We start from the raw sequence: 229,875 nt of genomic DNA on the forward strand, positions 1-229,875 counted from the left end.
ACCGGTCGCAAGCCCGGCGGAGTCACCGCCGCGCGTTCATCCCGTTGAATCGTCGACGTCCGCAGCGTTGCGGGTCCGCGAAAAAGACGAGAACTTCCCGGTCGCGCTGCGCTTCATACCGAAAGCAGTGCGCGATGACCTCCATGCGATTTACGCGATTGCTCGCACGATCGACGACCTCGGCGACACCGCACCAGGGGATCGCGTTGCCGCGCTGAATGACTTCCGCGCCGATCTCCACCGAATCTGGCGGGGTAGCGCGCCGCGGTCGGGGGTCCTGCAGGCACTCGCGCCGACGGTGCAGGCGCACGGCCTGACCGCCGAACCATTTGACCGCCTCATTGAGGCCAACCTGATTGACCAACGCGTCTCGAGGTACGAGACGTTCGAAGAACTGATCGGGTATTGCCGGCTCTCCGCTGACCCGGTGGGACGGTTGGTGCTCAACGTGTTCGACCAGCATTCGCCGGAGGCGGCGGAACTGTCGGACCGGGTATGTCGGGCGTTGCAACTGCTTGAACACTGGCAAGACGTCGCCGAAGACCGGCGCGCGGGCCGCGTCTACCTGCCTCGAGAAGACCTCGCGGCCTACGGCGTGGGTGAAACGGACCTCGACCGGCCTCACGCCACCGAAGCCCTTCGCGAGTTGATGATGTTTGAGATCGGCCGCGCCGCAGCACTACTCGAGTCCGGTGCGCCGCTAGTACGGCGGCTGACGGGATGGGCACGCGTCGTGGTTGCCGGTTACATCGCGGGCGGGCGCGCCGCCGCGAAAGGGTTGCGTCGCACACGCGGCGACGTGCTGGGCCGCCCGGCCAGGGCTCGCCGCCGCGATGTCGCCTGCTCGGCCGCCGCGTTGTTGCTTCGCGCTCCAACGGAATGGGCCCGATGAGCACGCTGGAGGACGCGTACCGCGTCGCGGAAGACATCACCCGTACCCAGGCGTTGAACTTTCACTACGGCATCCGGCTCCTGCCATCGGATAAACGGTCCGCGTTGTGCGCGGTGTACGCGCTTGCGCGGCGGATCGACGATATCGGCGACGGCGATCTGCCGCCCGAGCAGAAAGTGGCCGAACTGTCGTTGGTGCGGAAATCACTTGGAAATCTAGATCATTCGTCCGATCCCGTGCTAGTGGCCGTCGCCGACTCGGCGCGCCGGTTCCCCGTTCCGGTATCGGCATTCGAGGAACTGATCGACGGCGTGCAGATGGATGTGGAAGGCGTTACCTACCAGGATTTTGCCGACCTGGTCGTGTACTGCCGGCGGGTGGCCGGATCGATCGGACGGCTGTGCCTTTCGATCTTCGGGCCGGTCGAACCGCGTACGTCGCGCTACGCCGACCAGCTCGGCATTGCGCTGCAGCAGACCAACATCCTGCGCGACGTGCGCGAGGACCTGCTCAACGGCCGAATCTATCTGCCACAAGGCGAACTCGATCGGTACGGCGTCCGTTTGACGGTCGACGAGCTCGGCGAACTCGACGACCCGGACGGACAGCTCGCTGCGCTACTCCGGTTCTGCTCCGGGCGTGCCGAAGATTGGTACTCGTTGGGGCTCAGGCTGATTCCGCATCTGGACCGGCGCAGCGCCGCGTGCTGCCTGGCCATGTCCGGCATCTACCGTCATTTGCTCACCATCATCAAGACTTCGCCGGCGAGCGTGTACGACCGGCGGCTGTCGCTGTCGGGAACCCAAAAGGCGCGAGTTGCCGCCGTCGCATTGGCCAGGGCGGCGTTATGACCGGCGCCGCGTCGTCCCGCCTCGCCGTAATCGGCGGCGGCCTGGCCGGGATCACCGCCGCGTTGCGCTGCGCCGATGCCGGGGCCGCCGTGACGCTGTACGAGGCCCGGCCCCGGTTGGGTGGATTGACCTGTTCATTCCGCCGCGGCGAGCTGTGGGTGGACAACGGCCAACACGTGTTCCTGCGCTGCTGCACGGCTTACCGCTCGCTGGTGCAACGGCTCGGCGCCGAGCACATGACCACGCTGCAGCCGCGGCTCGACATCGCCGTTCGGAGTCCCTCCCGTGCCGCGCGGCTGCGGCGCACGGGCTGGCCCGCGCCGCTGCACCTGGCCGGGTCGCTGGCGCGCTACCCGTGGCTGGATCTCGGCGATCGCCTGCGATTCGCCCGCGCGGCGTTGGCGCTGCGGGCGGTCGACGCCGCTGACCCGGCCACCGACCAGCGTGCCTTCGGCGACTGGCTGCGCGAGCACGGTCAAAGCGCCAGTGCCGTGCATAACTTGTGGGAGCTCGTCGGCATCGCGACCCTCAACGCCCGCGCCGACGACGCGTCGCTGTCCCTGGCGGCCACCGTGTTTCAGATCGGCATGCTGCGCGACAACTGCAGCGGCGACATCGGTTGGTCTGCGGTGCCGTTGCAGCGGCTGCACGGCGACACCGCCGCCGATGCCCTCGCCAAGACGGGCGCCACGGTCCAGCTTCGAACCGTGGTGCGGTCGCTGTGCCGAGACAATGACGGATGGAATGTGGAAACCGACACGGGCTCGGCCCGCTTCGACGCCGTCATTCTGGCGGTGCCGCCGACTGCTGCCGAAGATGTGCTGCCCGATGGCGCGGTGGACTTAGCGCCGGGATGGTCGCGGCGACTTGGCAGTTCACCGATTATCAACCTGCACCTAATCCTCGATCGCACGGTGTTGCGGGAGCCGTTTGTCGCGGCAGTCGATAGTGAGGTGCAGTGGGTATTCGACCGCACCCAGCAAAGCGGGCTGACCTCGGGCCAGTACCTTGCCGTGTCGCTCTCGGCCGCCGACGAGTTGATCGACGTGCCCACCGCTACCCTGCGCGGTCGCTTCCTGCCCGCCCTCAAGTCGATCCTGCCGGGGCTCGAATCCGCAGAACTGCGAGACTTTTTCGTGACACGCGAGCGGGAGGCGACCTTTCGCCCATCGCCCGGGACGGCCCGGCTGCGACCACCTGCGCGTACGGCGATGTCGGGTGTATACCTGGCCGGGGCGTGGACGGCCACCGAATGGCCCGCGACGATGGAGGGCGCGGTGCGCAGCGGTGACGCCGCGGCCGCCGCGCTGCTCGCCGACGCGAGATCGCTATCGACGGAGGCGGTATGACGCCGATAGTCCAAACGTTGAATGATGCGCGCGAATCGATCACGCCGCTGCTGCGCAAGATGGTGCACCGGCTCGACCCGAGCACCCGGCTCGTGACCTCCTACCACCTCGGCTGGTGCGATAAGGACGGTGCCCCGACTAATACCAACGGCGGCAAGGCTATTCGGCCCGCCCTGGCGCTGTTGGGTGCCGGGGTCGCGGGCGCCGAGCCGGAAGCGGCACTGCCCGGCGCAGTGGCCGTTGAACTGGTACACAACTTTTCGTTGGTACATGACGATCTGATAGATGGCGACGCCGAGCGCCGGCATCGGCCCACCGTCTGGGCGCAGTGGGGTGCCCCGACCGCGGTGCTGGCGGGGGACGCGATGCTGTCGCTCGCGCATGAGGTGCTGCTGGACCTGCGTTCGCCGCACGCACGCACCGCCGAAGCGATGCTCGCAGCCGCCACCAGGGAATTGATCCGGGGGCAGACTCTCGACATCGCTTTCGAGAGCCGCCGCGCCGTGAGTCTCGACGAGTGCATAGACATGGCGCGGGGCAAGACCGGGGCACTGATTTCGGTCAGCGCGGCAATCGGCGCGGTGCTGACCGGTGCGCCTACGGAAATGACCGACGCGCTGGCCGCCTACGGCGATCACCTTGGCGTCGCGTTCCAGCTCGTCGACGATCTGCTCGGTATCTGGGGCCAACCTGAAATGACCGGCAAGCCAGTGTATTCCGATCTGCGGTCGCACAAGAAGACCCTGCCGGTCACCTGGGTGATCGAGAACGGCGGGGCGGCGGGTCGCCAGCTCGCCGCTTGGCTGGACGACGAGTCGCGCGACCCGACCGATGCCGAACTGGCCGACATTGCCGAGCTTGTCGAACAAGGGGGCGGACGCGCATGGGCGACCGATGAGGCCGCCCGCCGCGCCGCCCTGGCCGACGAGGCCGTCACACAAGCCGGGGCCGTATCCGAGCCAGCCGGCCAGCTGCGCGCACTGGCCCGCTACCTCATCGATAGAGAGGCATAGATGTCGACGGCACCGAACCGGATACCCGAACCGGCACCCACCCCAGATGATCTCTGCGAGGTACGAGCCGCGTTGGATGCCGCGGTGCGCCAGCTGCGGTCGCAGCAGCATCGGGGCGGCGGATGGAAGGGCGCGCTCGACACCAACGTGACCATGGACGCCGAGGATCTGTTGATGCGCGCGTTCCTGGGCATCCTGACACCCGAGGCAACCGAGCCCACCGCACGATGGATCCGCTCGCAGCAGCGCGCGGACGGTAGCTGGTCGGTATATCCCGGCGGTCCGGGCGATCTGTCCACCTCGGCCGAGGCCTGGGTGGCTTTGCGATTGGCCGGGGACGGCCCGGCGGAGCCGCACATGGCCAAAGCGGCCGAGTTTGTGCGCGGCGCAGGTGGAGTCGAAAACAGTCGCGTATTCACGCGAATATGGTTTTCGCTGTCCGGTTTATGGTCGTGGGACGACTGTCCGGAGCTGCCGCCGGAGCTCATATTCTTCCCCTCGTGGGCGCCGCTGAACATCTACGACTGGGGCTGCTGGGCACGCGGAACGATTGTGCCGCTGATGATCGTCTGCACGCTAAAACCGGTGCGCCCTCGGTCATTCGGGATCAACGAGCTGCGGTCGGGACGGCCCCGCAAGCTCGACTGGCCGTGGACCATCGCCGGTATGTTCCAGCGGCTCGACAAAGCGCTGCACTGGTACGCGCGGCATCCGGTGCGGCCGCTGCGAACCTCAGCGATGAAGCAGGCGCTCGAATGGATCCTGGCCCGCCAGGAAGCCGACGGCGCGTGGGGTGGCATCCAGCCACCGACGGTGTATTCGATTCTGGCACTGCATCTTATGGGCTATCCGATGGACCATCCCGCGGTGCGCGCCGGCCTCGCCGGGCTCGACGGCTTCCTCCTCCACGAGGACACTCCAGACGGGCCCACCCGCCGACTCGAGGGCTGCCAGTCACCGGTGTGGGACACCGCGCTGTCACTGGCGGCACTGCTGGACGCGGGCGTGGCCCCAGACGACCCGGCGGTGTTGCGCGCCACCGACTGGCTGCTCGACAAGCAGATCACCCGACCCGGGGATTGGCACGTGCGCCGTCCCGAATTGACGCCCGGCGCATGGGCATTCGAGTTCGCCAACGACAATTACCCCGACACCGACGACACCGCCGAGGTCATCCTGGGCCTGAGCCGCGTCAAGCATCCCGACGCCGCCCGGGTCGCCGCCGCAGTCGATGTGGCGGTGGACTGGACTGCGGGCATGCAGTCGGGCGACGGCGGCTGGGGTGCGTTCGACGCCGACAACACCAGCACGCTGGTGACCAAGCTGCCGTTCTGCGACTTCGGTGCGGTCACCGACCCGCCGTCGGCCGACGTCACCGCGCACGTCGTCGAGATGCTCGCCACCGAGGGGGCCCACGCCGAGCGATGCGAGCGGGGCGTGCGATGGCTGCTCGATCACCAGGAGCCGGACGGTTCCTGGTACGGCCGGTGGGGCGTCAATTACGTCTACGGAACGGGCGCGGTGGTGCCGGCATTGATCGCGGCCGGCGTTGACGCCGGAGCGGTGCCGATCCGTTCCGCGGTGGATTGGTTGAAGCGGCACCAAAACGACGACGGCGGGTGGGGGGAGGACGCGCGCTCGTACGTCGACCGTGCCTGGGTGGGGCGCGGGGCGTCGACTCCGTCACAGACCGCGTGGGCGTTGCTCGCCCTGTTAGCGGTCGGGGATGACACCGAGGCGGTGCAACGGGGGATCGCGTGGTTGGTAACCACCCAGCGCCCCGACGGCGGATGGGACGAGCAGCATTTCACCGGTACCGGATTCCCGGTCGACATGTATATCAACTACGAGATGTACAAGCTGGTGTTTCCGATCTGGGCGCTAGGTCGTTATCTGCGGGCACGCACATGAGGTCGGCGGTCGTGTACCTGCCGATGAGGCAGGAGCGGCCCGGGCCGTCCGGGCCCGTGCTGGTCGCCGACATTGCGGACCCGTCGACCGCGGGGCCGCATCCCGGAGACCTCGCCGTGGCAAGCGAATTACGTTACGACGGCACGGTGTGGACGACACACGCCGGCCCGCTTGTCGCGAATTCCTTGCGGCGGCTTGGACTTCGGGTGCATCTCGGTCCCCTTGCCGTCGAGGCCGAGTGGGCATGTGCCGCGACTGCGGGCGCTGAGCAGACCGTCGCACTACGCATCAACGCCCGCAGCGCAGACGAGGCGCGAACCGTTATGGGCACTGCCGGACCGGCGATTCACCAGTGGGCAGCCGCGGTGGGCGACCGCGACATCATGCTGGCCGGGCCACGCTCTTTCTGCGCAGGTGTGGATCGGGCGATCGAGATCGTCGAACGGGCACTGCGACATTTCGGCGCACCGGTGTACGTGCGCCGCCAGATCGTGCACAACCGTTATGTCGTGGGTGATCTCGAGACGCGCGGCGCGGTATTCGTCGATGAGGTCGACGAAGTGCCCGGCGGTAGCACGGTAGTCCTTGCTGCGCATGGTGTCGCGCCGTCGGTGCGCCATGAGGCCCACGCGCGCGGATTGCGCGTGATTGACGCGACGTGTCCTCTCGTGGCAAAGGTGCACGCTGAAGTACGCCGTTTCGCGGGCAATGGGAATACCGTGGTCCTCATCGGCCACGACGAGCACGAGGAAGTAGTGGGCAGCCGCGGTGAGGCACCAGAAAACGTAGTGGTGGTGAGCAGTCCCGCTGAGGCGGAACTAGTCCGGCCGACTAATCCTGACAAGGTGGCCTACGTCACCCAAACCACCCTTGCCGCCGATGAGACCGAACACACCGCGGCGGTTCTCCGAGAACGTTTTCCGGCAATCGTCTCGCCGCCGCAGGAGGACATCTGCTACGCGACGACCAACCGCCAGGCGGCCGTCCGCGAGGTCGCCGCGCACTGCGATCTCGTTCTTGTGTTAGGTTCGGACAACTCCTCGAACTCCCACCGTTTGGTAGAAGTAGCCGAAAGATGTGGCACCACAGCATATCTCGTGGAGGATGCTGGTGCCGTCGATTTACGCTGGCTGGCGGGCGCTCGCCGGGTCGGTGTGACGGCGGGAGCATCCGCGCCGCCACATCTGGTGGACGAGCTGGTGCGAACTCTGTCTGGACTTGGGCAGACCACCGTCCGGGAAGCGGTCGTGGCCGACGAGGACATCGAGTTCAGTCTTCCTCTGGAGGTGAGATGAAGTGGCGAGGCTCCATGTCTACCTCGGCAGTCGTCTGACCCGTGAGGCCGCCGGCAGAAGTGTTGGCCGCCCGCCGGATATGCACGTGACCCGACAAAATATCCCCATCACCGGCGCTAGTTCCGGCTTGGGCGGCGGGATGGCACGGCAGTCCGCGTCTCAGGGACGCTACCTCGCGCTGTCTGCTCGCCGCACCGATCGGCTGGCCGAGTTGAAAGTCCCGCTGTTGCGTGTGGTTCCGCTATCGATGCTGATGCGTTTCGCATAGCAAGCATTTTTCGGCCGGCCGCTGATAATTGCGGCCTGGTGCACGCTCGGAGGGAGAGAGACAAGCATGCATCCTCGGTACCCGAATGTGTTCAGCCCGGTACAAATTGGCCCGGTGGAGCTGTCCAATCGTTATTACTTTGCACCGCACGCTATTCCGCTGAACGTGGGGTCGGCTCCGTCTGAGGATTTCGTGGCCTATTGCATCGAGCGAGTCAGGGATGGCGGTTGCGGTCTGGTGATCCTGAGCTGCACCGCGCATCAGCGCGGGCGTTCCTTTCAGCCTTCCCCGTACCTGAAGAAGAGCATTCCTGCCTTCGCCGCGCTGGCCGACGCCGTGCATCAAGCAGGGGGGAAAGTCTTCGGCGAGATCTGGTATCACTGGATGACTCCCGGTCACTGGCAATCGATGGCGCCGCAAGCGCCGTCGTTTGGCCCGTCGGTTTCGCAGTTCGCATTCAACGGGATCAGCGGCTCGACCCGCGCGGCCACACGTGACGAGGTTGCGATGATCGTCGACGCGCATCACCAATCGACAGTGCATCTACGTGAAGCCGGATTCGATGGCATTGAAGTCCACGCCGCGCACGCCACCATCATCGAGCAGTTCCTGTCGCCCTATTACAATCGCCGCACCGACGAATACGGCGGGCCGCTGGAGAACCGAATGCGCATGCTGGTCGACGTGCTGCAATCGGTGCGCGACGCCGCGGGCACCGCGATGGCCGTTGGCGCGCGTCTCAACTGTGATGAGCTGATCGAGGGCGGCTATCAGAGCTCCGAAGCCTATGAAGTGGTGCGATCGATCTGCGCGCAGCGGCTGGTCGACTTTGTCGATCTGGACGTCGGTATGGAGCCGCTGCAGCTGAAATACGGTATGCCGACGGTCTTTACCGAGGAGTTCTCTTATCGGCCCTTCGTGGAGAAGGTCCGCGGCGCGGCGGGTGACGTGCCGGTGCTCAGTGTGCTGGGCCGGGTAACCAAGATGAGCGATGCCGAGGCGGCCATCGCCGCAGGGGTGTGCGATCTCGTCGGGTCGGCGCGTGAGCTGATCGCCGAGCCGCGATTCGTCAAGCACGCCCGTGAGGGCACCGAGGAACAGGCGCGCACCTGCATTGCCTGCAACTGGTGCCTTGGCGGCATCAACTATCGCGTCATCGGTTGCACGATCAACCCGGCGTCGTTCCGGGAAAGGCTATGGGGTGACCACACATTCGCCCCTGCAACTCAGCTGTCGAGGGTGATTGTGGTCGGCGGCGGGCCGGCCGGGCTCGAGGCGGCCCGAGTCGCAGCGCTGCGGGGCCACGAAGTCACGTTGCTGGAAGCCCGACAAGAGCTCGGCGGGGCGCTGGAGCTGTGGTCGCGCTTGCCGGGGCGCGACTTCTACCGACATGCGATCGACTGGTGGGCCAGTGAACTCGCGCGGCTGGGTGTAGCCGTCCGGCAGGGCAAACCGGCGGCGGCCGACGAAGTGTTGGCACTGGCTCCCGACGCCGTGATCGTGGCCACCGGAGCCAGCTACAGTCGGACGGGCCGCAGTGCCTTTCTCGACCAAGACATCCCAGGCGCCGACAAGCCACATGTCTGGTGCCCTGAAGACATATTGGAGGGCCGCGCACGGCCGTCGGGCAAGCTCGTCGTGGTGGACGCCGAAGCAACGCATGCTGCCAGCGGTGTGGCAGAACTGCTTGCGGCCCGCGGAGCCGAAGTGATCCTGCTGTCACCCAACTACGCGCCCTATTCTCACCGCGAAGTGATGAGCCTGGAAGGTGATTCGATCGCCCAACGATTGGCCGAGGCCAATGTCGTATTCCAACCCACGACCTGGGTTCGCCGCATCGGTGATCACGATCTGCACATCATCGACGTCAACAGCGGACGCGAGTCGACGCTCCCGCGCATCGATGCCGTCGTCCTGGCAACCGGACGGATCCCTGTTGACGGTATTGCACGCGAACTCGAAGGCAATGTCGCACAACTGTTCACCATCGGTGACGCTCTCGGGGTGCGACCGTTGGCAACGGCCGCCTACGAGGGGCAGAAATTCGCCCGGTTGATCGGCGAACCCGATGCGCCCAGAAATATGGCGGAGGCCTATTTCGCCACCGACGTCCTGGTGGCCCGATGAATCGCGCTCGTTTGACTCCCCGGTCCCTTGCGGTGAATCCGCGCAGATCATCGAAATACATTCTGCAACAATCGATTCAATCCCAGCGCTGCACAGTCGAGCATCCGGCATTTCAGTGCCGGGGACGAGGTGACGCAGTATGCTAACGCCCACCGCTACCGGGGAAGAGGTGATCGTGCGCGATTCCAAGGTCTCACCGGTGTTTTCCAATGTCGCAGTCAGGACGCCGAGATGAGAATTCATCGACTGAGCGGATTCGACACCAGCCTGCTTCACCTGGAATCCCCGTCACAACCAATGACCGGATGCGCGTTGTGGGAATTGGACACTTCGACCATGCCCGGGGGATATAGCTTCGCCAACTTCCGTGCGACGCTATCGCAGCGACTCGTCGCAGTGCCGGAATTCCGGATGAAGATGGCTGACAGCGCACTGAATTTGGACACTCCGGTGTGGGTGGAGGATCCCGACTTCGATCTCGATCGCCATCTGCACCGCGTCGAGCTGCCGGCGCCGGGCAGCAGCGATGAACTGTCGGCGCTCGTAGGGCGCTTGATCGCCGAGCAGATCGACCGCAGCCGGCCCTTATGGGGGATGTGGGTGATCGAGGGATTGTCTGGCACCGATTCACGCATCAGCGGCCGGGTGGCGGTGATGCACCGTATGCATCACGTGCTCGCGGACGGGACCACCGCCAACGACATTTTGGCGCGGCTCTGCAGCACCGAAGCCGACCCTTCGCGGCCGGAACCCATTGAGGGGGTAGGGACTCTCAGTCAGCGGCAGATCGTCGTTGATGGTTTGGTGCGGTTCGCGCGACGGCCCTGGTATCTGCTCAAGGTGCTGCTCACAACCATCGCCGGGGCGATCACGACGATCCGTCGGAATGCCCGGGGTCAAACTATGACGGGACTGTTCAACGCGCCACGGACCATGTTCAACGGCACCGTCTCTAGCCGTCGCACCGTGGCCTACGTCCAACTGGACCTCGATGACGTCAAGGCGGTCAAGAACAAGTTCGGAGTCACGTTCAACGACGTGATGCTGGCGCTGGTATCAAGCGCGGTCAGACGATTCCTGCTTGATCGTTCCGCGCTGCCGCAGGCCACGCTGGCCGCGGCGATGCCGGTGTCGATTTTTCAGCCGAACCGCGCGAGCCGCAATCAATTGTCTGCCATGATTTCCAGTTTGTGCACCGATGTGGCCGATCCCATGGCGCGGCTTAGGGCTATCGCTGCGGCGAGTTCGGTCGCGAAAGACCATGTTTCGGCGGTCGGTCCGTCGCTGGGGCTCGATTGGACGCAATTCGCTCCCCGGTTGTTAGAGGTGGGTTGGCGGATCTACCGATGGTCTGGGCTCAGCGACCGCCGACCGATCTACAACCTGACCCTGTCCAATGTGCCCGGACCACAAGTGCAGTGCTACTTGATGGGAGCGAAGGTCAAAGCGAGCTATAAGTTCGGACCGGTTTTCCACGGAGCCGGTCTGAATGTCACCGTTATGTCGCTCAACGGCAAGGTCGATGTCGGCCTTGTTTCGTGTACGGACCTGCTGCCCGACCTCTGGGAGCTGGCTGATGGTCTCCCTATCGCTCTCAAGGAACTACTGGACATGGCCGGCCGGATCGAGCGCTGTGCCGATCGCCCGGCAGCGCAGGAACCCCATACAAAAAACAACGATTGGGCAACATGAAACGCCGAAATCCTCTGAAGCTTCGCCCCGGCTCGTGCATCAAACAGCTGAGATTCTCCGCGGGGTTAGCATTTGGCCGGCTGACGCTCGCCTTTATGACGGTCTCCGACCGCCTAACGCAGATATTTGTCGAGCGCTTCTATCCGTTCTTCACGCGCCGGTTCGCAAATCAAGTCCGCTTGATCAATTTGGGCTACGAGGAGGATCCGCCCATGGGCCTGTCGTTGCCGCAGTCCGACGAACCCAGCCGGTTCATGATTCAGCTCTACCACCGCACGGCGGCGCAGGTCGATCTGACTGGCAAAAGGGTGCTGGAAATCAGTTGTGGCCACGGCGGCGGGGCCTCGCACGTCGTGCGCACCTTGGGCCCCGCTTCTTACACGGGACTGGATCTAAACCGTGCTGCAATCGACTTTTGCCGTGCAACCTACGATCTGCCCGGCCAGAGCTTTGTGCATGGCGACGCCCAGAACCTGCCCTTCGCCGACGACTCCTTCGACGTAGTGCTCAATGTCGAAGCTTCGCACGGCTATCCCGACTTTCCTCGTTTCCTTGCGGAAGTCGCGCGTGTGTTGCGCCCAGGGGGGCATTTTCTCTACACGGATCTGCGACCGCTGCCGTGGATAGCGCAGTGGGAGGCGGCGTTTGCCGACGTCCCGATGCGGGTGCTGTCGGAAAGGCACATCGATGAGGAGGTTTCGCGCGGACTCATAGGAACTGCCCAACGGCTGCACGACCTCGTTGCAGGCCGCGGTCCGAGGTATGTGCTCGACGTCATCCGTTTTGCGATGGTCGTATATGACAAGGCGACGCTTGGCCCTCGTCGATCGTCGTATCGGATGTACTGCCTTGCCAACGATGAAGGCAGCGTCGGCCAATAGTCGAACCAGCCGTCGCGTGGCCGGGCCAGCCTTACCGTTGTCGCTATCTCTTGGCGTGTCAGCACAAATCATGAACTAGCATCAAGGTGGAGGTAAACCGAATGCCCCGCGATGTTCTGCCACCAGGCCCCCGACTCCCGGCATTCATTCAGCTGGCTGCTTTCGCGTCGCAGCCGTGGAAATTCCTGGATTCGTGCGCGGCTCGTTACGGAGACGTGTTCACATTGCGGTTGGCCAGCCAGCAACCCTGGGTGGTTGTGTCGCATCCCGATACGGTGAAAGAGGTCTTGACCGGCCCGCCTGAAGTGCTGCTTGCCGCGGAGGGCAATCGCATGATGCAACCACTGATGGGTGCGAACTCCTTGCTGCTGCTCGAAGGGGATGCGCACAGGGAGCAGCGTCGACTCATTGTGCCGTCTTTCCGCGGCAACGGCCTCAAGTTCTATACCGACAAGGTGACCGCTGTTACCCAAGCGGAGATCGCCCGTTGGCCGCGCGGTAGGCCGGTGCGCCTGTACCCGCGGATGCAAGAGTTGACGCTGGAGGTCATGCTGCGCGGCGTTTTCGGGCTGAGCACGGGGACCCGTCTTGACCAGTTGCGGGCGGAACTATTACGGATGCTAAGGAAGAAATCGGGACCGCTGATGCTGACTGTTGGTCCGCCGCGAATGCGGGCGGCGCTGACGCGCAACTTCCTCATGGGTCAGATCGACCGCTTGGTTCATGCCGAGATCGACGACCGACGCCGGGCTGGAGATTGGGCCGAGCGCAGCGACTTGCTGTCAATTCTTCTGCAAGCCCGCCACGCCGATGGCCAGGCGTTGAACGATGCGGAGATTCGCGACGAGCTGGTAACCATGCTCTTGGCCGGCGAGGAAACGACGGCGACCTCGCTTGCGTGGGCAGTAGAACGCCTTGTCCGTCATCCCGAGCACCAGGCTCGACTGATCGAGGAAACCCGGGTCGGGGACCACCGGTTCGTGGACGCCGTTGTCAAGGAAACGCTGCGGGTGCGACCTGTGAGCTCGATGGTCATGCGGAAGCTCAACGCGCCGATGCAAATTGACGGCTTCCGGTTACCGGCCGGCGTGAGCGTCGTGTCGTCGATCTACCTGACGCACCGGCGACCCGACCTTTACCCCGACCCAGAGTGTTTCCGCCCGGAGCGTTTCCTTGACCAACCGGCAGGAACCTATACCTGGATTGCCTTCGGCGGCGGCGAAAGGCGTTGCCTGGGCGCGACCTTCGCCGAGCTTGAGATGCGGGTCGTCCTCAGCATGTTGTTCGACACTTTCAAGGTTCGTCCCGCCGACGAGCGCCCAGAGCCGGTGCGATGGCAAGGAATGCTGACCCCGGTGCCCGGGCGCGGGGCCACGGTGGTGCTCGAATAGGGCATTTCGAAGACGCTGGTGACGCTTGGATCTATGTTCTAGATTCGGCATTGGCCAACTACCGGCCACTCCACGACGCCGATTTGGAGTCCGATGACAGTGCAATCGCAGTGGGTATTCGACCCGTATTCCGAGGAATTCTTCGCCAGTCCGCACGAAATCTACCGGCGAATGCGTACGGAGGCACCGGTTTACTATCACGAGGACCTGGACTTCTACGCGCTCACCCGGTATGAGGACGTGGCCGCAGCGGCTAGAGACTTTCAGACCTACTCTTCGGCGGGTGGCCTCGACTTGGCGATGATGAGAAGTGGCCAGGAGCCGCCGCCTGCGATCTTGTACTTAGACCCGCCTGAGCACGGACGCATGCGGGGTCTGGTCAACAAGGCCTTCACACCGCGCTCGGTCGAGGCGCAGCGAAACACCGTCATCGAGACGGTGCAGCGCTGCCTGAGCAATGCCAATCCCCGTCGATTCGATGTGGTGCAAGACTTCTCGGCTATCTTTCCCGGGGAAGTCATCACTTCCATGGTCGGAGTGCCGGCACCCGGACGCCAACAGTTCCGGGAGTTCGTCCAAGTGGCGCTGAGCTACCAACCGGGCCAGACGGCGCCGGACGAGACCACTGTGACGATGATGTTGAACGCGGCAGCGTATTGCTACAACCTGGTCCAGGAGCGTCGCGCGCAGCCGCAAGACGACATGATCAGCACGCTGATCGAGGCCGAGATCGAGCGCGGGGATGGCGAGAAGACCAGCCTGTCAGACGACGAGATCACGCTGTTCGCAATGTTGGTCGGCGGCGCGGGCACCGAGACCGTGACCAAACTCGTCGCCAACGCCGTGGCGGCATTCGCACAGCACCCCGACCAGTGGCGCGAGTTGCATGAGGATCGCGCCAAGATCCCCGCGGCGGTGGAAGAGGTGCTGAGATACGACAGCCCGGTACTGTATACCCTCCGGCGCACCACGAAAGAGGTGACGCTGCACGGGGTTACGATCCCGGCGGGCAAGCCGGTGTTCCTGTGCGAGGTGGCGGCCAACCGCGACCCGGAAGTCTTCAGTGACCCGGACGTCTTCGATATAGCCCGTGACCCCACGCGCGCGCAGCACCTCTCACTCGGGTATGGCGTTCATAGTTGCCTCGGCGCCGCACTGGGCAGGATGGAAACCGCCATCGCGCTCGACCATCTCCTTGATTTCATGCCGCGCTACGAGGTCATCTGGGAAGACTGTCGACGAGTTAACGCGTCGACGGTCGCCGGATGGGGGCAATTGCCGGTGCGGGTGGGGTAAGACGCGCGTGTTGGCCGCTTGCGGTCGTGGTTCTCAGATTGGTACATCTCAGGCGATGACATCGAACTGGTCGCCGACCCGACTCGGCAACCTCAGCGGCAAGCGGATCATCGTCACCGGCGCAACCAACGGCGTGGGCTTGGCCACGGCACGCGAGTTGGCCAAGGCTGGAGCGCACGTGATCATGGCCGTCCGCAATCTCGAGTTGGGTGCGCAGCGTGCCGCCGAAATGGGTGGCGAGACGTCGTTGGTCAAACTGGATCTCGCCGATCAATCGTCGGTGCGCGCATTTCCGGGCCTGTTCGACGGCGACGTGGACATTCTGATCAACAATGCCGGCGCGATCGCGCCGCGGCGGACCGAGACCGTGGACGGCTTTGAGATCACACTGGCCACGAATTTCCTCGGTCCGTTCGCGCTGACCAACCTACTGTTCGACCGGGTGCGCTCGCAGATCATCAACGTCGGCTCCGACCGTCACAAGTACAAGTCGTCGGTGATCGCGTTCGACGACCCGCATCTGCGTGCTCGCAAGTGGTCGCGCTACCCGGCCTATGGCCGCTCGAAGCTGGCGGTGATGCTTTGGGGACTCGAATTGGACCGGCGTCTGCGTGCCGCCGGATCGCCAGTGATCAGTCAACTTACCCATCCCGGCTGGGTGTCGTCGAATCTGTTGAAAACGTCTGATACCCGCGTCATTTCAGCCGGGCATTGGATGTGGCAATGGGTTCCCAAGACGATCGGCAACGACCTCGAAGCCGGTGCCGCGCCAACGCTGTACTGCATCAGCGAGCCGATTGCACCGGGTAGCTACGTAGGTATCGACGGCTGGCTCGGCTTCAAAGGCGGCCCGACGCTGGCCGGACGCGCTGCGAAGGCCTGTGACTACGAAGCTGCCCGTAGGTTGTGGGAACTCGCGGAAAAAGAAACCGGCACAACACTTCACGTGTAGCCGCATCGAGCAGACCTTCCAAGACCACCTGATCACCGTGGTCGCCCCTGTGGCGGCAGCCTCTACATCGAGCCCCAATCCGGTTGGGGCACGGAGAAATTCGACCCAATCACCGACCGCCGCCGCGTGCGATCGTGTTCGATGACGATTACTCTACTTCTGCGCGACCGCGATCAAATAATCTAGCCACGGGCTCCATATAGCTACTGCGGTGGGGCCGTTCATTCGCCGGAGCCAAGGATGGACACTTCGGTAATCCGAGTTTTTGAGGCGATGGCGGACAAAATTTGCGAAGTCGTCGAAGACGTAGTCCCGAATTGAATACACATTCACTTTCTCGAAGCCTGTTTCTCGCAAGACGTCGCTATATCCCGAAGCATCGAAATCATTCGCTTGACCGTGCGCATACACCGAGCGAGCAGCCGATCCGACGATGCCCCACCGGGCGTTAGGTCGTGGGACTGCCTCCTTGGGCAGCGGAATGATATCCGCAGTCACGAGGCGGCCGCCGGGCTTGAGAACCCGGAAAGCTTCACTGAAGAATTCGCGACGCGAAGGAAAGTGAAAGGGCGATTCAAGCGCAACTACCTTGTTCACAGATTCGTCCGGCCTGGGCAACTCACTGGCCGACCCGTGGACGTACCGCACGGTACTCGCGAGGCCCAATGCTTGTGCTCTTCCGGAAGCTATCTCGATTTGCTTTCTCGATACGTTTATTCCGATAATCTCCTGAGGCTGAAACTCTTTGGCCCAGAGGAAATCTTGGTCACCGAATCCGGGTCCAGCATCGACCACGATGTCACCAGGCCGGATGTCTGCTTCTCTTCCCACTAAGCGCGCAAATTCAGCACAGGCCTCATCGAGAGTCGTAGGATTGTTTTTCCAATACCCGTAATTCAAAAACATCGAGTCTTCCGCGAAATTATTCGCGTCGTTGAACACCGTGTCGTATAATTTGCCCATACTCTGCGGCGTCGTAATATCCAAGCCAACGCTCATTAATTGCTTCAGCTCGTACATCCACCGTGCTTGTCGGGCAAGGGTACTTTCTGGCTGCGGCTCGGTTGTTGGCATTGTCATCTCCCGAAGAATCGCATCTCGAACTGGTCGGTGTGTCGGGCGAGCCTACTGTTCATCCCGACTCCTACCAACCTAGTGGTCCGTGTTGATGTTGGTTGACGATTCGCTTTCTTGAGGCTGTGGTCGGCGGTCTGTTCCAGGCGACCGGGTGGGTGACTCAGCGAGATTCATCCGGCCGCCGACGTCGGGGTGAAGTACACCTGCACGAGCGGCTTGTCGGTCGCCAGTCGCGGACTTCGATGCGTATGGCTGTCCTGGCAGGGCGCCACAAGCGCTATGACGAAAACAAGAGCAGGGCAACCGCACACCCGGCGCCGCTTGACGAATAGCTACCTAGGTTGTCTCGAGGCAGATATCGGCCTATCGAGACTGCAGCGTCGCGGCACCGGGATAGACTGCGACATGATCGTGTCGCGGTCCGGCCGAAGTGTGGCTGCGGGTCCGTGTGAATGCGGTGTGGGCTTTAGCGGTATCCGGTGGACCACCTGATCGCTGGTCGGAGGGTCCTTCCAAAGGGAGTGCGTTGACAACCTTCGAAGCTCAGGACTCGGCCACACAGACCGACCTCGTCAATCAGCCGGAGCAGACCGCCCCGCTGGAAGAGGCGCGACTGCTTTGCGATGCGCCTCCGCCTTTCCCGTTCGGGTGGTTCGCGGTGGCGCTGTGTCACGAGCTGCGTGCGGGTGCGGTGTTGACCCGTCAGTTCATGGATCGCGAGATTGTCATCTATCGCACGGAGTCAGGAACGGTGTGCGCCACCGAGGCGTACTGCCCGCATCTGGGAGCCCATCTGGGGCACGGCGGCGAGGTGTGTGGCGAAGAGCTGCGTTGTCCGTTTCACGGCTTCCGGTTCTCGGTGAAAGGTTCGTGTGTGTACTCGCCGTCGGGTGCCCCGCCTCCTGCGGCGCGCCTGGGTCTTCTCGAAGTCCGCGAGATCCACGGTGCCATTTTCGTGTGGCATGGCCCCGCCGGACAGGTGCCGTGGGAGATTACGCCGCTGGGCGGCGATGAATCGGACTGGCACCATGTGAGGCACACGGTTCGGCACGTACACAGCCATCCGCAGGAACTTGTCGAAAACAGTATCGACATTACGCATTTTGTTGCATTGCATGGGCTGCGGAATGCTCAACTGGTCGAGCCGCCAATTTTTGACGGCCCGCGAATGCGCGTTGACTACACCTACACTCAGCTGACTCTGCGGAAGTCCGAAGTTGATGTCAAAATGCGCATTCGAATCGACGGTTTGGGCTTCGTTGTCGATGAGGTTGATTCACGCGGACTTTCGCTGCGGGTCTTCAGCTTGGCGACTCCCGTCGGTGAACGCGACACGGTCCAACATCTGCTTGTGAGCGTGCGCAAACGGGGCCGGAGCGTAGTGGGTAAAGCCGTATGGCGTTGCATCGAAAAGATTAGCGGGCCGTTCATCCTGCGCGGACTGGTCGACCAAATCAAGCAAGATGACCCGGTATGGACGAACAAGAAGTATCTGCGCCGACCGGCAATTGCTGAGGGGGATGGTCCGATCCACGCGTATAGGCGGTGGGTGAGTCAGTTTTATTCAGAAGGTGCCGCCTGGTGACGGCGGGCACAACCCGCCGCAACACTGCTAACTCAAAAGGTTGAGACACGTTGCCCTCCGTACTCATCACTGGCGCAGCCCGGGGCATCGGAAAGTCGATCGCGATGTGAATGGCCGCGGACGGCTGGGGCGTCATCGCAGGCGTCCGAACGGAACAAGGTGGCAAGGCAATCACCGCGATGAATCCGCGCGGGTAATACTCGACGTTCAAAGTCGATCGACGAACGTGCTAACCCCTGAGTTGGCTCACTTAGTGGTCAAGTTCGATGCAGATGTGAGTGACCGCTTCCCGACAGTCGTGTTGGGAGATTAACCGTTGTCAGCCCGCCGCAGTCTGCAATTCGAGTAGTGCAGCTGGTATACCGTCTGCCAGATCCCAGAGGTCGGGCACCAAATCCGGGCAGCACACCAAGCCGATGTCGAGTTTGCCGTAAAGCGACATCACAACGACGTCGAGCCCACCGCCCTCGATGATCGGCCCGAAGGCATACCTTCCCGTAATCGCCGCGCCCAGCAAATAGCTCTGCGTCGCTGGCCCGCGCACGTTCGAGACGCTCACGTTATTCACAGGCCGGCGTTCACTTAACTGGGCCCACCTGTAGATGCGCGGTCCGAACGCTAACAGGCCGGGGAAGTGTTCCAAAAAGTATTGTGGCAGCCGAGATCCAATTGCCGAATCATCCCGCTTAGTAGCCGAAGTCATCCCGGCGATAGCTCTCAGCCGGTCGGCTGGATCGACTACGTCGCTGTGCAAGTTGATCAATCGAACAGCCACCTGGTTGCGGCCTGCGTTGGCCGGATCGGACACCGCGATGGGCATCCACGCGAGAAGTCCGACGTTGGGCAACGCGGCGCGGTCGAGCAGAAATCGTCTCAACGCGCCCGATATCACAGCTAACATCACGTCGTTGACCGTAACGCCGAACCTGTCCTTAACGGCCTGGGCATCCGCAAGATCCAGCTGGACATACGCTGCGGTGCGGCGGCTGGTGAGTTTGCCATTGAACGGAGTTCGCGGAGCGGCTGGCATTTTTCCAAACCAGCCGGCCGCCGCTATGCCTCGCGCAGAACGAAGAGCCTTTCTGGCATCGAAGAGCAGGCCGACCAACGCCGACAGTAGCGTCTTGGTCAGATGCCAAGGCCGGCAGGCAAACTGCACCCACCCGTCAAGCACGATCTGCCGATTGCTGACAGTCCCGATCCCTCCGATGGCCTCCGGCGACGGTGGGTCGGCCTCGGTACTGCAGAGCCGTGCGAACATGTCGAGGGCCTTCTGGCCGTCCGCGAGAACGTGTTGCATCCGCAGCATCACCGCGACATTCGCCGTCAAGCCCGGGTCAGCATCGACGAGTCCCTCGATCACGAACATGTCCCACACCGGTCGGCCGCGGTCCATCCGTTCTGCGACCAGACGCCCGCCCACCTTCGAAAGCTCATGAGGACCGCCCGGTGCCGGCAGCTCGATCCGGTGCAGGTGGTTGTCAAGGTCGAAGTCGGGATCGTCTACCCAGACCGGAGCGCCGATATTCAAAACACTGTCCGCCAATTTCATGCGGAATTCAGGCAGCGCATCGATTTGCTTCAATAGCTTTTCACGGAAAGCTTCGAAGCTATATCCGCCTGGCATCGTCGAAGTGTCCAGCATGAACATGCCGCAAGCGGTCATCGGCTGCTTCGAGGTCTCTAGGCGCAGCATGCTTGTATCGAATCCACTGAGCCGATGCACGATTCAGGAGGTTAGCAAGTAAGCCGTGTGCAGTCACGCAAAGACATCAGGATTCTTGCAGCAACTCCGGCAACCTCAATCAAGGTCGGCTTGCGCCACAGGATCTGACGGCAAATGCGCATCGACACCTATCGCGGCTGACGAGCGAGAGCATGAAACAGGCGGTCTCGCGCCGCGGTGGGCAGGTTCGGCAGCACGGCGAGTTGCATTCGTGCATTGAGGCCGACGACATAGCGTGCCCGTGGTCGACGAGTGGTGAGGGTTCGGGCCACCACTTCGGCCACCCTGCCCGCCGCCAACACCAACCACTCCGCTGCGGGGGTTGATTGCGCAAGCCCTACCAGGTGTCGCGCATACCGGCTGCGATGTTCCGATGAGATCACCGCAGTCATCTCGTCGACCAGCCCGCCAGCGGCGCTTTGCATCTCGGTGTCAATCTGAGCTGGTTGAACGACGCTGACCGCAATCTTCCACGGACGGAGCTCAATTCGTAGCGTGTCGGCGAACGCATCAATCGCGAATTTCGAAGCGGAGTGAGCACCGTGCAATGGGTAAGACACATTGCCTGCGGTCGGCGACAGCGAGTCCTACGAGTTCAGGCGCGAGTTCCTGGCGTCGCTGAAACCCCGCGGTCTGTCGGGGGTGCATCTGGTCATCTCCGATGCTCACGCCGGGATCAAAGCTGCGGTGGCACCACAGTTCACCAACTCCTCATGGCGGCGGCGCCGAGTGCATTTCATGATCTTTTCCAACCCGGCAGCGTTCCTGCGGCTGGCCGCCGCGGTGGTCATCGAAGCCCACGACGAGTGGCAGGTCACTCGCCGCTATCTCTCCGATATCTCCATGGACGAAATGCGTACCGTCATCGCCGCCAAACACGCCGCCGCCACGTGCCAAACAACACCAAATCACCTAGCGCTCAACATGATTTGATGATCGCTACGCGTGAACCACGCGGGATCTAAAGTCCACCACTCACCGGGACGCTATCCGCGTTGATGCGGTATCGCTTTTTGAACCGCATCGCGCAGGCCGCTGCTGGACGCGGCGAGCTGACTTGAGTCCAAGCCGGTTCACGTTGTGAAAGCGGTCGGCCTCAACTCAATTCGCTGCCGCGGGCACCTTGGTGATGACGGCGGGCACGTACGGCCGAGAGACAGAAGGATCGTACCGGGGAATCCAGTCAGTGGGAATTTGTACCCGGAACCGCTGATGGAGTTGGGCGAGCAGGAGTTGCGCGATCATCTCGGTCATCGGCGCACCGAGACAACGGTGTGGTCCGGCGCCGAAGGCGACGTAGGCCAGGTTCGGCCGCGCCGCGATGGTGTCCTTGTCGTAAAACCGCATCGGATCGTAGCTGTCGGGATCAGGACCCCACCAGCGTGCATCACGATGCAGGGCATACGGCGATACTCCGACACGGCTTCCGCGACGGATATGGTATCCACCGATGGTGTCGTTAACCTTTGCAACCCGCAGTAGGAAGGGAGGGGCCTCCAGCCGCAGACCCTCCGCGAAGCACGCCCTCGCCCACTGCAGCCGATCCAGATCATCGAAAGTCGGCACCGCCCCACCAAGCCCATCAACCTCGTCGTAGAGCCGCTGCTGAGCTGCTGGATTCTGCGGGAGCAACCCCAGCGTCCACGCCAACGACGCGTCGACGCTGTCCCAAGCGGCACCCATCAGGCTCATGATGTCCAAGACGGCGTCGCGCCGACGGATGGACCTGCCGTCCCGGCGGTGCGCGTCCAGAACCACCTGCATCGCGTCGTCGTAAGATTGACCGTCGGCCAATCGTTCGTCCACTCGCCGCAACACCCAGCGCCGCATCCGCAACCACGCCTGTGCGATATTCCCGGCTTCCAGTAGCAGCCTGGGGCGGCCGAGAAAGCCCAAGGAAGACGTAAACGGGGACAGCAAGGCGCGGACATCGACTGCAACCTGGTGCAGCTCGGCGTCGGTGAGCTCTATCGAAAACATCACTCGCATGAACGCCGGCATGATCACAGCGGGCAGCTCTTCGTGCAGATCGATCCGTTCGCCGGACTCGGCGAACCGATCCCATCTGGCCAGGCTTTTGTCGAACTCGTCGGCGAGACACGTGGCGATCCTCGTGAGCTGCCGGCGACCGAACATCGGTGCCAGCGCCTTGCGCCGCTGGCGATACTTCTCCCCCTCCAACATGGCCAACCCAACGCCCACCGCAAACCCGGCGAAGCCGGCGCCCGGACCGCTCGTGCGGCCGTACTCGCCCTCCCGGCTATTCAGGACGTGGGCCACGTGGTCGGGATGGTTCACCACCACCACTTCAGCCATCGGCCACGGAAGCCGATAGACGTCACCGTAGCGGTTTCTCAACTCCCGCAGGTATCCGCAGGGGTCCGCCCAGTAGTCGCCCATCACGCCGACGAAAGGCCGCCCACGTGGGCCGGGCGGGCGCGGCGCATCAATCCGCCGCCGCGACTGCAACCAATCCCGCCCACGACCGACAGGATTCCGGGTAATCCAGAATGTATCCGAGGTCGCCGTCATCGAGTACCTCTCGGGTCGCACCCGCCAGTGAACCGTTGTTGCAGTTGCGTACAACAGACCGAAAATTACACCGGGTTGCTCTGGCGGTCAACGCTGTCACCCGCCCTATCTCTCCGATATCTCCGTGGACGAACTGCGTACCGTCATCGCCGCCAAACACGCCGCCGCAGCACGTGCCAAATAACATCAAATCACCTAGCGTTCAACATGATTCGTTGATCTCAACGCGTGAACCACGCGGGATCTGAAGTCCACCACTCACCGGGACGCTATCCGCGCGAGCGCCGCAGCCGCGGGAGCACGGCCTGTGTGACCGCACGTTGTCCGGTCACGTTCACCTCGAATGAAGTCCGGCGCACCTCAGTTGGTGGGACGGCTTCCACTGGTCCGCTCACCGCTATCCGGGCATTGTTCACGACTGCATTGAGCTGCGTCGGTAACGAATTGGCAAGCGCGCTAATGTGTTCGGCATTTGTGATGTCGAGCAGTACCGGCGAAGTCCGGCGCGGATTCGTGGCGGCGATTGCCTTGCCATCTTGCTCCGTTCGGACGCCTGCGATGACGTCTGAGCCCTCCGCGGCCATTTGCATAGCGGTCGACTTTCCGATGGCTCGGGCTGCGCCAGTAATCAGTACGGAGGCAAGGTGTCTCAGCCTGCTGAGTGGCAGGGTTTTCCCGCTCTCACCAGGCGGCACCTTCTGGATAGAACTGACTCGCCCATCGTCGATACGCGTGGATCGGGCCATCCCCCTCAGCAATGGCCGGACGGCGCAGATACTTCTTGTTGATCCATACCGACTCATCTAGCTTGACTTGGTCGGCCAGCCCGCGCATAACGAACAGTCCGAACACTTTTTCGACGACACACCAGAACGCTTTGCCCACTGGGCTTCGGCCCCGTTTGCGCACGCTCACAAGCAGATGCTGGACCGTATCGCGTTCACCGACCGGAGTCGCCAAGCCGATGAACCGCATTGAGAAACCGAGTATGTCGACCTCGTCGACAAGGATGCCCAAACCGTCCATTCGAATGCACATCTTGACGTCAACACCAGACGTCCAGGGAGTCGGTTGGGTGTAGGTGTAGTCAACGCGCATTCGCGGGCCGTCATAAATTGGCGGCTCGACCAGTTGAGCATTCCGCAACTCATGCAGAGTACTGAGATGCGCGATGTCGATATTGTTCTCGATAAGTTCCTGCGGATGGCTGTGTACGTGCCGAACCGTGTGCCTCACATGGTGCCAGTCCGATTCATCGCCGCCCAGCGGCGTAATCTCCCACGGCACCTGTCCGGCGGGGCCATGCCACACGAAAACGGCACCGTGGATCTCGCGGACTTCGAGAAGACCCAGGCGCGCCGCAGGAGGCGGGGCACCCGACGGCGAGTACACACACGAACCTTTCACCGAGAACCGGAAGCCGTGAAACGGACAACGCAGCTCCTCGCCACACACCTCGCCGCCATGCCCCAGATGGGCACCCAGATGCGGGCAGTACGCCTCCACCGCGCACGCCGTTCCCGACTCCGTGCGATAGATGACAATCTCGCGATCCATGAACCGACGGGTCAACACCGCGCCCGCACGCAGCTCGTGACACAGCGCCACCGCATACCACCCGAACGGGAAAGGCGGAGGTGCATCGCAAAGCTGTCGCGTCTCTTGCAGCGACACCGTTTTCACCGCCGTGACGTCCGACTGAGTGATGGGATCGACCTGCGCCGCCGGCGAAGCACCAGTGTCGGCCCCGGTTGGGTACGGTTGCGGCCGGGTTTTGCCCGCCGTCACCAGGCTGCACCTTCTGGATAGAACTGACTCGCCCATCGTCGATACGCGTGGATCGGACCATCCCCCTCAGCAATTGCCGGACGGCGCAAATACTTCTTGTTAGTCCATACCGACTCATCTTGCTTGATTTGGTCGACCAGTCCGCGCAGGATGAACGGCCCGCTCATTTTTTCGACGCCACACCAGAACGCTTTGCCCACTGGGCTTCGGCCCCGTTTGCGCACGCTCACAAGGAGATACTGGATCGTGTCGCGTTCACCGACCGGAGTCCACAGGGCAAAAAACCGCAGCGAAAAACCGAATAGATCGGCCTCGTTGACAACGACGCCGAAACCGTCGATTCGAAAGCGTATTTCGACGTCAACACCAGAATTCCACGGAGTCAGCTGAGTGTAGGTGTAGTCAAGGCGCATTCGCGGGCCGTCAAAAATCGGTGGCTTGACCAGTTGAAAATTCCGGAACCCATGCAAGGCCCCAAAATGCATGATGTCGATATTATTTTCGGCAAGTTCCTGCGGGTGGCTGTGAACGTGCCGAACCGTGTGTCCCACCTTGCGCCACTCCGATTCATCGTCGGGCGCATCAATCTCCCACGGCACCTGTCCGGCGGGGCCGTGCCACACGAAAACGGCACCGTGGATCTCGCGGACTTCGAGAAGACCCAGGCGCGCCGCAGGAGGCGGGGCACCCGACGGCGAGTACACGCACGAACCTTTCACCGAGAACCGGAAGCCGTGAAACGGACAACGCAGCTCCTCGCCACACACCTCGCCGCCGTGCCCCAGATGGGCACCCAGATGCGGGCAGTACGCCTCCACCGCGCACGCCGTTCCCGACTCCGTGCGATAGACGACTATCTCGCGATCCATGAACTGACGGGTCAACACCGCACCCGCACGCAGCTCGTGACACAGCGCCACCGCGAACCACCCGAACGGGAAAGGCGGAGGCGCATCGCAAAGCAGTCGCGCCTCTTGCAGCGACACCGTTTTCACCGCCGTGACGTCCGACTGACTGACGGGATCGACCCGCCCCGCCGGCGAAGCACCAGTGTCGGCCCCGGTTGGGTACGGTTGCGGCCGGGTCTTGCTCGCCGTCACCAGGCTGCGTCTTCTGGATAAAACTGACTCACCCATCGTCGATAGGCGTGGATCGGACCATCACCGTCAGCAATAGCCGGACGGCGCAGATACTTCTTGTTAGTCCACACCGGGTCATCTTGGTTGATCTGGTTCATCAGTCCGCCCATAACGAACGGTCCGAGCACCATTTGGGCGCAACGCCAGAAGGCTTTGCCCGGGAGGCTTCGGCCTTGTTTGCGTATGCTCATCAACAGCAAATGGCTCGTATCGCGCTCAGCAACGAGTGTCGCCAAACCGACGAGCCGCAGCGTGAAGCCGAGTGTCTCCACCTCGGTAATGGCAAAGCCCAGACCATTCAGTCGAATGCGCAGTGTGACATCAACATCAGACCTCCACGGGGTCTTCTGTTTGAGCGCATAGTCAACGCCCAACCGTGGGCCGTCAAAAGTTGCGGGGCGAGAGACCTTAACTTTTCCGAACCCATGCAAAGCACTGAAATGCGTGATGTCGATGCTGTTTTCGAGGAGTTCCTGCGGATGGCTGTGAACGTTGCGAACCCTGTATCCCACTTTGCGCCACTCCGATTCATCGTCGGGCGCATCAATCTCCCATGGCACCTGCCCGGCGGGGCCGTGCCACACCAAGATCGCACCGTGGATCTCGCGGACTTCGAGAAGACCCAGGCGCGCCGCGGGAGGCGGAGCACCTGACGGTGAGTACACACACGAACCTTTCACCGAGAACCGGAAGCCGTGAAACGGACAACGCAGCTCTTCGCCACACACCTCGCCGCCGTGCCCCAGGTGGGCTCCCAGATGCGGGCAGTACGCCTCGGTGGCGCACACCGTTCCTGACTCCGTGCGATAGATGACAATCTCGCGATCCATGAACTGACGGGTCAAGACCGCGCCCGCACGCAGCTCGTGACACTGCGCCACCGCATACCACCCGAACGGGAAAGGCGGAGGTGCATCGCGAAGCAGTCGCGCCTCTTCCAGCGACAGTGATCTCGCCGCCGTGACGTCCGACTGAGTGACGGGATCGACGTGCGCCGCCGCGTCCTGAGCTTCGAAGGTTGTCAACGCATCCTCCTATAAGGACCTCCCGCAACGTGGTCCTCCGGATGTCGCTTCAGGCGCTACCGCCGTCCCGCATGGACCGGCGGCCGCCACCTGTGCCAGGCCACGACGCGATTGTCGGCAAGCCTAACCCGTGCCGGCTCAACAGGGGATACCTTTTCCTGCCTCTTCACCGACAACTGGCCCGCTTCTGCTCATTGCACCAAGTCCAATGAGCAGATACATGTCGGAGGCCGCGGCATTTAGCCGAAAACCTCAGGCGCCGCACGAGGTCCGTTGGTAGCCTCATCGACTGGGCACGTCTGCAATGATCTTGCTCGTGAATGCATTTGGCCGCTCTGTCGGTATCGACGTGGAGGTGCATCGGTGACGACCACCCCTCAACTGCCGTTTGTCCAGGAGTCACCACTCGATATCGCGCCTGAATTGCGCGCGATACAGCGAGGCACCATTCATCGGGTCCGCACTGCGACCGGCGACGAAGCCTGGCTAGTCCTCGATTATGCGCACGTGCGACAACTGCTCGATGACGAGCGTCTCGGCCGGGCGCATCCCGATCCCCAAAACGCCCCTCGCGTCTCCGAATCGCCATTGCTCGGAATCGTGATGGGCAACTTCGAGACCGAAGCGGCCGACCACGCCGTAATGCGGAACCTGCTGCAGCCCCATTTCTCGCCCAAACATCTGCGGGCGTTGGTCCCAAGGGTGGAGGAATTCACGACCGCGTTGCTGGACGAAATGGTAGAGCAAGGTCCCCCCGCTGATTTGCACTCGCAATTGGCGATGCCACTACCGATTCTGGTGATCTGTGAACTGCTCGGGGTGCCCTATTCCGATCGTGACCAATTCAGGCAGTGGACCGAGGATGTAGGCAACTTGGAGGATCGCACACGTTCCGAGCGGGGGATGGCAGAGCTGTTCGGCTACAGCATGAAGCTGGTCCAGCACAAACGCGCCCATCCCGACGACGACGTGATCTCCCGGCTCAGCGCCGCCGACGACCTCGACGACACTGGGGCCACCTTGCTGTCCTTCGCCTTGCTGTTCGCCGGCCACGAGACCACGGTGGTCCAGATCTCGTTGGGGACATTGATGTTGCTGGCGAACCGTGACCAGTGGTCCATGCTTCAGAACCAGCCAGCGCTGATCCCCAGAGCCGTCGAAGAACTAATGCGGGCATCGACAATGGGGGCCACCGTGGGCGGAATCCCCCGCTATGCGCGGTCCGATTTTGACTTCAATGGTGTCACGATCCACGCGGGAGACCTCGTGCTGCTGGACATCATTTCGGCCAACCACGACCCGACCGTGTTCGCCGACCCCGAGCAACTGACCATCACCCGCAACGAAGCAGCCCACCTCAGTTTTGGATTCGGCCCACACTATTGCGTCGGGGCCCAGTTGGCCCGTATCCAGTTGCAAACGGTTTTCACACAACTCATCCGACGCTTCCCGTCCATGCAATTGACCTGCGACCCTGCCGCAGTGCCCATGCGTCAAGACACGATTACTGGCGGCCTCGTTCAACTACCGGTGTCTTGGTAATGACTGCACCGAATTCTCTTTGCAGCCAAGGCAATCGAGGACATCGACCTGTATGCCGTGCGCTGGATGCATCACCGGGAGGCTAGCCATCCGGATCGGACGCTGATCGGGAAGGCTTAATGAGCTGCGAGACAGCAGCCGCGCGAGCATCACGGTCATCTCTGTTTTGGCCAGCTCTGCTCCGAGACACCGGTGCGGCCCCGGAATAAACGGCAGATACTCGTCGGTCCCTGGGATCCGGTAACCGGGTTCGGCCGGATCCCACCGCTGCGGCCGGAACGCCAGGGGTTCGGGCCAGGCTTCCGGCGACCGATGCGTGATATAAGGACTGAATATCAGTGTGCTGCCCTGTTTGACCCGCCTGCCGGCGAATTCGAAGTCTTGGGCAACATGGCGCAGCGACATCCCGGATGGCGAGTACAGTCGCAAGGTCTCGTGCACCACGCCGTTCAGATACGTCAGTCGCTTCAAATCCGCTGCTTCGGGCCGGCGGTCGCCGAGGACTTCACGAACCTCCGCCGCGGCGCGATCCCACACCCCCGGGCCGGTGAGCATTCCGTAGATTGCCCACGCCAGCACCGGATGCGTGGTCTCTTCCGCTTGGATCACGTTCACCACCTGATCGCGAATCTCCTTGTCGCTCAGTGGTTCTCCAGAGCCATCGGCTCCGTGCACCAGTGTGGCAAGGAAGGTGTTGTCTTCGTCGGCCCCATCCCGGCGCAGTCGATCGATCTCCGCGTACACCCGCGCGTCGATCTTGCGCATCCCGGCCATCGCCCGGCGCGACTGCGGCGTGGACAGCCGCCGCTTCAACAACGCGACCTGCGGCACGCCGCTTCTGGCGAGATCCAGCGAGTCTTGGATGTGCTCCGAAATGAACGGAGTATCTCTGGCCATCTCCCGACCGAATAACGAGTCAATGGTGCTGCGCCGTATCGCGGAGCGGAATGCCTGGAAGACCTCGATTCGCTGCCCGGGGCGCCACTGGTCGATGACGACGTCGGCGTTCTCCGCAATGACTGCCAGATGGCGCTCGATTTGGCGCCGGTGAAAGAGGGGCTGCAGGACTCGCCGCATACGCCGGTGGGCCGCCCCGTCGCTGACAATCAGCGCCGACTCACCACTCACTGGAATGAACGCCTGGAAAGCCTTACGCCAGCTGAACAATTCGGGATTCGCCAAAATGAACCGGTTGGCCTCCGGACCCAACAGAAAAGTAAAAGGGCCGACCACCGTGATCGATCCACGCCGGCGATACAGAGTCGACATCATTTCGGCGGGAAAAAACGTCAGGGTTCGATTGCGAAACTGCTCGACGGAGCGGGTGGCAGCAGGAGTACTAGCAGGAAGTGCGGACATCCAGCCTCCCTCGGCCGCCTGGCTAAACTCGCGTTTGAGAATAACCGGCGCATTGGTGTCCTGCACCGAGGAATCCGTTGACGAACTTGGGCGGCGACTCACTCGCAAGATACCCGTATTTGGCCTTCGAGCATTGGAATGGGGGCACTTGCCGGTGCGGGTGGGGTAGTTCGTTCGGGCCGGCTGTCCCTAATCTGCGGCCACACCGATCTCGGCCGCGCTGATGAGCCGGCGGGTGATGCGCCTCAGCTGGCAACGCAGCGTCTCGTCGTCGATGTCGGCCACCAAGGGGTGCACCACTCCGACCGCGATGGCGCCCGACATCATCGCCGCCAGCACCTCGCTGTCGTCGCCCGCGTCGCCCACGAGCACTCCGTAGAGGCGCTGGATAAATTGTTGAAACTGTTCCTGCTCGCCCAACAACCGGACGATAACGGGATCGAACTGCAGGGTGCTGGCCGCGCCGCGGCGTTCGACGGCCAGATCGATGACCCGGTCCAGCAGCAAGTCGCGTGCCCGCGGCGGATGATCCTCGGCCTCGGCGGCTTCCAAAGCCTCCTCCAAGTCCCCGAGTTCGCGTTCGGTGAGCGCGATGACGATCTGCTCTTTGGTGTTGAACTGGTGATAGACCGCCGCTTTGGTGACCCCTACCTCGTCGGCGATCATCTGCAAAGACGTGCCGCCCACACCGTGGTCCGCGATCAATTTCAGCGCTGCGTCCAGCACGCGCGTCTGTGCTGGGCTGCGTTTGACAGCGCTGAATCGGCGTCCGGCCGGCGGGGGAACCACACCCAGAGCCTAGCCGAACGGCTATTGACCTCAGGGTAGCCGATCGGCTAGTTTCGCTGACGAGCCGAACGTGGCCAAGTGGGTTCGTGCCGGAAGGAGTCAGGCAATGTCCGACATCGGCGAGAACACGGAAAGCCCCAGGCCTTCGTGGCCGTCGGCGCGGGGTACCGACGGTGAGGTGATCCTGCTGTGGACGCTGCCCGTCTTGCTGATTCTCTGGATCGCCGGCTTTTTGCTGTTTCCGGGCTTCAATCCGCCGATGTCACCCTCGATGTCGGCGGAGCAGGTTGCCGCGTTCTATCGGGATCCGGCCCACATCCCGCAGATCCGGTACAGCATGATCGTTTTCAACTGGTTCGGCGTGTGCCTGGTCCCGATCCTGGCCCTGATCGTGCTGCAGATCCGCCGAATGGCACATCGGACCCCGATCTTCTCCTACGCGATGCTCGGTTGTGCGGCCGGCGGCCCGGCGTTGTTTCTCATCGCCAACGTCTGCTGGCTGCTGGCCGCTTTCCGTCCCGAGCGGAGTCCGGAGCTGACTCAGCTGCTCAACGATTTCGGCTGGATCACCTTCACCATCCTGGTGCCCTTCCTGATCGGGCAGAGCGTGATCCTTGCCCTGGCAATCTATTTCGATGATCAGCCGCGCCCCGTGTTCCCCCGCTGGGTGGCCCACTTCAACCTTCTGGTGGCCGCAGCACTGGTGCCCGCATCCTTTGTCGGAGTGTCATTGACCGGGCCGTTGGCGTGGGACGGCTTCCTGTCGTTCTGGGTGAAAAATGTTGCGATCGCCGTCTGGATCGTCGTGATGGGCGTCGCATTGGGGCAAGCCATCTATCGCGAGCGCGCCGAGAACCGTGGGCGCCCAGATGAACTGGTCAACGCATGAGTGCGGTGATCACACCGCCGACGTCGCCGGCCACACCTCCCTCGGGGCCACTGCCACAGCGGATCGTCTGGCACCTATGCCACGGCCCCAAGCGCGAGCTGTGGCTGGCGTGGGCGATGCTCGTCGTTTTTTACAACCTCTTCTTTCCGGTGTTCTTCATCGTGGCGCAAGTTCAGCCTCCGCCGGAGCCCACCTGGGACCTCGCCACGCAGGTCCATTGGTTCCAGGAGCGCCATCTCGGCATACCTCTCGGTTTCGGTGTCATGTTCGCCATCAGCGGCGCGATCGCGACCAACAACGCCCTGATCGCATATTCGATGCGCCGTATGTCGGTCAGCCGCGCGTTCGGGTACTCGTATCTGATCATCTACTCGCTCAGTGCGATTCCCGGAATGCTGCTGCTGTGTATCGCGCTGATCGTCGGGACGTTGCGACCAGAACGCAACCCCGAACTGATCGGTTGGCTCTATGACTTCGCTTTCCTGTCCTTCGATGGAACTATGGGAGTCTTCCTGATCGGATCGTTGATCTGGATGGTCGCGATTCTGCTCGACAAGAATCGGGTGTTTCCGAAGTGGTTCGGTTATCTCAATCTGTGCAACGCGTTGACCGAGGTCGTCGTGGCGCCCTGCTGGATCTTCCGGCGTGGTGTGTTTGCCTGGGACGGTGAGATCGCTTGGTGGCTGGACATGGTCGTGTTCGGCATCTACCAAGTCACATTTGTTGTCATGCTGTATCGGATGATCCGTCGCGAGGACTTCGGCACCGGGCCGCTGCCGGACCTGCCGCGGAAAAAGGCTGTCGCGCAATGACCGATCTAGCCGACAAGGACAAACGCACCAGGTTCGTTCCCGGCCAGCCCGACATGTGGGCCTTCGTGTTGTTCGAGACACTGGTCTTCACAGGGTATTTCGGCTTCTACCTGTTTTCTCGAGCCCGAAATCCCGAGCTGTTCTTGCACTCCCAGGCGCACCTGGACCTGCGTATCGGCGTTTTCAACACCCTCGTCTTATTACTGAGTTCGTGGTCGGTGGCGCGGTGTGTTCAGTCGTCGCGCGCCGGTGAGTACCGGGCGGCGCTGCGAGACGTGTTCATCACGGCCGCGTTCGCCGCAGTCTTCCTCTGCGTCAAGGTGTTTGAGTGGGCGAGGCTGGTCGGTACGGGGAACGGCTTCGACAGCAACGACTTCTTCACCTACTACTTCTTTCTGACCGGGATCCACTTCGTTCACCTGTTGATCGGCTTCGTCGTCCTCGGCATCATCGTCTACCAACTCCGAAGTCCCGCGCGGCGCTCCCAGGAACTGGTCGAGACGTGCGCCACCTACTGGCACACCGTCGACTTCCTGTGGGTGCTCATCTTCGCGCTGCTGTACGTGGTGAGGTGAAGCGTGAGATTCAACAAGAGGCTGCTGGTGGTGTGGGTGATCCTGGCGTTGCTCACGCTCGGCTACCTGGTGATAGACCACTCGGTCGACGGGTCGCTGAAATCCAGTGCGGTGGTGACATCGAGCGTCATTGTGATCGCACTTATCAAGGTGCGCATCATCTTTCGCGAGTTCATGGAGGTGCGAAACGCCCCGGTCTTGCTCTGCCGGCTCACCGACGCCTGGGTGGTGGTGATGGCCGTGGCGATGCTCAGCTGTTATTTCGTCGGACTGCAGATCCGCTAGTACTCGCGAAGGAGTGGTTCAGCCCACGGGTGCGACCGCGTCTGCGGTCGTGAACGACAGGTGGAGTTCGCTCAGGCCCCGCAGGATATATGTGGGCTCGTAGGTGTAACGACGATCGGCTGCCGGCCCGTGGTGGGTTTCGTTGATTTCGATGCGCGGCATCCGATCCAGGATGCGTTCGATGGAAACCCGGCCCTCGACTCGGGCCAGCGGTCCGCCCGGGCAGGAGTGCACGCCGCGGGCAAAGGCCATGTGCTCGCGGACATTCTTGCGGCGGATGTCGAACTCGTGCGGGTGCTCGAATCGGCGCGGGTCGCGATTGGCCGCGCCCGGTAGCACCATCACAACGGTGCCCGGGGCGATATCGACGCCGCCTACGGAGGTGGCCCTGCGGGCCAACCGGCAGTCGCTCTTGACGGGGCTGTCCATGCGCAGGGATTCCTCGATGAACCCGGGAATCAGGCTGCGGTCGTCGCGAAGCTCCTGTTGTATATCGGGGCGGTCGCCAATGACCTGAAGTGCGGCGCTGAGCAGCTTGGCCGTGGTCTCCTGTCCGGCGGCGAAAAGGAACGTCGCCGAGCGAGAGATTTCGATGACCTCGGGAGTCGATCCGTCTGGGTATTTCGCTGTCGCGAGTGCGGTCAGCACGTCCTCGCGCGGATTGCTTCGGCGGTCCTCGATGTAGGAACAGAATTTGTCGTCGAGCCACTCCAACGGGTTGATGCCGACCGATTCGTGGTCAAGTGCCCCGACCCGGGCCCCGGGGCGGTCTGCTCCCAAGACGGAGCGGAACTCCTTGTGATCCTCCTCGGGAACTCCGAGCAGATCAGCGATCACCAAAGTGGCGAACGGCTTGGAATACTCGGCGATGAACTCGCACTCACCGGTGCTGAGGAACTCGTCGAGTTGGCGGTCGGCGAGGCGCCACATGAACTCCTCGTTGTGCTTCAGCCGGCTCGGCGTCAGCAGCCTGCTCAGCACCGACCGCGCCTTTGTATGGTCCGGCGGATCCATGGTGACCATGTGCTCGTTCATCGGAAACGAACCGCGGTGCTGCTCGATCAGCGGGCTGATGTCGTCACCTTCGACTTCGAACGGCAGTGGCGGGAACGGGCCCCCGAGCGCAACGATGTTGGAGAAGGTTTCCGGGTCCTTATAGACCTCGGTGGCTTCTGCGTAACCGGTAATCGCGACGACCCCATAGTGTGGCAACCGCAGCACCGGATTCTGGCTGCGCAGGTAGTCGAAGTACGGGTGCGGATCTGGGACCAGAGACTGATCGGTGAAGAAGTCGATCGACTCGTAGTTGCTCATCGGGTTGCGTCTCCCTGGGCTGGCTTACCGGTGATGTTCGGCGGGCACGCTTTATGGCCGCGCGATTTCGAAAATCTGCTGAGCACCTGCTTAGCATGGCAGTAATGTCATGGTCAAGGTCACAACGCCGGGCCGCGCTACGATTCCCGTGGTCGGCAGGTAAGCGTCGACAGGACGGAGAGCGGCATGACATCGGCCCGCAGGATCGGGGCTCCGGACGCCAAGAACCGTGGCCTGCTGCTCGACGCGGCCGAACAATTGATGATCGAAGAGGGCTACGCCGCCGTCACGTCGCGCCGTTTGGCGAACAAGGCGGGGTTGAAGCCTCAGCTGGTGCACTATTACTTCCGCACCATGGAGGAGCTGTTTCTCGAGGTTTTCCGCCGCCGCGGTGAAGAAGCGCTCGAGGTGCACGCGCAGCTGATGCAGTCGCCGCAGCCGCTGTGGGCGGTGTGGCGATTCGGCACCGATCCCGCATTCACGCGAATTTCCATGGAATTCATGGCGCTGGCCAATCACCGCAAGGAGATGCGGGCCGAAATCGCTTATTACGCAGAACGATTCCGCGAGGAACAACGCCAAGCGGTGACAATCGCGCTGCAGAAGTATGGCGTCGACCGCGCGGAGATGCCTCCAGCGGTGGTCACCGTGCTGATGTCGAGCCTGTCGAGATTCCTGGTGCTCGAGCAAGCGGTGGGGATTTCCGCCGGTCACGCCGAAACCGTGGAATTAGTCGAAAGTTACCTGCGTCGCCTGGAAGGCGAGCCGCAGCCGTTTGCGGGAGTACCGGAGGCCTGGGTGGTTCACCAGTTCCGCAACGAACAGAGCGCGCCCTTGGGGCCGCCGTTGGATACGACCACGGCCCCATCCACCGCCAGAACGCAGTGAAGCCCCGGCGCGCCGGGCTCCGTGCCCGTGCTCGCCACGACCATCGCGTAGTCGTCGGGGTCCGTCATGTCCAGATCGAAGGTCCACGGCTTGCCCGGGCCGAGATCGACATTGGCGTGTGGAGTGAACGAATACGGGTTGTGGCTGTAATCGGCGAATTTTGCCGGCTGGTGGTCCAAGTAATAGATGTCGGTGTAGATCGGATTCTCCGCGGTCACGGCGTACTTGACGTGGTGCATGACCACCGGGTCGGGGTCGGCATGGGCCCGCGGAGTGCTTACAGCCAAACCGGCGCCTATCAACAGCCCGGACATGGCCATTGCCGATCCGATGCCCACTAGTCTCTTCACGCTGGTATTCATGTCGCTCCTCCGGCGGCCGTGCCCGGCTTGGCATTTCGGTTCATCACCCGCTCTGCGGCCTGCCAGTGCGCGTCGGCAACCCACAGTCGTGCAAAGGATGCTATCGCCTCATCAGGCGAAACACCGCTGATTACTCGTTTTATCTCGGCGGCCGGCTGGCGGGCGAGCGAGGTGGCAATCGAACGCCAGCCCTCATCGAACGAGGCGCGCGGCAAGACCACGTCCACCAGCCCCATCCGCTCGGCCTCCGCGGCGTCAACGGTTTTTCCGCTGCCCGCCAAAAGAAGTGCTCTGCTTTTCCCGACCAGGGCGGCCAGCCTCTCTGCGCCGCCCCAGGCCGGCATGATTTCCAGTGTCACCTGGTTGAACGCGATCTTGACGTCGCTCGCGGCGACCCGGATGTCGGCGGCGACAGCAACTTCGGCGCCACCGCCAAAGGCGTGGCCGTTGAGCGCGGCGATCACCGGCGCGGGGAAGCTCGCCAGTTGGTCGCAGATCGAGCGCATCCGCTTCGCCATCGCCGCGGCTTCCTCTTCGGTGCGCAGCGCGGCGAGCTCCTTGAGGTCACCCCCCGACACGAAAGCCTTGTCTCCGGCGCCCCTGATCACCAGGGCTTGGGCACCGGCCGCAGCATCGAGCGCCTTCTCCAGCTGGTCCATGGTGTCGAGCGCGATCGCATTGCGCGCGTGGGGGCGGTCGATGGTGAGTACCGCCAACCCATTGTCGAGCTCCAAATCCAGCATGTGTCTTTGCTCCTCGAAGAGCCGTCGATATTGGCATTCTCGTGCGGCGAGAATAGCATCATCACTGCAGGCTGAACGGGTTCGTTCATCAAGGATTAGGGGTGGCCCAGTGCAGAACCGAATCGTCGTGGCGACCGCCGCGGTGCTCGCTGCGGCCGGCCTCGGAGGATGCACGTCGCGACCACCCACCCAACTCTCCGGCACGGCATCTGTGACCGTCAACGGCAACGACGCGAATTTCCACATCGTGAAGTGCAGTCAACGGGAATGGACTCGGACGATCGATATCGGTGGCAACTTTTCCGGCGCCAGTTTGATCATCGACGAAGGGGCGCAACCGGCGTCAGCCGAGTCGGTGCGCATTCGAAATCTGGGCGGGTTCAACGGGATGTACGCCCGGGGCGACGGCAGCGGTGCCGAGATGAGTATGAGTGGGGACAAATTCACCATCACCGGTACCGCCAACGGGTTCAAAACCGACAAGCCGAATGAAGCGGCTTCGGTGCCCTTCAAAATAATCGCCACCTGCTAATCGCCGCTTCGCCTTGATGGCGACGCGGCCGAGTGTCGTTCGCCACTGGGGGGCCACGTTGCGTCGATGACCGTCGAGAGAATAGTATTCTCACAAAACGCGAAGGAGGATTCCATGGGCCAGTTATCGCATCGTGTGGACGTTCCGTTTCCGATCTTTGACGCGGATAACCACCTCTACGAACCGCCGGAGGCGCTGACTAAGTTCCTGCCCAAGGAGTACAAGGACTACGTCCAGTACGTGCAGATCAATGGGCGCACCAAGATCGCGATCCGCGGCCAGATCAGCAACTACATTCCCAACCCGACCTTCGAGGTCGTCGCCCGGCCGGGTGCGTGGGAGGAGTACTTCAAGTACGGAAACCCGGACGGCAAGACCAAGCGCGAGCTGTTCGGCGAGCCGATGCGCGCGATCCCGGCGTTCTTCGAGCCCGGCCCGCGCCTGGAGAAGATGAACGAGCTGGGCCTGGACCGCACCCTGATGTTCCCGACGCTGGCCAGCCTCCTCGAGGAGCGGCTGTCGGACGACCCGGTTGCCATCCACGTCCTGGTCCATGCGCTGAACGAGTGGCTCGACGAGGTCTGGGGCTTCAACTACCAGAACCGCATCTTCACCACCCCGGTTATCACCCTGCCGATCGTCGACAAGGCGATCGAGGAGCTGGAGTGGGCGGTCAAGCGTGGTGCGCGCTGCATCCTGGTCCGCCCGGCTCCGGTTCCCGGCTTCCGCGGTCCGCGGTCGTTCGCGCTGCCCGAGTTCGACCCGTTCTGGGAGCGGGTCGTCGAGCACGACGTGCTGGTCGGCATGCACTCCAGCGACAGTGGCTACTCCCGGTACACCTCCGAGTGGGACGGTGCCAACGCAGAGATGCTGCCGTTCCAAACCAATGCGATGGGCATCCTCAACGAGTGGCGGCCTATCCAGGACTCGGTCGGGTCGTGGGTGATCCACGGTGCGCTCTACCGCCACCCGAAGCTGAAGGTCGCGATCGTCGAGGCCGGTTCGAAGTGGATGACCCCGCTGCTGGAGGGCCTGGCCGAGGTCTTCCGGAAGGCCCCGGAGGCGTTCCCGAGCGACCCCGTCGAGATGGTCAAGAACCGCATCCACGTCAGCCCGTTCTTCGAGGACGGCATCGACGATCTGGTCAACCTCGTCGGAGTGGACCAGGTGCTGTACGGCTCGGACTGGCCGCATCCCGAGGGGCTGGCGGAGCCGACCTATTACATCGAGGCGCTGTCGCACCTGTCCGCCGACGACCAGGCGAAGATCATGGGCGGTAACCTCGCCCGGCTTGTCACGGTGTGACAGGTACTGAACTGTGGGAGACCATCCCCGAGATGGTCTTGAGCGCGGCGGACCGCTTCGGCGATGCGGAAGCAATCGTCGACGGTCCGCTGCGTTTCACGTTCACTGAAGTAGTCGACCGAATCCGTTGCGCCGCAGGTGCATTCGCGGAGCTCGGTGTTGACAAGGGCGAGCGAGTCGCCCTCTGGGCACCCAACTCGGCGGAGTGGATCATCGCGGCGTTCGGGCTGCTCACCGCCGGCGGCGTGCTGGTGCCGGTCAACACACGGTTCAAGACGGAGGAAGCGGGCGACATCATCGCTCGCAGCGGGGTGAAGGCCGTCCTCGTTCAGAAGGGATTTCTGGGCCAGGACTACATCGCACCCGCGGGGACCCCGGTGATCGATCTGAAGTCCGACTTCCTTTCCAGCGGTGCGCCGTTCGAGCGGGCGGTGAGCGGCGCCGACATCTCGGACATCATCTTCACTTCGGGCACGACCGGCCGCCCGAAGGGCGCGATGATGAATCATCGCCAAACGCTGCGCATGTACGAGGAGTGGGCGACGCTCGCGGATCTGCGACGAGGCGACCGCTATTTGCAGATCAACCCGTACTTCCACACGTTCGGTCTGAAGGCTGGGCTCATCACGTCTTTCCTGCGCGGCGCGACGATGCTGCCGGTCGCCGTGTTCGACGTCGACACCGTGGTGGAACTCATTGCGCGCGAACACATCACGATGCTTCCCGGCCCACCCACTCTGTATCACTCGTTGCTGACGGTGGGGGACAAGTCCAAGCTGTCGACATTGCGGGCCGGCGTGACCGGTGCCGCCGATATCCCCGTCGAGTTGGTCCGTCGCATCCATGACGAGCTGCCGTTCCAGACGCTGATGACCGGCTACGGACTCACCGAGGCCGGCAATGTGACCCTGTCCCTGCCCGGCGATTCGTTCGAGGACGTCGCCACCACCGCGGGTGTTCCGTGTGAGGGGGTTGAGGTGAGCATCGCCGACGACGGCGAGGTGCTGGCCCGCGGCTACGGCGTCATGCAGGGTTACCTCGACGATCCCGCGGCCACCGCGCAAGCGATCGACGCCGACGGCTGGCTGCACACCGGAGACCTTGGCAACTTCACCGATGCGGGACGCCTGCGCATCGTCGGCCGCAAGAAGGACATGTTCATCGTCGGTGGCTTCAACGCCTACCCGGCCGAGATCGAGGGCTTCCTGCTCAGCCACCCGGCGGTCGCGCAGGCCGCGGTGATCGGCGTGCCTGACGAGCGGCTTGGGCAGGTGGGCAAGGCGTTCGTTGTCCTCAACGGTGCGGTCGGCGCCGACGAATTGATCGGCTGGTGCCGTGACCGGATGGCCGGATTCAAGGTGCCGCGCACGGTACAGTTCCTTGATTCACTTCCACTCAACGCGACGGGGAAGGTGATGAAGGACCAACTCCGATGAACAACGGCGATATTCACTCGATGGTGATTGCGTCGGACTATCGCGTTCCGGATCCCAGCCGGGTGTGGCCGCTGCTCGAGCGCAACAGGGCGGCCCTCTCCGATATCGGCGCGCACCATGTACTGGTCTACACCTCAACGCACGACTACGGCCGCGTACTGGTGATGATCGGTGTGCATAGTCGCGAGCCGATCGTGGAATTGCTGCGGTCACGGGTGTTCTTCAACTGGTTCGACGAGGCGGGTGTCGAGGACATTCCCGCGGTGTTCGCCGGAGAGATCATCGACAGGTTCGTCCCGGCGCCGCTGTCGAATCCCGCGGTGCCCGGAGTCGTGGTGGCCGCCATCGCGTCGGTCGAGGATGTGCCGGCGCTGACCGCGGGCGTCGACTCGGCGATGGAGAGGTTTACCGCGGCCGGCATCCGAAAGACGTGGGTATTCCAGGCTTTCGACGACAATCACGAGGTGATGATCCTGCAGGAATTTCCCGACGAAGAAAGCGCGCGGCAGTGGATCGAGCACCCGGATGCCGCCGCCCAGTGGATGTCGGGCGCGGGAGTCGGTCCTTACCCGCCGCTGTTCGTCGGCCAGTTCACCAACATCATGCGCATCGAGAGATAAGCGACGCGACCGCGCGATGTTCGTGTGCCTGTGTAACGGAGTCACCAGCCACACGGTGACTGACGCGGTCCAGGCCGGGGCATCGACGACCAAGGCCGTCGCCCACGCCTGTGGGGCCGGTGCGGACTGCGGTCGTTGTCGCCGCACCATTCAGGCAATACTCAAATCGACAAAGCCCGGTCTCGGGGCTTGAATCAGCGGCGCCTGCTGCCATCCGGCGACATCGGCCCAACGAGATCGACCAGTAGGGGCGGAATCTCCATGCGGGGCAAGACCACCTCGACGAGCACCATGCGATCCTGATGCCCCGCAGCCGCGGTCAGCGCGTCGTCGAGTTCCCCATAGGTTTGCGCGCGGAACGCGAGGTGATTGACCACGCCCAGCGCGTTGGGAATGTCGGTCCAACTCCAGCTGGCGATGTCGTTGTAGGGCGCCTTCTCTCCGTGGATCGCCCGTTCGACCGTGTAGCCGTCGTTGTTGACCACCACGATGACCGGGGAGAGTCCTTCGCGAAAGAACGTGCCGAGCTCCTGCACGGTCAGCTGCGCGGCACCGTCACCGATCAGCAACACCGCCCGTCGGTCCGGGTGCGCGACCGCCGCGCCCAGCGCCGCGGGCAACGTGTAACCGATTGAGCCCCAAAGGGGTTGGCCGATGAACGTGACTCCCTTGGGCAGCCGGTGGTCGGCCATACCGTAAAAGGAAGTGCCCTGATCGGCGAGTACGACGTTTCCGGGTGTGAGCGCGATGCACAGCCGGTCCCAGACCATCTCCTGGGTCAGGGCCTGATCGCGTGCGGGCGCGTTGGCTCCGGTTGCGGGCTGCCGGCCCGCCGGCGGCTCGACCGGTGGTGACGTGATCCCGCGCCCTGCCAGGATCTCTGCCAGCGCCCCGAGCGCGGCGCCCATTTCCATTGGCGCGAACACCTGGCCGGCCACGCTGCTCTGATACTGGCCGACGTCGATGGTCCGGGCCGAATCGATGTGCTGGCTGAAGAAGCCGCTGACCATGTCGGTGAACACCACGCCGGCGGTGACTAAAACGGGCGCGTCTTCGATCGCGGCCCGCACCTGCGGCGCGCTGGCCGCACCCGCATAGATCCCCAGGAAGTTGGGTGAGCTCTCGTCGCGCAGGCTCTTGCCCCACATCAGCGTGGCGTACGGCACCACGTCGGCGGTCAGCAATGCCTCGAGTTCTTTGACCGCCTGCAGACGATGCACCAACAGGTCGGCCAACACGGTCAACCGGTTGTCACCGATGAGTTCGCGGGCCGCGTCGATGAACATCGCCAGCGCGCGAGGGCTGGTACCGCCGGTGTAGCGGGGCAGCGGCGATTCGGGGGGTTCGGTGGGGAAGCGCGCCACATCGGTCGACATCAGTATGTAGCCCGGTCGCTTCTGCTCGCGCACCTCGGACAGCACCCGGTCGATCTCTCGGCATGCCGTTGCCGGCATGAGATTGGCTTGAGCACAGGTGATTTCGCGGCTGATACGGAAAAAGTGTTCGAAGTCGCCGTCGCCGAGCGAATGGTGCAACGCCCGTCTGGTGCCCTGGGCGTCTTTGGAGGGGCCGCCGACGATATGCACGACCGGCACGTGCTCGGCGTAACTGCCGGCGATCGCATTGGTCGCAGAGAGCTCACCCACTCCGAATGTCGTTACCACAGCGGCCATTCCGCGCAGCCGTCCATAGCCGTCGGCGGCGTAGCCGGCGTTCAACTCGTTGGCGTTGCCCACCCACCGAATTCTCGGATGCGCGACGATGTGGTCGAGGAATTCCAGGTTGTAGTCGCCGGGGACGCCGAAGATCTCGGAGACGCCAAGCTCGGCGAGACGGTCCAACAAGTAGTCACCGACGGTGTAGACGGAATCCGCGGGGCCGGCCCCCGCGTCTGGCGTGGTATCAGTCACGAAGTCGACGGTACGCTCGGTCGAAAGCGCTCCCGGCCGGACGCCGTTTCGCTATCGTGCGGGCCATGGCGATCAACGAAACCCGCGAAGTTGTTATCGAAGCCAGCCCCGAAGAGATCCTCGATGTCATCGCAGATCTGGAGTCGAATCCAGAATGGTCACCGCCACACCAGAGCGTTGAAATTCTCGAGCGCGACGCCAACGGGCGCCCCGCCAAGGTCAAGATGAAAGTCAAAGCCGCGGGTATCACCGACGAGCAGGTGATCGCTTACACCTGGGGCGACAACGAGGTGAGCTGGTCGCTGGTCAGCTCCGGTCAGCAGCGCTCACAGGATGCGTCCTACAAACTGACGCCGAAGGGTGACGCCACCAAGGTCACGTTCCAGCTCAGCGTCGACCCGGTCGTGCCGCTGCCCGGGTTCGTCTTGAAGCGCGCCATCAAAGGCACGGTCGATACCGGGACCGAGGGCCTGCGCAAGCGGGTGCTGCAGGTGAAGAAGGGCAAGTAGTCGCCGTGAGCGGGGGGCCCTTGGCCGGCATCAAAGTCATCGAACTCGGCGGCATCGGACCCGGGCCGCATGCAGGGATGGTGCTCGCCGACCTGGGTGCCGACGTGGTGCGGGTGCGCCGCCCCGGCGGCCTGACGATGCCGGCCGAGGACCGCGACCTGTTGCACCGGGGTAAGCGGATCGTCGACCTGGACGTCAAGACCCAGCCGGGCGCACTGCTGGAGCTCGCCGCCAAGGCCGATGTGCTGCTGGACTGCTTCCGCCCGGGCACGTGCGAGCGACTCGGCATCGGGCCCGACGACTGCGCGGCGGTCAACCCGCGGCTGATCTACGCCCGGATCACCGGCTGGGGGCAGGACGGACCGCTGGCCTCGACCGCGGGGCACGACATCAACTATCTATCGCAGACCGGCGCACTTTCGGCGCTGGGTTACGCCGACCGTCCGCCGATGCCACCGCTGAACCTGGTCGCCGATTTCGGCGGCGGTTCGATGCTGGTGCTAGTCGGTATCGCCGTCGCACTGTACGAACGGGAACGGTCGGACCGGGGTCAGGTGGTCGACGCGGCGATGGTCGACGGGGTCAGCGTGCTCGCCCAAATGATGTGGACCATGAAAGCAATTGGGAGCCTGCGCGATAAGCGCGAATCGTTTCTGCTGGACGGCGGCGCCCCGTTCTATCGCTGTTATGAGACCTCCGACGGCAAGTACATGGCCGTCGGTGCCATCGAGCCGCAGTTCTTCGCGGCGCTGCTGAGCGGGCTCGGTCTGTCGCCCGACGAGGTGCCGGGTCAGCTCGAAATCGGTTCGTACCAGCAGATGTACGACATCTTCGCGCAGCGGTTCGCCAGCCGGACGCGAGACGAGTGGACGCAGGTTTTCGCCGGCACCGACGCCTGTGTCACGCCGGTGCTCACGTGGAGCGAGGCCGCCACCGACGATCATCTGAACGCACGGTCGACGGTGATCACCGCCCATGGTGTCGAGCAGGCCGCTCCCGCTCCGCGTTTCTCCCGAACGCCGGCCGGGCCCGTCGGGCCGCCGCCGGCCGCCACCACGCCGATCGACGAAATCAACTGGTAGCGAATTAATTACCCCGAACACGTTCCGCGCCTGGTGCGGGGTTGCTAGGTTGAACTGAGTGGCTGTCAAGGCATCACGTGAATTCATAGTTGATGCGCCGCTCGACGTGGTCATGGGGGCGCTCGAGGATGTCAACGTGCTGGAATCCTGGTCGCCACTGCATAAACGGATAGAAGTGATCGACCGCTATCCCGATGGCCGGGCGCACCACGTGAAAACCACCATTCGGATTTTCGGCCTCGTCGACAAAGAGGTCCTGGAATATCACTGGGGCCCGGACTGGGTGGTGTATGACGCCAAAGGCACGCACCAACAGCACGGCCAGCACGTCGAGTACAACCTCAAGTCCGAAGGTCCCGACAAGACGCGGGTGCGGTTCGATATCACCGTCGAACCGGCCGGGCCCATTCCCGGATTCGTCGTCAGGCGCGCGATGCAAAACGTCCTCGACGCCTCGGTGAAGGGGCTGCGGAATCTGGTCGAGCGCGGCGGTTCGGATAAAGCACCGTAACTCTCGCTCCATTGCTAATTTGTAGGCAGTGGCCATACGCGCATCGTCGGAAATCGTCATTGAGGCGCCCCCGGAAGTAATCATGGAGGCGCTGGCCGACATGGACGCCGTGCCCTCATGGTCTCCGTTGCACAAGCGGGTCGAAGTAGTCGACCGATATCCCGACGGCCTGCCGCGCCACGTGAAGATGACGATCAGGGTGAGCGGCATCGCCGACACCGAAATGGTCGAATACCACTGGGGTCCCGACTGGATGGTGTGGGATGCGCAGAAGACCGCCCAGCAACACGCTCAGCATGGCGAATACAACCTGCAACGTGAGGGCGACGACAAGACCCGGGTGCGATTCAGTCTCACGATCGAGCTCAGGGCGCCGCTGCCCGGATTCTGGGTGAAGTCAGCCGGCAGCAAAGTTCTCTACGCCGCGCTGGAAGGCCTGCGAAAGCGCGTGATGGGGGACGGGGATTCTAACCAAGCTTAAGTGCGGACAGTCTTCTGATCGCCTCGTCGAGAGTGTCGTCACGCTTGCAGAAAGTGAAGCGCACCAAGTGATTCCACAGATCGGCATGCGGCGCCGCCGGATCGCAGAACGCTGACATCGGAATAGCGGCCACGCCAACCTTTTCCGGTAATGCCGCGCAGAACTGCGTGCTGTCGTCGAAGCCGAGTGGGCGTGGGTCGGCGCAGAGGAAATAGCTGCCGCTGCTGTCGTGCACCGCGAAGCCGATGTCGGCGAGGCCCGCGGCCAGCCGGTCGCGCCTGGCCTGCAGCGAGCGCCGCAGTTCGTCCACCCAGGCATCCTCGGTGTCCAGCGCCAGGGCGACCGCGGGCTGGAACGGCGCACCGCCGACGTAGCTCAGATACTGTTTGGCGGCTCGCAACCCGGCGATGAGTTCTGCTGGGCCGCAAGCCCACCCGATTTTCCAGCCGGTGCAGTTGAACATCTTGGCCGCACTGGAGATCGTGATGGTGCGTTCGGCCATACCGTCGAAACCGGCCAGCGGCAGGTGGCGATGGCCGTCGAACACCAGGTGCTCGTACACTTCGTCGGTAATCACCAAAAGATCGGCCGCCACTGCGATCTCGGCGACGGCCTCCAGTTCGGTCGCGCTCAGCACGGCGCCGGTGGGGTTGTGCGGCGAGTTGATGATGAGTGCTCGGGTCGCCGGAGTCACCGCTCGCCGCAGCGCGTCGATGTCCAGCGCGAAGCCGCGGCCGTCGGAAACCATCGGTACGGCGACACGGTGGGCGCCGGCCATCGCGACCACCGGCGAGTAGGAGTCGTAAAACGGCTCGATCAACAGCACCTCCGAGCCGGGCTCGACCAGGCCGATGACCGCCGACGCGATGGCCTCGGTGGCCCCGACCGTCACCAGCACTTCGGTGTCGGGGTCGTACACAATGCCGAAATGCCGCTGTCGCTGTGCCGCGATGGCCTGGCGCAGCGGCGCGATGCCGATCCCCGGCGGGTACTGGTTGGCGCCGTCGGCGATCGCATCTTGCGCGGCCTTCAGCAGTGCCGGGGGTCCGTCTTCGTCGGGAAAGCCCTGACCTAGGTTCACCGCGCCGATGCGCGCGGCCAGTGCCGACATTTCGGCGAACACCGTGGTCGCGTAGGGCCGCAATCGCGACACCGTCATGGTCGTCGAGCTTAGGCGGGGCCGCCGAGTATGCAGCCCGCCGACCTCGATCGTGAAACTAACTTCACGCTCGGGAGTGAGCGTGCAACTAACTTCACGCTCGGCCCCGGCTGTGACTGCAGCGTCGGTTTCGAGCTGCCTTGACCAGCTGGGCGACCGCCCAACCAACAGGTTGGCCGGGAGTCCCTGTTAGGGTGCACATAGACGGACCCGAAAACCCATTTGTGAAGAGGAAGTCGACATGTCCGAAGAAGCCTTCATCTATGAGGCCATCCGCACACCACGCGGGAAACAACGCAACGGATCGCTGAACGAGGTCAAGCCAGTCAACCTGGTGGTCGGCCTGGTCGAGGAGCTCCGCAGGCGCAACCCCGACCTGGACGAGAACCTGATCAGCGACCTGATCCTCGGCGTCGTCTCCCCGGTCGGTGACCAGGGCGGTGACATCGCTCGCACCGCGGCGTTGGTGGCCGGGCTGCCAGAGACGACCGGCGGCGTGCAGCTCAACCGCTTCTGCGCCTCGGGCCTGGAAGCCGTCAACACCGCCGCGCAGAAGGTGCGCTCCGGCTGGGACGACCTGGTGCTGGCCGGCGGTGTCGAGTCCATGAGCCGCGTACCGATGGGCTCCGACGGCGGCGCCTGGGCGACCGATCCGGAGACCAATTACCGCATCGGCTTCGTGCCGCAGGGCATCGGCGCCGACCTGATCGCCACCATCGAGGGCTTCTCCCGCGAAGACGTCGACACCTACGCGGCCCGTTCGCAGGAGAAGGCCGCCGAAGCCTGGTCGGGCGGTTACTTCGCCAAGTCGGTGGTGCCGGTGCGTGACCAGAACGGTCTGGTCATCCTCGACCACGACGAGCACATGCGCCCCGGGTCGACTGTGGAGAGCCTGGGCAAGCTGAAGACCGCGTTCGACGGTGTCGGCGAGATGGGCGGCTTCGACGACGTGGCGCTGCAGAAGTACCACTACGTCGAAAAGATCAACCACGTCCACACCGGCGGTAACAGCTCCGGCATCGTCGACGGCGCCGCACTGGTGCTGGTCGGTTCGGAAGCGGCCGGCAAGTCGCAGGGCCTGACCCCGCGGGCGCGGATCGTGGCCACCGCCACCAGCGGCGCGGACCCGGTGATCATGCTCACCGGTCCTACCCCTGCGACCCGCAAGGTGCTCGACCGCGCCGGCCTGACGCTGGACGACATCGACCTGATCGAACTCAACGAGGCGTTCGCGTCGGTGGTGCTGAAGTTCCAGAAGGACCTCAACATCCCGGACGAGAAGCTCAACGTCAACGGTGGCGCCATCGCGATGGGCCACCCGCTGGGCGCCACCGGCGCCATGATCACCGGCACCATGGTCGACGAGCTCGAGCGCCGCAACGCGCGGCGCGCGCTGATCACACTGTGCATCGGTGGCGGCATGGGTGTCGCGACCATCATTGAGAGGGTTTAAGACCATGGCAGAGAACACCATTCAGTGGGACAAGGATGGCGACGGCATCGTCACCCTGACACTTGACGACCCCACCGGCTCGGCCAACGTGATGAACGAGCACTACGCCGAGTCCATGCATAACGCCGTGGAACGCCTTGTCGCAGAAAAGGATTCGGTTACCGGCGTGGTCATCACCAGCGCGAAGAAGACCTTCTTCGCCGGCGGTGACCTCAAGGGCATGATCCAGCTCGGCCCGGAGAACGCCGGCGAGGCGTTCGACACCGTCGAATCGGTCAAGCGTGACCTGCGCGCCCTGGAGACCCTCGGCAAGCCGGTGGTAGCCGCGATCAACGGCGCCGCGCTCGGCGGCGGCCTGGAGATCACGCTCGCCTGTCACCACCGCATTGCCGCCGACGTCAAGGGCCTCGTGGTCGGCTTCCCCGAGGTGACGCTGGGCTTGTTGCCCGGCGGTGGCGGGGTGACCCGCACCGTGCGGATGTTCGGCATCCAGAACGCCTTCATGAACATCCTCTCGCAGGGCACCCGGTTCAAGCCCGCGCAAGCCAAGGAGAACGGGCTTGTCGACGAACTCGTCGGCTCGGTCGAGGACCTGGTGCCCGCCGCCAAGGCGTGGATCAAGGCCAACCCCGACTCGCACACCCAGCCGTGGGATGCCAAGGGCTACAAGATGCCTGGCGGCACCCCGTCCAGCCCGGCCCTGGCCGGCATCCTGCCGTCGTTCCCGGCGCTGCTGAAGAAGCAGCTCAAGGGCGCGCCGATGCCGGCGCCGCGGGCCATCCTGGACGCGGCCGTCGAGGGTGCGCAGGTGGACTTCGACACCGCCAGCCGCATCGAGAGCCGGTATTTCACCCAGCTGGTCACCGGCCAGGTCGCCAAGAACATGATCCAGGCGTTCTTCTTCGACCTGCAGGCCATCAACGCCGGTAAGTCACGGCCCGATGGCATCGAGCCGGTCAAGATCAACAAGATCGGCGTGCTCGGGGCGGGCATGATGGGCGCGGGCATCGCGTACGTCTCGGCCAAGGCCGGCTACGACGTGGTGCTCAAGGACGTCAGCATCGAGGCCGCCGACAAGGGCAAGAACTACTCGGAAAAGCTTGAGGCCAAAGCACTTCAGCGGGGCAAGACCACCGAGGAGAAGAGCAAGGCGCTGCTGGCCCGCATTACGCCGTCCGCCAACCCCGCCGACTTCAAGGGCGTCGACTTCGTGATCGAGGCGGTCTTCGAAAGCCAGGACCTCAAGCACCAGGTATTCCAGGAGATCGAGGACATCGTCGAGCCCAACGCGCTGCTGGGGTCGAACACCTCGACGCTCCCGATCACCGGTCTGGCGACCGGGGTGAAGCGCCAGGAAGACTTCATCGGGATCCACTTCTTCTCGCCGGTCGACAAGATGCCGCTGGTCGAAATCATCAAGGGCGAGAAGACTTCTGATGAGGCGCTGGCCCGGGTGTTCGACTACACGCTTGCTATCGGCAAGACCCCGATCGTTGTCAACGACAGCCGCGGGTTCTTCACCAGCCGCGTCATCGGCACGTTCGTGAACGAGGCGCTGGCGATGCTCGGCGAGGGCGTGGAGCCGGCCAGCATCGAGCACGCTGGTTCGCAGGCCGGCTACCCGGCGCCGCCGCTGCAGCTGTCCGACGAGCTCAACCTGGAGCTGATGCACAAGATCGCCGTCGCCAGCCGTAAGGGCGTCGAGGACGCCGGCGGCACCTACGAGCCGCATCCCGCCGAGGCGGTGGTCGAGAAGATGATCGAGCTCGGCCGGCCCAGCCGGCTCAAGGGCGCGGGCTTCTACGAGTACGTCGACGGCAAGCGCACCAGTCTGTGGCCGGGCTTGCGGGAGACGTTCAAGTCCGGTGCCTCACAGCCCCCGCTGCAGGACATGATCGACCGGATGCTGTTCGCCGAGGCGCTGGAAACCCAGAAATGTCTTGACGAGAACGTGCTGATGACGACCGCCGACGCCAACATCGGCTCGATCATGGGCATCGGGTTCCCGCCGTACACCGGTGGTAGCGCGCAATTCATCGTCGGCTACCAGGGCGCGGGCGGTACGGGCAAGGACGCCTTCGTGGCCCGGGCCCGCGAGCTGGCGGCTAAGTACGGCGACCGCTTCCTGCCGCCGGATTCGTTGACGTAGCGGGCCCTAAACCCCAACCGCCACTTGTGTTCTGGTGGGGGATTGGTGGACTGTTTGCCCGCCTCTCAGCGACAACGCTCGGCGATGGTGGCTGGCCGTGCTGCGCTAGGTGCAAGGTGAGTACGTAACGGAGCTCGTTTGTCGCTGAGAGGCGGGCAAACCGGGTGCCGGCTCGGCGAGAGACTCTTGTGGTGCGCGTGACGTTAGTTGCAGGCCGCGGCGATCCGGCGCCACTGCTCGCGGGGGAAGGCCTGCGGGTCGGCGAGCAGCACCTGGACGCAGACGTGATCGGCGCCGGCGGCACGGTGCTCGGCAACCCTGCGCAGAATGGCGGCTTCGTCACCCCACGCGATGATCGCGTTGAACAGCCGATCGCTCACCTGTGCCACGTCATCTTCGGAGAACCCGCTGCGCAGTAAATTGTTGGCGTAGTTGGGTAGCGCCAAATAGGAACGCAGCCAGTCGGTTCCGATACGGTGTGCTTCCTCGGCGTCCTCGGTGAGGATCACACTCTGCTCGGGCAGCAGCAATGGACCCTCACCCAAAGTCGAACGTGCAGAAGCGGTGTGCTCGGGTGTGACCAGGTAAGGATGTGCCCCGCGCGCGCGGGTTGCCGACAAGGTCAGCATCTTCGGACCGAGCGCGGCCAGCACCCGCTTGTCGGTGGGAACCGGTTGTGGCGCGGCGTCCAGTCCGTCCAGAAACGCGGCCGTCGCGGCCAAGGGTTTGCGGTACCGCCCCGGCTCGCCGGCATCGATCAGCGGGGCGTGGCTGACACCGATGCCCAACAGGAAACGGTCCCCGTGTTCGGCGGTCAGCGCGGCATAGCGTTCGGCCACGTCGCCGGGTGAATGCATCCACAGGTTCAGGATCCCGGTTGCGATGATCGTGCGCTTGGTCGCGGCCAGCAGGCTGCCGACCGCGTCGAACACCTGGCCGCCGACATCCGGAATCCACAACGCCGTGAAGCCCAGCTCGTCTAATTCTGCTGCGGCATCAGCGGATTCGGCCGGGTCGCCGTAACGCAGTTGACTGCTCCATATCCCGACACCGGCAAGCTCCATCGCAGATCGTTCCTTTCGTGGCGGGCACCTCTGGCTCGCTGTGGCCATTGACGTCAAACGATGGCGTACTCTTTGTACTGCATCGAATCGTACAGACGGGCACCGTTGGTATTCATTTTGGCGATGGCTCTGCTGACACCGGCGGGGAGCACCGAGATCAGCTGAGCGGCGCGAGTCAGCCCCCACACTCCGGCTCGGGAATTGGGCACGATGGTCTTGGCGGCGGTGCGGGCAAAAGCACGACTGCGCCGCACGGCGTCGGCCATTGCCCGTTCGTAGGACGTGAACGCGCGTGGGTAGTCGCCCTTGGCTTCGGCCAATTCGCCCGCCAGCACGTAGGCGCCTATTACCGCGAGGCTGGTGCTGCCGCCCACTGCCGGCCCGGGACAGTACCCGGCGTCGCCCACCAGTGCGACCCGTCCGCGCGACCAGGTGTCCAACTCCAGCTGGATGATCGAGTCGAAGTAGAACGTCGGCGCGTGGTCGAGCTCGGCGAGCCAACCGTCCACCGCCGGATCCATCCCGGCGAATGTCGTCCGCAATAACTCCTTCTGCCGCACGACATCTCGGTAGTGATATTGCAGTTCTTCCTTGCTGCGGAACATGAACAGTGCGCGCGCGTCGTCCAGGGGCTGCGCGGTGTAGATCGCCGCCATCCTTCCGGCGCCCATATGCACCGCCATTTCCCCATTGCGGGCAAGCGATTTCGGCACAGATTCGACCGCCAGGTAACCACCGAGAAACCTGGTGCGCCCCGCGTCCTCGCCGAAGACCAGGCGGCGCACGTTTGAGTGCAGACCGTCGGCGCCGATGACGACGTCGAACGTGCGTGGCGCGTTGTGCTCGAAGGTGACGTCACCGCCGGCCGACAGCGACGTGATCGAGTCGCCGAATAGGTACTCGACGTCATCGCAGCCGGCGCGGTAATAGGCCTCGCTGAGGTCGTCGCGCATGATCTCGACATGCCGGTCGGATGACGCGCCGAAGAGCTTGGTCAGGTCGACGCGCGCCGGGCGCTGGACGCCCTCGCGATACATGGTCATTTCTGTCGTGCCGGTCGCGAGCGCCTCGATCTGTGGCAGCACACCCATCTTTGCCGAGATTTCCATGGCCGGGCGGAACAGGTCGACCGCGTGGCCGCCGGTCTTCCGCAAGTGGGGTGCGCGCTCGACGATCGTGACATCGAATCCATGGCGGATAAGCCAGTACGCCAGTACGGGGCCGGAGATGCTGGCCCCCGAGATCAGAATCCGCATGCCGACCTCCTTGGAGTTAGGTGACCCTAACATAGCACTTACCTATCGGTAAGTCAGCTAAAATTTTTGGGTGACGAGACCGCGGTCAGATACCCGTCGGCGCATCCAAGAGGTCGCCCGGCAGCTTTTCCTTCAGCAGGGCGTGCAGCGGACCAGCCTGCAGGACATCGCGGACCGGCTGGGCATCACCAAACCCGCGTTGTACTACCACTTCACCTCGCGCGAAGAACTGGTGCGCAGCATCGTGATGCCGTTGATCGAAGACGGCGAGCGGTTCGTCGCCGAGCAGGAAGGCCGCCGCGACGTCGATGCCCGCGAATTGCTGGAGGGCTATTTCGATTTCCACTACCTGCACCGTCAGTACATCGTGCTGGTGCTCACCGAATTGACGATGCTGGCCGACCTCGGGCTCATCGACAGGGTGCTGGCCTGGCGGGATCGGCTGGGCAAGCTGGTATTTGGGCGGCGGCCGAACCTCGCACAGTCCACCCGCGCGGTGGTGGCTTTCGGCGGTCTGCAGGATTGCTGCCTACAGTTTCCCGACACCCCGTATGAGGCGTTGCGGGCGGCCTCGGTCGACGCCGCGCTCGCCGCGCTCGGCGGGTGACGCTGGGTTACGTCCCTGCCCCGCTCGCGGTGCTTTGGTCCTGGGCGTTCTGCTGGAAGATATCGCCGGACGTCTGGCCGTTGTCGTTCACGAAGTTTTCATCGCCGTTGTCGACGTTGACGATCCGGGCGCCGGCCGCGACGGCTGCGGGCGCACCCGGCTGCGCGCCGCCGAACAGTGCGAGTGCCGCGACGGTCGCCGCCCCGGCCAATGTCACTTGGATCAACTTGTTTGCCATGCATTCATTAACCGCTCGGTTACCAGGAGCGGGCTGGGTGCTTTATATCCATCCGCTATGAGGTTCCGGCTCGTACCGGCGACAGCTAGAGTGCCTAACCATGCGCTTTGGTTTCTTCATTCCGCAGGGCTGGCGGATGGATCTGGTAGGCATCGACCCCGCGAAACACTGGGCGGTGATGCGGGACTTGGCGTCTTACGCCGACGGCAGCGCCTGGGACTCGGTGTGGGTTTACGACCACTTCCATACCGTCCCGATGCCGAGCGCCGAAGCGACGCACGAGGCCTGGTCGTTGATGTCGGCCTACGCCGCGACCACGTCGCGCGTCAAGCTCGGCCAGATGTGTACGGCGATGAGCTACCGCAATCCGGTCTATCTTGCCAAAGTGGCGGCCACCGCCGACATCATCTCCGGCGGTCGCATCCAGATGGGCATCGGCGGCGGCTGGTACGAACATGAGTGGCGCGCTTATGGTTACGGATTCCCGTCGGCCGGCGTGCGGCTGGGTCGGCTGGATGAAGGCGTGCAGATCCTGCGGGACGCCTGGCGCGACGGCAAAGTCAGTTTTGCTGGCAAGCACTATCAGGTTGACGGTGCGATTGTCGAGCCGAAGCCGTTGCAGGACAACGGTATTCCGCTATGGATTGCCGGCGGGGGGGAGAAGGTGACGCTGCGCATCGCGGCGCAGTACGCGCAGTACACCAATTTCACCCCGGAGCTCGAGGCCTTCAGGCACAAGTCCGAGGTGCTCGCCGGGCACTGCCGCGACGTAGGCACCGACTTCGACGCGATCGTGCGTTCGGCCAACTTCACGGCCATCATCGGCACGACGGAGGCCGAGGTCAAAGACCGGCAGCAGCGGGTGCGTGACCTGCTGGTCAACTATGTGCCTGAGGCCCTTGCGGATTCGATGACCAGCAGCCTGCCGGACTCGGCGACGGGCACCACGGAACAGGTGATCGAACGGCTGACCAAGATCCGCGACCTCGGTTGCGAGTACGCGATCGTCTACTTCCCCGAGGCGGCCTACGACCGCTCCGGCATCGAGTTGTTCGAGCGCGAAATCATTCCCGCCCTGAGCTAGACGTCGGTGGTGGTGAACCGTGTCTTGACCGGCGGCGCGGCCAGCAGTGGCGGGAGTTGCGTCACCTTGCCTTCGCCGGCACGAAACGCGCGATAGGCCTCGTCGGCGTCGACCGATTCCCACTCTTCGTAGATGATCCAGTGGGCTTCGTCGTCCTCGTTGACCCAGACGTCGGTGCGGAGATTTCCCTGGAATGCCCGGGTGGTTTCCAGCGTCCGGCCCATCAGCTCACGCCCGGCGCCGACCTCGTCGGGCTTGAACTTCAGTTCCAGTAGCACGATGACCGTCATCGTCGTCTCCTCGTATCGTCACTGTGTGCTGCTCACCGCGAGCACACCGTTGAACCTACGGTCGACCCACTTGACGAAATCGGGCGCCTCCGGAATTTGGTCGGCGGCCGCGAAAAGATCGGCGAGGCGTTGTTCGGCGGCGACCACCTTGTCGTCGAGGGGCACGGGCAATCGCAGCAGGTGACTCTGGGCGAGCTCGGCGATCTTGATGTCCAGGCCCACGGCCTTGGCGTACTTCTTCGCCCACTCCGACGGATTCTCGCGCGCCCACTGTGCGGCTTTCTGGTAGCGGATCAACAGATCGGCCAGCGCGGCGTTGCGCTTCGGGTCGGTCAGTGCGCGGGTGGATGCGCTTCCGAACTGGTAGCCGTTTTCGGCGGTGCCGATATTGCGCACCTTCAGCGTCAGGGTGGCTTGCGACGTGTAGGGCTCCCAGATGACCCAAGCGTCGCCCTGCCCGTTGGCGAACGCCGACAGCGCATCGGCCGGCTGCAAGAAGACCAGCTTCACGTCCTTGGGCTTCAGCCCGACGTCGGCGAGATGCTCGAGCACGTTCGCGTGCGCGGCACTGCCCTTGGCCACCAGGATCGTCTTACCCTTCAGGTCGGGAACCGAGGCGATCGATGAATTGGCACGCACCAGGATCTGCTCGCCCGTCTCGGCGCCGTCCCACGCCGAGACCACCCGGGTCTTCGAGTTGGCCGCGGCACCGAAGACCGGTGGGGTGTTGCCGGTGACCGCGAAATCGATCTTGCCGGCGGTCAGTGCCTCGATCTGCGGAGGCCCGGACGTGAATGTCGAAAACGTGATCTTGTACGGCAGATTGTCGAGTGCACCGGCGGCGCGCAGCAGCGCTTGGGTACCACCTTTTTGATCACCGACTTGCAGGGTCAAACCGGAAAGCTCGGACACCGGGACCGGCGCCGGCACCGCGATCAATTGCGGTCCCAGAGACCGCGACACGCAGCCGGGCGTGCCGGCCACCAACGCCAGCACCAGTGCGGCGCGAATGGCGATGCGGTGCTTGGCCGTCAAAGCCGAACGCCGAGCTTGTCGAGGAGGTCGGCGCGGTAGTGATCGTGCACAGCGGTGCGCTCCGACGGGGTGGGTCGCGGGGCTTCGATCTCGATGGAGTGGGCAACGCGGCCATCTTCGAGGACCAACACCCGGTCGGCCAGCTCGATGGCCTCGTCGACGTCGTGCGTGACCAGCAGCACGCCGAATCCGTGACGGCGCCACAGGTCGAGCAGCAGCGCGCGCATGGATAGCCGGGTGAGCGCGTCCAGCGCGCCGAACGGCTCGTCGAGCAGCAGCAGCTGGGGTTCGGCTACCAGTGCCCGGGCCAGCGAAACCCGTTGTGCCTGACCGCCGGACAACGTCAGGGGCCACGCCGCCGCGTGATCGACAAGGCCGATTTCGCCCAGCGCCCGCTCGGTCCGGTCCCGGGCCGCCTCCGGCGAGAGGTCGGTGCGGTTGAGGCCGTAGCGCACGTTGGTCTGCACGTCGCGCCACGGGAAGAGTCGCGGCTCCTGGAAGGCGACGGCCGGTGCGCCGGCGACCTCGCGCTCACCGGTGTGGTCGGGGGAAAGCCCTGCCAGCACCCGTAATACGGTCGACTTGCCGCAGCCGCTGCGGCCGACCAGCGCGACGATCTCGTGCGTCTGGATTTCGAGGGAGATACCGTCGAGAACCTTGCGGCGGCCGTACCACTTATCAATATTGTCGAGCCTGCCGACGACGGCGGTCTGTCGTTCAGATGTGACTGTCATGTGCGGTACCTCAGGGCTCGATGTTCAAGCGCTCGAACGATGGCATCGGTCCCGATGCCCAGCAGCGCGTAGATGACCAGGCAGAAGATGATGATGTCGATGCGCAGGAAGTCGCGGGCGTTGTTGATCAAGAACCCAATGCCTTTGTCCGCGTTGATTTGTTCGGCGACGATCAGCGTCAGCCACGCGATCGCCAGCGACTGCCGCAGCCCGACCAGCACCTGCGGTGCCGCGCTCGGCAAGATGATGGTGCGCAGCCGCTGCCAGAGCGAAAAGCCAAGAACATCAGCGGTTTCCAGCAGTTTGGGGTCGACCTGCTTGATCGCGGACACGGTATTGAGGTACAGCGGGAAACTGACGCCGAGCGCGACCAGCAGCACCTTCGGCAGCTCGCCGATGCCGAACCACAGGATGAACAACGGAATCAAGCCCAGATGTGGGAGTGCGCGCACCATCTGTAAGGGCGGGTCGACGGTCGCCTCGAACCACCGCGACAACCCGACAACTACGCCCAGGGCAACACCGAGCACCCCGCCGAGCAGCAGGCCTTCGGCCACGCGCAGCCCGGACACCTCCAGGGCCTCGACGAGCTTGCCGTTTCGGATCAGCTGCAGGCCGGCATCGAAGATCAACTGCGGGGCCGGCAACACGTCCTGGGGGATCAGTCCGGTGGCGCTGAAAAGTTGCCACAACCCCAGCAGCACCAGCGGGGACGAGATCCGGATGATCGCCCAGCGGCGCTGCTTGCGCGGCCTGGCGACCGCGGCTGCCGGCGCAGATCCGACGGCTGTCTGGGCGGGAGTGCTGACCATTGTTCGCAAAACCTCTGGGGGAAGCGGGCAGACGCTAACGGGTTACCGGCGGCATTGCCCGTGCTGACGGTAGGCGGATCGGCCAGCTTGGATAAGGGTTTGGCTCCGTGTGACGGGAACACGGCGCAAGCCGCCGGCACCGGGTGTGCGGCCGCCATGCCGGCAATGAGAATGCCGTTTCCACTTTTCGGAAGGCTGTTATACGGTTTAGTGAGCACAATTCTGTTGACCGACGACGGAGGACCCCTCGATGCAGAAGGCACTCGCTCCCGAAATCTCGACCTGGCCCGACGACAGCCCGCAGTTGATCGGCAGTCGGTGCGGTGACTGCGGCGCCACCACCTTCCCGGTGCAGCAGCGGTGCCCGCGGTGCAGTGGTGGAGCCATGAGCGACGTGTTGTTGCCGCGCAGCGGAACCCTGGTGGCCTGGACCACCCAGGGCTTCCCACCCGGGGCCCCCTACGCCGGCCCGACCGGCAACGACTTCGTGCCGTTCGGCGTGGGCCTGGTCCAACTCGGCGACGTGATCCGCGTCGAGGGCCGGCTGACCGAGAACGACCCGGCCAAACTCCAGTTCGGCCAGGAGGTCGAGCTCACCATGGTGCCGTTCACCACCGACGCGGACGGCAACGAGATCATCACGTTCGCTTTCCAACCGGTCTAGATAGAGGAGCCTGAGATGACTAACGACGCAGCCATCATCGGCGTGGGCCTGCACCCCTTCGGCAGGTTCGACAAGACAGCGATGCAGATGGGCGCCGAGGCGATTCAGTTCGCCCTCGATGACGCCGGTGTGGGTTGGAAGGACATCCAGTTCGGCTTCGGCGGCAGCCACGAAGTGTCCAACCCGGACGCGGTGACCCGCCTGGTGGGGCTGACCGGCATCACCTTCACCAACGTCTTCAACGCCTGTGCCACCGCGGCCAGTGCGATTCAGCAGACCGCCGACACCATCCGGTTGGGCAAATACGACATCGGCATCGCCATCGGCCTGGACAAGCACCCGCGCGGGGCGTTCACCGACGACCCCGCCAAGCTGGCGCTGCCGCAGTGGTATGCGCAGAACGGGCAGTTCGTCACCACCAAGTTCTTCGGGATGAAGGCCAACAAGTATCTGCACGACCACAACATCTCGCAGGAAACGTTGGCGCGGGTGGCCAACAAGAACTTCCGCAACGGCGCGCTGAACCCGAATGCCTTCCGGCGCAAGGAGATTTCCATCGAGGAGATCCTGGCCTCGCCAGTGCTGAACTACCCGCTGCGGCAGTACATGTTCTGCGCACCCGACGAGGGCGCCGCGGCCGTCATCATGTGCCGCGCCGACATTGCGCACAAGTACACCGACAAGCCGGTGTACGTACGCGCCTGCGAGATCCGCACCCGCACCTTCGGTGCGTACGAGGTGCATGCCACCTTCGCCCCGCTCGACGAGGACGTCTCGCCGACGGTGTACGCGTCCAAGGCGGCCTACGAAGCCGCGGGCATCGGGCCCGAGGACGTCGACGTCGCGCAGCTGCAGGACACCGACGCCGGCAACGAGGTCATCCACATGGCCGAGACGGGACTGTGCGCGGACGGCGAGCAGGAGAAGTTACTGGCCGACGGCGCCACCGAGATTCACGGCTCGATACCGGTGAACACCGATGGCGGGCTGATCGCCAACGGTGAGCCGATCGGCGCATCGGGACTGCGGCAGATGCACGAGCTGGTGCGTCAGCTGCGCGGCGAGGCGGGCGACCGTCAGGTGCCCGGCAACCCGCGGGTCGGTCTGGCGCAGGTGTACGGCGCGCCCGGCACCGCGTCCGCGACGATCCTGTCGCTCTAGCCTGCCTGATTGCGGGCGACCCGCGGCGCCCGGCGAAATACGCCGCGCTTGCGATCGCCCTAGATTGCCGGTCCCAGAAGGTCATCCGCGTCGCGGATGATGTAGCCGTAGCCCTGCTCGGCCAGGAAGCGCTGCCGGTGCGCGGCGTATTCGGCGTCCAGGCTGTCGCGGGCCACCACGGAGTAGAAGATGGCGCCACCGCCGTCGGCCTTGGGCCGCAGCAGCCGGCCCAGCCGTTGGGCCTCCTCCTGGCGTGAGCCGAACGTGCCCGAAACCTGCACCGCCACTGAGGCTTCCGGCAAGTCGATGGAGAAGTTGGCGACCTTGGACACCACCAGCGTCGAAATTTCGCCGGTGCGGAAAGCGTCGAACAACGCCTCACGTTCCTTGGTCTTGGTGGAGCCCTGAATCACCGGGGCGTTCAGCTCGGCACCGAGCTCGTCAAGCTGATCGAGGTAGGCGCCGATCACCAGCGTCTGCTCGTTGGGATGCTTCGCCAGAATCGACTTGACCACAGCGATTTTGGTGTGCACCGTCGAGCACAGCTTGTAGCGCTCTTCGGGTTCGGACGTGGCATAGATCATTCGCTCGTTGTCGGTCATCGTGACCCGGACTTCGACACACTCCGCCGGGGCGATCCAGCCCTGCGCCTCGATGTCTTTCCACGGGGCGTCGTAGCGCTTCGGCCCGATCAGGGAGAACACGTCACCCTCGCGGCCGTCTTCGCGGATCAGCGTGGCGGTCAGGCCGAGCCGTCGCTTGGACTGCAGATCGGCGGTCATCCGGAACACCGGTGCGGGTAACAGGTGCACCTCGTCGTAGACGATCAGCCCCCAGTCGCGGCTGTCGAAGAGTTCCAGATGGCGGTATTCGCCCTTACTGCGGCGGGTGATCATCTGATAGGTCGAGATCGTGACGGGCCGGATTTCCTTGCGTTCGCCCGAGTATTCGCCGATTTCCTCCTCGGTCAGCGAGGTGCGCGCGATGAGTTCGCGTTTCCATTGCCGGGCAGCGACGATGTTGGTGACCAAGATCAGGGTCGTCGCACTGGCTTTCGCCATCGCGGCCGCGCCGACCAGCGTCTTGCCCGCTCCGCAGGGAAGCACCACCACCCCGGAGCCGCCCGCCCAGAACGAGTCGGTGGCCAGCCGCTGGTAGTCGCGCAGCTCCCAGCCGTCGGGCTTCAGGCTGATCGCATGTGCTTCGCCATCGACGTACCCGGCGAGATCCTCTGCAGGCCAACCGATCTTGAGCAGCATCTGCTTGACGCGGCCGCGCTCGCTGCCGTGCACGATGACGGTGTCGTCATCGATCCGGGCGCCCAGCATCGGCGCGATCTTCTTGTTGCGCAGCACCTCCTCGAGCACCGCGCGATCCAGGCTCACCAGGGTCAGGCCGTACACCGGACTCTTGACCAGTTGCAGCCGGCCGTACCGGGCCATGGTGTCGACGATGTCGACCAGCAACGGCTGCGGCACCGCGTAGCGCGAGAAACTGACCAGCGCGTCGACGACCTGCTCGGCATCATGGCCCGCGGCGCGCGCGTTCCACAGCGCCAGGGGCGTGATGCGATAGGTGTGCACGTGTTCGGGTGCGCGCTCGAGCTCAGCGAACGGCGCAATGGCGGCGCGGGCCGCGTCGGCCAGTTCGTGGTCCACTTCCAGCAGCACGGTCTTGTCGGACTGCACGATCAACGGTCCGTCAGTCAATGGCGCCGCTCCTCCTCATCGCGCTCCGCGCTCTGCATCGTCGTCGCGGGTCATCAGTCCATTATCCGTTGTCCGCCGACACCACCGACGTGATGCGGTGGATCGCGAAGTCGCGCAGCCGCCCCACCGCCGAATCAAAGGCCACCAGCTGCCCGCCTCGGACGGCGATCGGCGACACCATCCGCTGGCTGGCCACGCCCGCGGCGTCGAGGTAGCCGATCACCAGCGTGTCCTGATTCTTCGCCGCGTCGACCAGCAGCGACATCGCGACCGCCGGGTCGACGCGGCTATTGCCGAACGGCACGGTGGTCACCTTGCGCAGCACCGACACGACCGCGTTCAGCGTCTCGGGGTTGGGCCGCGGAGTCGCGCGGTAGGGCCGGCGTTGCTGCGGTGTGGGTACTCGCGACCGCAGCGGGCGGACGTCGACGATGGCGCCGCTGGAATCTTCGGCGGCCGGGGCGAAACCGGCGGCCCGAAGTGTGGCGAGCATTTCGGCGATCGGCGCGGGGGACACCGCGACCGTCGGGGCCAGGGCCCGCAGCTGCAGGTCCTCACCTGCCGCTACCGCCTGGGCCAACAACGCCGGGTCTTCGCAGCGCACGAACGACGCGGCCATGCCGATGCGAAGTTGGCCGTGCCGGCGCGCGACGTCATCGATGAGGTACGTGAGTCCTTGTGGCACAGGTGTTTTAGAGTGGTCGGCGAAAAATTTGTGCATCCAGTCGCGGGTCTTGCCGACGTCGAGCGCGTGGCGAATCGATTGCTCGCTGATGCGGTACACCATCGCCGCGCCGGCCGATTCGACGTTGGCCACCGACGCCAGTTCCTCGGCGAGATCGCGTTGCAGGGGTCCGGGCACCACGACGGTCAGATCGGCCTGCATCAGGAAGTGGTCGATCGGTTTGGGCAGCGCCCGCGCCATGGCGTCGACCGTGGCGGAGAAGTCGATCGTCTCCGCCAGCAGCGCGCGGCCGGGAGTGCTGATGGCCCCGCGGCCCACCAAGCCCAGCGCGTGGCTCTCGGCCAGCAGATCGGCCATCGGCCCGGGCTGCAGGCGCCGGGTCCAGCGTGGGCGCCGCCAGATCAGCGCCGCCGACGCCGTCGCCGCGTCGACACCGGCGCCCACGGGCAGGTCGGCGAGCATGCCCAGCAGCAACCGCCGGTCCAGCGGAGCCGCCGTCGAGTACAGCGAATCCGACAGGGCCGCATAGGGTTTGCCGTCCGGGCCGCGGCCGCCGATCAGCGCCGGGCGCCCCGGAAGATCGAGCCAGGCGCTGGCCAGCAGGTGCCAACGCTCGGCCGCGGACATCGCGGCGAAGCGGTCGGCGGCCACCGTCGGCGCCCAATACAGGCCGTCAGCGTTCTCCGGTTCCGGATCGGGCGTCCCATTGGCGATCAGCCCGGCCGCGGCCGCTACCTCGAGAACCAGGCCCAGGCGCGGCTCGTCGATTCCGGTTGCTTTGGCCAGCCGCTTGACTTCGCGAACTCCCAGACCGCCGCTGCGCAGTTCGGAAACCGGTGTGGTGCCAAGGCTTTCCAGCAGCACGTCGAATTCACGCAGCAGGTCGATCACGGCTCCGGCCGCCGCGGCGTCGACATCACCGGTTGTGGTTGTCGACACCACCGGGTCGGGCGCGGTCAGCTGCATCGGGCCGGGCTGCTCGCCGCGCAGCACCTGCGCGACATGGCGGGGCAAGATCACCGTCTCGGCATCGACCCTTCGCAGCAGGCCCATGGCCAGCAGCTGCGGCACCGGCCGATCCGCAGGCGCGCCGGGCGCGGCGTCGCGGGTGCGCCCCATCGGAGAGCCTTCGAGCAGCTTGTCCAGCACCTCCCGCTGCGCCTGGTTGAGCCCGTCGATCAGCTCGGAAATCTGCTCGCCGTTGCGTGATGCGTCCTCGAGCGTCACCTGTCCCGGGTGCCAGGGCAGGGCCATGCCGGCGTCGGCGGCCAGGCGCGTCGCGGTATCGCCCCACACCAGGGCGCGCTGCCGCAGGTCGTTCAGCGCGTCGATCACGTCGGCCTCGGGAGCGCGGCCGTCGATCAGCGCCAGCAACTTCGCGGTCGGCACCGCCGCGGTGTCCGCGTGCAGCACCAGCAGTGCGTCGAGTACCGCCAGCCGCAGGAAGTCGAGCTCGTCGGTGGCAGCCTTGACCGACTGTCGGGCCCCGGCGCGCGCGGCCAGGGCCGCGATGCTGCCGGGTGGCGGCTGGGCAAGGTCCGGCCGTAGTTCCAGCAGTTGGATCAGCCGCTCGTCGGGCAAGTCGGCCAGCCAGGACCCCAGCGGGATATCCGGGGTGTTGTCGGTCATCGCTGACCAGCGTAAAGCAGCTGCCGGAACTTCCGGCGGCGGCGAGTGCGCACCGGCCCCTGCCGCCGGTTGTGGGGAAGAACTCTCCCGTTGCGACTGGCGTCACGCGCGCGTGCGCGACCTGTCAGAATGGACGGCGTGGCTGACATTGCTGAGAGCAAGACGGGCAAAACCAGGTACGTCGACAACGGCTGGCCGACGACGGACCCCGACGACCACGCGGTGAGCGAACTCGTATGCGATCGGACGGGTGCACTCTCGCCGTTCGGCGACCTGGTGTTCCCCGTGGAATCCGACCACCTGCCCTACATCCACCCGGTCACGGTCGTCAACCGATAGATATTGCCACCGATGGCTGGGGCATCCGGGGCGTCCAGACCTGCGCAGGCCTGGCAGTCGCAGGAATCCCGCCCGGACGCGCTGTCGCACCTCGACGAGCGAGGCGCGGCGCACATGGTTGATGTCACCGAAAAGGGAGTCACCAAGCGCACCGCCGTCGCCGCAGGCGCCTTGCGAACCTCCGCCCACGTCGTCGCGCTGATCTCCAGCGGCGGCCTGCCCAAGGGCGATGCATTGGCCACCGCCCGGGTGGCGGGCATTCTGGCAGCGAAACGCACCAGCGACCTGATCCCGCTGTGCCACCAGCTCGCGCTCACCGGAGTGGACGTCGATTTCACGGTCGGTGAGTCGGACATCGAGATCGTCGCGACGGTGCGCAGCACCGACCGTACGGGTGTGGAGATGGAGGCGCTGACCGCCGTCAGCGTGGCCGCGCTTACGCTTTACGACATGATCAAGGCGGTTGACCCGGCGGCCCGTATCGATGATGTCCGTGTGCTCCGCAAGGAGGGTGGCAAGACCGGAAGTTGGGTGCGCTGATGGGCGCCCGATCCGCACGGATCATTGTCGCCTCGACCCGGGCTTCGGACGGTGTGTACACCGATAAGTGCGGCCCGATCATCGCTGAATGGCTTGAGCAGCATGGATTTTCGGCCGCGGATCCGGAAGTGGTCGCCGACGGGAGCCCGGTCGGCGAGGCACTGCGCGGCGCGCTCGACGACGACGTCGACGTCATCCTCACCACGGGTGGCACCGGTATCTCGCCGACCGACAGCACGCCGGATCAGACGGTCGCGGTCGTCGACTACATGATTCCCGGCCTGGCCGAGGCCATTCGCCAATCCGGGCTGCCCAAGGTGCCGACCTCGGTGCTGTCGCGCGGCGTGTGCGGGGTGGCCGGCCGGACCTTGATCGTCAACCTGCCGGGTTCACCCGGCGGCGTACGTGATGGGCTGGGGGTGCTTGCCGACGTGCTCGACCATGCCCTCGACCAGATCGCGGGCAAAGACCACGAGCGATGACGGTCGTCCTGCGCGCCGAGATCACCGAGCAGCCGATCTCTCTTGCCGAGCATGAAGAACTGGTAGGGCACCGGTCGGCCGGAGCCATCGTCGGGTTCGTCGGCATGATTCGCGATCACGACGGGGGCCACGGGGTGACGCGGCTGGAGTACTCCGCGCATCCGTCGGCCGCGCAGGTGATGGCGGAGGTGGTGGCCGAGGTCACCGGGGCTGGCACTGGCGTGCGCGCGGTCGCGGCCAGTCACCGGATCGGTGCGCTGCACATCGGCGAGGCGGCCCTGGTCGCCGCGGTTGCCGCCGATCACCGACAGGAGGCGTTCGCCACCTGCGCCCAGCTGGTCGACACCATCAAGGCGCGGCTACCGGTCTGGAAGCACCAGTTTTTCGACGACGGAACCGACGAATGGGTGGGTTCGGCCTAGCGGCTTCGACTCAGCGCTGCGTCAGTTGACGGGAGCCGATTGCGCCAGCGAGTCCAGCGCATCGTTGCCGTTGACGTCTTCGCCGCGGATCGCTTCCCACAGTTTCTGCGTGTAGCCGACCTTGGCGGCCTGCTGGACGGCGTCCGAAGGCGGCGGTGCGTCCGCCGGTGGCGGAGCGTCGGCGGGAGGCGGAGCGTCGGCGGGAGGCGCCGGCGGCATGGCGTCCGCCGGAGGCGGCGTCAGGTCTGCGGGCGGGGCGGGCGGCACATCCGCGGGGGGCGGGGCCGGTTGGTCGAAGGAGGCCAGCTGCACCGGCGCGGGCGGGTCTGCGGGCGGCGGAGGCGGCGGAGGAGGAGCGTCCGGCGGAGGCGCGTCGGCCGGCGGCGGGGCCAGCGGGCCCGGGTCGCCGTTGAGCCCCGGCACATCCAACCCTGCCGGCGTCGGAAGGACCTCGCGCGGGGTGGGACCCGACAGCGGTCCACCACACACCGGCCAGGCGCCACGACCCTGCGTCGCGAGCACGCGCTCGGCGACGGCGATCTGCTGTTCCCGGCTGGCCAGTTCGGCCGACGGGGCGTAGTCGCCGCCGCCGTGCGAGGCCCAAGTGCTGGCGTTGAACTGCACGCCGCCGTGGTAGCCGTTGCCGGTGTTGATGCCCCAGTTGCCGCCGGACTCGCAACGGGCTACCTGATCCCATTCGCTGTCGGTGGCTGCGGCTGCTTGACCAGCCAGGGCGATGCTGCTGCCACCAAGTACCGCCCCGGTGAAGGCGATCTTGGCGACGCTGATGTTGGATGTCGTGGGCTTACGGTGACGTCCGCTCATGCGTGCGCGAAGTTTCCTCTCTCTGCACGCCTACGAGGTCAGCTGTCGGGTTCGGGTTGGAGAGGCCACCCGGCCGGTGCGTCGTCCCGAAGGAGTCGGCGCCGGCTTCACCCCAAGGAGTCGCAAGCGACTCCGATCCGATCACGGTGGACCGGTGGGTCCCCCGTCTCCATCCACTTTCGGTGTCCCCCGCCCACTGGATGGAGCTCGGCGCGACGGGTAGGGGAGGAACGCCACCGGTTAGCTTGGCGAACCTCCGGAGACCGTAGCCGGTTCTGTTGAGCCCGTCACTTTCTACGAAACTCGGCGTTTCCCGCACGGACATCTTTGAAAGACGCAGGAATACCTGGGATTTACGCAGGTCACTATCACCCGATATCGGGCCGTGTCCGAGCCGTTATCATTCCGTTACGTGAGCTATCTCACAGAATTAACCGCCAGCGAAGGGCGGTAACACGTCAATCGTGTTACCCGAGCGCAACGCTTTGGTTTCGTCGCGGACCGCGATGCCGTCGCACAGATAAGAGCAGCGGTCCAACACGGTTGCAAGCCGCGTACCCGGAACGGCGAGTCTTTGAACCAACTCGGCCACCGTGGCGCCCGGTTGCAGCACCACCGTTTCCGAATCGGCGCCGGCCGCCGCGCGCGCGGCGGCGAAGTAGCGGATCGTCACCTGGATGCCGTCGGTGTCGACGGAGAACTCAGCCACCGATCGCGCTCATCGGGCGGTCGGGCTGGATGAAGTTCGGGTCGTTGATACCGTGGCCGGCGGGCTTGGCCCACATCGCGGTGCGCCAGGCCGCCTCGATCGCGTCGTCGGTCGCACCGCCGCGCAGCAGGCTTCGCAGGTCGGTCTCGTCGGCGGAGAACAGGCAACTGCGGATCTGGCCGTCGGCCGTCAGTCGGGTGCGGTCGCAGGTCCCGCAGAAGGCGTGCGACACCGAAGCGATGACGCCGAATTTTCCGGCCGGCGTATCCGGGCCGGTGTCCACCAGCCAAAGCTCGGCGGGCGCCGAACCGCGCGGCGTCGGATCCGGAAGCAACCGGAAGTGCGGTCGCAGCGCCGCCAGCACGTCGTCGGCCGTGAGCGCGGCCTCTCGGCGCCACTGGTGCCCGGCGTCCAGCGGCATCTGCTCGATGATGCGCAACTGGTAGCCGTGTTCGAGGCAGAACCCCAGCAGCTCAACGACATCCTCGCGGCCGGTGGCGGGATCCAGCACCGCGTTCACTTTGACCGGCGCCAGCCCGGCAGCCGCGGCGGCGGCCAGGCCGGCCAGCACGTCAGCGAGCCGGTCGCGGCGCGTGATGGCCGCGAAGCGATCCCGGTTCACGCTGTCCAGCGAGATGTTGACCCGGTCCAGCCCGGCCGCGGCCAGCCCGGCCGCCCGTCGTGCGAGCCCGACAGCGTTGGTGGTCAGCGAGATCTCGGGGCGGGGACGCAATCCGGCCGCCGCCGCGACCACCTCTTCGAGGTGGCGGGACAACAGCGGCTCACCGCCGGTGAACCGCACGCTGGTGACGCCGAGCCGGGTCACGGCGATGTGCATCAGCCTGGCCAGCTCCTCGGGCCGCAGCAACTGCTCGCCGGGCAGCCAGTCGAGGCCTTCGGCCGGCATGCAGTAACTGCAGCGCAGGTTGCATCGATCGGTCAGCGACACGCGCAGATCGGTCGCGGCCCGGCCGTAGGTGTCGAGCAGCGGGCCGTCCGTTGGCATTCCGGCGACAAGTGGGCCGCCGGCCGCGCCGCTCGTCAGGCTCGGCACCGCGGGCACACCCAGTGCGGTCAACGTCATGCGGGCACCCGCGCCAACGCGCCCGTCGACCCGACCGGAACGATCTCCTTGCCGAGCGGCATCAGCGACACCGGGATCAGTTTGAGGTTGGCCAGTGCCAGCGGGATACCGATGATCGTCACCGCCATGGCCGCCGCGCTCACCAAATGACCGATCGCCAACCAGATGCCGAACAGCAGTACCCAGATGACATTTCCGATCAGCGCTCCGGCCCCGGCGGTCGGCTTGTCGACGATCGTCCGGCCGAATGGCCACAACGTGTAGGAGGCGATGCGCAGCGCAGCAAACCCGAACGGAATCGTAATGATGAGCAAGAAGCTGATGAGCGCCGCAACGAAGTATCCGACGGCCATCCAGAGGCCGCCGAATACTAGCCAGATGATGTTCAGAATCAGGCGCATATCTCCTCCAGCAGTACTGCCAGCGTAGCGAGTCACGGGGAAACGGGGGTGCTGGCCCGGCAACCACCCGAGTAGGATCTGAATCCGCATCGCGTCCTGCACAAGCGGGACGCTTCTTGTGTTGTCCATTCCTAGTTATCTCCGTCAGACAAGCAGGTGAGACCAGTGCCGACCGGCAAGGTTAAGTGGTACGACGCCGAAAAGGGGTTCGGCTTCCTATCGCAGGAAGAAGGCGAGGACGTCTACGTCCGGTCGTCGGCGTTGCCCGAGGGCGTTGAGGGGCTGAAGACGGGGCAGAAGGTCGAATTCGGCTTGGCTTCTGGCCGCCGCGGACCGCAGGCGTTGAGTGTCAAGCTGATCGACCCGCCGCCCACCCTTGCCAAGACCCGGCGCGAGGCACCCGCTGTCGACCACAAGCACAGTCCCGATGAGCTGCACGGCATGGTCGAGGACATGATCACGCTGCTCGAGGGCACCGTCCAGCCCGAGCTGCGCAAGGGGCGTTACCCCGATCGCAAGGTGGCTCGCCGTGTCTCCGAGGTGGTCAAGGCCGTGGCCCGGGAGCTCGACGCCTAACTGCCCGCCGTTTGGCACAGGGAGTACCGCGTCCCAGTTTGGGTACTCACTCCTCGCGACAGTCGTGTAGCGAGGAGGCTGCGATGGCACAGCAAGCGCAGGTCAGCGAGGAACAAGCGAGAGCTCTCGCCGAAGAGTCCCGCGAAAGTGGTTGGGATAAACCGTCCTTCGCCAAGGAGTTGTTTCTCGGCCATTTCCCGTTGGAGCTGATACATCCGTTCCCGAAACCGGCTGATGCCGACGAGGCGCGCACCCGGGAGTTTCTCGCCCGGCTTCGGGAATTCCTGAACACCGTCGACGGCAGTGTCATCGAGCGCGACGCACAGATCCCCGACGAATACGTCAAGGGCTTAGCCGAATTGGGCTGCTTCGGCATGAAGATTCCGTCCGAATACGGCGGGCTGAATATGTCGCAAGTCGCCTACAACCGGGCATTGATGATGATTTCGTCGGTTCACCCCAGCCTTGGCGCGCTGTTGTCGGCGCATCAATCGATCGGGGTCCCCGAGCCGCTGAAGCTTGCCGGCACCGACGAGCAGAAGCGGAAGTTCTTGCCGCGGTGTGCAGCCGGCGCGATATCGGCCTTTCTGCTCACCGAGCCGGACGTGGGTTCGGACCCCGCGCGGCTGGCCTGCACGGCGACGCCGGTCGACGATGGGCAGGCCTACGAACTCGAGGGCGTGAAGCTGTGGACCACCAACGGTGTGGTCGCCGAACTGCTCGTGGTGATGGCCCGGGTACCCAAGAGCGACGGGCACCGCGGCGGCATCAGCGCCTTCGTGGTCGAAGCGGATTCGCCCGGGATCACCGTGGAGCGGCGCAACAAGTTCATGGGACTGCGCGGCATCGAAAACGGTGTGACCCGGCTGCACGCCGTCCGGGTGCCCGCCGAGAACCTGGTCGGCCGGGAAGGTGACGGCCTGAAGATCGCGCTGACCACGCTCAACGCCGGGCGGTTGTCGATTCCCGCGAATGCGACGGGATCGTCGAAGTGGGCGCTGAAGATCGCTCGCGAATGGTCCGGCGAGCGGGTGCAATGGGGCAAGCCGTTGGCCAAACATGAAGCGGTGGCGCATAAGATCTCGTTCATCGCGGCCACCAACTATGCGCTGGACGCCGTGCTCGAACTGTCTGCTCAGATGGCCGACGAAGGGCGCAACGACATCCGCATCGAGGCGGCGCTGGCCAAGTTGTGGTCCAGCGAAATGGCTTGCGTCATCGCCGATGAGCTGGTGCAGATCCGCGGTGGCCGTGGCTATGAAACCGCGGAATCGCTGGCCGCGCGCGGCGAGCGCGCGGTGCCGGCCGAGCAGGCGGTACGCGACCTGCGGATCAACCGCATCTTCGAAGGATCGAGCGAGATCATGCGGCTGCTGATCGCCCGCGAAGCCGTCGATGCGCACTTGAGCGCCGCCGGCGACCTCGCGAAACCCGACACGGGGTTGCGGGAGAAGGCCGCCGCGGCGGTCGGCGCCAGCGGCTTCTATGCAAAGTGGTTGCCGCAGCTGGTTTTTGGTGAAGGACAACGGCCAAGGGCATACAGCGAGTTCGGTCCGCTGGCGTCACACCTGCGGTTCATCGAACGCTCTACCCGCAAACTGGCCCGCAACACCTTCTACGGGATGGCGCGCTGGCAGACCAAGCTCGAGCAAAAGCAGGGCTTTCTGGGGCGCATCGTCGATATCGGTGCCGAGCTGTTCGCGATGTCGGCCGCGTGTGTGCGTGCCGAGGGGCAGCGCGAGGCGGATCCGGCTCTGGGACAACAGGCTTACGAGCTGGCCGAAACGTTCTGCCAACAAGCGATCTTGCGGGTCGAGGCCCTGTTCGATGCGCTGTGGGCCAACACCGACAGCAGCGATGTGCAGCTCACCCACGAGGTGTTGCAGGGACGGTACAGCTGGCTGGAGGACGGGATCGTCGATCAGTCCGACGGCACCGGGCCGTGGATCTCGCACTGGGAAGCCGGTGCGTCGACCGAGGAAAACCTGGCTCGGAGGTTTCTGACGGTATCTGCGTCGACGGGGTCAAGCTCGAAGTAGCAGAATCGTCAGCATGTCCACCTATGTCGCCGGTGCGGGCGAATTCACCCGTGACACCAACTACATCACCACCCGCATCACCGCCGACGGACGCGACGGCTATGCCGTCGAACCGGGGCGGTATCGGCTCGTCGTCGCTCGCGCCTGCCCGTGGGCGAACCGCGCAATCATCGTCCGCCGGTTGCTGGGCCTGGAAGATGCTCTCTCCATTGGGTTTTGCGGCCCCACCCACGACCAGCGCAGCTGGACGTTCGACCTCGACCCGGGTGGCGTCGACCCGGTTCTGAAGATCCCGCGGCTACAAGACGCCTACTTCAAACGCTTCCCCGATTACCCCAAAGGGATCACCGTCCCGGCGATCGTCGACGTCGGAACCGGCGCCGTCGTCACCAACGATTTCGCGCAGATGACCCTGGACTTGTCCACGGAGTGGACCGCCTACCATCGCGATGGTGCGCCCGAGCTGTACCCCGAGCGGCTGCGCGCCGAGATCGACGAGGTCAGCAAGAGGATCTACACCGAGATCAACAACGGGGTGTACCGGTGCGGTTTCGCCGGCTCGCAGGACGCCTACGACGCCGCCTATGGCCGGCTGTTCACCGCGCTGGACTGGGTGAGCGATCGGCTGACCAACCAGCGATACCTGTTGGGCGACACCATCACCGAGGCCGACGTGCGACTGTTCACCACGCTGGCCCGTTTCGACCCGGTCTATCACGGGCACTTCAAATGCAACCGCAGCAAGCTGAGCGAGATGCCGGTGTTGTGGGCCTACGCGCGTGACCTGTTCCAGACGCCGGGCTTCGGGGACACCGTCGACTTCGTCCAGATCAAACAGCACTATTACATCGTGCATGCCGATATCAATCCGACCCGTATCGTGCCCAAGGGGCCGGATCTGGCCAACTGGCTTACCGAACACGGACGGGAATCGTTGGGGGGCAAGCCGTTCGGCGACGGAACGCCACCCGGGCCACCGGTTGACGGCGAGCGAGTGCCGGCCGGCCACGGTGCATAACCGCGAACGGACCGACGCACACAGGGACGTTTGCGGCTTCGATTACTTGACCGGTGCCGGCCAGGGCGAGGGGACTGGGCGTTGCCGGACTCGTTGCGGCCACCAGAACCACTTGCCCAAAAGCGCGGCAATGGATGGCGTCATCAGCGACCGGACGATCAGGGTGTCGAAGAGCAGGCCCATGCCGATGGTGGTACCCACCTGGCCCATGATGGTCAGCTCGCTAACTGCCATGGCCATCATCGTGAAAGCGAAGACCAGCCCCGCCGAGGTGACGACCGAGCCGGTGCCGCCCATCGACCGGATGATGCCGGTGTTCAGACCGGCATGGATCTCTTCTTTGAACCGGGCCACCAGCAGCAGGTTGTAGTCGGCGCCGACGGCCAGCAGGATGATGACCGACATCGCCAGCACCATCCAGTGCAGCTCGATGCCGATGATGTGCTGCCAGATCAGCACGGACAACCCGAACGACGCACCCAGCGAAATCAAGACCGTTCCCACGATGACCGCCGAGGCCACCACACCTCGGGTGATGATCAGCATGATGATGAAAATCAGACAGAGCGAAGCGATTCCGGCGATCAACAGGTCGTAGGTATTGCCGTCCCTAAGGTCGCTATAGATCGACGCGGTGCCCGCGAGGTAGATCCTGGAGCCTTCCAACGGCGTGCCCTTGAGTGCTTCGTACGCGGCCTGCCGGATAGCTGGGATGTGCGAAATGCCATCGACTGACATCGGATCGCCATCATGGCTGATGATGAATCGCACCGCATGGCCGTCGGGTGAGATGAAATTCTTCATGCCCTTTTTGAACTCGGCATTGCTGAAGGCTTCCGGGGGCAGGTAGAACGAGTCGTCGTTCTTGGACGCGTCGAACGCCTTGCCCATCGCGTTGGAGTTCTTCTGCGCCTCGTTCTGCTGATCGAATAGACCTTTCTGCGTCGAATACATGGTCAGCATCGTGACTTTCATGGCCTTCATGTTTTCCAGCATTGCTGGCATCAGCGCCACCATCTGAGGCATCAAAGTGTCGAGGTGATCCATGACGGGCAGCAGGCTCTGGATGTCATCCGTCGTCGTGTCGACACCGTCGAACAGGTCGAAGACGGATCGTAACGAGTAGCACACCGGGATGTCGAAGCAGTGCTTTTCCCAGTAGAAGTAGTTGCGAATCGGTCGGAAGAAATCTTCGAAATCGGCCATGTGGTCCCGTAATTCAGAAACATCCAGGGTCATCGCATGCATCTTGGCGACCATCTGGTGCATATCGTTGGCCATCTTCGCGGTGATGTCTGACATCTTTTGCATGCTGTCGATAGTCGTCTGCATCATGTCGGCCTGTTTGAGCATGTCGGCCATCTGGTCTTCTTGGTACTTCTGATTCATCTGCTGGCTGACGCCCTGCATGCTGATCAGGAACGGGATCGAGGTGTGCGCAATCGGTCTGCCGTCGGGGCGGGTGATCGCTTGCACGCGACCGACTCCCGGTACCCGGAAGATCGTCTTGGCGATCTTGTCGATGACCAGGAAGTCCGCGGAGTTGCGCAGATCGTGATCACTCTCGATCATCAGCATTTCGGGGTTCATCCGCGCCTGCGAGAAGTGCCGATCGGCCGCCGCGTATCCCTCGTTGGCGGGTAGGTCGGTGGGCAGATAGGCGCGGTCGTTGTAGTTGGTGCGGTACCCGGGCAACGTCAGCAAGCCGACCAGCGCCACAGCGATCGTCATGACCAGGATGGGACCGGGCCAGCGCACCACGAATGTGCCGATCTTGCGCCACATCCGAATACGTTGTGTCCGCCTGGGTTCCAGCGTCTTGCCGAAACGCGTCACCACCGAGATCACCGCAGGGCCCAGCGTCAAGGCGGCGGCCACCACGACCACCATGCCGATGGCCAACGGGATACCCAACGTCTGGAAATACGGCAGGTTGGTGAAGTGCAGGCAGAACGTCGCGCCGGCAATCGTCAGGCCCGAACCGAGCACCACGTGTGCGGTGCCGTGAAACATGTCGTAATAGGCGTCTTCTCGGGAGAAACCCCTACCCCGGGCTTCCTGATACCGGCCGATCAAGAAGATCGCATAGTCAGTGGCCGCCGCGATCCCCAACGTGACGACCAGGCTCGTCGCGAACGTCGAGAGCCCAATGATCTTGTAGTAGCCCAGGAATGCCACCGTCCCGCGCGCGGCCGACAGCTCCAACACCACCATCACCAGCGTCAGCAACACCGTGACGATCGAGCGATACACCAACAGCAGCACGGTAATAATCACGGTGAAGATGCACAGCGTGATGACCTTCAGGCTGCGGTCACCGGCCACGCGCTGGTCGGCCGATAGCGCCGCGGGCCCGGTGACGTAGACCTTCACCCCGTTGGGCGGGGCCGCACTCTTGACGATGCTTTGGACGGACTCGACGGAGTCGTTGGCCAAAGCTTCGCCCTGGTTGCCGACCAGACTCAACTGCACATAAGCGGCCTTGCCGTCGTTACTTTGCGCGCCCGCCCCGGTCAGCGGGTCGCTCCACATGTCTTGAACGTGCTCAACATGTTTGGTGTCGGCGTCGAGCTTCTTGACCATCTGGTCGTAGTACGCGTGGGCATCGGCCCCGAGCGGCTGCTGCCCCTCCAGAACGATCGTCACCGAGCTGTTGGACTTGTACTCGTCAAACGCCACGCCCATGAGCTTGCTCGCGACCACCGATCGCATGCCGTCAGGCGCCATCGACACCGAACGCATTTTCCCCACCTCATCGAGGTCGGGGACGGAAGTGCCGAGCACGGCGATGAGCGCCAACCAGCCCAGGATGATCGGTACGGCGAACCTGCGGATGAACCGCGGAATCTTTTCCGGCGCGGGTTCGTACGCCGTCGGCAACCGCTCGGCTCGGTCGGTCTCGAAGCCCGTGCTCATGCTCATTTCACCAGACCGAGGGTCAGGGCATGCACGTCGTTGCCTATTCTCCGCATTCTTGCCTTCAGCATCAATGGTGATGCCGCGACGAGGAATATTCCCGCATGGGCGTGCAAAAGCCTCATCGGCGGGTCGCTAAAGGCCCTATTGCAGAATCCTGCTGGCGAATTGCCACCCCAACAGATAGAGCAACATGGAAATCGCATACACCGCAGTCGATTCCACAGGCCTTTGTTTCCCCGCCATGACCCCGCCTTTCCCGCGGCCACGCCACTAGCCGGCCCCAAGACTGCGTGGGCGGTGAAACCGGCCGACGGTGCATCCGCCTGCATTCTCTTCGAGTCGTGCCCGTGCGGCGAAACTTACGCGAATTGGTGTGCCATCATGGCCAGCTACATTCCACGTGCTGCAGAGCGTGTCGTTGGGTGGGCAATTGATGGCCGCTGCGAGAATGCCGGCATTCCATAGGACCTGAGGGGTGTCAGTCGCCTCGTCCTCTGTCAGGTCCCACACAACAGCTCCCGGCACCGTTCGAGGTTGCGGGCGCACATAGGGCTGACCCATCCACAGGTGGACTCCGTGGACCTGTCCATCACTCATGACGACCGGCTCAGTGCAGATAACGGCATTATGATCCTGCGCGTTTACTACGCGGGCCTTCTTGCTTTTTGCGGTCGCGCTCAAGGTGGCCGTTGTCTCGTCAATATTTGACCTTCTTCTGAAAAAGGAAGGCAGTGGTACAAATTTGCTTAAACGGTATCCTTGCGCGACGAGGTAGGGATCAGAACCCAACATTTCGACCAGCAGCCAGTCCTGCCCCACCGAGCTGATGGTACGGGAGTTGTCTTGGCGCCGAATAAAAATGCCGACAAGTGGTCAAACCTCTGAGCCCGGTGGCGGCCAACGGGGGCCGACTTCGATAACGTCGGCGTCGACACCAGTTCGCCCGGCTCAGTGCGTCAGCCGCACCGACCATTCCGCATGCGGGACATCGTGCAGTTCACCCGACGGGTCGACCACCAAAGTCAGTAGCTGCACGACTATTCCGGTCAGCCGTCCGCGCTGCGGGTCGATCGCCGGGATCGTGACCGCGAGCCGGGTACCCGGACGGAACATGGTGGTCGCGGTGTTGGCCGGGTCTTCATACACCTGCAGCAGCCGCCACGGTGCCCGCGAAATCGCTTCGGGGACCGAGAGTTGCACCGGATAGTTGCCGTTGACCCGCAGCTCGCCCTGAGCCTTCGGTTGCTGGCAGTCGTCGAGGTTGAGCACGTTGCAGTACAGGTAGGGCCCCACCCGAACCGAGTGCCCGTGCGAATACGCGCTGATCTCCGGTCGCTGCGGGCCGGAGTCGCGCACTAGCCACCAGGTGCCGACCCCGGCGCCCGCGGCCAGCAGCGTGACGACGACCGCAAGCGCCACGGCCACACCACGTTTCACTTCGGCACCGCCGCGGTCATGCCGTTGTCGCGGGGCATGCCTTCTTGTTCGACCATCACCGGCCGGTTACCGCCGAGGCCCGGGATCAACGAGTTGCCGCGGAAGCTGACGATGGTCTGGGCCAATCCCAGAATCAATATCGCACTGATGGCGGTGAAGCCTACCCACAGCTCGGTGTAGACCATTACTCCCACCGCACCGCCCAACACCCAGGCCAGCTGCAGCGTCGACTCCGAGCGCCCGAATCCCGACGCCCGGGATTCCTCGGGCAGGTCGTCTTGCAGCGATGCGTCCAGCGACGCCTTGCCGATTGCGGCGGCGGCGGAGGTGATCAGGGTGGCGATCGCGGCTGCCATCAGGGTGCCGGCCACCGCGGCGGCCAACGCGACCGCGCACACCGCCACGGTGCAGCGCACCACCAGGATCGACGGCCTGCCCAGCTTCAGCCGCGCGCTGGTCATATTGCCGGCGAAGTTGCCGATCCCGGCCGCCGCGCCGATGATGCCCAGCATCGCGAGCTGAGCCCAGCCGTCGGCGGCTTCATGCGACTTTGCGACGAACGCGGGATACAGAAACAGGAACCCGACCATCACCTTGATCGTGCAATTGCCCCACAGCGAGGTAATGATGTTGCGGCCCAATGGTTGTCGCAGTGCCCCGCTGACTTCCTTATGAAAGCTCCGCCGCGCCGGTTCGCTGTCGTGGCGATAGCTCAGGGTGGCGGGGACTTCACCGGCGGTCACCTCGACCCAGCGTGGAATCCGCATCGACAGCATCGCGCCGGCGATCGTCACCGCGACCACCACGAACAACGACCCGGGCAGTTGTAAGAGCTGCGTGCCGGCGTACTCGACCCCGCCGGCGATCGCACCGCCGGCGATCGTGCCGCCGAGCAGACCGAACATGGTCAGCCGGGCGTTGACCCGCACCAGGTCGATGGTCGGCGGCATCACCCGTGGTGTCACCGCGCTGCGCAGCACACTGAACGACTTCGAAAACACCATCATCGCGAGCGCGCACGGATACAGCACCCACGACGGGAAACTGCCGCTGGCGCCGTCGTAGTTCATGATCAGCACTACCGCCAACACGGTGCGCAGCGCGAACGACAGAGCCAGCGCGACGCGGCGGCCGTGCTGCAGGCGGTCCAGGGCCGGACCGATGAGCGGTGCGATGACCGCGAAGGGCGCGATCGTAATCAACAGGTACAACGCAACTTTGGACTTACTCTCCCCGCTGGCCGCGGCAAAGAACAACGTGTTCGCCAGCGCCACGGCCATCGCCGAGTCGACCGCCGAGTTCGCGACCACCGGCCACGTCAGCGCCGTGAGGCCGGACTTGTCGGCGCCATCGGCGGTGGCCGCCCGCTGGACCATCCAGTACATCCGGGAGCCCATCTCGCGGCTGCGCATGGCGGCCGCGCGGGTGACGGTGATCCGTTCACGTTCACCAGGGGAGGGGCGGCGTGGCGGCGGGGTGTCGCGGTTCGGTGCCTTCTGCCGGCCCAGCGGCGGCAGATAGCGGTTGGCGCTGGGCGGCGGTGGCGGGCGCCGCGTGCGTCGATAGTCGGCGTCGTCGGTGGGGTAGTTGGCCATGCCGGGGTGCTGATTGGTCGAACCATTGCGGGTCCGGCGGCCCGAGTTGGGGCCCACGCGGCCCGGATCATCACGCCGCCGTCCAGACACAAATCAATTCTCTCTTATACCGAGGGGCAACCGGGCGTGGCTCGCCAACCTAGTATTGGAGACGCAATGCATGGAGAAGAGAGCGTGACCGGGCCCATCGAGGAATCCGCCGTGGCAACCGTGGCCGAGTGGCCCGACGGGTTGGCGGCGGTGCTTCGGGGTGCGGTCGATCAGGCCAGGGCAGCCGTCGCGGAGTTCAGCGGACCCGACGCGGTAGGGGATTACCTGGGCGTCAGTTACGAGGACCCGACCGCCGCCACCCACCGATTCTTGGCTCACCTGCCTGGTTACACCGGGTGGCAGTGGGCCGCCGTCGTAGCCGCTTACCCCGGCGCCGACCAGGCCACCATCAGTGAAGTCGTGCTGATCCCCGGGCCCACGTCGCTGCTGGCGCCCGATTGGGTGCCGTGGGACCAGCGGGTGCGAAAAGGGGATTTGAGCCCCGGCGATCTGCTGCCGCCGGCGGCGAACGACGAGCGGCTGGTCCCCGGTTTCACCTCCAGCGGCGACCCGCAGGTCGACGAGACGGCCGCCGAGGTCGGGCTGGGCCGGCGTTGGGTGATGGGTCTGTGGGGTCGCGCCGACGCGGCCGAGCGATGGCACACCGGGGACTACGGTCCCGACTCGGCGATGGCGCGGTCCACCAAGCGGGTGTGCCGCGACTGCGGCTTCTTCCTGCCGCTGGCGGGATCGCTGGGCGCGATGTTCGGGGTATGCGGCAACGAGCTGTCGGCCGACGGACACATCGTCGACAAGCAGTACGGCTGCGGCGCCCACTCCGACACACCGGCGCCGGCGGGCAGCGGTTCGCCGGCGTACGAGCCTTTCGACGACGGTGTCCTCGACGTGATGGCGCCGCCGGACCCCACGGCAGAGCTGGCCGAGCCGCCGGCAGATCCGCCGGAGGCCCCGGCCGATGGGACCGAGCCGCCCGAAGAATTGCCCGAGGCGTCGGCAGATTCCGCAGCGGAATCCGCTGCGGTGCCCGAGGCCGTCGCCGAGACCGTGGCCGAGACATCCGAGGTGCCGCAGGCTTCCGAAACACTCGAAGCGCCGGCCGAGTCACCCGAAGCCGCGTCGGACGCCCCGGAATCCGCGACGGACTCGCCCGACTAGTTATTGCCGTCGAGAAAGGTTTCCAGACCCTTCTGTGCGCCGCGCTCGCCACGTCGGGCACCGGCGAGCTGCAGCAAGAAGATCGACGTACCCACGACGCCAGTTCCCAGCCCGGCCAGCGCGATCGGACGCCAATTCTCTAGGGCGGGAACAAGAAACGCGACGGCCACGGCGATCAGCCAGCCCACGGCGCCGATGGCGATGAACGGCCACACCCGCAGCAGCACGGGTGGCAGCGGTGGTGGCTCGGGAGTCGGGCCGGGTTCGGCGCTCATCGCGATCAATCTAACCCGCAGCCGAGGCCGCCGCGGCGCGGGTTGCGGGCGGCCGTCTTGGCGAATGCGTCGTAGGCCACCCTTCGACGTTTCTTAGCCCGAATTCTCGAGTTCCGATGTAACCTCGCGCCATGCCTGACAGCGATGCGCGGCTGGCGGCCGACCTGTCGTTGGCGGTCATGCGGCTGGCCCGCCAACTGCGGTTTCGGAATCCGTCCGCTCCGGTATCGCTTTCTCAGCTGTCGGCATTGACGACCCTGGCCAACGAGGGCGCGATGACGCCCGGCGCCTTGGCGATTCGCGAACGCGTCCGGCCTCCGTCGATGACCCGGGTGATCGCGTCGCTCGCCGACGAGGGCTTCGTGGACCGCACCCCGCACCCCGTCGACGGCCGGCAGGTGCTGGTGTCGGTTTCGGAGTCGGGAGCCGAATTGGTCAAAGCGGCCCGGCGCGCCCGTCAGGAGTGGCTGGCCGAACAGCTCGCGACGATGGACAGCGATAAGCGCGCCACCCTTCGCGAGGCGGCCGACTTGATGTTGGCGCTGGTCGACGAAAGCCCGTGAGTTCGCGCCTGGATGTCCAGGACGTCGACGATCCCGACGACCCTCGGCTCGACGATTTCCGTGACCTGAACAGCATCGACCGGCGCCCCGACCTGCCCACCGGCAAAGGGCTGGTGATCGCCGAAGGTGTGCTGGTCGTGCAGCGCATGCTGGCGTCCCGGTTCACCCCGCACGCCCTGCTCGGCACCGAGCGCAGGCTCGAGGAACTCAAGGACGACTTGCCCGGCCCGGCATGCTCGGCACCGTTCTACCGGACATCCGCCGAGGTCATGGCGCAGGTGGTCGGCTTCCACCTCAACCGCGGGGTGCTGGCCGCCGCGCGACGCGTGCCCGAGCCGAGCGTGGGCCAGCTGGTCGAGGGCGCGCGAACCATCGCCGTGCTCGAAGGCGTCAACGACCACGAAAACCTGGGCTCCATCTTCCGCAATGCGGCCGGGCTGGGCGTGGACGCGGTGGTGTTCGGCAGCGGCTGCGCCGATCCGCTGTACCGACGCGCCGTGCGGGTGTCGATGGGGCATGCGCTGCTGGTGCCGTATGCCCGCTCCGCGAACTGGCCCGCCGATCTCGGGATGCTGAAAGAGAGCGGCTTCCGGCTGCTCGCGATGACCCCGGACGGCGAGGCGCGCGTGCTGGCCGAAGCGATGGCCGCCGCGCGCGACGACCGGGTCGCGGTGCTGGTCGGCGCCGAAGGGCCGGGCCTGACTCCGGCCGCCCTGAAGTTGAGCGACGTGCGGGTACGCATCCCGATGTCACGCGGCACGGATTCGCTCAACGTCGCGACTGCCGCGGCGTTGGCGTTCTACGAGCGGGTTAGGCTCGGCGCGTGAGCGACAAATTCGGCCAGCGCACCCAGTCTGTGCCCTGGGCAACGGGTTTGACGGTCGCGGGGTTTGTCGCCGCGGTGACCGGCGCGGCGATTGTGGTGCTCAGTCTCGGTCTGGTCCGGGTGCATCCGCTGTTGGCCGTCGGGCTCAATGTGGTGGCCGCGGGGGGACTGGCGCCGACGCTGTGGGGGTGGCGGCGCACACCGGTGCTGCGCTGGTTTGTGCTGGGCGCGGGTGTGGGTGTGACGATCGCGTGGCTGGCGCTGCTCGCGCTCACGCTGTCGAGCTAGCGCTGTCCGCCCGAGCGCACTCCGAGCAGCACGTCCTCCCAGGCCGGAATCACGGGTTTGCCGCGACGGCTGTGCACCGGCGGCCCCGGCGGCGCGGCGGGTGCCGGCTGCGCGGGCGCTGCCGCAGCGGGTTCTTCGAACTCGACGTGGGCCACGCGGGCAAGCGGGCGCAGCGGACGCTCGAAGTTCGGGTCGATCAGCTCACTGGCCGCGTCGTCGATCGCGGTGACCGTTCCGCCGTGGGCGCCCGGCATGAAGCAGAAATGTGCCAGGTTGTCGGAGCGGCCGACCTTCCACGCCAGTTGCGCGGTCCAGCGGTTGTCCTCATTGCGCCACGCGTCCCAGCTGAGTCCGCTGGGGTCCAGACCGCGCGCGACCATTGCGGTGCTCACCGTCTCCAGCAGGGTCATCACCGCGGGGCCGTCGGCAAGCATCGGATGTGCGGCCGTTGCCAACTCGGCGGCGCGGTAGCGCTCCAGCAACACCGGGTGGGCGAACCGGCGGACCCGCGAGATGTCTGAGCCCGACGCCGCGGCCACCTGCTCGACGGACGCGCCGGCCCGGATCTTGGCCTGAATTTCCTTGGGGCTCAGCATGTTGGTGACCTCGATGTCGAGGTGCGGTTGCTCCGGCGGCGCCACTTCCTTGCGCACCAGGTCCCGCAGTCGATCGTCGGCCGCCAGCTTGAATTGCTCCGCGGGGTCATCGCCCTCGCAGAGGATGTATTTGCTGTCGGCGTCGAGCCCAACTACCTTGAGTTCCCGCATGGCTTCTCCTCGCAGGCTTTGTGCAGGTCAGCGACGACCCATCACTGTGCCGCACTCTAGTCCAGCTAACGCCCACAACCTGTGCTGACACGCTGGGCGGTTTGCGCAGGGATGGCCGACGGGTCGGTATTGAATTTGTCCGGCTCCTCAGCTGCCCGGTCCGGGCCGCATCGTCGCGAACTACAGCCGTTCGACGACCCAGTCGACGCACTGCGTCAACGCGCTGACGTCGTCGGGGTCGACCGCGGGGAACATCGCGATCCTCAACTGGTTGCGGCCGAGCTTGCGATACGGCTCGGTGTCGACGATCCCGTTAGCCCGCAAAGTCTTGGCGACCGCCGCGGCGTCGACGTCGTCGACGAAATCGATCGTGCCCACCACCTGGGAGCGCAGCGCCGGGTCGGAGACGAACGGCGTGGTGTACGGCCGCTCCTGCGCCCATGAGTACAACCGCTGCGACGAGTCCGCCGTGCGCTTGACCGCCCAGTCCAGTCCGCCGTTGCCCAGCATCCAGTCGAGCTGTTCGGCCATCAGCGCCAGCGTGCCGATCGCGGGGGTGTTGTACGTCTGATCCTTGAGGCTGTTCTCGATCGCGATGGGCAGCGAGAGGAAGTCGGGAACCCAGCGTCCGGACGCGGCGATGGCCTCGACCCGGGCCAACGCGGCGGGGCTCAGGATGGCCAGCCACAATCCGCCGTCGCTGGCGAAGTTCTTCTGCGGCGAGAAGTAATAGGCATCGGTGTCGGCGATGTCGACCGGCAGCCCGCCCGCGCCCGACGTGGCATCGATGAGAACCAGCGCGTCACCCGCCGGGCGCCGGATCGGGACAGCGACGCCGGTCGACGTCTCGTTGTGCGCCCACGCGGTCACGTCGACGGACGGGTCGGTCTGCGGCTCGGGTGCGCTGCCGGCGTCGGCCTTGACGATGATCGGATCCCCGACGAACGGGTTGTTGGCGACCGCCGAGGCGAACTTCGAGCTGAACTCGCCATAGGTCAGGTGCAGTGAGCGTTTGTCGATCAGCCCGAACGCGGCGGCGTCCCAGAACGCGGTCGCGCCACCGTTGCCCACGATGACCTCGTACCCGTCGGGCGCTGAGAACAGCTCCGACACCCCCTTGCGCACCCGGCCCACCAGATTCTTGACCGGCGCCTGCCGGTGCGAGGTGCCGAACAACGCGGCCGCGGTCGTCGTCAGTGCCTGTAGTTGTTCGGGTCGGACCTTGGATGGGCCGCAGCCGAAGCGGCCGTCACGGGGTTTGATGTCAGCGGGAATCTGAAGCTGGTCAGCCATGCTCACCAGGGTAGTGAGCCGACTCGCGACGGCATGGGGGCGGGCCGTTTGTTGTGCCCCGCCAGCGGCTACCTAACGCCTGGCAGCGCTGTTGCAGCGGCACCAAAGTGTGAGCCAGGCCACACCAAGTCGGTGACCACTGGTCAGGCAACAGTGTTTGCGGGGCCCTAGTCAGTTCCCGGTACCTGCGGTACTGTCTAGACATACGACGTCCAAATGTAAACCTCGTTGGGGAGGGCTTGGGTATGGCTAGGACGCGAATGGTCCGGCGCTGGCGCAACAAGATGGAAGTGCGCGACGACGCCGAGTACGTGAAGATGCTCGCCACACTGTCTGAGGGGTCGGTGCGGCGAAACTTCAACCCATACACCGACATCGATTGGGAGTCACCGGAGTTCGCCGTCACCGAGAACGACCCGCGGTGGATTCTCCCGGCGACCGACCCGTTGGGCCGTCATCCCTGGTATCAGGCACAGCCCGAAGAGCGCCAGATCAAGATAGGTATGTGGCGCCAGGCGAACGTGGCCAAGGTGGGTCTGCACTTCGAGTCGATCCTGATCCGCGGCCTGATGAACTACACCTTCTGGGTGCCGAACGGATCTCCGGAGTATCGGTACTGCTTGCACGAATCGGTTGAAGAGTGCAACCACACCATGATGTTCCAGGAGATGGTCAACCGGATCGGTGCCGACGTCCCGGGCATGCCGCGGGTGCTGAAGTGGGTCTCGCCGTTGGTCCCGCTGGCCGCTGGGCCGTTGCCGATCGCGTTCTTCATCGGCGTGCTGGCCGGTGAGGAACCGATTGACCACACGCAGAAAAATGTGCTGCGCGAAGGCAAGTCGCTGCACCCGATCATGGAACGGGTGATGGCGATTCACGTGGCCGAGGAGGCGCGGCACATTTCGTTCGCGCACGAGTTCCTGCGGAAGCGGCTGCCGCATTTGACCAAGAGGCAGCGGTTCTGGACCGCGCTGTTCTTGCCGCTGACGATGAAAGCGTTGTGCCGCGCAATTGTGGTGCCGCCCAAGGCCTTCTGGCGCGAGTTCGACATCCCGCGCGAGGTCAAGAAGGAACTGTTCTTCCGCTCGCCGGAATCGCGCAAGTGGCTCAGCGACATGTTTGGCGATGTGCGGATGTTGGCCTACGACACCGGCCTGATGGAAAACCGCTCCGCACGGCTGATGTGGCGGATCTGCAAGATCAACGGCAAGCCGTCGCGCTACCGCAGTGAGCCACAGCGCCAGCACCTGTCCGCCGTCCCGGCCGCGTAGCCGCTGCGAGTTCGCTTATGCCGCACGTTATTACCCAGTCGTGCTGTAACGACGGGTCCTGTGTCTTCGCCTGTCCGGTGAATTGCATTCACCCGTCACCGGACGAGCCGGGATTCGCGACGACCGAGATGCTGTACATCGATCCGGCCGCCTGCGTGGACTGCGGCGCATGTGTGAGCGCCTGCCCGGTGGGAGCGATCGCGCCCGACAACCGGCTGGAAAGCACGCAGCTGCCGTTCGTCGAGATCAACGCCTCGTTCTACCCGGAGCGACCGGCCGACGTGAAGCTGCCGCCCACGTCGAAGCTGGCGCCGGTGATCCCGGCCGCCGAGGTGCATGCCCGCCGTCGGCCGCTGACCGTCGCCATCGTCGGGTCCGGGCCCGCGGCGATGTATGCCGCCGACGAACTGCTCATCCAGCATGGCGTGCGGGTCAACGTCTTCGAGAAGCTGCCCACGCCTTACGGTTTGGTGCGTGCCGGGGTGGCTCCCGATCACCAGAACACGAAGAAGGTGACCCAGCTTTTCGACCGGGTCGCCCGAAATCGCCACTTCCGCTTTTACCTCAACGTCGAGATCGGCAAACACCTGAGCCATGCCGAGTTGCTGGCGCATCACCACGCCGTGCTGTACGCGGTGGGTGCGCCCGACGACCGCCGGCTCGACATCGACGGCATGGGCCTACCGGGCACCGGCACCGCCACCGAGCACGTCGCGTGGATCAACGGCCATCCCGACTTCGACGATCTGCCAGTCGATCTCAGCCATGAACGGGTGGTGATCATCGGCAACGGCAACGTCGCCCTCGACGTTGCTCGCGTGCTCACCGCGGATCCCGACGACCTGGCCCGCACCGATATCTCCGACCGCGCACTCGCGGCGCTGCGCAACTCAGCGGTCCGCGAGGTCGTCATCGCCGCGCGCCGTGGCCCTGCCCACTCGGCGTTCACCCTGCCCGAATTGATCGGTCTCACCGGCGCATCCGACGTCGTCCTCGACGGCGGCGACCACGAGCTGGTGGCACGCGATCTCGCGACCGCCTCCGACTCGTTGACCCGCAACAAGCTCGAGATCCTGAGCAAGCTCGGCGACGCGTCGGCCCCGGCAACCCGCCCCCGCATCCGGCTGGCCTATCAGCTCACGCCGACCCGCGTGCTGGGTGAGCAGCGCGCCGCCGGTGTGGAGTTTTCGATCACCGGCACCGAAGACGTGCACCGGATCGATGCGGGTCTGGTGCTGACGTCGATTGGCTACCGCGGCAAGCTGATTCGTGATCTCCCGTTCGACGAGTCGGCATCGGTCGTTCCGAACGACGGCGGCCGCGTCGTCGACCCCGGCTGCGGCCGGCCGGTGACCGGGGCCTACGTCGCGGGGTGGATCAAGCGTGGCCCGACGGGATTCATCGGCACCAACAAGTCCTGTTCGTTCCAAACCGTCCAGGCACTGGTCGCCGATTACAACGCCGGCACGCTGACCGACCCGGTGACCAAGCCCGACGGACTGGACGAGCTGGTGCACGCCCGCCAATCCGGCGTCGTCGACTCCGCGGGATGGGCCGCCATCGATGCCGCCGAGATCGCCCGTGGCATCGACGACGGCCGCCCGCGCAACAAGTTCACCGATGTCGCCGACATGCTCACGGCCGCGGCGACCGCGCCGCCGGCGCCCAAGCGCCGGCTGCTGACGCGGCTGCTCGGCTAGCTACCCGCTTGCGCCGGACATCGCCGCTTGGATCTCTTCGGGGCTGACCTCGCGCACCGGCTGGCCCAGTGACCAGTGGTGGCCGAACGGGTCCGCGACCACGCCGTAGCGGTCACCCCAGAACTGATCCTGCAACGGCGCCACCACCGTCGCGCCCGCGTCCACCGCCCGTTGGAACTTCGTGTCGACGTCGGTGACCGTGAGGTGGATGGTCACTGGAGTGCCGCCCAGTGACTTGGGCGTCATCGATTTGCCGCCACAGGTCTCCGGGAAGTCGTCGTTGAGCATGACGTTAAAGCCGTTGATGCGCACCGCGGCGTTGACCAGCCTGCCGTCCGGGCCGGGCACGCGGCCCAGCTCCTCGGCGCCGAAAGCCTTGACGTAGAAATCGATTGCCGCCGCGGCGTTGTCAACGACGAGGTGGGGGATGACTGCGGGTTCGATGTTGATGGCCATTGGGGTCTCCTTGCTGTCGGGTCGTACGCCAGCCCCGGCTCGGGACTGACTCACGGTTATTGACTGCGCCCGCGATGCAAACTCATCGCGGCGGACCCATTCAACCGCCGGGTACCGACAACGGGGTTAAGCGTTGGTGAGAACCCGGTCCCAGCCCTCGACGTCAGCCGGCTTGCGCGGGGCCGGGCCCACGTAGATGGCCGACGGGCGGACCAGCTTGCCGAGCCGCTTCTGCTCGAGAATGTGTGCGCACCAGCCCGCGGTGCGCCCACAGGTGAACATCGCCGGCATCATGTTGGCCGGCACCTCGGCGAAGTCCAGGATGACCGCGGCCCAGAACTCGACGTTGGTTTCGATCGCCCGGTCCGGACGGCGCTCGCGCAGCTCGGCCAGGGCGGCCTGCTCCAGCGCGACCGCGACCTCGTGGCGTGGCGCGCCCAGCCGCTCGGCGGTCGCGCGCAATACTCGCGCCCGGGGGTCTTCCGCGCGGTAGACCCGGTGCCCGAATCCCATCAGCTTGTCGCCGCTGTCCAGGATCTTCTTGACCAGGCCACGCGCGTCGCCGGTGCGCTCGACCTCTTCGATCATCGGCAGCACCCGCGCCGGTGCGCCCCCGTGCAGCGGCCCGCTCATCGCGCCGATGGCACCGGACAGGGACGCGGCCACGTCGGCGCCGGTGGACGCGATCACCCGGGCGGTGAAGGTCGAGGCGTTCATGCCGTGCTCGGCGGCCGACACCCAGTAGGCGTCGATGGCCTCGACGTGCCTCGGGTCGGGCTCACCCTGCCAACGGGTCATGAAACGCGCTGTGACCGTTTGGCATTCATCGATAACCCGTTGCGGCACGGCCGGCTGGTAGATGCCGCGCGCGGACTGCGCGACATAGGACAGTGCCATCACCGACGCCCGGGCCAGCTGGTCGCGGGCGGCGGCTTCGTCGGTGTCGAGCAGCGGCTTGTAGCCCCAGATCGGCGCCAGCATCGCCAGGCCCGCCTGCACGTCGACGCGAACATCGCCGGTGTGGATCGGCAGCGGGAACGGCTCGGCGGGCGGCAAACCGTGGCCGAACCTACCGTCGACCAGGAGAGCCCAGACATCGCCGAATGTCACCTGCTGATCCACCAGGTCTTGGATGTCGACGCCGCGGTAGCGCAACGCGCCGCCGTCTTTATCCGGCTCGGCGATCTCGGTGGTAAAGGCGACGACGCCTTCGAGACCGGGGACAAAATTTTCCGGGACCACAGACATAGGAAAATTCTTGCACCTCGGAGTTTTGCCGACGCTACCGGCCGGTAGCTACCACCGGTAGCGTTGGCGCGGTGGCCGGACCAGACGACGATCACCTGCAGCGGATGCGCGTGGAGTACGGGTCAGCCGAGCGCGATGGGAGCTCGGATCTCGACGTTTCCTGGCTCGACGATGGGTGGCTTGCGTTATTGCGGACGTGGATTGAAGACGCCGAACGCTTCGGGGTCTCCGAGCCCAACGCGATGGTGCTGACGACGGTCGCGGACGGCAAGCCGATGAGCCGTTCGGTGCTGTGCAAAAGCGTCGATGAGACCGGTATCACCTTTTTCACCAACTACGACTCGGCCAAAGGCATCGAGCTCGCCGAGACGCCGTATGCGTCGGCGACCTTTCCCTGGTACCTGCTGGGGCGCCAAGTCCACGTCCGGGGCGCGGTGACCAAGGTGGACCCGCGGGCCACCGAGGACTACTGGTCCAAGCGGCCGCGTGGCTCGCAGCTGGGTGCGTGGGCGTCGCACCAGTCGCAGCCGATTGCATCCCGTGCGGCGCTGCTCGACCAGCTGGCCGAGGTGACCGCCCGCTTCGCCGATTCCGAGCGCGTCCCGGTGCCGCCGAACTGGGGCGGGTACCTGATTGCGCCCGAAGTAGTGGAGTTCTGGCAGGGCCGAGAAAACCGGCTGCATAACCGCATTCGGGTCGTCGGTGGCCGCGTCGAGCGGCTGCAGCCCTGATCACATGTGGCGGGCGGCGGTGAGGCCTAACACCGCACCATAAGGCGGGGTTTACCTCAAAGAAAGCCGCGAGGTCAGCAGAGCAGACCCCGGGCAGGCGCGTCGTCGCGATAACGACTACCTTCAGCTGTACGCACCTAGTCAAGGCGCAGCCATACCAGCCAGAGCGCAAAGGGGTTCTCGTGGCCGACACCGACGACACCGCAACTCTGAACTACCCAGGCGGTGAGATCGACCTGCAGATCGTCAAAGCCACCGAAGGCGCCGACGGTATTGCTCTGGGCCCGCTGTTGTCCAAGACCGGCTATACGACGTTCGACAACGGCTTCGTCAACACGTCCGCGTGCAAGAGCTCGATCACCTACATCGATGGCGACGCCGGCATCCTGCGCTACCGCGGCTACCCGATCGATCAGCTCGCCGAGAAGTCGACCTTCATCGAGGTCTCCTACTTGCTGATCTACGGCGAACTGCCCACCACCGACCAGCTGGCCGACTTCACCAAGCGGATCCAGCTGCACACGATGCTGCACGAGGACCTCAAGCGGTTCTTCGACGGCTTCCCGCGCAACGCGCACCCGATGCCGGTGTTGTCCAGCGCCGTCAACGCGCTGTCCGCGTACTACCCCGACTCGCTTGACCCAACCGACAACGAGGACGTCGAGCTGTCGACGATCCGGTTGCTGGCCAAGCTGCCGACGATCGCCGCCTACGCCTATAAGAAGTCGGTCGGCCAGCCGTTCCTGTACCCGGACAATTCGATGTCGCTGGTGGAGAACTTCCTGCGGATGACATTCGGCCTGCCCGCCGAGCCCTACCAGGCCGACCCCGAGGTGGTGCGGGCGCTGGACATGCTGCTGATCCTGCACGCCGACCACGAGCAGAACTGCTCGACGTCGACGGTTCGGCTGGTGGGGTCGTCGCAGGCCAACCTGTTCACCTCGATCTCCGGCGGCATCAACGCGCTGTGGGGGCCGCTGCACGGCGGCGCCAACCAGGCCGTGCTCGAGATGCTCGAGCAGATCCGCCAGAGCGGCGACGACGTCAGCGAGTTCGTCCGCAAGGTGAAGAACCGCGAAGAGGGCGTCAAGCTGATGGGCTTCGGCCACCGGGTCTACAAGAACTACGACCCGCGGGCCCGGATCGTCAAGGAGCAGGCCGACAAGATCCTGGCCAAGCTGGGCGGCGACCCGCTGCTGGACATCGCCAAGCAGCTCGAAGAGGCCGCGCTGACCGACGACTACTTCATCGAGCGCAAGCTGTACCCGAACGTCGACTTCTACACCGGGCTGATCTATCGGGCCCTCGGGTTCCCGGTCCGGATGTTCACCGTGCTGTTCGCGCTGGGCCGGCTGCCCGGCTGGATCGCGCACTGGCGGGAGATGCACGACGAGGGCGACAGCAAGATCGGCCGTCCGCGCCAGATCTACACCGGCTACACCGAGCGCGACTACGCCGGCATCGACGGACGATAGCGGGCCCTAGCCGAGCGAGGCCAGGACCGCCATTGCGGCGTTGTGGCCGCCGATGCCCGACACCGCGCCACCGCGGCGAGCACCTGAGCCGCACAACATGATTCGTGCGTGGGCAGTCGCCACTCCCCATTGACCGGCGGGGGTGTCGAGCCCCTCGTCGTCATCCGCGAACGGCCAGGACAGTGCGCCGTGGAAGATGTTGCCCGCTGTCATCGCCAGGGTGCGCTGCAGGTCCTGGGTGGTCGTCGTCTCGATGCATGGCCGGCCCTGCGCGTCGCTCATGACCACGTCCTGAATCGGTTCGGCGAGAACCGAATTCAGCGACTCCAGTACCGACGCGGTCAGCTGGTCGCGGGAGACGGGGGAGTCGCCTTCGAGCAAAGAGTGGGGTGTGTGCAAGCCGAACGCCGTCATCGTCTGAGCACCCGAGTCGCGTAGCGCGGGCGACAGGATGCTGGGGTCGGCCAGCGAATGGCAGTACACCTCGCACGGCAACGGATCCGGTAGCTCCCCGGCGGCGGCGCGTGCGTAGGCCGTATCCAGTTGGCTCCATGTCTCATTGACGTGAAACGTGCCGGCGAACGCCTGTTCGGGGGTAACGCTGTCGTCGCGCAACCGGGGCAGGCGCCGCAGCACCATGTTCACCTTCACCTGTGCCCCCGGTGCGATCGGCGCCGGCGCCTCACCGAGCAGCTCGGCCAACACCGTCGGGGTGACCCCGGCCAGAATGAACCGACCGTGAACCCGGCGCTCTTCGCCGTCCCGGCGGTAGCGCACCTCACCGTCCGGCTCCATGCCGTAAACCTCTGCACCAGTGACGATTTCGGCACCGTGACGGACAGCGGCGGCGGCCAGGGCCGCGGTCACCGAGCCCATCCCGCCGATTGGGACGTCCCAGTCACCGCCGAGCACGTGATACAGGAAGCAGATGTTTTGCCGCAGCGACGCATCGTCGAGACGAGCGAACGTGCCGATCAGCGCGTCGGTGGCGATCACGCCGCGGACCAGGTCGTCGCGCACCGCGTCGGCGATCGCGCGCCCGATCGGTTCGTCGACGATCGCCCGCCACGCCGCGGCGGCCTGCGGATCGCCGGCGTCGGTGACGTGGCGGCGCGCCTGCTCGCGGGTGCGCAGCGGTTCGAGCAGCGTCGGCCAGAGCCGTTCGGTCACCAGGCCGCAGCGCCGGTAGAACTCGGCGAAGCCGCGCTCGTCGTCGGCGGCGCCGACCGCCCGGAACGAATCCTGCGATCCGACCAGCAGCCCACTGCGCCCGCCCGTCGCGGGTTGGGGCGTGTAGGACGAAAATTGCCGCCGCGCCAACCGCACTTCGGCGCCCAAGTCCGTGACGATGCGTGGTGGCAGCAAGCTGACCAGATACGAGTACCGCGACAGCCGGACCTCGACGCCGTCGAACGCCTGCGCCGAAACCGCGGCCCCACCGATGTGCCCCAGTCGCTCCAGCAACCGCACCCGAAGCCCGGCTCGAGCCAGGTAGCCCGCTGCCACCAGGCCGTTGTGGCCCCCACCCACGACGACTACGTCACAATCCGGCGTGTCACCGAGGGACATGGCTAGCCCAGGTAGCCCTCGACCTGGTCGCCGGGACGCACCGCGGCCTCGCGCGGATCACCACCGGTTTCGCGCAGCGCGCGGCGCTGACGCAGCAGGTCCCAGCACTGGTCGAGTTCTACCTCGACCCGGCGGAGCCGTTCGTGCTCCTCGGACTCGCTGATGTCGTGGTGCTGAAGCTGTGCCCGCAGGTCTTTCTCCTCGGCAACAAGATTGCGAATGTGCGCCAGGGTTTCGCTGTCGGTCGGTTTACTGCCCATCGCTCCAGTGTGCCCGACGCGAGCGGTGGCGCAGGGGCGAGTCGGTAGGCTGCAATATTGCCCGCGGGACGGAGGCGTCGCGGCACGCGCATCGAGGAGGGGAAATATCGTGGGCCCACGGGCGCGTGTCGGCCTAGCGCCTGACGCGCGGCGGGCCCGCATCTCCTTCCCGCGCTCGCTGGGCTGGCCCTGGCTGATCGGTTTGGTGGTTATTCCGCTACTGATAGCCGCAATCGGCCATGGTGTGTTCGCACGGACCGGGGCCGGCACGGCGCCGGTCGTGGCATCGTCGAGCAAGCCCGGCAAGCCGCCATTGTCCTTGGCGCCGCTGTCAATTGCCCGCAACGGCAACAACGTAACTCTCACCGGCGAGTTTCCCGACGATTCCGCGAAAGCCGTGCTGACGAAGGTGCTGAAAGGCGCACTGCCTGCCGGCGTCGACATCATCGACCAAATCGTTATCAACCCGAATGTCGACGGGCTCGATTTCTCCAATGCCGGACCAATTTTCAAGAACAGCGCGTCGATTACCGACTTCAATCTCACGGTCAATGCAGGCACGATCACCCTGACCGGAACGGCCGCGTCACAAGATCAGAAGAACACGATCGACGCCGACGCCGCGCGCACCTGGTCGAATCTGACTGTCGTCGACCAGCTTGCGGTTGACGGCTCGACGCCGCCACCACCGCCCGCGCCTGCGGGCCAATGCGGCGATCTGCAGTCGGCCGTCAATGCCGTGACCGGCGGGCCGATTACGTTCGGCAACGACGGATTCAGCCTGACCCCGGCCGACGTTCAGATTCTGGCCCAGGTCGCGGACAAGCTGAAGGCGTGCCCGAACGCGCACGCGACGATCAACGGCTACACCGACAATTCCGGTACCGAGGCGGTGAACATCCCGCTGAGCAACAACCGCGCTCAAACGGTGACGAATTTTCTTGTCGCCCAAGGTGTTACTAGTGATCATCTGACCGTCAGGGGTCTCGGTTCGATCAACCCGGTCGCCAGCAATGACACCGCCGATGGTCGCGCCAAGAATCGTCGCGTCGAAATCGTGGTTGGCTGAGGAGGATCCGACATGGATTTCGTGATCCAGTGGTTGTGGTACCTGCTGGCCTTTGTGGCGGGATCGGCAGTTGCCTGGGTGATCGCCGCGCTCATCGGTATCCGCCGATGAATCACGTGCACTGGTGGCTGATCGCCTTGTCGTTCACGATGGGGCTGGTGTTGACGCTAGCGCTCCTGGTCCGGGCTATCAAACATGAAGTGCCGCTTGAGGTCCCGGTCGATCACCCGGTGATACCCGATCCTCCGACGACGAGGATTGTGACCGAACCGCCGACGACGAAGATCCCGGCGAATAGCGAATCGCGGACGACGAAGATTTCGGTGCCGCCGCCCGCGCCCTACGGGCCCGGCTCCGCGCAACCCGGCCCCGATGGCCGTGGACCGGCGGGATGGTTGGTCAGGGCGCGCATCGATACCCGGCTTTACTACACCCCCGACAACCCCGGCTACGACTCGACGGTTGCCCAGGTGTGGTTCAACGACGAGCAATCCGCTTTACGGGCCGGATTCACGCCGTGGCACAACAACTCCGGGAAATGACCCCAATGCATTAACTCGGCGCGGGCAGGCGCAGCAGCAGTCGCGCGCCGCCCAGCGGGCTGTCGTGCAGCGAAGCCGTCCCGCCGTGCAGATGGGCTTGCTGGGCCACCAGGGCCAGCCCCAGACCCGACCCGGAGTGCGAGGCCGTCGACCCGCGGGAGAACCGCTCGAACACCACGTGGCGCTCGCCTTCGGGCACGCCACTGCCGTTGTCGTCGACGGCGATGTCCACCCCGGCGCGCGAGCTGACCGCCGACAGCTGGACCCGGGTGGCGCCGCCGTGTTTGACGGCGTTGGCGATCGCGTTGTCGACCGCGAGGCGCAAACCCGCCGGCATCCCGACGATGATGCAGGTGGGCGACGGCACCAGCGATACATCGAGGTCGGGATAGACCCGCGTCGCGTCGTGGGCGGCGCGATCCAGAAGTTCGGTGATGTCGACCGGCACGTGATCGTCGGAGGTGGACAGCTCGCCCTGGGCCAACCGCTCCAGCGCGCTCAGCGTCGCCTCGATCCGGGCCTGCGTCCGGATGACGTCGTTGATCACCTCTTTGCGCTGGTCATCGGGCAGATCGAGGGTCGAGAGCACCTCGAGGTTGGTGTGCATCGCGGTCAGGGGTGTGCGCAGTTCATGCGAGGACACGGCAGCGAAATCGCGGGCCGAGGAGAGCGCCTCCTTGGTGCGGTTCTGCTCGTTCCAGATGCGTTGCAGCATGCCGCGCATGGCCTCGGCGATCTCGACGGCCTCGGTGGCGCCATGCACTTCGACCCGTGGCGCCTCGTCACCCGCATCGATCAATCGGGTTTGCTGCGCAAGCTGTTTGAATGGGCGCACCGCGAAAGAGGCCAGCAGCCACGCGAACACCGTCGACGCGAAGATGGCGAACCCACAGATGAGCAGCACCCGGCGGTGCAGGTTGTTGGTCTCGGCCAGGGTGGCGTCATATGTCGCGCCGACCGCCAGCGAGGTTGGCTCCGGCCCCGGGATCTCAACCGTGCGCACCCGATACCGCACGCCGTTGATGTAGGTGTCGGTGTAATCGACGTCGGACCGGGGCAGCGTGACATCGGAATTCGACTTCACCCGGCTGCCGCGCCGGATCGTCATGATCGCGTCGCGGTCGTTGGGTGAGCGCGGGATCTCGTCCAGACCGCGCGGCAGGAACGGGATCGCGAAGCCGGCGGCCTCGTCGAGCCGGCGGTCCAGTCGCTCCTTGCGGTCGTTGGTGATCCCGACCCATACGACGGCACCGACGATCAGCACCGGAATCGCGGCACCGATGGCTGTCGCGAGCACCACCCTGGTCCGCAGCGAGGGCGTGCGGGCCAAGATCCGCGACAGGAATTTCATCGCTGGTGCTACCTATCGCATCGTTATTGCATCCGCAGGACGAACCCCACCCCGCGGACGGTGTGCAGCAACCGGGGACCGCCGTTCGCCTCCAGCTTGCGGCGCAGGTACCCGATGAAGACGTCGACGACGTTGGTGTCGGCGGCGAAGTCATAGCCCCACACCAATTCCAACAGCTGCGCACGGGACAGCACGGCCGTCTTATGCTCGGCCAGCACCGCCAGCAGGTCGAACTCGCGCTTGGTCAGATCGACGTCGACGCCGTTGACCCGAGCCCGCCGGCCGGGAATGTCCACTTCCAGCGGTCCCACCGTGATGGTTTCCGACGAGGACGACGCGACGGAACCCCGGCGGCGCAGCAGCGCCTTGACCCGCGCGACGAGCTCGGCCAGCACGAACGGTTTCACGAGGTAGTCGTCGGCACCCGCCTCCAGGCCCGCGACGCGGTCGTCGACCGAGCTGCGGGCGGAGAGCACGCAGACCGGGACGTCGTTGTCCATCGCGCGCAGCGCGGTGACCACGCTGACGCCGTCCAGCACGGGCATGTTGATGTCCAACACAATCGCGTCCGGGCGGGTCTCGGTGGCGCTGCGCAGGGCCTCGGCCCCGTCGACGGCGGTGGAAACTTCGAATCCGGAAAGCCGCAGGCCGCGCTCCAGCGAGGCAAGCACATCGGCGTCGTCGTCGACGACCAAGACGCGAGGCGAGCTGACACCAGAGTCCATGCCGCCCATCTTGCCGGATTGTTGCCTTAGACGGGTCATCGGGGAGTAGCCCGGTGCCTAAATGGTTACGTATTCGAGTCTCTGCCGCGACTGGCGACCGATAACGCCGTGTCATGATCGAATCCAGGTGGCAGGCCATGACATTGGGTGTCTTGGTCAACTTTGTTGTTGCGGGCCTTGGATTTCGGTGCCACTGGCCGTAACGGACCTTCTACAGACGGAATCGCTGTGACTGAGGCCATGGGCCCGCCGGGTAGGCCTGCTCTTCGGTCAACTTCTGCGATCGCCGTTGCGCCCAACCTTAAGGGTCCAGCGTCGGCCCTGAAGCAGCCGCTTCGCTACCTGATTCCGATCGTCATCGTGGTAGTGGCGATCGCCAGTCTAGTTGCCACGGTTGGCATTTCGATCATGCTGGCCATCGCCGTCGCGACTTTCGTTGTGGCCGCCTTCATCATGATGACGCCGTCGCTGGTCTGGCGGGTCGCCTCGAGGAGCTTGCTGCTGACGAAGCAGGCGACGACGGCGTCGAACCGGATCGCCGAAATCTTCGATGCGCCCTGCGATATCACCGACGGGCCCAGCCCCGCACCCGCCCGGGCCGGGCGCCTCGAACTGGACAATGTGGGGTTTCGGGTGCCCGATCCGGTAGCGGGCGACGAATGGTTGCTCCGCCATGTCACGCTGGTCGTCGAAGCCGGCGAGACGCTGGCCCTCGTCGGCGCCATGGGCACCGGGAAATCCCTTCTGACAGCGCTGCTTTCCCGGATCTACGACCCGTCGGAGGGGCGGATATTGCTGGACGGCCAGGACATCCGGGAGGTGTCGCTGCCGTCGTTGCGTTGCGCGGTAGGTACCGCATTCGAGGACCCGACGATGTTTTCGATGTCGGTGGCCGAGAATCTACGGATGGGCCGGCCGGATGCCACCGACGCGGAATTGTCCGCGGCGATCGACAGCGCGGCGGCGGGGTTCGTTCACGATCTGCCGTTTGGGATCGATACCCGCATCGGCGAGCAGGGCATCCGGCTCTCCGGCGGGCAGCGTCAGCGGCTGTGCCTGGCCCGGGCGATCGTCGCGACGCCGAAGTTGCTGGTGGTCGACGACGCCCTGTCCAGGCGCGACGCCCACACCGAGACCGAGATCACCGCGGCGCTGCGGGCGGCACTCAAGGATGTCACCGGCATCGTCGTCGCGCGCCGCATCTCTACGGTGCTGCTCGCGGACCGGGTGGCTCTACTGGAAGAGGCCGAGTCCGGCCCGACCATCACCCACGTTGGCAGGCATGCGGAGCTTTTCGCTCGGGTGCCGCGATACCGCCAACTGTTGATGGTTCATCACGGGCTTGGCAACGACGTCATCGACGTGCGCCAGCTGCCGTCGCACGGCCGTTACGCGTAACTGCCTCACGGCAATCCGATGCCGCGATAGCGGCGCAGTCGTTCGGCGATACGCTCGTCGCCGGGTATGTCGCGCAGCGCATGCACTTCTGCGGCAATCGCGCCGGACAGTCGCTGAGAGAACTCGATCGGCTCGTCGGCGGCGTCGGGATGCTCGGGCACGATGGCGTCGACGATCCCGGAACGCAGCAGGTCTGCCGACCGAATGCCTTGGGCCTCAGCAAGTTCCGGGGCGTGCGCGGTATCGCGAAAGACGATCGCGCTGGCACCCTCGGGTGGCAGCGGGGCCAGCCAGCCGTGTAGCGCGGCCAGTACCCGGTCGGCGGGCACCATCGCCAGTGCCGGCCCGCCGCTGCCCTGGCCCAGCAGCACCGACACCGTCGGGGTGTCCAGCGTCACCAGCTCGGCCACGCATTGGGCGATCTGGCCGGCCAGCCCGCCCTGCTCGGCTTCGGCCGACAGCGCCGGGCCGGCGGTGTCGATCACCAGCACCAGCGGGAGCCGCAGCTCGGCGGCCAGCGCCATGCCGCGGCGGGCTTCCCGCAACGACGCGGGCCCGACGAGCCCGCCGGTAAGGCGCTGCTGGCCGAGCACCACCGTGGGCTGGCCGGCGAATCGGGCCAGCGCCAACAGGGTCGTCGCCGCCTCCCCGCTGCCGGTACCGGACAGCAGCACCGGTTCGGTGGCGCCGTGGCGCAGCAGATGGCCGACACCCGGCCGGTCCGGCCGTCGGGATGCGATCACCGAATCCCAGGCCGGCACATCGGGTATCGATTTGGCCGGCGCCGCGGCGGGCAGCGGCTCGGGAGGGTCGGCGATGACCGTCAGCGCGCGATCCACCGTCCGGCGCAGCTCGTCGATGGCGACGACGCCGTCGATCACGCCGTGCCGTTGCAGGTTCTCCGCGGTCTGGATGCCCGCCGGGAACGGTTCGCCGTAGAGCTGCTCGTACACCCGCGGCCCGAGGAACCCGATCAGCGCGCCCGGCTCGGCGACGGTGATGTGCCCCAGCGAGCCCCACGACGCGAACACCCCGCCGGTGGTCGGGTTGCGCAGGTAGACGAGGTAGGGCAGATGTGCCCGCTTGTGCAGTCTGACGGCCGCGGCGATCTTCACCATCTGCAGAAACGCGACCGTGCCCTCTTGCATGCGGGTGCCGCCGGAGCTCGGCGAGGCCAGCAGCGGCAGCCGCTCGGCGGTGGCGCGCTGCACGGCGGTGGTGATCCGCTCGGCCGCCGCCACCCCGATCGACCCGCCGAGGAAGCTGAACTCGCAGACCACGACCGCCACCCGGCGCCCGTGTATTCGCCCCTCACCGGTGAGCACCGCTTCGTCGAGGCCGGTGGCGGCCCGGGCGGCGGCGAGTTCGGCCGCGTAGGCCTCGCTGATCGGTATCTCCAGCGGATCGCTGTCCCAGCTCACGAAGGAGCCTTCGTCCAGCACCGCATCCTGCAGTTGTTCGGTCGTGATGCGACTCACGCGGCCAGGCTATATAGGCTGGCGCTCATGATCGGTATCACGCAGGTCGAAGCCGTAATGACCATCGAATTGCAGCGCCCCGAGCGCCGCAACGCGCTGAACTCGCAGCTCGTCGACGAGCTACGGGAGGCCGTGTTGAAGGCCGGTGACGGGACCACCCGCGCCATCGTGCTGACCGGCCAGGGCACGGTGTTCTGCGCCGGTGCGGACCTGAGCGGCGACGCGTTTGCCGCCGACTACCCGGACCGGCTCATCGAGCTGCACAAGGCGCTGGATGCCGCTCCGATCCCGGTGATCGGCGCGATCAACGGTCCGGCCATCGGCGCGGGCCTGCAGCTGGCCATGCAATGCGACCTGCGGGTCGTCGCACCGGACGCGTTCTTTCAATTTCCGACGTCGAAATACGGCCTCGCCCTCGATAACTGGAGCATCCGGCGACTGTCGTCGCTGGTCGGACACGGCCGGGCCCGGGCGATGCTGCTGACGGCCGAGAAATTGACCTCCGAGACGGCACTGCAGACGGGAATGGCCAACCGGATCGGGACGCTGGAAGATGCCCAGGCCTGGGGCGCCGAGATCAGCGGGCTGGCGCCGCTGGCGATTCAGCACGCCAAGCGGGTACTCAACGACGACGGTTCGATCGAGGAGGCCTGGCCCGTGCACAAGGACCTGTTCGACAAGGCCTGGGGCAGCCAGGACGTCATCGAAGCGCAAGTCGCCCGCGTCGAGAAGCGGCCGCCGAGGTTCCAGGGCGCCTGACGGTCATGGTGCCCGCAGCGCTTCGCCTAGCCGCCGGGACGGTCACGCTCGTCGCCGGCGGGTGGGTACTGCGCGCGCTGCATGGGGCACCGGCCGCGCTGGGCGCCGACCCGTCGTCGATCCGCGATGTGGCGCAGCGTTCGCCGAATTTTTCCGACGGCGTCTTCGTCAACCTCGAACCAGCCTCGAATGCCAACTTGGACCGCGAGCAGTACGCGCTGATCGCCTGGGAGCTCGTGGGGGGACGCGGCCGCAGCCGGCCGACGGCGCCGATCCCGCTGGGTGCGCCCGGCGCGTTCGATGCCGCCCCCGGCCGATTGGCCGTCAGCTGGCTGGGCCACTCCACCGCCCTGCTGGAGATCGACGGCTACCGGGTGCTCACCGATCCGGTCTGGAGCCACCGCTGCTCGCCGTCGGACGTGATCGGACCGGAGCGTCTGCATCCGCCCCCGGTGGAGCTCGAAGCGCTGCCCGCCCTCGACGCGGTGGTGATCAGCCATGACCACTACGACCACCTCGACATCGACACCGTCGTCGCGCTGGCCCGCACCCAGCGGGCGCCGTTCTTCGTCCCGCTCGGCGTGGGTGCGCACCTGCGCGCGTGGGGCATACCCGGGCATCGCATTGTCGAACTCGACTGGAATGAAAGCGGTCACGTCGACGAACTGACCCTGATTGGCCTGCCCGCACGGCATTTCTCGGGCCGCTTCCTGGACCGCAACACCACGCTGTGGGCGTCGTGGGGAATCGTCGGTCCCAGTCACCGCGCCTATTTCGGTGGCGATACCGGATACACGAAGAGCTTCGCGGAGATCGGCTCCGAGCACGGACCCTTCGACCTGACCTTGCTGCCGATCGGCGCCTATAACCCGGGGTGGCCCGACATTCACATGAATCCCGAGGAGGCGGTCCGGGCCCACCTCGATCTCACGGCCGGCGGGTCCGGGCTGTTGGTGCCGATCCACTGGGGCACTTTCCGGCTGGCACCGCACCCGTGGGCCGAGCCGGTCGAGCGGATGCTGGCGGCCGCGGAAGCCGCCGAAGTCACGGTGGCGGTTCCCGCGCCCGGTCAACGTCTCGATCCTTCGGCGCCGCTGAGATTCAACCCGTGGTGGCGGTTGTAGATTTGCGCCCGGAATCTCCTAGCGCACAACGCAGTTCGGTGTAGGCGCGAGCGAGATCGTCCAGCGTGAATCCTCTGTTGAGGCCGCTTGGGTTGGGCAGCACCCATGCCGTGGTGTCGGCGAACCCCGGGGCATACGGACCCCAGTCGATTTTCGGTACGCCGGTCATTGCGGCCAGGGCACGTTTCCCGAGGAAGCCGATCGAGCGCGGCGCGTAGCGTCGCATCTTCGCTTCGAACTCGGGTCGGGCGCGGCGGAACTCTTCCGTTGAGACTTCGCTGGCCCGCCGGGTCGGTCGACTGACGACCGCGGTGATGCCACAGCCGTAGTCGAGCAATCGGCGCTCGTCCTCCGGCCGCAATCGCGTATCGGTGAATCCGGCCAGCTGCAATACGGACCAAAAACGGTTGCTGCGATTCGAGAAGTTATGGCCGTCGATCGCAGCAGTCGTTGCCGGGTTCATGCCACAGAAGACGATATCGAGACCCGCGGCAAGGATGTCCGATTCATAATGCATCATGCCGATACTCCCATCACGCAAGCACGCTAAAGTCTGCGGGCATGACGAAACGCGCGGCCCTCGCCGCTGTCGTGATGTTGCTGGCGTTGGTCGGATGTGGCTCTGGCCATCCCATATCGAGTCCGCTCGCTACATTGTCTGACGCGCCGCCCAACGAGGTGTCGGGTCTGGACATTCCCTCCGGCCGCATCGACGCCGCCATCTCGAAGGTCGACGGCCTGGTCGAGGACCTGATGCGCAGCACCGGCGTCCCCGGCGTGTCGGTGGCCGTTGTCCGCGGCGGAAAAACCGTGTACGCCAAGGGGTTCGGCGTGAAGGATGCGACCAAGAGCAGCGGCCAAGACAACAAGGTCGACGCGGACACCGTCTTCCAGCTGGCATCGGTGTCCAAATCGGTGGGCGCGACCGTGGTGGCACACGCAGTGACCACCAATGCCGTCACCTGGGACACGCCGGTGGTAGCCAAGCTGCCGTGGTTTGCGCTGTCGGATCCCTACGTCACCGGCCACCTGACCGTCGCAGACCTGTACTCGCACCGCTCCGGGCTGCCCGATCACGCCGGCGACAAGCTGGAGGATCTCGGCTATGACCGCCGGCAAGTGCTGGAGCGGCTGAAGTACTTGCCGCTCGCCCCTTTTCGAAGTAGCTACGCCTACACCAACTTTGGCTTGACCGCGGCCGCCGAGGCAGTGGCGGCCGCCGCGGGTAAGTCCTGGGAGGACCTGTCCGACGAGGTGCTCTACCGCCCACTGGGTATGGCGTCGACGAGTTCGAAGTACGCCGATTATCTGGCCAGGCCCAACCATGCGGTGCTGCACGTCAAGGTCGGCGACAAGTGGGAGCCGCGCTTCCAGCGTGACCCCGATGCGCAGACACCCGCGGGCGGGGTGAGTTCGTCGATCAACGACATGGCCCGCTGGCTGACGATGGTGATGGCCAACGGAACCTACAACGGCCAGCGGATCACCTCGCCCGAAGCCCTGCTGCCCGCGATCACCCCGCAGGTCGTTTCGATGCCCGCGTCATCGCCAAAAGCCCGGGCCGGCAACTACGGTCACGGTTTCAACGCCTCGGTGAGCTCGTCGGGGCGCACCGAGTACAGCCACTCCGGCGGCTTCTCGTCGGGCGCGGCGACCAACTTCGTCGTGATGCCCTCGGCGGATGTCGGCATCATCGCGCTGACCAACGGCGCGCCGTACGGGATTCCGGAAGCCCTGAACGCGCAATTCATGGATCTGGTGCAGTACGGCCAAATTCGCGAGGATTGGCCGGCCCTGTACAACCACGCACTCGGTTGGATGAACAACGCCGAGGGCTCGCTGGTCGGCAAGCAGGCCCCCGCCCACGCCGCGCCGGCCCGACCGCTCACCGACTACCTCGGCGTCTACGCCAACGACTACTGGGGTCCGGCCGTCGTGACCCAAAATAACGGGCAACTCCAGCTCGCACTGGGGCCGAAGAATCAGACGTTCGGGCTCACGCACTGGGACGGCGACGCCTTCACCTTCTCGATAACCGACGAGAATGCCCCGCCCGGAACGGTTTCCAAAGCTGTGTTCGCCGGGAACACACTGAATCTCGAGTACTATGACACCGACAAACTGGGATCGTTCACCCGATGAACCTTGCTGCCACCTCAGGCTTGACCGACGCCGAGGTGGCGCAGCGGGTGGCGGACGGTAACAGCAATGCGGTTCCGGCACGTGCCGCCCGCAGCACCGCGGATATCGTTCGCGCCAACGTTTTCACCCGAATCAATGCGATCCTCGGCGTGCTGCTGGCGATCGTCCTCGCGACCGGCTCGGTCATCAACGGGCTATTCGGCCTGCTGATCATCGCCAACAGCGTCATCGGGATGGTTCAGGAGATTCGGGCCAAGCAGACGCTGGACAAGCTGGCGATCGTGGGGCAGGCAAAACCACTGGTGCGCCGGCAATCCGGGACCGCGACACTGCTGCCCAGCGAGGTGGTGATTGACGACGTTATCGAGCTCGGGCCCGGCGATCAGATTGTCGTCGACGGCGAGATCCTCGAGGAAGACAACCTCGAGGTCGACGAATCGCTGCTGACCGGGGAGGCGGACCCGATCGCCAAGGATGCGGGTGACGCGGTCATGTCGGGGAGTTTCGTCGTCGCCGGCACCGGTGCCTATCGCGCCACCAAGGTCGGCCCGGCGGCCTACGCCGCCAGGCTCGCCGACGAGGCCAGCAAGTTCACGCTGGTGAAATCCGAACTGCGTAATGGGATTAACCGGATTTTGCAGTTCATCACCTACCTGTTGGTGCCGGCCGGCCTGCTGACGATCTATACGCAGATGTTCACCACGCATGCCGGCTGGCGGCAGGCGGTGCTGCGGACGGTCGGTGCGCTGGTGCCGATGGTGCCCGAGGGATTGGTGCTGATGACCTCGATCGCGTTCGCGGTCGGCGTCATCAGGCTCGGACAGCGCCGTTGCCTGGTGCAGGAGTTGCCCGCGATCGAGGGTTTGGCCCGCGTCGACGTGGTGTGCGCCGACAAGACGGGCACCCTGACCGAAAGCGGTATGCGGGTTTCCGATGTCGCCGAACTCGCGGCCGGGCAGTCGGCGGCCGTCGCGGATGCACTGGCCGCGCTGGCCGCGGCCGATCCGCGTCCCAATGCCAGCATCCAGGCGATCGCCGAAGCCTTCGACCAGCCTCCCGGCTGGATCGTCACGGCCACAGCACCTTTCAAGTCGGCTACCAAATGGAGCGGCGTGTCCTACGCCGACCACGGCAACTGGGTGATCGGCGCGCCCGACGTGCTGCTCGACCCGGCTTCGACGGCCGCCGCACAGGCCGAACGGATCGGTGCACAGGGGTTGCGGGTACTGCTGCTCGGCGCCGCCGATGTCGCCGTGGATCACCCGAACGCGCCGGGCCAGGTCACGCCGGTCGCGCTGGTGGTGCTGGAGCAGAAGGTACGCCCGGACGCCCGCGAAACAGTGGAGTACTTTGCCGCCCAGGATGTTTCGGTGAAGGTGATCTCCGGCGACAACGCGGTATCGGTCGGCGCTGTGGCGGCCAAGCTCGGGCTGCCCGGCGAGGCGATGGATGCCCGCCAACTACCAACGGAGCCCGGCGAATTGGCCGACACGCTAGATAGCTACACCACCTTCGGTCGGGTGCGGCCCGATCAGAAACGGGCCATCGTGCACGCGCTGCAAGCGCACGGGCACACCGTGGCGATGACCGGCGACGGCGTCAACGACGTGCTCGCCCTCAAGGACGCCGACATCGGGGTGGCGATGGGCGCCGGCAGCCCGGCGTCGCGGGCGGTGGCACAGATTGTGTTGCTGGACAATAAGTTCGCGACGCTCCCCTACGTCGTCGGGGAAGGCCGGCGGGTGATCGGCAACATCGAGCGGGTCGCCAACTTGTTCCTGACGAAAACGGTGTACTCGGTACTGCTGGCGCTGTTCGTCGGTATCGAATGCCTGTTGGCCAAGCCGCTCAAGGCGGACCCGTTGCTCTACCCGTTTCAGCCGATCCACGTCACCATCGCCGCGTGGTTCACCATCGGCATTCCGTCGTTCGTCCTGTCGCTGGCCCCTAACAATGAGCGCGCCTATCCCGGCTTCGTCCGGCGTGTGCTGACGTCGGCGCTGCCGTCCGGATTGATCGTCGGCACCGCGACTTTCGTTTCCTATCTGATCGCCTACAAGGGCCGCCATGCCACCTTCACCGAACAGGACCAGGCGTCGACGGCCGCACTGATCACGCTGCTGGTGACCGCGCTCTGGGTGCTGGCGGTGGTGGCGCGTCCGTACCAATGGTGGCGGGTCGCGCTGGTCGCCGCGTGCGGGCTGGCTTATGTCGCGATCTTCAGCATCCCGCTGGCGCAGGAGAAATTTCTGCTCGATCCGTCGGATCTGACCCTGACGTCTACCGCGCTGGGGATCGGGGTGCTGGGCGCCGCCGCGATCGAGGCGACGTGGTGGATCCGGGCCCGGATGCTCGGGATCGAGCCGCGGTTGTGGCGGGCGCCCCAGACTGACTAAGCCGACGAGGGCGGTGCGGATAATCCGGATTCCGGCCAGTAGGGTTCTACCAGCAAAGAAGGATCTCCGGCGGCCCCGGGGATCCGCGGGGAAGGGACAGCGCATGGGATTCCTGGACAAGGCAAAGGACCTGTTGGCGCAGAACGCCGACAAGGTCGAGACCGCGATCGACAAGGCCGGCGAGTTCGTCGACGACAAGACCCAGGGCAAGTACTCCGACACCATCCACAAGGTGCAGGAAGAGGCCAAGAAGGCGATCGACGCCCAGGGCCCCGGCGACCAGCAGAACTGAGCGCATGGCGAAACTTTCCGGATCCATCGACGTACCCCTGTCGCCAGAGCGGGCCTGGACGCACGCCTCCGATCTGTCCCGTTTCAAGGACTGGCTGAGCATCCACCGGGTGTGGCGCAGCAAGCTGCCCGACGACCTGCAGAAGGGCACGGTCATCGAATCGATCGTCGAGGTCAAGGGCATGCTCAACCGGATCAAGTGGACGATCGTGCACTACAAGCCGCCGGAAGCCATGACGCTCAACGGAGACGGAGTCGGCGGGGTCAAGGTGAAGCTGATCGCGAAGGTCAAGCCGAAGGACGACGGATCGGTCGTCAGCTTCGACGTGCACCTTGGTGGTCCCGCGCTGTTCGGCCCGATCGGCATGATCGTGGCCGCCGCGCTGAGAAGCGACATCAACGAATCCCTGGAAAGATTCGTCACCGTGTTCACCGCTCCCGACCCCGGCCGCAACGGACATGGTGGCGCCCGCCGCTGACCGTCTGGCAGACCTGCTTCGCGCCACCGCCGGTGTCGAACTGCCGGTTCGGCTGCGTGCCTGGGATTCCAGCGAAGCCGGCCCCGCCGACGGCCCGATCCTGGTGGTTCGTTCCCGTCGCGCGTTGCGCCGATTGCTTTGGTGCCCAGGCGAACTCGGCTTGGCACGCGCCTACGTGACCGGCGATATCGACGTCGAGGGCGACCTGGCCGATGGCCTGCGGCGGGCCTGGCGGCTGACCCGTTCGCGTCCGGCCGTCTCGATCTCGCGCCGCGGTCAGATGGCGGCGGCGCTGCGCGCGGTGCGGCTCGGGGCGCTGGGACCGCCGCCGAAAATTCCGGCCAGCGAGGCGCGGCTGTCCGGGCGGCTGCACAGCCGGCGACGCGACCGGGCGGTGATCGCCCATCACTACGACCTGTCCAACGACTTCTATCGGCTGCTGCTGGATGACCACATGGCTTACTCGTCGGCGTATTTCACCGATGAAGACCAATCGCTGCACGACGCTCAGACCGCGAAGCTGGATCTGATCTGCCGCAAGCTCGGACTCGAACCGGGCATGCGGCTGCTGGACGTGGGATGTGGCTGGGGATCGCTGATCCTGTACGCGGTGCAGCGCTACGGCGTGCGCGCGACCGGTATCACGCTGTCGGCCCAGCAGCGCGAGTTCATCGAAGACCGCGCTGCCGAGCGCCGTCTGGCCGACGGCGTTGAGGTTCGGTTGCAGGATTACCGCGACTTCGGCAACGACCCGGGTTCGGCGGGTGCATTCGATGCCGTCGGCTCGATCGAGATGGGCGAACACGTCGGCGAGCAGTGGTATCCGGCTTATCTACGGATCCTTGGCCGCGCGCTGCGACCCGGCGGCAAGCTGTTGCTGCAGCAGATGTCGCGACGGGCCGACGCGGCGCCGGGCGGGGGAGCGTTCATCGAGGCCTACATCGCTGCGGACATGCACATGCGACCGCTCTGGCAGACGGTGCGCTACGTGCAGGACGGGGATTTCGAGGTCGCATCCGTCGAGGCCATGCGCGAGCACTACGCCCGCACCGCGCAATGCTGGATCGCGACGCTGGACGAGCACTTCGACGAATTCGTGGCGATGCTGGGCGAAGAAGTCGCCCGGGTGTGGCGGCTATATCTGGCCGGCGGCATGCTGGCCTTCGAGGAAGGCCGGATGGGCGTGGATCAGATCCTCGCCGTCAAACCCGCCGTGCGGCGATGAGTTTTCGGATCGGCACCAGTCGATGTGTGTGAGCCCCGCGCATGGGGCCAGGACACTGACAGGAGAACACCGTGCCCATCCGAGACGGCGCCCCGCTGGGCGCACCCTGCTGGATCGATTTGACGACATCGGACCTCGACCGCGCCCAGGACTTCTACGGCACGGTCTTCGGCTGGACGTTCGAGTCCGCCGGACCCGACTACGGCGGCTACATCAACGTCGCCAAGGGTGGCCACCGCGTCGCCGGCATGATGGCCAACCAGCCGGAGTTCGGATCGCCGGACAATTGGACGACGTACTTCCACACCGCCGATATCAACGCGACGGCCGCCGCGGCGACCGCCGCAGGTGGCGCGGTGTGCGTGGAACCGATGGAGATACCAGCCAAGGGGTACATGGGCCTGGCCACCGACCCGTCCGGAGGATTAGTTGGCTTCTGGCAGCCGCTGGAGCACCGCGGTTTTGAGGTGATCGGCGAGGCCGGCTCAGCAGTCTGGCATCAACTGACCAGCCGCGATTACCGTGCGGCCCTGGACTTCTATCGCGAGGTTTTCGGCTGGCGCACCGAGCAGGTCGGTGACAGCGACGAATTCCGTTACACCACAGTATGGTTCGGCGATCAGCAATTACTCGGCGTAATGGACGGCGCCACCTTTCTGCCCGAGGGCGTGCCATCGCAGTGGTCCATCTTCTTCGGCGCCGAAGATGTCGACAAAACGCTGCAGGTGATCGCCGAGAACGGCGGAGCCGTGCTGCGGGGAGCCGAGGACACGCCATACGGCCGGCTGGCCGCGGCCACCGACCCCACCGGAGTCGTCTTCAACTTGTCCTCCCTGCAGGAGTGACGCAGCGGGTCGCATCGGCGCACGCTGCGCGTGGCGAGCGGGCGGCGGGTCCGGCGCCCTATTAAGGTCGCACCCATGACCCGCCGCCTGCGTCCCGGTTGGCTGGTGGCCTTGTTTGCCCTGGTCGTTTCGGCCAGCGCCTGGTTGCCGTGGCTGACGACGTCGGTCGGTGGCGGCGGTTGGGCCAGCGCGATCGGGGGTAAACACGGCAGCCTGCAGCTTCCGTCGGGATTCGGCGCGGGCCAGCTGATCGTGTTGCTGTCCTCGGCGTTGCTGGTGGCCGGGGCGATGGTGGCTCGCGGCCTGTCGGTGCGGATTGCTTCGATTGCGGCGCTGGTGATTTCGCTGCTCATCGTGGCGCTCGTGGCGTGGTACTACAAACTCAACGTCAACCCGCCGGTGTCCGCGGAATACGGACTCTATGTCGGTGGGGTCGCCGCGGTCGCCGCGGTCGCGTGCTCGGTTGTGTCGCTGATCGCCGCCCTCGTCACCGGTCGCGCCGGCCGCTGAGACTCAGCTCGTCGGGAACTCGTGTTTGCCCGACATGGAGCTATGGCCGGGCTCGTTGACTCCGAACACAAAGGGCGCGAACACGACCTCGCGACCGTCTGGATCGCGATAGGTGACCGCGCCCGTTGCTGCCCAGTACGGGTGCTGCTGCACCTCTTCGGCCCCTGCCTGCTGCAGGCGCGTGATCGCGGCCCGCTGAGACTGCTCGTCCGGAAAGTACAGGCACAGCTGCTCGTGATGGTCGACCGTGACATCGCCGTCGGGGGCCTCCACGATCTCCATCGTCAGGTTCCAGCTGGGCAGACCGAAGATCGCGCCGTTGCTGCCGTAGCTGGCCTCGAACGTCTCGAACAGCGGCAGCCCCACCAGGTCACGGTAAAACCGCACGGTCGCTTCGAAGTTCGACGACCGGCGAGCAAAGCGGATGGCGCCGATCGGGGCCAGCTGCATGGGCCAGTGCGTGGTCCGGCGGGGCTTTTCGGAGTTCATTGCCACCCTATGATGACGTGTCGGCGAGTCGCGGGGTTCACAGGCCCACGGCGGCGGCGGCCGACTCGGCGGTGTCCCAGCGCCGCAATTGCGCACCGGGCGCCCAGGTCGAATGCGTGCCGCTCGAAATACGTTCCGGCAGTTGCAGTTTGCACACCGGCCCGTCGGCGACCCGGGCAGCATCGAACACCAGGCAATACGAGGCGTCGGTGTTCATGTCGGTGGTGAGAGTGACCAGGTAACCGTCGTCTTCACCAGCGGCACCCACGCGCGGCGCCATCGCCGTCTCGCTGCCGTAGACGCCGTCGCCGAACGAGAAACCCTCCTGGCCCCCGGTATGCAGGTCATGTTTGACCAGTCCGTCGAACAGGAACCAGCCCGGCTTCCCGGTCGCGGCGTAGGCGTAGCGGTAGGTGCCGCCCGCGTAGTCGGGGTTGATCGTTCCGAACTCGGTGATCGAGTCCGACAATTGCTCCTCTTTCACCGCACCCGTGACCAGGTTGAAGCGCCACCGGTGCAGCCGGGCCTGCAGGCGGTCCAGCGCGAGGAAGCGAAACAGCTTCTCCCACTTGGTTCCTCCGGTGTCCAGCGGTTGAGGATCGCCCTCGAAGAAGCCGTCCAGCACGATCTCGTCGCCGTCCTCGTAGGCGTTGGTGAAGTGCAGCACAAACGTGGGGTCCGCTTCGAACCACTTGATATCAGCGGTCGATCCGCGGCGCGGGATCACCGCGAAGCGCGACGGAATGTCGGGGTAGAAGCGCGGCAGGTGCACGTCGTGTTCGAGCAGTCGCGGATTCCAGAACAACGGGAAATCGTTGAGGATGGCGTAGTTTTCGGTGAACGCCATGTCGTGCGGGAGACGCGGGCCGGGCAGCGGGATGTCGACGTAGTGGGCCAGCTCGTTGTCGTCGTCGACGACGCCGTAGCGCATGTACGGATCCTGCTTGCTGTAGTTGAAGAACAGCAGTTCTCCGGTCTTGTTGTCGACCTTTGGATGCGCGGACACACCCCAATCCAGGGGGAAGCGCCCGTTCCAGCTCTCCTTGCCGAGGGTGTTGGCCGAATACGGGTCGATCCGGTACAGATCGCCGCACTGGTAGAAGCTGGTCAGTGCGATGCCGCGGTGCACGATGACGTCGGTGCTCGACGCGTCCTTCATCTTCGTCCGCGCCCCCCAGCCCTCGTCGCGCTGGGCCAACTGCACCGGTTCGGCCAGGCCCGGCCACAGCGGCTCGCCGGCGTCGTTCTCTGCCAAAAAGCCGTCGGTGCGAATAAACCGATTGCGGTAGAACGCCTTTCCATCGCGGAAGCCGACCACGTGCACCATGCCGTCGCCGTCGAACGGGTGATAGGTCTTCAACGCCGGATGCAGCGGGTTCTCGGTGTTGCGCAGATAGACGCCGTCGAGGTCGCCGGGGATTTCGCCCTCCACCGCGACCAGGTCGTTGGCGTCCCACTCGGTGGTCTGCGGTCGCCACGGGCCGATCCGGTAGGGGTGGTCGTCGTCTTCGGGCAGGGTCGACAGGAACTTGCCGACGATCTCAACATCCATGTCATGCGCCCTTGGTCGTGCCCACGACGAAACTGACCGTGGTGGCGGTACTGCCGCCGAAGTTCAGCGTCCCGAAGGTCTTTGCACCCTCGACCTGATAGTCACCGGCCCCGCCGCTGACCTGTTTGGCCGCGTCGAGCAGCATCCGTACGCCGGAGGCACCGACCGGGTGTCCACCGCCGATCAGCCCGCCGCTGGGGTTGATCGGGAGCCGGCCACCGATCTCGATCTCCCCGTTTTCGATGGCCTTCCACGATTCGCCCGGACCGGTCAGCCCGATGTGGTCGATGGCCAGGTATTCGCTGGGCGTGAAGCAGTCGTGCACCTCGAACCCGTCGATGTCGTCGAGGGCCACCTGTGCCCGGCGCAGGGCGTCGAGCACCGCGGACCGCACGTGGGGGAGCACGTAGGGGTCCCCGTTGTTTTGAGAGGCGGCCCGGTCCAGTTTCTGCTGCAGACCCAGCCCGACGGTGCGATGGCCCCAGCCGTCGATGCGGCCGATCGGGCGCGCATCGGGATGGTCGCGCAGGTAAGCGTCGTTCACCAGGACCAAACCCGCACCGCCGTCGGTCATTTGGCTGCAGTCGTACCGTCGCAGCCGGCCTTCGGTGATCGGGTTGGTCTTGTCGTCAGCCGTGATCGGGTCGGGGACGGTCCAGCCCCGGGTTTGGGCGTTGGGGTTGCGCCGCGCGTTGGTGAAGTTGAGGTGCGCGATGGCCCGCAGATGGGTGTCGTCCAAGCCGTAGCGCCGGTCGTACTCGTCGGCCACCTGCGCGAACATCGATGGCCAGAGATACTTCGCGTCGGCGCCCTCGTGTCCGGTCCACGCGGCGGCGCCCAGATACACGGCGGCGATGTCACCGGGCACGGGTTTCTCCAACTCGATCCCGATCACCAGGGCGGTGTCGTAGGCACCGGAGCGCAGATCGGCGATCGCCGACAGCGTCGCGACACTACCGGATGCGCAGGCGGCCTCGTGCCGGGACGCCGGGGTATCCCAGAGCCCGTCACACACCGTCGCCGGCATGGCGCCGAGGTGGCCCTGGCTGGCGAACATCTCGCCGAAGGCATTCGCGACGTGGACCACTCCGATGTCCGCGGTGTCCACCTTGGCGGCGGCGAGGGTGCCGTCGACTACCTCGCCGGTCAACGCCGCGAAGTCGCGGTTCTCCTTAGTGAGATTGCGAGCGAAATCGCTCTGGTAACCGCCGAGAATCCACACGTTTGTCGAGCCGTCCATACCAGCGCACGGTACTCCTGGATGACCCCGGAAATAGCGGACCCGTCGGCTCTCGGGCTGAACCGACGGGACCTAGATGGGCGCGTAGGCCGGCCGACGCGCACACCCTGTTGGGGCATTACCATCCCCGGCCGCTGGCAAACATGGCAAACAGTGTGGGCCGCGAGCCGCCGGAACCGCCCTGAGCTGCGCAAACGAGGGTTTCCCCTGTTCAGGGGTGCATCGTGCCTAGACGGATCCGCCGACAAGTTCGGTCGGTTCGGGTCCATCCGGGGGCCTCGCGGACCGGTCCGACCCCGCATATTGCGAGTCGGCGAGGTCAACCTCGGCCAGGTCGATGCCCTTCGTCTCGCGGGCAGCGATGGCGGCGACGGCGCTGACCGCGGCGGCGCCCGCCAGGTACCAGGCGATGGGCACCGCCGACTTGTAGGTCGCGAGCAGTCGAACGGCGATGATCGGCGCGAGCGACCCGGCCACGATCGATGTGACCTGGTACCCGAGCGACACGCCCGAATACCGCATCCGGGTCGGAAACATCTCGGCCATGGCGGACGGCTGAACCGCGTACATCACTCCGTGAAACACCAGGCCGATGACGACCGCGGACATGATGATCGCGTTGCGTCCGCTGTTCATCATCGGGAAGGCGAAGAAGCCCCAGGTGCCGGTCGCGATGGCACCGGCGAAATAGACTGGGCGCCTACCGAATCGGTCGCTGAGATGCCCGAAAAAGGGAATGACCGCGAAATGCGCGGCGTGCGCGGCCAACAGCCACCACAAGATGGTTTTGGTATTCGCGTGCACCTGCACCTTGAGATAGGTGATCGAGAACGTGACCACCAGGTAGTACATGATGTTCTCGCCGACCCGTAATCCCATAGCGGTGAAAACGCCACGCGGGTAACGCTTTATCACTTCCAGGACGCCGGCCCGAGCTGATTTGTTGCGCTCTGCCTGTCGCTGCGCTTCGAGGAAGATCGGGGCATCGGTGACCTTGGTGCGGATGTAATAGCCGATCAGGACGACGATCGCGGACAACCAGAAGGCAACGCGCCAGCCCCAGCTGAGGAACTCCGCGTCCGACAGCGTCGAGGTGAGAACCAGCAGCACCGCCGTGGCCAGCATGTTCCCACCCGGCACACCGGCCTGCGGCCAACTCGCCCAGAACCCGCGGCTGGCGTTCGGGCTGTGCTCGGCCACCAGCAGAACCGCGCCGCCCCACTCACCGCCCACGGCGAAGCCCTGGACGAACCGCAGCGTCACCAGCAGCGCCGGGGCCCAGTATCCGATCTGAGCGAAGGTCGGCAGACAACCCATCAGGAAGGTCGAGACGCCCACCAGCAGCAGGCTCAGCTGTAGCAGCTTCTTGCGTCCATGCCGATCCCCGAGCTGGCCGAAGACGATTCCGCCCAAAGGACGTGCGGCGAAGCCGACGGCATAGGTCACGAAAGCGGCGAAAATGGCGTCGAGGTCGTTGCCGCCCTTGGCGAAGAAGACTTTGCCGAACACCAGTGTGGCCGCGGTGCCGTAGAGGAAGAATTCGTACCACTCGACGACGGTGCCGGCCATGGAGGCCGCGACTACTCGGTTGAGGTATGCGCGTCCGGCTCCGAATCGTTTGGGCTGCAACCCATTACTCACACTCACCGCTCGCCCTCCTTGGCGGACCGCCCACCTACTCGGGAGTCCGGGCCGCGTTGTTGCGGCTCGCGGGGATGATGGGCGTGCTGCGGATGGGAGCGTACCCTCCCTGACGTGGCAACGCGGGTTGTCCGTGGCGTTTGCCCCCGCGGCCCAGGATTCGCGGCGCCGCACTGGGTTTCGGTATGCCGGGAGCCGGCAGTTCTAGCGTCCCGGCCGAGGCGGCAAAGCCGGGGGACCGGAGGGTGGCAGCGGGACCTGGGGTGCCGAGGAAGGCAGCGCGGGCCCCGACGACGGCAGGGCAGGCCCCGTCGACGGTAGCGGTGGCGGCTCGGGGGGAGCCAGCTCCGTTGTCGTCGTCGTGGTCGTTGTTGTGGTCGAGTCGGTCGAGGTCGTGGTGGTGGGTGTCGCGGTCGCGATGCCGCCGGAGTTCTGGCCGATCCATAGCGCCGCCGCGATGGTGACGCCGGCGGCGGGCATGAGGGCGATCAGCCGGATGACCGAAGTCGTCATGTCAGAGCCTTTACTCCCGGGCAGAATCGGTATCCGCAAGTCGGCTCAAATGAATCCGCTATACGGATCAAGCAGGACAGATATTAGCACCGGGAGCAGCGCGAACAACGGGACGATGCGCATTCCACGCACTGTTCATGAGCGCTTCGAGGTGCGTTGGCGCGACGGCGGCCCGGGGGAGTGAGCACGGGCACCGTGGAACGCCTCTAGCAAATTCGCCTGGGAATGGCTTGAAAGCAGGGTTTCGACGCGGTCACGGATACATACCTATTAGCTGATCGCTAGTCACACGAGCCCCTTGGATCACTATCGTCACATGAGCCAACTGCGTACGTCAATGTGGCGTCTCGCTCCTGGAAAGGTATGACTTTGTCGGGGATTCTTCGGACCATGTCGCTAGCGCTGGTGCCGGTGGCCGCTATCGCGTACATCGTTGCGGCTGGACCCGCGCCGTCAGCAAACGCCACTCCGTGTGGTGCGCCCGACGCCAACATCGAGCCACCGCCTGGACAGCCGGCGATGCCCGCGCCGCAGCCGGTCGTCCAACCGCCGACCGGGCGAAGGCCCTCTCATACCAATGACCAGGCGCCGCTGCCCAAGTTGGGTCCGCTGATCGCTTCGTTGATCAAGCCGACTACCGGTGGCGGCCAGCGATACTCGGCGCCGATGGTTCCGCAGGCGGGGGTGGTGCCACCGCCGGCGCCGACTCCGCCCGCGCCTGGACTGCCGCAGTCACCGAACGCCACGCCGCTGCGGCCGAACGCGGCTCCGGCACCGGCTCCGCAGCCGGCGCCGCAGCCCGCGCCGGACGCGGCGGCACCGCCCGCCCAGATCGCGGGGGCGCCGACGTCGCTGGTCGACTGGGTGACGGGGCCGAACGGCCCGAACAAGACCCTGCAACGGTTCGGTATTTCCGGTACCGATCTCGGAATCGTCTGGGACAACGGCGATGCCGCCAACCGTCAGGCCTTGATGGCCTTCGGCGACACCTTCGGCTACTGCAAGGTCCGCGGTCAGCAATGGCGGTACAACGTGCTGTTCCGCAGTAACGACCATGATCTCTCGCAGGGAATCCACATCGCCGACGGTGTGCCCAACAACAACTACTCCGGCTCCCCGGTGTGGAGCAACGGCCTGTCCAAGCAGGTCGTCAACACCATCCACAAGGCGAGCCACGAAACGGGCATCATTCCGACGTCGGCCATGTCGCTGGGCCGCACGCAGTACATGAGTTACATGTCGATCCGCCACTGGGGTCACGACGGCGAATGGTCGACGAACTATTCGGCCATCGCGAGGTCGAACGACAACGGCCAGAACTGGGGGATCTTCCCCGGCTCCATCCGTACGGCCTCGGCGGATGCCGTGCCCGGCGCCGGGTTCACCCCCGGCAACGAGAACTTTCAAATGGGTGCGTTCATGAAGGGGCAAGACGGCTACATCTACAACTTCGGGACGCCGTCGGGACGTGGCGGCGCGGCCTTCCTGTCGCGCGTTCCCCCGAACAACTTGCCGGACCTGTCCAAGTACCAATATTGGAATGGCGATAACGGTGGGCACTGGGTCCCGGCGAACCCGGGTGCGGCGACGCCACTGTGGCCCGGCCCCGTGGGCGAGATGTCGGCCCAATACAACAGCTACCTGAAGCAATACCTGGTGCTGTACACCAACGGCGGCAGCAACGACGTGGTGGCGCGGACCGCGCCGACGCCGGAGGGGCCGTGGAGTGGGGAGCAACCGCTGGTGTCGTCATTCCAGATGCCCGGCGGCATCTACGCGCCGATGATCCACCCCTGGTCGTCGGGTCGGGACCTGTACTTCAACCTGTCGCTGTGGTCGGCGTACGACGTGATGTTGATGCACACGGTGCTGCCGTAGCCGCTTCCGTCAGGACGGGGCGATGATCCGGTGTTCGTAGGCGAAGACGATCGCCGCGGCGCGGTCGCGCAATCCGAGCTTGGTGAAGATGCGACCGATGTGGGTCTTAACGGTGAGGCCCGAGATGAAAAGCTCGTCGGCGATTTCAGTGTTGGTGTGTCCCTTGGCGATCAGGGTGAGCACGTCCTTCTCCCGCGGAGTGAGCTCGTCGATCGAGACGGCGGGCGTGACCGACGGTGCGGCGCTAGTGCGATAGGCGTCCAGGACCCGCGCCGTGACCGCCGGGTCGAGGTAACTGTTGCCGCTGCCGACGGCTCGCACGGCTCGGATGAGTTCCTCGGCCGGCGAATCCTTGAGCACGAAACCGGCTGCACCGGCCCGCAATACACCCGATAGCAGTTCGTCGTCGTTGAATGTTGTCAGCGCGAGCACCGGTGGCCCACCGGAATCGGTCAGCCGCCGGGTGGCCTCGATCCCGTCAACGCGTTTCATCCGTAGATCCATCACCACGACATCGGGGTGATGTTGCGCCACGGCGTCGGGAACCTCGTCGCCGTCCGAGCATTCGCCGACCACGACAATGCCGTGGCGGGCGCGCAGGATCAACGACAGGCCCGACCTGACCAACTCCTGATCGTCGACGATCAGGGCGGTCACGGCGGGTTCGTTTCCGGTCACGATGCCTGTATTCGTGTTGGACAGTCGGATTCGTGCGCACCCGACGGCACGCTGGCATGCACCGACCACGCATCTCGGATGGGTCCGAAATTAACTGTGCCACCGAGCAATTCAATGCGCTGCATCATGCCATGCAACCCCCGCCCGGGTGTGACCGTTCGCTCGCTGTCCGCGGCGGAGAGCTCGTTGACGACATTGAGTGTCGCCGCGGTGCGCGATGCGGTGAGGGTAATCCGTACCGGCGCGTCGGGCGCATGCTTGGCGACGTTGGCCAGTGACTCCTGAGCGATCCGGTACAGCGCCAATCCCGCGGCCGCGGAAACGTCGTCGAGCGATCCGCTGACCGCGAAACTGACGTTCAGCCCCGCCCTGCTGAAATCCTCGACCAGGCTGGGGATATCGGCAATACCGGGTTCTGGGGTAAGGCCCGTGGTCTCGGCATCGAGCAATCCGACGGTGCGGCGGATGTCGGCCATCGCCTGTCGCCCTAAGTGTTCGGCGCGCTGCAGGGCACGAACGGTTTCCTCGTCGACGCCGTCATGCTCGAGCGCGTGGCGCGCGCCGGTCAGATGCAGCAAGGTGACGCTGAGTGAATGCGCGATGACATCGTGCACTTCCCGCGCGATGCGCCGGCGTTCGTCAGCGGCGGCGTGCTCGGCCAACTGGTCCTGCATCAGGCCCTGCTTGGTCAGCAGGTCTTGCTGAGTGCGCATCAGATAGCCGACGAGCCAGCCGATCGCGACGAAAGCCAAATACAGCGCCGGGGTGTTCAGGCGGTGCATCGCCGCCGCGTATACCAGCAGGGCAGCCGCGGAAGCGGCGGCCAGGGCGCCGCCCCGCGCCGTAGTGATAGCGCTGACCATGCCGACGGTCAGGGTCAGCATCAGCGGGGCGAAATCGCCGGTAATCGCTGTGGGAGTGGCGAACAACAGGATTGCGGTCCCCGCCATGAACGCCGCCCACAACGTGGGTCCCTCGTGCCTGTTCATGATGCCGCTGAGATCGAAGGTGAAGAACACGATCTCGGGGCTGAACGCAATCACCATCGCGATCACGACGATCGGCCACTCTGAATCGGGACGCTGCAGGGCCGCGATGCAGCCGATCACGACCATCATCGCGTCGAAACCCGCCACGACGGTCATGCTGAAGCCGGAGGGCAGCAACTGTTCTTTGCGTCGCGCCCAGGCTTGCACGCGGCGCTTCAACGCGTCCGGCATGGCCTGATCGTAGAGCGCGCGAGAGCCATTGACATCATCCCGGGGCAGGCTTGGAATGTCCTACCCCGGTAGTACATTCCAACTCGTCACAGTCTGTGCATCTCGCGAGACATCGCTGCATCCTCGATGAAAGCCTCGCGATGCGGGTGGTGGTAGCGCTGCTGGGGTGCACTGCGCGGCACTCGCGTCCGAAATGCACTGCGGATCGCCTCGGCGCTACCCACCACCAAGTCCGCAAGCAGACGACCAATACTGTTGCTTGGCAACGGAAATGATCCGACGCCGACCGAGGTTGAAGTTGCGGGGAGAACCACCCCGGCGAACCAGCCGGTAACCAATGCGTGTTCGACTGGGCCCGAACGCCGCCACACAGCGCCGACGTCAGCCATCGGATCGCGCTTCGTGTTGTGTCATGAATCGACGCTACGAATTTGGGCTGTCGACCCACATCGTGCCCAGGTTCGATCTTGATCTGCGACCGTAGTAGGAGCCGCGCCGCGCAAAGTCTGCTACCGCCGTATCACCCGATCCGAAAGTTCCTGGTCTGGCAAACGGAGCGCAGTTGGGATAAAGATGTGGTGGGGGAGACCGGCCACGGCCTGTATCGCTGCATTGGAGAGCAGTGCTTGAGGGGAGGCGAATTCGGTGCAGACCAACACGCGCTCCGCACGGATCGTCGCCACGAGGATTCAGCCGCCCACCTACTTAGGCAAGCTCGTCGCACGCGACCGTCTTATTGATCTGCTGCGAGCCAACCGCAGCAAGCGCCTGGCCTTGATCCACGCGCCGGCCGGATTCGGCAAGACCACGCTGGCGATGCAATGGCAACGCGAATTGCGTGCCGAAGGCGTTCCGACGGCATGGATCAGTCTCGACCGCGACGACAACGACGTCTTCACGTTTTTGGGGAACCTGATCGAGTCGGCCCGTCGCGTCGAACCCACCGTCGGAGCCGAATTGGCCGATCTCCTCGAACAGCATTCTCGCGACGCGCAGCGTTATGTGCTGGCCGAGTTGGTCAACCACGTCGCCGAATACCGCCAGCCCGTGGCGATCGTGCTCGACGACTGGCATCTGATCGACGACGCCGACACGATCGCGGCGCTCGAATTCCTGCTCGACGTCGGCCCGGACAATCTGCACCTGATCGTCACCAGCCGAACCCGCACACCGGCGATCGGCAAGCTCAAGGTGCGCGACCAGGTCAGTGAAATCGACGCGACGCATTTGCGATTCGACCAACGGGAATCCGCGGCATTCCTGCTCGAGCTCAACGCCCTCGAACTCGACGGCGAAGACGTGCTGCGGCTGTGGTCGAGCACCGACGGCTGGATCGCCGCACTGCAACTGGCCACCTTGTCGCTGCGCAATACCCAGGACGCGTCGGCGTTGATCAGCGGTTTCTCCGGCCGTCACCACTCCATCGGCGACTATCTCGCCGAGAACGTGCTGGATGCCCTGCCCAGTGCGCTGCTCGACTTTCTGCTGACCACCTCGATCTGCGATCGCCTGTGCGGTGGCCTCGCGGCGGCCGTCAGCGGCCAGCCCCGCGGGCAGGCCATTCTCGAAGAACTCGAACGCCGCGACATGTTCCTGATGCCCCTCGACGACAACCGCGAATGGTTTCGCTACCACCACCTCTTCGGCGGATATCTGCGCCAGCGCCTGGAGCGCGACCATGCCGACCGGATCCTCGAGCTGCACCGGACCGCCTCGGCGTGGTTCTCCGAGCAGGGCCTCCTCGGCGAGGCGGTCACGCACGCGCTGGCCGCGGGTGATGACACCGAGGCCGTTGATCTGGTGGAACGGCAGGCCATGTTCCTGGTCGAGCACAGCCGGATGGCCAGCCTGCTCGGGCTGGTGAACAAACTGCCGAAGGATCTCTTGCCCGGCAGGCCGACGCTGCAGATCGCGGTCGCGTGGGCGAATTGTCTGCTGCAGCGGGCCGAAGACGCGCAGATCGCACTGGATCACGTCCGCGCCGCCCTGGCTGGTGCGACCGATGCGGCCTCCGCGGACATCCTCGGCGAAGCCGACGTCGTGCAGGCGTGTACCGACGTCTACCGCGACCGCATCGACCGCGCCGCCGCTCTGGTCGCGCCGTGCATCGTGGAGAAGCCCAGTTGCCGGCCGTTTCTGGTGGCGGTCTCCGCCAACATCTGCACGTTCGTCGACATCCACACCTTCGCCTACGACACTGCCCTGGCGCGCCAGCAGTGGGCCAACCCATTTCACGCCATGGCCAGCGGCCCTTTTGCCGGTGTGTACGGACGATGCTTCGCGGGACTGGCCGCGTTCGCCCAGCTCGATCTGCGCACCGCCGAACAGCGCTACGTCGAGGCCCGCGATCTGGCGCAGAGCATGGCCGGCGAGCATTCCCACGCCGCGCGGTTGGCGGGCGCACTGGTGGGTCGGCTGTGCTACGAGCGCGGCGAAATCGAAGCGGCTGAAACGCTTTTGGAGGAATGTCACGAGCTTGGGGCGGAAAGCGGTGTTCCCGACTTCATGATCGCGACCTACTGCACGCTGGCACGCATCAAGGTCTTGCGCGGCGACATCGATGACGCATTTTCGCTGCTCGATGAGGGAAGTATTGCGGCGCAACAATTTTCGCTACCTCGGTTATCCGCGGCCATCGACAGCGCACGCTTGAGCCTGCACCTGGCCGCGGGCGACGTCGACCGTGCGCGCGACGTTCTCGCCGGCCAGGACACCGCGATTCCGTCGGCGTCCAACGGCATCGAGTTAGCCGTCCGTCACTACCGCCTCCACATGCAGGCGCAGATCCTCGGCGCTCACGGCGATCACGACGGCGCGACGGCCCTGCTGGTTAAGGTCCCGCAGGAATGCCGCGCCGCGGGAGCACGGTATGGCGAAATCGGCAGCACCGTCGCGCTCGCCAGAGCATTTTCATTGGCCGGCGACACCAACGCCGCGGCGGAGGTGCTCGTTCCCGCGCTGGTCGCCGGAGCGGAATCCGGTCTGGTTCGCACCGTCGTCGATGCCGGGCCCGAGTTGCTGAATGTCATTGTCGGACTTCGCGAAGCGAGCCGAACCGGTCGATGGGCCGCCGAGTTGCCAGAGGTGCCGGCGGAGTATCTGTCGTTGCTGCTGACCACGGCGCACAACGACGCCCAGAATGCTGCGATTCCGGTGATTGGCCGCGCCGGGGAGCGCAGCTCCCTGCCCGAGGAAGAGCTCAACGGCCGTGAAGTCGAAATCCTGCGGCTGCTGGAACGCGGCCTCACCAACAAGCAGATCGCCCGCAACCTCGGCGTCACCATCAACACCGTCAAGTGGTACCTGAAGAACATCTACGTCAAGCTCGGTGTCGCGCGACGCGGCGAATCAATCGCCGAAGCACGTCGACGCCAGATCCTGACTTGATCCGATCAATGAAGACGGTCGAGCAAGCTTCGCGCCGCCGCGGTGACCCGTGCACGGTCGAAGGTGATTGACATCTCGTAACGCCGATCTCCGTCACCGTCGGGCCCGCACGTGGGGAACGTTCGCTCACGCGCGATCAGCGCCGCAGCGGTGTCGGGGCCGAGCACCAGGACGGTCGACTCGCACGTTAAGGGATCGTCGTCGTCGAGCCGCACCTGCCTGACTAAAGGTCCCAGCTCCGCGGGCAGATGCTTGCCGAAAACCGCTACCAGCGGCGAACTTTCGGCGATTGCCGAGAGATTTCGGCTCGATATCTCGTGAATGTCCTCGGAGCCTCTCAGCGTGAAGAGAATCATCGGAGGGGTTTCGGCGTTGACGGCTATCCGGCCGATGTGTCGGGCGAGTTCGGTCACGGTCTGCTTGCGGACGATCCGTGTCGTCGGAACGGCCTCTGCCAGAACGAGGTTCGCCGGGTCGACCTTCGTCGGGGGCTGTGTTGTTCTCATCGGCCACGAGAACGCCCGTGGCGTAATGGGCAGCTCGCCGGGGGCGCCGAACCGGATGCCCTGACCCAGTGTGGCGCCGTACGCCAACGCCTGTTCGAGATGGTCGTCGGTTTCGATACCTTCCGCGCAAATCACGGCGCCGGTCCGTTCGTGGTGCGCGGTGATGGCCGCGACGGTGCGGGCCTGCATCCGATCCGGCTGGTGCTGTATCAAGCCCATGTCGAGTTTCAGGATTTCGGGCGACAGCACGTCGAGCAACACCAGCGAATCGGGATGTGAGCCGATGTCGTCGAGTGCGATCGCGAATCCCAGGGAACGCAGTGCCGCGACCTTACGCAGAAGTGCGCGCGGATTGGTCAACAGTCCCCGCTCCGTGACTTCGAACGTGAGGCGGAAGCGTGCGGCGGCGTGCATGACATCGTCGTCTTGCGCCGGGTCGATGTGCGTGGTCGCGGGTTCGCAATTGATCAGCAGCAGCATCCCGGGAGTCGAAGTACCCAGCAGTGCCCCTCGAGCCGCCGCTCGAATGCACGCCCGGTCCAGCGTATTCAACCGGCCGGTCTGCGCGGCGCGGGTGAAAACGTCGGTAGGCGATGGATTGTCCAGCTCCGGCCAGCGTGCGAGCGCTTCGTAGCCAACTACTGTCTCGCTCGGCAAAGCCACGACCTGCTGAAATGCCGAGACCAGCCCCGTACCCGCGACCGCTTCATCGAGAGCATCGGTCATCGTCGGATTCGGGGTTTTCACGCGGCTAGTCGAGCGAACGTCCAGCGGTCATGAATTTAACGCTAACGCCGAACACCGTGTTTGACCGCGTCGCCCACCCCTTTTTCCCCCGCTGGCTACCCCTACGGGTGGCGGTTATGTTGGACGTCCGTAGAATAGCGACGTTATTTGTCACGGCCCGCGGGCCCCGGATGGGCATGTCGATGGTGAAACAATCCGATAATTACGACCTGCTCAGTGCCTATCTAAAAAACCGCGGTCTGCAAATCGTTTGGCAAAGATCGAATTTCCTTGTCATCGCCGCGCAATCCGCGCTGCCGGTGATCATGCTGTGGAGTCCAACCGGACCCACCCAGCCGGCGTTGCGGGCGATATCGGTCTCGATATCAGTGCTCGGGCTAATCGGCGCAACGCTGTGGTTGTTCCATTGGCCCACCCGACGAGAGTCGGTGCTCTTCGCGTTTTCGGCAATGGCCGCCATTGCCGTCGCGTCCTTGTGCCTATCCAACCCTTATACCGGCCTGATGGGATGCACCGTTTTCGCCATTCTGGGTGGCTTCATCGCGTACTTTCACTCGATTCGTCTGGTGCTCATCAACTTCGTCCTGGCCGTGGTCTGCGCGGTGATCCTGGCGGATCGATTCATCGAGGCCAGCGGCGACGTCGCCCTGATCAGCGCCGGGCTGATTACCGTTGCGGTGCTCAATCTCGGTGTGCCCTTCGGCATCGTGTCGCTGATGCACACGCTGCGGAACGACCTTCGAAGTACTGACCGCGATTCACTGACCGGCTTGCACAACCGGCGCTCGTTCTACAACGCGGTGTCTGAGCTGATGGCGCTGCACGGCCGACCCGCGGGCACCTACCTGGTGACCGTGGTGATCGACCTGGACAACTTCAAGCAAATCAACGACACCCAGGGACATGCTGTCGGCGACCAGGCGTTGGTCGCCGTCGGCTCGGCGCTCGAGCAGACCTGCCGACCCGCGGCGGTGATCGCGCGTGTCGGCGGTGAGGAATTCGTTGTCGTCGACACCGCCGCCACGCCGCAGCATAAGAATATGACCGAACGGCTCCGCCAGGCGGTCGCCGACATTCCGTTCGCGATCACCGCCAGCATCGGGACTGCTGCCATTGCGCTCAATGAGCTTTCAGCGATCGCCGACATGGAAGTCATCGACGATTTGATCGGCACCGCCGACGCCGCGATGTATGAGGCCAAACGCGCCGGAGGCAATCGGGTCTGCCACTTTCCGGAGCTGATACCGCGCTCCGCACGGCTGCCCGTGTCCGGCTCGTAGCTCCTGACCCGCCGGAGACCCCGAAGGAGCCTGGTAGGCAGGGGCTTTCACGTCGAAGTGTTTGCGTCGTGGCGCGCTTTTGGACGGGCCAAGATCATGAACGCATGGATCAGAGCATCTACACCCAAATCGGCGGATACGAAGCTATCGAGGACGTAGTCGACGACCTCTACGATCGCGTGCTTGCCGACGATGAACTTTGCGGCTTCTTCATCGGAACGAACATGAACCGCCTGAAAGGAAAACAGGTGGAGTTTTTTGCGGCCGCGCTCGGTGGGCCCGAGTCCTATACCGGCGCCCCGATGAAGCTAGTCCATCAAGGACGAGGAATTGCCATGCGTCACTTCGACTTGGTCGTGCAGCACTTGGTCAATGCGCTGAATACGGCCGGGGTTCCGCCGAGAACGATGGGGCAGATCATCTCCGCGATTGCTCCACTTGCCCCTGAAATCGCATCTGGTGGCGCCACCACGGCGCCGCTGAGCTGAGCACGCCACAGGTCGATCGCAACTCCCAAGAGCCACAGGCTATTACGGGAGTGGCCAGGGCCGTGCCGCGGTCAACTTGCGGCGGGGCAATCCTTGGTGTGATGCGACATCAGACGCCTACGGTGATCGCAAGTCCGTTGCGTCACACCGTGCATACGCGCCTCGCTCGGGGTCAGGCCGAAGTGTTGCTTGAACACGGTGTTGAAGGTGCTTCTCGAACGAAAGCCACTGGCGATCGCGATGCTGTCGATCGAGGTGCTCGACGGCGACTGGCGGAGCAGATCGGCGGCGCGGGTAAGTCGTGTGGTGCGGATCAGATCGCTGGTTGTGGTGCCGGCGCGCTGCAGGGCTAGCTGAATTTGACGGACCGACCAGCCCAACGAGTGGGCGACACCGGTTGGCGTGAGGTCGGGATTGCTGGCGTAGCGCGCGACGTGTTCGCGCACCGCCTGCTCGACTGAACCGAGCGTGTCAGGAGCTCCGCCGCGACCGGTCATGCAAGCGAACAACAGGTCGTTGATGGTGGCGCAGGAACGGGAGAACTCGTAATCGTCGAGGGTTTCGTACTGCATGCTCACGGTCGAGATCATTGAGCTGACTACCGAGCCGAGCCCGCGCCGGAAGTCCATCACGACGGGGCCTTCCGGCAAGTTGAGGGGTCGGCGTGCGTCCGCGACATCGAACGTCCAGCCCCGAGCCCAGGAGCCGTGGCGGATCTGAAGGGCGCGCGACTTGCTCAGGAGCAGAGCCTGACCCGGTTGCAGCTGGATCTGACCGCCGTCTTGCTCAAAGTCGAGGACGCCGCTGCGGATGATGAAGAGCATGCTCCCGAGATCGCCGTCGGCGCGCACGTCAGCGTCGGTCTTCGCATAGTGCAGGCCCTCTGACCAGAAATCGACCACGCGGTGATCTCCGTTGTGCTGAACGATGCTGCCCGCTCTGAATCTCGCCGTCTCGGGGAAGAGGAAGTGCAACGAACCGTGATTTGCACAGACATGGTCGACCCAGTACCCGGCCGGATCGTCCAGGGCGACGCGCGTGTCGCTGCGCTCTGCGACGTAAGAACTCACCACGCCGGGAGGCCGCGCCTTGGCGCTGAATTGATTCCCTGTGTTCATCGGAGCTCGGAATCGCCTCTTCCCACACTCGCGTCTGACTAAATGACCATCAAGTATCCCCGTCTAGTAGACGTGGGCTACTGGACGTGCGCGACCCGGCGCATTGTGTGCGCAGACCACCCATCGTTGGCTCTACCTCATAGCCAGCGCACTGCGGCGGGCAAATATTTCCGATCCGCGCGTCATCCCAATTCGCGGGGAGTCAGCCGCTCGAGGGTGCGCAGGAAGATCCGTCGCTCCCCGGCGTCGAGTTCGCCGAGCCAGCGCTCTTCGCCGCGCTGTATCTCGCTCTGTACTGCGTCTTTGACGCGTCGGCCCGCTTCGGTGATGGCGAGCAACCGCACTCTGCGATCGTCCGGGTCGGGCCGGCGTTCGATGTATCCGTCGTCCTGGAGGTCGTCGAGGGTGCGAATGATCCGGGTCTTGTCGGCGCCGATCGCCGCGGCCAGCGCGGCCTGGGTACGCATCGAGGACCGGTCCAGCGCCAGCAAGACGACGTAGCCCCACATCGTCACGCCGTGCGCGTGCAGCACCGGCTCCTCCGCCGCGACCAACTCGCGCAGCAGCGGCGCGAGCATCGCGGCGAGGTCAGGGCGCCGTTCCGGCGACTTCGCAGCCACCGCGTCATGATAGGCATTGCAATATTGTATGCGTGTGCATATCATATGAACATGCTTACTAACTCAGCTGACATCCGGCCGGTGCACCGCGTAGCGGTGCTGCACTCGATCGACATCGTCAACACCGTTACGCGCGACGACTTCGGCAGGCCGACGCCCTGCGGAGATTGGACACTTTTGGACCTTCTCGCCCACATGACCGTCCAACATCGCGGATTCGCCGCGGCGGCGAGAGGCGCCGGCGCGGACCTCGAGAACTGGAATGTGGATAGCGTCGTCGACGCGGTGCGGGCCGATCACGCGAGTGCCTATGCCGATGCCGCACTCGACGTGATCGACGCATTCGCGGCCGACGGCACGCCCGAGGCACTGTTCGGACTACCCGAGTTCGGTGCCGGTGCGGCGGTCCCCGGCGCGATGGCCATGGGCTTTCATTTCGTCGACTACGTCGTCCACGGCTGGGACGTCGCCGCCTCACTGGGCCTGCGCTACGAGCTACCCGCCGACGTCATCGCCGCCGCCCTGCCCCTTGTGCTGGCCGTCCCCGACGGCGAATTTCGCAGCGGGCAGGGCGCGCCGTTCGGCCCCGCCATCGAGGGGCCGGGCGGCGAAAACTTCGACCGCGTCCTGAGCCATCTCGGCCGTCGACCGGACTGGGCGCAGCGATACTCGACGGCCACGCGCCGATGAGTGTCCTTGTGCGAGAAAGCATTTAATTCACGCTAATCGCGGCGCAATACGTCGCGCAAAGTGCCGCAGTGAATTTGGTTGCTCCTCAATGCATCTGCGGATTGCCAGAGAAATGGCCCTGTTGTGCGCGCGCATCGTGCTCCGCCAGGCCGGAATTCGAGCGAGAAACCCAGCGAAGCGCATCGGTGCGTATTGCCACCGTGCCCGCACGTTACTGTTCTCTAGTCGGCCTCAGCGGACAACCGAATAGAACAGGTGGGGACACTCATGACCGCAGCAGCACCCTCGTCGGCGCTCGACTCGCGGGTCGGCCACTACTACCGGATGGAAGACATTTACCAGGTCGGCCGCGAGAAGCTGCGCGAGTTCGCCCGTGCCGTCCAGGACTATCACCCCGCGCACTGGGATGTCTCCGCCGCCGCCGAGCTGGGATATTCGGACCTGGTGGCGCCGCTGACGTTCACGTCGGCCCCGGCCATGGCAGCCAATCGGCACCTGTTCGAATCGGTGGTCATCGGTTACGAGATGTACCTGCAGACTGAAGAAGTCTTCGAGCAGCACCGACCGATCGTCGCCGGCGACGAACTGCACATCGACGTCGAACTGTCGTCGGTACGAAGGTTCGCCGGCAGAGACTTGATCACCGTCACCAACACCTTCACCGACACCGCCGGCGAGCGGGTGCACACCTTGCACACCACCGTCGTCGGCGTCACCTCCGAGGATGTCGACCCGGCGATCAGGGCGACCGCGCAGAAAGTGATGATGCACGACGTGAACCTCGCCGGGATCGACTACTCCGATGCGGACTACCAGAAGACGGTGCGTCCCGCGGGCGAGGTGCGGATCGCCAACGACACGACCCGCACCCCTGGGACGCCGTCCTTTGAAGAGGTCAAGGTCGGCGACGAGCTACCGGTGCAACACGCCCGACTGTCCCGCGGCGACCTGGTGAACTACGCCGGGGTGGCCTGCGACGCCAACCCGCTGCACTGGGACGAGAACCTCGCCAAAATGGCGGGACAGCCCGATGTGATCGCCCACGGAATGCTCACCATGGGGTTGGGTGCTTCGTTCGCCTCCACATGGACTGGCGATCCCGGTGCCGTTACCCGCTACGCGGTCCGGCTGGCCCAGCCGGTGATCGTGTCGGCGGCCGAGGGTGCAGACATCGAATACAGTGGCCGGATCAAGTCGTTGGACCCCGCGACCCGCACGGGTGTCGCGATCGTCACCGCGAAGTCCGGTGGCCGAAAGATCTTCGGCCTGGCGACGGTGAACGCCCGCTTCCGCTGACTTGGCGGCAGCCCGTGGTATTGGCGCCGCGCGATCAGCCGAACCTGCGGCAGTCCCGGATCAATAGCGAAAAGTCTGCGCCCACTTAGCATTTGCGTTAGGTATTCGCCTCAGGAAACCTCGGTGAGGGCGGCGTCGAGTTGCCCGGTGAGGTGTTTCCAGTACAGCCAGTCGGCCACGGCGTGGCGCTGGGCAGTCGGGTCGGCCGAGGCGTGAGCCTCGGTGAGGATGACTTGTTGGCAGTGAGCGGTATAAGTATGAAACGCACGCACGTGTGCGGTTCCTCGCCCGGAAGCGCTGCTACCCATGGTCCGCATTAGCCGCGCCCACAGCTTCAAGCGTTCATCGGCCGGCGGGCCGGTATCGGCAGGTGCCGGCGGAAGCAGGTCGGTCAGCCGCCCTTCGGGGGTAGCGGCCAGTCGTTCGGCGGCCTCGGGATCGACTACTTCCAGCCGGGACCGGCCGATCATCTCCCCGCCGTCGGGGATGTCGTCGGGTTGCAGCACGACTCTGGCCGCGCCGGGATCGGAGTCGGCGAACTGCTCCGCGGTGGCGATCACCGCCCGCAACTGGGCGCCGCGATGAGTCGCCCACCCCTGCACCGCCAGCATCGGATAGGTAGCCCAACTCGCCCGCTCAGCGGACGGGATCGTCTGGTCAGCTGAGGCCATGTGCACCTGGTTGGGCAAGAACACCCCTTCGGGTATGTAGGCCAGCCCATAGCTGTTGGCCACCACGATCGCGCCGTCCGTCATCAGCGCGGTCACCCAGAAGAAGCCGAAGTCCGGTGCCAGGTCGACGACCGGTGCGTTCAGCGCGGCAGCGATGCGCCGCGCCAACTGCAGCCGGTCGGTGCCGTCGCGGCGCGATGCATCGGCCGTGGCTGCCCCGGCGATCGCATCGCGTTCGATCCGTGCCCGCGACGCCGGGATCATCGCCATCGCGGCGCCGTCTGCCGACTGCGCGGGATCGGTCGACGCGCGAGACGGGGAGGGTTCGCGCTGCGCCGACGCCCGGAGCTTGGCCGCCGCGGGGCTCATGCGTGGGCTGTTGCCCGGGGCCATGCCGTCGCCCCCAACACCCCCACCCGCCGCCGTGATCGGAGCGACGCCAGCTCCGGCGGCACCCGATGCCATCGGCATGACCGGCATGCCGGTCGCGCTGGCCGGCGACATTCGCGGCGAGGTGTCCGGCGGTCCACCTGCCGGCGGTGGCGCGTCGGTCAGCGGTGCGGCAGCCAGGTCATCGTCATCGTCACCGGCACTGCGTGAGGACGCGGCCGGACCGCGCGCGGGGCCCGCAGCAACCGTTGCCTCGGCCGGCGCCGCAGCAGGTGTCGGCGAGGCCGGTGACGAACCAGGAAAACGCGGTCCGCCCGGAATCGACGGCGGGACGCCCCCCGCGGCAGTCCCGGGCACATACGGCTGGGGAACTACCGGTGTCGGCGGCGAGGTGTCCTCCTGCCACGACCCGCCCTTGGAGTCCTCGTCCCCCGGCCTGGAGTCGGGAGATTCTTCGTCGCCCGGCGCGGACCCCGGAGGCGTTTCGTCGCCCGGCGCCGGTGATTCTTTCTGTTCCAGTAGTCGCTGCAGCGCGGTATCCGGCGGTTCCCAAGCCTTGCTTGCGAGGATCCGCTCGGCGGTCACGGCAACAACGCCGGCGTTCGCCCCCTGCGCCGCGGAGACCACCGCATCGATCGCGGCGGTGCGCTCGGCTTCGTCTCGCCTGACGTCACCCTGCAGCATGGCGATCTGCCCGCGAGCATCTTCCACGTTGTCGGTGATGTCTGACTTTGCTCCAATGAGCGACATGGCGATGTACCTGTGCCAGGTAATCGCGGTGGCAAGACTGTTTTGCAGCGAAACCAATCCAGCTACGTCTGCTTCCAGCTGGTTGTTGGCGGCGCCGGCGGCATTGCCCGTCCAGACGCCACCCGTGAAAACCTCGCCTTGCTCATGGCGGCAGTTTCCCAAGACCTGATTGACCTGTTGCAACACCTGCGTGTACTGCTGGGCCCGGTCGTAGTGAGTGTTCTCGTCGACCCCCGGCCATCCACCCGGCGTAAGCATCCGCTCGACATACTCGCCCGTCGGCCGCGCCAGGTTCATCGCCTACTCCTGTCCTAGTAGCGCCGATCGGGTGGATTGGGATCGCTCGGCCGAAGCGGGTCGGCTTACTGCTCGGGCACGTCTTTGGCAGCGCGCAGACCGACAACGCCTTCGGTCCACGCCCGGTTCTCCGTGTACAGCGCGTCGTCGTCGCCCGCCACGCGTTTGCCCTTGCCGGCGCCTTTGTCACCCTGGCCGCCCACCGGAGCGCCGCCCATGCCCATGCCCCCGGACTGGCCCGGCACGCCCCGGCCCAGGTTTCCGAGCCCCGGCGCGGCCCCGGCAGGCCGTGCCGGCGCGTCTGCGATTGCGGATCCCAACGGCATGTTCGGCATACCGGCCCCACCGAACGACGCCGGTTTGACACCGGCTGGCAGGGGCGGCGGCTTGTTTCCGGCCATGTCCGGCAACGCCACATCCAGCTTCGGGACGGGCGGCTTCGGGGGCATGCCGTTGAAGCCGGTGAGCCCGCCGGGGAAATTCGTGAGTGGATTGCCGGGGTCCGGGAGATTGTCGTCGGGTATCGGAATTGACGGGTTGATCTGGTACGCCGACGGCGGCTTCGGCGGACTCACCGGCGCAATGGGCAAAGCGGCCCTTGACTGGTATCCGGCGAGCGCGGTTTCGGAGTTCTTCTGTAGCTCCGGCATCACCCGGGCCGCGAAAGCCGGACCTTCTTTATTGTTCGGCGCATACGCATTTAGCTCGAACCAGGTGAGCCAGTTGTAGTCGAGCACATCGCTTTTCGGTATCAGCCACGCAATGATCCCGGAGTTTCGTTCATTGCCGAGACGGACCTGGCTCCACCTCACGTGCTCATGGCGAGCCCAGCCGTGCGCGGTGACGACCTGTCGGGCCTGACCGGCCAACTGGACGCACAAAGCCGCCATTTGATCCAGCCAATTCTGCTGTGCATTGAAATTTTCCTCAACGGCTGCCCGCGCCTCACCGTGCCACTGCAAGAAGGGCCGGAACCGACTCCGCGCATCCAGCAACGCTTGCTGGTACTTTTCCCACGCATTCGCGAAGTCGTTGAACGACTTGCCCTGATCGAGTTGCTCGAGTTCATGCGCGGTTTCCAAAACATCTTTGAAGGCACCCGGTTCGGGGTCTCCCGCCGCGAGCGGCGTGGCACCGAGTGTTGCCGGTTCGAAGTCACCAGCCGCATCCCGGGGGCCGGGCATCACCACTCCGACGACGGACGTTTCGGTCTCGATGGCCTTCTTGGCGTGGTCGTCGGTGCCCTCGTAGGCTTTGGCCGCATTTCGCAGCGACTCTGCCAGACGTTTTCGCTCCTGTTCACCAGCCATCAGGAAGAGCCGTAAATTATCGGCGGACAGCACAAGCTGAGCGGCCGCGTTCTTGACCATCGCGAGGGCACACGGCGGCTGGGGAATTTCAGTGGGGACGCCCGGTATCGGGGCTTCCAGTTCGGTGGCTCTGGCTAAGAGTTCAGTTACCTCAACACTGAACGTCCCCGGATGTGTCATAGCGACTCATCTCCTGCTTGTCAGAATCCATCACGAAGAAAGCTGGCAACTATTGTTGCCGACGTTCGTTCATCGATATCCCGAAGCGACTGGGGCCATTTCGTCGGCACTGGCATGGCGCCCCGGCATCATGGTTAATAAGCCTAACCTAGGTTGACACAAGCTATTCGCGGCAAAATTCGGGCCTTCGGATGCAACGGCGCTGCAGTCCGCCAAGCCGGCGGCCAAAACACCAGCAAACCTCAGCCGGCTGGCCGGTGGCAATCAGATGTATAGCGGATAGCTAAGAGTCAATTCTTGGACGTTCCGCTGGTAGTAAGAGTGCCCCCGGCAGGATTCGAACCTGCGACACCGGCTTTAGGAGAGCCGTGCTCTATCCCCTGAGCTACGAGGGCGGACGGGCCTGAGCTTACCGTGACGGCGGGCTCAGGCCCGTTGGCCGCGACTGCGGTCAGCGCAGTTCGGCGATCACCTTCGAGAAGTTGGCGATGTTGTTGTCCTGCACGGTGAAGGAGGACACGCCGTACTTCTCCCGGTAGGTGCGCAACGTGTCGGCGATCTCGGCGGGTGAACCGCTGAGCACCGAGGGCTGGGACAGGATCTCCTCATCGGAGAGCTCGGGTGCGTAGGCGCGGGTGAGTTTCAGGTCGGGCTCGGTCTCGCCGTCGCGCGGCATCGCCGTGATCGCCAGGTTCAGCTCGAGTGTGTCGAACCGATCGCCGGCGGCCTTGCGGACGAAGTCGACCCGTTCGGCGAACGGATCCTCGACGTCGTTTACCTTGGAGCCGGTCAATCCGATGATGTTGGCGTTGCGGGCCGCGATGGTCAGCACGCGGTCACCGTTGCCGGCGATGATCAGCGGCGTCGACGGGTGGTGTTCCTTCAGATACTTCGTCATGTGCTCGAGGTAGTCGACCCGGGCGCCCGCACTGGGATAGGGGATCTCCGCGGCCTCGAACTCTTCGCGGACGTAGCCGGTACCGAGCCCGATCTCGAGTCGGCCGTCGGAAAGCAAGTCCAGGCCCTGCATGTCCCGGCTGAGCAGGGCCGGTTTGTAGAACGCGGAGTTGAGCACGTACATGCTCAGCCGCAGCGTCGTGGTGTGCATTGCGACCGCGGTCAGGGTGGGAAAGGGTGCCGCGGCACCCAAATGGTCAGGAACACAAAGAATGTCGAAGCCGGAATCTTCCGCGCGCTTCGCCTTGTCGAGGAGTGCCTCGCGCGACTTGAAGAACCGCATACTCATGCCAAATCGAAAATCCTTGGCCACCAACAACCTCCGTTAAATGAGTTAGGAATAATTACCAGGAGCGTGCCGCGGCTGCCAACCCCCGCACCAGGGCGGAGGTGACCGGCGACAGGCCATCAGACCCCGGCAGCGGGCTGCGCGGGCTGAGACCTCTGACGCGAACGGACAATTCGAGTTGTGTTCCGCCTTCGCGTACCCGGTTTACCGGGTTGTCAGGATGTAGCCCCCGTAGTTCGAGCGGAATATCGTCGAGGTCGGTGACGACCTGATAGCCGCTCAGCTGAATGTGTCTGGCGAGGTGGGTGGCCAGCGCGCGATTGCGGCCCCCGGCCAGCAGTTGCGTGCTGCGCCCGATGCGGCCATACCCGTGCAGCGAGACCGCGACGTCGACATGCTCGAGAAACTCAGCGAGTCGCGGTGATTCAGCCGGATCGAACCGCGCCGACGGTAAGTGATGCGGGTAGCGGTCGGGATGGCGCAACAGATACACGGACGCGCCCGCGGCGTCGGCCGCGCGTTCGGCAATGACGTCGGTCATCTCTTCCAGGCCGCCGCCATGGATGGCCAAGAAGCCGAAACGGGACCGCAGCCGACTGGTCTCGAGCACACCCGGCTGGATCAGCAGCTCCGAAAGTGACTGTGGCCCAGGCCCGGACGCCGACCTTGCGGAGGCCGGGCGAGGCCAGCGGGTGGGATCCCAGCGCCGTAAGAAGTCGATCCAGCGTTGCGGAAGCCCGTGATGGACGGCGCCGTCGATGATCTTTGGCAGGTAGCCGGGGCGGGGCGGTCCCGGGGTCGTCCGGTCGTCGATGTAGACCCAGGCCGGTGCCGGGCCGTCGTCGGTGTGCACGGTCAATTCATCGCGCCGGTAGCGCACCGGAACGCCCTCGGCGCTGTCCAGGGCGGCCAGGTCGTGGTCGGAAAGTTGCCAGAGCACCCCGTGCACCTGATTGCCGGCGAAGGGTTCGACGGTCGCCACGCCGCGCTGATTGATCAGCCAATCGTGATCGGACAGCACCGCCGGCCGCGGATCGGTGGCATCGGGACAGCGTCGCGCCATTTGTCGGACGCACAGGTTGGAGCCATATGCGAAGTAGAGATGCCGGCGCGTCTGCATTCAGCGGCTCACCGTCAGACAATTCGGCACCAGGTGAGCCTATGTGCTTCGTATAGCTATGTAAAACAAGGTCCGAACTACGGCCTCTGCGGCTCGTCCGGCTGGCCGCGCGGCCTACGGGCAGTAGGTCGATACGGCGAGGTTCACCATCGCGGTGGTGTCGCCGAAATTAATGCCGCGCGGGCCCAAGGTGTTGTGGATGTCGTCCGCAATCTGTTGCGAAGACCAGCCATTCCACCGGTCGGCACAGATGTGGTGCGCCATAAAGAGGATGTCGCCGTCGTCCCCGGGCGGCCACGTGAATCCGAGGGCGCGCATGTGGGCCAGGAAGTTGGCGTCAGCGGTATCGGCGGCCGCGACCGAAGCGGTCGACACCAGGGCGACGCCAACCATGAGGGGGGCGGCGAGTCCGGCCAACCAGCGGGATAAAGGCATTTGATGCGTTTCCCTTCCGTCTTCACGTTGAAGGCCGCGTAAGTGTGCGAGTCGAAAGCGGCGCAAATATGAAGAATAGAGAAATCTTGGACAAAGCACATGGAACGGCTAAACAGTGAACGCTCGATTGTCAGTGCGGTTTCACGGTCAGATAGATCAGCACCACGTTCAGCACGCTCACCAGTAATGCGACGCCCCAGCCGATGACCGTCGTGATCGGGTGGTTGGTGTCGGCGCCCATGAGCTTGCGATTGCTGGTGAGTCTGACCAGTGGCAGCACCGCGAACGGAATTCCGAACGACAGCACGACTTGCGAGATCACCAATGAGCGGGTCGGGTCGAGACCGAATGCCAGCAGCGCGACGGCCGGGCACAACGTGACCAAGCGGCGCACGATCATCGGTATTGATCGGTGCAGCAGACCTTGCATGATCATGGCGCCGGCGTAGGCGCCCACCGACGACGACGCCAGGCCGGACGCGAGCAGTCCGACCGCGAAGAGCACCGCGATCGTCGGGCCCAACGTGGTGTGGATCGCGGCGTACGCGCCGTCGATGGTTCCGGTCACTTCGCGGCCCTGCAGGTTGATCGCCGCGACGAGCAGCATCGCCGCGTTCACCGTCCCGGCGACGGCCATCGCCAGCACCACGTCCAGCCGGGTGACGCGCAGCAGCCAGCGTCGCTGCGGGCCGGGCTCGGGATGTCCGTGCCGATCCAACACCAGACCCGAGTGCATGTATACCGCGTGCGGCATCACGGTGGCGCCCAGAATGGCGGCGGCCAGCAGCACGCTTTCGGCGCCGTGGAACCGCGGCACCAATCCGCCGAGCACGGCGTCGGGCGGGGGCGTGGCGACGAAGAAGCTGGCCGCGAACCCGATTGCGATGATCAGCAGCAAGCCCGTGATGACGCGCTCGAAAAGAATTTGGCCGCGCCGGTCTTTGATCGACAGCAGCAGCAACGAGACCACGCCGGTGATGACCCCGCCGAGTGGCAACGGCAGACCGAACAGGATCCGCAGCGCGATCGCGCCACCGATGACTTCGGCGACATCGGTTGCTATCGCGACGATTTCAGCCTGTGCCCAGAAGGTCAGCCGGAGCGGGCGGCTCATCTCCTTGCCGATCGCCGAGGGCAACGAGCGCCCGGTGACCAACCCGAGTTTGGCCGAAAGGTACTGCACCAGGCCGGCCATCACATTGGCTGCGACGATCACCCACAGCAGTAGGTAGCCGAACTGCGTGCCGGAGCTGACGTTCGCCGCGACGTTCCCCGGATCGACGTAGGCGATCGCGGCGACGAATGCCGGCCCGAGCAGATACCAACTCGTCTTCAACGAGGCCCGGGTGTCCTGCGCCAACTGACCGACCTTCGCTGCGTACGTATTACCGAATAAAAAAGTGAGGGTAGCCGATAAACGCCCGGGGCCGAACCTCGGCCCGCCGGATTAGGTGGCGCCGATGCTGCCGCCGCCGTCGACCCGGACGATTTGGCCCGTGATGTAGCCGGCGTCCTCGTGGAGCAACATGCAGATCACGTGCGCGATTTCGGCGGGGGTGCCTACCCGCTGCAACGGGATGTCCTTGAGAACCAGCGCTTCGCGCGCCGACCCGACGGGGCTGCGTTCCCGGTACATCTCGGTCTCGATCGGCCCCGGGGCCACGGCGTTCACGGTGATGCCAGACGACGCGAGCTCACCGGCCCAGATGCGGGTCGCGGTCTCCAATGCGCCCTTCGCGGCGGCGTACGGAGTGCGTTCATCGACGCCGGTCGTCGTCAGGCTGCTGATGTTGACGATGCGACCCCACCCCGCCTCGACCATGCCGGGCAGCACGGCCTGCACCACCTGCACCGCGGTGCGCACATTCATGTCGTACGTCAGGGACAGGTCGTCCAGATCGATCGACCCGATGTGGCCGAACCGGGCCAAGCCGACGTTGTTGACCACCGCGTCGACCGGGCCTTCGGCGACGATCGCTTCGAGGGCTGCCGCGGTGGCCGCCCGATCACCCAGGTCGACCGCCACGAATTGGCCCGGAAAGTCCGGCGGCGCCGTGCGCGCGAGCCCGATCGGCTCGTAGCCGTCGGCGGCCAGACGGTCTACGACCGCACGCCCAATTCCCTTCGACGCCCCGGTGACCAGCACTCGCCGCTTCGACATCGCCTTCCCCTTTCGCGCTCGCAGATGCGACCGTTTAGGGGAACGCCGAAAGGCCCGCGTCTCATGCCGTGCGTTCGATCACCCGGGCAAGTAGGGCCCCTTACCGGTGACCAGTGGCAGGTCGAGGGTGGTCACGATTCCCGGGGCCGCGGCCACCACTGCCGGGATCGCATTGACCACCCGCATCGCGGTGGCCACCAATCCGGCGTGGTTGTGATCGCCGTTGGGGCTGCCCAGGCAGACGTCGACCGCGTAGGACGGTTCGCCGGTGATCTCGATGCGATAGGAACCGCCCTCTTGAGCGGGTTGCGGCCACTCGGGGCACAGGTCCTCGCGCAACCGGGTGACGTGTTCCAGCACGACGGCGGCCTTGCCGTCGACCATCCCGAACACCTCGAACCGCAGTGCCGCGGCGGTGCCCTTGGCGATATGACCCGACGCGATGTCGAAGTCCTCGGGCGCAGGAATCCGGACGTACTCCTGAGTGACGGCGTCGAGCGTGATGCCCAAGCCCGCTGCGATTTGCCGGATCACCGATCCCCACGCCAAGCTCAGCACACCGGGCTGCAGCAGCATCGGCAGCTCGTCCATCGGCTTACCAAAGCCCATGACGTCGAACATGACCGCGGCGCTGTCGTAGGTCGCGTAGTCGACGATCTCCATGCACCGAATCTGCTGGATGCTCTGACAGGTGCCGGCCAGCGCCAGCGGCAACAGGTCGTTGGCGAAACCGGGATCGATCCCGTTGACGTAGAGACTCGAATTTCCCTCGCGGGCAGCATCTTCCAGCGGCTTGATCAGCTCCTCCGGAATCACTTCCCATGGGTATTGCAAAAAGACCGGTCCGCTGCCGACGACGTTGATTCCGGCCGCCAGGACACGCCGGTAGTCCTCGAGTGCCTCGGGCAGCCGGTTGTCGGCCAGTGCGTTGTACACCGCGCACTGTGGCCCGGTGGCAAGCACGGCATCGAGGTCGGTGCTGGCCAGCACACCGGTCGAATCCGCAAGTCCGGCAAGCTCTGCCGCATCCTTACCGGCTTTGGAATCCGAGGACACCCAGACGCCTCTGAGCTCGAATTCGGGGTTGGTGATAAGCGCTTTCAGTGCGTGGACACCGACATTGCCGGTGCCCAATTGGACGACGGGGATGGGCATGAGGGGCTCCTTAGCGGTGGGTGGTCACAGGTCCGGGACGGGGATGTCGAGATTCGGGTAGGTGAGGCCACCGTCGACCTCGAGCGTTTTACCGGTAAGGAAGCTGCCCGCTGGCGACGCCAAATAGACTGCCGCAGCGGCAATGTCGACCGGGTCGCCGAGGCGGCGCATCGGGGTCACCTTCTCCATCGGCTCGCGCAATTCGTCGTTGGAGGCCACCACGTCGAGTGCGGAGGTCAGGATCGAGCCGGGCGCGATCGCGTTGACCCGGATGCGTGGGCACAGGTCCAGTGCGGACGATCGCGTGTAGTGAGCCAGCGCGGCTTTGGCGGTGGCGTAGGCGGCGAATCCGCGTCCGGCCAGCCGGCCCATCGTCGAGGTGATGTTGATGATGCTGCCGCCGCCGGAGTGCTCCAGCATCAACGGCACCGCCGCGATGGTGAGCGCGTGGGCGGTGGCGACGTTGAAGGTGAATGCGTCCTTGAGGTCTTTTGTCGACGTGGTGAGCAGCGTGTTGGGCATGGTCCCGCCGACGTTGTTGACGACGATGTCGAGCTTCCCGAAGGCCTCGACGGCCTGCTCGGCCAGCTTCGCGGTGGCCTCCGGATGAGCCAGGTCGGCGGTCACGATGTGTGCCTTGCGACCCGCGGCGCGGACCTCTTCGGCGACGGCCTCTAGTTGGGATTCCGTGCGCGAAGCGATCAGAACGTCGGCGCCGGCTTCGGCGAACGCCACCGCGATGGCCGCCCCGAGACCACGGCCGCCACCAGTGATGACGGCGACTTTGTCGTCGAGACGGAACCTGTCAAGGATCATTACGGCCTCTCTTCGTTGAGTTGTCGGCCGAAACGGAAGCAAGACCGACCGTCTCGGATCGCGGCATTTCTGGAACAGGTTCTAGTTTGGCATACGGTAATGGCGATGTGGCGTCCGCATACCGCGTCGGTATTACCGCTGCCAATCGCGATGGAAATTGCGGAGGCTCCTGACGGCCTGCGACGATAGCTGACGAATTCGCCCGACATCGTCTCGTTCGTACCGTCGAAGGATTGAATTGAGAATCAACCGATTTGGTGCCGTCCTGTGCGTTGTGGCTACTGCAGCACTGATGTTGTCGGCGTGTGGCAATGACAACAACGCTACTGGTGAAAAGTCGACGACACCGGCGTCGCCGGTGAAGGTGAGCTGCGGCGGCAAACCGAAACTGAAGGCCAGTGGATCCACGGCCCAGGCGAACGCGATGACGCGGTTCGTCAAGGCTTACGAGCAGGCGTGTCCGGGCCAGACGGTGAATTACACACCCAACGGTTCGGGCGCGGGAATCGGCGAATTCGCAGGAAATCAAACCGATTTCGCTGGTTCGGACTCGACGTTGGCGCCGGGCGAGTACGCCGCCGCCGAGCGTCGCTGCGGCTCACCGGCGTGGCAGCTGCCCACGGTGTTCGGCCCGATCGCGATCACCTACAACGTCGACGGCCTGGCTTCGCTGACTCTCGACGGTCAGACCACGGCCAGGATCTTCAACGGCGGCATCACCAAATGGAATGATCTCGCGATTCAGGAGCTCAACCCGGGCGTCAGCCTGCCCGCCGAGCCGATTCAGGTCGTGTTCCGCAGTGATGAGTCGGGGACAACGGATAATTTCCAGAAGTATCTCGACGCCGCTTCCAAGGGCGCATGGGGTAGGGGCGCCGGAAAGAAGTTCAACGGCGGTGTCGGTGAGGGCGCCAAGGGTAACGACGGCACCAGCGCGGCCGTTAAGGCCAACGACGGATCCATCTCCTACAACGAATGGTCATTTGCGCAAGCCCAACACCTGGGCACCGCCAAGATCGTCACGTCGGCGGGTCCGGACCCGGTTGTGATCAGCGCCGATTCGGTGGGCAAGACGATTGCCGGAGCGCCGATTGTCGGACAGGGCAACGACTTGGCTCTCGACACGAATTCGTTCTACCGCCCGAATCAGCCCGGCGCGTACCCGATCGTATTGGCGACGTACGAGGTTGTGTGCTCGAAGTATCCCGATCCCGCGGTCGGTACCGCCGTGCGGGCGTTCCTGCAGAGCACGATCGGTGCTGGCCAGAATGGCTTGGGAGACAACGGATATGTTCGCGTTCCGGATGCATTCATATTTCGGCTGTCGGTTGCCGTCAACGCGATCTCGTGATTGTAAGCCCTTGGCATCCTGCGGTTGTGTGGGGGTCGCATGATTGCGTCGACGGGCGACAGCGGTGACAAATTTTGCCGAACGTTAACCTGTTCTTACTGTAGGTTCCCGGTCGCGAGGATGACGGTTGGTTTTGTAAGCTGCGGCTAGTGCTGCGGCGTTCAATCGTAAAGGTGAGGAACTGAATTGAAACTCAACCGGTTTGGCGGCTTGGTCGGGGTCCTGGCTGCTGGAACATTGGTTATCTCGGGATGTGGCAGCGACAACAACGCGACCGGAGGCAGCACGACAACGGGTGCGCCGTCGGGCAAGGTGACCTGCGGTGGCACCAAGACGCTGAAGGCCAGCGGTTCGACGGCCCAGGCAAACGCGATGACGCGCTTTGTCAAGGCGTTCGAACAGGCCTGCCCGGGTCAAACATTGAACTACACGCCTAACGGTTCGGGCGCCGGAATCCACGAATTCACCGGCGGTCAAACCGATTTCGGCGGATCGGACTCGCCGCTGAGCCATGACGAGTACACGGCCGCGCAGCAGCGCTGCGGCGGCGCGCCGGCGTGGAACTTGCCTACGGTGTTCGGTCCGATCGCGGTCACCTTCAACATCAATGGGGTGACTTCGCTGAGCCTGGACGGTCCGACCCTGGCGAAGATCTTCAACGGCGGTATCACCACGTGGAATGATCCCGCGATCCAGGCGATCAACGCCGGCGCGACTTTGCCGGGCGAGCCGATTCACGTCGTATTCCGCAGTGACGAGTCCGGGACTACGGACAACTTCCAGAAGTATCTCGACGCCGCTTCCAATGGCGGATGGGGCAAGGGCGCCGGAAAGAAGTTCAACGGCGGTGTCGGTGAGGGCGCCAAGGGCAACGACGGCACCAGTGCGGCCGTCAAGGGCACGGAAGGGTCCATCACGTACAACGAATGGTCCTTCGCCCAGGCGCAACACCTGAACATGGCCAAGATCGTCACGTCGGCGGGTCCGGACCCGGTGGCGATCACCACCGACACGGTGGGCAAGACGATCGCCGGAGCCTCGATCCTCGGGCAGGGCAACGACCTGGTCCTCGACACGATTTCGTTCTACCGGCCCAAGCAGGCCGGCGCGTACCCGATCGTGCTGGCGACGTATGAGGTTGTGTGCTCGAAGTACCCCGATTCCCAGGTCGGCGCGGCGGTGAAGGCATTCCTGCAGAGCACCATCGGTGCCGGCCAGAATGGCTTGGGGGACAACGGATACATCCCCATTCCGGACGCGTTCGGATCCAGGTTGTCGGCTGCGGTCAACGCGATCTCGTGACCTGAGGTCGTGGTGTCCGAAGGGCCGGGTGTGAGTCTGTCCGGGACAAAGCCTGTCCTGGCTGCGATTAACCCACGCGCGGCGCGGCGGGGCGACCGAATATTCTCCTCGGTCGCCGCCGCTGCCGGATCGACGATCGTGATCGCGATCGTGCTGATCGCGGTATTCCTGTTGATTCGTGCTATCCCGTCGCTGCGGGCGAACCACGCGAACTTCTTCACCAGCAACGAATTCGATACCAGCGACGCCGAGAAGTTGGCGTTCGGTATCCATGACTTGCTGATGGTCACGCTGCTGAGTGCGATCAGCGCACTGGTGTTGGCGGTGCCGGTCGCGGTCGGAATTGCGGTGTTCCTCACTCAATATGCGCCGGTGCGGCTGGCGCGCCCGTTTGCCGCGATGGTCGATCTACTGGCCGCGGTACCGTCGATCATCTTCGGGCTGTGGGGAATCTTCGTGCTGGCGCCCAAACTGGAGCCGTTGGCCGAGTTTCTCAATCGCAACCTGGGGTGGGTCTTTCTGTTCAAGCAGGGCAACGTGTCGCTGGCGGGCGGCGGCACCATCTTCACCGCCGGCGTTGTGCTTTCGGTGATGATCCTGCCGATCGTCACCTCGGTAGCGCGAGAAGCGTTTCGCCAGACCCCGCTTATTCAGATGGAAGCTGCCCAGGCGCTGGGCGCAACCCGGTGGGAGGTCGTGCGAATGACCGTGCTGCCGTATGGGCGCAGCGGTGTCGTCGCGGCCTCAATGCTGGGTTTGGGCCGCGCGCTCGGCGAAACCGTTGCGGTGCTGATTATCTTGCGCGCGTCCGCCCGCCCGGGTAACTGGTCCTTGTTCGACGGTGGATACACGTTTGCCTCGAAGATCGCCTCCGCGGCATCCGAATTCAGCGAACCGCTGCCGACCGGGGCCTATATCTCGGCGGGATTCGCGCTTTTCGTGGTGACGTTCGTGGTCAACGCGGCCGCCCGTGCGATCGCCGGCGGGAAGGTCAACGCATGAGCACCGAGACACTCCGCGAGCCGCTCAAAGTCACGGTGTTGCAACCGCTCAGTTGGCGGCGCAGGATCACAAACCACGTCGCGACGGCCCTTTTCCTCGTCTCGTTCGGTGTGGCGCTGGTACCGCTGGTCTGGGTGCTCTGGGTGGTGATCGAGCGGGGTGGGTACGCCGTCACCCGTCCGGGTTGGTGGACGCATTCGCTGCGCGGGGTGCTGCCCGAGGAGTTCGCCGGCGGGGTCTACCACGCGCTGTACGGGACGATAGTGCAGGCGGGCGTGGCTTCCGTGCTGGCCGTGCCGCTGGGCTTGATGACTGCGGTGTTCCTGGTGGAATACGGCTCGGGCCGGCTGGCGCGGGTGACCACGTTCATGGTCGACGTGCTCGCCGGGGTTCCCTCGATCGTGGCGGCGCTGTTCATCTTCAGTCTGTGGATCGCCACTTTGGGGTTTCAGCAGAGCGCTTTCGCCGTGGCGCTGGCACTGGTCCTGCTGATGTTGCCGGTCGTGGTGCGGTCCACCGAGGAGATGCTGCGACTGGTGCCCGACGAACTGCGCGAGGCCAGTTACGCGTTGGGTGTTCCCAAATGGAAAACGATTGTGCGGATTGTCTTTCCGATTGCGACGCCGGGCATCATCTCCGGCGTCCTGTTGTCCCTTGCCCGCGTGATCGGCGAAACCGCGCCGGTGCTGATCCTGGTCGGTTACAGCCGTTCCATCAACCTCGACATCTTCCACGGCAACATGGCCTCGCTGCCGCTGATGATCTACACCGAACTCACCAATCCAGAACATGCGGGATTTCTGCGGATCTGGGGCGCGGCGCTGACGCTGATCATCCTGGTGGCGGCGATCAACCTGATCGCCGCGGGTTTTCGATTCTTGGCAACGCTGCGGCGCTGACCGATCAGGAGCGTGACGCCGCTTTGGCGGGAGACTTCTTGGCCGGCGCCTTCTTTGCGGCAGTCTTCTTGGCCGGCGCCTTCTTTGCGGTGGCCTTCTTCGCCGGTGCCTTTCCGTCCCCGGAGCGCGCCTTCACGCTGGCCTCCAGCTTGGCGAGCAAATCGGAGACGTCTTCGGTCTCGTCCAGCTCTTTGGGTTTTTCCTCGGCGGTAAATGCCTCTCCGCCTTCGAGTTTCGCGTCGACGAGCTCCTGCAGCTGCTCCTGGTAGGTGTCGCGGTAACGGTCCGGGTTGAAGTCCTCGGCCATCGACTCCACCACTTGCCCGGCCATCTTCAGCTCCGCGGGCTTGATCTCGACCTTCTTGTCCAGCACCGGGAAGTCGGGGTCACGGATCTCATCCGGCCACAACAAGGTGTGCACCACCATGACGTCGCGCTTGCCAAAGTCCTTCACCCGCAACGCCGCAAGCCGGGTCTTGTTACGCAGCGTGAAATGAACGATGGCCATCCGGTCGGTCTCGGCGAGCGTCTTGGCCAGCAGTACATACGATTTGGACGACTTGGAATCCGGCTCCAGGAAATAGCTGCGATCGAACATCATCGGGTCCACGTCGCTGGCCGGGACGAACTCCAGCACTTCGATTTCACGGCTGCGTTCTTCGGGCAGGGTGGAGATGTCGTCGTCGGTGATAATCACCATCTGGCCGTCGTCGGATTCGTAAGCCCGGGCGATGTCCCGGTATTCGACAACCTCGCCATCCACCTCGCACACCCGCTGGTAGCGAATGCGGCCGTTGTCCTTGGCGTGCACCTGATGGAACTTGATGTCGTGGTCCTCGGTGGCGCTGTAGACCTTGACCGGCACGTTGACCAGCCCGAACGAGATCGAACCCTTCCAGATGGAGCGCATGTTGTCAGTATGCCCATACCATCGCCGGCAAAACAGCTCGACAGGCCCGTGAGCTGGGATTCAGCGGCTTTCAGGCGCTCGCCGTCGACCGGGTTGTCCGCCGTCGCCGCCGCAGCTCGGTCCCGCCGGAATAGCGAAACTCGTTGACGGTCAATCCGATCGAGCGGTCAAACCAACGGGGGTGCGTCCCCGGAATAGTGGCGAACCTGATTGCCTCCGGCGCGTTTGGCTTCATACATGGCGGCGTCTGAAGTCCTGATCAGGTCGTCGATGAGTTGCATGGCCGGGGTAATCGGGCCGATGCTGAGCGGGGCGCTCGAGGTGCCGATGCTCGCAGTGATGTCAAAGGGAATTGTGGCTATCGCCTCGCAAATTCGTTCGGCCATCCTCGTGGCGTCGGGCGTTCGTCGGATGTCGGCGACGACAAACTCCTCGCCACCGGCCCGGCCGATCACGGCGGTGGCGCGACAGCTCCGTTGCAGCCCCGCGGCGACCGCGACCAGCGCCTGATCGCCCGCGGCGTGGCCGTGCGTGTCGTTCAGTCGCTTGAATTCGTCGAGATCGATGACCGCGACCACCAGATAGGCGCCCACCGTTTTGCGATGGACCCTGATCAGTTCGTACGCCGAGTTGTTGAAGGAGCGCCGGTTGTGCAGGCCGGTGAGTGGATCACGGCCCGAGCTCTGCAGATCGGTTCGCAGCGTATGCACCAACGACTGCATGCCCAAGGGCACACCGATGTTGAGTCCTATCACCACGATCAGGGAAGCGGCGGTCAGGGCTACGTCGCCGGTGTTCGCGATGATTCGATACGACAGCACCAGCACGCACGTCGCGGCCACCGCGAGGTTGGCAAAAACGTAGGGCGCGGCGTGGAAGTAGGCGATGTAGCCACCCAGCATCGCAAAAGTCGCGCATCCCATCAATCCCACATAGGGGTTGGACAGCGTCAAGAGCGCCGCCGCGATGCCGGCCATTGCGATCAGCAACCAGCTGCTGGACTGACGTCGCGTCGGCCAGCGTTTCAACCGCAGGCTCGCCCCGGCGATTCCGAATGCCGCCGCCACGAGTGTCACCGTTCGGGTCACCGGATCTGCGGGTCCGGCCGGACTCCAGAGCATGATGAGCGGGAAGGCCGCGAAGGACGCGATGAAGACGGCCGAAATCCTGCGCCACGGTATGAGAAGGCCGTGACTGTCCAGGTAGGCACTGATCCAGTCGAACTGGTCTGGCTGCTTTGCCACGGAACTCGCCCATACCTCCTGGTGTTCGCCAACGCCGTTGACCGCTGTCGACTCAGGGTCCATGTAGCGCTGCGACTGACGAGCCGACTTTACGCGCGCATTCGCGCAATCTCGGCCACCGAGGTACTGGGTGAAACTGACGGGGCTAGAAGGCGATTGAGCGGAGGGCGGCACGATCGGGCAGATCGGCGCCGGCGCGCCCGACGGTCAGCGCCGACACCAGCCCCGCCGCTTCCAATGCCGCGGTCAGTTCGTCGAGCCGGATCCTGGCCAGGGCGGCCCGCCGGTCGCCGCCCAACAGGTCCATTTCCCAGAGCGCGTCGAGCAGGCCGACCATGAACGCGTCGCCGGCGCCGATGGTGTCGACCACCCGGACCTGCTTGGGGGCCACCTGTGCCTCGCCCGCCGCGCAGAATGCCCGCGAACCGTGTTCGCCCATCGTCACGGCGACGATCGCGGGTCCCAGTGCCAACCAGGCTCGGGCCGTCTGCTCGGGCTCGTGATCGGGATCGATCCAGCGCAGATCCTCATCGCTGACCTTGACGATGTCGCCGCGCTCGATCAGATGCTCGATGCGTTGGCGCGCCAGATCCCGGTTCGCGATCAGTGATGGACGCACGTTGGGGTCCAGGGTGACCGTCGCCGACAGCCGGTAGGCGTCGAGCAATGCCGCGACGGCCAAGCACCCCGGCTCGAGGACGGTCGCGATGGACCCGGTGTGCACCAGCAACGGCGGTGCAACCTCGGGCGTGCCGGAGAGCTGCCAGTCCAGATCGAAGGCGTAGGAGGCGGACCCGTCATCCGCGATCGTCGCCACCGCGGTCGGCGTGCGAGCGGCGGTCATGCTTCCCGGAACAAGCTGTGCGCCAGAGGCTTTGACGTAGTCCGCGATCCGCCGGCCGTGCGAGTCGTCGGCGATGTGAGTCAGGAAGTCGACGTTGCGGTCCAGCCGGCCCAGTCCGACGGCGACGTTGAGCGGACTGCCGCCGACATGTTCGTCTCCCTCGACGATATCGATCAGCGACTCGCCGATCACCAGACCGCGGGTCATCGGACCAATGCCTCCAGCGTCGCGCGAGCTCCCTTGGCGTGCAACGATTCCAGCGCCCAGCGGTATGCCTGGACGAAGCTGGGGTGCTGGGCCAGATCTCCAAACACCGCGGTGACTTCGATGAACGCGGTGGGATTTTCGTGCTGCGTGCGGGCGATCGGTACCAGCGAGTCCGCCAGCTGGTCCACCACCTCGAAAGGCGCACCCCATTCGTCGGTGCCCTCGGCGTAGCGGGCCCAGCTTGCCACCGTCGCCGCCGCCAGCCGGACCGAGCCATCGTTGGCCAAGTTGTCGTTGATGACCGGCAGCAGCCATTTCGGGATGCGATCCGACGAGTAGGCGCACAGCCGGGCCACGGTGTCGCGCACCCCCGGGTTGGAGAACCGCTCAATCAACGTGCGGCTGAACGCGTGCAAGTCGATCCCGGGCACCGGCGGCAGCGTCGGGATGGCCTCGGATTCGAAATAGCCGAGCAAGAAGTCGGCGAACAACGGATCGCGCGCCGCTTCGTGGACGAACTCGAAGCCGCACAGATGGGCGAAGTAGGCCAGGCATTGATGGCCCGCATTGAGCAGCCTCAGCTTCATCAACTCATACGGCGCGACGTCGTCGACCAGCAGCACGCCCGCCCGCTCCAGCGGTGGCCTGCCATCGGCAAAATCGTCTTCGAGCACCCAGGAAGTGAACGGCTCGGCCACCACCGGCCAGCGGTCGTTGACACCGAAGTTGCGCTGCACTTCCGCGGTCATCTGCAGTGTGGTGGCCGGGGTGATGCGGTCGACCATCGAACTCGGGAACCTGCTGTTCTCCGCGATCCACTGCGCCAACCCGGGGTCTCGGCGTTCGGCATTCGCGAGGACGGCCCGGCTCGCGATCTCACCGTTGTTCTCGATGTTGTCGCACGAGACGATCGTCGGCGCGGCGGTCCCGCTGCGGCGGCGCCGGTCCAGGGCCTCGGTGATCAACGTGAAGGCGGGCCCGTCGGGGTCGCGGTAACCGCCCTCGGTAATGGTCAGCGAAATGATCCGGGTGGACGGCGCCGTCAGCACCGCCAGCGCCGACTCCGGGTCATCGGGGGCGTATCGGTAATCGACGATCGAGCCGATCACGTGCGCATCCCGGCTACCGTCCGGGTTTTCCAGAATCAGCGTGTAGAGCCCGTCCTGATCATTCAGGACGTCGCGCATGGTCCAGTCCGCGGGCATCACGCCCACCCCGCAGATGCCCCACTCGTGCGCCAGGCCCTGCTGCAGCAACCGGTCGATGTACATCGCCTGATGGGCCCGGTGAAAGTGACCGGCCCCGATATGCGCGATACCGACGCTGACGCTGCCACGGTCATAGGTGGGTGCGTCGATCGGCAGCCTTGCGAGCGCCGCATTGTTCAGATTGATAGCGCTAGCCACCGTTGGCCAACTCCTCCCCGGCCACCGCCCGGATCCCTACCGGGCTCGCGGCACTCTCTCGACGGTACGACGACCGCGGGCCATCAGCCCCGCGGCTTGGACCGGTCCCGGACCAGTCACAGCCCTACGTGAGTGGGGAGCGGCCAGCCGGCACCGCCGACAACAGCAGGAAATCGGCAAGAGCAGGCCACGAATCGGTTATCGCGACGGCGCCGGCGTCGATCAATTCCGCACGGCGGCAATCCCGTTCGTCGGGTAGCAGGAACATCAGGTTGCCGACGGTGGCATAGCCAGCCGCGACCGCGGAACTCACGCCGGCCACCGAGTCTTCGACGGCCAGCCCCTGTTGCGCTTCGACGCCCAGCACCTGGCCGGCATGCAGATACACCGCCGGGTCGGGCTTGCTTGTCGGCACCGGAAGAGAATCCTCGGCGCTGAAGGTCACCGCCTCCGATATCAGCGCGTCGAGACCGGTGGCCGTGAAGCAGGCACGCAGGCGCTTGGTGGCGCTGGAGCTGACAGCCGCGAGCGCGTAGTGCGCGGCGAGGTCTCGCAACGGCTCCAGTACCTGCGGATCGGGTGTCAGGGTGACAGCCAAGTGAGCGGTGACCCGCTCGCGCTCTTCGCGCACCCATTGCTCGAGTTCGTCGACGGACAAGCCGTTGCCGCTCGTCAGGTCGCCGGCCGAGGCGATCACCGCTGCGGGACGGCCCAGGGCCAACGTCTGATCGAGCGGGACTTTGCATTGCACCGCCAGGTCGAGAGCCGTGGTTCGAAAATTCTTCCCGACGGCCCGCTTGCGCAACTCTTCCGAGCTGAGCGGTGCGCTCACGCCGAACCTGGCCAGGAAACGATTCGTCACCTCGGTGGATGCGTCGAATGCCGGCCGCTCCGAGGCAAACAGGCTGTCGTCGGCGTCCAAGAGCAAGGTAGTGATCGGCGCCGGGTCGAATTCGCGCACAAAGGTCAGTCCGCCGTTCATCGCGACACCAACTCCCGCTCGTCGTTGCGCATCGCGTCGCGCAGCGTGGGCACCACGCCGCGCTCGTCGATATCCGCAATCATGTCGCCGAGGCGTTCGGCAAAACCGGGAACCGCGCGCACCTGGCCGAACATCTCATGCCCCAGCAGCGGATCGGGGTTGCTGCTCGCCATGTTGGCCAACTTAACCACCGGTATCGCCTGCGAGTCTTCGAGGCTGATCTTGCGCCCCACAAGATCGTGGCCCCGCATGTATCGGGCCCACCCGGCAACAGCCAACATCAGCAGCGTGTGCGGCCTGCCCTGCGCGATCGCCTCCTCCAGCGACGGCATCACAAACTGCGCGATTTTGCTTGTTCCCCGTCGAGCCAGCCGCGACAACTGGTCGCTCATCCGCGGATTGCTGAGCCGGTCGAGCAAGGTGCCCCGGTACTCGGGGGTGTTCATCCCGGGGACGGCGGGCAGCAGTGGCTGAATCTCGTCGCGCAGCAGCTTCTCGACGTAATCGTGGACGACGTGGTCCCGCATCGCTTCGTCGGTGCGCTGATAGCCGGCCAAGGTGGCCAAACACCCAAGCGCGATATGGGATCCGTTGAGCAGCCGAGTCTTGATCAGCTTGTGGTCGCGGACATCGGTAACGAATTCGGCACCGACCAGGTCGAGCGGCGGACGCCAATTGCAGAAGGAATCCTCGATCACCCACTGGCGATACGGCTCGGTGACGACCGGAAATTTGTCGGCCACGCCGAAGGTCTGCTCGACGAATTTGCACTCCGACTTCGAGGTTTGTGGGGTGATCCGATCGACCATGGTCGACGGGAACGCGACATATGTGTCGATCCAACGGGCAAGCCCCGGGTCCTTCAATGCGGCGAACGACACCAGCGCGGTCCGCGCCGGCTGGGTGTCACCGGGAATGTTGTCGCAGCAGAGCACGGTGAACGGCGCGATGCCCGCGCGGCGACGCCGGTCGAGAGCTTCGGCGAGGTATCCCCACGCGGTGCCATAGCCGTCGTGCGCGACCAGGTCGGCGCGTACGTCGGGGTCCTCGGCGTCGAACTCGTCGGTGACCGGATTCAGGAAGTATCCGTTGTTGGTGATGGTCAGGCTGACGATGCGGGTTTGCGGGTCTGCCAACGCGGCACGGACCGCCGCGCCATCATTCGGCGCGTAGTGAACCGAGCCGATCGAGCCGACCACTCGGGCGGTCTGGCGGTCGTGGCCGCGCTGCACGACGGTGTACAGCCCATCTTGTGCCGACAGCAGGTCTTTGGCGTTGGACGAGTTGAGGCTGACGCCGGTGACCCCCCAACGATCGGAGATGCCCGAGCGGGCAAGGTCGTCGAAGTAGACGGCCTGATGGGCGCGGTGAAAGTTGCCCGCACCGATGTGGACGACACCACGCTGAAGAGCCGACCTGTCGTAGGTGGGCACATCAACTCGCTGCGAATGCAGTGGGAGTGTCGCGTCGGTCAGGGGGACGCCGCCTTTTGGACGCCAAGGGGGAATGACATCAAACATTTCCTGTCTGTGCCCACGGATGGTCGCCGGTCTAACACGTCCGTGGGTCATGTCACACACAAAGGGATCGCTAAGGGCGATAATCGGTGGTCAAAGCAGTTAACAAGCCTGAAACGCGTAGGTTGACACCATGGCACCGCGGGTGACGCTGACCAACCCCGACAAGGTGCTTTATCCTGTGACCGGCACCACTAAGTCCGACATCTTCGGCTACTACACCGCTATCGCGGAGGTGATGGTCCCGCACATCGCCGGGCGTGCGGCTACCCGCAAGCGTTGGCCGAATGGCGTTGAGCAGTCTTCGTTTTTCGAGAAGCAACTGGCGTCCTCGGCGCCGGACTGGTTGCCCCGCGCCAGTATTGCCCACCGGTCCGGGACGACGACGTATCCGATCATCGACAGCGCCGACGGGCTGGCCTGGATCGCGCAGCAGGCGGCGCTGGAGGTACACGTGCCGCAATGGCGGTTCGTCGCGCAATGGACCCGCAGTAAAGCCGAAGAACTCAAGCCCGGGCCCGCAACGAGATTGGTGTTCGACCTCGACCCGGGCGAGGGCGTCACGATGGCGCAGCTGGCCGAAGTGGCCCGCGCGGTGCGTGACCTGATCGCCGATATCGGGCTGACCACCTTTCCGCTCACCAGCGGCAGCAAGGGGCTGCATCTCTACGCGCCGCTGGCGGAGCCGGTGAGTAGTAATGGCGCCACCGTGCTGGCGAAACACATTGCACAGCAACTGGAAACGTCGATGCCCAAGTTGGTCACCGCGACGATGACCAAGAGCCTGCGGGCCGGCAAGGTGTTCCTGGACTGGAGCCAGAACAGCGGATCGAAGACCACGATCGCGCCCTACTCGCTGCGCGGGCGGGAGTACCCAACCGTCGCAGCGCCCCGGAGCTGGGAAGAACTCGACGACCCGGCGCTGACTCAGCTGCGCTACGACGAGGTGCTGGACCGGGTGGCCCGCGACGGCGATCTGCTGGCGCCACTCGACGCCGACGCGCCCGTTGCGGATCGGCTGACCCAGTACCGCAGCATGCGCGACGCGGCCAAGACGCCCGAACCCGTTCCCCACACTAAACCCGCTGCGGGCCAAGGAAATACGTTTGTCATCCAGGAGCATCACGCACGCCGGTTGCATTATGACTTCCGGCTGGAACGAGACGGCGTACTGGTGTCGTGGGCGGTGCCGAAAAACCTGCCCGAGACCACCTCGGTGAACCATCTTGCGGTGCACACCGAAGACCATCCACTCGAATACGGCACGTTCGAGGGCGACATTCCCAAGGGGGAATACGGTGCCGGCAAGGTGGTCATCTGGGATTCCGGAACTTACGACGTCGAGAAGTTCCGTGACGACGAGGTGATCGTCAATCTGCACGGCAGCCGAATTTCCGGACGCTACGCGCTGATTCGAACCAACGGTGACCAATGGCTGGCGCATCGGATGAAGGACCAGCAAGTCTTCGAGTTCGACGAGCTCGCTCCGATGCTCGCCACGCACGGTTCGGTGGCGGCCCTCAAGTCCGGTCAGTGGGCGTTCGAGGGGAAGTGGGACGGCTACCGGCTGCTGATCGAGGCGGATCGCGGCAGTGTACGGGCGCGGTCCAGAAGCGGTCGTGACGTCACCAAGGAGTATCCGCAATTAGGTTCGCTGGCGGCAGATCTGGCCGATCACCATGTGGTGCTCGACGGAGAGATCGTGGCGTTGGACAAGTCCGGCGTGCCCAGCTTCAACGAGATGCAGAACCGCAACCGCGCCACCCGCATCGAGTTCTGGGCGTTCGACCTGGTTTACCTGGACGGTCGCTCGCTGCTGCGGGCGAAGTATTCCGACCGTCGTAAACTCCTCGAAACCCTGGGCAGTGCAAGCGGTCTCATCGTTCCAGAGCTGGTGCCCGGCGAGGACGGCGCGGCGGCCCTCGAGCATTCCCGTGCACACGGCTGGGAGGGCGTGGTTGCCAAGAAGCGCGACTCCACCTATCAGCCGGGCCGGCGCTCGGTGTCCTGGGTCAAGGACAAGCATTGGAGCACACAGGAAGTCGTCATCGGCGGCTGGAAGGCCGGAGAAGGTGGGCGCACCAGTGGCATCGGCTCGCTGATGGTGGGGATTCCCGGCAGCGGCGGCCTGCATTTCGTCGGCAGGGTCGGCACCGGCTTCACCGAGCGCGACTTGGCCAACCTGAAAAAGACACTGGCCCCGCTGCACACCGACGAATCCCCGTTCGACGCCCGGCTGCCCACCCGCGATGCCAAGGGTGTGACGTTCGTCGAGCCGGTTCTGGTCGGCGAGGTGCGCTACAGCGAGTGGACCCCGGATGATCGTTTGCGCCAACCGAGTTGGCGTGGACTACGGCCGGACAAGAAACCAAGTGAGGTGGTGCGCGAATGAAGTGGGTGACCTTTCGAGGTGCTGGCGGCGAGCGGACCGGGGTGCTCTCCGGCGACGTGATCCACCCGATGCCACCGGGTGTGACACTGCTCGACCTGGTCGGGCGCGGCGCCGAGGGATTGCGCCAAGCCGGTTCGGAGGCAAGCCGTTTCGATCCGATACGTCTGGATGACGTGACGCTGATGGCGCCGATCCCGCGGCCGCCGTCGATCCGGGATTCGCTGTGCTTCCTGGACCACATGCGCAATTGTCAGGCGGCCGTGGGCGCCGGGCGGGTACTCAGCGATACCTGGTATCGCATCCCGGCGTTCTACTTCGCTTGTCCGGCAACCGTTCTCGGGCCCTATGACGATGCGCCAATGGCGCCCGGAAGTGCTTGGCAGGACTTCGAATTGGAGATTGCCGCGGTCATCGGAACCCGCGGCAAAGACCTCACGGTCGAGCAGGCCGAAGGGGCCATCATCGGCTACACCATCTTCAACGACTGGTCGGCGCGGGACCTGCAGCAGCTGGAAACCCAACTGGCGATCGGGCAGGGCAAGGGCAAAGACAGCGGAGTCACGCTGGGCCCCTACCTGGTGACACCCGATGAGCTCGAGCAGTATCGCCGCGACGGCAAGCTCGACCTGCAGGTGACCGCGTTGGTGAACGATCACGTGATCGGGTCGGGCTCGACCGCCCAAATGGATTGGAGCTTCGGCGAAGTCATCTCCTACGTCTCGCGCGGGGTGCAGCTCACGCCCGGTGACGTCGTCGGCTCCGGCACGGTGCCCACCTGCACGCTGGTCGAGCACCTCAGCATGACGGAACTGGAGTCGTTCCCCGGATGGCTGCGCGACGGTGACGTCGTCACGTTGCGGGTGCAGGGTCTGGGGGAGACCCGGCAAACCGTTCGCGCGAGCAGTCCGCCGCACCGGCTGGCGCCCCGGCCCAATCCGGAGGCCGCGCCCGCGCCGAACCGGGTCAATCGGGCACCCGCGCTCGTGCCCTACACCCGCGGGCTGCACGAGGTCGGTGATCGGGTGTGGGCGTGGACGTTGCCGGACGGCGGCTATGGCTGGAGCAATGCCGGTCTGGTCAGCGGCGATGGCGCCTCGCTCCTGGTCGACACCTTGTTCGACCTGGCGCTGACCCGCGAAATGCTCACCGCGATGGGATCGATCACCGGACGCGCGCCGATCACCGACGCGTTGATCACCCACTCCAACGGCGACCACACCCACGGCAACCAACTGCTCGACGCGTCGGTGCGCATCATCGCCGCGCAGGGCACGGCCGACGAGATCGAGCACGGGATGGCGCCCGAAATGCTGGCCATGGTGCAGACCGCCAATCTCGGCCCGGTCGCAACGCCGTATACGCGAGACCGGTTCGGGCCCTTCGACTTCAGTGGCATCGAGGTGCGCAACGCCGACCAGACGTTCGACCGTGACCTGACCATCGAGGTCGGCGGGCGCCGGATCGAGCTGCTGAACCTGGGTCCCGCGCACACCGCCGCGGACTCGGTGGTGCACGTGCCCGACGCGGGGGTGCTGTTCGGCGGCGACCTGCTGTTCATCGGCTGCACCCCGATCGTGTGGGCGGGCCCGATCGCCAACTGGGTCGCCGCCTGCGATGCGATGCTCGCGCTGGACGCGCCGACGGTGGTACCCGGGCACGGTCCGATTACCGATCCGGACGGGATCCGTTCGGTGCGTGGCTATCTCGTGCACGTTGCCGAGCAAGCCAAGGCCGCCTATGACAAGGGGCTGTCGTGGGCCGAGGCCGCCGACACCATCGACCTCGGCGAGTACGCCACCTGGCTGGACGCCGAGCGGGTGGTAGTCAACGTCTATCAGCGCTACCGCGAACTCGACCCGGACACACCGCAATTGGAGACCATGGCGTTGCTGGTGATGCAGGCCGAGTGGCTGGCCAAACGCTCGTCCTAGCCGCGAAACTGTAATTGGCAACGCGTTTCTCAAGATCAACCGTCGGTAGTTACAGCCTCGCGGCCTAAAGCGCAGGCTAAAGCGCGGCGGTGACAAAGCCGACGTTGGCGGCCGGACCGTGCTGCCGATGGGCGGCCGGTAGGTCCGGCAGGCCGGCGGCGGTGAAGAGTTCGGCGAGCGTGAACCTGTTCACGTCCCAGCCGCGGGCGTCCAGATATGCGGCGACATCGGTGTGTTCCCCGGGGTAGATCAACTCGGCGTAATCCAATTCGAATCCGTGCCGGCCCAAGCTGTCGGTGATCTTTTGCGCCTGCTCGTGGGAGTCTTCCGCGGATCCGATGACCGATCCATAGTCGGCGGCCAGCCGGCTACCGTTGGCGCTCAGCGAAATAACGTTGTCCAGCAACCGAACCTCGGCCTGCGGCGGCAGGAAGCCGATGAGCACGCCTTCGGCGAGCCACGCGGTGGGCTGGGCGGCGTCGAAACCGGCGTCTCTCAGCGCGGCCGGCCAATCTTCGCGAAGGTCGATGCCGACGGTGCGGTGCTCGGTGGTGGGCTTCGCACCGATCTTGGCCAGCGTGGTGGCCTTGAATTCGACCACTTCCGGCTGGTCGATTTCGTATACGGTCGTGCCCGCCGGCCAGGAAAGCCGGTAGGCGCGGCTGTCCAGCCCCGCCGCGACGATCACGACCTGCCGTACGCCTCCGTCGGTGACTTGGGCGAAGTAGTCGTCGTAAAACCGTGCGCGGGCACCGAACGTGTCGGTCATCCGTGGGATGCCCAGGGCGCTGTCATCGCCGGCGGAGTCGAGTTCGCCGGTGGCCACCCGGTTGAACAGGTCGATGCCGACAGCGCGCACCAGCGGCTCGGCGAACGGATCGTCGATGACCGGCTGCGGTCGTTTGGTCGCGGCCGCCCGCGCGGCGGCGACCAGGGTGGCGGTGGCGCCCACGCTGCTGGCCAAGTCCCAGGTGTCGATCTCGCTTCGTGCCATGGTTTCTCCCTCGGTATCGACTCAAACACGGTATGCCTCATCGGTAAATAACGACGTCGCATACGGTTTCGATATGCCTGCCGTGGAATTGGACACTCTCGAGGACAACATCGCCTGTATCACACTGAACCGCCCGCAGCGTCTCAACGCGATCGACGGGTCGTTGATCGACGGCGTGGACGCCGCTCTGGACGTGCTCAGCAGCGGCCAGTACCGGGTCGCGATCATCACCGGCGCCGGGCGCGGATTCTGTGCCGGCGCCGATCTGAGCGGCACCGGCCAGGCCTGGACCCCGCCGGCCGGCCCGGCCACCCCGCCGTTCAAGGTCAACTACGACGCTCAGGTCCGGCTGGCCAACCTCTACACCCGGATCTACGAACTGGACATTCCGGTGATCGCGGCGGTCAACGGCGTCGCCGTCGGCGGTGGCCTGGCGTTCACGCTGGTCAGCGATATCCGGGTGGCATCCGTCCAGGCGCGGTTCGGTTCGGTATTCATCAAGGCCGGCTTCTCGTCGATGGACATGGGCACCAGTTACCTGCTGCCGAAAATCGTCGGCGCCGGGGTGGCGCGCGAGCTGATGCTGACCGGGCGCATCATCGACGCCGACGAGGCCTACCGCATCAAGCTGGTGCACGAGGTGGTTGCGCCGGACGATCTGCTGCCGGCGGCATTGCGCAAGGCCCGCGAGATCGCCGAGAACAACCCTTACGGCGTGTGGCAGACCAAGATTGGCCTCAACGCGGCACTGGACGCGCCCAGTTTGCGGCACGCCATCGAGATCGAGAACCGCACTCAGATCCTCAGCGGTTTCACCAACAACCCCGTCGAGGCCGCCAAGGCGCACATGGAGAAGCGGGCTCCCAAATGGGATCCGCTGTGAGGCGTTAGCTTTGGCGGTGAGCCGCTCCCGGCTGCGCCGCACTTGCGACCGCCGCTAGATCTTCGCGATCACGTTCTCCGCGAACATCTCGAGGTTGTGGATCTTGCTGTCCAGCGCCTCGGTGTCCTTGCCCGTGATGTAGGGGATGCGGAAGCCGACGATGACGTCGGTGACGCCCTTGTCCTCGAGCCGTTTGATGCCGTCGGGGGTGTAGGCGTCCACCGAGATGACGTGGATCTCGAAGGGGCCGGTCTTGCCGGCTTCTTCGCGATACTTCTTGAGCTTGTCGATCAGCCCGTCGAGTTCTGCCGGGTCGCCGCCACCGTGCATCCAGCCGTCCAGTCGCGCCGCGCGCTTCAGCGCCGCGTCGGCGTGGCCGCCGATCAGTATCGGGATCGGTTTGGTCGGAGCCGGAGTCATCTTGGTCTTGGGGATGTCGTAGAACTCGCCGTGGAATTCGAAGTAGTCGCCGCTGGTGAGTCCCTGGATGATCTCGATGCATTCGTCCATGCGCTTGCCGCGCTTGGCGAACGGGACGCCGAGCAGCTCGTAGTCCTCGGGCCAGGGGCTGGTGCCGACCCCGAAGCCGATGCGGTTGTCGGTCAGCGCGGCCAGCGAACCGATCTGCTTGGCGACCAGTGCCGGCGGCCGGATGGGCAGCTTGAGGACGAAGAAGTTGAAGTGCAGCTTCGTCGTCACCGCGCCCAACGCCCCTGTCAGCACGAAGGTTTCGATGAACTCCTTGCCGTCCAGGAATTCCCGATTGCCGTCCGGCGTGTACGGGTACTTGGAGTCGGATTCGAAGGGATAGGCGATGCTGTCGGCGATCGTCATCGCGTGGTAGCCGGCCGCCTCGGCGGCCTTGGCCAACGGGACGTAGTACCTAAAGTCAGTCATCGCTTCGGCGTAGGTGAACCGCACGTCATCCGCCTTCCTGTGGGGGCCGTCACACGACACTAGAACGTGTTCTAGTTTGGCTTGCGAGCGGGTCCCACACAGCGGGAAGAGGCGACCTGACTACAGCTGGTTTTCGGGGCCGATCACGGCCCACACCGTCTTACCCGACGCGGTCGGTGTGCTGCCCCACGCGCGGGACAGCGCGTCGACGATCGCCAAGCCCGACACGTCGATGCCCTTGTCCGGCGACGGCAGCCGCGTGGCCGCCGAAGTGCTCTCGTCGGATACCGCGATGGTCGCGGTTTCGCCGTCGGTCTCGATCCGCATCTTCGGGACGCTTCCGGTGTGCTCGAGCACGTTTTCCACGAACACATTGACGACCACCAGCGCGACCGGGATGAGCCCGGATTGCTTCCACTCGGTTAGCCACTCGCGGACCAGCCGGCGTGATTCGCGCAGGCTGGTCAGGTTCGCGGGCAGCTCGGCATCGGTCCGCTGGATGGTCTGACGGGTGAGCTTGCCCAGCGCTTTGATGGCCCCTTTTTCGGTCGAGTAGACCGGCATAAAGCGCGTCACCTCGCTGCGGGTGATCGCCTCGCGGGTGGTGCGATGCGCGCTGACCAGCACAATCGGTACCTTGGTCTGGGTGCCGAGCTGCAGATGGGCACTGATGAAAGCCGACCATGCCGACTCCGCGGGCACCTTGAGCTCGCTGATGTTGACGATGACGGCCGTCGGCTCTTCCAGCGTGGCCTTTGAGATGCTCTCGCGCAGCGCCCCGGAGTTGCTGGCGTCAAGCACACCGCCGACGGTCAGGACGGCGATCGAGTCGTCCGTCCGCGTCGCAACGGCCAGCGAGCTCGGCGACTCAGCTATCGCGCTCACGCTAGGACTCCTTTCCGTCTAGGACATTATCCCTGCTTATCGCGCTCCGTGATGCAGCGGTTTGTGGGCGCGTGTCCTAATTGCGGTTAGGGCACACGAATCCTAGCGCGGTCGGAAAGCAACCGAACGTATCGATCCGGCACTCCATCTCCTGCTCCTCGAATTCCCATCGGGCGAACCAAATGAGGAACCGCCCCCCCGGCGGCAGAGACTTCTCACGTTAGTTCAGTGGCATCCAACCCACCAGCCAAGAGAATTACGAAACGGTCAGGATTGCGCCATCGCATAGGGGGGAGCGCCGACGCCGGCGACCGCGTGGGTGCCCCACGGCGTCTGTTCGACGATGCGGGCCGGCGCGCTGTGCTCGCCCACTGTCAGCGTGGCCGTCCGAATCTGCTTGAGCGCGTCGTCCGGTAGTGGCTGAGTCGGTGAACTAAAAAGCGTTCCTTGCCAGTGGTAGCGGCCGTCGATCGGATCGAGGTGCCCGGTTAGCCGCACCCGCACCGGATGAGACGTGCCGGCGATGGTCAGCGTCGCGATGCCGTCATAGATCTCATCGTCGCCGGGAGCGCTGGACGACAGATCGAACGCTGATGCGACCCGGAACGGCGGAGCGGCTTGGAGATGAGCGCGCTCGTTGAAGACCTGCTGGCTGCTGCGCAGTACCTCGATTCGGGTGCTGCCGCCGCGCTTCATCAGCCCGAGGCATTCGACGACGTAGCGAGTTTGCGCGACGACGTCGGGGCCGGTGATCGAGAAGTAGTTGGGGAACCCGTGAATCGCGACGCCCAGGAAGGGCTCGGTCCCGTCGACCCAAATTTGTTTGACGGACAACCCGCCGGTGCCGATCAACTCGGGCGCCGGATCGGCGATCGTGAACCCGGTGCCGTAGATGATCACGTCGGCTTGGTGGTCGACGCCATCGCTGGTGCGGATGCCCGATGCGGTGATCACACTGATCGGCGACGTCGCCAGTGCGGGCCGAGACAGCTGCTGACCCAACGCCGCTCGGGTTCGTCGCTGTAGCCAGCGCTTGACCCGGGTTGGCGGCAAAGGCAATTCGGCGACGATTCGGCGCGGTGCGTGCGCGAAAATAGTGACCGAGGCCGCCGCGGCGGTCAGCTGTGGAAGGTGATGACCGGCGGCCGAGTCGGTGCCGATGACCGCGACGTGCTTGCCGGTCGGGTCGAAATCGGTGTCCCACTGCGCCGCGGGAAAAGACGTGCCGCGAAAGTCGTTGCACCCAGGCAGCTTTGGTGTCCATGCAACGAGGATCGGTTGGTGGGCCGCGACGACCGCGCTGCCGTGCAGCGTCTCGTCCGCAGCGGTGCGTAACTCCCAGGTGTGGGTGCCGTCGTCGAACCGCGAGCTAACGACCGTATCGACGACAACGACGTCGGTGATGCCCGCCGCGAGCAGTTCGGTTGCGACAGCACGGGCCCGGGCTCCCGCGCCGATGACGATGACCTGCGTCGGGCTCACAGAAAGTTGGTGCGCTTCCAGCCGCGACGCGCGATCGGGCCCAGCAGGCCGATTTCGTTCAAAAATGCTGCGAGCGGGGCGAATCCGGCCGTCTGTATCTCGTGTCGGTGCGGGCTGCTGCGCGCGATCGCCCGCGCGAGTTTGGGGTCCAGCCCGAGCCGCGCGTAGGGGATCGGGTTGCTGAACAGGAAACGGAAGAAGTATCCGCCGAGGCCGTTGATGTTGGCCATGAACAATTTGTTGAATCGCGGCATTGTCTGCGCACGCTTGCGGGCGCCGTCGCGCGCGAACTGGATATGACGGGCCTCTTCGGTGACGTGAATCCGCATGAGCCGCTGAATGATTGGCTGCAATTCCGGGTCGTCCATCATCTGACGTTGCAGCGAATCGAAAATCTCTTCGCCGATCAGGGCGGCGATCCATAGCATCGAGCCGTGCTGGAAGATCAGCGGAAGCGTGTTGATGACGTAGCGGTGCAACCGCCGCGGCTGTACCGGCTTGGCGCCGATGCGCTCGATGGCTTTGCCGAACATCACCATGTGCCGGGTTTCGTCGCCCAGCTCGGTCAGCTTGTAGTGCGTCGACCGGCTCGTCGGATCCTCGTGCAGGATCGTGCGCAGCAGCGACTGGTTGAGCATGTTCTCGAACCAGATTCCGGCCGAGAGCGTGTTGACCAATTCCTGGCGGGACAGCTCGATTTGTTGCTCACGGGTCATCCCGTCCCACATCGGCGTGCCGTACAGCGAGACCAGACGGGGCGGCAGATAGAACTTGTCCGGGTCCAGCGGTGCGTCCCAGTCGATGTCGACGACGGGCTCGTAGGACTTCTTGACCGAGCCCTTCAGTAGCCGCTCCGAAAACTCTTCACGACTCGGCCCGCCCGGCCGCACCGCAGTAGTCATCGCTAGGCGTCCCTTCATTGGGTCTTCCAGTCGATACCCATGGTACTGGGTACTTGGGGACCCGACTAGGTGTTCGAGGTTGCGATTCGGCAATGTGGCGGGGAACGAGGCATGAGGAGGTAGCGCGTGAGTCGGCACATCCACGTGATCGGCATCGGTGCCGGCGACCCCGACTACGTGACCGTGCAGGCGATCGACGCGCTCAACGACACCCAGGTGTTCTTCGCGATGGACAAGGGCGAGGCCAAAAGCGACCTGGTGGCGCTGCGGCGGGAGGTCTGCACGCGGTTCATCCGCGAACCGGGCTATCGCTTCGTGGAGCTGCCCGACCCGAAGCGATCGTGCGACGGCGATTACCGCGACGCCGTCGCCGACTGGCATGCGGAGCGCGCCCGGATCTGGGCGTCGGCGATCGCGAGCGAGCTGGGCCCCGACGGCATCGGGGCCTTCCTGGCCTGGGGCGACCCGTCGCTGTACGACAGCACGCTGCGGATTCTGGACGCGGTCGCGGCCGAGGTCGACTTCACGTTCGACGTCATCCCGGGCATCACCGCCGTCCAGGCGCTGACCGCCCGGCACCGCATTCCGCTCAACGACGTCGGCGAACCCGTGCTGATCACCACCGGCCGCCGGCTGCGCACGCACGGGCTGTCCGGGTCGGCGGTGGTGATGCTCGACGCCGACTGCTCGTTCACCACCTGCCCGGCCGACACCCGGATCTGGTGGGGCGCCTACCTGGGTACCGAAGACGAGCTGTTGGTGGCGGGCACCGTCGGCGAGGCCGGGCCGCGCATCGCGGCGCTGCGTTCGCAGGCCCGCGAACGGCACGGCTGGATCATGGATACCTATTTATTGCGGGCGCCGTGAGCCGATCGGCAAACTGAATAGATGCCCGAACTGCCGGAGATCGAAGCGCTGGTCGATCACCTGCGGCGTCACGCCGTAGGTTCGACGATCGGTCGCGTCGATGTCTCGGCGCTGTCGGTCCTGAAAACCTTCGATCCGCCGATCAGCGCGCTGCATGGCCTGACCGTCACCGCCGCCAATCGGTGGGGTAAGTACCTGGGGTTGCAGGCCGGGAATCTGCTGTTGATCGCGCACCTGTCGCGGGCGGGCTGGTTGCGCTGGTCGGACAAGCTGGCCGCGGCTCCGCTGCGACCCGGCAAGGGACCCATCGCGCTGCGCGTGCACCTGGGCGTTCCCGGCAGCGGGCCGGGGTTCGACCTCACCGAGGCCGGCACCCAGAAGCGGCTGGCGGTGTGGCTGGTCGACGACCCGGAGCTGGTGCCGGGGATCGCCGCGCTGGGCCCGGACGCTTTGGATCTGAGTGCCGACGACCTGGCCGGGGTGCTGGCCGGCAACACCGGCCGGATCAAGACCGTCATCACCGACCAGAAGGTGATTGCCGGGATCGGCAACGCCTACAGCGACGAAATCCTGCACGTCGCCAAGATCTCCCCATTCGCCACGGCCGGGAAGCTGACGCGCGAACAGCTCGCCACCCTGCACGACGCGATGATCTCGGTGCTGACCGACGCGGTGAACCGCTCCGTCGGCCAGGGCGCCGCGATGCTCAAAGGGGAGAAGCGCTCCGGGCTGCGGGTGCACGCGCGCACCGGGCTGCCCTGCCCCGTATGCGGGGACACCGTGCGGGAAGTGTCGTTCGCGGACAAGTCTTTTCAGTACTGCCCGACGTGTCAGACCGGCGGCAAGGTGCTGGCCGATCGGCGCATGTCACGGCTGCTCAAGTAGCCGAGCGTCGCGAACTTGACACCTGTCGATATGCTGCCCGGATGACCCGCCAGAAGATCCTCATCACCGGCGCCAGTTCCGGCCTGGGCGCCGGGATGGCGCGCAATTTCGCGGCCAAGGGTCGCGACCTGGCGCTGTGTGCCCGTCGCACCGACCGGCTCGAGGAGCTGAAAGCCGAGCTCTCGCAGCAGTATCCGTCCACCAAGGTTGCGCTGGCCACGCTGGACGTCAGGGACCACGAGCAGGTGCCGAAGGTGTTCGGGGAGCTGAGCGACGAGCTCGGCGGCGTCGACCGCATCATCGTCAACGCCGGTATCGGCAGCGGGGCCACGCTGGGAACCGGAAAGCTATGGGCCAACAAGAAGACCATCGAGACCAACCTGGTGGCCGCACTCGTCCAGATTGAGACTGCACTCGAGATGTTCCACAACAGCGGTTCGGGGCACCTGGTGCTGATCTCCTCGGTGCTCGGCAACACCGGAGTGCCGGGCGTCAAAGCCGCTTACTGCGCCAGCAAGGCGGGGCTGAAGTCATTGGGCGAGTCGCTGCGCGCCGAGTACGCCAAGGGGCCGATCAAGGTCTCGACGATCGAGCCGGGTTACATCGAATCGGAGATGACCGCCAAGTCGGCGAGCACGATGTTGATGGTGGACAACGAAACTGGCGTACGGGCGCTGGTCGACGCCATCGAGCGCGAGCCCGGCCGGGCCGTGGTGCCGCGGTGGCCGTGGGCACCGCTGGTGCAGCTGATGCGGGTGCTGCCGCCGCCGCTGACCAAGCCGTTCGCCTGACGTCAGTGCGAGACTGGCGTGTAATGCGCTGCGTCGCTGGTGAATTCGGGGTTGCCGTAGGTCGCTAGCCGCAGCTTCAGCAGTCCGATCACATACGCGTCGGTGATGTCCCGAAGCACCGGGATGCGACTGGCGTGGCTCACCGCGGTGAAACGCCCGATGATGAAGGGCGTGGTCAGCGCTACTCGCAGCAGGTCAATCCGGTCGAGTGAGACACCCATCGCCTCGGCGATGTCGCGATCACCATTGCAGAAGGTGCGCACGAATGTGAGCTTGCTGAAACTCTTTTCGACCGCTTCGGCGCAACGGTCGAACAATGAGGTGCCGGGGCGCAGATAGGCCGCCATCGTGCCGCGCACGAGTTCTTGGCAGATGCCGTCGAATCCGTGTCGCAGCAATGCCGAGCGCGCGTGCATGACGTGGACGATGTCGGCGGGTTCCGACGGCAGCAATTCCTCGGGCAGGCCCAGCAGAAAACAGCGGTACCTGGCGAATTCGATGGCGGCGCGTTCTTCGGCGGTGAACTTTGTCCGCCCCTGCCGGCGGACCTTCTGGGCCAACAGGTATTGGCCGATCATTCCGGCGGGCATCTGGTCGACCTGCGGCACCGGCATGCCGTAGATGGCTGTATCCCATTTGCGGCCCAGCTTGTCCGGCTTCTTCAGCGCGTTGTAGCGGACCATCGAATGCATCAGCCGAACCATTGCGGCGGCCTCGAAGCCGGGGCCGTGCCGGTCCAGCGCGCCGGGCAGGGTGGTGACGGCGAAGAAGCTGGCCGTCTCGTTGACCCGCCGGGCGGCCCGCTTGCCCGAGAGGGCTCCGGTCAGCGCCATCGGCAGCGCGGCGTAGGTGTTGGTGAAGGTCGCGACGAAGGCCCCGCGCGTGATGAACGGGGCGAGCAGCGCGGCGGGGATGCGTTCCTGGCGGGCGCCTGCGCGCACCTGGTCAAAGTCGATCCACTCCGGCGTCGCCTCCATCGCGGCGATGAACGACACCAGCTCGGGGGGTGCGTCGGGCACCGCCTCGAGTCCGTGCCGGCAGGCCGTCTGGAGCATGTCGATCAGGTGGGTGACGCTGTGCGTGGTCATCAGCGCGGCGTACGGATCGGCGACGACGTCGCCGAGCAGGGTGGCCGTGCTCATCAGCTCGACGACGCGGTCGTCTTCCAGGATTGGTGCGCGGTCGGCGACCCAGGGCGGCAGGGCGGTGTCGACGTCGGGCTCGGTGGCCAGGCGATCCGGCCGCTGGTCGAAGTCGAAGTCTCCGTACAGGTCGGGCTGCAAATCGCGTTGGCTACGGACTCGCTGCGCGAGTTCGGGGTAGTACGTGACCATTGCGACCTCCGGCTAACTAACAGTCAGTGAGTAATACTCACAAGTTGTTAGTTATGCTGTCAAGCGTGAGTGTGATCAACCCGAGGCGGCGCATGACCGGGGAGGGGCGGCGTGAGCAGATCCTCGACGTCACGCACGCGATCGTCGACGCCGAAGGCTTCCACGCGGCGACGCCGAACCGCATCGCGGCGCGGGCCGGCATCAACCGGTCGTTGATCTATCAGAAGTTCGGCGACCTGGCCGGGCTGTTCGTCGAACTGATCGACCGCGAGGCAGCGCGCGCCGGTGCCCAGTTCGCCGAGGCCGTCTCCGGATTGGATGCCGTCGCCGAAGACCAGTCGCTGGTGCTCGCGTTCGACGGTGTGCTGGCGGCTATCGACGCCCACCCGGCAACGTGGCGATTGTTCATGTTCCCGCCGCAGGGCGCGCCGCCGGAGTTGTATGCCCGGCTGGCTCAATCCGAAGCCGTCGTCCTCCAGTTCTTTGTCCGCGAACTGCTGCGCACCAATCCGCACGTGCACGATCCCGAATACACCGCCCGGATTCTCCATGCCGCCGGTCGCGAACTGCTGCGGCTACACCTGTCCGATCCGCAGACCGCGACCGTGGAGCGGTTGCGCACCTTTGTGCGGCGACTCGGGTCCGACGTGATGAGCCGTACTCATTGAGAGCGTCTAGCTGACCCGTCCCCGTTCGGTGCGGTAACGACGGACCAGGGCATCGGTCGAGCTGTCGGATTGCGGCGCGGGCGAGGTGTCGCTGGTGAGCACCGGAAGCAGCGCCTTGGCCTGCGTCTTGCCCAGCTCGACACCCCACTGATCGAACGAGTCGATTCCCCACACCACGCCCTCGGTGAACACCTGATGCTCGTAGAGCGCGATCAGCTGTCCGACCGCCGACGGCGTAAGCCGTTCGGCCAGAATCGAAGTCGACGGCCGGTTGCCCGGCATCACCTTGTGCGGCACCACCTCGGCGGGCGTGCCCTCGGCGGCGATTTCCGCCGCGGTCTTGCCGAACGCCAGCACCTGGGTCTGCGCGAAGAAGTTGCTCATCAACAGGTCGTGCATGCTGCCGGTGCCGTCGGCGGTGGGCAGGTCGTCGGTGGGCTGGCTGAAGCCGATGAAATCGGCCGGCACGATCCGGGTGCCTTGATGGATCAATTGGTAAAAAGCATGTTGGCCGTTGGTTCCCGGTTCGCCCCAAAAGATTTCGCCGGTGTCGGTGGTGACCGGCGTGCCGTCGGCGCGGGTCGACTTTCCGTTGGACTCCATGGTCAGCTGTTGCAGGTACGCGGCAAAGCGAGCCAAGTCGTTGGAGTAGGGCAGCACCGCGCGCGCCTGTGCGTCGAAGAAATTGGAGTACCAGAGGCCGATCAGGCCGAGCAGCGCCGGGGCGTTGGATTCCAGCGGGGCGGTCTTGAAGTGCTCGTCGACGATGTGGAATCCGGACAGGAAGTCGGCGAAGGCCTCCCGGCCGATCACCGCCATCACCGACAGGCCGATCGCGGAATCGACCGAGTAGCGGCCGCCGACCCAATCCCAGAACCCGAACATGTTGTCGGTGTTGATTCCGAATTCGTCGACCAGACGCTTGTTCGTCGAGACGGCCACGAAATGCTTGGACACTGCCGAGTCGCCGAGCACGTCGGTCAGCCAGCGGCGCGCAGCGGTCGCGTTGGTCAGCGTCTCCAGGGTGGAGAACGTCTTCGATGCGACGATGAAAAGCGTTGTGGCCGGCTCTAAGTCGGCCAGGGTGGCGACCAGGTCGGCCGGGTCGACGTTGGAGACGAAGCGGGCCGAAATCCCCGCGTCGGCGTAGTGGCGTAGCGCCTGGTACACCATCACCGGACCCAGGTCCGAGCCGCCGATGCCGATGTTGACGACCGTCTTGATCCGTTCGCCGGTGGCCCCGGTCCATTCACCGCTGCGCAATCGATCGGTGAAATCGCCCATCGCATCCAGCACGCTGTGGACGTCCTCGACGACGTTTTGGCCGTCGACAACCAGCTCGGCATCCCGGGGCAGCCGCAGTGCGGTGTGCAGAACCGCGCGATCCTCCGAGGTGTTGATGTGCACGCCGGAGAACATTTGATCCCGGCGCTCTTCGAGATTGGCCGCCCGTGCCAGGTCGATCAGCAGCCCCAGCGTCTCGCGGGTGACGCGGTGCTTGCTGTAGTCGATGTAGAGGTCGCCGACCGTCACCGTCAGATCGCGACCGCGGTCGGGGTCGTCGTCGAAAAATTCGCGCAGGTGGGTTTCGCCGATTTGCTCGTGATGCCTACGCAGGGCGTCCCACGCCGGAGTCGCGGTGATGTCGGGGATGGTGAGCACGGAGGTCATGGTTCGACCCTAGTGCCGACTTACGGGCCACAGCCACCGCTAGCGGGCAGCGCAATCCGCCGCAGTAATACGGAAATTAGCGGTAAAGGAACCCTCGGTATCGAGGATTGTCAGTGGCCGAGCCGGCCCCGGCCCAGGCGCAGCAGCAGCATCGCCAAGTCCTTGCCCTCCGGGCCGAGCTCGCTGTAACGCTGGATGACCTTCATTTCGCGGCTGTGGACCAGCCGGGTTCCGCCGGATGCCATCCGCGCACGACCGATCTCCCGAGAAACCTCGGCGCGCCTTTGGACAGCGGCGAGTATCTCGGCATCAAGCCGGTCGATCTCCAGGCGCAACTCTTCAATGTTGGCCAACTGTTCAATGTCGATCATCTCGACGCTCATCCCTACACCCCCGTGTTGTTTTGATGTTGTTCTTTTGGTCTTGTTCGCTATTGGGCTGGAAAACGTTTCTTGCACTGGAAAAAGTTCGAGCCCTGAATCCGGATGCGGACCACAGGGCTCTAGCGATCACAGCTAGACCATGGGCACCGCTGGCCGGTACCCACAGTAAAATCGGCGACGCCACTCGAGGATCGAGAGGCGGCGATGGAGCTGTGCATTGTCCATGTAACGAGTGTGCCACACGCTCGGACACCCGGGAGCAAAACGACGAGTTCAACACCTGCACCTTGCTCGGGGGCCCTAGCCTGGGCTTTTGTCGTCGGCGGGTAGCGCTAAATTAAGACAGACATGACTGTGCACGCAACTGATGCCAAGCTCGCCGCCGAGATCGATGAGCTGCTCGACGGCCTCAATCCCCAACAGCGCCAAGCCGTGGTACACCAGGGCTCGCCCTTGCTGATCGTCGCGGGCGCGGGCTCCGGGAAGACCGCGGTGCTGACCCGTCGAGTGGCCTATCTGATCGCCGCGCGCGGTGTCGGGGTCGGTCAGATTCTGGCCATCACCTTCACTAACAAAGCCGCCGCTGAGATGCGTGAACGGGTGGTACGGCTGATCGGCAACCGCGCTCGCGCGATGTGGGTGTCCACCTTCCACTCCACCTGCGTACGCATCCTGCGCAACCAGGCCTCGCTGATCAAAGGCCTCAATTCCAACTTCTCTATCTACGACGCCGACGACTCGCGGCGCCTGCTGCAGATGATCGGGCGCGACATGGGCCTGGACATCAAGCGGTACTCGCCGCGTCTGCTGTCCGTCGCGATCTCCAACCTGAAGAACGAGCTGATCGATCCGGACCAGGCTGTGTCCAACCTCACGGACGAATCCGATGACTTGGCTCACACTGTTGTCTCGGTCTACGGCGAATACCAACGGCGGCTGCGGGCGGCCAACGCCCTGGACTTCGATGATTTGATCGGCGAGACCGTCGCGGTGCTGCAGACCTTCCCGCAGATCGCCCAGTACTACCGGCGCCGGTTCCGGCATGTCCTGGTCGACGAATACCAGGACACCAACCATGCCCAGTACGTATTGGTGCGGGAATTGGTCGGACGCGACGACGGCAATTCGTCCGACGACGACGTCCCGCCCGCGGAGTTATGTGTGGTCGGCGATGCCGATCAATCTATCTATGCGTTCCGGGGCGCCACCATTCGCAATATCGAGGAGTTCGAACGCGACTACCCCGATGCCACCACTATTCTGCTTGAGCAGAATTACCGCTCGACACAGAACATTCTTTCGGCGGCCAATTCGGTGATCGCGCGCAACTCCGGACGCCGGGAGAAGCGGCTGTGGACCGACGCCGGTGAAGGGGAGTTGATCGTCGGCTATGTCGCCGACAATGAGCACGACGAGGCCAGGTTCGTCGCCCAAGAAATTGACGCGCTCGCCGAGCAGGACGAAATTACCTATAACGATGTAGCCGTCTTCTATCGCACCAACAATTCGTCGCGGTCGCTGGAAGAGGTGTTCATTCGAGCCGGCATCCCCTACAAGGTCGTCGGGGGAGTGCGGTTCTACGAGCGCAAGGAGATCCGCGACATCGTCGCCTACTTGCGGGTGCTGGACAACCCCGGTGACGCGGTCAGCATGCGGCGCATCCTCAACACTCCCCGCCGGGGCATCGGCGACCGCGCCGAGGCGTGTGTGGCGGTCTACGCCGAGAACACCGGCGCCAGCTTCGCCGACGCGTTGGTCGCCGCCGCCGCGGGCAAAGTTCCGATGCTCAATTCCCGTGCAGAGAAGGCGATTTCGGGATTCGTGGAGATCCTCGACGATCTGCGGGGCCACCTCGACGACGACCTGGGCGATCTGGTCGAGGCGGTGCTGGAACGCACCGGATACCGTCGGGAGCTGGAGTCCTCGACCGATCCGCAGGAGTTGGCCCGGCTGGACAACCTCAACGAACTCGTCAGCGTCGCACACGAATTCAGCATCGATGCGGCCAACGCCGCCGCGCTCGACGAGTCCCCACAGGACGAGGACGTGCCCGAAACCGGGGCGCTGGCGTCGTTTCTGGAACGGGTTTCCCTGGTCGCCGATACCGACGAGATTCCCGAACACGCGGCCGGCGTCGTGACGCTGATGACGTTGCACACGGCCAAGGGTCTGGAGTTCCCGGTCGTGTTCGTCACCGGCTGGGAGGACGGGATGTTCCCGCATATGCGGGCACTCGACGATCCGGGCGAACTCTCCGAGGAACGCCGGCTGGCCTACGTGGGCATCACTCGCGCCCGGCAACGTCTGTACCTGAGTCGGGCCATCGTCCGGTCCTCCTGGGGGCAGCCCATGCTCAACCCGGAATCGCGCTTCCTGCAAGAGATTCCGCAAGAACTGATGGACTGGCGGCGCACCGCGCCGGCTCCGTCGTACAGCGCGCCGGTGAGCGGTGCCGGACGGTTCGGGACACCACGCGCCGCGCCCACCCGCTCCGGAGCAACCAAACGTCCGTTACTGGTGCTGGCTCCCGGCGATCGCGTGACGCACGACAAGTACGGGCTGGGCCGGGTCGAGGAAGTCTCCGGCGTCGGCGAATCGGCGATGTCGCTGATCGACTTCGGCAGCGCCGGGCGGGTCAAGCTGATGCACAACCACGCTCCGGTCAGCAAGCTCTAAGACTCCTGTAGCCAGCGTTTGGTCTGCGGGTGCAGCGCCAACACGACGCTGGCGATCGGCAGCAGCGGGAAGGCGTGCACGATCCACGCGACGCGAGCGCCCGCGATGAAAACGCCGCCGTAGGTCAGCACCGCGACCACCGCACCTGTTGTGATCAAGTAGCGGCCCAGGGCGCGACGCTGCAGCAGCATGATCACGCCCGCGACGGTGGTGGTCGCGAAGACCAGGGCGAGAAACGCGATCGCGATACAGAACAGGCGATCGGTCCGCCACCAGCCGGCGATCAAATCGGTGGCCACCACCGACGTGGCCCATCCGCTGACGATGCTGACCGCAGCGGCCGCGATCACCGTCCGGGGAGTCGGTTCATCGACCGTGCGGTCGGGCAGGCTGCTGCGCGCGGCCGCGCGGGTGGCGCCCTGATCGGGTGCGGCCGGCTGGGGCAGATGCGTCGTCGGGGTTTCCGGGATCGAGGGCATCGGCCCGCTCGGGGCACGCCGAATGATCCGGGTTCGTGATTCGGGCGGCGGCTCGGTTGGCGCGGGGTCGTTCGGCGCGGTCACCTCAACCAGCGTAATTGCCGACGAAAATTCCTCGCTTGGCCAGCCACGGCACGGGGTCGATTCGTTCGGTGCCGCCTTGCAGCACCTCGAAGTGCAGATGTGGCCCGGTGGAATTGCCCCGGTTGCCGATGGTGGCGATCTGGTCGCCGGCCATCACGTGCTGGCCGACGCTGACCAGCGTGGTGTTGATGTGGCCGTACAGCGTGACGGTGCCGTCGGCGTGCAGCAGCTTGACCCACATGCCGTAGCCGGCGGTCGGGCCGGAGTCGATGACGACGCCGTCGGACACCGCCACGATCGGCGTTCCGATGGCGTTGGCGAGGTCGATGCCGGCGTGCAGCACGCCCCAGCGATACCCGAAGTTCGACGTGAAGATCCCGTGGGTGGGCATGACGTACAGCGGCTGCTGCAGTCGCGCCTCGCGCTGGGCCCGGTCGTTCGCGAAGGCCACGCCCTTGGCGAGCTCCTGGTTGTGCAGGGCGTTCGCCGCGGGCTGGACCGCGATCACCTGGGCGCCGCGCGGGCCGTTGCTGCTCGACCCGCCGGTCAGTGCCGACGCGTTGGCGGTCAGCACGGTCTCGGCCTTGGTGGTTTCGGCTTGGCTGGTCGCGGTGTGCGCCGCCGCGGCGGCCGCGCCGGCGGCCATCGACGCGATCAGCACGCGACCCTTGGCCGCGCTGGTCGGTTGCTTGCGGTGCTGCCCGCCGCGGCGGGCCACACCGGTCACGTCGATGTCGTCCGAGTCGGGGTCGACGCCGAGCTTGAAGGCGAGCTGGGCCAGCGCCTCGTTGGCGGCCGCGGGGGTGGGGGCCGCCAGCCGCAGCGGCGTCAGGTCGTCGACGTCATTTAGATCGTCGAGCTCGGGCGCGAGCAGTACGCGTGCTTCGTAGTCGAACGTGGAGTCGTTGCTGAGGTCCAGGTCGTCCAGCTCACCGGAGTCCGCGAAGTCCAGGTCGTCGAAGTCGAAGCCGTCCAGCGGCAGGATTTCGGTGACTTCGTTGAGGTGAGTTTGCGCCCAAGGATCGCGCTGATGGCGGCCGGCTCCTGACATCGCAGGAGTACGCGCAAGGCGGTGTTGGGACAAGCTGAAATGTCCTCGTATCGTGACCATACCGTTATCTGGACTTTAGGACGTTATCCGTTTACCGATCCGACTGGCAACCTCGGGGCCAGATTGTGAACTGGATCACGTTTGGCCCCTGCTGGCGTGTCGTGACCTGTGCCACATGGGTGGATGCGGCGGAAGGGGCCGTTTGGAGTGTGGATACAGTTCCACCGTGCGAGTTGCCGATTCCGGCACCGCCGCGCTGTAGGCCTTGCAAATAACTCGAGCGAAGACAGTGAGTTCATGGACCTTTTCGAGTATCAAGCGAAAGAACTGTTCGTCAAGCACAACGTACCTACTACGCCCGGTCGTGTAACCGACACCGCCGAGGGTGCAAAGGAAATCGCAACCGAGGTCGGCGCCCCGGTGATGGTCAAGGCGCAGGTCAAGGTCGGTGGCCGAGGCAAAGCGGGTGGCGTCAAATTCGCCGCGACACCCGACGACGCCTTCGAGCACGCCAAGAACATCCTGGGCCTGGACATCAAGGGCCACATCGTGAAGAAGCTGCTGGTCGCCGAGGCCAGCGACATCGCCGAGGAGTACTACATCTCCTTCCTGCTCGACCGCGCCAACCGGACCTACCTGGCGATGTGCTCGGTCGAGGGCGGTATGGAGATCGAAGAAGTGGCCGCCACCAAGCCCGAGCGGCTGGCCAAGGTGCCGGTGGACGCCGTGACCGGTGTGGACCTGGCGACGGCCCGCTCCATCGCGGAGAAGGGCCACCTGCCCGCCGAGGTGCTCGACGCGGCGGCCAACACGATCTCCAAGCTGTGGGAGCTGTTCGTCGCCGAGGACGCCACGCTGGTCGAGGTGAACCCGCTGGTGCGCACGCCTGACGACCAGATCCTCGCGCTGGACGGCAAGGTGACCCTGGACGCCAACGCCGACTTCCGTCAGCCCGGCCACGTCGAGTTCGAGGACCGCGACGCCACCGACCCGCTGGAACTCAAGGCCAAGGAGCACGACCTCAACTACGTCAAGCTCGACGGCGCCGTCGGCATCATCGGTAACGGCGCGGGTCTGGTGATGTCGACGCTCGACGTCGTCGCCTACGCCGGTGAGAAGCACGGCGGGGTCAAGCCGGCCAACTTCCTCGACATCGGCGGTGGCGCGTCGGCCGAGGTGATGGCCGCGGGCCTTGACGTCATCCTGAACGACAAGCAGGTCAAGAGTGTGTTCGTGAACGTGTTCGGCGGCATCACCTCCTGCGACGCCGTCGCCAACGGCATCGTGACCGCGCTGAACATGCTCGGCGACGAGGCCAACAAGCCGCTCGTGGTCCGGCTCGACGGCAACAACGTCGAGGAAGGCCGACAGATCCTGGCTCAAGCCAACCACCCGCTGGTGATCCAGGCCGAGACCATGGACGCCGGTGCCGACAAAGCCGCCGAGCTGGCGAACAAGTAAAGACCAAAGGAGCCATGGCCAATGTCTATTTTTCTTAACGCGGATTCCAAGGTCATCGTCCAGGGCATCACCGGCGGCGAGGGCACCAAGCACACCGCGCTGATGCTGAAAGCCGGCACCCAGGTGGTGGGTGGCGTCAACGCCCGCAAGGCCGGCACCACCGTGTCGCACGTGGACGCGAAAGGCAAGGACGTCGAACTCCCGGTGTTCGGCAGTGTCGCCGAGGCGATCAAGGAGACCGGCGCCAACGTGTCGGTCGTGTTCGTGCCGCCGAAGTTCGCCAAGGACGCGATCATCGAAGCCATCGACGCGGAGATCCCGCTGCTGGTGGTCATCACCGAGGGAATTCCGGTGCAGGACAGCGCATATGCGTGGGCCTACAACGTCGACAAGGGTCAGAAGACGCGGATCATCGGGCCGAACTGTCCCGGCATCATCACCCCGGGTGAGGCGCTGGCCGGCATCACCCCGGCGAACATCAGTGGCCCCGGCCCGGTCGGGCTGGTGTCCAAGTCGGGCACCCTGACCTACCAGATGATGTACGAGCTGCGCGATTTCGGCTTCTCGACCTCGATCGGTATCGGTGGTGACCCGGTCATCGGCACCACCCACATCGACGCCATCGAGGCCTTCGAGAAGGACCCCGAGACCAAGATCATCGTGATGATCGGTGAGATCGGCGGTGACGCCGAGGAGCGGGCGGCCGACTACATCAAGGCCAACGTGTCCAAGCCGGTCGTCGGCTACGTCGCGGGATTCACTGCGCCGGAAGGCAAGACGATGGGCCACGCGGGCGCGATCGTGTCCGGCTCGTCGGGCACCGCGGCGGCCAAGAAGGAGGCCTTGGAGGCCGCCGGGGTCAAGGTGGGCAAGACGCCCTCGGAGACCGCGGCGCTTGCCCGGGAGATCCTGCAGAACCTCTAGTTCTTTGCCGAGACTGTCCCCTACCTCCGGTGTGGCCCCAGTCAGATCGCGGATTCGACTGAAGAATCCGCGATCTGGCCGCAGTTTCGTTTTGGTCCCAGCGATCGGTTAGCCTGACGAACTAACAGTTGCCAGGAGGTTTGTAATGCCGGTCGATCCGCGTACTCCGGTGCTCGTCGGCGTCGGCCAGTTCACCGAGCGCATCGACGACCCCGACTATCGGGGCATGTCCGCGGTCGACCTCGCGACGGAGGCCGTGCGGGCCGCTCTGGCCGACACCGGCGCCAAAGACGTTGCCAAGGCGGTCGACACGGTCTTCGGGCTACGGCAGTTCGAGATCTCTGGACCGATGCCGGCGACGCTCGGCAAGTCGAACAACTACCCGCGTTCGGTGATGAATCGTCTCGGCGGCGACCCGGCCCGCGTGGTACTCGAACCAGTCGGCGGGCAGAGCCCGCAGAAGCTTGTCACCGAGGCCGGCAACGCAATTGCGGCGGGCGACGCCGACGTCGTACTGATCATGGGCTCGGAGCCGGGGTCGACGGCTCGCTTTTGGCGCCATGCCGCCGAGAAGGGGCAAGCCAAGCCCGACTTCACCGAACACGTCGAGGGTCAACTGGAAGATCGCGGCCACCAGATCTTCAGCTACATCGACGAGTACACGATCCAGCACGGCTTGACCGGGGCGCCCGTGCAGTACGGGCTGATGGAGAACGCCCGGCGTGCCCGCCTGGGACGCAGCGTGGCCGGCTATCGGCGCGAGATGGCTGAACTGTTTGCCCCGATGTCCAAAGTTGCTGCCAAGAACCCGTTTTCGTCATCGCCGATCGAGCGGTCGGTCGACGAGATCATCGCGATCACCGACGACAACCGGATGATCTGCGACCCGTACCCGCGTCTGCTCGTCGCGCGCGATCAAGTCAACCAGGGCGCGGCGGCCGTGCTGATGTCCGTGGCGGCGGCGACCCGCCTCGGTGTGGCCGAGGACAAGTGGGTCTATGTGCACGGCCACTCGGACATGATCGAGCAGGCGATGCTCGATCGCGTCGACCTCGGCGCGAGCCCGGCGGCCGTGCATGCGGCCCGAGAAGCGTTGCGGGTGGCCGGAATCGGCATCGACGACATCGCCACCTTCGATCTGTACAGCTGCTTCCCCTTCCCGGTGTTCGTCATCTGCGAAGCCCTGGGCATCGACGGTGACGACCCGCGTGGCCTGACCCTGACCGGCGGATTGCCGTACTTCGGCGGTCCCGGAAACAGCTACTCGCTGCACGGCATTGCCGAGACGGTCGCCCAGATGCGGGACAGGCCAGGGCAATTCGGCCTCGTCGGCGCCAACGGCGGCATCATGAGCAAGTACTCGATCGGTATCTACTCGACCACGCCGGTCGACTGGCGCACCGACAACTGTGCCGTGCTCAAGAAGGAGATCGATGCGCTGCCGAAGGTCGACGTCACGAAAAAGCCGGACGGGGCGGCGACGATCGAGACGTACTCGGTGCGCTACGACTGGCCGACCCGCACCGGCATCATCGTCGGGCGGCTCGCGGCTGACAACGCGCGATTCATGGCCACGACCGACGACGACGATCTCGTCGCGTTGATGTCCGACGGCGATCCTCTGGGTGCGGAGATCTTCGTGTGGTCGACCGACAACGGCAACCGGGCTTCGTTGGGCTAGACGCCGTCGTGCCCGCTCAAACCATCGACGTGAGCTTGCCCGCCAAACGCTCGACGTAGGCGGCGACCTCGTCTTCGGACTTGTCCGGCAGGCCGAACAGCACCTCGGTCACGCCGAGCTCGGACCAGTGCGCCAGCTTTTCGGGCACCGGCTTGAAGTCCAGCGCCACGATCTGCGGGGCACCGTCGCGCCCGGCGGCCGCCCAGGTGTCCTGCAACAGCTTCACCGGCGCGTCGATGTCGAAGTCGCGCGGCGTGGTGATCCAGCCGTCGGCGCTGCGGGCGATCCACTTGAAGTTCTTCTCGTTACCCGCGGCGCCCACCAGCACCGGGATGTGCGATTGCACCGGCTTGGGCCAGGCCCAGCTGGGGCCGAACTTGACGAACTCCCCGTCGTAGGAGGCTTCCTCTTGCGTCCACAGCGCGCGCATCGCTTCGAGGTACTCGCGCAGACAGGTGCGGCGGCGTCCGGCCGGCACGCCGTGGTCGGCCAGTTCATCGGTGTTCCAACCGAATCCGACGCCCAGGCTGACCCGGCCACCGGACAGGTGGTCCAGGGTGGCGATGCTTTTCGCCAGCGTGATCGGGTCGTGCTCGACGGGCAGCGCCACCGCGGTGGACAGCCGCACCCGCGACGTCACCGCGCAGGCGGCGCCCAGGCTTACCCACGGGTCCAGCGTGCGCATATACCGGTCGTCGGGCAGCGACTCGTCACCCGTGGTCGGGTGTGCCGCCTCTCGCTTGACCGGGATGTGCGTGTGTTCTGGCACGTAGAACGTCTTGAAGCCGTGGTCGTCGGCAAGTTTGGCGGCGGCGGCCGGGGCGATGCCACGGTCGCTGGTAAAAAGCACTAGCCCGTAATCCATGGACAGAATTAGAACGTGTTCTACCTGCGCCGAGCAACCCGCCCCCCGCAGAGCGTCTCGAAGACGGGGTGTCGCGACGATCCGCCCTGGTCGCGCGCGGGGGCCGGTCGTTCCGGCACTGCCGCCCGTACGTGCGCTAGCGTGGTTGATCGATCGCGCGTAACACAGGCGCGGGCACGTCTTGGCGTTTAAGTACGGCGGGCCCTGGAAGCACAGCGTCGCACCGCAACAGTGGCGTGGCGCCTGTCGAGGTCTTGAAGGCACTGGAAGCAACAGGAGGAGTCATGACCTACTCGCCCGGGAGTCCCGGCTATCCGCAAGCGCAGCCTGGCGGCGGCTCCTACCCCGGTGCCACCCCGTCGTTCGCGAAGACCGACGACGGCGAGAGCAAGCTGCCGCTCTACGTCAACATCGCGGTGGTCGTGCTCGGCCTGGCCGTGTACCTGCTGAACTTCGGGCCGACCTTCGTGCTTGCCGCCGACCTCGGTCCGGCCTCCGGCGGACGGGCCGGTGACGCCGGCACCGCGGTGCTCGTCGCCGTGCTGGCCGCGTTGCTCGCCGGGCTGAGCGTGCTGCCCAAGGCCAAGAACTACGCGGGCGTGGTGGCGGCCGTCGCCGTGTTGGGCGCACTGCTGGCGATCGCGGAGGTCATCAACACCCCGACCGGCTTCGCCGTCGGCTGGGCCATGTGGCCGCTGGTGGCGGCCAGCGTGCTCCAGGCAGTCGCCGCTGTCGTCGTGCTGCTGCTGGACGCCGGCGTCATCACCGCGCCGCCGCCGCGGCCCAAGTACGACCCTTATGCGCAGCAGTACGGACAATACGGCCAGTACGGGCAGTACGGGGGTCAGCAGCACGGCGGGTACTACGGTCAGCAGGGCCAACCGCAGCAGCACAACCCGCAGGCGGGGTACGGATCGCAACAGCAATACGGCGGCTACCCCTCGAGCCAGGCTCCGACCCAGAGCGCGATCCCGACCGGCGGCTACGGTGCCCAGTCTCCACAGTCCGGGCCGCAGTCCGCGGCGCAGCAGGGTCCGTCGACGCCGCCCACCGGCTTTCCCAGCTTCAGCCCGCCACCGTCGGTCGGCGGAACGGGCGCCGAGCAGCCCGGGGACCAGTCGCCCTCTGGACCGGCCCCGTCCTAACCGCGGGCTCTCGCGCCGCGTAGGGCACGTGCGCCAAGAGTGAAAAGGGTGTCAGAAAGCAGGGACAACCGGGCAGCGGGCGCTCGCCAGGCGCGCGACCTCGTCCGGGTCGCATTCGGCCCGGCTGTGCTGGCGCTGGTCGTCATCGCCGCGGTCACGCTGCTTCAGCTGCTGATCGCCAACAGCGACATGACCGGCGCGCTCGGGGCGATCGCCAGCATCTGGCTCGGTGTGCACCGGGTGCCGATTTCGATCGGCGGCCGCGAGTTGGGCGTATTACCTCTGCTGCCAATCCTGTTCATGGTGTGGGCGACCGCGCGCACCACGGCGCGGGCCACCACCCGGTATTCGTCGTGGCTCGTGGTTCGGTGGGTGGTCGCGTCGGCGCTGGGTGGCCCGTTGCTGATCGCGGCGATCGCGCTGGCCGTCATCCACGACGCGTCCACGGTGCTCACCGAGCTGCAGACACCCAGCGCCCTGCGCGCGTTCACCAGCGTCCTGGTGGTGCACGCCATCGGCGCCGCGATCGGGGTGGGATCCCGCGTTGGCCGACGGGCGCTGGTGGCGGCGTCCCTGCCCCTCTGGCTGGGTGATTCGCTGCGTGCCGCGGCCGCCGGCGTGCTGGCGCTGGTCGGACTCTCCGGTGTCGTGACGGCGGGATCGCTGGTTGTGCACTGGGCGACGATGCAGGACCTCTACGGGATCACCGATTCCATTTGGGGCGAGTTCAGCATCACCGTGCTTTCAATGCTCTACGCGCCCAACGTCATCGTCGGCGCGTCGGCGGTCGCGGTGGGGTCCAGTGCTCACATTGGATTTGCGACGTTCAGTTCGTTCACCGTTTTCGGTGGCGATATTCCGGCGCTGCCCGTGCTGGCCGCGGCCCCGACCCCGCCGCTCGGGCCGGTGTGGGTCGCACTGCTCATCGTCGGGGCATCGTCGGGTGTGGCGGTCGGCCAGCAATGCGCCCGGCGTCCGCTCCCGCTGCTTGCCGCACTGGCCAAGCTGCTGGTCGCCGCGGTGGTCGGGGCGCTGGTGATGTCGCTGCTGGCATTCGGCGGCAGTGGCCGGCTGGGCAACTTCGGCGACGTCGGGGTGGACCAGGGTGCCCTGTGGGTCGGCACCTTCTTCTGGTTCGCGGTCGTCGGCTGGGTCACAGTGGTGATGACCGGCGGGATCAGGCCCATCAAATTCAGAAGGCCCCGGCGGCCCCAACAGAAGCGCGCGCCCGCGCCGGCGGCCGAAGAGCCGAAGGACTTCGCGGACGTCTTCACCGAGCCCGAGCCCGAGCCCGCCGGCGGAGACGACCTGCTGCTCGACGACGAGGAAGCATTCATGTTCGCCGAACCGACGCCTGACGAGCCCTTGCTCGGCGAGCCCTTGCCCGGCGAACCCGCTTTCGACGAACCTGGCTCCGAAGCGCCCGAGCCCGCGTCCGGGCCCGACGAACCGGAGCACAGCGGGACCGAACGCGACTCCGGGGACTAGCTCGGCCGGGCGTATCGTCAGCCGGCCGTCGTCGTTAGTAGGCTCGCGATGTGGTCGAACCGCTCCGCGTGCCCCCGAGTGCGCCGGCGCGATTGGTGGTGCTGGCGTCGGGCACCGGATCGCTACTGAGTTCCCTGCTGGCCGCCGCCGTCGATGACTACCCGGCCCGGGTCGTCGCGGTCGGCGTGGATCGCGACTGCCGGGCCACCGAGATCGCCGCGGCCGCGTCGATACCGACCTTCAAAGTCCGGCTGGGCGATCACCCCGACCGCGATGCTTGGGACGCCGCCATCACCGAGGCCACCGCCGCGCACTCGCCCGATCTCATCGTCTCGGCCGGATTCATGAAAATCCTTGGACCGCAATTTCTTTCGCGATTCTGCGGACGTACGCTGAACACACACCCGGCGCTGTTGCCGGCATTCGCGGGAGCACATGCGGTCCCCGAAGCGCTGGCTTACGGTGTGAAGGTCACTGGCTGTACGGTGCACCTGGTAGACGCCGGAATGGACACCGGGCCGATATTGGCGCAGGAGCCCATTGCGGTCCTCGACGGCGACGACGAAGAGACATTGCACGAACGCATCAAAGTCATCGAACGGCGACTGCTGGTGGACGTGGTGGCCGCGATCGCGACCCGCGGCGTGACCTGGATCGGACGAAAGGCGACCCTGGGATGAGCAGAGCATGAGCACCGACGAGTCAAGAAGAGCGATTCGCCGCGCGTTGATCAGCGTCTACGACAAGACCGGCCTGATAGAACTCGCCCAGGGGCTGAGTGCGGCGGGCGTCGAGATCGTCTCGACCGGATCGACCGCGAAAACCATTGCGGACAAAGGGATTCCGGTGACACCCGTGGAAGAGCTGACCGGTTTCCCCGAGGTACTCGATGGCCGGGTCAAGACACTGCACCCGCGCGTGCACGCCGGGCTGCTCGCCGATCTGCGCAAGCCCGAGCACGCCGCGGCGCTCGAGGAGCTCGGGATCGCGGCCTTCGAGCTGGTTGTCGTCAACCTCTATCCGTTCAGCCAGACCGTCGACTCCGGCGCGGGCCTCGACGAATGCGTCGAGCAGATCGACATCGGCGGGCCGTCGATGGTTCGGGCGGCGGCGAAAAACCATCCGAGTGTGGCGGTGGTCGTCGACCCGCTCGGGTATGACGGGGTGCTCGCCGCGACGCGCAACGGCGGATTCACGCTCGCCGAGCGCAAGAGGCTGGCGTCGTTGGCCTTTCAGCACACCGCCGAGTACGACATCGCCGTGGCGAGCTGGATGGAGTCGACGCTGTCGCCCGAGCATCCGGAGACCGCGTTTCCGCAGTGGTTCGGCCACAGCTGGCGCCGCTCGGCGATGTTGCGCTACGGCGAGAACCCGCACCAGCAGGCCGCGCTCTACGTCGACCCGGCGGCTTGGCCGGGCCTGGCGCAGGCCGAGCAGCTGCACGGAAAAGAGATGTCCTACAACAACTTCACCGACGCGGACGCGGCCTGGCGGGCGGCCTTCGACCACGAACAGATCTGTGTGGCAATCATCAAGCACGCCAACCCGTGTGGGATCGCCATCTCGTCGGATTCGGTCGCCGACGCACACCGCAAGGCCCACGAGTGCGATCCGCTCAGCGCCTTCGGGGGCGTGATCGCCACGAATACCGAAGTCAGCGTTGAGATGGCGGAGTACGTCAGCACCATCTTCACCGAGGTGATCGTCGCCCCGGCCTACGCGCCGGATGCCCTCGATGTGCTGACGCGCAAGAAGAACATCCGGGTGCTGGTGGCTTCTGAGCCGCTCGCCGGTGGCTCCGAGCTGAAGCCGATCAGCGGGGGACTGCTGATGCAGCAGCGCGATCAGCTCGATGCGCACGGTGACAACTCGGTCAACTGGACGCTGGCGACCGGATCGCCGGCGGACCCGGCGACGTTGAGCGACCTGGTCTTTGCGTGGCGCACCTGTCGCGCGGTCAAGTCGAACGCGATCGTGATCGCCTCCGGCGGTGCCACCATCGGCGTCGGCATGGGTCAGGTCAACCGGGTCGACGCGGCGCGGTTGGCCGTCGAACGCGGCGGCGACCGAGTCGGTGGCGCGGTGGCGGCCTCCGACGCGTTCTTCCCGTTTCCGGACGGGCTGGAAACGCTGGCGCGCGCCGGCGTCAAGGCGATCGTGCACCCCGGCGGCTCGGTGCGCGACGACGAAGTGACCGCCGCGGCAGCCGAAGCCGGCGTCACCGTGTACCTCACCGGTGCACGCCACTTCGCCCACTAGCGCGTGCCCGTCGCGGGCGCTAAAGCCGGTACACATGACGCACGATTGCGGCGCGACGTAACTTGGAGTGGTGACATCACCGAGCAATCTGCCCCGAACCGTCGGCGAGCTGCGTGCGGCCGGCCATCGTGAACGGGGAGTCAAGCAGGAAATCCGCGAGAACCTGCTGACCGCGCTGGCCGAGGGTGACGACATCTGGCCGGGCATCCTGGGATTCGACGACACCGTATTGCCCCAGCTGGAGCGGGCGCTGATCGCGGGTCACGACTTCGTTCTGCTCGGCGAACGCGGCCAGGGCAAGACTCGGTTGCTGCGTGCGCTGGTTGGGCTGCTTGACGAATGGACGCCGGTCATCGAGGGCGCGGAGCTGGGCGAGCACCCGTACACGCCGATCACCCCGGAGTCGATCCGCCGGGCCGCCACGCTCGGCGACGACCTTCCGGTGGCGTGGCGGCACCGCAGCGAGCGCTACACCGAGAAGCTGGCCACCCCCGACACCAGCGTCGCCGACCTGGTCGGTGACATCGACCCGATCAAGGTGGCCGAGGGCCGCAGCCTCGGCGACCCGGAGACGATCGCTTACGGATTGATCCCGCGCGCGCACCGCGGCGTCGTGGCGGTCAACGAACTGCCCGACCTCGCCGAGCGCATTCAGGTGTCGATGCTCAACGTGATGGAGGAACGCGACATCCAGGTCCGCGGTTACACGCTGCGGCTGCCGCTGGACGTGTTGGTGGTCGCCAGCGCCAACCCCGAGGACTACACCAACCGCGGCCGCATCATCACCCCGCTGAAAGACCGGTTCGGCGCCGAGATCCGCACCCACTACCCGCTGGAGCTGGAGGCGGAGGTCGGCGTCATCGTTCAGGAAGCACACCTGAGTGCGGCCGTGCCCGATTATCTGACGCAGGTGATCGCGCGGTTCGCCCGCTATCTGCGCGAGTCCAACTCGGTCGACCAGCGGTCCGGGGTCTCGGCCCGGTTCGCGATCGCGGCGGCCGAGACCGTTGCCGCCTCCGCGCGGCACCGGGGCGCGATCCTCGGCGAGACGGACCCGGTGGCCCGAGTTGTGGACCTGGGCACGGTGATCGACGTGCTGCGCGGCAAGCTGGAATTCGAGTCCGGTGAGGAAGGCCGCGAGCAGGCGGTGCTCGAGCACCTGTTGCGCCGCGCGACCGCCGACACCGCGTCTCGAGCGCTCGGCGGCATCGACGTCGCGCCGCTGGTGACTGCCGTGGAAGGCGGTTCCGCGGTGACGACGGGCGAGCGGATCTCGGCCAAGGATGTGCTGGCCGCCGTTCCGGGTCTGCCCGTCGTGGAGGAGATCGCCGACCGGCTGCACGCGGAATCCGAGGGAGAACGCGCCGCGGCGCTGGAGCTGGCACTAGAGGCGCTGTATCTGGCCAAGCGAATCGACAAGGTGTCCGGGGAGGGCCAAACCGTCTATGGCTAACCCTGTTTCGAGGGGACACTCCTCGCGCTACTCGGCGTACACCGGCGGGCCCGACCCGCTGGCCCCGCCGGTGGATCTACGCGAGGCGCTCGAGCAGATCGGGCAGGACGTCATGGGCGGGACCTCCCCGCGACGGGCGCTGTCCGAGCTGCTCCGTCGCGGTACCAAGAACATGCCCGGCGCCGACCGGTTGGCAGCAGAAGCGAACCGGCGCCGACGGGACCTGTTGCGCCGCAACAACTTAGACGGGACGTTGCAGGAGATCAAAAAGCTGCTCGACGAGGCGGTGCTGGCCGAGCGCAAGGAACTGGCCCGCGCGCTCGACGACGACGCCCGGTTTGGCGAACTCCAGCTGGACGCGCTGCCGGCCTCGCCGGCCAAGGCGGTCCAAGAACTGTCCGAGTACAACTGGCGCAGTGACGAGGCCCGCGAAAAGTACGACCAGATCAAGGATTTGCTCGGCCGCGAGATGCTCGACCAGCGTTTCTCCGGCATGAAGGAAGCCCTGGAGGGCGCCACCGACGAGGATCGGCAACGCGTCACCGACATGGTCAACGACCTCAACGAGCTGCTGGACAAGCATGCCCGCGGTGAGGACACCCAACAGGACTTCGACGAGTTCATGGACAAGCACGGCGAGTTCTTCCCGGAGAACCCGCGCAATGTCGACGAGCTACTGGACTCGCTGGCCAAGCGTGCCGCCGCCGCGCAGCGCTTCCGCAACAGCCTGAGCCCGGATCAACGCGCCGAGCTGGATGCCCTGGCGCAGCAGGCCTTTGGATCTCCGTCGCTGATGCAGGCGTTGAACCGGCTGGACTCGCATCTGCAGGCCGCGCGGCCGGGTGAGGACTGGATGGGCTCCGAGCAGTTCTCCGGCGACAACCCGTTCGGCATGGGCGAAGGCACCCAGGCGCTGGCCGACGTCGCCGAACTGGAGCAGCTGGCCGACCAGCTTTCGCAGAGCTATCCCGGCGCCACGATGGACGACGTCGATCTCGACGCGCTGGCGCGCCAGCTCGGCGACCAGGCCGCCGTCGACGCGCGCACCCTGTCCGAACTGGAACGGGCTCTGGTCAATCAGGGCTTTTTGGACCGTGGTTCCGACGGCCAGTGGCGGCTGTCGCCCAAGGCCATGCGCAGGCTCGGCGAGACGGCGCTACGCGATGTGGCACAACAGCTTTCGAGCCGTCGTGGTGACCGCGAACTGCGGCGCGCCGGGGCGGCCGGCGAGTTGACCGGTGCGACCCGGCCGTGGCAGTTCGGTGACACCGAGCCGTGGAACATTCCCCGCACGCTGACCAATGCGGTGTTGCGGCAGGCGGGAACCGCGACCCTGGACAGCGCGAAGCCGGCCCTGAAGATCGCCGTCGACGACGTCGAGGTGTCCGAGACCGAGATGCGCACCCAGGCCGCGGTGGCGCTGCTGGTCGATACCTCGTTCTCGATGGTGATGGAGAACCGCTGGCTGCCGATGAAGCAGACGGCGCTAGCCCTCAACCACTTGGTGTCCACCCGGTTCCGTGCGGATGCCTTGCAGATCATCGCCTTTGGCCGGTATGCCCGGACCGTGACGGCCGCCGAGCTCACCGGCCTGGAGGGGGTCTACGAGCAGGGCACCAACCTGCATCACGCGCTGGCGCTGGCGGGCCGTCATCTGCGCCGCCACCCCAACGCGCAACCCGTCGTGCTGGTGGTGACCGACGGTGAGCCGACCGCGCACCTCGAGGATGTCGACGGTGACGGGTCGTCGGTGTTCTTCGACTATCCGCCCCATCCGCGGACCATCGCCCACACCGTGCGCGGGTTCGACGATATGGCGCGGTTGGGCGCCCAGATCACGATCTTCCGGCTGGGCAGCGATCCCGGCCTGGCGCGGTTCATCGACCAGGTCGCGCGACGGGTCGAGGGACGTGTCGTGGTGCCCGATCTCGACGGCCTGGGCGCCGCGGTGGTCGGCGACTACCTGCGGTCTCGGCGTCGTCGCTAACGGGTAGCCGGGCTGGTGGTGCGCCAGCCCGTAGTAGCGGTCAGCGAGAACTCGCTCAGCGCGCTCGAAATATGCTGTTCCAGATCGTCATTCGAGTTGTCGCGGCCCAGCTCATAGGCGAGCACCGAGACGAAGACCCGTCTGTTCACTCGTCCGGACACCAACCCCAGCGCGCCGTTGGTGCGGTACATCGTCGCGGTGGTGACGCCCGGGTAGAGCGACTTCATCGCGAAGTAGTCGGCGTCGCTGCCGTCCGGCCGGTTGGCCGCCGGATTGATCGCACCGAGGTTGGACGACACGACTGTCGTGGCGGTGCCGGTGACCACGCTGAGCAGCCGCCGGAAGACCGGCTTTGGAATCAGGGGAACCAGCGGCAGCAACGCCCACCGCTCGTCGGGCAGGTCTTGATTGCGGATGAGTGCCTGCTTGATCGCGGCGCGAATCTCGCCCAGGCCGGTCGTCGCGGCGGCCGGTTTGACCGCGACGTCGACGTTGACCACCGCGTTGGCGCGGGTATCCCCCGGGGTGCGCTCGTTGAGGGGCATCCCCACGTTGACCGAGCCGTCCGCCGCGACCCGCCCGACGCGCTGGGCCAGATGCGCCGCCAACCCCGCCAGCAGCGCGTTGCTGGTTCCGCCGAGCGACTGTGCGCGAGCATCCCACTCGTCGGCGTCGATGAACAGTAATGCCATGGGCAACGTGATGCTTTGGTCCGGTCCGCTGGGCGGTGCGGGCCGCCGCTTCGATGCCGGGGCACCGTCGTTGCCATGCCGGGCCATGCGTGCCGCCGCGACGACGGCGCGACCGATGTCCGCGGTGTCGCGGGCGGTTTGGCGTACGTCCTCGCGTAGCGCCTGCCACCGCGGCCGGGCTGCCGCAGCCGGCCAGGTGATCGCGTCGTCACGCCCGCACGCCGCGTCGGCCAACGACTCGCAGAGTCCGACGCCGTCCGTGAGGCAATGTGTGACAACGAAACTCACTACCGCACCGCCGTCGGTCAGCGGCAGCATCGCAAGATGCCACCCGGGTCCGTGTTCGGCGTCCGGCCGGTAGCTGGCCTGCGTCTGCAGCCACGCGTCGATCTCGTCGCGCGGTCGGGGTGTTGCCGCGATCTCGAGGCTGGGCCGATCGCTCGGCGATACCCAACGGTGGCGGCCGAACGGCAGGCGGGATCGTTCGATCCGGCGCGATAGCCGTCCGCGGCCGAGATGGTGGTGGAACCGTCGCAGACCGTCGATGTCGATGTCCCGGTCGTATAGCCAGATGCATTGCAACACACTGGTGGTCGCTGTTGCGCGCTCTCCGAGAAAGAGTGTCTGGTCGGCCAAATCCAGCACGTTGCTCATGTGCTAAGCCGCCGCGCCGTCGCCTTGCGTCGGGGCAAGGGCATATGGTCCATCCGAATTCGTTTCGGCGGCAAAGGGGCTGGACTGCTCCAGAGCCTTGCCCGCGATGCGGGCGAAAATCCGACTCAGTGTGTCGATGTACTGGTGCACCGACTCGCGGGCTACCTCGTTGTCCGGGAAGGAGATCGTGACCGTGGTTCGTTCGGCATGCCGGTTGATCCACACATTGACTCCGCCGTGGGACAGGCTGTCGCCGTAGGTGCCGAAATTCGTCTCGGCCCACAGCCCGGCCAGCGGAATCTTGCGAAAGTCGAGGAAGGACAGCATCATCGGCAGCTGCGAGGGCAGCTTGATGCCCAGTTCATCCGGTGTCGCGAGCTCCAAGACCCGTTCGACCGGTACATGAGCAAGATCCTTGGCCGCATCGAACGACTTCTGGGCGGCGCGGGCCGCCTCGGGGAACGAGCCGCCGGCGGTCGGCACGACGACCGGAACCATGCTCGCGAACCAGCCCACCGTCATCGTGTCGATGCCCTGTGTCCGAGTGTCCCTCGCGGTGAACCCACGGTGAACCTCGTTGCCGGTCAAGATGTATTCGGCCAACGCGGTGCATGCCAGAATGCCACCGATGAACCGGGCGCCGGCCGCGATGCAGGCGGCGTCGAACGCCTCCGTGCCGGCGGCATCCAACAACTCGACGGTCAACAGATCGCCGGCGCTGGTGGACCAAGTGTCGCCGATGGGCAGCGGGAAGCTCGGCCAGTCGCCGTCGGCGTCGCGTGCGAACGCGATCCAGTCCTTTATCTCGGGCGATGCCAGGGTCAGGTCCCCAACCTGCGTGCGCTGCCGCGCGGTGTAGTCGCGGTAGCTCCTGAGCTGTCCGGGCGTGGCGGGCCGGCGCGGCTCCGCGCCCTGTGAAAGTTCCTGATACGTCAGGTGGATGTCGAAGAAGATGACGCCGGCGGACAGACCGTCGATGTGCAGATGGTCGACACTGGCGTAGAAGGTGAAGTAGTCGGCGTGCTGCACGATGCCGAAGCTGAAGCAACCCCATTCGAGCGTTTCGCGGGTCGTCGTCAGGACATGGGTGCGCACTTGGTCGGGGGTCATATGTCCCCACGACACGGGCACCAAATCGATGTCTTCCGGGTCCTCGATGGGGCGGCGCACGATCACGCCGTTCTCGAATTCGAACCAGTTGTGGTAGGTGTCGTGCCGACGGACATGGGCATTGACCGCCGTGGTCATTGCCGGAATGTCACAGGTGCCCGCGATGTCCCACGCGACAACCATCAGCCGCGGTAGTTGCCTGTCCATGGCCTTGCCGTGGAAGGCGGCCCAGAGGTGTTGCGCCTGCTGGTAACTCGGCGCAAGCTCGCTTCGGCGCGCGGTGCGGGCCGCCTCATGCGTCGTCGGTACGGCGGTCCACATGGTGAGTGGACCGTGTGGCGGTTGCCATTCGCTGATGTTCCCCAGTGCGACCATTTCTCAGCCTCGCTGTGCGTATGCCGACATTCGGTGGGCGGCGAGGAGAGTGACGGAAAGGCCGGTCGCGCAACGTTTTTCGCGCAGCCTAAATAAGCCCTTCGCGCTGGATTCTTGCGACGCCCTTCCCGATACATTGGGGCCCTACCCTTGGCGTCGCATGCACCCCCTGAGCCGCTCGTTTGGACGCTAGTCGACGGCACCTACGATTTCGCGGTTTTGCGAAGAAATGCATTTCCCGGATACTCGCCCGCGATGCCGGTATTCTGGTCGATTTCCAGGCTAGGGATGCAAGGGCGCAAAGTGCACCCGAATGCGGGTACGCAAGACGACTGCGGCCGACCGGGAGATCTTGAGACGAAACTCCGGGTTAAGTCGCCTTACCCGTGGGGCCGGCGAGCTTTGCGCTTAATGCCCACACCGCCCCATAGCGAGAAGCCGTGGATATTCACCCTTGGCGCGCCGGGCGTACCTTGGCCCACGATTTTGCGATCGAATCCGCCCATTACTCCGCGGCCGTGGATCTCGACATTGACTTCGGGCGGAAGCAGGATGTTCTGCGCACCCATGATCGAGACCACGTGGATATCGACCTCGGTCGAGGTGAAGTCGGCGTAGCGCAGATCCACCACGCCGCTGCCCCACAACGTGAAGGTCGTCAGCTTCTTCGGCACGTTCCAGCGCCCGCGCCGCTCGAATCCGCTCAACAAGGCGAGCAGCAGGGTGGAGGGCGCCGGATTCGTTTTCCCGCCGCGGCGTGTGCTTAGCGGTGCACCCGGTAAATCGGCCCGGAGCCGATCCAGCTCCTCGTACGTCGTCGCCGCATACGCCCTGGTCAGACGGTCCTCGTAGTCTTTGAGCTGCAGGCGGCCCTGCTCGGCCGCATACGCCAGCAATTGCGCAATTTGTATGCGATCGGTATCGGCCGCACGCGATAAACCCTCGCGCGCGTCCTTCGCGTCGTTCTGCGCCGAATCGCTCATCATCCACGAGCGTACGACGTACAACTCTTGCTGCAAGAGGGTTGGCTAAATCGCAACCATCCTCCTACGCACGCCTAATTGCCGGCGCCATCGTCGGCGGCGGTGGGCGGGGCCCAACTGGGGGGACGTTTCTGCAGGAACGACAGCATGCCTTCACGCGCTTCTTCGGACACAAACAGCCGGGCGGATTCATCGGTAAGCCGTTCGGCGTCGCGGTCGAATCTTTCGAGCACGGCGGCCGTCGTCAGTGCCTTTGATGCCGCCAGGCCCTGGGGCGACCCGCGGCCGATATCAGCGACCAGTTTGGCCACCGCGGCGTCGACGTCGTCGGCCGCGATCGTGACCAACCCGATCTCCGCGGCCACGGCGGCGTCGAACGTCTCGCCGGTGAGGTAGTAGCGGGCGGCCGCCCGCGGCGACAGCTTCGGCAGCAGCGTGAGCGAGATGATCGACGGGGCGACGCCGATGCGCGCTTCGGTCAGCGCGAAGGTGCTGCGTGGCCCGGCCACCGCGATGTCGCAGGCGCCGACCAACCCGAATCCGCCCGCGCGAACATGGCCGTCGACGGCGGCGATGACCGGGAGCGGCGAGGAGACGATGGCGCGCAGCAAGGCGGTCATCTCCTTGGCCCGCGCCGCGGCCATGTCGAAGGGGTTGCCGCCACTGGCCTCGCTCAGGTCCGCGCCGGCGCAGAACGTGCCGCCGGTGTGCCCGAGCACCACCACCCGCACCGCCGGATCCGCTGCCGCGTCGCGCAGGCACCGGTGCAATTGGCTGACCAGAGTCGTCGATAGCGCGTTGCGGTTGTGCGGCGAGTTCAGCGTCAGCCGGGCGGACGATCCCGTGACGGCGTATTCGACGAGGGTGTCCATCAGTAGCTTCGAGGCAGGCCCAGGGATGTCTGCGCGACGAAGTTCAGCACCATCTCGCGGCTGACCGGGGCGATCCGCCCCAGCCGGGCCGAGGTCAGCATGGCCGCCACGCCGTACTCCTTGGTCAGTCCGTTGCCGCCCATCGACTGCACGGCCTGATCCACCGAACGGGTAGCCGCCTCGGCCGCAGCGTATTTGGCCATGTTGGCGGCCTCGGCGGCGCCCGCGTCGTTGCCGCTGTCGTAGAGTGTGGCTGCCTTCTGCAACATCAGCTTGGCAAGCTCGACCTCAATGTGGCACTGCGCCAACGGATGTGACAGGCCTTGGTGCGCACCGATCGGAGTTCCCCACACCTGGCGCGTCTTGACGTAGTCGGCGGCCTTCTCCAGCGCGAACCGGCCCATGCCGACCGAGCTGGCCGCGCCCATGATCCGCTCGGGGTTCAGGCCCGCGAAAAGCTGTGCGATTGCCGCATCTTCGGCTCCGACCAACGCATCTGCGGGCAGCCGGACATCGTCCAGGAACACCTGGAACTGGCGCTCGGGACTGATCAGCTCCATCTCGATGGGGGTGTAGGTGAAGCCGGGGGAGTCGGTGGGCACCACGAACAGCGCCGGGCGTAGCTTGCCGGTCTTGGCCTCCTCGGTGCGGGCCACCACCAGCACGGCCTGCGCTTGGTCGATCCCGGAGATAAAGACCTTCTGGCCCTTGAGGATCCAGTCGCCGCCGTCGCGGCGCGCGGTGGTGGTGATCTTGTGCGAATTGGACCCGGCGTCGGGCTCGGTGATCGCGAACGCCATGGTCAACGTGCCGTCGGCAATGGACGGAATCCAGCGCTTCTTCTGCTCCTCGGTGCCGAACTTGCTGATGATCGTGCCGTTGATCGCGGGCGAGACCACCATCAGCAGCAGCGCGCTGCCCGCGGCGGCCATCTCCTCCATGACCAGCGACAGCTCGTACATGCCGGCGCCGCCGCCGCCGTATTCCTCCGGCAGGTTCACGCCGAGGAAGCCGAGCTTGCCTGCCTCGGACCATAATTCATCGGTGTGCTCGTGGGCGCGGGCCTTTTTCAGGTAGTACTCGCTGCCGTAGTTGGACGCCCACGCGGCCACCGACTTGCGCAGCGCCTGGCGCTCCTCGCTTTCGATGAAGCTGGTGTCAGTCATTTAAGAATCTCCTTTTGGTTGGCTTTCGGGGTCCTCGACTATTGCCAGGACGGCCCCGACTTCGACTTGCTGACCGGTTGTGACGTTGAGTGAGCTGAGCACACCGTCGGACGGCGCGGTGATGGTGTGTTCCATCTTCATCGCCTCCAGCCAGATCAGCGGCTGACCGGTCGTGACGCTGTCACCTACCTGCGCGCCGAGCCGGATGACGTTGCCGGGCATCGGCGCCACCAGCGACCCCTTGGCGACGGACGAACCCGGCTTGGGGAACCGGGGCACCGCGTCCAAGTGAACCGGCCCACGCGCCGAGTCGACATAGACGTCGCGGCCATAGCGTGCAACCGCGAAGCGGCACGCCACGCCGTTGGCGTCGGCCAGCACCACCTCGTCGGGTGCTGCCGAGACCAGCTGCACCGGCTCACCTCCGGCCAGCACCAAACCTGTTCTGGTGAAACGGTATTCGACCCGGTGTTCGTTGTCCTCGTCGTCGGAGTACGTCTTGACCTGATAGCCCGAGGTCAGGTTCCGCCAGCCACTGGGCAGCGAGCCGAACACGGCAGCCGACGCGCGATTATGCGCGGCCTCGGCGAGGGCGGCGGCGATTGCCGACAAACGCACGACGCCTTCGTCGCCCAGCGGTGCCGACAGCTGTGCCAGGCCGTGCGTGTCGAAAAACGCGGTGTCGGTGGCACCGTCGAGGAACGCCGGATGTCGCAGCACGTTGACCAACAGCTCGCGGTTGGTGCGCAGCCCGTGCAGCCGGGTCCGGGCCAGCGCGTCCGCCAGCACCAGCGCCGATTGCCGGCGGGTCGGCGCGTACGAGATGACCTTGGCCAGCATCGGGTCGTAGTGAATCGACACGACCGATCCGTCGACAATGCCGGAGTCCAGCCGGATTCCGGTGCGCTGCTCCAGCGAGGCGAACTGTGCCCGAACCCCCGGCACGTCGAAGGTGTGCACCAGGCCGGCTTGCGGTTGCCAGCCACGCGCGGGATCTTCGGCGTACAGCCGGGCTTCGATCGAATGGCCTTGGGCAGCGGGCGGTTCGACATCGAGACGGTCTCCGTCGGCCACGGCGAGCTGTAGTTCGACGAGGTCGAGGCCGGTGGTCTCTTCGGTGACCGGGTGCTCGACCTGCAGCCGGGTGTTCATCTCCAGGAAGAAGAACTCACCGTCGTCGTCGGCGAGGAACTCCACCGTGCCGGCGCCGGCGTAGCCGATCGCGCTGGCCGCCAGCCGGGCGGCGTCGAAAAGCTTGTCCCGCATGCCCGGAACGCGTTCCACCAATGGCGAAGGAGCCTCTTCGATAATCTTCTGGTGGCGCCGCTGAATCGAGCATTCCCGTTCCCCGACGGCCCATACCGTGCCGTGGGTATCGGCGAGGACCTGAACCTCCACATGATGGCCGGTCGGCAGGTAACGCTCGCAGAACACGGTCGGATCGCCGAAGGCTGACTGCGCTTCGCGCTGGGCAGCAGCGACTTCTCCTGCCAGAGCGGATAACTCGCGGACCACTCGCATTCCGCGGCCACCGCCGCCCGCGGAAGCCTTGACCAGCACCGGCAGCTGCGCCTCGGTGACCGAGTCGGGGTCGAGTTCGTCGAGCACCGGCACCCCGGCCGAGGCCATCAGCTTCTTGGACTCGATCTTGGAGCCCATCGCCCGCACCGCATCCACCGGCGGACCGACCCAGGTCAGGCCCGCGTCCTGAACGGCGGCCGCGAATTCGGCGTTCTCCGAGAGGAATCCGTAGCCGGGGTGCACGGCATCGGCGCCCGCGGCACGGGCGGCGGCAATGATGGCCTCGGCATTCAAGTAGTCATTGGTCTTCGCCAGTCGCACCCGGGCGTCGGCCTCGGCGACGTGCGGGGCTGACGCGTCCGGGTCGGTGTAGACCGCGACGGTGCCCAGGCCGAGTCGCCGGCAGGTGGCGAACACCCGGCGGGCGATCTCGCCGCGGTTGGCAACCAGTACTCGAGTAACCATGGGGCTCACATCCGGAAGACGCCGAAGTTCGACGTCCCCTTGATCGGGCCATTCGCGATGGCGGACAGACACATTCCCAGTACCGTGCGGGTATCGCGGGGGTCGATCACCCCGTCGTCGTAGAGCATTCCGGACAAGACCATCGGCAGCGACTCGGCCTCGATCTGGCCCTCGACCGCGGCCCGCATCGCGGCGTCGGCGTCCTCGTCGACCTGCTGCCCGCGGGCCTCGGCGGCCGCGCGGCTGACGATCGAGAGCACGCCGGCCAGCTGGACGCCGCCCATCACCGCGGATTTGGCGCTGGGCCAGGCGAACAGGAAGCGGGGGTCATACGCGCGCCCGCACATGCCGTAGTGGCCCGCGCCGTAGGACGCGCCGATCAGCAGCGAAATGTGCGGCACCGTCGAGTTGGACACGGCGTTGATCATCATCGACCCGTGTTTGATCATGCCGCCCTCTTCATAGTCCTTGCCGACCATGTATCCGGTGGTGTTGTGCAAGAACAACAATGGCGTGTCGTAGCGGTTGGCCAGCTGGATGAATTGGGTGGCCTTCTGCGATTCCTCGCTGAACAGCACACCGCGGTGGTTGGCCAGAATTCCGATCGGGTAGCCGCACAGCGTCGCCCAGCCCGTCACCAGCGACGAGCCGTACATCGGCTTGAAATCGTCGAATTCGGAGCCGTCGACGATGCGTGCGATCACGTCACGCGGATCGAACGGGATGCGCAGATCCGACGACACAATGCCGATCAGCTCCTCGGCGTCGAACAGCGGCTCGGTCACGGGTCGTGGCTTAGGCCCGAGCTTGCGCCAGTTCAGCCGGGCCACCACGCGGCGCCCGATGCGGATCGCGTCGAGCTCGTCGTGGGCGAAGTAGTCGGCCAGACCCGAAGTGCGGGCATGCATTTCGGCGCCGCCGAGCGACTCGTCGTCGGATTCCTCGCCGGTGGCCATCTTGACCAGCGGGGGCCCGGCCAGGAACACCTTCGAGCGTTCCTTGATCATGACCACGTGATCGGACATGCCCGGGATGTAGGCGCCGCCGGCGGTGGAGTTTCCGAAGACGAGCGCGATGGTCGAAATGCCCGCCGCCGACAGGCGGGTCAGATCGCGGAACATCTGCCCACCGGGGACGAAGATCTCTTTCTGAGTAGGCAGGTCCGCGCCACCGGACTCCACCAGCGAGACCACCGGGAGCCGGTTCTGCATGGCAATCTGGTTGGCCCGCAAGATCTTTTTCAGCGTCCAGGGGTTGCTGGTGCCGCCCTTGACGGTCGGGTCGTTGGCGACGATCAGGCACTCCACGCCCTCGACGGCACCGATACCCACCACCACGCTCGCGCCCAGGGTGAAGGAGCTGCCGTAGGCGGCCAACGGGCTCAGTTCGAGGAACGGCGAATCCGGATCCAGCAACAGTTCGATGCGCTCACGGGCGGTGAGTTTGCCGCGGGAGTGATGGCGCTCAGTGTATTTCGCGCCGCCGCCGGCCAGCGCCTTGCCGTGCTCGACGTCGATCTCGGCGAGTTTGGCGATCATGGTTTCGGCCGCGTCGGCGTAGGTGGAAGCCTTCGGGTCGAGGGTGGACTGCAATACCGTCACGATTGATACCCCAAGAGTTTGGCGGACAGTGCGGTCAGGATTTCGGTGGTACCGCCGCCAATGCCCAGGATTCGCATGTCCCGATATTGGCGTTCGACTTCGGATTCGGCCATGTAGCCCATGCCGCCGAACAGCTGAACGGCTTGGTTGGCCACCCATTCGCCGGCCTCGACGGCCGTGTTCTTGGCGAAGCACACCTGCGGGATCAGATTCGTCTCACCGGCGAGCTGGCGTTCCACCACGTTGCGCGAATAGACCCGGGCAACGTCGATGCGCCGGGCCATCTCGGCCAGCGTGTTCTGCACGGACTGCCGCGATATCAGCGGGCGGCCGAACGTCTCGCGGTCGCGACACCAAGCCACGGTGATGTCCAGACACCGCTGCGCACTCGAATACGCTTGCGCGGCAAGGCCGATCCGTTCGGAGACGAAAGCCTGCGCGATCTGGGCGAAGCCGCTGTGCTCGGGGCCGACCAGGTTGGCCAGCGGCACCCGGGCGTCGACGTAGGACAGCTCGGCGGTGTCCGACGACCGCCAGCCCATCTTGTCCAGCTTGCGGCTCACCTCGAAGCCCGGCGTGCCCTTCTCCACCGTCAGCAGCGAAACGCCCGCTGCGCCAGGGCCTCCGGTGCGCACCGCGGTGACGACATAGTCGGCGCGCACCCCGGAAGTGATGTAGGTCTTGGCGCCGTTGACCACATAGTGGTCGCCGTCGCGCACCGCGCTGGTGCGCAGATGCCCGACATCCGAACCGCCGCCGGGCTCGGTGATGGCCAGCGACCCGATCTTCTCTCCGGCCAACGTCGGCCGCACGAACTCCTCGATCAGCCGCTGATCACCCGAGGCGATCATGTGGGGCACCGCGATGCCACAGGTGAACAGCGACGCGAAGACGCCGCCCGGTCCACCGGCCTGGTGAAACTCTTCGCAGATGAGCACCGCGTCGGCGCCGTCACCGCCACCGCCGCCGACCGCTTCGGGTAGCCCCGCGCCCAGCAGCCCGGCCGCACCGGCGCGCCGATGCAAGTCGCGCGGCAGATCGCCGGTGCGTTCCCACTCGTCGATATGCGGCAGGATCTCGCGTTCGGTGAACGAGCGCACCGTCTTTCGCAGCTGTTCGCGTTCCGGGGTGGTCCAAATGCTCATAACAGGCTTTCCGGGATGTCGACGTGGCGGCTGCGCAGCCATTCGCCCAGCCCCTTGGCCTGGGGATCGAACCGCGCTTGATAGGCGACGCCCTGACCGAGGATGCCCTCGATCACGAAGTTCACCGCACGCAGGTTGGGCAACACGTGGCGGGTGACGTCGAAGTCCGCCGCCTCGGGCAGCAACTCTTTGAGCAGCTCGACGGTCAACGTGTTGGCCAGCCAACGCCACTGGTCCTCGGTGCGTACCCAGACTCCGACGTTGGCCGAGCCGCCCTTGTCGCCACTGCGGGCGCCGGCGATGCGGCCCAGCGGGGCACGCCGGGTCGGACCATCGGCCAACGGTTCCGGCGACGCCGGGGGCGCCGCGGGCGATAACTCCAAGGTATCTGTGGCACAGGGGATATCGATGCGCGTGCCGTCGGTGTGCACCGCGACGTGTGGCACGAGTGTGGCATCGACGTAGGCCGCGGTGAAGACGCCGTAGACCTGGCCATCGCCCGGCGGGGCGGTGACGTGGAAGCCCGGATAACTGGCCAGCGCCAATTCGACTGCTGCCGAGGAGAATTGGCGTCCGACATTGGCGGGGTCGGGGTCGCGGACCACGCAGCGCAACAACGCGCTGGCGGCTTCCTCGCTGTCGGCGTCGGGGTGATCGGTGCGGGCCAGCGTCCATTCCAGCTCGGCGGGCTTGACGGTCAGCCCGGCCTCGAGTTGGCGGCGCACCAGCTCGGCCTTGGCCTCGATGTCCAGCCCGGTCAGCACGAACGTCATCGCGTTGCGGAACCCGCCGATGCTGTTCAGCGACACCTTGCACGTGGGCGGCGGCGGCTCGCCGGCCACGCCGCTGATCCGGACCCGGTCCGGGCCGTCGTCGGAGAGTTCGACGGTGTCCATGCGCGCCGTGACGTCGGGGTTGGCGTAGCGGGCGCCGGTGATCTCGTAGAGCAGCTGTGCGGTGACGGTGTCGACACTGACCAGCCCACCGGTGCCGGGGTGCTTGGTGATCACCGAGGATCCGTCGGCATTGACCTCGGCCAGCGGGAAGCCGGCGTAGGACAGGTCGGGAACTTCGGTGAAGAAGGCATAGTTGCCGCCGGTGGCCTGCACGCCGCATTCGATGACGTGGCCGGCGACCACCGCGCCGGCGAGCTCGTTGTAGTCGGTGCGGGCCCAACCGAAATGCGCGGCCGCCGCCCCGACGATCACCGAGGCGTCGGTGACCCGGCCGGTGACGACGACGTCTGCTCCGTCGGCCAGGCAGTCGACGATGCCCCACGCGCCCAGGTAGGCGTTGGCGGTCAGCGGAGTGCCCAGCCCGAGTTCGGACGCCCGGGGCGCCAGGTCGTCGCCCTCGACGTGGGCGACCCGTGCGGCGATGCCCAGGCGCTCGGCCAGGGCGCGGATCGCGTCGGCCAGCCCGGCGGGGTTGAGGCCGCCGGCGTTGGCGACGATGCGCACCCCGCGGTCGCGGGCCTCGCCCAGGCAGTCCTCGAGTTGGGTCAGGAAGGTCTTGGCGTAGCCGCGCTCGGGGTGTTTCATCCGGTCGCGGCCCAGGATCAGCATGGTGAGCTCGGCCAGGTAATCGCCGGTGACATAGTCCACGTCACCGCCGGTCAGCATCTCGCGCATCGCCGCCAGCCGGTCGCCGTAGAACCCCGAGCAGTTCGCGATCCGGGCAGCACCGGACCGGCCAGAACCAGAGGCCATTGGCGTCCTCCATTCAGGAATTACCGGTGCTCAACCAACCAACCACCCGGTAGGTTAGCGGGTACCGCCGGTGTCACGTCAAGGATGCCCGTCTCGGCGCCGCTGTCATAGCCGCGCAGGCCGCACGGCCCGTTTTGGCCAACAGCAGGTCACCGACTATTCTTGAATGCAATCGTCGCCGTCGGCCACACAGGTCTTGCCGCGCGACGCACGACCCGAAGCCCCACACCGAGGAGAAGGCCCGACCATGGCCGTACCCAAGCGCAGAATGTCGCGCTCGAACACCCGTAGCCGCCGCTCGCAGTGGAAGGCCGAAAAGACCGAGCTCGTCGGCGTGACCGTGGCCGGCCAGAAGCACAAGGTGCCGCGTCGACTGCTCAAGGCGGCTCGCCTGGGCCTGATCGATCTCGACCGACGCTAATCTCGGCAAATACCCGGCGCGCCTCTCAGGCCGCTCTCAGGCCCTAGGACGAAACTAGTGGCCGTGCGCATTCTTGTCGTCGATGACGATCGCGCGGTCCGCGAATCGTTGCGCAGATCGCTTTCCTTCAACGGCTACTCGGTCGAGTTGGCCCACGACGGGGTCGAAGCGCTGGAGATCATCTCCAGCGACCGGCCCGACGCGGTCGTGCTCGACGTGATGATGCCGCGCCTCGATGGTCTCGAGGTCTGCCGTCAACTGCGCAGCACCGGCGACGACCTGCCGATTCTGGTGCTGACCGCCCGCGATTCGGTGTCCGAGCGTGTCGCCGGCCTGGACGCCGGCGCGGACGACTACCTGCCCAAGCCGTTCGCCCTCGAAGAGCTGCTGGCTCGCATGCGCGCGTTGCTGCGCCGCACCAAGCCCGAGGACGCCGAGTCGGTCGCCATGACCTTCTCCGATCTGGCCCTGGACCCGGTGACCCGTGAAGTCACCCGCGGACACCGCCGGATCAGTCTGACCCGCACCGAATTCGCGCTGCTGGAGATGCTGATCGCCAATCCGCGCCGCGTGCTCACCCGAAGCCGCATTCTCGAGGAGGTGTGGGGATTCGACTTTCCCACCTCGGGCAACGCGCTGGAGGTCTACGTCGGGTACCTGCGCCGCAAAACGGAAGCCGACGGTGAACCGCGCCTGATCCACACGGTGCGCGGTGTCGGCTATGTCCTTCGGGAGACGCCACCCTGATGATCCGGTTCCAACGACGTCGGCGCGCACCACTGCGAGCCCCCAGCTCGTTGTCGCTGCGGTGGCGGGTGATGTTGCTGGCGATGTCGATGGTGGCGATGGTTGTCGTGCTGATGGCATTCGCCGTCTACGCGGTGATCGCGGCCGCGCTCTACAGCGACATCGACAACCAGCTGGACAGCCGGGCCCAGCTGCTGATCGCCAGCGGTTCGCTGGCCGCCGACCCGGCCAAGGCGATCGAGGGCACGGCGTATTCGGACGTCAACGCGATGCTGGTGAACCCGGGCCACTCGATTTACACCGCCCAGCAGCCCGGCCAGACGTTGCCGGTCGATTCTCCGGAGAAGGCGGTCATTCGCGGCGACTTGTTCATGTCCCGGCGCACCGCGTCCGACCAGCGCATCCTGGCGATCCACCTGCCCAACGGCAGTTCGCTGCTGATCTCCAAGAGCCTGCGACCCACCGAGGCGGTGATGACCAAATTGCGCTGGGTGCTGCTGATCGTCGGCGGCATCGGGGTTGCGGTTGCCGCCGTCGCGGGTGGCATGGTCACCCGGGCGGGGCTGCGGCCGGTCGCCCGCCTGACCGAAGCGGCCGAGCGGGTGGCCCGCACCGACGACCTGCGGCCGATCCCGGTGTTCGGAAGTGACGAATTGGCAAGGCTCACCGAGGCATTCAACTTGATGCTGCGAGCGCTCGCCGAGTCCCGGGAGCGGCAGACGCGGTTGGTCACCGACGCCGGACACGAGCTGCGCACCCCGCTGACATCGCTGCGGACCAACGTCGAACTCTTGATGGCGTCCATGGAGCCGGGAGCGCCGCGGCTGCCCGAACAGGAGATGGTCGACCTGCGTGCCGATGTGCTGGCGCAGATCGAGGAATTGTCCACTCTGGTAGGCGATTTGGTGGACCTCACCCGAGACGACGCCGGCCAGGTGGTGCACGAGCCGGTCGACATGTCCGAGGTCATCGACCGCAGCCTGGAGCGAGTCAGGCGGCGGCGCAACGACATTCACTTCGACGTCGATGTGATTCCGTGGCAGGTCTACGGCGATGCGGCCGGGCTGTCGCGGGCGGCGCTGAACCTGATGGACAACGCCGCTAAATGGAGTCCGCCGGGCGCCCACGTCGGTGTCCGGATGCGCCAGCTCGACCCGTCGCACGCCGAGCTGATCGTCTCCGACTTCGGCCCGGGGATCCCACCGCACGAGCGACGCCTGGTGTTCGAGCGGTTCTACCGGTCGACGACGGCGCGGGCCCTGCCGGGTTCGGGACTGGGGTTGGCGATCGTCAAGCAGGTGGTGCTCAACCACGGTGGACTGCTCCGTGTCGAAGACACCGTTTCGGGGGGCAATCCGCCGGGAACATCGTTTTTCGTGCTGCTCCCCGGCCGGCCGCTGCCGGCTTCGACGTATCCGACGGCCGGGACCGAAAGTGGGGTCGACGCCAACGGCGAAGCCAAGACCGACCCCGCCGTTCCGATGGATGGCGAGCCGGCGAACTCTCGGGAAGCGACGAACGTTATCTCAGTGGACTCTCAGTCCGCACGCGCAAGGTAGATGCAGATAGTGTTGGAAATCGAGCCAAGTCGAGCTCGATAGCACCCCCATTTAGAGGAAGAGCGACTTAGCGACATGACGAATGACCCGAGGTATTCGCCACCGCCGCAGCAGCCGGGATACCGCAGCGCGCCTAACCAGCCCGTGGGTCCCGCGTATGCCCAAGCACCTCAGCAACCGTATAACCAGCCTTTCGACTGGCGGTACCAACAGGGACAGCCGTCGCAGACCTCCCAATACCGCCGGCCCTACGAGCCGTTCGGGGACACCGGGGCGGGTCCGATCCCCGGCGGCACCGGGCCGGGCCGGATCCCCGGCGGCACCGGCGCGGGCCCGATTCCTGGCGGTACCGGTCCGGGCCCGATTCCCGGGGGGACCGGAACCCATCAGATCCCCGGCATGCTGCCGCCGATGGGGCCGCCGCGGCCGGAGAAGCGATCCCGCGCCGGTCTGCTGATTGCGGGCGCGCTGGGCATCGCGGTGGTGTCGGCGGGTATCGGTGGCGCGGCAGCCACGGTCGTCGAACTGGGTACGCACTCCACGATCGCCGGCGGCGGCGGACCCTCGGGGGCCACGCCCGGTGTGCCGGTGGCGAACATGCCGCCCGGCACCGTCGAACAGGTTGCCGCCAAGGTGGTGCCCAGCGTCGTGATGCTGGAGACCGATCTCGGTCGCGCGTCAGAAGAGGGCTCGGGTGTCATCTTGTCGTCCGACGGGCTGATTCTGACCAACAACCACGTCATCGCCGCGGCCACCGCCCCTCCGAAAGGACCGGCCGGGCCAGCTGGTCCAGGTGGGCCCACACCAGGCAGCCCGCCCCCGCCCAGCGCCCCGCCCGGCGGCCCGGGTGGTCCGGCACCGAAGACGACGGTGACCTTCTCCGACGGCCGCACCGCGCCGTTCACGGTGGTGGGTGCCGATCCCACCAGTGATATCGCGGTCATCCGCGTGCAAGGCGTGTCCGGACTGACCCCCATCGCGATGGGCTCCTCGTCGGATGTCCGGGTCGGCCAGCCGGTGATGGCGATCGGTTCCCCGCTGGGGTTGTCGGGCACCGTGACCACCGGCATCATCAGCGCCTTGAACCGGCCGGTGTCGACGACCGGTGAGTCCGGCAACCAGAACACGGTGCTGGACGCGATCCAGACCGATGCCGCGATCAACCCGGGTAACTCCGGCGGCGCGCTGGTCAACCTGCAGGGGCAACTGGTCGGCATCAACTCCGCGATCGCCACCCTGGGTTCGGATTCGCCCGACGCACAGAGCGGTTCGATCGGCCTCGGCTTCGCGATCCCGGTCGACCAGGCCAAGCGCATCGCCGACGAGTTGATCAGCACCGGCAAGGCGACGCACGCGTCGCTGGGCGTGCAGGTGACCAGTGACAAGAGCACACCGGGCGCCAAGGTCGTCGACGTTGTGCAGGGCGGTGCCGCCTCGAACGCGGGATTGCCCAAGAACGTGGTCGTCACCAAGGTCGACGACCGACCGATCAGCAGCGCGGACGCGCTGGTCGCCGCGGTGCGGTCCAAGGCGCCGGGCGACAAGGTAACGCTGACCTTCTCCGATCCCGGCGGTGGCAGCCGGACCGTGCAGGTCACCCTCGGCAAGGCGGATCAGTGATGAGAGTCGACGAGCCCATGTCCGAGCTCGGATATACGGTTGCACCCATGGAAACGGGTGCGGAATTGGTAGTCGGCCGGGCTCTGGTTGTGGTCGTCGACGATCGCACCGCCCACGGGGACGAAGAAGATCACAGCGGGCCGCTGGTCACCGAGCTGCTGACCGAGGCGGGATTCGTCGTCGACGGCGTCATCGCGGTCGCGGCTGACGAGGTCGAGATTCGCAACGCGCTGAACACCGCGGTGATCGGTGGCGTGGATCTGGTGGTTTCGGTCGGCGGGACCGGAGTAACCCCGCGCGATGTCACACCCGAGGCCACTGTCGACATCCTGGACCGGGAAATCCTCGGCATCGCCGAGGCGGTCCGCGCGTCCGGGCTGTCCGCGGGAATCATCGACGCCGGGTTGTCGCGGGGCTTGGCCGGCGTGTCCGGAAGCACGTTGGTGGTCAACCTCGCCGGTTCCCGTTACGCGGTGCGCGATGGCATGGCGACGCTGAACCCGCTCGCCGCACAGATCATCGGGCAGTTATCGAGCCTCGAGATCTAAAGTCGCTCGGCGAAATGTGCGCCGCGCTTTAGCCGCGGGAGCTCACTGCGATTCGGCGTCCGCGCGCGGCCCGAACTCGGGCGGCGGCGTGGTGCTAACCCCGCCGTGCCGGCCCGACGAGCCCCCTCCGTTGGTCTGCGCGAGCAGATCGCGGATCTCGGTCAGCAAGACGATCTGCGCGTCGTCGGCCTGCTCGACCTCGCCGCGCCTGCGGAAAGTGTTGTAGGGCAGCACAACCAGGAAGTACACCACCGCGGCGACCAGGACGAAGTTGATCGCGGCCGACACCAGGACGTTCAGATCGATGGTCTGCCCGCCACCGATGCTGATCTTCAGAATTCCGACATCGGACTGTTGGTTGACGCCGATCCGGTTGATCAGCGGCGTGATGATGCTGTCGGTGAATTTGGTGACCAGCGCGGTGAACGCCGTACCGATGACAACCGCGACCGACAGGTCGACGATATTGCCCCGCGCGAGAAACTCCTTGAACCCCTTGAGCATTCCGACGTCCTTTCTGGGCTGGACACAGTTTGCTGCGAGTGCTTGTGGCGAACGGCAGTCAGGTACTCAGTGCAGGGTGAGGGTCACTGCCTGCCCTAGCACCGAGCCTGCCACCGTGTTCGCCACGCGAGCCGGCAGCGCAACTAACACTACGCGGTCACCGTCCGCGGCCTGGACTTTCTGCTTGGGCGACACGAGCACAACGACCGCATCGGTGGCCACCACCTTGCTGATCGCCTGCGTGCCCGGCCGCGCATCGGTGGGCGGCGCGGCCAGCACGTCGACGACGTCGCCGGCGCGAACCAGATCGATCAGCGCGCTGTCGGCCAGATGCAGCGGCACGATGCGCGCGCCCGGCCCGGCAGTCGACTCGGCCAGCCGGCTGCCCAACAGGCGGACGTCGGTGAGCACCTCGCCTCGACGCGTCGGGCCGGCCAGCATCGAACCGACCACGGCGCCCAGGCCTGCCTGTGAACCATCGGGAAGCGTTGTCGCCAAACGCTTTTCGAGTCGAACATCGTCGGTCGTCAACGCGGCGCCGGGAGTCAGGTCACGCGTGGCCACCACCGCATCGACGCGGTCGCCATCCGGATTCGAGCGCACCGCCGCGACGCCGGCCAACACGACCAGCCCGCCCGCGACCACGCGGCGGGCCAGCACGGTTCGGGCCCAGTCCGGGCGCAGCGACGCCGATATCCGCTGCAGCAGCGCTGGATTCAGCGATGGTTCCCCCACGCCGCAACGGTAAGCGCAACGTGCTGTCGAACGTTCCCGTCCGGGATGCGTGCTGTGGATAACCCGCTAGCTGGACGCGGCGGCCGTCGACGACGCCGAACTCGTCGACTTCTCGCTGGACGTGGACTTGTCGCTGGAGGTGGATTTCTCGCTTGAGCCGGACTTCTCGCTCGACCCCGAGCTCTCGCCGGATCCCGAGCCGTTGGTCGACGAGCCATTGCTCGAACTCGACGCTTTCTTGCTCGATTCGCGGCTGTCGGTGCGGTAGAAGCCGCTGCCCTTGAACACGACGCCGACGGAGTTGAACAGTTTGCGCAGTCGACCCGAGCACTTCTCGCAGGTGGTCAACGTGTCATCGGTGAAGGCCTGCACAACATCAAACCGGTTGTCGCACTCGGTGCACGCGTAGCTGTAGGTCGGCACTCCCAAAACCTCCGTTAGATAAGCTTGTTAGCACTCTACAGTGCCTGAGTGCTAAAACAGCCATGAAATCCGTCTCATTCCCGGGCCCCACCGGCCGCGCGCAGCGTCACAATCCCGCGCTCCGGGGTGATCACGTGGGTCATCGGCACGTCGTGCGGATCGGCCGGTAACTCGTCGACGAACTCGTCGTCGCGCACCATCGCGATCAGGCAAGCGTGCGGATTCCTGGCGCCCAGCGAGCGGTCGTAGTAGCCGCGGCCCCGGCCCAGTCGCACGCCCCGATGGTCGACGGCCAAGGCCGGCACCACCACCAGGTCGGCATCGGAAACAGCCGACTCCGGTAGCCACGGCTCCGGCGGCTCGAGCAGGCCCCAGCGGCCGCGGACGAGTTCGCCCGGCCGGTACTCGGCCCAGCGCAGCCGCAGCGGGGTGCCATCTGCGGTGGTGCGTGCCACGGGCAACAGCACCCGTCGCGAGTGCTGCAGCAACATGTCCAGCATCGCGACCGAGCCCGGCTCGGTGCCCACCGGAACGTAGGCGCAGACGGTGCTGCCGCTGCTCACCGCCAGCGCGAGCTGTTCGTTGAGCATTCGCGCCTCAGCGGCGCGAACGTCGTCGGCAACAAGACTTCGGGCCGCCAGCACTTGCTCGCGCAATGCGGCCTTGGTCGAAGTTGTCATGCATCAACGATGACAGGATGGGTATTCGGCCTGCCATGCAGCGGTGGCAACCCCTCTGAGCGCTATGGTGTGAACGATGTCGCGGCCAGATGAAGTACCGATCCCGTACACGGCGATCGTTCCCGCCGCCGGTCTGGGCACCCGTTTCCTGCCGGCTACCAAGACGGTGCCCAAGGAGTTGCTGCCCGTCGTCGATACGCCCGGCATCGAGCTGGTCGCTGAGGAAGCGGCCGCGGCCGGCGCCGAGCGGCTGGTCATCATCACTTCCGAGGGCAAGGACGGCGTCGTCGCGCACTTCGTCGAGGACCTGGTGCTGGAGGGCACGCTCGAAGCCCGGGGCAAACAAGCCATGCTGGCCAAGGTGCGTCGCGCGCCGGCGCTGATCAAGGTCGAGTCGGTGGTGCAGGTCGAGCCGCTCGGATTGGGACATGCCATCGGATGCGTGGAGCCGGTGCTGGCGCCCGACGAGGACGCCGTCATGGTGCTGCTGCCCGATGACCTGGTGCTGCCGACCGGCGTGCTGGAGACGATGGCCAAGGTGCGCGCCGAGCACGGCGGTTCGGTGCTGTGCGCCATCGAGGTCACCCCCGAGGAGATCAGTGCCTACGGTGTTTTCGATGTCGAGGCCATCCCCGGTGCCGGCAATTCCGACGTGCTCAAAGTCAACGGCATGGTGGAAAAGCCCAAGGCCGAGGACGCCCCGTCGCTGTATGCGGCGGCCGGCCGGTACGTGCTTGACCGCGCCATCTTCGATGCCCTGCGCCGCATCGACCACGGCGCCGGCGGCGAACTACAGCTCACCGACGCGATCGCGCTGCTGATCAAAGAGGGCCACCCGGTTCACGTCGTGGTGCATCGCGGATCTCGACACGACTTGGGAAATCCCGGCGGCTACCTCAAGGCTGCGGTTGACTTTGCATTGGATCGTGACGACTACGGCCCGGAATTGCGGAAGTGGTTGGTGGCGCGATTGGGCCTGAACGAGCAGTAGCCGGCCGCCATGCCGGGCCCGGTGACGGGCGATCGGGCTGAGGCCCGATACGGCGCCCGTGAGGGTTGACGGCAGAGAGGCGCGGCGAGTGCGTTCGGTTGAGGAGCAGCAAGCCCGGATAACGGCGGCCGCGGTAGCCCCGCGCCCGATACGTGTGGCCATCGCCGAGGCGCAAGGATTGTTGTGCGCCGAAGAAGTGGTGACCGAGCGACCGCTGCCCGGCTTCGATCAGGCCGCGATCGACGGCTATGCGGTTCGCAGCGTCGACGTGCTGGGTATCGGCGAGGTGGGCAGCGACCTTACGCTCGACGAAACCGGCGAGCCGATGGCCGACGTGGACAACCCCGGTGGGCTGGTGCTTCCGGTGATGGGGACCGTCGAGGCCGGTGCCCGCACGCCGAGCCGGTTGCAGCCGCGGCAGGCCGTCCGGGTGCAGACCGGGGCGCCGCTGCCCACGCTGGCCGACGCGGTGCTGCCGTTGCGATGGACGGACGGCGGCACGTCGAAGGTGCGGATTCTGCGCGGGGCACCCTCCGGCGCCTACGTGCGGCGCGCCGGCGACGACGTCCAGCCCGGCGATGTCGCGGTGCGCGCCGGGACGATCATCGGTGCGGCTCAGGTGGGCCTGCTCGCGGCGGTCGGCCGCGAACGGGTGCTGGTGCACCCGCGCCCTCGGGTGTCGATCATGGCGGTGGGCGGCGAGCTGGTCGACATCTCTCGGACCCCGAGCAACGGTCAGGTGTACGACGTCAACTCCTATGCGTTGGCGGCCGCGGCCCGGGATGCCGGCGCGGAGGTCAACCGGGTTGGCATCGTGCCCAACAACGCGGCAGAGCTCGGCGAAATCGTGCACGGCCAGATCAATCGCGCCGAGGTCGTGGTGATCGCCGGCGGGGTGGGCGGCGCGGCCGCCGAGGCGGTGCGGGCGGTGCTGTCCGAACTCGGCGAGATGGAGGTCGTCCGGGTCGCGATGCACCCCGGCTCGGTGCAGGGCTTCGGGCAGCTGGGCCGCGACGGCGTGCCGGTGTTCCTGTTGCCGGCCAACCCGGTCAGCGCGTTGGTGGTCTTCGAGGTGATGGTTCGCCCGCTGATCCGGCTGTCGCTGGGTAAGCGTCAGCCGATGCGCCGCGTCGTGCAGGCTCGCACGCTGTCGCCGATCACGTCGGTGGCCGGCCGCAAGGGTTACCTGCGCGGTCAGCTGATGCGCGACCAGGACAGCGGTGAGTATTTGGTGCAGGCGCTGGGCGGAGCCCCGGGGGCGTCATCGCATTTGCTGGCGACGCTGGCTGAGGCAAACTGTCTAGTTGTGGTTCCCAGTGGGGCCGAACAGATTCGCACAGGTGAGATCGTCGACGTCGCTTTCCTGGCCCAGCGCGGCTGACTCAACTGCGCACGCTCGTGAACCTGTTGCGCTCTAACGCCCGCCATCCCGGTTGGCCCTCGGAGGTCGGGCCGCTGCGGGTCGCGGCCGGAGTGGTCCGGTTGCGCGCGGTGCGGATGCGCGATGGTGCGCAGTGGAGCCGTTTCCGGCTGGCCGACCGGGCGCACCTCGAGCCGTGGGAACCCACGTCCGACGGCGACTGGGCGACCCGGCACACCGTCGCGGCCTGGCCGGCGTTGTGTTCCGGCCTGCGCGCCGAGGCCCGCAATGGCCGCATGCTGCCGTATGTGATCGAGCTCGACGGACGGTTCTGCGGGCAGCTGACCATCGGCAACGTCACCCACGGCGCCTTGCGGTCGGCGTGGATCGGCTACTGGGTGCCGAGCTCGGCGACCGGCGGCGGGGTGGCCACCGGCGCATTGGCGCTGGGTCTGGACCATTGCTTCGGGCCGGTCATGCTGCATCGCGTCGAGGCCACCGTGCGTCCGGAGAACGTCGCGAGTCGGGCCGTGTTGGCCAAGGTCGGCTTCCGGGAGGAGGGCTTGCTGCGGCGTTACCTCGAGGTCGACCGGGCGTGGCGCGACCACCTCCTGATGGCCATCACGGCCGAGGAGGTCTACGGGTCGGTCGCATCGGCGCTGGTCCGCGCCGGACACGCGCGCTGGGCGTAACCGGTCGGCCCGCCTCGCCGAGATTGCCGTCATGGCTGGGTGCCCGCCGTGATCGCTTTCGAGACGGCCATTTTCGCCGCGTGACGACCCACCGCCGTAGGGAAATCGAAATAATTCTGTGGCTAGCGTGACATATGTGGCGTGTGATGCTTGATTGAGGCAAATTACAGGTGTGTAATTGCGCTGGTCAGGTCCCGGCCGCGCTGGTCAACCATCGGCCTCGCGGGGGACCCCGGCCAGAAGGAGCAGGTCATCATGCCAAGCATCCCGCAGTCGTTGTTGTGGATATCGCTCGTGGTGCTCTGGCTGTTCGTCCTGGTACCGATGCTGATCAGCAAACGCGACGCCGTGCGACGCACCAGCGACGTGGCGCTGGCCACCCGGGTGCTCAACGGTGGCGCCGGTTCGCGCCTGCTCAGGCGCAACGGCCCGGCCGCAGGTCACCGCAGCGATCCGGACTGGAAGCCGGAAGACTCGACCGACGAGGAGTTCGACGACGCGGAGCACCGCGACGACCTCGCCGAGCCCGACGACGAACACGATGCCGAGACCGAGGAACTGCGCCCCGCGCGTCCGGTGGTGATGAGGATGCCGGCCGCCGAGCCGGCCGAGCCCGACTACCTGGACGTCGACGTCATCGAAGACTCCGGCGCCCTGCCGGTCGGGGCCAGCGCCGCGGCCACCGAACCCGAACTTGCCCCGGTCGACGAAGACGAGCACGCCGAGGCCGACGAGGATCACCTCGACGACGAGTACGAATATGTCGAGGACTCGTCCGGTTTGGAGCCCGAGGCGGACGACGACGACCCCGGTGTGCGCGAGCGCGTGGTCCCGGCGAGCGCCCAGCGCCGGCGCCGTTTCGACACCAAGACCGCGGCGGCCGTCACCGCCCGCAAGTACGCCTTCCGCAGGAAGGTGCTGATGGTGATGGCGGTCGTGCTGGTCGGCTCCGCGACGGCCGCATTCGAGATCACCCCGACTGCCTGGTGGGTGTGCGGTGTCGCCACCGCGATCACGCTGCTCTACCTGGGCTATCTGCGCCGGCAGACCAGGATCGAAGAGAAGATACGTCGCCGCCGCACGCAGCGGATGTCCCGCGCGCGCTTTGGCGTCGAGAACACCCGCGACCGCGACTACGACGTCGTGCCGTCGCGGCTGCGCCGCCCCGGTGCGGTGGTGCTGGAGATCGACGACGAGGACCCGATTTTCGAGCACCTGGACTACGGGATGCCGCAGCAGAACTTCGGCTGGCCCCGGGACCTGCCGCGCGCCGTCGGCCAGTAGGCCTGTCGGCGCTGGCGCTCTCCCAGAACTGGTAGCCTGCTAGCGGTCAGGGGCTATAGCGCAGTTGGTAGCGCGTCTCGTTCGCATCGAGAAGGTCAGGGGTTCGATTCCCCTTAGCTCCACAACGTTTGAGATCCGTTTTGGCCTTCGGTCGAGGCGGGTCTAGTAGTTGAGGCGGCCACCGTGCGGCGGCGGGTTTGTCCTAACCTTGTCGCGCACTGGATGTTGAGCGATGTCTGATCATCTTGGTACCAACTGATCCACCACGGCGTGCTTTGTCAGGTGCAACGGCACGTAGTTACCGTCGATCCGCAGAGGTGGCCGGGTTGGGCCGCCGACGTAGACCTCCGGCGTTATCGCAGTCCCGGTTTCCAGGACGCAACTTCCCCAGAAATTGATTCGCGTGTAGGCCGGCTCTTCCCACATGTCGACCTTTGGCAATTCCTCAGGTCTCAGCGCCAATACGGGGCACGCTTCGAGGTGTCCAGGCCTCTCGACTAGCGTCGACACAACCGAGCCGTCTGTGCGGCGTCGGGCATTGCACCAGACCGCCTGCGCGTCGGTGATATCGGCTTGCAGCATGACCGCGTTTACTCCAAGCATTTTGTTCGGGTTGGCGTTCGAGCCGTACGCAAGGATGAAAACCCGGCCGGCAAGCTCGACGGCTTCGCCCGTCGCCACGTCTAACCAGCCGCTGTCAACCGGTGTGACCCGATGGACCGAACCGTCGACAAGCCGCCACGAGCATTCGGAGCGCTCCCCCGGGTAGGGCGTTGACGGCCAGTAGTCCGCCGATCGGCAAGTCCAGTGGTCCATCGATCGCTCCCTGCTGTCGTGGTCTCGAGATTGACCACCGCGATGAGCACGCCGTGACGGTGGGCTGTCGCGATCGCTCGGGCAGTGATCGCGCGGGGCATCGCGGAAAACAAATTCATTGCCAGTGTGCATTCGTTGCACGGCTTTGACACTCCCGCCCACGCTGATCGCCAGGCTGGCGCACAGTGCACCGTCGATCTTGCGGTGTGATTGGGCGGAAGTTTGCGCCCGGTGACCCTGCAATTATTCACCGCCGCCATGTCGCTCTACGCCAAGCCAGCGACGCAAGGATGCCTTGGCTCCTATGTGCCGGTGAGCGTTTCGGTGACGATTCGACCAACTGTGGGTTTGGTCAGATAGTGCGTGACATCGTGGGGTTGTGAGCCGTTGTCGACGATGTGGTTGCAGGGCTTGATGGTTGAGTTATCAGCTGGCAGGAACTGGTCGGTGAGGTCGAGGACAGCCGCTACAAGGTCGTCTGCGGCGGCCAGGTTTTCCCAGCGGTTCGCGGCTGGTGGAACTCCTGGAGGCTGCGGCCGCAGCCGATCGTAGACAATACTTCTAAGACCCAACGGCGATCCCAGGGTCATGAGCGTCAACTGATGGTCGCGGGGCAGTGCGGTCTCATAGGCGCGATGAACAGCCTCGTAGGCGACCACCGAGCCTAGCGAGTGGCCGATAACCAGGCGGGTGTCGGGTCCGATCCAGTGCAGCACTTGGTCTTGGGCATAGGTCCGGATCTGATCGTCGGTGAGGTAACGGGTGACTTGGGTCAGCGCCTTCCACACGAATCGGCTGGCCACGGCCATTCCGAAGGGGGCGAACCACCGTACGCGGGCGAGTGCATTCAACGCAGGTCGGCTGAGGCCCGGAGGGAGTCCCTGTGCCTCTTCGCCGACGTTTCCGTTGATGATGTCGAGTTCGTCTTCGGCTTGGAGGCGGTCGTCGGGATCGTCCGCGATACTTACAGCGGCTTCGAGCCACGCCATCGCGAGCTGTTCGGTCAGTTCCTCGACGTCGTTGGGAAGGGGTTCGGTGTCGAGGTTGACATCGTCGTCGCCCATGGCGCCGGGGTCGATGAAGGGGGTGCCGTAATAGGCCATCCGGACGTCTATATTTGAGGTTCCGTTCCGCCAGAGCAGGTCGGCCAGCTCTTGATTGCCGTGCTTGGCTACGCCGTCTGCCAGGGCGGGCAGCCACATTGACTCTTGGACCTTGGCGCCTTTCTGTTCCTGAGCGATGCCGTGCACCAGCACGATAGTGGCCATGGTGTTTCCCGGGGTGTCGAATCTGGGTAGTGGTGTGATCAAATTAACAGCTATGGCGGGCCGGCTGGCACTGATCGTCGGATCGCAATGTAAGTCGCTCCCGAAGTTGTCGTTCGTAAAGGCCTATGCCTGCGATCTCCATCAAGAATTGACGAATGCGGGCTGGGAGTCAGTCGGCACGGGCGATGGGCCACTGCTGAACCCGTCCATCGCTAAGTTGAAGGAAACCATCAAGAGCGCCATTGATGTGGCCAACAAAGCGAAAGCGACGCTGTTGTTCGCGTTCATCGGCCATGGCGAGGCCCACGGGGACCAGAACTTTTACCTGATGGCCATGGATTCGCCGACCGGCTGCCCGGACTCGGAGAACGCGTTACACCTGCCGCAGTTCGTCAACGAACGCCTCAACTACTGCCCCAGTCTGGATGGTGTGGTGTTTTTGGTCGACGCTTGCCAAGCCAAGGCGAGCATTGAAGGGGCGGCGAACCGGTGGACTGGAGTATTGGCCGCCAATCGGGGCCGGATGGAGTTGTTGGTGGCCTCTGGGGCCGGCAGCGCCTACGACGGGTGTTTCACCAAGACAATCCTCAGCACTTTCAGAGCCGGGCGAGACAATGCTGGCGAAAACCTGCTGTGTGCCGAGCTACAGCCCTTTATCAGCGCGACGTGTCGGAGGTCGCAAACCCAATACCTGGCCTATAGCGGCGGGAAGCTCGCCAGCGGGGATCCGGGGTTGTGGCTGGTACCCAACCGTGCCCGCATCCGGGATTGCGTCTTCGGCCGCCCGGCTGCCGGGCTGGTGGATCAGCTCCTCGCCGACGTGATCGCCACAGTCTCAATTGCGAAAAATTGCGAGGTCATCGAGGAGGCGGGGTTTTCGAAGCGGCTGCGGTTAGTAGTGGGTGGCGCGGGGTGCGGTAAGTCGACATTGCTGGCGTTGTTCGTCCGCCCAAAGGTGGCCAAGAGGTTTGGGCTCAAATTCGACGTCGCCGAGAACTACATCAAGGGCGCAGTGTTTCTGGACTCCACCTCGACTGTGGAAACCTTGGCCGCCGAGCTAGCTTCTCAGTTTCAGGTCACGGTACCCGAATTCGCCGGAGCCACCGCGGCGGTGGCCGCCGACCTGTCGCCCGACGACTGTAAGAAACTGGGCGCGTGGGACACGTCGGTGCTGTTGCCGCTGGCGCGCTGTATCGAATCCGGACGCATCCACGTGATCGTTGATGGTTTGGATCAGCCCGAGCCAGGGGCTCGGGAGGTGATCCTGGCTGCCTTGCAGCACCTGACGCACACCGCGACCATAGAGGAGCTGGGTCATGTGCGGGTGATCGCCGGCGTGCGCGGGGGGGAAGGCATCGACACGCGAGATGAACTCGCCCATGCCCACCGCGTCGACGTGTTGGCACCCGCGTTGTCGGAGATTGCCCGGGCCGCGACCACCGAGCTGCAAGCGGCACTGCTGGAGGCAGACCCTGCCGCGCCTGTTGGCCACCCTGCCGCGGGTGGCTGGTTGATCCCCCGGCTCCTCCGCGAATCCGCCGACAAAATTCGTAACTCAACCGGGTTCGGGAATCTCACCGAATTGGTCACCGCCCGAATTGAACTCGCATTGCACGGCGACACCACCGGCACAGCGGGGAAGCTACTGAGTCTGATCGCGGCGGCCGGGGTTGGGCCGGTGCTGCCGATCCGGCTACTGGCGGCCGCCCTCGGCGACCCTGGCACACCGGCGCGTCTCGGGCTCGTCCGCGACGATGTCGTGACGAGGTTCGGGGCGTTGATTAGCCGCGGTCAGCCCGGAATAGATCAAGAAACCCTCGGCATTGCCCATCTCGCTCTGCTCGAACCTATCGTCGACTACTTGAACAGTCATCAGCACGGCATTGCCGAGGCCCACCGAGAGCTCATCGAGGCGTACCAGCGCTGCTCGCAGACCGCTGGGCGGTCAGACGCGGAGGAGGCCAGAGACGATGTGGATGCTTACTGGAGAGCCGCTGCGCCGCGTCACTATCTCGGTAGTGCAGACTCCAGTGGGGCCATTGCGTTTCTGAGGTCCCTCAATACCCCGCGGGCGGCCGACAACCGCGACCGATGGGCCGGCTGGCTACCCGCCCTCACCTCGGCCGTCGGTGCCGATAACCCGGACACTCTGATCACCCGCCAAAATCTCGCTCGCTGGCGGGGGGAAGCTGGGGATGTGGCCGGCGCGGTTGCTGACTACCAGATGCTACTGGCCGACGAGGTGAGGGTGCTGGACGGGGATGACCACGCCCTGCTGATTACCCGCGGATCTCTGGCGTTCTGGCGTGGGGAGGCTGGCGATGTGGCTGGCGCGGTCGCCGAGTACCGGATGTTATTGGCCGACCACCTGCGTGTACTGGGCCACGATCACCCGGACACCTTGCGCGCCCGGCTCAATCTGGCGGCTTGGCGGGGTGAGGCGGGGGATGCGGCTGGTGCGCTCGCCGAGTTGGAGCTGTTGCTGCCTGACGTGTTGCGGGTGCTGGGTGTCGATCACCCCGACACGCTGATCACCAGGCTCAATCTGGCGGCATGGCGGGGTGAGGCGGGGGATGCGGCCGGTGCGCTCGCCGAGTTGGAGCTGTTGCTGCCTGACGTGTTGCGGGTGCTGGGTGTCGATCACCCCGACACGCTGATCACCCGCCGCAATCTGGGGCGCTGGAGGGGGGATTCGGGGGATGCGGCCGGTGCGCTGGCGGAGTTTGAGGCGTTGCTGCCCGACGTGTTGCGGGTGCTGGGTGCCGATCACCCCGACACCCTGAGAACGCGCCGCAATCTAGCGCGCTGGCGGGGTGAGGCGGGGGATGCGGCTGGTGCGCTGGCGGAGTTGGAGACGTTGCTGCCCGACGCGTTGCGGGTGCTGGTTGGTGACCACCCCGAAACCCTGAGGGTCCACCGATATATTGGGTTCTGGCGGGGTGAGGCGGGGGATGCGGCTGGTGCGCTGGCGGAGTTGGAGGCGTTGCTGCCTGACGCGTTGCGGGTGCTGGGTGCCGATCACCCCGAAACCCTGAGGGTCCACCGATATATTGGGTTCTGGCGGGGTGAGGCGGGGGATGCGGCTGGTGCGCTGGCGGAGTTGGAGGCGTTGCTGCCTGATGTGTTGCGGGTGCTGGGTGCCGATCACCCCGACACGCTGATCACCCGCCGCAATCTGGCGCTCTGGCGCGGCGAGGCGGGGGATGCGGCTGGTGCGCTGGCTGACTTGGAGGCGTTGCTGCCTGATGTGTTGCGGGTGCTGGGTGCCGATCACCCCGACACCCTGAGAACGCGCCGCAATCTGGCGCTCTGGCGCGGCCAGTCCGGGGATGCGGCCGGTGCGCTGGCCGAGTTTCAGGGGTTGCTGCCTGACGTGTTGCGGGTGCTGGGTGTTGATCACCCCGAAGCCTTGATCACCCGCCGCAATCTAGGGCGCTGGAGGGGGGATTCGGGGGATGCGGCCGGTGCGCTGGCGGAGTTTGAGGCGTTGCTGCCTGACGAGTTGCGGGTGCTGGGTGTTGATCACCCCGAAGCCTTGATCACCCGCCGCAATCTGGCGCGCTGGAGGGGGGATTCGGGGGATGCGGCCGGTGCGCTGGCGGAGTTTGAGGCGTTGCTGCCTGACGAGTTGCGGGTGCTGGGTGTTGATCACCCCGAAGCCCTGATCACCCGCCGCAATCTGGCGCGCTGGCGCGGCGAGGCGGCGGATGCGGCCGGTGCGCTGGCTGACTTGGAGGCGTTGCTGCCTGACGTGTTGCGGGTGTTGGGTGTTGATCACCCCGAAACCCTGAGAATCCGGCGTTATCTGGGGTTCTGGCGGGGAGATTCGGGGGATGCGGCTGGTGCGCTGGCTGACTTGGAGGCGTTGCTGCCTGACGTGTTGCGGGTGTTGGGTGTTGATCACCCCGAAACCCTGAGAATCCGGCGTTATCTGGGGTTTTGCCGGGGAGATTCGGGGGATGCGGCTGGTGCGCTGGCAGAGTTGGAGACGTTATTGCCTGACGTGTTGCGGGTGCTAGGGGCCGATCACCCCGACACCCTGGTCTCCCGCCGCAACCTTGCGCTCTGGCGCGGCCAGTCCGGGGATGCGGCCGGTGCAGTGGCCGAGTTTCAGGCGTTGCTGCCTGACGTGTTGCGGGTGCTGGGTGCCGATCACCCCGACACCCTCAAAACCCGCAATCTGGCGCGCCGGAGCCGTGGCGAGTGCGGGGATGCGGCCGTCGACGGGTAGCAAACCAACAATGTCGAAACTGCTGACCGTGGAACAACCGTCGGTGGAGTAAAACGTCATGCCGAACACCCGTTGTGCATCCCTCGACGTGGGCAATTCGGTAAGTTATAGACGCGCCCGAAAGGGTTCGATTCCCCTTAGCTCCACAACGTTTGAACTGGTCAGACGACCTTGTTGCCGAACCCGACGTGGCTGCGAATCAGGGGGAGAGTTGCCGCGGTGGCGAAGCCTGCGGGGGCTGCGCAGATCGCCGGTACGGCATTGAGCACCTGCATGCCGGTCGCCACACTCGCCGAGCGGACGTGCTCTTCCATGCTCGCGGCGCGGGTGAAACTCGCGAGGCAAAAGAAATGTGTCCGCATCGATGGGTCGCCCTCGATCGTCAGCGTCCAACCGTCCTGGGGCTTGGGCCAATGGCTCGGGTACTCGCCGCCGACGGTCCACAGCGTCTCGATCTCGACGAGCACCTCGCCGTCGCGCCGACCTGACCAATTCCACCGTTGCCCCGCAGTGGTTCCCGCACGCAGCACATGGTCGAAGATCTGATGATCCTCTCGCGCGGGGACCGCCTCGACGGTCGCGGTGACCTCATCGATGTCGGCGTTCAGTGCGTCCGCGAGAAACCAGACCTGTTCGGTGAAGATCCCACTGTTGAAGGCCAGGAACTCGCTGGCCGTTGTGTTGATCTCCTCGACCGGTTGCCCAAAGCGCATGTTGTCGAACGTGATCGACGTGCTTTCGTAGACCGACCAGTCGGCGCGTTCCTGCAGCGTGACCTTGTCGATGGTGCGGCACATGCCCGAGAGGGCGAGCGGCAGGGTGCCGGAGAGGTTCCCGGGGTTCAACCCGTTGCCGTGAACCGTGGTGCCGCCGGCCCGACAAGCCTCGAGCACCCGGTCGCGGTCGGCCGGTGCGATACGGCGCGGATGGAACAGGAACGCGGTCGTCGCAACGTTTTTCCCGCTGGTGAGCAGGGTGCATACCTCGTCGAGGTTGGTGTTGCGCGGGGTGTAGAGCACACAGTCCGCATCGAGTTCCACGATCTTGTCGGCATCGGTGGTCGAGATGACGCCGATCGGGTCGCGACCCACCAGGGTGCCGACATCAACGCCGTTCTTTGAGTCGGAATACACTCGGGCGCCGACGATCTCGATGTCGGGCCGGTGGTCGATGATGGCCGTGACCATCTCGGTACCTACCGTTCCGATGCCCCACGCGACGACGCGGAGCCGCGGTATATCGCCATCTTTGGTCACGGCTCCTCCTGACACAGACATCTGGGGTGGCCTTCATTGTGGCCCACTGCTGCGTGACCGAAACAGCCAGTGGCCGACGAAACAGTGGGATGCCGAAGGCGAAGGCAAGAGTCACCGACGGGCGGCGAGGAAACCTGTTATTTCCCTGGGCAACTCATTCATGGCTGGGTGGTAGGCGGTCTCGTGAGCACGTCGGCGACTTGCGCGCGCAACAGATCGCGCCGAAGTTTGGCGGTCGCAGTCTTGGGCAGCTCGGCCATCATCACGAAGGCGCGAGGTCGTTTGAAGGCGGCCAGCCCGTCGCGGCACCAGGCGACAAGGGATTCGGCGTCGGCGTTGCGCCCGGGCCGCGCCACGATGCACGCGACGGGCTTTTCCAAACCGGATTCGTCGGCGGCAGCGACGACGGCCGCCTCGACGACATCGGGATGCTGCAGCAACCGCTCCTCGACTTCTGCCGGCGACACCCAGATGCCGCCGGCTTTGAGCATGTCGCTGGAGCGGCCGAGCCAGCTGTACGTGCCGTCGGCGTTGCGCACGACGGCATCGCCGGTGCGCAGCCAACCAGCCTGAAACACCTGCCGGGTGGCATCGGCGCGGTTCCAGTAACCCGAGGCGATTGACCCGCCCCTGACATGCAGCATCCCGCGCGCCCCCACCGCGTCGACGACGGCTCCGGAGTCGTCACGCAGCTGCACTTCATAGCCGGGCACCGGAACCCCGGCCGATCCGGGCCGCGCCTGGCCCGGGCGGTTCGAGAGGAAGATGTGCAGCGCCTCGGTCGAGCCGACGCCGTCCAGCACCTCGACTCCGAACCGGTCCCGAAACCGCTCGAACAGCACCGGGGTGAGCGCTTCGCCCGCCGAAACACCCTGTCGCACCGACCCAAACGTGTCCTCGGGTAAATCACTGGCCAGCAGCGACGAGTAGAACGTGGGAACCGCGAAAAACAGCGTCGGGCGCTCGGCTCGTATTCGGTGCGCGATAACAGCCGGGGTCGGACGAGCCCGCTCCAAGACCGTGGTGGCCCCGACCGATAGCGGCAAGAAACACGAATTGCCGAGACCGTAGGCGAAAAACAGCTTGGCGACCGACAGGCACCGGTCTTCTGGCACGACGCCCAGCACCCGGGCGCCGTAGCTTTCGGCGACACTGCGGATACTGCCGTGCCGGTGAATGGCGGCTTTGGGCGCGCCGGTGGTGCCCGACGTATAGAGCCACAGCGCGGGCGTCTCGTCGCGCGTGTCGCACGTCGCGGCGACCGGATCGGCCGACGTGAGAGAGTCCCAGCGGTGCACGGCGACGTGGGGGAGCCCGTCGATTTCGGGCTGACCGTCGAAGACCACGTCGGTGACAGCACGGGCCGTGGTGGTGGCCGCCACAATCGCGGCGGCGAACTCCGTTGAACCGCAGACTATTCGAGCGCCCGAATCGGCGACTAGCTTGCCCAGCTCCGGTCCGGACAGCATGGTGGAAACCGGGACAGCGACGGCGCCCAGATACATCGCTGCCAGGATGCCGGTCAGCAGTTCGACGTCGTCGGCCATGCACAGCATGACCCGGTCTTCGCGGCGCACGCCCAGATTCTGCAGCCCACCGGCGACGCGATGTAGCTCCTCGGCCAGGTCCTGGTAGCTCAGCGTGCGGGTCGAACTGACGACCGCGGTGCGCTCGCCGCGACCTTCGCGCAGGTGCCGATCGACGAGATAATCCGCGGCATTGAAGCGCGAACGGTCGGGGGCGATAGCAGTGCCCGCAGCCGAATGTTCAGGAAAGGTAGACATATTCGAAATCGAACGGCTTGTCGTTGATGCCCTGGGTCGGTGGCGCGACCCAGCTGGCGATTTTGCCGGGCTCATACACGGGCCGCATCAGCGAGCGCACGAACCAGAGATCTTCGTTGGTGGGCAACCAGTTCGACTTCTGTTCCTCCCACCAGGAGCTCTCCACAATGCTGCCGGTCGGGGTGATGTGGTGATCGGCGTAGGCGCCGACCGCGCGGTTGAAACCGACATGGGGCAGCGCGAATCGGTAGTCGACGCCGTTGTCGGCGAGGATCTTGTTCCACCGCTTGACTCCGCTGTGGCAATCGCTGGTGTACTCGCTGCGCAGGTCCAGATTCAAGGCCAGCAGCGCCGGTAACTCGTCGGTGTCCCACGTTCCCTCGGCCGTGGGCCTGCCGAGCTCAGACCGGTCGTCGACGAGCAGATGATCGTCGGCCCGTCGCTCTTCTTGCCAGCGTCCTTTCAACCCGACGGTGAAGTAATTGGCTGCGTTGGTAGAGGTTTCGCTGCCGAACAGATCCAGCGAGACGCTGTAGTGAAAGTTGATGTACTTCTGGATGATCTCGAGGGGAATGCCGCCGAAGGGCCCGATGTCGCCGGTGTCATGCTCGCGCATCAGCTGGGCGCTGCGAGCAACCACGCGATCCACGCCGGTGGTGCCGACGAACATGTGGTGCGCCTCTTCCTTGAGCATGAATTCGCAGGTGCGGGAGAGCGGATCGAATGCGCTTTCCTTCAGCGTGCCGAGCTGGTATTTGCCGTCGCGGTCGGTGAAGTAGGTGAACATGTAGAACGCGAGCCAGTCGGCGGTCGACTCGTTGAACGCTCCCAGGATGCGCGGAGAGTCCGGGCTGCCGGAATTGCGGCAGAGCAGCGCCTCGGCTTCCTCGCGGCCCTCCCTGCCGAAGTAGGCGTGCAGGAGGTACACCATGGCCCACAGGTGCCGGCCCTCTTCGACGTTGACCTGGAACAGGTTTCGCAGGTCATACAACGAGGGCGCGGTCAGGCCGAGGAGCCGTTGCTGCTCCACCGAGGCCGGCTCGGTGTCGCCCTGCACCACGATCAGGCGCTGCAGATCGGCGCGGTGTTCGCCGGGCACCTGCTGCCAGACCGGCTCACCCTTGTGTTCGCCGAACGCGATGCGACGATCGGTCTTCGGTTCGGCAAGAAAGATGCCCCACCGGTAGTCGGGGAGACTGACGTGATCGAAGTGGGCCCAACCCTCGCGACCCACGGCCACCGCGGTGCGCAGGTACACACCGTGGGTTTGCACCGCCGGACCCATCTCGCCCCACCAATTGAGGAATTTGGGCTGCCATCCCTCCAGGGCTCGTTGCAGCCGGCGGTCCGAGGACAGGTCGACGTTGTTGGGGATCTTGTCTTCGTAGTTGATCGATGTGGTCACGACGTTATACCCGCTTCGTGTCGAAGTTGGCCGATTTGCCGGTGCCGTATCGGCGTAGCGCCCCTTCGGGCCCGGAAGCATTGGGCCGCAGAAAGATCCAGTTCTGCCAGGCCGATAGCCGGCCGAAGATCTTGGTCTCGACTGTTTCCGGGCCGACGAAGCGGTGATTGGCCTCCATGCCGGTGCAGGCGTCCGGTGACAGCGCCGCGCGCCCCTCCACGACGAGTCGGATTTCATCCTGCCAGTCGATGTCGTCGGGGGCGGCGGTGACCAGCCCCAGATCGGCGGCGCGGCGCGCGGTCAGTTCGACATCCATTGCTGTGTCGCACAACAGGTTTAAGTGGTCGCCGTGGCCGTAGAAGCGCGATTCCAGGCGTCCCAGGCCGTTGCCCATCGGAAAGACCCCGAAGTTGGCGGCCGTTAGCCGGATGCTTGCGCGCGCCTCGCTGTCCTCGTTGTCGAGCGGTGGGCCGTCGAGGATGTACTGGCGGTCGCAGGCCAGGGCCAGCTCGGCCAGCATCCCGGTGTAAGCGCTGCCCGGTTCGATCAGGGCGATGAGGCTGCGGCTGGTCACGTCGAGGCGCTTGAGCACCCGCTTGTAGTACTGCACGATTTCGTTGGCGAGCCAATGGTTTCCGGCATTGTGTAGGAGCAGACGTTCGTAGCCGTCGACCGTGGCCATATCGCCCCGGGTCTGCAACAGCCAGATGCCGATGTTGGTTTCGTTGGTCCGCAGCCGCAGGATGAGATCGTCGAGCTGACGGGTCAGCGCCAGGGGCCAGAACGCGGCTCCCTGCGCGGCGGCTTCGTCGAAGTCGGCGGGCGCGGGCTGCGTCGGGCCATGGAGCGTGATGGTGGCTGTGGAATTCGTCCGATCAATCGCGACGGTGACGTAGTCGTAAATGATCCTGTCGGAATTGATCTCGCGTTTCAGCGCGACGAGTTCGATGCCCCGGGCATCTGACGGGCGGGCTGAGCGCGCGGCGAGTTCGGTGGCGCGGCGGCGGACCGCATCATCGAATTGGCGCGGCGTCGCGAGCTCGTCGACCAGCCCCCACTGCGCGGCCGTCTTGCCACGCACGCCGTCGGAGCGGGTGGCGAACACGTCTGCGAGATCCTTGCGCACCCGGCGCTTGTCGACGACGCGGATGAGTCCCCCGGTGCCGGGCAGCACACCCAGCAGCGGCACTTCCGGTAGCGACACCGCCGACGAGTTGTCGTCCACCAGCAGGATGTGGTCACAGGCGAGGGCAAGTTCGTAGCCGCCGCCCGCGCAGGAACCGTTGACCGCGGCCAGGTATGTCTGCCCCGAGTTCTCGGTGGCGTCCTCGATGCCGTTGCGCGTTTCGTTGGTGAACTTGCAGAAGTTCACTTTCCATTCGTGGGTCGAGGCCGCGAGCATCTGGATGTTGGCGCCCGCGCAGAACACCTTCTCTTTGCCGCTGGTCAGGATTACCGTCTTGACCTCTGGGTGCTCGAATCGCAGTCGCTGCGTTGCGTCGTAGAGCTCGATGTCGACACCGAGGTCATACGAGTTGAGCTTCAGCTCGTAGCCGGGCATCAACCCGCCGTCCTCGGCTACGTCCAGCACCAGCCACGCCACCTCGCCGTCGAGGTGCAGGGTCCAATGCCGGTATCGGCCGGGCTCGGTGTCGAACGAGACGACGGCCGCCGAGGGCGCGTCGACGTCCGTCGCGGAGACGCGGGCGTGGTGTCCGACATCGATGTCGACCGCCATCGGTCCTCCTAAAGGTGGGAGCCGCATGCAGTCTCAATATATGACAATAGTTATGCGTATCGCAAACATTATGTAGAAGAAGAGCAGCGAACCTACTCGGCCTCCGCGGCGAATTCGTGCCACCGGCGCTGGGCGCGGTCGTGCCAACGCTGGTGCTGATCCCGAAAAAGCCGGGCCGCCGGTGTCCCGCTCCACTGCGATGGCAGCAATTCACGGGGCAGCTGGGGATCAAGGAACGGAAATCGCCGCCACTCGTGCACGAGCCTAATCTGCGCGACGAACACGTCGTCGGGCGTCGTTGGTTTGAGCCCGCGGAACTCGGTGATGAATTCCTGGTAGCAGCAATCGATTTCGGCCAGATCCCACGCGGAATTGACCATGTCGCGTTCGCTGCCCAGTGCACCGTATTCGGCGACAAAGGACAATGCCTTGCTCGACAACTCCAGGTTGTCGAGGATGTCCTTGGCTTCCGCGGCGACGGCTGTCCTCGGCGAGATCCAGACGCCCGGTGACGGCGAGCCGAAGCCGGCCCAGCTCAGTTGCGCGCGCAGCTTGTGGCGTAGGACGCGCATCGATTCGGGTATCGAGACCAGCACCACGAACCAGTGGCCGTCCCAGGACGGCTCGTCGGATCCGAAGGTATAGATGCGGTGGGCACCTTCCGCGAGGAGCCGCCGCCCGGCATCGGTGAGCAACCAGCGCGTCCGCCGGCCGACCCGCTCCGAAGACAGCCATCCCTCGGCTGCGGTGCGGGCCAGCGCCTGACGCGCCGAACCCTCTTCAATGCCCAACGTGGTCAGTGCGTGTACCAGGGTGGCGGTCCAGACGTGTTGGCCGGTCGGCTGCACGAATTCACCAAGGATCGTCATGAGCAGCGAGCGGGTGCTCGGGTCACCGACTTGATGGCGCCGACTCACGGAGGGAATCACCGCGGGGCGCTCGTCGGTTCCGCCACCGCGCCGCGACACTCCCGCCACGTCGTCCTCCCTAGGGCCAAGCATGCGAACCTCAAGCTTCTCATTGTCGCGGCGACCACCGCCGATGTCGTAGTCGTGGCGGCGCGCCGGTGGGGCCTAGGATCCCTATATGAGTAGGGCTTTCGTCGTCACATTCGCGGTCGGGCTGCTCGTTGCGGCATTCGGACTGATCTGGGCACTGCAGGGATTCGGGGTGCTGGGTGGTAGCCCGATGAGCAACACCACAACCTGGTCGATCATCGGTCCGATCACGGTGGTGATCGGCATCGCGATCGCGGTATTCAGTTGGCGCAAACTCTCGTCGAAATAGTCGTTCAGGCTTCCGCCACGGTGAAGTCCACCGTGTGCCACCCGGTGGCGCCGTCGGGGATGCTACCGACCTGATCTGCGGTTTGGGTGGCCCCGGTGTTGTCGGTGGCGCGCACCGTGATGGTGTGTTTCCCGGGGGTTTTCGCCTGCCACGGGAAGCTCCACAATCGCCAGGTCTCATTGGAGTAACTCGCGCCCAGTTCGGCGGGCTGCCACCCGCCCTCGTCGTTGCGGACCTCCACGGCCCGCACCCCGCGGTTCTGTGCCCACGCGACGCCGCCGAACACCACGGGTCCGCCCGGTAGTTGCTGACCGTCTTTCGGCACGTCGATGCGCGACTCGGTCTTGATGGGCGCCCGCGCTGCCCAGCCGAACCGTGTCCAGTACGCCTTTGCCTTATCGAAACGCGTCAGCTCCATGTCGACGACCCATTTGGTCGCGGACACATACCCGTAGAGTCCGGGTACCACCAGCCGGGCCGGGTAGCCATGCTCGATCGGCAGCGGCTGACCGTTGAGACCCACCGCCAGAAGCGCCGCGCGGCCATCGGTGAGGGCCTCCACCGGTGTGCCGGCGGTGAATCCGTCGATCGACGTCGAGAGCACCATATCCGCGTCCGCGTGCACGCCGGCCGCCGCCAGCAGGTCGGCCAGCCGGTAGCCCGTCCATACGCCCGTCGAAATCAATCTTCCCCCAACGGGATTCGACACGCAGGTCAACGTCGTCACCATCTCGACGACGTCGAAGTGGGCGAGGTCATCGAAGCGGTAAGTGGCTTCGCGGTTCACCATGCCGTGGATGCGCAGCCGCCAGTCGCCGTGGCTGAGTTGGGGAACACTGAGCGCGGTGTCCACCCGGTAGAAATCGGTGCTCGGGGTGATGAAGCTCGGCAGCGCGACGCCGTTCGGTTGCACATCGGCGGGTATGGGTGGAGCCGGTGTGCGCGGGGTGGGAAGCGTGACGGCGTTGCGGTCGGCGGCCACCGAATGCACCAATCGTGTGATGACCGCACCCACCACACCACTGGCTACGCCGAATCCGAGCAATCCGAACACGATCAGCGTGCGCCTGCGCGCGTCCGGCTCGTCTTCGTCGGCCGGGCCTGTCCGGTCGGGCCAGAACTGGCGGGCCAGTAAGCGCAGGGTCGCCACGCCGCAGACGGCACCCACGATGGTTGGGATCGTGTCGAGTGCCGTCGCGCCCTGCCGAGACAGCACCGCGGTGCATCCCAGGACACCCGCCGCGGCGATGACGGCGCTGCCGACCGGGCGGCGCCGAGTTTCGAAGCCCCCGGCGATCGCCGCGATCGTGGCGATCACCACGAGCACGACGATCGCCAGGAAGATTTTGTCCAGCGAGCCCAGGGTCTGGATCGCCCATTCCTTGACGGGTCCTGGAGTCAGGTCGACGACCACCGAACCGATCGCGCCACGCGGATTCGCCCGCGCGCCGAACGGGATGCTAACCAGCTCGGCTACTCCGAGCGAGACGGCCGCGGCGGAGACCCCGGCGATCATCCGCTCATTCGACGGGGCGGCAGCCACCGCAGTTACTGTACCCGCGTTGACCTAAGACACTGCAAAAAGCTTGCTAGGCATGGCGAACCGGCCCCTTCGGCATACCGCCACTGCGGTTGAGTCATGCGGCGCTGGGGTTCTCCAGCACGACGGCGACGCCCTGGCCCGACCCGATGCATACCCCGATGACCCCGTAGCGGGCGCCGCGCTCCTGTAGTTCGGTGGCCAGGGTGAGCACGTAGCGGGTTCCCGTGGCGCCGAACGGATGTCCTATCGCGACAGCGCCACCGTTGGGTGTCAGCTTGTCGTCCGGAATCACGAAACCGTCGAGCTGGTTGGGGAGTTCACGCAAGACTCCGAGGGCCTGGGCGCTGAAGGCCTCGTGCACTTCCCAGACGTCGATCTGCTCCGGAGTCAGCCCGGCCCGGCGGATCGCCAGCGGAATGGCCCATGCCGGTGCCAATCCCATGATGAGCGGGTCGATCCCGTACACCGCGCTGGACACCACCCGGGCCAGTGGTGCCACGCCGAGTTCGGCCGCTTTCTCCCCGGAGGCGACGACGACCGCGCTCGCGCCGTCGGTCAGCGGGGTCGAGTTGGCCGCCGTCATCTGGGTGGTGCCGGGTTGGACGGGCAGCGCGGCGAGTGTCTCCGCGGTGGTGTCGTCGCGGATGAACTCGTCGTGCTCGGCCAGCCGTGCGGGGGTCTTCCTCGTCGCGGGGATCGGCACGCTCATGATCTCCTTGGCGAACCGGCCGCGGTCGCGCGCGGCTTTGGCGTGCTGTTGGGACCGCAGCGCGAAAGCGTCGATCTCCTCGCGGCTCAGCGAGTACCGGTCGGCGACGTTTTGCGCGGTCTCGATCATGCTGATGTAGGCATTGCGGGCGAGCAGGGCCGGGTTGGGCGGACCGCCCGCGCCGGACCACATGGTGTCGAGCATGAGCACCGGGCCCCGTGGGCTAAACGGTGCTTCACCTTTCATCAGCGCCCATCCCGACCGCGACATCGATTCGACGCCGCACGCGATCCCAACGCCGAGATCGCCGGCTTTGATCGAGTGACTGACGTTGGCCAAGGCGCTCAGCGATGAGCCGCAATACCGATTGAGGGTTGCCCCCGCGACACTGTCGGGGAATCCCACCGCCAGCGCGGCCCAACGGGCGATGTCACCCATTCCTTCGTGCGCGGGATTCACGCAGCCGGCGACGATATCCTCGACGGCAGCCAAGGGCACGCCGACGCGCTCGCACGCGCCTTTCATGGTCATGCCCAGCAGCTCGTCGGTGCGGATACCCGACAGCGTGCCGCCGTAGCGGGTGAACGGCGTGCGGACTCCACCTAGGACGTATGCCTCAGTCATCGTTGACCTTTCAGATAATCGTCAGGACTGGCTGACGCTGGAGAAGTTTAGGCTCATCCGCGCCCCGGCCGGGGCTTTCTGCTTGGGCACGCAATGCTGCCAGTCACGCTGGCAGCGGCCCTGCATGATGATCAGGTCTCCGCCCGCTGGAGTGAACACCGTGCTGGGCCCGCCGCCGTTGGGACGGACCAGGAATCGACGAGGGGCACCGAGGCTGAGCACGGGCACGACTGCCGTCGTCGCCTGGTGCGCCGGACGGTCGGCGTGCCAGCCGGTGCCGTCGTGGTGGTCTCGATACCAGTTCATCCAGATCCGGTCGTACGGCACTCCGAGCCGCTCGCTCAGGCTGCCGGCCAGCTCGATCAGCAGTGCCGGTGCGACGGACAGATCGGTGTATTCGCCTGTGAGTCTGGGTTCCTTGACCCGGCGGTCGAACATCCAGCGGTGGCGTTGTTCCCACACGTCGAGCGTGGCCAGCTGCTCGAGCAGCCGCACGTGTCCAGTGAGGAAACCCGGCCCGTGGGTAATCCACGAGTGCTCGTCGAGTGAATGCTCCGTGGCATTGGCGAACGCGGCGATATCGATTGCCGGGGCGACGGTTTCATCGTCATCAAACAGCGTCGGTTGGTAGAGATGAGTCATCGACACCTCCTCGATACTTCGCGCCCCCTTCTCAACCGCGTATGGCGACCAAATAGTCCCCGCGATCAGCCGCGGAGGATGGCTCCGTAGCGTGAGGGGTCGGAGGTCAGCGTGCTTTTGATGACGCGGCTGATGTCGTCCGCGAGAACCTCGGTATCACCCGCCTGCAGTCCGTCGAGGGCCGCGGTCACCACCTGGTGGGGGTCGATCTTGTCGATCGGGAAGTTGTCACCCATGGGAGTGGAGACCGCACCCGAGTGCAAGGCGACGACGAGCGTGCCTTGGTCCTGCAACTCCAGCCGCAGCGCATCGGTGAGGTTCCAGGCCGCGGATTTGGTCGCGCTGTAGCCGGCCATGCCCGGGAACGAGAACCAGGACACGGCGGACAAGGCGTTGACGATCGCGCCGCCACCATTGGCCTTGAGCACCGGAGCGAACGCTTCGGCCACATACACAAGGCCAAACACATTCGTCTCGAACTCGTTGCGCATCTTGTCGAGATCGCCGCCCACGAGCGGTTGCCGATAGGAGACCGCGGCGTTGTTGATGACGATCCGGACGTCTTGGGCCTGCTCGGCCGCGCCCGCGACTTGCGCCCTATTGGTCACGTCCAGCGCGATCGGCACGACGCCGTCTGCCGCGGAGACCGAGTGCAGGGCGCGGGCGCCGGCGTAGATCTTGGCCGCACCCCGCTCGCGCAGCTGGCGGACCCACTCCGCACCAATGCCGCGGTTCGCGCCGGTGACGAGAACGACTGAACCCTTGATATCCATGAGAGGGCCTTTCTGTATTGCGTTGTGCGATCATCTGATGCCCAGTGGATTGCATTCGACGTCGAACGCGAACGTAACAAGCTCTCACCCAACTTCGCTGTCACAAAATTACTGTGGGCCAACGGATCACAGCTGCTGAAGAATTTGATAGCGCCGGGCCCCGCTACGGCCACCGGCCGGTTGCAAAATGGCAAAGATTATGAAAGTGGAACGGGCCCCACTTGTCGTACCGTCACAACACCGGGGTTGCGCGGACAGCAAGTCGGCAATGTTGTTATGCAGCTGTCACGCAACGCCTTGCGCCACAACCAGGGAGGGCCGCACTCATGGGAATTGCCAGAAGTCGACGATTGCTTTCCAGACTCTGGCTGCCAGCGTTGACGCTGATCGTCGTAGTCGTGACGGGCTTCGCCATCAACGCTTTTCATGGCATCTTCGGGTCGCGGGACATCACCAAGAGTTCGGGTAGCAAATTCGTCATAGCCCAGTTCAATCCGAAGAACATCAAGTACGAAATCTTCGGCGACTTCGGTGGGTGGGGCCGGGTCAGCTACTGGGATGTCGACTCCAAGCCCGTCGAGGTCAATCTGACGGCGTTGCCGTGGTCACATACCGAGACGACCACGATGACCACAGCGACCGCCGATATCACCGCACAAGCGGCCGGCGGAAATATCGGCTGCCGCATCACCATTGACGACCGGGTGCGGTCCGAACACACGGCGACCGGCGATCACGCCGGTGTCTGGTGTCAGGTGCTGTCCGCATGAGCGACGCTGTCGACGCGGAAACCGACACCGCGCCAGTCCCTGTCCAAGAGCCCGAACCCCCACCACCGCCAAGGCCGTTCGTCGCACGCAACCTACGAAGATTTGCACCCGTGGTCATCCTGGCCTGGCTGGCGTTTCTGGTCGTGATTAATGTGATCGTCCCACAGCTTGAGCCGGTCGTGGATGCCAACCGCGAAGCGCTGGTGCCGGTCGACGCACCTTCGGTCATGGCGCTCAAGCACATTGGGGAAAAGTTCAAAGAAGGCGACAGCAATGCACTGGTCTTTGTCGTCTTCGAGGCGGATCACAAATTCGACGAGAAAGACCACGCCTTCTACAACCAGATGGTCGCAAAACTCCGGCAGGACAAACATGTTCAGTATGTGATGAATCTGTGGGGTGAAGGTACCACTGCCGCGGGCGTTCAGAGCAACGACGCGAAGGCGAACTTCACCCTGGTGCGGGTCGCAGGAGATATCGGTTCGACGCTCAACGACGAATCGATCATCGCGGTTCGTGACATCCTCAAGCAATTGCAACCGCCGCCCGGGCTGCGGGTCTACGCCTCCGGTTCGGCGGTGCTGTCGGCGGACATGATCTACGTCGGCAACACCAGCCTGGAAACGATCATGCTCGTCACGATCGTTCTGATTTCCGGGATGCTGTTGATCGTCTATCGGTCGCTGCCGACCGCTTTCCTCATTCTGACGATGGTGTTGGTGGAGCTGTTCTGCGGACGGGGTATCGCGGCTTTCCTTGTGTACCACCACATGATCGAGATATCGGTGTACGCCGCAAATACGTTGGTGTCGTTGATCCTTGGCGCCGGTACGGACTACGCGATCTTCCTGATCGGTCGCTACCACGAAGGGCGACTCGGGGGGGAGACTCGAGAGCAGGCGTACTACTGTGCGATTAGCGGTGTGTCGCATGTGATTCTGGGATCGGGTGTCGCGGTCGCCGGCGCGATGTTTTGCATGAAGTTCACTCGGCTGAACTACTTCAACACCTGCGCCGCCCCATGCGCGGCGGGAATGCTGGTCGCGGTAGCGGCCGCGCTTACCTTCGGGCCTGCGGTACTGGCGATCGGAAGCCGGTTTGGGCTATTCGAGCCGAGGAAACACCAAGCCGGACATGGAATTTGGAACAAGGTGGGTACCGTCGCGGTGCGCTGGCCCGGGCGGATCCTGTTGGTCGGCTGCGCGGTGGTACTGGTCGGATCGATGACGTTGGTCAGCTACCGGCCCAACTACGACGACCGCATCTATCTGGCCAACAGCGTTCCGTCCAATCAGGGCTACGAGGCGAGCGACCGACACTTCCCGGCCAGCCATCTCAACGCAGACATGCTGATGGTCGAGTCCGACCACGATCTGCGTAACGCCACCGACATGATCGCCGTCGACCGGGTCGCGCGCGCGATCTTCCACACGCCCGGTGTGGGCATGATCCAAGCTGTCACCAGGCCGCTGGGCCGCCCGCTCGAGCACACCTCGTTCACCTACACCATCGGCACGTTGGGCACGAAAGTCAAAGAAGTCCTTCCCTTCCTGCGCGATGTGAACAACCGGCTCAAGGAGGTCTCGGCCGTCACTCAACGCCTGACCGACCTGACCCGCCATCAGCAGGAGCTGACCGCTCAGCAGGCCGGAGCCGCGCACCTACAGGCCGAAGCGGCCAAAGAAATGGCCGAAACCACTGCCGCACTGCGGGACGACTACGCCAACTTCGACGACGTCTGGCGCCCGGTTCGCAGCTATTTCTACTGGGAGAAACACTGTTTCGACATCCCGCTCTGCTGGTCGCTGCGTTCGCTGTTCGATGCGACCGACCAGCTCGACGGGCTGGCTGAAGGCTTGGAGAAAAATCTGCAGGCCGCACTGATCCAAGACCGAGTGACGCCACAGCTCGTCCAGATTCTGGCAGAAAATGCAGACCAGTTCGATCACCTGAACCAGATCGTCCGCGAAGAGAACAGCACGATCGAGCCCCAACTGACCCAGCTCGACGAGCTGAGCCGCCAGCTGATGGACTTCGGCACCGCGTTCGACACCTCGCAGAACGACGAGTTCTTTTACCTGCCACCGGATTCGTTCGACAACCCCTACTTCCAGATCGACCTGAAGTACTTCGTGTCTCCGGACGGCCATGCTGCCCGCTACCTCATCTACCACGACGGGGAAGCTCTCACCGAGGCAGGGATCCGGCACGATCAGAGCTACCTTCCGGCCGTCAAAGAGGCGCTCAAAGGCACCACGCTGGCCGGAGCACACGTGTATCTCGGTGGCGCAGCGGCCACATACTGGGACATCAAGGACGCGACCAGGATTGACTTGCTGATCGCTGCCACCGCAGCATTCGCGTTGATCTTTGTGGTGATGCTGTTCATCACCCGAGCAATCATCGCGTCGCTGGTGATCGTCGGGACGGTGGCGTTCTCCTTCTCCGGTGCGTTCGGTATGTCGGTGCTGATTTGGCAGAATCTGCTGGGCATCCCGCTTAGTTGGTGGAACGTTGTCTTCTGCTTCATCCTCTTGGTGGCGGTCGGGTCCGACTACAACCTGCTGCTCGTCGCCCGCTATCTTCACGAAAGCGAAGCCGGACTCAACACCGGGCTCATCCGGGCGGTGACCAAGTCCGGTCGCGTCGTCACTACTGCCGGCGTGGTGTTCGCCGTCACCATGATGGCGATGGTGTCCAGTGATCTCACGTCGGTCGGCATCTTCGGCTCGACAGTCGGCATCGGCCTGCTGCTCGACACCCTTATCGTGCGGTCGTTGATCACGCCCGCGCTGGCACGCCTGCTGGGGCCGTTCTTCTGGTGGCCACGTCTAATACCTCAGCGGCCGGCTCGCTGCGGCAGTGGGGCCGTCGCGCCAGAATCACACCACGAAGACGATCTGTATCGAAAAGTATTGTAAAAAACGAGAATGGGAGATCTCGCGATGAGCGTTCTTGAGTTACGCCCTCGCTGTGAGCGCTGCGGAAAGCCGCTGCCCAACGGATCACCCGATGCCCGGATATGCACGTTCGAATGCACCTTCTGCGCGAAATGCGCCGAGGGCGAATTGAAAGGCATCTGCCCGAACTGTGGGGGCAACCTGGTCGTTCGTCCGATCCGTCCGGCCAAGTTGCTCGAAGAGTATCCCGCGGCCGAGCCCCACGTGCCTTAATAAGACGCCAGGAAGAAAGGGGCACGTATGAGAGCATGGCTCTGGGATGGATTGGCGGGAATGGATCATTTGCGCTTGGCCGAGGCGCCTGATCCGGTGGTGAAAGAAGGCGAAGTCGTGCTGGAAATGCATTACGCCGCTTTGAATCCCGCTGATCGGATGCTGGCTGAAAGGCGCTATCCATATCCGGTAGATCCTCCGCTGCCACACGTGCTGGGGCGGGACGGCGTGGGCACGATCATCCAAGTAGGCGACGGTGTCAAGGACGTGCAGGTGGGGGATCAGCGCGTCATTCTGCGCGGCGACGTCGGCGTCTACCGTTGGGGCACCTTTGCCGAACGGGTCTCGATGTCGGCGAGCACCTTGGTCGAGGTTCCTGCAGGTTGGACCGAGGAGGAGTCGTCGGGCGCCACTCTCGTCTATCTGTCGGCATACCACGCGCTGACCATGTGGGAGCCGCTGAAGCCGAACTCGGTGGTGTTGGCCACCGGCGCATCGGGCGGGGTGGGACTGGCCGTCGTCCAGCTGGCGGCAGCGATGGGCCACACTGTCGTAGCGCTTTCACGCAGCGATGAAAAGCAGCGGCGTCTCAACGAGATCGGAGCAACTTTCACTTTCAGTCCGGAGGACCCGCAGTGGCCAGCGGGCGCAAAGAATGCGTTGGGTTCGCGAGGAGTGAACTTGGCGGTGGACACCATCGGCGGCAAGCTGCTGCCCCAAGTCATCGACACCATGGGCGAACTGGGCAGAATCAGCTTGGTAGGAGAACTCGGGGGTTCGGTGCCCGATTTCTACACGGGAACGCTGTTCTCTCGCCGACTGAGGATTGGCG

Annotated in this window: 205 protein-coding genes, 2 tRNA genes, 5 pseudogenes and 1 riboswitch (1 of these 213 only partly in view); of the genes and pseudogenes, 108 read left to right on the plus strand and 104 right to left on the minus strand. The window is 65.4% G+C overall.

Annotated features, from left to right (window positions below; all coding sequences use genetic code 11):
- Window positions 1-67: 67 nt before the first annotated feature.
- The 13 genes and pseudogenes from hpnC (at window position 68) to LMQ14_RS04500 (ending at window position 15,918) form a co-directional block, all read left to right on the plus strand.
- Entirely contained in the window at window positions 68-892 is an 825-nt protein-coding gene (hpnC, locus tag LMQ14_RS04440) for a squalene synthase HpnC (RefSeq protein WP_267733620.1), read from the plus strand.
- Window positions 889-1,743, plus strand: coding sequence for a presqualene diphosphate synthase HpnD (gene hpnD / locus LMQ14_RS04445; protein ID WP_324291102.1), 855 nt, complete (start codon window positions 889-891; stop codon window positions 1,741-1,743). The genes hpnC and hpnD overlap by 4 nt, the downstream gene beginning before the upstream one ends.
- A complete protein-coding gene (gene hpnE / locus LMQ14_RS04450; RefSeq protein WP_267733621.1) occupies window positions 1,740-3,092 on the plus strand; it encodes a hydroxysqualene dehydroxylase HpnE in 1,353 nt (450 codons plus the stop codon). Before hpnD ends, hpnE begins: the two co-directional genes overlap by 4 nt.
- Window positions 3,089-4,105, plus strand: a complete 1,017-nt coding sequence (locus tag LMQ14_RS04455) for a polyprenyl synthetase family protein (RefSeq protein WP_324291103.1) — start codon at window positions 3,089-3,091, stop codon at window positions 4,103-4,105. The genes hpnE and LMQ14_RS04455 overlap by 4 nt, the downstream gene beginning before the upstream one ends.
- Window positions 4,106-6,016, plus strand: a complete 1,911-nt coding sequence (gene shc / locus LMQ14_RS04460; RefSeq protein WP_267733622.1) for a squalene--hopene cyclase — start codon at window positions 4,106-4,108, stop codon at window positions 6,014-6,016.
- 323 nt (window positions 6,017-6,339) lie between these two features.
- Window positions 6,340-7,311, plus strand: a complete 972-nt coding sequence (ispH, locus tag LMQ14_RS04465; RefSeq protein WP_324291129.1) for a 4-hydroxy-3-methylbut-2-enyl diphosphate reductase — start codon at window positions 6,340-6,342, stop codon at window positions 7,309-7,311.
- Window positions 7,312-7,396: 85 nt separating this feature from the next.
- Window positions 7,397-7,552 (plus strand): annotated as a pseudogene (locus LMQ14_RS04470) (short chain dehydrogenase); the annotation flags it as partial.
- 141 nt (window positions 7,553-7,693) lie between these two features.
- A complete protein-coding gene (locus LMQ14_RS04475; RefSeq protein WP_267733624.1) occupies window positions 7,694-9,706 on the plus strand; it encodes an FAD-dependent oxidoreductase in 2,013 nt (670 codons plus the stop codon).
- 237 nt (window positions 9,707-9,943) lie between these two features.
- Window positions 9,944-11,398, plus strand: a complete 1,455-nt coding sequence (locus tag LMQ14_RS04480; protein ID WP_267735343.1) for a WS/DGAT/MGAT family O-acyltransferase — start codon at window positions 9,944-9,946, stop codon at window positions 11,396-11,398.
- 95 nt (window positions 11,399-11,493) lie between these two features.
- On the plus strand, window positions 11,494-12,279 hold the full coding sequence (locus LMQ14_RS04485; RefSeq protein WP_324291104.1) for a phthiotriol/phenolphthiotriol dimycocerosates methyltransferase: 786 nt from the start codon (window positions 11,494-11,496) through the stop codon (window positions 12,277-12,279).
- Between the two features lie 101 nt (window positions 12,280-12,380).
- Window positions 12,381-13,670 carry a cytochrome P450 gene (locus LMQ14_RS04490; RefSeq protein ID WP_267733625.1) on the plus strand — a complete coding sequence of 430 codons (1,290 nt, stop codon included), beginning with the start codon at window positions 12,381-12,383 and terminating at the stop codon, window positions 13,668-13,670.
- A gap of 93 nt (window positions 13,671-13,763) precedes the next feature.
- A complete protein-coding gene (locus LMQ14_RS04495; protein ID WP_267733626.1) occupies window positions 13,764-14,966 on the plus strand; it encodes a cytochrome P450 in 1,203 nt (400 codons plus the stop codon).
- Window positions 14,967-15,021: 55 nt separating this feature from the next.
- Window positions 15,022-15,918 carry an SDR family NAD(P)-dependent oxidoreductase gene (locus tag LMQ14_RS04500; protein ID WP_267733627.1) on the plus strand — a complete coding sequence of 299 codons (897 nt, stop codon included), beginning with the start codon at window positions 15,022-15,024 and terminating at the stop codon, window positions 15,916-15,918.
- A 153-nt stretch (window positions 15,919-16,071) separates the two neighbouring features.
- On the opposite strand, the gene LMQ14_RS04505 is transcribed toward LMQ14_RS04500, so the two are convergent.
- Entirely contained in the window at window positions 16,072-16,938 is an 867-nt protein-coding gene (locus tag LMQ14_RS04505; RefSeq protein WP_267733628.1) for an SAM-dependent methyltransferase, read from the minus strand.
- Between the two features lie 583 nt (window positions 16,939-17,521).
- On the opposite strand from LMQ14_RS04505, the gene LMQ14_RS04510 reads away from it, so the two are divergent.
- Window positions 17,522-18,580, plus strand: coding sequence for a Rieske 2Fe-2S domain-containing protein (locus LMQ14_RS04510; RefSeq protein WP_267733629.1), 1,059 nt, complete (start codon window positions 17,522-17,524; stop codon window positions 18,578-18,580).
- 319 nt (window positions 18,581-18,899) lie between these two features.
- On the opposite strand, the gene LMQ14_RS04515 is transcribed toward LMQ14_RS04510, so the two are convergent.
- The gene (locus LMQ14_RS04515; RefSeq protein WP_267733630.1) at window positions 18,900-20,276 is read right to left on the minus strand and encodes a wax ester/triacylglycerol synthase family O-acyltransferase; all 1,377 of its coding nucleotides are present in this window, start codon (window positions 20,274-20,276) and stop codon (window positions 18,900-18,902) included.
- Between the two features lie 158 nt (window positions 20,277-20,434).
- Window positions 20,435-20,854 carry an SDR family NAD(P)-dependent oxidoreductase gene (locus LMQ14_RS04520; RefSeq protein WP_267733631.1) on the minus strand — a complete coding sequence of 140 codons (420 nt, stop codon included), beginning with the start codon at window positions 20,852-20,854 and terminating at the stop codon, window positions 20,435-20,437.
- A gap of 19 nt (window positions 20,855-20,873) precedes the next feature.
- On the opposite strand from LMQ14_RS04520, the pseudogene LMQ14_RS04525 reads away from it, so the two are divergent.
- A pseudogene (locus LMQ14_RS04525) lies at window positions 20,874-21,239 on the plus strand (transposase); the annotation flags it as partial.
- Window positions 21,240-21,407: 168 nt separating this feature from the next.
- On the opposite strand, the gene LMQ14_RS04530 reads toward LMQ14_RS04525, so the two are convergent.
- The 5 genes from LMQ14_RS04530 to LMQ14_RS04550 all read right to left on the minus strand — a co-directional run bounded on the left by LMQ14_RS04530 (window position 21,408) and on the right by LMQ14_RS04550 (window position 26,790).
- Window positions 21,408-22,706, minus strand: coding sequence for a cytochrome P450 (locus LMQ14_RS04530; protein ID WP_267733632.1), 1,299 nt, complete (start codon window positions 22,704-22,706; stop codon window positions 21,408-21,410).
- A gap of 401 nt (window positions 22,707-23,107) precedes the next feature.
- Window positions 23,108-23,584 (minus strand): SDR family oxidoreductase, encoded by a 477-nt coding sequence (locus tag LMQ14_RS04535; protein WP_324291105.1) that lies wholly within the window; start codon window positions 23,582-23,584, stop codon window positions 23,108-23,110.
- Window positions 23,520-24,626 carry a Rieske 2Fe-2S domain-containing protein gene (locus LMQ14_RS04540; protein WP_267733633.1) on the minus strand — a complete coding sequence of 369 codons (1,107 nt, stop codon included), beginning with the start codon at window positions 24,624-24,626 and terminating at the stop codon, window positions 23,520-23,522. Before LMQ14_RS04540 ends, LMQ14_RS04535 begins: the two co-directional genes overlap by 65 nt.
- Complete coding sequence (locus tag LMQ14_RS04545) at window positions 24,623-25,726, minus strand: Rieske 2Fe-2S domain-containing protein (protein ID WP_267733634.1); 1,104 nt, start codon at window positions 25,724-25,726, stop codon at window positions 24,623-24,625. The genes LMQ14_RS04540 and LMQ14_RS04545 overlap by 4 nt, the downstream gene beginning before the upstream one ends.
- Window positions 25,723-26,790 (minus strand): Rieske 2Fe-2S domain-containing protein, encoded by a 1,068-nt coding sequence (locus LMQ14_RS04550; RefSeq protein ID WP_267733635.1) that lies wholly within the window; start codon window positions 26,788-26,790, stop codon window positions 25,723-25,725. The genes LMQ14_RS04545 and LMQ14_RS04550 overlap by 4 nt, the downstream gene beginning before the upstream one ends.
- 363 nt (window positions 26,791-27,153) lie before the next feature.
- On the opposite strand from LMQ14_RS04550, the gene LMQ14_RS04555 reads away from it, so the two are divergent.
- Window positions 27,154-28,332, plus strand: coding sequence for a cytochrome P450 (locus LMQ14_RS04555; protein ID WP_267733636.1), 1,179 nt, complete (start codon window positions 27,154-27,156; stop codon window positions 28,330-28,332).
- Here the strand turns inward: LMQ14_RS04555 and LMQ14_RS04560 are convergent.
- Window positions 28,315-29,625 (minus strand): cytochrome P450, encoded by a 1,311-nt coding sequence (locus LMQ14_RS04560; protein ID WP_420714659.1) that lies wholly within the window; start codon window positions 29,623-29,625, stop codon window positions 28,315-28,317. The two genes, LMQ14_RS04555 and LMQ14_RS04560, sit on opposite strands and share 18 nt — an antisense overlap.
- A gap of 255 nt (window positions 29,626-29,880) precedes the next feature.
- The gene (locus LMQ14_RS04565; RefSeq protein ID WP_267735345.1) at window positions 29,881-30,414 is read right to left on the minus strand and encodes a TetR/AcrR family transcriptional regulator; all 534 of its coding nucleotides are present in this window, start codon (window positions 30,412-30,414) and stop codon (window positions 29,881-29,883) included.
- Between the two features lie 172 nt (window positions 30,415-30,586).
- Here LMQ14_RS04565 and LMQ14_RS04570 point away from each other — a divergent pair, with 172 nt between their 5' ends.
- The 4 genes from LMQ14_RS04570 to LMQ14_RS04585 are packed head-to-tail and all read left to right on the plus strand — an operon-like array spanning window position 30,587 to window position 33,041.
- A complete protein-coding gene (locus tag LMQ14_RS04570; RefSeq protein WP_267733638.1) occupies window positions 30,587-31,369 on the plus strand; it encodes a hypothetical protein in 783 nt (260 codons plus the stop codon).
- Window positions 31,366-32,181 (plus strand): hypothetical protein, encoded by an 816-nt coding sequence (locus LMQ14_RS04575; protein ID WP_267733639.1) that lies wholly within the window; start codon window positions 31,366-31,368, stop codon window positions 32,179-32,181. Before LMQ14_RS04570 ends, LMQ14_RS04575 begins: the two co-directional genes overlap by 4 nt.
- The gene (locus LMQ14_RS04580; protein WP_267733640.1) at window positions 32,178-32,756 is read left to right on the plus strand and encodes a cytochrome c oxidase subunit 3 family protein; all 579 of its coding nucleotides are present in this window, start codon (window positions 32,178-32,180) and stop codon (window positions 32,754-32,756) included. Before LMQ14_RS04575 ends, LMQ14_RS04580 begins: the two co-directional genes overlap by 4 nt.
- 3 nt (window positions 32,757-32,759) lie before the next feature.
- Window positions 32,760-33,041: a cytochrome C oxidase subunit IV family protein gene (locus LMQ14_RS04585; protein WP_267733641.1), complete on the plus strand. Its 282-nt coding sequence runs from the start codon at window positions 32,760-32,762 to the stop codon at window positions 33,039-33,041.
- 18 nt (window positions 33,042-33,059) lie between these two features.
- Here the strand turns inward: LMQ14_RS04585 and LMQ14_RS04590 are convergent, their stop codons facing one another.
- Window positions 33,060-34,355 carry a cytochrome P450 gene (locus LMQ14_RS04590; protein WP_267733642.1) on the minus strand — a complete coding sequence of 432 codons (1,296 nt, stop codon included), beginning with the start codon at window positions 34,353-34,355 and terminating at the stop codon, window positions 33,060-33,062.
- Window positions 34,356-34,541: 186 nt separating this feature from the next.
- On the opposite strand from LMQ14_RS04590, the gene LMQ14_RS04595 reads away from it, so the two are divergent.
- A complete protein-coding gene (locus LMQ14_RS04595; protein ID WP_267733643.1) occupies window positions 34,542-35,243 on the plus strand; it encodes a TetR/AcrR family transcriptional regulator in 702 nt (233 codons plus the stop codon).
- Here LMQ14_RS04595 and LMQ14_RS04600 read toward each other — a convergent pair.
- Together LMQ14_RS04600 and LMQ14_RS04605 are read right to left on the minus strand one after the other, a co-directional pair.
- Window positions 35,159-35,548: a hypothetical protein gene (locus tag LMQ14_RS04600; protein WP_267735346.1), complete on the minus strand. Its 390-nt coding sequence runs from the start codon at window positions 35,546-35,548 to the stop codon at window positions 35,159-35,161. The two genes, LMQ14_RS04595 and LMQ14_RS04600, sit on opposite strands and share 85 nt — an antisense overlap.
- A 53-nt stretch (window positions 35,549-35,601) precedes the next feature.
- Window positions 35,602-36,348 carry an enoyl-CoA hydratase/isomerase family protein gene (locus LMQ14_RS04605; RefSeq protein WP_267733644.1) on the minus strand — a complete coding sequence of 249 codons (747 nt, stop codon included), beginning with the start codon at window positions 36,346-36,348 and terminating at the stop codon, window positions 35,602-35,604.
- Between the two features lie 109 nt (window positions 36,349-36,457).
- Between LMQ14_RS04605 and LMQ14_RS04610 the strand changes: the two genes are divergently transcribed.
- The 5 genes from LMQ14_RS04610 to LMQ14_RS04630 all read left to right on the plus strand — a co-directional run bounded on the left by LMQ14_RS04610 (window position 36,458) and on the right by LMQ14_RS04630 (window position 40,434).
- Complete coding sequence (locus tag LMQ14_RS04610) at window positions 36,458-36,880, plus strand: lipoprotein LpqH (RefSeq protein WP_267733645.1); 423 nt, start codon at window positions 36,458-36,460, stop codon at window positions 36,878-36,880.
- Window positions 36,881-36,994: 114 nt separating this feature from the next.
- Entirely contained in the window at window positions 36,995-38,185 is a 1,191-nt protein-coding gene (locus LMQ14_RS04615) for an amidohydrolase family protein (protein WP_267733646.1), read from the plus strand.
- Window positions 38,186-38,217: 32 nt separating this feature from the next.
- A complete protein-coding gene (locus tag LMQ14_RS04620; RefSeq protein ID WP_267735347.1) occupies window positions 38,218-39,621 on the plus strand; it encodes a FadD3 family acyl-CoA ligase in 1,404 nt (467 codons plus the stop codon).
- Window positions 39,618-40,241: a fatty-acid--CoA ligase gene (locus tag LMQ14_RS04625; protein WP_267733647.1), complete on the plus strand. Its 624-nt coding sequence runs from the start codon at window positions 39,618-39,620 to the stop codon at window positions 40,239-40,241. The genes LMQ14_RS04620 and LMQ14_RS04625 overlap by 4 nt, the downstream gene beginning before the upstream one ends.
- Window positions 40,242-40,257: 16 nt before the next feature.
- Window positions 40,258-40,434, plus strand: a complete 177-nt coding sequence (locus LMQ14_RS04630; RefSeq protein WP_267733648.1) for a (2Fe-2S)-binding protein — start codon at window positions 40,258-40,260, stop codon at window positions 40,432-40,434.
- Window position 40,435: 1 nt separating this feature from the next.
- On the opposite strand, the gene LMQ14_RS04635 is transcribed toward LMQ14_RS04630, so the two are convergent.
- Window positions 40,436-42,151, minus strand: a complete 1,716-nt coding sequence (locus LMQ14_RS04635) for an alpha-keto acid decarboxylase family protein (RefSeq protein WP_267733649.1) — start codon at window positions 42,149-42,151, stop codon at window positions 40,436-40,438.
- Between the two features lie 65 nt (window positions 42,152-42,216).
- Here LMQ14_RS04635 and LMQ14_RS04640 point away from each other — a divergent pair, with 65 nt between their 5' ends.
- Genes LMQ14_RS04640 through LMQ14_RS04655 form a run of 4 tightly spaced genes read left to right on the plus strand, consistent with a single transcriptional unit; the run spans window position 42,217 to window position 44,734 of the window.
- Complete coding sequence (locus tag LMQ14_RS04640) at window positions 42,217-42,660, plus strand: SRPBCC family protein (protein ID WP_267733650.1); 444 nt, start codon at window positions 42,217-42,219, stop codon at window positions 42,658-42,660.
- Between the two features lie 5 nt (window positions 42,661-42,665).
- The gene (locus tag LMQ14_RS04645) at window positions 42,666-43,742 is read left to right on the plus strand and encodes a CaiB/BaiF CoA transferase family protein (protein WP_267733651.1); all 1,077 of its coding nucleotides are present in this window, start codon (window positions 42,666-42,668) and stop codon (window positions 43,740-43,742) included.
- A 58-nt stretch (window positions 43,743-43,800) separates the two neighbouring features.
- Window positions 43,801-44,253, plus strand: coding sequence for an SRPBCC family protein (locus LMQ14_RS04650; protein WP_267733652.1), 453 nt, complete (start codon window positions 43,801-43,803; stop codon window positions 44,251-44,253).
- A 28-nt stretch (window positions 44,254-44,281) separates the two neighbouring features.
- Window positions 44,282-44,734: an SRPBCC family protein gene (locus tag LMQ14_RS04655; protein WP_267733653.1), complete on the plus strand. Its 453-nt coding sequence runs from the start codon at window positions 44,282-44,284 to the stop codon at window positions 44,732-44,734.
- Here the strand turns inward: LMQ14_RS04655 and LMQ14_RS04660 are convergent.
- A complete protein-coding gene (locus LMQ14_RS04660; RefSeq protein ID WP_267733654.1) occupies window positions 44,721-45,893 on the minus strand; it encodes a pyridoxal phosphate-dependent aminotransferase in 1,173 nt (390 codons plus the stop codon). The genes LMQ14_RS04655 and LMQ14_RS04660 overlap by 14 nt on opposite strands.
- Before the next feature lie 241 nt (window positions 45,894-46,134).
- Here LMQ14_RS04660 and LMQ14_RS04665 point away from each other — a divergent pair, with 241 nt between their 5' ends.
- Entirely contained in the window at window positions 46,135-47,346 is a 1,212-nt protein-coding gene (locus tag LMQ14_RS04665) for an acetyl-CoA C-acetyltransferase (protein ID WP_267733655.1), read from the plus strand.
- 4 nt (window positions 47,347-47,350) lie between these two features.
- Window positions 47,351-49,495: a 3-hydroxyacyl-CoA dehydrogenase NAD-binding domain-containing protein gene (locus LMQ14_RS04670; RefSeq protein ID WP_267733656.1), complete on the plus strand. Its 2,145-nt coding sequence runs from the start codon at window positions 47,351-47,353 to the stop codon at window positions 49,493-49,495.
- A 203-nt stretch (window positions 49,496-49,698) separates the two neighbouring features.
- On the opposite strand, the gene LMQ14_RS04675 is transcribed toward LMQ14_RS04670, so the two are convergent.
- Both LMQ14_RS04675 and LMQ14_RS04680 read right to left on the minus strand, forming a co-directional pair.
- The gene (locus LMQ14_RS04675) at window positions 49,699-50,559 is read right to left on the minus strand and encodes an LLM class F420-dependent oxidoreductase (protein WP_267733657.1); all 861 of its coding nucleotides are present in this window, start codon (window positions 50,557-50,559) and stop codon (window positions 49,699-49,701) included.
- A gap of 53 nt (window positions 50,560-50,612) precedes the next feature.
- Window positions 50,613-51,815 carry an FAD-dependent monooxygenase gene (locus LMQ14_RS04680; protein WP_267733658.1) on the minus strand — a complete coding sequence of 401 codons (1,203 nt, stop codon included), beginning with the start codon at window positions 51,813-51,815 and terminating at the stop codon, window positions 50,613-50,615.
- A 70-nt stretch (window positions 51,816-51,885) separates the two neighbouring features.
- On the opposite strand from LMQ14_RS04680, the gene LMQ14_RS04685 reads away from it, so the two are divergent.
- Complete coding sequence (locus LMQ14_RS04685; protein WP_267733659.1) at window positions 51,886-52,422, plus strand: TetR/AcrR family transcriptional regulator; 537 nt, start codon at window positions 51,886-51,888, stop codon at window positions 52,420-52,422.
- Window positions 52,423-52,429: 7 nt separating this feature from the next.
- Here LMQ14_RS04685 and LMQ14_RS04690 read toward each other — a convergent pair whose 3' ends face one another.
- Window positions 52,430-52,660, minus strand: coding sequence for a hypothetical protein (locus LMQ14_RS04690; protein ID WP_267733660.1), 231 nt, complete (start codon window positions 52,658-52,660; stop codon window positions 52,430-52,432).
- Window positions 52,661-52,760: 100 nt separating this feature from the next.
- Between LMQ14_RS04690 and LMQ14_RS04695 the strand changes: the two genes are divergently transcribed.
- Complete coding sequence (locus LMQ14_RS04695; RefSeq protein ID WP_267733661.1) at window positions 52,761-53,744, plus strand: LLM class F420-dependent oxidoreductase; 984 nt, start codon at window positions 52,761-52,763, stop codon at window positions 53,742-53,744.
- On the opposite strand, the gene LMQ14_RS04700 is transcribed toward LMQ14_RS04695, so the two are convergent.
- From LMQ14_RS04700 to LMQ14_RS04715, 4 genes are read right to left on the minus strand one after another with little or no spacing between them, the layout of a single operon-like run.
- Window positions 53,741-54,034, minus strand: a complete 294-nt coding sequence (locus LMQ14_RS04700; RefSeq protein ID WP_267733662.1) for a putative quinol monooxygenase — start codon at window positions 54,032-54,034, stop codon at window positions 53,741-53,743. The genes LMQ14_RS04695 and LMQ14_RS04700 overlap by 4 nt on opposite strands.
- Before the next feature lie 18 nt (window positions 54,035-54,052).
- On the minus strand, window positions 54,053-55,069 hold the full coding sequence (locus LMQ14_RS04705; RefSeq protein ID WP_420714608.1) for an ABC transporter substrate-binding protein: 1,017 nt from the start codon (window positions 55,067-55,069) through the stop codon (window positions 54,053-54,055).
- Entirely contained in the window at window positions 55,066-55,803 is a 738-nt protein-coding gene (locus tag LMQ14_RS04710; RefSeq protein WP_267733663.1) for an ABC transporter ATP-binding protein, read from the minus strand. The genes LMQ14_RS04705 and LMQ14_RS04710 overlap by 4 nt, the downstream gene beginning before the upstream one ends.
- Window positions 55,800-56,615: an ABC transporter permease gene (locus tag LMQ14_RS04715; RefSeq protein ID WP_267733664.1), complete on the minus strand. Its 816-nt coding sequence runs from the start codon at window positions 56,613-56,615 to the stop codon at window positions 55,800-55,802. The genes LMQ14_RS04710 and LMQ14_RS04715 overlap by 4 nt, the downstream gene beginning before the upstream one ends.
- A gap of 250 nt (window positions 56,616-56,865) precedes the next feature.
- Between LMQ14_RS04715 and LMQ14_RS04720 the strand changes: the two genes are divergently transcribed.
- Together LMQ14_RS04720 and LMQ14_RS04725 are read left to right on the plus strand one after the other, a co-directional pair.
- Window positions 56,866-57,279, plus strand: a complete 414-nt coding sequence (locus LMQ14_RS04720) for a Zn-ribbon domain-containing OB-fold protein (protein WP_267733665.1) — start codon at window positions 56,866-56,868, stop codon at window positions 57,277-57,279.
- Between the two features lie 15 nt (window positions 57,280-57,294).
- Window positions 57,295-58,440 (plus strand): thiolase family protein, encoded by a 1,146-nt coding sequence (locus LMQ14_RS04725; RefSeq protein ID WP_267733666.1) that lies wholly within the window; start codon window positions 57,295-57,297, stop codon window positions 58,438-58,440.
- Window positions 58,441-58,499: 59 nt separating this feature from the next.
- On the opposite strand, the gene LMQ14_RS04730 is transcribed toward LMQ14_RS04725, so the two are convergent.
- Together LMQ14_RS04730 and LMQ14_RS04735 are read right to left on the minus strand one after the other, a co-directional pair.
- Window positions 58,500-60,149 (minus strand): DNA repair helicase XPB, encoded by a 1,650-nt coding sequence (locus LMQ14_RS04730; RefSeq protein WP_267733667.1) that lies wholly within the window; start codon window positions 60,147-60,149, stop codon window positions 58,500-58,502.
- A 61-nt stretch (window positions 60,150-60,210) separates the two neighbouring features.
- Window positions 60,211-62,463 (minus strand): helicase-associated domain-containing protein, encoded by a 2,253-nt coding sequence (locus LMQ14_RS04735; RefSeq protein ID WP_267733668.1) that lies wholly within the window; start codon window positions 62,461-62,463, stop codon window positions 60,211-60,213.
- Between the two features lie 138 nt (window positions 62,464-62,601).
- Here LMQ14_RS04735 and LMQ14_RS04740 point away from each other — a divergent pair, with 138 nt between their 5' ends.
- The 4 genes from LMQ14_RS04740 to LMQ14_RS04755 are packed head-to-tail and all read left to right on the plus strand — an operon-like array spanning window position 62,602 to window position 64,246.
- Complete coding sequence (locus tag LMQ14_RS04740; RefSeq protein WP_267733669.1) at window positions 62,602-62,802, plus strand: hypothetical protein; 201 nt, start codon at window positions 62,602-62,604, stop codon at window positions 62,800-62,802.
- A 12-nt stretch (window positions 62,803-62,814) separates the two neighbouring features.
- Entirely contained in the window at window positions 62,815-63,342 is a 528-nt protein-coding gene (gene moaC / locus LMQ14_RS04745) for a cyclic pyranopterin monophosphate synthase MoaC (protein ID WP_420714609.1), read from the plus strand.
- Window positions 63,342-63,824, plus strand: a complete 483-nt coding sequence (locus LMQ14_RS04750; RefSeq protein ID WP_267733670.1) for a MogA/MoaB family molybdenum cofactor biosynthesis protein — start codon at window positions 63,342-63,344, stop codon at window positions 63,822-63,824. Before moaC ends, LMQ14_RS04750 begins: the two co-directional genes overlap by 1 nt.
- Window positions 63,821-64,246 carry a molybdenum cofactor biosynthesis protein MoaE gene (locus LMQ14_RS04755; protein WP_267733671.1) on the plus strand — a complete coding sequence of 142 codons (426 nt, stop codon included), beginning with the start codon at window positions 63,821-63,823 and terminating at the stop codon, window positions 64,244-64,246. The genes LMQ14_RS04750 and LMQ14_RS04755 overlap by 4 nt, the downstream gene beginning before the upstream one ends.
- Window positions 64,247-64,267: 21 nt before the next feature.
- Here the strand turns inward: LMQ14_RS04755 and LMQ14_RS04760 are convergent, their stop codons facing one another.
- From LMQ14_RS04760 to LMQ14_RS04775, 4 genes are all read right to left on the minus strand, one after another.
- Complete coding sequence (locus LMQ14_RS04760) at window positions 64,268-65,071, minus strand: transglycosylase family protein (RefSeq protein ID WP_267733672.1); 804 nt, start codon at window positions 65,069-65,071, stop codon at window positions 64,268-64,270.
- A gap of 11 nt (window positions 65,072-65,082) precedes the next feature.
- Window positions 65,083-65,294: riboswitch (cyclic di-AMP (ydaO/yuaA leader) on the minus strand.
- A gap of 207 nt (window positions 65,295-65,501) precedes the next feature.
- Window positions 65,502-65,780, minus strand: a complete 279-nt coding sequence (locus LMQ14_RS04765; protein WP_267733673.1) for a MoaD/ThiS family protein — start codon at window positions 65,778-65,780, stop codon at window positions 65,502-65,504.
- Window positions 65,773-66,864 (minus strand): GTP 3',8-cyclase MoaA, encoded by a 1,092-nt coding sequence (gene moaA, locus LMQ14_RS04770; protein ID WP_267733674.1) that lies wholly within the window; start codon window positions 66,862-66,864, stop codon window positions 65,773-65,775. The genes LMQ14_RS04765 and moaA overlap by 8 nt, the downstream gene beginning before the upstream one ends.
- On the minus strand, window positions 66,861-67,265 hold the full coding sequence (locus tag LMQ14_RS04775) for a YccF domain-containing protein (protein ID WP_267733675.1): 405 nt from the start codon (window positions 67,263-67,265) through the stop codon (window positions 66,861-66,863). Before LMQ14_RS04775 ends, moaA begins: the two co-directional genes overlap by 4 nt.
- Before the next feature lie 165 nt (window positions 67,266-67,430).
- Between LMQ14_RS04775 and LMQ14_RS04780 the strand changes: the two genes are divergently transcribed.
- The 3 genes from LMQ14_RS04780 to LMQ14_RS04790 all read left to right on the plus strand — a co-directional run bounded on the left by LMQ14_RS04780 (window position 67,431) and on the right by LMQ14_RS04790 (window position 70,898).
- Window positions 67,431-67,841: a cold-shock protein gene (locus LMQ14_RS04780; protein WP_267733676.1), complete on the plus strand. Its 411-nt coding sequence runs from the start codon at window positions 67,431-67,433 to the stop codon at window positions 67,839-67,841.
- An 83-nt stretch (window positions 67,842-67,924) separates the two neighbouring features.
- Complete coding sequence (locus tag LMQ14_RS04785) at window positions 67,925-69,880, plus strand: acyl-CoA dehydrogenase family protein (protein WP_267733677.1); 1,956 nt, start codon at window positions 67,925-67,927, stop codon at window positions 69,878-69,880.
- 13 nt (window positions 69,881-69,893) lie between these two features.
- The gene (locus LMQ14_RS04790) at window positions 69,894-70,898 is read left to right on the plus strand and encodes a glutathione S-transferase family protein (RefSeq protein WP_267733678.1); all 1,005 of its coding nucleotides are present in this window, start codon (window positions 69,894-69,896) and stop codon (window positions 70,896-70,898) included.
- A gap of 42 nt (window positions 70,899-70,940) precedes the next feature.
- On the opposite strand, the gene LMQ14_RS04795 is transcribed toward LMQ14_RS04790, so the two are convergent.
- From LMQ14_RS04795 to LMQ14_RS04810, 4 genes are all read right to left on the minus strand, one after another.
- The gene (locus LMQ14_RS04795) at window positions 70,941-73,814 is read right to left on the minus strand and encodes an RND family transporter (RefSeq protein ID WP_267733679.1); all 2,874 of its coding nucleotides are present in this window, start codon (window positions 73,812-73,814) and stop codon (window positions 70,941-70,943) included.
- A 273-nt stretch (window positions 73,815-74,087) separates the two neighbouring features.
- Window positions 74,088-74,636, minus strand: a complete 549-nt coding sequence (locus tag LMQ14_RS04800; RefSeq protein WP_267733680.1) for a GAF domain-containing protein — start codon at window positions 74,634-74,636, stop codon at window positions 74,088-74,090.
- Between the two features lie 129 nt (window positions 74,637-74,765).
- The gene (locus tag LMQ14_RS04805) at window positions 74,766-75,254 is read right to left on the minus strand and encodes a DUF2771 domain-containing protein (RefSeq protein WP_267733681.1); all 489 of its coding nucleotides are present in this window, start codon (window positions 75,252-75,254) and stop codon (window positions 74,766-74,768) included.
- A complete protein-coding gene (locus LMQ14_RS04810) occupies window positions 75,251-76,906 on the minus strand; it encodes an MFS transporter (protein WP_267735349.1) in 1,656 nt (551 codons plus the stop codon). Before LMQ14_RS04810 ends, LMQ14_RS04805 begins: the two co-directional genes overlap by 4 nt.
- Window positions 76,907-77,023: 117 nt before the next feature.
- Between LMQ14_RS04810 and LMQ14_RS04815 the strand changes: the two are divergent.
- Window positions 77,024-77,800, plus strand: a pseudogene (locus LMQ14_RS04815) (DUF3027 domain-containing protein); the annotation flags it as partial.
- A 251-nt stretch (window positions 77,801-78,051) separates the two neighbouring features.
- Here LMQ14_RS04815 and LMQ14_RS04820 read toward each other — a convergent pair.
- Complete coding sequence (locus LMQ14_RS04820) at window positions 78,052-78,330, minus strand: DUF2530 domain-containing protein (RefSeq protein WP_267733682.1); 279 nt, start codon at window positions 78,328-78,330, stop codon at window positions 78,052-78,054.
- 131 nt (window positions 78,331-78,461) lie between these two features.
- Between LMQ14_RS04820 and LMQ14_RS04825 the strand changes: the two genes are divergently transcribed.
- Genes LMQ14_RS04825 through LMQ14_RS04835 form a run of 3 tightly spaced genes read left to right on the plus strand, consistent with a single transcriptional unit; the run spans window position 78,462 to window position 80,007 of the window.
- Window positions 78,462-78,893 (plus strand): MarR family transcriptional regulator, encoded by a 432-nt coding sequence (locus tag LMQ14_RS04825; RefSeq protein WP_090606326.1) that lies wholly within the window; start codon window positions 78,462-78,464, stop codon window positions 78,891-78,893.
- A complete protein-coding gene (locus LMQ14_RS04830; RefSeq protein ID WP_267733683.1) occupies window positions 78,890-79,720 on the plus strand; it encodes a TrmH family RNA methyltransferase in 831 nt (276 codons plus the stop codon). The genes LMQ14_RS04825 and LMQ14_RS04830 overlap by 4 nt, the downstream gene beginning before the upstream one ends.
- Window positions 79,717-80,007, plus strand: a complete 291-nt coding sequence (locus LMQ14_RS04835) for a DUF2537 domain-containing protein (protein WP_267733684.1) — start codon at window positions 79,717-79,719, stop codon at window positions 80,005-80,007. The genes LMQ14_RS04830 and LMQ14_RS04835 overlap by 4 nt, the downstream gene beginning before the upstream one ends.
- On the opposite strand, the gene sepH is transcribed toward LMQ14_RS04835, so the two are convergent.
- Both sepH and serC read right to left on the minus strand, forming a co-directional pair.
- On the minus strand, window positions 80,004-80,774 hold the full coding sequence (gene sepH, locus LMQ14_RS04840; protein WP_267733685.1) for a septation protein SepH: 771 nt from the start codon (window positions 80,772-80,774) through the stop codon (window positions 80,004-80,006). The two genes, LMQ14_RS04835 and sepH, sit on opposite strands and share 4 nt — an antisense overlap.
- A gap of 180 nt (window positions 80,775-80,954) precedes the next feature.
- Complete coding sequence (gene serC / locus LMQ14_RS04845; RefSeq protein ID WP_267733686.1) at window positions 80,955-82,067, minus strand: phosphoserine transaminase; 1,113 nt, start codon at window positions 82,065-82,067, stop codon at window positions 80,955-80,957.
- Between the two features lie 245 nt (window positions 82,068-82,312).
- Here serC and LMQ14_RS04850 point away from each other — a divergent pair, with 245 nt between their 5' ends.
- Window positions 82,313-83,338 carry an AurF N-oxygenase family protein gene (locus LMQ14_RS04850; protein WP_267733687.1) on the plus strand — a complete coding sequence of 342 codons (1,026 nt, stop codon included), beginning with the start codon at window positions 82,313-82,315 and terminating at the stop codon, window positions 83,336-83,338.
- Between the two features lie 17 nt (window positions 83,339-83,355).
- Window positions 83,356-85,038 carry an FAD-dependent oxidoreductase gene (locus LMQ14_RS04855; protein ID WP_267733688.1) on the plus strand — a complete coding sequence of 561 codons (1,683 nt, stop codon included), beginning with the start codon at window positions 83,356-83,358 and terminating at the stop codon, window positions 85,036-85,038.
- On the opposite strand, the gene LMQ14_RS04860 is transcribed toward LMQ14_RS04855, so the two are convergent.
- Window positions 85,039-85,494: a VOC family protein gene (locus tag LMQ14_RS04860; RefSeq protein ID WP_267733689.1), complete on the minus strand. Its 456-nt coding sequence runs from the start codon at window positions 85,492-85,494 to the stop codon at window positions 85,039-85,041. It lies immediately after the preceding gene.
- A gap of 126 nt (window positions 85,495-85,620) precedes the next feature.
- On the minus strand, window positions 85,621-86,742 hold the full coding sequence (locus LMQ14_RS04865) for a citrate synthase 2 (protein ID WP_267733690.1): 1,122 nt from the start codon (window positions 86,740-86,742) through the stop codon (window positions 85,621-85,623).
- Between the two features lie 104 nt (window positions 86,743-86,846).
- Here LMQ14_RS04865 and pdxH point away from each other — a divergent pair, with 104 nt between their 5' ends.
- Window positions 86,847-87,473, plus strand: coding sequence for a pyridoxamine 5'-phosphate oxidase (gene pdxH / locus LMQ14_RS04870; protein ID WP_267735350.1), 627 nt, complete (start codon window positions 86,847-86,849; stop codon window positions 87,471-87,473).
- 182 nt (window positions 87,474-87,655) lie between these two features.
- Entirely contained in the window at window positions 87,656-88,948 is a 1,293-nt protein-coding gene (locus LMQ14_RS04875) for a citrate synthase (RefSeq protein WP_267733691.1), read from the plus strand.
- Window positions 88,949-88,954: 6 nt separating this feature from the next.
- Here LMQ14_RS04875 and LMQ14_RS04880 read toward each other — a convergent pair whose 3' ends face one another.
- Together LMQ14_RS04880 and LMQ14_RS04885 are read right to left on the minus strand one after the other, a co-directional pair.
- Entirely contained in the window at window positions 88,955-90,517 is a 1,563-nt protein-coding gene (locus LMQ14_RS04880; protein ID WP_267733692.1) for a phytoene desaturase family protein, read from the minus strand.
- A 2-nt stretch (window positions 90,518-90,519) separates the two neighbouring features.
- Window positions 90,520-90,777, minus strand: coding sequence for a DUF2630 family protein (locus LMQ14_RS04885; RefSeq protein WP_267733693.1), 258 nt, complete (start codon window positions 90,775-90,777; stop codon window positions 90,520-90,522).
- A 109-nt stretch (window positions 90,778-90,886) separates the two neighbouring features.
- Here LMQ14_RS04885 and LMQ14_RS04890 point away from each other — a divergent pair, with 109 nt between their 5' ends.
- The 3 genes and pseudogenes from LMQ14_RS04890 to LMQ14_RS04895 all read left to right on the plus strand — a co-directional run bounded on the left by LMQ14_RS04890 (window position 90,887) and on the right by LMQ14_RS04895 (window position 92,388).
- Window positions 90,887-91,846 (plus strand): OmpA family protein, encoded by a 960-nt coding sequence (locus tag LMQ14_RS04890; RefSeq protein ID WP_267733694.1) that lies wholly within the window; start codon window positions 90,887-90,889, stop codon window positions 91,844-91,846.
- Between the two features lie 12 nt (window positions 91,847-91,858).
- Window positions 91,859-91,939 (plus strand): annotated as a pseudogene (locus LMQ14_RS28140) (hypothetical protein); the annotation flags it as partial.
- Window positions 91,940-91,953: 14 nt separating this feature from the next.
- Window positions 91,954-92,388: a hypothetical protein gene (locus LMQ14_RS04895; RefSeq protein ID WP_267733695.1), complete on the plus strand. Its 435-nt coding sequence runs from the start codon at window positions 91,954-91,956 to the stop codon at window positions 92,386-92,388.
- 10 nt (window positions 92,389-92,398) lie between these two features.
- Here LMQ14_RS04895 and LMQ14_RS04900 read toward each other — a convergent pair whose 3' ends face one another.
- The gene (locus LMQ14_RS04900) at window positions 92,399-93,739 is read right to left on the minus strand and encodes a sensor histidine kinase (protein ID WP_267733696.1); all 1,341 of its coding nucleotides are present in this window, start codon (window positions 93,737-93,739) and stop codon (window positions 92,399-92,401) included.
- A 23-nt stretch (window positions 93,740-93,762) separates the two neighbouring features.
- Window positions 93,763-94,473: a two-component system response regulator PrrA gene (gene prrA, locus LMQ14_RS04905; protein WP_267735351.1), complete on the minus strand. Its 711-nt coding sequence runs from the start codon at window positions 94,471-94,473 to the stop codon at window positions 93,763-93,765.
- A gap of 399 nt (window positions 94,474-94,872) precedes the next feature.
- Here prrA and LMQ14_RS04910 point away from each other — a divergent pair, with 399 nt between their 5' ends.
- On the plus strand, window positions 94,873-95,862 hold the full coding sequence (locus LMQ14_RS04910; protein ID WP_420714610.1) for an ABC transporter ATP-binding protein: 990 nt from the start codon (window positions 94,873-94,875) through the stop codon (window positions 95,860-95,862).
- Between the two features lie 5 nt (window positions 95,863-95,867).
- Here the strand turns inward: LMQ14_RS04910 and LMQ14_RS04915 are convergent, their stop codons facing one another.
- Entirely contained in the window at window positions 95,868-97,340 is a 1,473-nt protein-coding gene (locus LMQ14_RS04915) for an acetyl-coenzyme A carboxylase carboxyl transferase subunits beta/alpha (RefSeq protein ID WP_267733697.1), read from the minus strand.
- Window positions 97,341-97,367: 27 nt separating this feature from the next.
- On the opposite strand from LMQ14_RS04915, the gene LMQ14_RS04920 reads away from it, so the two are divergent.
- Window positions 97,368-98,099, plus strand: coding sequence for an enoyl-CoA hydratase (locus tag LMQ14_RS04920; RefSeq protein WP_267733698.1), 732 nt, complete (start codon window positions 97,368-97,370; stop codon window positions 98,097-98,099).
- A gap of 5 nt (window positions 98,100-98,104) precedes the next feature.
- Window positions 98,105-99,223 (plus strand): MBL fold metallo-hydrolase, encoded by a 1,119-nt coding sequence (locus LMQ14_RS04925; protein WP_267733699.1) that lies wholly within the window; start codon window positions 98,105-98,107, stop codon window positions 99,221-99,223.
- On the opposite strand, the gene mug is transcribed toward LMQ14_RS04925, so the two are convergent.
- Window positions 99,201-99,740, minus strand: coding sequence for a G/U mismatch-specific DNA glycosylase (mug, locus tag LMQ14_RS04930; RefSeq protein WP_267733700.1), 540 nt, complete (start codon window positions 99,738-99,740; stop codon window positions 99,201-99,203). The two genes, LMQ14_RS04925 and mug, sit on opposite strands and share 23 nt — an antisense overlap.
- 44 nt (window positions 99,741-99,784) lie before the next feature.
- Here mug and LMQ14_RS04935 point away from each other — a divergent pair, with 44 nt between their 5' ends.
- From LMQ14_RS04935 to LMQ14_RS04965, 7 genes are all read left to right on the plus strand, one after another.
- The gene (locus LMQ14_RS04935; protein WP_267733701.1) at window positions 99,785-101,365 is read left to right on the plus strand and encodes a serine hydrolase; all 1,581 of its coding nucleotides are present in this window, start codon (window positions 99,785-99,787) and stop codon (window positions 101,363-101,365) included.
- On the plus strand, window positions 101,362-103,761 hold the full coding sequence (locus tag LMQ14_RS04940; protein WP_267733702.1) for a cation-translocating P-type ATPase: 2,400 nt from the start codon (window positions 101,362-101,364) through the stop codon (window positions 103,759-103,761). Before LMQ14_RS04935 ends, LMQ14_RS04940 begins: the two co-directional genes overlap by 4 nt.
- 103 nt (window positions 103,762-103,864) lie before the next feature.
- Complete coding sequence (locus LMQ14_RS04945) at window positions 103,865-104,053, plus strand: antitoxin (RefSeq protein WP_085221917.1); 189 nt, start codon at window positions 103,865-103,867, stop codon at window positions 104,051-104,053.
- A gap of 4 nt (window positions 104,054-104,057) precedes the next feature.
- A complete protein-coding gene (locus LMQ14_RS04950) occupies window positions 104,058-104,531 on the plus strand; it encodes an SRPBCC family protein (protein WP_267733703.1) in 474 nt (157 codons plus the stop codon).
- Window positions 104,512-105,756: a class I SAM-dependent methyltransferase gene (locus LMQ14_RS04955; protein ID WP_420714611.1), complete on the plus strand. Its 1,245-nt coding sequence runs from the start codon at window positions 104,512-104,514 to the stop codon at window positions 105,754-105,756. The genes LMQ14_RS04950 and LMQ14_RS04955 overlap by 20 nt, the downstream gene beginning before the upstream one ends.
- 71 nt (window positions 105,757-105,827) lie before the next feature.
- Entirely contained in the window at window positions 105,828-106,601 is a 774-nt protein-coding gene (locus LMQ14_RS04960; protein ID WP_267733705.1) for a VOC family protein, read from the plus strand.
- A 75-nt stretch (window positions 106,602-106,676) separates the two neighbouring features.
- Window positions 106,677-107,111, plus strand: a complete 435-nt coding sequence (locus LMQ14_RS04965) for a hypothetical protein (protein WP_267733706.1) — start codon at window positions 106,677-106,679, stop codon at window positions 107,109-107,111.
- A gap of 3 nt (window positions 107,112-107,114) precedes the next feature.
- Here LMQ14_RS04965 and LMQ14_RS04970 read toward each other — a convergent pair whose 3' ends face one another.
- The 5 genes from LMQ14_RS04970 to LMQ14_RS04990 form a co-directional block, all read right to left on the minus strand.
- A complete protein-coding gene (locus LMQ14_RS04970) occupies window positions 107,115-107,600 on the minus strand; it encodes a VOC family protein (RefSeq protein ID WP_267733707.1) in 486 nt (161 codons plus the stop codon).
- Window positions 107,601-107,637: 37 nt separating this feature from the next.
- Window positions 107,638-109,152 (minus strand): carotenoid oxygenase family protein, encoded by a 1,515-nt coding sequence (locus LMQ14_RS04975; RefSeq protein WP_267733708.1) that lies wholly within the window; start codon window positions 109,150-109,152, stop codon window positions 107,638-107,640.
- Window position 109,153: 1 nt separating this feature from the next.
- Window positions 109,154-110,392, minus strand: coding sequence for an acetyl-CoA acetyltransferase (locus LMQ14_RS04980; RefSeq protein WP_267733709.1), 1,239 nt, complete (start codon window positions 110,390-110,392; stop codon window positions 109,154-109,156).
- Between the two features lie 228 nt (window positions 110,393-110,620).
- Window positions 110,621-112,039, minus strand: coding sequence for an MFS transporter (locus LMQ14_RS04985; protein ID WP_420714612.1), 1,419 nt, complete (start codon window positions 112,037-112,039; stop codon window positions 110,621-110,623).
- Between the two features lie 198 nt (window positions 112,040-112,237).
- A complete protein-coding gene (locus LMQ14_RS04990; protein ID WP_267733710.1) occupies window positions 112,238-112,546 on the minus strand; it encodes a hypothetical protein in 309 nt (102 codons plus the stop codon).
- Window positions 112,547-112,936: 390 nt separating this feature from the next.
- On the opposite strand from LMQ14_RS04990, the gene LMQ14_RS04995 reads away from it, so the two are divergent.
- Entirely contained in the window at window positions 112,937-114,424 is a 1,488-nt protein-coding gene (locus LMQ14_RS04995; protein WP_420714613.1) for a DUF4185 domain-containing protein, read from the plus strand.
- A gap of 9 nt (window positions 114,425-114,433) precedes the next feature.
- On the opposite strand, the gene LMQ14_RS05000 is transcribed toward LMQ14_RS04995, so the two are convergent.
- Together LMQ14_RS05000 and LMQ14_RS05005 are read right to left on the minus strand one after the other, a co-directional pair.
- Complete coding sequence (locus LMQ14_RS05000) at window positions 114,434-115,102, minus strand: response regulator (protein WP_267733712.1); 669 nt, start codon at window positions 115,100-115,102, stop codon at window positions 114,434-114,436.
- On the minus strand, window positions 115,099-116,322 hold the full coding sequence (locus LMQ14_RS05005) for a sensor histidine kinase (RefSeq protein WP_267733713.1): 1,224 nt from the start codon (window positions 116,320-116,322) through the stop codon (window positions 115,099-115,101). The genes LMQ14_RS05000 and LMQ14_RS05005 overlap by 4 nt, the downstream gene beginning before the upstream one ends.
- Window positions 116,323-116,967: 645 nt before the next feature.
- On the opposite strand from LMQ14_RS05005, the gene LMQ14_RS05010 reads away from it, so the two are divergent.
- Complete coding sequence (locus tag LMQ14_RS05010; RefSeq protein WP_267733714.1) at window positions 116,968-119,709, plus strand: LuxR C-terminal-related transcriptional regulator; 2,742 nt, start codon at window positions 116,968-116,970, stop codon at window positions 119,707-119,709.
- Window positions 119,710-119,714: 5 nt separating this feature from the next.
- Here LMQ14_RS05010 and LMQ14_RS05015 read toward each other — a convergent pair whose 3' ends face one another.
- Complete coding sequence (locus LMQ14_RS05015) at window positions 119,715-120,962, minus strand: EAL domain-containing protein (protein WP_267733715.1); 1,248 nt, start codon at window positions 120,960-120,962, stop codon at window positions 119,715-119,717.
- Window positions 120,963-121,147: 185 nt separating this feature from the next.
- On the opposite strand from LMQ14_RS05015, the gene LMQ14_RS05020 reads away from it, so the two are divergent.
- Window positions 121,148-122,242 (plus strand): GGDEF domain-containing protein, encoded by a 1,095-nt coding sequence (locus LMQ14_RS05020; RefSeq protein WP_420714614.1) that lies wholly within the window; start codon window positions 121,148-121,150, stop codon window positions 122,240-122,242.
- 104 nt (window positions 122,243-122,346) lie between these two features.
- A complete protein-coding gene (locus LMQ14_RS05025; RefSeq protein ID WP_267733716.1) occupies window positions 122,347-122,730 on the plus strand; it encodes a group I truncated hemoglobin in 384 nt (127 codons plus the stop codon).
- Window positions 122,731-122,801: 71 nt separating this feature from the next.
- Here LMQ14_RS05025 and LMQ14_RS05030 read toward each other — a convergent pair whose 3' ends face one another.
- Both LMQ14_RS05030 and LMQ14_RS05035 read right to left on the minus strand, forming a co-directional pair.
- Complete coding sequence (locus tag LMQ14_RS05030) at window positions 122,802-123,848, minus strand: AraC family transcriptional regulator (RefSeq protein ID WP_267733717.1); 1,047 nt, start codon at window positions 123,846-123,848, stop codon at window positions 122,802-122,804.
- A 182-nt stretch (window positions 123,849-124,030) separates the two neighbouring features.
- Window positions 124,031-124,426, minus strand: coding sequence for a MarR family winged helix-turn-helix transcriptional regulator (locus LMQ14_RS05035; RefSeq protein ID WP_267735354.1), 396 nt, complete (start codon window positions 124,424-124,426; stop codon window positions 124,031-124,033).
- An 87-nt stretch (window positions 124,427-124,513) separates the two neighbouring features.
- Between LMQ14_RS05035 and LMQ14_RS05040 the strand changes: the two genes are divergently transcribed.
- Both LMQ14_RS05040 and LMQ14_RS05045 read left to right on the plus strand, forming a co-directional pair.
- A complete protein-coding gene (locus LMQ14_RS05040) occupies window positions 124,514-125,158 on the plus strand; it encodes a TIGR03086 family metal-binding protein (protein WP_267733718.1) in 645 nt (214 codons plus the stop codon).
- 267 nt (window positions 125,159-125,425) lie between these two features.
- Complete coding sequence (locus LMQ14_RS05045; RefSeq protein WP_267733719.1) at window positions 125,426-126,454, plus strand: fused (3R)-hydroxyacyl-ACP dehydratase subunits HadA/HadB; 1,029 nt, start codon at window positions 125,426-125,428, stop codon at window positions 126,452-126,454.
- Between the two features lie 110 nt (window positions 126,455-126,564).
- Here LMQ14_RS05045 and LMQ14_RS05050 read toward each other — a convergent pair whose 3' ends face one another.
- The 10 genes from LMQ14_RS05050 to LMQ14_RS05095 form a co-directional block, all read right to left on the minus strand.
- Window positions 126,565-128,562 (minus strand): hypothetical protein, encoded by a 1,998-nt coding sequence (locus LMQ14_RS05050; RefSeq protein WP_267733720.1) that lies wholly within the window; start codon window positions 128,560-128,562, stop codon window positions 126,565-126,567.
- 65 nt (window positions 128,563-128,627) lie between these two features.
- Entirely contained in the window at window positions 128,628-130,052 is a 1,425-nt protein-coding gene (locus LMQ14_RS05055; RefSeq protein WP_267733721.1) for a PPE domain-containing protein, read from the minus strand.
- A 322-nt stretch (window positions 130,053-130,374) separates the two neighbouring features.
- Window positions 130,375-130,447, minus strand: a tRNA-Arg gene (locus tag LMQ14_RS05060).
- A gap of 56 nt (window positions 130,448-130,503) precedes the next feature.
- Complete coding sequence (locus tag LMQ14_RS05065; protein WP_267733722.1) at window positions 130,504-131,328, minus strand: LLM class F420-dependent oxidoreductase; 825 nt, start codon at window positions 131,326-131,328, stop codon at window positions 130,504-130,506.
- 25 nt (window positions 131,329-131,353) lie between these two features.
- Entirely contained in the window at window positions 131,354-132,418 is a 1,065-nt protein-coding gene (locus LMQ14_RS05070; RefSeq protein WP_267733723.1) for a poly-gamma-glutamate hydrolase family protein, read from the minus strand.
- Between the two features lie 114 nt (window positions 132,419-132,532).
- The gene (locus LMQ14_RS05075; protein WP_267733724.1) at window positions 132,533-132,853 is read right to left on the minus strand and encodes a DUF732 domain-containing protein; all 321 of its coding nucleotides are present in this window, start codon (window positions 132,851-132,853) and stop codon (window positions 132,533-132,535) included.
- 130 nt (window positions 132,854-132,983) lie between these two features.
- Complete coding sequence (locus tag LMQ14_RS05080; RefSeq protein ID WP_267733725.1) at window positions 132,984-134,213, minus strand: Nramp family divalent metal transporter; 1,230 nt, start codon at window positions 134,211-134,213, stop codon at window positions 132,984-132,986.
- Between the two features lie 87 nt (window positions 134,214-134,300).
- On the minus strand, window positions 134,301-135,014 hold the full coding sequence (locus LMQ14_RS05085; RefSeq protein ID WP_267733726.1) for an SDR family oxidoreductase: 714 nt from the start codon (window positions 135,012-135,014) through the stop codon (window positions 134,301-134,303).
- 78 nt (window positions 135,015-135,092) lie between these two features.
- Window positions 135,093-136,169 carry a diacylglycerol kinase gene (locus LMQ14_RS05090; RefSeq protein ID WP_267733727.1) on the minus strand — a complete coding sequence of 359 codons (1,077 nt, stop codon included), beginning with the start codon at window positions 136,167-136,169 and terminating at the stop codon, window positions 135,093-135,095.
- A gap of 24 nt (window positions 136,170-136,193) precedes the next feature.
- Window positions 136,194-136,985: an SDR family oxidoreductase gene (locus LMQ14_RS05095; RefSeq protein WP_267733728.1), complete on the minus strand. Its 792-nt coding sequence runs from the start codon at window positions 136,983-136,985 to the stop codon at window positions 136,194-136,196.
- A 238-nt stretch (window positions 136,986-137,223) separates the two neighbouring features.
- Between LMQ14_RS05095 and pstS (LMQ14_RS05100) the strand changes: the two genes are divergently transcribed.
- The 4 genes from pstS (LMQ14_RS05100) to pstA all read left to right on the plus strand — a co-directional run bounded on the left by pstS (LMQ14_RS05100) (window position 137,224) and on the right by pstA (window position 141,539).
- Window positions 137,224-138,336, plus strand: coding sequence for a phosphate ABC transporter substrate-binding protein PstS (gene pstS, locus LMQ14_RS05100; RefSeq protein WP_267733729.1), 1,113 nt, complete (start codon window positions 137,224-137,226; stop codon window positions 138,334-138,336).
- A gap of 186 nt (window positions 138,337-138,522) precedes the next feature.
- Window positions 138,523-139,638 carry a phosphate ABC transporter substrate-binding protein PstS gene (gene pstS / locus LMQ14_RS05105; protein WP_267733730.1) on the plus strand — a complete coding sequence of 372 codons (1,116 nt, stop codon included), beginning with the start codon at window positions 138,523-138,525 and terminating at the stop codon, window positions 139,636-139,638.
- 30 nt (window positions 139,639-139,668) lie between these two features.
- Window positions 139,669-140,640, plus strand: a complete 972-nt coding sequence (gene pstC, locus LMQ14_RS05110; protein WP_267733731.1) for a phosphate ABC transporter permease subunit PstC — start codon at window positions 139,669-139,671, stop codon at window positions 140,638-140,640.
- A complete protein-coding gene (gene pstA / locus LMQ14_RS05115; RefSeq protein WP_267733732.1) occupies window positions 140,637-141,539 on the plus strand; it encodes a phosphate ABC transporter permease PstA in 903 nt (300 codons plus the stop codon). Before pstC ends, pstA begins: the two co-directional genes overlap by 4 nt.
- A gap of 4 nt (window positions 141,540-141,543) precedes the next feature.
- Here the strand turns inward: pstA and LMQ14_RS05120 are convergent, their stop codons facing one another.
- The 6 genes from LMQ14_RS05120 to LMQ14_RS05145 form a co-directional block, all read right to left on the minus strand.
- Window positions 141,544-142,449: a Ku protein gene (locus LMQ14_RS05120; RefSeq protein WP_267733733.1), complete on the minus strand. Its 906-nt coding sequence runs from the start codon at window positions 142,447-142,449 to the stop codon at window positions 141,544-141,546.
- Window positions 142,450-142,616: 167 nt separating this feature from the next.
- On the minus strand, window positions 142,617-143,693 hold the full coding sequence (locus LMQ14_RS05125) for a sensor domain-containing diguanylate cyclase (protein WP_267733734.1): 1,077 nt from the start codon (window positions 143,691-143,693) through the stop codon (window positions 142,617-142,619).
- A gap of 145 nt (window positions 143,694-143,838) precedes the next feature.
- Window positions 143,839-144,744, minus strand: coding sequence for a carbohydrate kinase family protein (locus LMQ14_RS05130; protein ID WP_267733735.1), 906 nt, complete (start codon window positions 144,742-144,744; stop codon window positions 143,839-143,841).
- The gene (locus LMQ14_RS05135; RefSeq protein ID WP_420714615.1) at window positions 144,741-146,150 is read right to left on the minus strand and encodes a mannitol dehydrogenase family protein; all 1,410 of its coding nucleotides are present in this window, start codon (window positions 146,148-146,150) and stop codon (window positions 144,741-144,743) included. The genes LMQ14_RS05130 and LMQ14_RS05135 overlap by 4 nt, the downstream gene beginning before the upstream one ends.
- A 124-nt stretch (window positions 146,151-146,274) precedes the next feature.
- Entirely contained in the window at window positions 146,275-147,132 is an 858-nt protein-coding gene (locus tag LMQ14_RS05140) for an HAD family hydrolase (RefSeq protein ID WP_267733736.1), read from the minus strand.
- Window positions 147,129-148,652, minus strand: a complete 1,524-nt coding sequence (locus LMQ14_RS05145) for a mannitol dehydrogenase family protein (RefSeq protein ID WP_324291106.1) — start codon at window positions 148,650-148,652, stop codon at window positions 147,129-147,131. The genes LMQ14_RS05140 and LMQ14_RS05145 overlap by 4 nt, the downstream gene beginning before the upstream one ends.
- A 130-nt stretch (window positions 148,653-148,782) precedes the next feature.
- Between LMQ14_RS05145 and LMQ14_RS05150 the strand changes: the two genes are divergently transcribed.
- Window positions 148,783-151,041: an ATP-dependent DNA ligase gene (locus LMQ14_RS05150; RefSeq protein WP_267733738.1), complete on the plus strand. Its 2,259-nt coding sequence runs from the start codon at window positions 148,783-148,785 to the stop codon at window positions 151,039-151,041.
- On the plus strand, window positions 151,038-152,972 hold the full coding sequence (locus tag LMQ14_RS05155; RefSeq protein ID WP_267733739.1) for a fumarylacetoacetate hydrolase family protein: 1,935 nt from the start codon (window positions 151,038-151,040) through the stop codon (window positions 152,970-152,972). Before LMQ14_RS05150 ends, LMQ14_RS05155 begins: the two co-directional genes overlap by 4 nt.
- A 76-nt stretch (window positions 152,973-153,048) precedes the next feature.
- Here the strand turns inward: LMQ14_RS05155 and LMQ14_RS05160 are convergent, their stop codons facing one another.
- A complete protein-coding gene (locus LMQ14_RS05160; protein WP_267733740.1) occupies window positions 153,049-153,966 on the minus strand; it encodes an SAM-dependent methyltransferase in 918 nt (305 codons plus the stop codon).
- A gap of 82 nt (window positions 153,967-154,048) precedes the next feature.
- On the opposite strand from LMQ14_RS05160, the gene LMQ14_RS05165 reads away from it, so the two are divergent.
- Window positions 154,049-154,849: an enoyl-CoA hydratase/isomerase family protein gene (locus LMQ14_RS05165; RefSeq protein ID WP_267735356.1), complete on the plus strand. Its 801-nt coding sequence runs from the start codon at window positions 154,049-154,051 to the stop codon at window positions 154,847-154,849.
- Window positions 154,850-154,903: 54 nt separating this feature from the next.
- Here LMQ14_RS05165 and LMQ14_RS05170 read toward each other — a convergent pair whose 3' ends face one another.
- From LMQ14_RS05170 to LMQ14_RS05185, 4 genes are all read right to left on the minus strand, one after another.
- The gene (locus tag LMQ14_RS05170; RefSeq protein ID WP_267733741.1) at window positions 154,904-155,770 is read right to left on the minus strand and encodes an LLM class flavin-dependent oxidoreductase; all 867 of its coding nucleotides are present in this window, start codon (window positions 155,768-155,770) and stop codon (window positions 154,904-154,906) included.
- A 96-nt stretch (window positions 155,771-155,866) separates the two neighbouring features.
- The gene (locus LMQ14_RS05175; RefSeq protein WP_267733742.1) at window positions 155,867-156,631 is read right to left on the minus strand and encodes an STAS domain-containing protein; all 765 of its coding nucleotides are present in this window, start codon (window positions 156,629-156,631) and stop codon (window positions 155,867-155,869) included.
- A gap of 267 nt (window positions 156,632-156,898) precedes the next feature.
- The gene (locus LMQ14_RS05180; protein ID WP_267735357.1) at window positions 156,899-157,882 is read right to left on the minus strand and encodes a DUF4873 domain-containing protein; all 984 of its coding nucleotides are present in this window, start codon (window positions 157,880-157,882) and stop codon (window positions 156,899-156,901) included.
- Window positions 157,883-158,109: 227 nt separating this feature from the next.
- Entirely contained in the window at window positions 158,110-159,015 is a 906-nt protein-coding gene (locus LMQ14_RS05185) for an AurF N-oxygenase family protein (protein ID WP_267733743.1), read from the minus strand.
- A 126-nt stretch (window positions 159,016-159,141) separates the two neighbouring features.
- Between LMQ14_RS05185 and cobF the strand changes: the two genes are divergently transcribed.
- From cobF to LMQ14_RS05205, 4 genes and pseudogenes are all read left to right on the plus strand, one after another.
- Entirely contained in the window at window positions 159,142-159,882 is a 741-nt protein-coding gene (cobF, locus tag LMQ14_RS05190) for a precorrin-6A synthase (deacetylating) (RefSeq protein ID WP_267733744.1), read from the plus strand.
- A gap of 21 nt (window positions 159,883-159,903) precedes the next feature.
- Window positions 159,904-160,098: pseudogene (locus LMQ14_RS05195) on the plus strand (DNA-formamidopyrimidine glycosylase family protein); the annotation flags it as partial.
- A gap of 198 nt (window positions 160,099-160,296) precedes the next feature.
- Window positions 160,297-160,767, plus strand: a complete 471-nt coding sequence (locus LMQ14_RS05200; RefSeq protein ID WP_232073820.1) for a zinc finger domain-containing protein — start codon at window positions 160,297-160,299, stop codon at window positions 160,765-160,767.
- Between the two features lie 41 nt (window positions 160,768-160,808).
- Complete coding sequence (locus LMQ14_RS05205) at window positions 160,809-161,558, plus strand: SDR family oxidoreductase (protein WP_267733745.1); 750 nt, start codon at window positions 160,809-160,811, stop codon at window positions 161,556-161,558.
- 2 nt (window positions 161,559-161,560) lie between these two features.
- Here the strand turns inward: LMQ14_RS05205 and LMQ14_RS05210 are convergent, their stop codons facing one another.
- Window positions 161,561-162,892, minus strand: coding sequence for an oxygenase MpaB family protein (locus LMQ14_RS05210; protein WP_267733746.1), 1,332 nt, complete (start codon window positions 162,890-162,892; stop codon window positions 161,561-161,563).
- A 92-nt stretch (window positions 162,893-162,984) separates the two neighbouring features.
- On the opposite strand from LMQ14_RS05210, the gene LMQ14_RS05215 reads away from it, so the two are divergent.
- On the plus strand, window positions 162,985-163,560 hold the full coding sequence (locus LMQ14_RS05215; RefSeq protein WP_267735358.1) for a TetR/AcrR family transcriptional regulator: 576 nt from the start codon (window positions 162,985-162,987) through the stop codon (window positions 163,558-163,560).
- 6 nt (window positions 163,561-163,566) lie between these two features.
- Here LMQ14_RS05215 and pgi read toward each other — a convergent pair whose 3' ends face one another.
- Together pgi and LMQ14_RS05225 are read right to left on the minus strand one after the other, a co-directional pair.
- Complete coding sequence (gene pgi, locus LMQ14_RS05220) at window positions 163,567-165,231, minus strand: glucose-6-phosphate isomerase (RefSeq protein WP_267733747.1); 1,665 nt, start codon at window positions 165,229-165,231, stop codon at window positions 163,567-163,569.
- A 110-nt stretch (window positions 165,232-165,341) separates the two neighbouring features.
- Entirely contained in the window at window positions 165,342-165,614 is a 273-nt protein-coding gene (locus LMQ14_RS05225; RefSeq protein WP_085219831.1) for a chorismate mutase, read from the minus strand.
- Between the two features lie 348 nt (window positions 165,615-165,962).
- On the opposite strand from LMQ14_RS05225, the gene pcrA reads away from it, so the two are divergent.
- Complete coding sequence (gene pcrA, locus LMQ14_RS05230) at window positions 165,963-168,290, plus strand: DNA helicase PcrA (RefSeq protein ID WP_267733748.1); 2,328 nt, start codon at window positions 165,963-165,965, stop codon at window positions 168,288-168,290.
- Here the strand turns inward: pcrA and LMQ14_RS05235 are convergent.
- On the minus strand, window positions 168,287-168,853 hold the full coding sequence (locus LMQ14_RS05235) for a hypothetical protein (RefSeq protein ID WP_420714616.1): 567 nt from the start codon (window positions 168,851-168,853) through the stop codon (window positions 168,287-168,289). The genes pcrA and LMQ14_RS05235 overlap by 4 nt on opposite strands.
- Before the next feature lies 1 nt (window position 168,854).
- On the minus strand, window positions 168,855-169,904 hold the full coding sequence (locus LMQ14_RS05240; protein ID WP_267733749.1) for a M23 family metallopeptidase: 1,050 nt from the start codon (window positions 169,902-169,904) through the stop codon (window positions 168,855-168,857).
- A gap of 297 nt (window positions 169,905-170,201) precedes the next feature.
- Between LMQ14_RS05240 and sucC the strand changes: the two genes are divergently transcribed.
- The 3 genes from sucC (at window position 170,202) to LMQ14_RS05255 (ending at window position 173,970) form a co-directional block, all read left to right on the plus strand.
- Window positions 170,202-171,365, plus strand: a complete 1,164-nt coding sequence (sucC, locus tag LMQ14_RS05245) for an ADP-forming succinate--CoA ligase subunit beta (protein ID WP_267733750.1) — start codon at window positions 170,202-170,204, stop codon at window positions 171,363-171,365.
- 21 nt (window positions 171,366-171,386) lie between these two features.
- Window positions 171,387-172,289, plus strand: a complete 903-nt coding sequence (gene sucD / locus LMQ14_RS05250) for a succinate--CoA ligase subunit alpha (RefSeq protein ID WP_267733751.1) — start codon at window positions 171,387-171,389, stop codon at window positions 172,287-172,289.
- A 145-nt stretch (window positions 172,290-172,434) separates the two neighbouring features.
- Window positions 172,435-173,970: an acetyl-CoA acetyltransferase gene (locus LMQ14_RS05255; protein ID WP_267733752.1), complete on the plus strand. Its 1,536-nt coding sequence runs from the start codon at window positions 172,435-172,437 to the stop codon at window positions 173,968-173,970.
- 16 nt (window positions 173,971-173,986) lie between these two features.
- Here LMQ14_RS05255 and LMQ14_RS05260 read toward each other — a convergent pair whose 3' ends face one another.
- Window positions 173,987-174,835: an LLM class F420-dependent oxidoreductase gene (locus LMQ14_RS05260; protein WP_267733753.1), complete on the minus strand. Its 849-nt coding sequence runs from the start codon at window positions 174,833-174,835 to the stop codon at window positions 173,987-173,989.
- Window positions 174,836-175,119: 284 nt separating this feature from the next.
- Here LMQ14_RS05260 and LMQ14_RS05265 point away from each other — a divergent pair, with 284 nt between their 5' ends.
- From LMQ14_RS05265 to LMQ14_RS05290, 6 genes are all read left to right on the plus strand, one after another.
- Window positions 175,120-175,980, plus strand: coding sequence for a DUF5336 domain-containing protein (locus tag LMQ14_RS05265; RefSeq protein WP_420714617.1), 861 nt, complete (start codon window positions 175,120-175,122; stop codon window positions 175,978-175,980).
- Between the two features lie 39 nt (window positions 175,981-176,019).
- Window positions 176,020-177,468 (plus strand): DUF6350 family protein, encoded by a 1,449-nt coding sequence (locus LMQ14_RS05270; RefSeq protein ID WP_267733754.1) that lies wholly within the window; start codon window positions 176,020-176,022, stop codon window positions 177,466-177,468.
- 50 nt (window positions 177,469-177,518) lie between these two features.
- Complete coding sequence (gene purN, locus LMQ14_RS05275) at window positions 177,519-178,148, plus strand: phosphoribosylglycinamide formyltransferase (protein ID WP_267733755.1); 630 nt, start codon at window positions 177,519-177,521, stop codon at window positions 178,146-178,148.
- Between the two features lie 7 nt (window positions 178,149-178,155).
- Complete coding sequence (gene purH, locus LMQ14_RS05280) at window positions 178,156-179,727, plus strand: bifunctional phosphoribosylaminoimidazolecarboxamide formyltransferase/IMP cyclohydrolase (RefSeq protein WP_267733756.1); 1,572 nt, start codon at window positions 178,156-178,158, stop codon at window positions 179,725-179,727.
- Window positions 179,728-179,794: 67 nt separating this feature from the next.
- Window positions 179,795-181,180 carry an ATP-binding protein gene (locus LMQ14_RS05285; RefSeq protein WP_267733757.1) on the plus strand — a complete coding sequence of 462 codons (1,386 nt, stop codon included), beginning with the start codon at window positions 179,795-179,797 and terminating at the stop codon, window positions 181,178-181,180.
- Window positions 181,173-183,167, plus strand: a complete 1,995-nt coding sequence (locus tag LMQ14_RS05290; RefSeq protein WP_267733758.1) for a vWA domain-containing protein — start codon at window positions 181,173-181,175, stop codon at window positions 183,165-183,167. The genes LMQ14_RS05285 and LMQ14_RS05290 overlap by 8 nt, the downstream gene beginning before the upstream one ends.
- Here LMQ14_RS05290 and LMQ14_RS05295 read toward each other — a convergent pair.
- The 9 genes from LMQ14_RS05295 to LMQ14_RS05335 form a co-directional block, all read right to left on the minus strand.
- A complete protein-coding gene (locus tag LMQ14_RS05295) occupies window positions 183,164-184,513 on the minus strand; it encodes a hypothetical protein (RefSeq protein ID WP_267733759.1) in 1,350 nt (449 codons plus the stop codon). The genes LMQ14_RS05290 and LMQ14_RS05295 overlap by 4 nt on opposite strands.
- Before the next feature lie 3 nt (window positions 184,514-184,516).
- On the minus strand, window positions 184,517-185,998 hold the full coding sequence (locus LMQ14_RS05300; protein WP_267733760.1) for a condensation domain-containing protein: 1,482 nt from the start codon (window positions 185,996-185,998) through the stop codon (window positions 184,517-184,519).
- A gap of 380 nt (window positions 185,999-186,378) precedes the next feature.
- On the minus strand, window positions 186,379-186,981 hold the full coding sequence (locus LMQ14_RS05305) for a DUF1707 SHOCT-like domain-containing protein (RefSeq protein ID WP_267733761.1): 603 nt from the start codon (window positions 186,979-186,981) through the stop codon (window positions 186,379-186,381).
- Between the two features lie 74 nt (window positions 186,982-187,055).
- Window positions 187,056-187,853 carry an enoyl-CoA hydratase family protein gene (locus LMQ14_RS05310; RefSeq protein ID WP_267733762.1) on the minus strand — a complete coding sequence of 266 codons (798 nt, stop codon included), beginning with the start codon at window positions 187,851-187,853 and terminating at the stop codon, window positions 187,056-187,058.
- Entirely contained in the window at window positions 187,853-189,019 is a 1,167-nt protein-coding gene (locus LMQ14_RS05315; RefSeq protein ID WP_267733763.1) for an acyl-CoA dehydrogenase family protein, read from the minus strand. Before LMQ14_RS05315 ends, LMQ14_RS05310 begins: the two co-directional genes overlap by 1 nt.
- Window positions 189,020-191,005 carry an acetyl/propionyl/methylcrotonyl-CoA carboxylase subunit alpha gene (locus LMQ14_RS05320; protein ID WP_267733764.1) on the minus strand — a complete coding sequence of 662 codons (1,986 nt, stop codon included), beginning with the start codon at window positions 191,003-191,005 and terminating at the stop codon, window positions 189,020-189,022.
- Window positions 191,006-191,010: 5 nt separating this feature from the next.
- Window positions 191,011-192,543 carry an acyl-CoA carboxylase subunit beta gene (locus LMQ14_RS05325; RefSeq protein ID WP_267735360.1) on the minus strand — a complete coding sequence of 511 codons (1,533 nt, stop codon included), beginning with the start codon at window positions 192,541-192,543 and terminating at the stop codon, window positions 191,011-191,013.
- Between the two features lie 59 nt (window positions 192,544-192,602).
- Complete coding sequence (locus tag LMQ14_RS05330; RefSeq protein ID WP_267733765.1) at window positions 192,603-193,751, minus strand: acyl-CoA dehydrogenase family protein; 1,149 nt, start codon at window positions 193,749-193,751, stop codon at window positions 192,603-192,605.
- Window positions 193,748-195,460, minus strand: a complete 1,713-nt coding sequence (locus LMQ14_RS05335) for an acyclic terpene utilization AtuA family protein (protein ID WP_267733766.1) — start codon at window positions 195,458-195,460, stop codon at window positions 193,748-193,750. Before LMQ14_RS05335 ends, LMQ14_RS05330 begins: the two co-directional genes overlap by 4 nt.
- 247 nt (window positions 195,461-195,707) lie before the next feature.
- Here LMQ14_RS05335 and rpmF point away from each other — a divergent pair, with 247 nt between their 5' ends.
- From rpmF to LMQ14_RS05360, 5 genes are all read left to right on the plus strand, one after another.
- Entirely contained in the window at window positions 195,708-195,881 is a 174-nt protein-coding gene (gene rpmF / locus LMQ14_RS05340; protein ID WP_066821168.1) for a 50S ribosomal protein L32, read from the plus strand.
- A 63-nt stretch (window positions 195,882-195,944) separates the two neighbouring features.
- Entirely contained in the window at window positions 195,945-196,628 is a 684-nt protein-coding gene (mprA, locus tag LMQ14_RS05345; RefSeq protein ID WP_036467912.1) for a two-component system response regulator MprA, read from the plus strand.
- Window positions 196,628-198,187 carry a HAMP domain-containing sensor histidine kinase gene (locus LMQ14_RS05350; protein WP_267733767.1) on the plus strand — a complete coding sequence of 520 codons (1,560 nt, stop codon included), beginning with the start codon at window positions 196,628-196,630 and terminating at the stop codon, window positions 198,185-198,187. The genes mprA and LMQ14_RS05350 overlap by 1 nt, the downstream gene beginning before the upstream one ends.
- Window positions 198,188-198,262: 75 nt before the next feature.
- Window positions 198,263-199,807 carry a S1C family serine protease gene (locus LMQ14_RS05355; RefSeq protein ID WP_267733768.1) on the plus strand — a complete coding sequence of 515 codons (1,545 nt, stop codon included), beginning with the start codon at window positions 198,263-198,265 and terminating at the stop codon, window positions 199,805-199,807.
- The gene (locus tag LMQ14_RS05360; protein WP_267733769.1) at window positions 199,807-200,355 is read left to right on the plus strand and encodes a MogA/MoaB family molybdenum cofactor biosynthesis protein; all 549 of its coding nucleotides are present in this window, start codon (window positions 199,807-199,809) and stop codon (window positions 200,353-200,355) included. The genes LMQ14_RS05355 and LMQ14_RS05360 overlap by 1 nt, the downstream gene beginning before the upstream one ends.
- A 42-nt stretch (window positions 200,356-200,397) precedes the next feature.
- Here LMQ14_RS05360 and mscL read toward each other — a convergent pair whose 3' ends face one another.
- The 4 genes from mscL to LMQ14_RS05380 all read right to left on the minus strand — a co-directional run bounded on the left by mscL (window position 200,398) and on the right by LMQ14_RS05380 (window position 202,697).
- Window positions 200,398-200,859 (minus strand): large-conductance mechanosensitive channel protein MscL, encoded by a 462-nt coding sequence (gene mscL, locus LMQ14_RS05365; RefSeq protein ID WP_267733770.1) that lies wholly within the window; start codon window positions 200,857-200,859, stop codon window positions 200,398-200,400.
- 66 nt (window positions 200,860-200,925) lie between these two features.
- Window positions 200,926-201,594 carry an SAF domain-containing protein gene (locus LMQ14_RS05370; RefSeq protein WP_267733771.1) on the minus strand — a complete coding sequence of 223 codons (669 nt, stop codon included), beginning with the start codon at window positions 201,592-201,594 and terminating at the stop codon, window positions 200,926-200,928.
- A 66-nt stretch (window positions 201,595-201,660) separates the two neighbouring features.
- On the minus strand, window positions 201,661-202,017 hold the full coding sequence (locus LMQ14_RS05375; RefSeq protein WP_267733772.1) for an FmdB family zinc ribbon protein: 357 nt from the start codon (window positions 202,015-202,017) through the stop codon (window positions 201,661-201,663).
- A gap of 74 nt (window positions 202,018-202,091) precedes the next feature.
- Window positions 202,092-202,697: a 5-formyltetrahydrofolate cyclo-ligase gene (locus LMQ14_RS05380; RefSeq protein ID WP_267733773.1), complete on the minus strand. Its 606-nt coding sequence runs from the start codon at window positions 202,695-202,697 to the stop codon at window positions 202,092-202,094.
- A gap of 76 nt (window positions 202,698-202,773) precedes the next feature.
- Between LMQ14_RS05380 and LMQ14_RS05385 the strand changes: the two genes are divergently transcribed.
- From LMQ14_RS05385 to LMQ14_RS05405, 5 genes are all read left to right on the plus strand, one after another.
- Window positions 202,774-203,688: a UTP--glucose-1-phosphate uridylyltransferase gene (locus tag LMQ14_RS05385; RefSeq protein ID WP_267733774.1), complete on the plus strand. Its 915-nt coding sequence runs from the start codon at window positions 202,774-202,776 to the stop codon at window positions 203,686-203,688.
- Window positions 203,689-203,776: 88 nt separating this feature from the next.
- Window positions 203,777-205,069 carry a gephyrin-like molybdotransferase Glp gene (gene glp, locus LMQ14_RS05390; protein ID WP_267733775.1) on the plus strand — a complete coding sequence of 431 codons (1,293 nt, stop codon included), beginning with the start codon at window positions 203,777-203,779 and terminating at the stop codon, window positions 205,067-205,069.
- Window positions 205,070-205,086: 17 nt separating this feature from the next.
- On the plus strand, window positions 205,087-205,740 hold the full coding sequence (locus tag LMQ14_RS05395; protein WP_267733776.1) for a GNAT family N-acetyltransferase: 654 nt from the start codon (window positions 205,087-205,089) through the stop codon (window positions 205,738-205,740).
- A gap of 255 nt (window positions 205,741-205,995) precedes the next feature.
- Entirely contained in the window at window positions 205,996-207,024 is a 1,029-nt protein-coding gene (glpR, locus tag LMQ14_RS05400; RefSeq protein ID WP_267733777.1) for a gephyrin-like molybdotransferase receptor GlpR, read from the plus strand.
- A 49-nt stretch (window positions 207,025-207,073) separates the two neighbouring features.
- Window positions 207,074-207,146 (plus strand) — tRNA-Ala (locus LMQ14_RS05405).
- 118 nt (window positions 207,147-207,264) lie between these two features.
- On the opposite strand, the gene LMQ14_RS05410 is transcribed toward LMQ14_RS05405, so the two are convergent.
- Window positions 207,265-207,840: a hypothetical protein gene (locus LMQ14_RS05410; protein ID WP_267733778.1), complete on the minus strand. Its 576-nt coding sequence runs from the start codon at window positions 207,838-207,840 to the stop codon at window positions 207,265-207,267.
- Between the two features lie 302 nt (window positions 207,841-208,142).
- Entirely contained in the window at window positions 208,143-209,108 is a 966-nt protein-coding gene (locus LMQ14_RS05415; protein ID WP_267733779.1) for a hypothetical protein, read from the minus strand.
- A gap of 52 nt (window positions 209,109-209,160) precedes the next feature.
- Here LMQ14_RS05415 and LMQ14_RS05420 point away from each other — a divergent pair, with 52 nt between their 5' ends.
- A complete protein-coding gene (locus tag LMQ14_RS05420) occupies window positions 209,161-213,339 on the plus strand; it encodes a tetratricopeptide repeat protein (protein ID WP_267733780.1) in 4,179 nt (1,392 codons plus the stop codon).
- Between the two features lie 161 nt (window positions 213,340-213,500).
- Here the strand turns inward: LMQ14_RS05420 and LMQ14_RS05425 are convergent, their stop codons facing one another.
- The 5 genes from LMQ14_RS05425 to LMQ14_RS05445 all read right to left on the minus strand — a co-directional run bounded on the left by LMQ14_RS05425 (window position 213,501) and on the right by LMQ14_RS05445 (window position 220,499).
- Entirely contained in the window at window positions 213,501-214,526 is a 1,026-nt protein-coding gene (locus LMQ14_RS05425) for a dihydrodipicolinate reductase (RefSeq protein WP_267735361.1), read from the minus strand.
- A 227-nt stretch (window positions 214,527-214,753) separates the two neighbouring features.
- Window positions 214,754-216,379 (minus strand): benzoate-CoA ligase family protein, encoded by a 1,626-nt coding sequence (locus LMQ14_RS05430; protein ID WP_267733781.1) that lies wholly within the window; start codon window positions 216,377-216,379, stop codon window positions 214,754-214,756.
- Window positions 216,363-217,784, minus strand: coding sequence for a benzoyl-CoA 2,3-epoxidase subunit BoxB (gene boxB / locus LMQ14_RS05435; protein WP_267733782.1), 1,422 nt, complete (start codon window positions 217,782-217,784; stop codon window positions 216,363-216,365). Before boxB ends, LMQ14_RS05430 begins: the two co-directional genes overlap by 17 nt.
- A 4-nt stretch (window positions 217,785-217,788) precedes the next feature.
- Entirely contained in the window at window positions 217,789-219,522 is a 1,734-nt protein-coding gene (boxC, locus tag LMQ14_RS05440; protein WP_267733783.1) for a 2,3-epoxybenzoyl-CoA dihydrolase, read from the minus strand.
- Window positions 219,523-219,614: 92 nt separating this feature from the next.
- Entirely contained in the window at window positions 219,615-220,499 is an 885-nt protein-coding gene (locus LMQ14_RS05445; protein ID WP_267733784.1) for a PaaX family transcriptional regulator C-terminal domain-containing protein, read from the minus strand.
- Window positions 220,500-220,608: 109 nt separating this feature from the next.
- On the opposite strand from LMQ14_RS05445, the gene LMQ14_RS05450 reads away from it, so the two are divergent.
- A complete protein-coding gene (locus LMQ14_RS05450; RefSeq protein ID WP_267733785.1) occupies window positions 220,609-220,809 on the plus strand; it encodes a hypothetical protein in 201 nt (66 codons plus the stop codon).
- Between the two features lie 4 nt (window positions 220,810-220,813).
- Here the strand turns inward: LMQ14_RS05450 and LMQ14_RS05455 are convergent, their stop codons facing one another.
- The 4 genes from LMQ14_RS05455 to LMQ14_RS05470 all read right to left on the minus strand — a co-directional run bounded on the left by LMQ14_RS05455 (window position 220,814) and on the right by LMQ14_RS05470 (window position 225,100).
- On the minus strand, window positions 220,814-222,325 hold the full coding sequence (locus LMQ14_RS05455) for a molybdopterin-dependent oxidoreductase (protein ID WP_267735362.1): 1,512 nt from the start codon (window positions 222,323-222,325) through the stop codon (window positions 220,814-220,816).
- Between the two features lie 121 nt (window positions 222,326-222,446).
- On the minus strand, window positions 222,447-223,685 hold the full coding sequence (locus LMQ14_RS05460) for a thiolase family protein (RefSeq protein WP_267733786.1): 1,239 nt from the start codon (window positions 223,683-223,685) through the stop codon (window positions 222,447-222,449).
- A gap of 21 nt (window positions 223,686-223,706) precedes the next feature.
- Window positions 223,707-224,327, minus strand: a complete 621-nt coding sequence (locus LMQ14_RS05465; protein ID WP_267733787.1) for an alpha-ketoglutarate-dependent dioxygenase AlkB — start codon at window positions 224,325-224,327, stop codon at window positions 223,707-223,709.
- Between the two features lie 65 nt (window positions 224,328-224,392).
- Window positions 224,393-225,100 (minus strand): SDR family oxidoreductase, encoded by a 708-nt coding sequence (locus tag LMQ14_RS05470; RefSeq protein ID WP_267733788.1) that lies wholly within the window; start codon window positions 225,098-225,100, stop codon window positions 224,393-224,395.
- A 326-nt stretch (window positions 225,101-225,426) separates the two neighbouring features.
- On the opposite strand from LMQ14_RS05470, the gene LMQ14_RS05475 reads away from it, so the two are divergent.
- The 4 genes from LMQ14_RS05475 to LMQ14_RS05490 all read left to right on the plus strand — a co-directional run.
- Complete coding sequence (locus tag LMQ14_RS05475; RefSeq protein WP_267733789.1) at window positions 225,427-225,870, plus strand: MmpS family transport accessory protein; 444 nt, start codon at window positions 225,427-225,429, stop codon at window positions 225,868-225,870.
- Window positions 225,867-228,791 (plus strand): RND family transporter, encoded by a 2,925-nt coding sequence (locus tag LMQ14_RS05480; protein WP_267733790.1) that lies wholly within the window; start codon window positions 225,867-225,869, stop codon window positions 228,789-228,791. The genes LMQ14_RS05475 and LMQ14_RS05480 overlap by 4 nt, the downstream gene beginning before the upstream one ends.
- Before the next feature lie 24 nt (window positions 228,792-228,815).
- A complete protein-coding gene (locus LMQ14_RS05485) occupies window positions 228,816-229,043 on the plus strand; it encodes a DUF1272 domain-containing protein (RefSeq protein WP_267735363.1) in 228 nt (75 codons plus the stop codon).
- A 75-nt stretch (window positions 229,044-229,118) separates the two neighbouring features.
- Window positions 229,119-229,875, plus strand: partial view of a quinone oxidoreductase family protein gene (locus LMQ14_RS05490; RefSeq protein ID WP_267733791.1) — the 5' portion only. Its footprint extends 188 nt past the window's final position; the window shows 757 of its 945 coding nt (coding positions 1-757); its start codon is at window positions 229,119-229,121; the stop codon falls past the right edge of the window.

Origin of the sequence: Mycobacterium sp. Aquia_213 (genome assembly GCF_026625985.1) — a bacterium.
Lineage (GTDB): Bacteria > Actinomycetota > Actinomycetes > Mycobacteriales > Mycobacteriaceae > Mycobacterium.

What these genes read in the sequence shown, in the direction of transcription:
- LMQ14_RS04670 (WP_267733656.1), top strand. Translation starts at nt 47,351, where the DNA reads ATGGCAGAGAACACCATTCAGTGGGACAAGGATGGCGACGGCATCGTC.
- hpnD (WP_324291102.1), top strand. Translation starts at nt 889, where the DNA reads ATGAGCACGCTGGAGGACGCGTACCGCGTCGCGGAAGACATCACCCGT.
- LMQ14_RS05315 (WP_267733763.1), bottom strand. Translation starts at nt 189,019, where the DNA reads ATGACTGACACCAGCTTCATCGAAAGCGAGGAGCGCCAGGCGCTGCGC.
- LMQ14_RS05460 (WP_267733786.1), bottom strand. Translation starts at nt 223,685, where the DNA reads ATGACTGAGGCATACGTCCTAGGTGGAGTCCGCACGCCGTTCACCCGC.
- LMQ14_RS04630 (WP_267733648.1), top strand. Translation starts at nt 40,258, where the DNA reads ATGTTCGTGTGCCTGTGTAACGGAGTCACCAGCCACACGGTGACTGAC.
- LMQ14_RS04580 (WP_267733640.1), top strand. Translation starts at nt 32,178, where the DNA reads ATGACCGATCTAGCCGACAAGGACAAACGCACCAGGTTCGTTCCCGGC.
- LMQ14_RS04725 (WP_267733666.1), top strand. Translation starts at nt 57,295, where the DNA reads ATGACTAACGACGCAGCCATCATCGGCGTGGGCCTGCACCCCTTCGGC.
- LMQ14_RS04490 (WP_267733625.1), top strand. Translation starts at nt 12,381, where the DNA reads ATGCCCCGCGATGTTCTGCCACCAGGCCCCCGACTCCCGGCATTCATT.
- LMQ14_RS05380 (WP_267733773.1), bottom strand. Translation starts at nt 202,697, where the DNA reads ATGACAACTTCGACCAAGGCCGCATTGCGCGAGCAAGTGCTGGCGGCC.
- LMQ14_RS05155 (WP_267733739.1), top strand. Translation starts at nt 151,038, where the DNA reads ATGAAGTGGGTGACCTTTCGAGGTGCTGGCGGCGAGCGGACCGGGGTG.
- LMQ14_RS04880 (WP_267733692.1), bottom strand. Translation starts at nt 90,517, where the DNA reads ATGTCCCTCGGTGACACGCCGGATTGTGACGTAGTCGTCGTGGGTGGG.
- LMQ14_RS04970 (WP_267733707.1), bottom strand. Translation starts at nt 107,600, where the DNA reads ATGAACTCCGAAAAGCCCCGCCGGACCACGCACTGGCCCATGCAGCTG.
- LMQ14_RS05300 (WP_267733760.1), bottom strand. Translation starts at nt 185,998, where the DNA reads ATGGTCGCACTGGGGAACATCAGCGAATGGCAACCGCCACACGGTCCA.
- purH (WP_267733756.1), top strand. Translation starts at nt 178,156, where the DNA reads ATGAGCACCGACGAGTCAAGAAGAGCGATTCGCCGCGCGTTGATCAGC.
- LMQ14_RS04795 (WP_267733679.1), bottom strand. Translation starts at nt 73,814, where the DNA reads ATGAGCACGGGCTTCGAGACCGACCGAGCCGAGCGGTTGCCGACGGCG.
- LMQ14_RS05265 (WP_420714617.1), top strand. Translation starts at nt 175,120, where the DNA reads ATGACCTACTCGCCCGGGAGTCCCGGCTATCCGCAAGCGCAGCCTGGC.
- LMQ14_RS05150 (WP_267733738.1), top strand. Translation starts at nt 148,783, where the DNA reads ATGGCACCGCGGGTGACGCTGACCAACCCCGACAAGGTGCTTTATCCT.
- LMQ14_RS05145 (WP_324291106.1), bottom strand. Translation starts at nt 148,652, where the DNA reads ATGTTTGATGTCATTCCCCCTTGGCGTCCAAAAGGCGGCGTCCCCCTG.
- LMQ14_RS04820 (WP_267733682.1), bottom strand. Translation starts at nt 78,330, where the DNA reads ATGAGCGCCGAACCCGGCCCGACTCCCGAGCCACCACCGCTGCCACCC.
- LMQ14_RS04990 (WP_267733710.1), bottom strand. Translation starts at nt 112,546, where the DNA reads ATGACGACTTCGGTCATCCGGCTGATCGCCCTCATGCCCGCCGCCGGC.
- LMQ14_RS05025 (WP_267733716.1), top strand. Translation starts at nt 122,347, where the DNA reads ATGGATCAGAGCATCTACACCCAAATCGGCGGATACGAAGCTATCGAG.
- LMQ14_RS04495 (WP_267733626.1), top strand. Translation starts at nt 13,764, where the DNA reads ATGACAGTGCAATCGCAGTGGGTATTCGACCCGTATTCCGAGGAATTC.
- LMQ14_RS04595 (WP_267733643.1), top strand. Translation starts at nt 34,542, where the DNA reads ATGACATCGGCCCGCAGGATCGGGGCTCCGGACGCCAAGAACCGTGGC.
- LMQ14_RS05140 (WP_267733736.1), bottom strand. Translation starts at nt 147,132, where the DNA reads ATGAACGGCGGACTGACCTTTGTGCGCGAATTCGACCCGGCGCCGATC.
- LMQ14_RS05290 (WP_267733758.1), top strand. Translation starts at nt 181,173, where the DNA reads ATGGCTAACCCTGTTTCGAGGGGACACTCCTCGCGCTACTCGGCGTAC.
- LMQ14_RS04700 (WP_267733662.1), bottom strand. Translation starts at nt 54,034, where the DNA reads ATGACGGTCATCGTGCTACTGGAACTGAAGTTCAAGCCCGACGAGGTC.
- LMQ14_RS05030 (WP_267733717.1), bottom strand. Translation starts at nt 123,848, where the DNA reads ATGAACACAGGGAATCAATTCAGCGCCAAGGCGCGGCCTCCCGGCGTG.
- LMQ14_RS05085 (WP_267733726.1), bottom strand. Translation starts at nt 135,014, where the DNA reads ATGTCGAAGCGGCGAGTGCTGGTCACCGGGGCGTCGAAGGGAATTGGG.
- LMQ14_RS04515 (WP_267733630.1), bottom strand. Translation starts at nt 20,276, where the DNA reads ATGCTGCGCCTAGAGACCTCGAAGCAGCCGATGACCGCTTGCGGCATG.
- mscL (WP_267733770.1), bottom strand. Translation starts at nt 200,859, where the DNA reads ATGCTCAAGGGGTTCAAGGAGTTTCTCGCGCGGGGCAATATCGTCGAC.
- mug (WP_267733700.1), bottom strand. Translation starts at nt 99,740, where the DNA reads ATGCATTATGAATCGGACATCCTTGCCGCGGGTCTCGATATCGTCTTC.
- pdxH (WP_267735350.1), top strand. Translation starts at nt 86,847, where the DNA reads ATGCGCGTGGAGTACGGGTCAGCCGAGCGCGATGGGAGCTCGGATCTC.
- sepH (WP_267733685.1), bottom strand. Translation starts at nt 80,774, where the DNA reads ATGCGGGAACTCAAGGTAGTTGGGCTCGACGCCGACAGCAAATACATC.
- LMQ14_RS04955 (WP_420714611.1), top strand. Translation starts at nt 104,512, where the DNA reads ATGGTGGCGCCCGCCGCTGACCGTCTGGCAGACCTGCTTCGCGCCACC.
- sucC (WP_267733750.1), top strand. Translation starts at nt 170,202, where the DNA reads ATGGACCTTTTCGAGTATCAAGCGAAAGAACTGTTCGTCAAGCACAAC.
- LMQ14_RS05485 (WP_267735363.1), top strand. Translation starts at nt 228,816, where the DNA reads ATGAGCGTTCTTGAGTTACGCCCTCGCTGTGAGCGCTGCGGAAAGCCG.
- LMQ14_RS05120 (WP_267733733.1), bottom strand. Translation starts at nt 142,449, where the DNA reads ATGCGCTCCATCTGGAAGGGTTCGATCTCGTTCGGGCTGGTCAACGTG.
- LMQ14_RS04855 (WP_267733688.1), top strand. Translation starts at nt 83,356, where the DNA reads ATGCCGCACGTTATTACCCAGTCGTGCTGTAACGACGGGTCCTGTGTC.
- LMQ14_RS04935 (WP_267733701.1), top strand. Translation starts at nt 99,785, where the DNA reads ATGACGAAACGCGCGGCCCTCGCCGCTGTCGTGATGTTGCTGGCGTTG.
- LMQ14_RS04500 (WP_267733627.1), top strand. Translation starts at nt 15,022, where the DNA reads ATGACATCGAACTGGTCGCCGACCCGACTCGGCAACCTCAGCGGCAAG.
- glpR (WP_267733777.1), top strand. Translation starts at nt 205,996, where the DNA reads ATGCCAAGCATCCCGCAGTCGTTGTTGTGGATATCGCTCGTGGTGCTC.
- LMQ14_RS04675 (WP_267733657.1), bottom strand. Translation starts at nt 50,559, where the DNA reads ATGGAGCTTGCCGGTGTCGGGATATGGAGCAGTCAACTGCGTTACGGC.
- LMQ14_RS04995 (WP_420714613.1), top strand. Translation starts at nt 112,937, where the DNA reads ATGTCGCTAGCGCTGGTGCCGGTGGCCGCTATCGCGTACATCGTTGCG.
- LMQ14_RS05205 (WP_267733745.1), top strand. Translation starts at nt 160,809, where the DNA reads ATGACCCGCCAGAAGATCCTCATCACCGGCGCCAGTTCCGGCCTGGGC.
- LMQ14_RS05255 (WP_267733752.1), top strand. Translation starts at nt 172,435, where the DNA reads ATGCCGGTCGATCCGCGTACTCCGGTGCTCGTCGGCGTCGGCCAGTTC.
- LMQ14_RS04615 (WP_267733646.1), top strand. Translation starts at nt 36,995, where the DNA reads ATGGGCCAGTTATCGCATCGTGTGGACGTTCCGTTTCCGATCTTTGAC.
- LMQ14_RS05335 (WP_267733766.1), bottom strand. Translation starts at nt 195,460, where the DNA reads ATGGCCTCTGGTTCTGGCCGGTCCGGTGCTGCCCGGATCGCGAACTGC.
- LMQ14_RS04910 (WP_420714610.1), top strand. Translation starts at nt 94,873, where the DNA reads ATGCTGGCCATCGCCGTCGCGACTTTCGTTGTGGCCGCCTTCATCATG.
- LMQ14_RS04535 (WP_324291105.1), bottom strand. Translation starts at nt 23,584, where the DNA reads ATGGCCCGATCCACGCGTATCGACGATGGGCGAGTCAGTTCTATCCAG.
- LMQ14_RS05350 (WP_267733767.1), top strand. Translation starts at nt 196,628, where the DNA reads ATGATCCGGTTCCAACGACGTCGGCGCGCACCACTGCGAGCCCCCAGC.
- LMQ14_RS04760 (WP_267733672.1), bottom strand. Translation starts at nt 65,071, where the DNA reads ATGAGCGGACGTCACCGTAAGCCCACGACATCCAACATCAGCGTCGCC.
- shc (WP_267733622.1), top strand. Translation starts at nt 4,106, where the DNA reads ATGTCGACGGCACCGAACCGGATACCCGAACCGGCACCCACCCCAGAT.
- LMQ14_RS04785 (WP_267733677.1), top strand. Translation starts at nt 67,925, where the DNA reads ATGGCACAGCAAGCGCAGGTCAGCGAGGAACAAGCGAGAGCTCTCGCC.
- LMQ14_RS04750 (WP_267733670.1), top strand. Translation starts at nt 63,342, where the DNA reads ATGGGCGCCCGATCCGCACGGATCATTGTCGCCTCGACCCGGGCTTCG.
- LMQ14_RS05355 (WP_267733768.1), top strand. Translation starts at nt 198,263, where the DNA reads ATGACGAATGACCCGAGGTATTCGCCACCGCCGCAGCAGCCGGGATAC.
- LMQ14_RS04665 (WP_267733655.1), top strand. Translation starts at nt 46,135, where the DNA reads ATGTCCGAAGAAGCCTTCATCTATGAGGCCATCCGCACACCACGCGGG.
- LMQ14_RS05040 (WP_267733718.1), top strand. Translation starts at nt 124,514, where the DNA reads ATGAACATGCTTACTAACTCAGCTGACATCCGGCCGGTGCACCGCGTA.
- LMQ14_RS04575 (WP_267733639.1), top strand. Translation starts at nt 31,366, where the DNA reads ATGAGTGCGGTGATCACACCGCCGACGTCGCCGGCCACACCTCCCTCG.
- boxC (WP_267733783.1), bottom strand. Translation starts at nt 219,522, where the DNA reads ATGGCGGTCGACATCGATGTCGGACACCACGCCCGCGTCTCCGCGACG.
- LMQ14_RS05075 (WP_267733724.1), bottom strand. Translation starts at nt 132,853, where the DNA reads ATGCCTTTATCCCGCTGGTTGGCCGGACTCGCCGCCCCCCTCATGGTT.
- LMQ14_RS05330 (WP_267733765.1), bottom strand. Translation starts at nt 193,751, where the DNA reads ATGAGCATTTGGACCACCCCGGAACGCGAACAGCTGCGAAAGACGGTG.
- LMQ14_RS04895 (WP_267733695.1), top strand. Translation starts at nt 91,954, where the DNA reads ATGAATCACGTGCACTGGTGGCTGATCGCCTTGTCGTTCACGATGGGG.
- moaC (WP_420714609.1), top strand. Translation starts at nt 62,815, where the DNA reads ATGGCTGGGGCATCCGGGGCGTCCAGACCTGCGCAGGCCTGGCAGTCG.
- LMQ14_RS04530 (WP_267733632.1), bottom strand. Translation starts at nt 22,706, where the DNA reads ATGGGCGACTACTGGGCGGACCCCTGCGGATACCTGCGGGAGTTGAGA.
- LMQ14_RS05310 (WP_267733762.1), bottom strand. Translation starts at nt 187,853, where the DNA reads ATGGACACCCTCGTCGAATACGCCGTCACGGGATCGTCCGCCCGGCTG.
- LMQ14_RS04720 (WP_267733665.1), top strand. Translation starts at nt 56,866, where the DNA reads ATGCAGAAGGCACTCGCTCCCGAAATCTCGACCTGGCCCGACGACAGC.
- prrA (WP_267735351.1), bottom strand. Translation starts at nt 94,473, where the DNA reads ATGGGCGGCATGGACTCTGGTGTCAGCTCGCCTCGCGTCTTGGTCGTC.
- LMQ14_RS04455 (WP_324291103.1), top strand. Translation starts at nt 3,089, where the DNA reads ATGACGCCGATAGTCCAAACGTTGAATGATGCGCGCGAATCGATCACG.
- LMQ14_RS05450 (WP_267733785.1), top strand. Translation starts at nt 220,609, where the DNA reads ATGAGTAGGGCTTTCGTCGTCACATTCGCGGTCGGGCTGCTCGTTGCG.
- LMQ14_RS05320 (WP_267733764.1), bottom strand. Translation starts at nt 191,005, where the DNA reads ATGGTTACTCGAGTACTGGTTGCCAACCGCGGCGAGATCGCCCGCCGG.
- LMQ14_RS04790 (WP_267733678.1), top strand. Translation starts at nt 69,894, where the DNA reads ATGTCCACCTATGTCGCCGGTGCGGGCGAATTCACCCGTGACACCAAC.
- LMQ14_RS05045 (WP_267733719.1), top strand. Translation starts at nt 125,426, where the DNA reads ATGACCGCAGCAGCACCCTCGTCGGCGCTCGACTCGCGGGTCGGCCAC.
- LMQ14_RS05210 (WP_267733746.1), bottom strand. Translation starts at nt 162,892, where the DNA reads ATGGTCACGTACTACCCCGAACTCGCGCAGCGAGTCCGTAGCCAACGC.
- LMQ14_RS04640 (WP_267733650.1), top strand. Translation starts at nt 42,217, where the DNA reads ATGGCGATCAACGAAACCCGCGAAGTTGTTATCGAAGCCAGCCCCGAA.
- LMQ14_RS05410 (WP_267733778.1), bottom strand. Translation starts at nt 207,840, where the DNA reads ATGGACCACTGGACTTGCCGATCGGCGGACTACTGGCCGTCAACGCCC.
- LMQ14_RS04920 (WP_267733698.1), top strand. Translation starts at nt 97,368, where the DNA reads ATGATCGGTATCACGCAGGTCGAAGCCGTAATGACCATCGAATTGCAG.
- LMQ14_RS04715 (WP_267733664.1), bottom strand. Translation starts at nt 56,615, where the DNA reads ATGGTCAGCACTCCCGCCCAGACAGCCGTCGGATCTGCGCCGGCAGCC.
- LMQ14_RS04965 (WP_267733706.1), top strand. Translation starts at nt 106,677, where the DNA reads ATGACCCGCCGCCTGCGTCCCGGTTGGCTGGTGGCCTTGTTTGCCCTG.
- hpnE (WP_267733621.1), top strand. Translation starts at nt 1,740, where the DNA reads ATGACCGGCGCCGCGTCGTCCCGCCTCGCCGTAATCGGCGGCGGCCTG.
- LMQ14_RS04940 (WP_267733702.1), top strand. Translation starts at nt 101,362, where the DNA reads ATGAACCTTGCTGCCACCTCAGGCTTGACCGACGCCGAGGTGGCGCAG.
- LMQ14_RS05090 (WP_267733727.1), bottom strand. Translation starts at nt 136,169, where the DNA reads ATGCCCATCCCCGTCGTCCAATTGGGCACCGGCAATGTCGGTGTCCAC.
- LMQ14_RS05425 (WP_267735361.1), bottom strand. Translation starts at nt 214,526, where the DNA reads ATGGTCACGGCCATCATCGACCACCGGCCCGACATCGAGATCGTCGGC.
- LMQ14_RS05095 (WP_267733728.1), bottom strand. Translation starts at nt 136,985, where the DNA reads ATGATCCTTGACAGGTTCCGTCTCGACGACAAAGTCGCCGTCATCACT.
- LMQ14_RS05050 (WP_267733720.1), bottom strand. Translation starts at nt 128,562, where the DNA reads ATGAACCTGGCGCGGCCGACGGGCGAGTATGTCGAGCGGATGCTTACG.
- LMQ14_RS04735 (WP_267733668.1), bottom strand. Translation starts at nt 62,463, where the DNA reads ATGACCGACAACACCCCGGATATCCCGCTGGGGTCCTGGCTGGCCGAC.
- LMQ14_RS04605 (WP_267733644.1), bottom strand. Translation starts at nt 36,348, where the DNA reads ATGCTGGATTTGGAGCTCGACAATGGGTTGGCGGTACTCACCATCGAC.
- LMQ14_RS05070 (WP_267733723.1), bottom strand. Translation starts at nt 132,418, where the DNA reads ATGCAGACGCGCCGGCATCTCTACTTCGCATATGGCTCCAACCTGTGC.
- LMQ14_RS04980 (WP_267733709.1), bottom strand. Translation starts at nt 110,392, where the DNA reads ATGGACGGCTCGACAAACGTGTGGATTCTCGGCGGTTACCAGAGCGAT.
- LMQ14_RS05305 (WP_267733761.1), bottom strand. Translation starts at nt 186,981, where the DNA reads ATGAGCGATTCGGCGCAGAACGACGCGAAGGACGCGCGCGAGGGTTTA.
- LMQ14_RS04865 (WP_267733690.1), bottom strand. Translation starts at nt 86,742, where the DNA reads ATGTCTGTGGTCCCGGAAAATTTTGTCCCCGGTCTCGAAGGCGTCGTC.
- LMQ14_RS05480 (WP_267733790.1), top strand. Translation starts at nt 225,867, where the DNA reads ATGAGCGACGCTGTCGACGCGGAAACCGACACCGCGCCAGTCCCTGTC.
- LMQ14_RS05430 (WP_267733781.1), bottom strand. Translation starts at nt 216,379, where the DNA reads ATGTCTACCTTTCCTGAACATTCGGCTGCGGGCACTGCTATCGCCCCC.
- sucD (WP_267733751.1), top strand. Translation starts at nt 171,387, where the DNA reads ATGTCTATTTTTCTTAACGCGGATTCCAAGGTCATCGTCCAGGGCATC.
- serC (WP_267733686.1), bottom strand. Translation starts at nt 82,067, where the DNA reads ATGGCTGACCAGCTTCAGATTCCCGCTGACATCAAACCCCGTGACGGC.
- LMQ14_RS04825 (WP_090606326.1), top strand. Translation starts at nt 78,462, where the DNA reads ATGCCTGACAGCGATGCGCGGCTGGCGGCCGACCTGTCGTTGGCGGTC.
- LMQ14_RS04775 (WP_267733675.1), bottom strand. Translation starts at nt 67,265, where the DNA reads ATGCGCCTGATTCTGAACATCATCTGGCTAGTATTCGGCGGCCTCTGG.
- LMQ14_RS05225 (WP_085219831.1), bottom strand. Translation starts at nt 165,614, where the DNA reads ATGAGCGTCGAGATGATCGACATTGAACAGTTGGCCAACATTGAAGAG.
- LMQ14_RS04975 (WP_267733708.1), bottom strand. Translation starts at nt 109,152, where the DNA reads ATGGATGTTGAGATCGTCGGCAAGTTCCTGTCGACCCTGCCCGAAGAC.
- LMQ14_RS05420 (WP_267733780.1), top strand. Translation starts at nt 209,161, where the DNA reads ATGGCGGGCCGGCTGGCACTGATCGTCGGATCGCAATGTAAGTCGCTC.
- LMQ14_RS04945 (WP_085221917.1), top strand. Translation starts at nt 103,865, where the DNA reads ATGGGATTCCTGGACAAGGCAAAGGACCTGTTGGCGCAGAACGCCGAC.
- LMQ14_RS04950 (WP_267733703.1), top strand. Translation starts at nt 104,058, where the DNA reads ATGGCGAAACTTTCCGGATCCATCGACGTACCCCTGTCGCCAGAGCGG.
- LMQ14_RS04885 (WP_267733693.1), bottom strand. Translation starts at nt 90,777, where the DNA reads ATGGGCAGTAAACCGACCGACAGCGAAACCCTGGCGCACATTCGCAAT.
- LMQ14_RS04755 (WP_267733671.1), top strand. Translation starts at nt 63,821, where the DNA reads ATGACGGTCGTCCTGCGCGCCGAGATCACCGAGCAGCCGATCTCTCTT.
- LMQ14_RS05240 (WP_267733749.1), bottom strand. Translation starts at nt 169,904, where the DNA reads ATGTCAGGAGCCGGCCGCCATCAGCGCGATCCTTGGGCGCAAACTCAC.
- LMQ14_RS05415 (WP_267733779.1), bottom strand. Translation starts at nt 209,108, where the DNA reads ATGGCCACTATCGTGCTGGTGCACGGCATCGCTCAGGAACAGAAAGGC.
- rpmF (WP_066821168.1), top strand. Translation starts at nt 195,708, where the DNA reads ATGGCCGTACCCAAGCGCAGAATGTCGCGCTCGAACACCCGTAGCCGC.
- LMQ14_RS04680 (WP_267733658.1), bottom strand. Translation starts at nt 51,815, where the DNA reads ATGCGGATTCTGATCTCGGGGGCCAGCATCTCCGGCCCCGTACTGGCG.
- LMQ14_RS04860 (WP_267733689.1), bottom strand. Translation starts at nt 85,494, where the DNA reads ATGGCCATCAACATCGAACCCGCAGTCATCCCCCACCTCGTCGTTGAC.
- LMQ14_RS04690 (WP_267733660.1), bottom strand. Translation starts at nt 52,660, where the DNA reads ATGGCAAACAAGTTGATCCAAGTGACATTGGCCGGGGCGGCGACCGTC.
- LMQ14_RS05160 (WP_267733740.1), bottom strand. Translation starts at nt 153,966, where the DNA reads ATGGCACGAAGCGAGATCGACACCTGGGACTTGGCCAGCAGCGTGGGC.
- LMQ14_RS05005 (WP_267733713.1), bottom strand. Translation starts at nt 116,322, where the DNA reads ATGCCGGACGCGTTGAAGCGCCGCGTGCAAGCCTGGGCGCGACGCAAA.
- LMQ14_RS04660 (WP_267733654.1), bottom strand. Translation starts at nt 45,893, where the DNA reads ATGACGGTGTCGCGATTGCGGCCCTACGCGACCACGGTGTTCGCCGAA.
- LMQ14_RS04695 (WP_267733661.1), top strand. Translation starts at nt 52,761, where the DNA reads ATGCGCTTTGGTTTCTTCATTCCGCAGGGCTGGCGGATGGATCTGGTA.
- LMQ14_RS04620 (WP_267735347.1), top strand. Translation starts at nt 38,218, where the DNA reads ATGGTCTTGAGCGCGGCGGACCGCTTCGGCGATGCGGAAGCAATCGTC.
- LMQ14_RS04485 (WP_324291104.1), top strand. Translation starts at nt 11,494, where the DNA reads ATGACGGTCTCCGACCGCCTAACGCAGATATTTGTCGAGCGCTTCTAT.
- LMQ14_RS05360 (WP_267733769.1), top strand. Translation starts at nt 199,807, where the DNA reads ATGAGAGTCGACGAGCCCATGTCCGAGCTCGGATATACGGTTGCACCC.
- LMQ14_RS04710 (WP_267733663.1), bottom strand. Translation starts at nt 55,803, where the DNA reads ATGACAGTCACATCTGAACGACAGACCGCCGTCGTCGGCAGGCTCGAC.
- LMQ14_RS05295 (WP_267733759.1), bottom strand. Translation starts at nt 184,513, where the DNA reads ATGAGCAACGTGCTGGATTTGGCCGACCAGACACTCTTTCTCGGAGAG.
- LMQ14_RS04850 (WP_267733687.1), top strand. Translation starts at nt 82,313, where the DNA reads ATGGCTAGGACGCGAATGGTCCGGCGCTGGCGCAACAAGATGGAAGTG.
- LMQ14_RS05130 (WP_267733735.1), bottom strand. Translation starts at nt 144,744, where the DNA reads ATGACCCGCGGTCTGGTGATCGGCGAGTCGCTGATCGATATCGTCGAG.
- LMQ14_RS05185 (WP_267733743.1), bottom strand. Translation starts at nt 159,015, where the DNA reads ATGACTACTGCGGTGCGGCCGGGCGGGCCGAGTCGTGAAGAGTTTTCG.
- LMQ14_RS04570 (WP_267733638.1), top strand. Translation starts at nt 30,587, where the DNA reads ATGTCCGACATCGGCGAGAACACGGAAAGCCCCAGGCCTTCGTGGCCG.
- LMQ14_RS05385 (WP_267733774.1), top strand. Translation starts at nt 202,774, where the DNA reads ATGTCGCGGCCAGATGAAGTACCGATCCCGTACACGGCGATCGTTCCC.
- LMQ14_RS05475 (WP_267733789.1), top strand. Translation starts at nt 225,427, where the DNA reads ATGGGAATTGCCAGAAGTCGACGATTGCTTTCCAGACTCTGGCTGCCA.
- LMQ14_RS05260 (WP_267733753.1), bottom strand. Translation starts at nt 174,835, where the DNA reads ATGGATTACGGGCTAGTGCTTTTTACCAGCGACCGTGGCATCGCCCCG.
- LMQ14_RS05465 (WP_267733787.1), bottom strand. Translation starts at nt 224,327, where the DNA reads ATGACTCATCTCTACCAACCGACGCTGTTTGATGACGATGAAACCGTC.
- LMQ14_RS05470 (WP_267733788.1), bottom strand. Translation starts at nt 225,100, where the DNA reads ATGGATATCAAGGGTTCAGTCGTTCTCGTCACCGGCGCGAACCGCGGC.
- LMQ14_RS05325 (WP_267735360.1), bottom strand. Translation starts at nt 192,543, where the DNA reads ATGATCGCCAAACTCGCCGAGATCGACGTCGAGCACGGCAAGGCGCTG.
- LMQ14_RS04900 (WP_267733696.1), bottom strand. Translation starts at nt 93,739, where the DNA reads ATGAAATTCCTGTCGCGGATCTTGGCCCGCACGCCCTCGCTGCGGACC.
- LMQ14_RS04625 (WP_267733647.1), top strand. Translation starts at nt 39,618, where the DNA reads ATGAACAACGGCGATATTCACTCGATGGTGATTGCGTCGGACTATCGC.
- LMQ14_RS04505 (WP_267733628.1), bottom strand. Translation starts at nt 16,938, where the DNA reads ATGTACGAGCTGAAGCAATTAATGAGCGTTGGCTTGGATATTACGACG.
- moaA (WP_267733674.1), bottom strand. Translation starts at nt 66,864, where the DNA reads ATGACGTTGACCGCACTGGGTGTGCCCGCGGTGCCGAGCCTGACGAGC.
- LMQ14_RS04925 (WP_267733699.1), top strand. Translation starts at nt 98,105, where the DNA reads ATGGTGCCCGCAGCGCTTCGCCTAGCCGCCGGGACGGTCACGCTCGTC.
- ispH (WP_324291129.1), top strand. Translation starts at nt 6,340, where the DNA reads ATGGGCACTGCCGGACCGGCGATTCACCAGTGGGCAGCCGCGGTGGGC.
- pstA (WP_267733732.1), top strand. Translation starts at nt 140,637, where the DNA reads ATGAGCACCGAGACACTCCGCGAGCCGCTCAAAGTCACGGTGTTGCAA.
- pcrA (WP_267733748.1), top strand. Translation starts at nt 165,963, where the DNA reads ATGACTGTGCACGCAACTGATGCCAAGCTCGCCGCCGAGATCGATGAG.
- LMQ14_RS05055 (WP_267733721.1), bottom strand. Translation starts at nt 130,052, where the DNA reads ATGACACATCCGGGGACGTTCAGTGTTGAGGTAACTGAACTCTTAGCC.
- LMQ14_RS04590 (WP_267733642.1), bottom strand. Translation starts at nt 34,355, where the DNA reads ATGAGCAACTACGAGTCGATCGACTTCTTCACCGATCAGTCTCTGGTC.
- pgi (WP_267733747.1), bottom strand. Translation starts at nt 165,231, where the DNA reads ATGACCTCCGTGCTCACCATCCCCGACATCACCGCGACTCCGGCGTGG.
- LMQ14_RS05035 (WP_267735354.1), bottom strand. Translation starts at nt 124,426, where the DNA reads ATGCTCGCGCCGCTGCTGCGCGAGTTGGTCGCGGCGGAGGAGCCGGTG.
- LMQ14_RS05215 (WP_267735358.1), top strand. Translation starts at nt 162,985, where the DNA reads ATGACCGGGGAGGGGCGGCGTGAGCAGATCCTCGACGTCACGCACGCG.
- LMQ14_RS05455 (WP_267735362.1), bottom strand. Translation starts at nt 222,325, where the DNA reads ATGATCGCCGGGGTCTCCGCCGCGGCCGTCTCGCTCGGAGTAGCCGAG.